We start from the raw sequence: 230,686 nt of genomic DNA on the forward strand, positions 1-230,686 counted from the left end.
AAAGGAAAAACAGTCAGATCTAATCCAGAGTACCACGAGACACGTGAAACCTTGTGGGAAGCAGGGAGGACCACCTCCCAAGGCTAAATACTACCTAGTGACCGATAGTGAAGAAGTACCGTGAGGGAAAGGTGAAAAGAACCCCGGAAGGGGAGTGAAATAGAACCTGAAACCGTGTGCCTACAACCGGTCGGAGCACTTTTTATGTGTGACGGCGTGCTTTTTGTAGAACGAGCCAACGAGTTACGATATGTAGCAAGGTTAAGTACTTAAGGTACGGAGCCGAAGGGAAACCAAGTCTGAATAGGGCGCTATAGTTGCATGTCGTAGACCCGAAACCGGGTGACCTATCCATGGCCAGGATGAAGCGGAAGTAAAATTCCGTGGAGGTCCGAACCACGTTGGTGTTGAAAAACCATGGGATGAGCTGTGGATAGCGGAGAAATTCCAATCGAACTCGGAGATAGCTGGTTCTCCTCGAAATAGCTTTAGGGCTAGCGTCGATTAATTGAGTAATGGAGGTAGAGCACTGAATGGGCTAGGGGCTGACAACAGTTACTGAACCCTATCAAACTCCGAATGCCATATACTTTTATTTCGGCAGTCAGACTGCGAATGATAAGATCCGTAGTCAAAAGGGAAACAGCCCAGACCATCAGCTAAGGTCCCAAAGTGTAAGTTAAGTGGAAAAGGATGTGGGATTTCTAAGACAACTAGGATGTTGGCTCAGAAGCAGCCACTCATTCAAAGAGTGCGTAATAGCTCACTAGTCAAGAGATCCTGCGCCGAAGATGTCCGGGGCTAAAACTTACCACCGAAGCTATGGGTGTACACTATGTGTACGCGGTAGAGGAGCTTTCTGTACTGGCTGAAGTCATACCGTAAGGAGTGGTGGACGGTACAGAAGTGAGAATGTTGGCATAAGTAGCGAGAGTTAAGTGAGAATCTTAACGGTCGAAAACCTAAGGTTTCCTGAGGAAGGCTCGTCCTCTCAGGGTTAGTCGGGACCTAAGCCGAGGCCGAAAGGCGTAGGTGATGGACAATCGGTTGATATTCCGATACCACCAATGGACGTTATTAGAAATGGGATGACGCAGGAGGATAAGATGTGCACACTATTGGATGTGTGTCTAAGCATTTAGGCGGAGCAAGCAGGCAAATCCGTTTGCTCTTAACGCTGAGATGTTATGGGGAAGGGAATTTATTCCTGAAGTATCTGATTCCACGCTGCCAAGAAAAGTCTCTATCGAGGATATTGGTGCCCGTACCGCAAACCGACACAGGTAGGTGAGGAGAGAATCCTAAGACCATCGGAAGAATTGCTGTTAAGGAACTCGGCAAATTGACCCCGTAACTTCGGGAGAAGGGGTGCCTACGAAAGTAGGTCGCAGAGAATAGGCCCAAGCAACTGTTTAGCAAAAACACAGGTCTCTGCTAAAGCGAAAGCTGATGTATAGGGGCTGACGCCTGCCCGGTGCTGGAAGGTTAAGGGGATTACTTAGTCGGGAATTCGTTCCCGCCGAAGGTATGAACTTAAGCCCCAGTAAACGGCGGCCGTAACTATAACGGTCCTAAGGTAGCGAAATTCCTTGTCGGGTAAGTTCCGACCCGCACGAATGGCGTAATGATTTGGGCACTGTCTCAACAGCACATCCGGCGAAATTGTAGTGCCAGTGAAGATGCTGGCTACCCGCGATTGGACGGAAAGACCCCGTAGAGCTTTACTGTAGCTTAGCATTGAATTTCGGTATTGTCTGTACAGGATAGGTGGGAGACTGAGAAACATGGGCGTCAGCCTGTGTGGAGTCATCCTTGGGATACCACCCTGACAGTACTGAGGTTCTAACTGGAGGCCATGAATCTGGTCACAGGACATTGTTAGGTGGGCAGTTTGACTGGGGCGGTCGCCTCCAAAAAAGTAACGGAGGCGCTCAAAGGTTCCCTCAGCGCGGTTGGAAATCGCGCGAAGAGTGCAAAGGCAGAAGGGAGCCTGACTGCGACACCTACAAGTGGAGCAGGGACGAAAGTCGGACTTAGTGATCCGGTGGTACCTCGTGGGAGGGCCATCGCTCAACGGATAAAAGCTACCTCGGGGATAACAGGCTGATCTCCCCCAAGAGTCCACATCGACGGGGAGGTTTGGCACCTCGATGTCGGCTCGTCGCATCCTGGGGCTGAAGTAGGTCCCAAGGGTTGGGCTGTTCGCCCATTAAAGCGGCACGCGAGCTGGGTTCAGAACGTCGTGAGACAGTTCGGTCCCTATCCGTCGCGGGCGTAGGAAATTTGAAGGGAGCTGTCCTTAGTACGAGAGGACCGGGATGGACAAACCTCTGGTGCACCAGTTGTCACGCCAGTGGCATCGCTGGGTAGCTATGTTTGGAAGGGATAAACGCTGAAAGCATCTAAGCGTGAAGCCCACCCTGAGATGAGATTTCCCATAACTCGTGCGTAAGCACGGTGTTAGTAAGACTCCTGGAAGAACACCAGGTTGATAGGTTAGAGGTGTAAGCATGGTAACATGTTCAGCTGACTAATACTAATAAGTCGAGGGCTTGACCTTAATATATATAAAGCGTAAGCTTCAAGCGAAAGCGAGAAGATAATTTCACTGTGCAATTTTGAGAGAATATAATTTTCTCAATCTGGTGATTATGGCATGAAGGTAACACCCCTTCCCATACCGAACAGGTCGGTTAAGCTTCAATGCGCCAATGGTACTGCAGGGGTAACTTTGTGGGAGAGTAGGTCGTCGCCAGGTAACATGGTTTACTAGCTCAGTTGGTAGAGCACATGACTTTTAATCATGGTGTCCGGGGTTCGATTCCCCGGTAAGCCACCAAAAAAAGCACTTCTTTATGAAGTGCTTTTTTTATTCTTGATATTTAGGTAAATTTCGAGAATTTTGAAGTAATATAGCTTGGTCAAATTAAATTCTATATTAAATATATTTATATTTAAATAAATTACACTTATTGATTTTGTTTTTAACTAATTTTATGTTATCATATTAATAAAAATATATAATTTTAAAGGAGAGTAATTATGGAGAATAAAGTTTTAGCTATAGTAAATGGAAGTGAAATCACTGAAAAAGATATAGAAAGATCATTATTAAGGTTTCCAAATGAAACACGAGAGCACTACAAAACAGAAGAAGGTAAAAAACAATTCTTAGAGCAGATAATAAATTTTGAATTAATATATAATTATGCTCTTGATAATGATATGAAAAAGGATCCAGAGTATATAGAACAAGTAAAGTTGATAGAAAAGGATATTTTAATACAAATAGGTGTAAAAAATATAATGGCTGATGTAGATATAACTGAAGAAGAAATTCAAAAATACTATGAAACTAATAGTGAAATGTTTAAAAGTGAAGAGACTGCATCAGCTAAACATATATTAGTAGATACCTTGGAGCAAACGCAAGAAATTAAATTAGAAATAGCTAATGGAATGTCTTTTGAAGAAGCTGCTCAAAAATATTCTAAATGTCCATCAGCAGCTCAAGGTGGAAGTTTAGGTAGTTTTACTAGAGGTAGAATGGTTCCTGAATTTGAAAAGGCGGCCTTTGAATTACAAGTTGGGGAAATAAGTGAGCCTGTTAAAACTCAATTCGGATATCATTTAATACAATTAGATGAGAAAAGTTTACAAGATGTAAAATCTTTGGAAGAATCTAGGAATGTGATTGTAAAAAATATTTTACATCAAAAACAAAATGAGAAATATATAAGTTCTGTAACGGAATTAAAAAACAAATATGCTGTAGAATTAAAATAAAAGTATATATTATTTTTAATATAAAAACCAATGTTATTACTAATATTGGTTTTTATTAATACTATAGAGAAATATTTGTAGTATTTAAATTTAAAGGATTATAGAAAAGTGTTGACAAATTAAAAGATGCCTAGTATAATAGTAGAAGTCGTCACATGATGATAAAACAAATTGGTCTTTGAAAATTAAACAGAGAAATAGGTAAAATAGCGAAATAATATTTCGTTAGACCAGTTAATTACTTTAGATAAAAAAGTAATTTTAGTCGTAAGACTAAAAAGTATGTAATGAGCTTGCTAACCAGCTTAACAGTTGGCGCAGATTATTCATTTCAAATAAAAAGTGTAAACTTTTAAATTGAGAGTTTGATCCTGGCTCAGGACGAACGCTGGCGGCGTGCCTAACACATGCAAGTCGAGCGATGAAACCCTTCGGGGTGGATTAGCGGCGGACGGGTGAGTAACACGTGGGTAACCTGCCTCAAAGAGGGGAATAGCCTCCCGAAAGGGAGATTAATACCGCATAATATGTTTTGGTCGCATGACCTTTACATCAAAGGAATTTTCTTTTAGAGAATTCCACTTTGAGATGGACCCGCGGCGCATTAGCTAGTTGGTGAGGTAACGGCCCACCAAGGCAACGATGCGTAGCCGACCTGAGAGGGTGATCGGCCACATTGGAACTGAGACACGGTCCAGACTCCTACGGGAGGCAGCAGTGGGGAATATTGCGCAATGGGGGAAACCCTGACGCAGCAACGCCGCGTGAATGATGAAGGCCTTCGGGTTGTAAAGTTCTGTCTTCTGGGACGATAATGACGGTACCAGAGGAGGAAGCCACGGCTAACTACGTGCCAGCAGCCGCGGTAATACGTAGGTGGCAAGCGTTGTCCGGATTTACTGGGCGTAAAGGATGCGTAGGCGGACATTTAAGTCAGATGTGAAATACCCGAGCTTAACTTGGGTGCTGCATTTGAAACTGGGTGTCTAGAGTGCAGGAGAGGTAAGTGGAATTCCTAGTGTAGCGGTGAAATGCGTAGAGATTAGGAAGAACACCAGTGGCGAAGGCGACTTACTGGACTGTAACTGACGCTGAGGCATGAAAGCGTGGGGAGCAAACAGGATTAGATACCCTGGTAGTCCACGCCGTAAACGATGAATACTAGGTGTCGGGGGTCGAACCTCGGTGCCGCAGTTAACACAATAAGTATTCCGCCTGGGGAGTACGATCGCAAGATTAAAACTCAAAGGAATTGACGGGGGCCCGCACAAGCAGCGGAGCATGTGGTTTAATTCGAAGCAACGCGAAGAACCTTACCTAGACTTGACATCCCCTGCATAACCCAGAGATGGGCGAAGTCCTTCGGGACAGGGTGACAGGTGGTGCATGGTTGTCGTCAGCTCGTGTCGTGAGATGTTGGGTTAAGTCCCGCAACGAGCGCAACCCTTATCATTAGTTGCTACCATTTAGTTGAGCACTCTAGTGAGACTGCCCGGGTTAACCGGGAGGAAGGTGGGGATGACGTCAAATCATCATGCCCCTTATGTCTAGGGCTACACACGTGCTACAATGGTGAGTACAAAGAGATGCAAGACCGCAAGGTGGAGCCAAACTCAAAAACTCATCCCAGTTCGGATTGTAGGCTGCAACTCGCCTACATGAAGCCGGAGTTGCTAGTAATCGCGAATCAGCATGTCGCGGTGAATACGTTCCCGGGCCTTGTACACACCGCCCGTCACACCATGAGAGTTGGTAACACCCGAAGTCCGTGAGGTAACCGTAAGGAGCCAGCGGCCGAAGGTGGGATTGATGATTGGGGTGAAGTCGTAACAAGGTAGCCGTAGGAGAACCTGCGGCTGGATCACCTCCTTTCTAGGGAGTAGATGCAAAGACTTCGGTCAATGCAACAAGAAGAATAATTAATTTTATTTTTCAAAATGTCTACTGTAATTACTCGTAACCTATTCTCTGTTTAATTTTGAGAGACTAATCTTAGTTAACTCCTTGGAGTTGACTAATAGATAGTTTTTCTAAAAATGTTCTTTGAAAATTGCACAGTGAAATTAAAGTTGTTTTAATAAGTTAAAGCCATGTAAATGGTGTATAGATGAATTTAATACAATTTCGCAAAATGAATTAAAACGTTTATGTAAATAAACGAAATTATCTATGCAAATAGATAAAGATAAAGGTTAAGCTACAAAGGGCGCATGGCGAATGCCTTGGCACTAGGAGCCGAAGAAGGACGCGTTAAGCTGCGATAAGCTTTGGGTAGGCGCAAATAGCCAGTGATCCAAAGATTTCCGAATGGGGGAACCCACATAGTAACAACTATGTACTGCATACTGAATAAATAGGTATGCAGAGGTAGACCCGGGGAACTGAAACATCTAAGTACCCGGAGGAAGAGAAAGAAACATCGATTTCCTAAGTAGCGGCGAGCGAAAGGGAAAGAGCCCAAACCTAGGTCTTTGACCTAGGGGTTGAGGATAGATCATAAATACTGCAATTCCTTAATTGAAGATAGCTGGAAAGCTGCTCCGCAGAAGGTAATAGGCCTGTAAATGAAAAGGAAAAACAGTCAGATCTAATCCAGAGTACCACGAGACACGTGAAACCTTGTGGGAAGCAGGGAGGACCACCTCCCAAGGCTAAATACTACCTAGTGACCGATAGTGAAGAAGTACCGTGAGGGAAAGGTGAAAAGAACCCCGGAAGGGGAGTGAAATAGAACCTGAAACCGTGTGCCTACAACCGGTCGGAGCACTTTTTATGTGTGACGGCGTGCTTTTTGTAGAACGAGCCAACGAGTTACGATATGTAGCAAGGTTAAGTACTTAAGGTACGGAGCCGAAGGGAAACCAAGTCTGAATAGGGCGCTATAGTTGCATGTCGTAGACCCGAAACCGGGTGACCTATCCATGGCCAGGATGAAGCGGAAGTAAAATTCCGTGGAGGTCCGAACCACGTTGGTGTTGAAAAACCATGGGATGAGCTGTGGATAGCGGAGAAATTCCAATCGAACTCGGAGATAGCTGGTTCTCCTCGAAATAGCTTTAGGGCTAGCGTCGATTAATTGAGTAATGGAGGTAGAGCACTGAATGGGCTAGGGGCTGACAACAGTTACTGAACCCTATCAAACTCCGAATGCCATATACTTTTATTTCGGCAGTCAGACTGCGAATGATAAGATCCGTAGTCAAAAGGGAAACAGCCCAGACCATCAGCTAAGGTCCCAAAGTGTAAGTTAAGTGGAAAAGGATGTGGGATTTCTAAGACAACTAGGATGTTGGCTCAGAAGCAGCCACTCATTCAAAGAGTGCGTAATAGCTCACTAGTCAAGAGATCCTGCGCCGAAGATGTCCGGGGCTAAAACTTACCACCGAAGCTATGGGTGTACACTATGTGTACGCGGTAGAGGAGCTTTCTGTACTGGCTGAAGTCATACCGTAAGGAGTGGTGGACGGTACAGAAGTGAGAATGTTGGCATAAGTAGCGAGAGTTAAGTGAGAATCTTAACGGTCGAAAACCTAAGGTTTCCTGAGGAAGGCTCGTCCTCTCAGGGTTAGTCGGGACCTAAGCCGAGGCCGAAAGGCGTAGGTGATGGACAATCGGTTGATATTCCGATACCACCAATGGACGTTATTAGAAATGGGATGACGCAGGAGGATAAGATGTGCACACTATTGGATGTGTGTCTAAGCATTTAGGCGGAGCAAGCAGGCAAATCCGTTTGCTCTTAACGCTGAGATGTTATGGGGAAGGGAATTTATTCCTGAAGTATCTGATTCCACGCTGCCAAGAAAAGTCTCTATCGAGGATATTGGTGCCCGTACCGCAAACCGACACAGGTAGGTGAGGAGAGAATCCTAAGACCATCGGAAGAATTGCTGTTAAGGAACTCGGCAAATTGACCCCGTAACTTCGGGAGAAGGGGTGCCTACGAAAGTAGGTCGCAGAGAATAGGCCCAAGCAACTGTTTAGCAAAAACACAGGTCTCTGCTAAAGCGAAAGCTGATGTATAGGGGCTGACGCCTGCCCGGTGCTGGAAGGTTAAGGGGATTACTTAGTCGGGAATTCGTTCCCGCCGAAGGTATGAACTTAAGCCCCAGTAAACGGCGGCCGTAACTATAACGGTCCTAAGGTAGCGAAATTCCTTGTCGGGTAAGTTCCGACCCGCACGAATGGCGTAATGATTTGGGCACTGTCTCAACAGCACATCCGGCGAAATTGTAGTGCCAGTGAAGATGCTGGCTACCCGCGATTGGACGGAAAGACCCCGTAGAGCTTTACTGTAGCTTAGCATTGAATTTCGGTATTGTCTGTACAGGATAGGTGGGAGACTGAGAAACATGGGCGTCAGCCTGTGTGGAGTCATCCTTGGGATACCACCCTGACAGTACTGAGGTTCTAACTGGAGGCCATGAATCTGGTCACAGGACATTGTTAGGTGGGCAGTTTGACTGGGGCGGTCGCCTCCAAAAAAGTAACGGAGGCGCTCAAAGGTTCCCTCAGCGCGGTTGGAAATCGCGCGAAGAGTGCAAAGGCAGAAGGGAGCCTGACTGCGACACCTACAAGTGGAGCAGGGACGAAAGTCGGACTTAGTGATCCGGTGGTACCTCGTGGGAGGGCCATCGCTCAACGGATAAAAGCTACCTCGGGGATAACAGGCTGATCTCCCCCAAGAGTCCACATCGACGGGGAGGTTTGGCACCTCGATGTCGGCTCGTCGCATCCTGGGGCTGAAGTAGGTCCCAAGGGTTGGGCTGTTCGCCCATTAAAGCGGCACGCGAGCTGGGTTCAGAACGTCGTGAGACAGTTCGGTCCCTATCCGTCGCGGGCGTAGGAAATTTGAAGGGAGCTGTCCTTAGTACGAGAGGACCGGGATGGACAAACCTCTGGTGCACCAGTTGTCACGCCAGTGGCATCGCTGGGTAGCTATGTTTGGAAGGGATAAACGCTGAAAGCATCTAAGCGTGAAGCCCACCCTGAGATGAGATTTCCCATAACTCGTGCGTAAGCACGGTGTTAGTAAGACTCCTGGAAGAACACCAGGTTGATAGGTTAGAGGTGTAAGCATGGTAACATGTTCAGCTGACTAATACTAATAAGTCGAGGGCTTGACCTTAATATATATAAAGCGTAAGCTTCAAGCGAAAGCGAGAAGATAATTTCACTGTGCAATTTTGAGAGAATATAATTTTCTCAATCTGGTGATTATGGCATGAAGGTAACACCCCTTCCCATACCGAACAGGTCGGTTAAGCTTCAATGCGCCAATGGTACTGCAGGGGTAACTTTGTGGGAGAGTAGGTCGTCGCCAGGTAAAAAATGGATCTTTAGCTCAGCTGGTTAGAGCTACCGGCTCATAACCGGTCGGTCCGGGGTTCGAGTCCCTGAAGGTCCACCAAAAGACAGTTCTATTAGAACTGTCTTTTTATTTTCGTTATGTATTGTAGTTTAAAAACTATATGCTATGTAAGTTGTAGTAATACATTTTTTTATTAACATAAATCATGCGAATATGCGGGGATAATGTGGATACATTTTGTATAAATTATAATAAAATATACTTTTAATATAAATATACTTACAAAAGCCTAACTGTAAAGTTAGGTTTTATATTTACCCACATATATTAAAGAAGGGTTGGCATAATTATTTATGTCAATTTTTTTTATTATATAGGAAACAGCTTGCGGAAGCCGCTGTGGATAACATTCTAGCTAAAAGATATATAGAAAAAATCAGATAAATATGAGATGATTAAATCATGAGAAAAAATAAGATTACCATAAAACAAATATTTGAAGATAATTATTCAAAGTTTTGGAAATTGAATAAAGAAAAGTATCCTGAAAAGATGAGAGAACATATGAATATCGAAGTAATGAAAATGATAGGATGTGGAGATATTTCATTAGGTTTTGTTGCGTACATATGTTTAAAATGTCTGGAAGTATTTAAAATAGGATTTACATGTAAAAGTAGGTTTTGTAGTAAATGTGGTAAAAAATACATAAGCGAATGGGTAGAGAAACAAGTAAGTAAAATCTTGGATGTTCCACATAGGCATTGTGTTTTTACGATACCGACTGAGTACAGAAAATATTTTTTTTGGAATAGAGAGAGTCTGAAAGACCTGCAAGACATGGTATATGAGGTTATAAATGAGTTTGCAAATGGTGTAAACTATAAAAATAGAGAAGAATATAAAAAGAAGAAAAGAAGCAAAAAAGGTGGAGTGCTTTGGCAAAGTGGAATGATTGGCGTAGTGCATACTTTTGGAAGGAATATAGGGTTTAACCCACATGTGCATGCATTGGTTCCAGAAATAAAAACAAGGGATAATGAAGTTAAGGATATGGAATTCTTTGACTATAAATATTTTAGAAAAGTTTGGCAGTACAAATTAATAAATTATATGGTTAGTAAAAACCCAGATAAAAAAGCAGAGTACTTAAAAATGTTCAAAGATTATCCTAACGGATTTTACATAAATGCCAAATCAAGAATGAAAAGTGCAAGAGGTGCAGCAAGATATATCGGTAGATATTTAGCAAGACCTGCGATAGCAGAATATAGAATACTTAGCTATGATGGGAAAAATGTAACGTTTTGGTATAAGAGTCATGAAACTAATGAGAGAGTAGAAGAAACAGTTACGGCACAAGTGTTTATAGGCAGGTTACTAATGCATATATCGCCTAAATATTTTAAAATGGTTAGATTATATGGAGTATATGCTGGAAGTATAAGTATAAAGATTAGAAAATGTTTTGGTTTATTGCAATACATAAAAAGTGGGCTTAAAGCAATTCAGTACACATTAAAAATAAATTGGAAAAAGGAAATAAGAAAAATGAAGTATAGAGAATTAATGATTATTAATTTTTCTAAAGATCCAGGGAAATGTTCAAAATGCGGTCAGCTAATGGAGTTATTCCAAATTTGGCACAGAAAGTATGGGTATATTTATGATATGGGAACGTATTAAAAGGATTTTTAAAATTAAAATGGATGAAAGGGAGATACCATTTCAAACAGAGGGGCCCGATAAGATGATACTTTTTAAATGTAAGAAATGTGGGTATGAAGAAGAGGTACCAGAATTTGTTGCGTTTGAATGTTATACACCTGAGGAATTTGACAAGAAGAGTGGTAGTCCTATTGTTCTATGCCCAGAATGTGATGCAAATATGATAATTAAAGGACGATGAAATTATCATATTTGCTTGGCATAAGGGTTTTTACTCGACCGTAGGGAGATTTTGTTCTTTAAAAGTGTTTTATTTTAAATAACATTAAAATTATTAAGACTTTTCATATAAATTCTAAATAATTAAAGAATAAGATAAAGCATTAACATGTATTGTATGAAGTAAAAATTAATAATAATTGCTTTTATAAAGGAAAGTTAACAAGAAACATATGGACACTTATTCAGGCGTGTCAGTATAGTTAATTATTAGTATTTTTGAGTAATATAGAGTAAATAAACACTAATGTCATTATATAAACATTAGTTTAAATACAAAACTATATTCTTATGATAAGATATTCCTTGTCGTTACGAATAATTAACGATAAAGACAAATTGGTCTTTGAAAATTAAACAGAGAAATAGGTAAAATAGCGAAATAATATTTCGTTAGACCAGTTAATTACTTTAGATAAAAAAGTAATTTTAGTCGTAAGACTAAAAAGTATGTAATGAGCTTGCTAACCAGCTTAACAGTTGGCGCAGATTATTCATTTCAAATAAAAAGTGTAAACTTTTAAATTGAGAGTTTGATCCTGGCTCAGGACGAACGCTGGCGGCGTGCCTAACACATGCAAGTCGAGCGATGAAACCCTTCGGGGTGGATTAGCGGCGGACGGGTGAGTAACACGTGGGTAACCTGCCTCAAAGAGGGGAATAGCCTCCCGAAAGGGAGATTAATACCGCATAATATGTTTTGGTCGCATGACCTTTACATCAAAGGAATTTTCTTTTAGAGAATTCCACTTTGAGATGGACCCGCGGCGCATTAGCTAGTTGGTGAGGTAACGGCCCACCAAGGCAACGATGCGTAGCCGACCTGAGAGGGTGATCGGCCACATTGGAACTGAGACACGGTCCAGACTCCTACGGGAGGCAGCAGTGGGGAATATTGCGCAATGGGGGAAACCCTGACGCAGCAACGCCGCGTGAATGATGAAGGCCTTCGGGTTGTAAAGTTCTGTCTTCTGGGACGATAATGACGGTACCAGAGGAGGAAGCCACGGCTAACTACGTGCCAGCAGCCGCGGTAATACGTAGGTGGCAAGCGTTGTCCGGATTTACTGGGCGTAAAGGATGCGTAGGCGGACATTTAAGTCAGATGTGAAATACCCGAGCTTAACTTGGGTGCTGCATTTGAAACTGGGTGTCTAGAGTGCAGGAGAGGTAAGTGGAATTCCTAGTGTAGCGGTGAAATGCGTAGAGATTAGGAAGAACACCAGTGGCGAAGGCGACTTACTGGACTGTAACTGACGCTGAGGCATGAAAGCGTGGGGAGCAAACAGGATTAGATACCCTGGTAGTCCACGCCGTAAACGATGAATACTAGGTGTCGGGGGTCGAACCTCGGTGCCGCAGTTAACACAATAAGTATTCCGCCTGGGGAGTACGATCGCAAGATTAAAACTCAAAGGAATTGACGGGGGCCCGCACAAGCAGCGGAGCATGTGGTTTAATTCGAAGCAACGCGAAGAACCTTACCTAGACTTGACATCCCCTGCATAACCCAGAGATGGGCGAAGTCCTTCGGGACAGGGTGACAGGTGGTGCATGGTTGTCGTCAGCTCGTGTCGTGAGATGTTGGGTTAAGTCCCGCAACGAGCGCAACCCTTATCATTAGTTGCTACCATTTAGTTGAGCACTCTAGTGAGACTGCCCGGGTTAACCGGGAGGAAGGTGGGGATGACGTCAAATCATCATGCCCCTTATGTCTAGGGCTACACACGTGCTACAATGGTGAGTACAAAGAGATGCAAGACCGCAAGGTGGAGCCAAACTCAAAAACTCATCCCAGTTCGGATTGTAGGCTGCAACTCGCCTACATGAAGCCGGAGTTGCTAGTAATCGCGAATCAGCATGTCGCGGTGAATACGTTCCCGGGCCTTGTACACACCGCCCGTCACACCATGAGAGTTGGTAACACCCGAAGTCCGTGAGGTAACCGTAAGGAGCCAGCGGCCGAAGGTGGGATTGATGATTGGGGTGAAGTCGTAACAAGGTAGCCGTAGGAGAACCTGCGGCTGGATCACCTCCTTTCTAGGGAGTAGATGCAAAGACTTCGGTCAATGCAACAAGAAGAATTTATTCTTCAAAAATATCTACTGTAATTACTCGTAACCTATTCTCTGTTTAATTTTGAGAGACTAATTTTAGTTGACTCTTAGGCGTTAACTAATAAATAGTTTTTCTAAAATGAAATTTTAAAAATGGGGGTATAGCTCAGCTGGGAGAGCACCTGCCTTGCACGCAGGGGGTCAAGGGTTCGATTCCCTTTACCTCCACCATTAATGGGTCTATAGCTCAGCTGGTTAGAGCGCTGCTCTGATAAGGCAGAAGTCGATGGTTCGAGTCCATTTAGACCCACCATTTATGTTCTTTGAAAATTGCATAGTGAAATTAAAGTTGTTTAAAAGATTTAAAGCCATGTAAATGGTGTATAGATGAATTTAATACAATTTCGCAAAATGAATTAAAACGTTTATGTAAATAAACGAAATTATCTACGCAAGTAGATAAAGATAAAGGTTAAGCTACAAAGGGCGCATGGCGAATGCCTTGGCACTAGGAGCCGAAGAAGGACGCGTTAAGCTGCGATAAGCTTTGGGTAGGCGCAAATAGCCAGTGATCCAAAGATTTCCGAATGGGGGAACCCACATAGTAACAACTATGTACTGCATACTGAATAAATAGGTATGCAGAGGTAGACCCGGGGAACTGAAACATCTAAGTACCCGGAGGAAGAGAAAGAAACATCGATTTCCTAAGTAGCGGCGAGCGAAAGGGAAAGAGCCCAAACCTAGGTCTTTGACCTAGGGGTTGAGGATAGATCATAAATACTGCAATTCCTTAATTGAAGATAGCTGGAAAGCTGCTCCGCAGAAGGTAATAGGCCTGTAAATGAAAAGGAAAAACAGTCAGATCTAATCCAGAGTACCACGAGACACGTGAAACCTTGTGGGAAGCAGGGAGGACCACCTCCCAAGGCTAAATACTACCTAGTGACCGATAGTGAAGAAGTACCGTGAGGGAAAGGTGAAAAGAACCCCGGAAGGGGAGTGAAATAGAACCTGAAACCGTGTGCCTACAACCGGTCGGAGCACTTTTTATGTGTGACGGCGTGCTTTTTGTAGAACGAGCCAACGAGTTACGATATGTAGCAAGGTTAAGTACTTAAGGTACGGAGCCGAAGGGAAACCAAGTCTGAATAGGGCGCTATAGTTGCATGTCGTAGACCCGAAACCGGGTGACCTATCCATGGCCAGGATGAAGCGGAAGTAAAATTCCGTGGAGGTCCGAACCACGTTGGTGTTGAAAAACCATGGGATGAGCTGTGGATAGCGGAGAAATTCCAATCGAACTCGGAGATAGCTGGTTCTCCTCGAAATAGCTTTAGGGCTAGCGTCGATTAATTGAGTAATGGAGGTAGAGCACTGAATGGGCTAGGGGCTGACAACAGTTACTGAACCCTATCAAACTCCGAATGCCATATACTTTTATTTCGGCAGTCAGACTGCGAATGATAAGATCCGTAGTCAAAAGGGAAACAGCCCAGACCATCAGCTAAGGTCCCAAAGTGTAAGTTAAGTGGAAAAGGATGTGGGATTTCTAAGACAACTAGGATGTTGGCTCAGAAGCAGCCACTCATTCAAAGAGTGCGTAATAGCTCACTAGTCAAGAGATCCTGCGCCGAAGATGTCCGGGGCTAAAACTTACCACCGAAGCTATGGGTGTACACTATGTGTACGCGGTAGAGGAGCTTTCTGTACTGGCTGAAGTCATACCGTAAGGAGTGGTGGACGGTACAGAAGTGAGAATGTTGGCATAAGTAGCGAGAGTTAAGTGAGAATCTTAACGGTCGAAAACCTAAGGTTTCCTGAGGAAGGCTCGTCCTCTCAGGGTTAGTCGGGACCTAAGCCGAGGCCGAAAGGCGTAGGTGATGGACAATCGGTTGATATTCCGATACCACCAATGGACGTTATTAGAAATGGGATGACGCAGGAGGATAAGATGTGCACACTATTGGATGTGTGTCTAAGCATTTAGGCGGAGCAAGCAGGCAAATCCGTTTGCTCTTAACGCTGAGATGTTATGGGGAAGGGAATTTATTCCTGAAGTATCTGATTCCACGCTGCCAAGAAAAGTCTCTATCGAGGATATTGGTGCCCGTACCGCAAACCGACACAGGTAGGTGAGGAGAGAATCCTAAGACCATCGGAAGAATTGCTGTTAAGGAACTCGGCAAATTGACCCCGTAACTTCGGGAGAAGGGGTGCCTACGAAAGTAGGTCGCAGAGAATAGGCCCAAGCAACTGTTTAGCAAAAACACAGGTCTCTGCTAAAGCGAAAGCTGATGTATAGGGGCTGACGCCTGCCCGGTGCTGGAAGGTTAAGGGGATTACTTAGCGCAAGCGAAGGTATGAACTTAAGCCCCAGTAAACGGCGGCCGTAACTATAACGGTCCTAAGGTAGCGAAATTCCTTGTCGGGTAAGTTCCGACCCGCACGAATGGCGTAATGATTTGGGCACTGTCTCAACAGCACATCCGGCGAAATTGTAGTGCCAGTGAAGATGCTGGCTACCCGCGATTGGACGGAAAGACCCCGTAGAGCTTTACTGTAGCTTAGCATTGAATTTCGGTATTGTCTGTACAGGATAGGTGGGAGACTGAGAAACATGGGCGTCAGCCTGTGTGGAGTCATCCTTGGGATACCACCCTGACAGTACTGAGGTTCTAACTGGAGGCCATGAATCTGGTCACAGGACATTGTTAGGTGGGCAGTTTGACTGGGGCGGTCGCCTCCAAAAAAGTAACGGAGGCGCTCAAAGGTTCCCTCAGCGCGGTTGGAAATCGCGCGAAGAGTGCAAAGGCAGAAGGGAGCCTGACTGCGACACCTACAAGTGGAGCAGGGACGAAAGTCGGACTTAGTGATCCGGTGGTACCTCGTGGGAGGGCCATCGCTCAACGGATAAAAGCTACCTCGGGGATAACAGGCTGATCTCCCCCAAGAGTCCACATCGACGGGGAGGTTTGGCACCTCGATGTCGGCTCGTCGCATCCTGGGGCTGAAGTAGGTCCCAAGGGTTGGGCTGTTCGCCCATTAAAGCGGCACGCGAGCTGGGTTCAGAACGTCGTGAGACAGTTCGGTCCCTATCCGTCGCGGGCGTAGGAAATTTGAAGGGAGCTGTCCTTAGTACGAGAGGACCGGGATGGACAAACCTCTGGTGCACCAGTTGTCACGCCAGTGGCATCGCTGGGTAGCTATGTTTGGAAGGGATAAACGCTGAAAGCATCTAAGCGTGAAGCCCACCCTGAGATGAGATTTCCCATAACTCGTGCGTAAGCACGGTGTTAGTAAGACTCCTGGAAGAACACCAGGTTGATAGGTTAGAGGTGTAAGCATGGTAACATGTTCAGCTGACTAATACTAATAAGTCGAGGGCTTGACCTTAATATATATAAAGCGTAAGCTTCAAGCGAAAGCGAGAAGATAATTTCACTGTGCAATTTTGAGAGAATATAATTTTCTCAATCTGGTGATTATGGCATGAAGGTAACACCCCTTCCCATACCGAACAGGTCGGTTAAGCTTCAATGCGCCAATGGTACTGCAGGGGTAACTTTGTGGGAGAGTAGGTCGTCGCCAGGTAAGAAAAAACCACTAAGTCTAACTTAGTGGTTTTTATTTTGGTATGCCCTAAATTTGTTGACGTATGTCAACAGAATGAAAACATTAAATAATATATTTAGTAAGCTTATTTATAAATGGGCTGTCTCAAAATGATTAGAAAATCATTTGAAGAGACAGCCTCTTTTCCTTAGTGATTTTAATAAAAATCACTGTTTTCATTGTTATTTTTTAGTGCCTTTTTATTTTTTTGTACAACAAAAAGAAGATTGTTAAATCTCCTAATTATAAAATGTTGTTTTTGATTTTGAATTTTAAGCTGATTTTATTTCATGCAATAAAATTCCACATCTATCATTTTGGATTTTGTTATGAAATTTATTTATGTTATATCCAAAGCATAAAAGGGTAAATTCAGTTTTAACATTGATTTTTCCTTTAGTTAAAAATCTTCTAAACCCATGATCTTCTTTCAAAACTCCAAATGCTCCTTCAACTTGAATTGACCTATTAGTTCTTAACATTATTCCTTCTAAACTTGTTATATTTTCTAATGACTTTAATCTTTTTTGTATAAATTTTTTAGATACACTTAGTCTTTTGTTACCTTTTGCTTTTGTACATTTTGGTTTATACTGGCATGAATCACAATCCTCACATTCATAAACTGTTACACTAGCTTTATATCCAGACTTTGACTTTCTTATCGTGTTATAAAGAACCTTTAATTTTTTATTGTTATGGCAAGTATATTCATCATTTACTTCATCATAATTCATGTTTTCTCGCTTGCTTATATTATTTTTAAAGCTTCTCTTTTTCATGCTTTCATAAGTTTGAGGTTTTATAAATGTGTTTTGTCCAGTGGATTCTAAATACATATAATTTTCTTCACTCTCATATCCAGCGTCAGCTATTACACTATCAAATATTTGTGATAATGTTTCTCTTAATTTTTTTAAAAACGGAATAAAAGTAAGTTGATCAGATCTTTCACTAGAAATATCTATCCCAACAATATATTCACCTTCCACTCCTATTTGCATGTTATATCCTGGTTTTAGTTGCGAATTTCTCATATGATCTTCTTTCATATGCATAAAGGTTGAATCTTTATCAGTTTTTGAAAAACTATTTCTCCCATCAAAAGTTTTGGTATAATCATCATATTTTTTTTGCTTTTCTATAAACTCTGAAAGATTTTCTATAAACTTCTGTATTTTAGTTTTTCTTTTGCCTTGTCCATGCACAAATTCTATATTCTCATGTTCTCTATTTTTATTTAAAAATTTTAAAATCTCTTGAAGATATTCTATTTTAGCCTCCGGCTCTGAAATTATATATTCTGTTTTAAATTCAAAATTTATTTTTTCAATAATTTCCTTTATTTTTTCTTGAAGCTTCGCTTGAAATTTATCCGTAGATTTTTTCCATACGAAAGTATACTTATTAGCATTGGCTTCAATTTTTGTTCCATCAATAAATATATTCTTAAATTCAACCTCACCGTAGGTTTTTAACTTTTCAACTAATTGATTAAATAAATCATCTACAACACCAACAAGTCTTTTGCTTCTAAACCTAGCTATTGTATTATGATCAGGGGCCTTTCGACCTTGTAAAAGCCACATGAAGTTGATGTCTCGCTTACAAGCTTTTTCTATTTTTCTACTTGAATAAATGTCATTCATATAAGCATAAACTAATATTTTAAATAGAATCTTCGGTTCAACTGCCGGTTTTCTTCCTTGTGAAGAGTACGCCTCATTTAAATTTTTATAATATAATTCCTCCAATATTTGGCTTAGCAGTCTCACTGAATCATCCTCGGGTATCAAAATTCCTGTTTCAATAGGAAAAACTAATTGATAAACCTCGCAATTATTGGTATAATTCTTTTGTGTAATTTCTTTATTTATCATATTTAAATTATACACCAAAAGTGGACTCCTTGGAGTCCACTTTTGTATTTGGAAAAGAAAAAAAGAGCCATCTCGCTGTAGAAATCACTTTCTATTTTGAGACAGCCCCTAATTTTTATGTTAAGAAATTATTTTTATTAAAGATGTGACTAATATTATTGAGTTATCAGCAGTTACAGGAATTAATTAAATATATAGTTAGTATTGCAGTCAGTTATAACCAAACTATTAAAAGGAAACTAAATTTAGGTAAAACCAATAATCAAAAGCTGATTTTGGGTAAATAGTAATATTATACGTATAGTACTTTAGATAATAAGAGATACTTATTTAGTGGTGAAAGAATAAGGTGATTTAATTTATTAGTTTGAAAGTTAAAGCAAACTTATTTATAAAAAAGAAATCAACCTCTCTACAGATGCGTTGGTTTCTTTTATGAGATTATGCAGAGGAAGGTGAAATTTTGTACAAAAAGTTTAAATTCAACGTTTTGATTATAAAAATATAGTATACTAATCCTAGTGTATCACTATAGAATAAAGTTAATAATTAGTAGTAACATAGAGAATAGTGAATATAATTGTCGTATTTCAAGAGTTAGCATAAATGCCTTGTATGTGTATATGATAGAATATTCCTTGTAGTCACGAAAGAGTGGCTCAGAAGGTTAGATGTCAATTACGATTTAATAAATTTTTATATGAAAATTAATTTTAAAAAGTTATTGACAAAACAAGCAATACCAAGTAAAATAATAGAAGTCGTCACATGATGACAAAGCAAATTGGTCTTTGAAAATTAAACAGAGAAATAGGTAAAATAGCGAAATAATATTTCGTTAGACCAGTTAATTACTTTAGATAAAAAAGTAATTTTAGTCGTAAGACTAAAAAGTATGTAATGAGCTTGCTAACCAGCTTAACAGTTGGCGCAGATTATTCATTTCAAATAAAAAGTGTAAACTTTTAAATTGAGAGTTTGATCCTGGCTCAGGACGAACGCTGGCGGCGTGCCTAACACATGCAAGTCGAGCGATGAAACCCTTCGGGGTGGATTAGCGGCGGACGGGTGAGTAACACGTGGGTAACCTGCCTCAAAGAGGGGAATAGCCTCCCGAAAGGGAGATTAATACCGCATAATATGTTTTGGTCGCATGATTGAAACATCAAAGGAATTTTCTTTTAGAGAATTCCACTTTGAGATGGACCCGCGGCGCATTAGCTAGTTGGTGAGGTAACGGCCCACCAAGGCAACGATGCGTAGCCGACCTGAGAGGGTGATCGGCCACATTGGAACTGAGACACGGTCCAGACTCCTACGGGAGGCAGCAGTGGGGAATATTGCGCAATGGGGGAAACCCTGACGCAGCAACGCCGCGTGAATGATGAAGGCCTTCGGGTTGTAAAGTTCTGTCTTCTGGGACGATAATGACGGTACCAGAGGAGGAAGCCACGGCTAACTACGTGCCAGCAGCCGCGGTAATACGTAGGTGGCAAGCGTTGTCCGGATTTACTGGGCGTAAAGGATGCGTAGGCGGACATTTAAGTCAGATGTGAAATACCCGAGCTTAACTTGGGTGCTGCATTTGAAACTGGGTGTCTAGAGTGCAGGAGAGGTAAGTGGAATTCCTAGTGTAGCGGTGAAATGCGTAGAGATTAGGAAGAACACCAGTGGCGAAGGCGACTTACTGGACTGTAACTGACGCTGAGGCATGAAAGCGTGGGGAGCAAACAGGATTAGATACCCTGGTAGTCCACGCCGTAAACGATGAATACTAGGTGTCGGGGGTCGAACCTCGGTGCCGCAGTTAACACAATAAGTATTCCGCCTGGGGAGTACGATCGCAAGATTAAAACTCAAAGGAATTGACGGGGGCCCGCACAAGCAGCGGAGCATGTGGTTTAATTCGAAGCAACGCGAAGAACCTTACCTAGACTTGACATCCCCTGCATAACCCAGAGATGGGCGAAGTCCTTCGGGACAGGGTGACAGGTGGTGCATGGTTGTCGTCAGCTCGTGTCGTGAGATGTTGGGTTAAGTCCCGCAACGAGCGCAACCCTTATCATTAGTTGCTACCATTTAGTTGAGCACTCTAGTGAGACTGCCCGGGTTAACCGGGAGGAAGGTGGGGATGACGTCAAATCATCATGCCCCTTATGTCTAGGGCTACACACGTGCTACAATGGTGAGTACAAAGAGATGCAAGACCGCAAGGTGGAGCCAAACTCAAAAACTCATCCCAGTTCGGATTGTAGGCTGCAACTCGCCTACATGAAGCCGGAGTTGCTAGTAATCGCGAATCAGCATGTCGCGGTGAATACGTTCCCGGGCCTTGTACACACCGCCCGTCACACCATGAGAGTTGGTAACACCCGAAGTCCGTGAGGTAACCGTAAGGAGCCAGCGGCCGAAGGTGGGATTGATGATTGGGGTGAAGTCGTAACAAGGTAGCCGTAGGAGAACCTGCGGCTGGATCACCTCCTTTCTAGGGAGTAGATGCAAAGACTTCGGTCAATGCAACAAGAAGAATTTAGTTATTCTTCAAAACATCTACTGTAATTACTCGTAACCTATTTTCTGTTTAATTTTGAGAGACTAATTTTAGTTAACTCTTTGGAGTTAACTAAAAATTTAATCTTTCTAAAAATGTTCTTTGAAAATTGCACAGTGAAATTAAAGTTGTTTAAATAAGTTAAAGCCATGTAAATGGTGTATAGATGAATTTAATACAATTTCGCAAAATGAATTAAAACGTTTATGTAAATAAACGAAATTATCTACGCAAGTAGATAAAGATAAAGGTTAAGCTACAAAGGGCGCATGGCGAATGCCTTGGCACTAGGAGCCGAAGAAGGACGCGTTAAGCTGCGATAAGCTTTGGGTAGGCGCAAATAGCCAGTGATCCAAAGATTTCCGAATGGGGGAACCCACATAGTAACAACTATGTACTGCATACTGAATAAATAGGTATGCAGAGGTAGACCCGGGGAACTGAAACATCTAAGTACCCGGAGGAAGAGAAAGAAACATCGATTTCCTAAGTAGCGGCGAGCGAAAGGGAAAGAGCCCAAACCTAGGTCTTTGACCTAGGGGTTGAGGATAGATCATAAATACTGCAATTCCTTAATTGAAGATAGCTGGAAAGCTGCTCCGCAGAAGGTAATAGGCCTGTAAATGAAAAGGAAAAACAGTCAGATCTAATCCAGAGTACCACGAGACACGTGAAACCTTGTGGGAAGCAGGGAGGACCACCTCCCAAGGCTAAATACTACCTAGTGACCGATAGTGAAGAAGTACCGTGAGGGAAAGGTGAAAAGAACCCCGGAAGGGGAGTGAAATAGAACCTGAAACCGTGTGCCTACAACCGGTCGGAGCACTTTTTATGTGTGACGGCGTGCTTTTTGTAGAACGAGCCAACGAGTTACGATATGTAGCAAGGTTAAGTACTTAAGGTACGGAGCCGAAGGGAAACCAAGTCTGAATAGGGCGCTATAGTTGCATGTCGTAGACCCGAAACCGGGTGACCTATCCATGGCCAGGATGAAGCGGAAGTAAAATTCCGTGGAGGTCCGAACCACGTTGGTGTTGAAAAACCATGGGATGAGCTGTGGATAGCGGAGAAATTCCAATCGAACTCGGAGATAGCTGGTTCTCCTCGAAATAGCTTTAGGGCTAGCGTCGATTAATTGAGTAATGGAGGTAGAGCACTGAATGGGCTAGGGGCTGACAACAGTTACTGAACCCTATCAAACTCCGAATGCCATATACTTTTATTTCGGCAGTCAGACTGCGAATGATAAGATCCGTAGTCAAAAGGGAAACAGCCCAGACCATCAGCTAAGGTCCCAAAGTGTAAGTTAAGTGGAAAAGGATGTGGGATTTCTAAGACAACTAGGATGTTGGCTCAGAAGCAGCCACTCATTCAAAGAGTGCGTAATAGCTCACTAGTCAAGAGATCCTGCGCCGAAGATGTCCGGGGCTAAAACTTACCACCGAAGCTATGGGTGTACACTATGTGTACGCGGTAGAGGAGCTTTCTGTACTGGCTGAAGTCATACCGTAAGGAGTGGTGGACGGTACAGAAGTGAGAATGTTGGCATAAGTAGCGAGAGTTAAGTGAGAATCTTAACGGTCGAAAACCTAAGGTTTCCTGAGGAAGGCTCGTCCTCTCAGGGTTAGTCGGGACCTAAGCCGAGGCCGAAAGGCGTAGGTGATGGACAATCGGTTGATATTCCGATACCACCAATGGACGTTATTAGAAATGGGATGACGCAGGAGGATAAGATGTGCACACTATTGGATGTGTGTCTAAGCATTTAGGCGGAGCAAGCAGGCAAATCCGTTTGCTCTTAACGCTGAGATGTTATGGGGAAGGGAATTTATTCCTGAAGTATCTGATTCCACGCTGCCAAGAAAAGTCTCTATCGAGGATATTGGTGCCCGTACCGCAAACCGACACAGGTAGGTGAGGAGAGAATCCTAAGACCATCGGAAGAATTGCTGTTAAGGAACTCGGCAAATTGACCCCGTAACTTCGGGAGAAGGGGTGCCTACGAAAGTAGGTCGCAGAGAATAGGCCCAAGCAACTGTTTAGCAAAAACACAGGTCTCTGCTAAAGCGAAAGCTGATGTATAGGGGCTGACGCCTGCCCGGTGCTGGAAGGTTAAGGGGATTACTTAGTCGGGAATTCGTTCCCGCCGAAGGTATGAACTTAAGCCCCAGTAAACGGCGGCCGTAACTATAACGGTCCTAAGGTAGCGAAATTCCTTGTCGGGTAAGTTCCGACCCGCACGAATGGCGTAATGATTTGGGCACTGTCTCAACAGCACATCCGGCGAAATTGTAGTGCCAGTGAAGATGCTGGCTACCCGCGATTGGACGGAAAGACCCCGTAGAGCTTTACTGTAGCTTAGCATTGAATTTCGGTATTGTCTGTACAGGATAGGTGGGAGACTGAGAAACATGGGCGTCAGCCTGTGTGGAGTCATCCTTGGGATACCACCCTGACAGTACTGAGGTTCTAACTGGAGGCCATGAATCTGGTCACAGGACATTGTTAGGTGGGCAGTTTGACTGGGGCGGTCGCCTCCAAAAAAGTAACGGAGGCGCTCAAAGGTTCCCTCAGCGCGGTTGGAAATCGCGCGAAGAGTGCAAAGGCAGAAGGGAGCCTGACTGCGACACCTACAAGTGGAGCAGGGACGAAAGTCGGACTTAGTGATCCGGTGGTACCTCGTGGGAGGGCCATCGCTCAACGGATAAAAGCTACCTCGGGGATAACAGGCTGATCTCCCCCAAGAGTCCACATCGACGGGGAGGTTTGGCACCTCGATGTCGGCTCGTCGCATCCTGGGGCTGAAGTAGGTCCCAAGGGTTGGGCTGTTCGCCCATTAAAGCGGCACGCGAGCTGGGTTCAGAACGTCGTGAGACAGTTCGGTCCCTATCCGTCGCGGGCGTAGGAAATTTGAAGGGAGCTGTCCTTAGTACGAGAGGACCGGGATGGACAAACCTCTGGTGCACCAGTTGTCACGCCAGTGGCATCGCTGGGTAGCTATGTTTGGAAGGGATAAACGCTGAAAGCATCTAAGCGTGAAGCCCACCCTGAGATGAGATTTCCCATAACTCGTGCGTAAGCACGGTGTTAGTAAGACTCCTGGAAGAACACCAGGTTGATAGGTTAGAGGTGTAAGCATGGTAACATGTTCAGCTGACTAATACTAATAAGTCGAGGGCTTGACCTTAATATATATAAAGCGTAAGCTTCAAGCGAAAGCGAGAAGATAATTTCACTGTGCAATTTTGAGAGAATATAATTTTCTCAATCTGGTGATTATGGCATGAAGGTAACACCCGTTCCCATACCGAACACGAAGGTTAAGCTTCAATGCGCTAATGGTACTGCAGGGGTGACCTTGTGGGAGAGTAAGTCGTCGCCAGGTAACAAAAAACCACTAAGTCTAACTTAGTGGTTTTTATTTTGCGTTAAGAGTATAAATTAAAATTTGTATACAGTACTTAAAACTTTTCCTATACTGTCATGAATAACTAGGGTTGCTTGATTATCATAAGGGGTGGAGGATTTGTTGATAAGAATTAAGTTAGTTCCTTTAAAATATTTTATCAAATTTGCAGCAGGGTATACCACAAGAGAAGTGCCCCCCACAATTAATGTATCAGCAATACTTATTGCTTTAATAGAACGTTCTAATATATTCATATCTAAATTTTCTTCATAAAGAACTACATCAGGTTTAATAATTCCACCACAACTATCACACCTAGGAATTATGGTCTTACTATTTAATATATAAGTTGAATCAAAAAAATGATTGCATTGCATACAGTAATTTCTATGTACAGATCCATGAAGTTCATATACATTTTTAGAGCCTGCCATTTGATGTAAACCATCAATGTTTTGGGTGATTATAGCTTTTAATTTATTTTTTTCTTCCAGTTTAGCCAATGTAATATGTGCATCATTAGGTATTACATCTAAAAAAATCATATTAGATTTGTAAAATTGAAAAAAATCCTCAGTATTATTTATAAAAAAGGAATGACTTAAAATAACTTCGGGAGGAAATTTTAAATCAGTTTTTATACTATACAAACCATTTTTGGAACGAAAATCAGGAATACAACTTTCTGTAGATACCCCTGCACCTCCAAAAAAAACCATATTAGTAGCATTTTTTATAATTGTTTTTAATAGTTCATAACTCATAATATCAGCTCCTTTATTACAGTATAACAGTTAAAGAGATATTTAGTAGTTATTAACAAGAAAGTATAGTATAATAAAAATTTTAAATTAGGTACAAGAAACTATATACTTATCCTAGTGTATCAATAGGAGATATGGGTAGGATTAATTATGAATAGTGGAGAAAAATAAAGATAAATTCACTATACGAACTATAACTTCATTATACAATAAGTTTGTTATGGTAAGATACTACTTGTCGTCACATGATGACAAAACAAGTTGGTCTTTGAAAATTAAACAGAGAAATAGGTAAAATAACGAAATAATATTTCGTTAGACCAGTTAATTACTTTAGATAAAAAAGTAATTTTAGTCGTAAGACTAAAAAGTATGTAATGAGCTTGCTAACCAGCTTAACAGTGGTTGCAGATTATTCATTTCAAATAAAAAGTGTAAACTTTTAAATTGAGAGTTTGATCCTGGCTCAGGACGAACGCTGGCGGCGTGCCTAACACATGCAAGTCGAGCGATGAAACCCTTCGGGGTGGATTAGCGGCGGACGGGTGAGTAACACGTGGGTAACCTGCCTCAAAGAGGGGAATAGCCTCCCGAAAGGGAGATTAATACCGCATAATATGTTTTGATCGCATGATTGAAACATCAAAGGAATTTTCTTTTAGAGAATTCCACTTTGAGATGGACCCGCGGCGCATTAGCTAGTTGGTGAGGTAACGGCCCACCAAGGCAACGATGCGTAGCCGACCTGAGAGGGTGATCGGCCACATTGGAACTGAGACACGGTCCAGACTCCTACGGGAGGCAGCAGTGGGGAATATTGCGCAATGGGGGAAACCCTGACGCAGCAACGCCGCGTGAATGATGAAGGCCTTCGGGTTGTAAAGTTCTGTCTTCTGGGACGATAATGACGGTACCAGAGGAGGAAGCCACGGCTAACTACGTGCCAGCAGCCGCGGTAATACGTAGGTGGCAAGCGTTGTCCGGATTTACTGGGCGTAAAGGATGCGTAGGCGGACATTTAAGTCAGATGTGAAATACCCGAGCTTAACTTGGGTGCTGCATTTGAAACTGGGTGTCTAGAGTGCAGGAGAGGTAAGTGGAATTCCTAGTGTAGCGGTGAAATGCGTAGAGATTAGGAAGAACACCAGTGGCGAAGGCGACTTACTGGACTGTAACTGACGCTGAGGCATGAAAGCGTGGGGAGCAAACAGGATTAGATACCCTGGTAGTCCACGCCGTAAACGATGAATACTAGGTGTCGGGGGTCGAACCTCGGTGCCGCAGTTAACACAATAAGTATTCCGCCTGGGGAGTACGATCGCAAGATTAAAACTCAAAGGAATTGACGGGGGCCCGCACAAGCAGCGGAGCATGTGGTTTAATTCGAAGCAACGCGAAGAACCTTACCTAGACTTGACATCCCCTGCATAACCCAGAGATGGGCGAAGTCCTTCGGGACAGGGTGACAGGTGGTGCATGGTTGTCGTCAGCTCGTGTCGTGAGATGTTGGGTTAAGTCCCGCAACGAGCGCAACCCTTATCATTAGTTGCTACCATTTAGTTGAGCACTCTAGTGAGACTGCCCGGGTTAACCGGGAGGAAGGTGGGGATGACGTCAAATCATCATGCCCCTTATGTCTAGGGCTACACACGTGCTACAATGGTGAGTACAAAGAGATGCAAGACCGCAAGGTGGAGCCAAACTCAAAAACTCATCCCAGTTCGGATTGTAGGCTGCAACTCGCCTACATGAAGCCGGAGTTGCTAGTAATCGCGAATCAGCATGTCGCGGTGAATACGTTCCCGGGCCTTGTACACACCGCCCGTCACACCATGAGAGTTGGTAACACCCGAAGTCCGTGAGGTAACCGTAAGGAGCCAGCGGCCGAAGGTGGGATTGATGATTGGGGTGAAGTCGTAACAAGGTAGCCGTAGGAGAACCTGCGGCTGGATCACCTCCTTTCTAGGGAGTAGATGCAAAGACTTCGGTCAATGCAACAAGAAGAATAATTAATTTTATTTTTCAAAATGTCTACTGTAATTACTCGTAACCTATTCTCTGTTTAATTTTGAGAGACTAATTTTAGTAAACTCTCTGAGTTTAAATTGACTCTTTGGAGTTAACTAAAAATTTAATCTTTCTAAAAATGTTCTTTGAAAATTGCACAGTGAAATTAAAGTTGTTTTAATAAGTTAAAGCCATGTAAATGGTGTATAGATGAATTTAATACAATTTCGCAAAATGAATTAAAACGTTTATGTAAATAGACGAAATTATCTACGTAAGTAGATAAAGATAAAGGTTAAGCTACAAAGGGCGCATGGCGAATGCCTTGGCACTAGGAGCCGAAGAAGGACGCGTTAAGCTGCGATAAGCTTTGGGTAGGCGCAAATAGCCAGTGATCCAAAGATTTCCGAATGGGGGAACCCACATAGTAACAACTATGTACTGCATACTGAATAAATAGGTATGCAGAGGTAGACCCGGGGAACTGAAACATCTAAGTACCCGGAGGAAGAGAAAGAAACATCGATTTCCTAAGTAGCGGCGAGCGAAAGGGAAAGAGCCCAAACCTAGGTCTTTGACCTAGGGGTTGAGGATAGATCATAAATACTGCAATTCCTTAATTGAAGATAGCTGGAAAGCTGCTCCGCAGAAGGTAATAGGCCTGTAAATGAAAAGGAAAAACAGTCAGATCTAATCCAGAGTACCACGAGACACGTGAAACCTTGTGGGAAGCAGGGAGGACCACCTCCCAAGGCTAAATACTACCTAGTGACCGATAGTGAAGAAGTACCGTGAGGGAAAGGTGAAAAGAACCCCGGAAGGGGAGTGAAATAGAACCTGAAACCGTGTGCCTACAACCGGTCGGAGCACTTTTTATGTGTGACGGCGTGCTTTTTGTAGAACGAGCCAACGAGTTACGATATGTAGCAAGGTTAAGTACTTAAGGTACGGAGCCGAAGGGAAACCAAGTCTGAATAGGGCGCTATAGTTGCATGTCGTAGACCCGAAACCGGGTGACCTATCCATGGCCAGGATGAAGCGGAAGTAAAATTCCGTGGAGGTCCGAACCACGTTGGTGTTGAAAAACCATGGGATGAGCTGTGGATAGCGGAGAAATTCCAATCGAACTCGGAGATAGCTGGTTCTCCTCGAAATAGCTTTAGGGCTAGCGTCGATTAATTGAGTAATGGAGGTAGAGCACTGAATGGGCTAGGGGCTGACAACAGTTACTGAACCCTATCAAACTCCGAATGCCATATACTTTTATTTCGGCAGTCAGACTGCGAATGATAAGATCCGTAGTCAAAAGGGAAACAGCCCAGACCATCAGCTAAGGTCCCAAAGTGTAAGTTAAGTGGAAAAGGATGTGGGATTTCTAAGACAACTAGGATGTTGGCTCAGAAGCAGCCACTCATTCAAAGAGTGCGTAATAGCTCACTAGTCAAGAGATCCTGCGCCGAAGATGTCCGGGGCTAAAACTTACCACCGAAGCTATGGGTGTACACTATGTGTACGCGGTAGAGGAGCTTTCTGTACTGGCTGAAGTCATACCGTAAGGAGTGGTGGACGGTACAGAAGTGAGAATGTTGGCATAAGTAGCGAGAGTTAAGTGAGAATCTTAACGGTCGAAAACCTAAGGTTTCCTGAGGAAGGCTCGTCCTCTCAGGGTTAGTCGGGACCTAAGCCGAGGCCGAAAGGCGTAGGTGATGGACAATCGGTTGATATTCCGATACCACCAATGGACGTTATTAGAAATGGGATGACGCAGGAGGATAAGATGTGCACACTATTGGATGTGTGTCTAAGCATTTAGGCGGAGCAAGCAGGCAAATCCGTTTGCTCTTAACGCTGAGATGTTATGGGGAAGGGAATTTATTCCTGAAGTATCTGATTCCACGCTGCCAAGAAAAGTCTCTATCGAGGATATTGGTGCCCGTACCGCAAACCGACACAGGTAGGTGAGGAGAGAATCCTAAGACCATCGGAAGAATTGCTGTTAAGGAACTCGGCAAATTGACCCCGTAACTTCGGGAGAAGGGGTGCCTACGAAAGTAGGTCGCAGAGAATAGGCCCAAGCAACTGTTTAGCAAAAACACAGGTCTCTGCTAAAGCGAAAGCTGATGTATAGGGGCTGACGCCTGCCCGGTGCTGGAAGGTTAAGGGGATTACTTAGTCGGGAATTCGTTCCCGCCGAAGGTATGAACTTAAGCCCCAGTAAACGGCGGCCGTAACTATAACGGTCCTAAGGTAGCGAAATTCCTTGTCGGGTAAGTTCCGACCCGCACGAATGGCGTAATGATTTGGGCACTGTCTCAACAGCACATCCGGCGAAATTGTAGTGCCAGTGAAGATGCTGGCTACCCGCGATTGGACGGAAAGACCCCGTAGAGCTTTACTGTAGCTTAGCATTGAATTTCGGTATTGTCTGTACAGGATAGGTGGGAGACTGAGAAACATGGGCGTCAGCCTGTGTGGAGTCATCCTTGGGATACCACCCTGACAGTACTGAGGTTCTAACTGGAGGCCATGAATCTGGTCACAGGACATTGTTAGGTGGGCAGTTTGACTGGGGCGGTCGCCTCCAAAAAAGTAACGGAGGCGCTCAAAGGTTCCCTCAGCGCGGTTGGAAATCGCGCGAAGAGTGCAAAGGCAGAAGGGAGCCTGACTGCGACACCTACAAGTGGAGCAGGGACGAAAGTCGGACTTAGTGATCCGGTGGTACCTCGTGGGAGGGCCATCGCTCAACGGATAAAAGCTACCTCGGGGATAACAGGCTGATCTCCCCCAAGAGTCCACATCGACGGGGAGGTTTGGCACCTCGATGTCGGCTCGTCGCATCCTGGGGCTGAAGTAGGTCCCAAGGGTTGGGCTGTTCGCCCATTAAAGCGGCACGCGAGCTGGGTTCAGAACGTCGTGAGACAGTTCGGTCCCTATCCGTCGCGGGCGTAGGAAATTTGAAGGGAGCTGTCCTTAGTACGAGAGGACCGGGATGGACAAACCTCTGGTGCACCAGTTGTCACGCCAGTGGCATCGCTGGGTAGCTATGTTTGGAAGGGATAAACGCTGAAAGCATCTAAGCGTGAAGCCCACCCTGAGATGAGATTTCCCATAACTCGTGCGTAAGCACGGTGTTAGTAAGACTCCTGGAAGAACACCAGGTTGATAGGTTAGAGGTGTAAGCATGGTAACATGTTCAGCTGACTAATACTAATAAGTCGAGGGCTTGACCTTAATATATATAAAGCGTAAGCTTCAAGCGAAAGCGAGAAGATAATTTCACTGTGCAATTTTGAGAGAATATAATTTTCTCAATCTGGTGATTATGGCATGAAGGTAACACCCCTTCCCATACCGAACAGGTCGGTTAAGCTTCAATGCGCCAATGGTACTGCAGGGGTAACTTTGTGGGAGAGTAGGTCGTCGCCAGGTAATGTGGCTGGATAGCTCAGTCGGTAGAGCAGAGGACTGAAAATCCTCGTGTCCCTGGTTCGATTCCTGGTCTAGCCACCAGTTATGGCGCTATAGCCAAGCGGTAAGGTCAAGGTCTGCAAAACCTTTATTCCCCGGTTCAAATCCGGGTGGCGCCTCCAAAGCACTTTGTAAATAATACAAAGTGCTTTTTTACGTTCAATATTTTGAGTGTATATGTTGAAGGAAAACTGCATATCAATTATAAAGTAGACAATTATATAAAATATTGTAAAATAAAAAAATGTATAAGTTTACATTTATACTGATATACTTATGCTAAGTTTATATTCTTTAATATATATAAATAAATAAAATAGACATAAATTTTTATAAAAAATAGCAATTTAGAGATAAACTTAGAAATACATATGTTGATACATACAAGTTAGCCTAAGTAAGTAATATGCTCATATACTGAGGTTATACACACTATAGGGAACTTGGTACAAGTAGATTAATGTATGAAATGCTAGTATAATCACATATGTTGGACACAAAACTATTTATGCCTAACATTTTAAATTACTTTAGGGGGTCTAAAATTTTATGTATAAAGAGATGGTTCAAAGAAAAAAGTTTCCAGTTGTGGTGGTGTTGTTTATTACACTAATTACATTTATATGCCTATCAGACTTATTACCTAAGATAAATATAGGTAGCATAAATTTAAAAACATTCATAACTATGTTCTTTAATACATTAATGGTAGCTCTTTGTTTTATTGAATTTTCAAGATGTAAGATTAAGTATAAGTATTCTATTGTTGCAGACCAATTCATTATTCATAAAATAAGAGGTGAAGAGTCTAAAATACTAGAGGATATTAAATTAAAGGATATAGAATTTATCGGTAAACATAGTAATTGTAACACACACATTCATATTAGTAGCAGTAAAAAGTATATATGTTCTACATTTAATGGAAGTAAGTTTTGCTGTGTATATAAAGCAGGAGATAAATTCAAAAAGTTTTACTTTGAGCCTAGCGAAGGTCTTATGAATAAAATTAGGTCATTAAAAGCAAAACCATTATTTTAAAAATAATTAGTAAATATATAAAAGAAGTATAATTGGATTAAAATTATACTTCTTTTTTTTATCGCAAAGATATTTAACAATATTAATTTTATGCTATTTTAATTCAACTATAATTTCTTTTAATAAATCTTGCTTTTCAATAATGTCTAGGCCGGTTATAGCAAGAGCTGCAGCAGCTCTTATAATATTACTTTTGCAAAAGTCTGTTTGAGTTTCTAAAGCAAATGCTGTTGATGGGCAACTTATTAGGGATTTATCTGTAATAGCTATTGAGGGGTATATGCATGGCGTAATATGGCTTATAGCTCCTATTCCCAGGCCATATGTTGCGTTTTTACAAGGATCAATATTAATAATGCCACATTCTTTTAAGTTATGTGTAAATATTCTTGATAGTGATTTATTAGTCAAAAGTTCTTCTGAAGGTAATTCAAATAGGCTAATCTCTGGAGTTATATTCATTATTCCAGACAGTGACTTCACAAAATCACCCATAGTTTTTTCTAATACTTTAGCCTCGCTTATTTTAGTAGCTGTCAAATAAAGTTTAGCCTCTGATTGAGAATGTGAGTTAGCACAAGAGGAAGCATTACTTATGGAGACAGCATCAATATAACAACTGTTGTTTAACCCTTTTAACAATTGACTAAATGTATTAAATATATATAAATAAGCATCTAAAGATGAAAATTTACCAATCTCTTTATTATTAGTGTTGATATCTTGATTATACACAATTTTAATTGGGATGGTAGCCATGGAAGTACCACTTTCAGCATTGCTTATATCGCAGTGAGGTGCAAATATAACATCTATATCATCCAAGCATTTTTCTTTCGTTAAAGTAAGTTCTGCTCCATTGGAGTAACCACCTGGGCATCCTAGTAAAATTACAGTTCCTCCAATTTTAGAGATTACCTTTGATAAACCTAATGCCGCTGCAGTAGAAATACTTGCATTCACGTTATTACCAAAAATATGACCTGCATTTTCTGTAGATGCGTATTTGCATATATAACATATCTTAGGGTGACCACTTCCATATTTAGCGTAAAAGGAAGTAGGAATATTACAATAGTTTTCTTGTATTTCAAAATCATGATCTTTTAGCATATTTATTATATAAGAACAACCTTTATATTCTTTATAACTTGTTTCTGGATTATCATAAAGATATTTAGATAAATTATATATATCTTCTTTTATAGTGCTTAAATAACTTATAATTTTTTGTCTCATGGAACAATCTCCTTTCAAATTTTTGTTATTATTAACACAGTTAGTATAACCTAAGGTCCATAAATATATTGATAATAACAAATAAAGTTTTATAAGGTCATATAACAATTTTTAATGGCTTGTTTTGACTTAAAATGTAGATAAATATATTTCCAATAATTATGTGGACAAAATAAGAAACCGTACTTACTTGAATAAAATATATAATAAGAGGCTATACTTTAGTTAGTTTTAACGGCATTTCAGAAGGGAAGTAACCGATATTTATAAATAGGCGTCAAATACTATAACAAGAAAAAAACTTATATGGAAGTATAAATATCATTCTGAAGTCGTTAATATTGCAGTGCCAGAGGTGATGATTTAAAAGAGCAAGTTTAAGGGGGAAATTATGAAAAAAGAAAAATGTATTATATGCAGAAAGCCTCTAAATGATGGTATAATAATAAATGGAAGAGGAATTTGTGTGAATTGCGAAGGAAGAATTATAAAGGCAAAGGCTAATACAGATTTCTATGAATATTACAAGAACTGTATAAGAAAGACTTTGGTACAGTGCTTGCCAAGAGGAGTGACTAAGGATTGTCAAAATTACCACTTGTAGAAGGAGTGTTAAAATATATAAAAGAAAAAAATATTCCCTTTTCTATGCCAGGTCATAAGGGTGGACTCGGGTTTTTAAAAACGTTGCAGGGAAGGGAGCTTTATGAAAATCTCATAAAAGGAGATATCACCGAGGTTGATGGAGTAGATAATCTTCATTGTGCAGAAGGTATAATAAAAGAATCTCAAAAGTTGTTGAGTGAATACTATGGAAGTATTAAATCTTATTTTCTAGTGAATGGCAGTACTAGTGGGAATTTAGCTATGATTTTTTCATGTTTCAATGAGGGTGATAAAATTATAGTAGAGAGAAATTGTCATCGTTCCATATTTAATGCCATTATCATGAGAAAATTAAAACCAGTATATATTAAAAATAAAATTAATTCGAAATATGATGCTCCTTTTCCCTTAGATAAGGAGCATTTTTTATATTTGATTAATAAAAATAAAGATGCTAAAGGGATTATCGTTACCTACCCTAATTATTATGGTATATGCTTAGATTTACGGTATGTTATTGAAATAGCTAGAAAATATAACATGAAGGTATTAGTAGACTCTGCACATGGTGCTCATTTTGGATTATCTACGTTATTACCTGAAAGTCCTTTGAAAATGGGAGCGGATATGGTAGTCATGAGTGCACATAAAACACTACCCAGCTTAACACAAACAGCTTTTTTACATGTAGGAGAGGGGATTGATATTAGTAAAGTAGATTTTTATGTAAGTGCTTTTTTAAGTACAAGTCCCTCCTATATGCTCTTATGCTCTATGGATTATGCAAGGTTTTATATGGAGGAGTATGGTGAAAATGACTATGAAAAGTTAATTGAACTCTGCCAGTTTTATAGAGAAAAAATTAATAGCCTTAATAAATTTTATGTTTTAGGCCCTGAAGATTTATATGAGATGTCAGGAAAATATGATAAAGACATTAATAAGTATACTATGGATTTAACTAGGTATATACTAAATGTACCCAAAGATTACAGTGGGCATAAATTATTAGAATATTTAAGAGTAAACAAAATTCAAGCTGAAATGAGTGATAGTAGAAATGTAGTTTTAATATTTTCTCCATTTAATTCGCAGCAAGAGTTTAATGCCTTATATATAGCGCTTAAAGACTGTGATATGAATACTTTAAAGCAAGAATATGTAGATTTAATAGATTACGATATTCCAATTTCTCTTATGCACCCATATGAAGTAATGGATAGAGAGAAAACCATGGTGGAGGTAAGAAATTTAGAGGGTAAAATAAGTGCGGTAGCAATAGTTCCATATCCGCCAGGAATACCTATTGTAATGCCTGGAGAAAGGATAGATGAACATACTATAGCTGTCATAGAATATTACATGCGGTGCAATGTAACGGTGCTTGGAATTAATGAAGGAAAAGTAGCAATAGTAGAGAAATAGATATTATTATTATTGTTATATATTAATATATATATTGGTGGAGGGGATTGCATGGAAATAGGTCGTCTAATAATATTAGAAGGTCCAGATGGTTCAGGAAAAACTACTCAAATAGAATTATTAGAAAGGTATCTAAAAGAGGCAGGATATGAGGTAGTAAGAACAAGAGAGCCAGGAGGAACAGAAATTAGCGAGAAAATCAGAGATATAATACTAGACAATGATAATTATAATATGAGCGATATGTGTGAAGCATTACTCTATGCAGCATCTCGTGCACAACTAGTGAGTGAGATTATAAAGCCAGCATTAGCCCTTGGTAAGATGGTTATATGTGATAGGTTTGTTTATTCTTCAATGGTGTATCAAGGGATTGGTAGAGGACTTGGTATGGAAAGAATAAGAAGCATTAATGAAGCTGCCTTAGATGGACTAGAGGCAGATTTAACTTTTATGATTACCATTCCTTATGAAGAAGGGCTAAAGAGGAAAAAAATGCAAGGGACTTTAGATCGTTTAGAAAATAGTGGGAATGAGTTCCATAAAAAAGTTTTTGAAGGTTACTTAGATATTTGTAAGAAATATGATAAAATAGAAGTAATCAATGGTAATAGAAATGTAGATGAAGTACATAAAGATATAATAAAAGCTATTAAAAAAATAAAATTATAAAAGGATGGGATTATATGAAATTAGTTATTGCAATAGTACAAGATGATGATGCAAGTGATTTAATTGAAGTAATAACAGACAAAGATTTTAGAGTTACAAAACTCGCGACTACAGGTGGTTTTTTAAAAGCAGGAAATACAACATTGCTAATAGGTGTAGAGAAAGAAAAGGTAGATGAAGTTTTAGCTATTATAAAAGATGTGTGCAAGTCAAGAAAGCAAATAGTAACATCACCTTCACCAGTAGCTGGATCTACAGGAGTATATATGCCATTTCCTATTGAAGTGGACGCAGGTGGAGCAAATGTATTTGTAGTTGATGTGGATAAATATATAAAGTTATAACTATTTATAAGCAAGTATATAAATCTATACTTGCTTATATGCATATGGAGGACTAAAATGAGTTTTGAGAGCATAATAGGCCATAATAATATAAAAAACCAAATAAGTAAATCTATAAATTTAGATAAACTATCACATGCTCATCTTTTAGTTGGAGAGGATGGAATAGGAAAAAGTATACTCGCTAGGAATATAGGGTTTAAGATTTTAGGAAAGAATAAAGATATGCAATATGTTGATTTAGTGGAATGGCACATAGAAAAAAGTAAAAGTACAATAGGAGTTAATTCTATAAGAACTTTAATTGAAGAAATTAATAAAAAACCTTATGAGGGGGATAAGAAAGTCATAATTATTTATGAAGCTGATAAAATGACAACCCAAGCTCAAAATGCTTTTTTAAAAACAATTGAAGAGCCACCTAAGAATGTGACTATATTTTTACTATGTGAAAATCTAGAAGTAATATTGGATACAATAAAATCAAGATGTCAAATACATAAATTAAAAAGCTTAACTGTAGGTGAAATGGAAAAATTTCTAAAAGTAAATCATCCAAGTTTATCTTTAGAGGAAACAAAAGTTATTGTGGCTTTTAGTGATGGAATACCTGGGAGAGCAGAAAAATTTCTTTTCGATAATAATTTTAAAAATATTAGAAATATTACATTGGAAATATTACTCCAGCTAAATAAAGTGGGAACTGAAGAATTAATGAAATATGAAAAGAAATTATCGGATCAAAAAGAAAACTTTAAAGAAATATTAACTGCATTTCTTTCGTATATTAGGGATACTATAATATATAAAGAAATTGAAGAAGAAAATATAATTATTAACATAGATAAGTTATTAAGTATAAAAGAATTAGCCAATATATTTTCATTTAACAAATTAAATGGTATTATAAATATAATAAACGATACTAGAGAGAATTTAGATAGGAACGTTAACCCAGGGCTTACGTTTCAGGTAATGCTACTTAAAATGCAGGAGGTTTAAAATGGTTACAGTCATAGGAGTAAGATTTAAAAAAGCTGGTAAAATATATTATTTTAGCCCAAACGATATAGATATTCAAAAGGGAAATAAGGTTATCGTTGAAACAGTAAGAGGTATAGAATTTGGAGAATGTGTTATTGGAATAAAGGAAATAAAAGAAGATGATATAGTATCTCCTCTAAAATGCGTTATTAGAAAGGCTACAGATGCAGATGCAGAAAAAGATGCGGAAAATAAAAGAAAAGAAACGGAAGCTTACGAGGTTTGCTTAGATAAAATTCATAAACATGAACTTGATATGAAACTTATAGATGTAGAGTATACTTTTGATAATAATAAAGTTATATTTTACTTCACAGCAGATGGAAGAGTAGATTTTCGAGAACTCGTAAAGGATCTTGCGGCTGTATTTAGAACAAGAATAGAACTTAGACAAATAGGCGTTAGAGATGAAGCGAAAATGATAGGCGGGCTTGGACCATGTGGTAGACCTATGTGTTGTTCAACTTTTTTAGGAGAATTTGCACCAGTGTCTATAAAAATGGCCAAAGAGCAAAACTTATCATTAAACCCTACAAAAATTTCAGGCATATGTGGGAGACTAATGTGCTGCTTAAATTATGAGCAGGATACTTATGAAAAAATAAGAAAAACATTACCTACTTTAGGCTCCATAGTTGATACACCTTATGGTAGAGCAGAAGTTATCGGAAATAGTGTAGTAAAAGAAGCTGTTAAAATTAAGATAAAACTTAATGGTAGTGATGAAGAAATAGTGGAGGTTAAAATTGAAGACCTAACATTAATTTCAGGAAGCTATGAAGATACTGTAGTTGTTGCGGATATTAAATTGGAGTTGGTTGGAAATGAAGAAGATTCATATATAATAAAAGAATTATTCAAAGATAATTAGGAGGATATAGATGAAGTCAGTTATAAAAGTATGCAATATGAATACTTCAGATGATATTAGTAACATTAATGTGGCAATATCAAATAATCAAGGAGTTATTGCTTGCCAAATAAATTGTGAAAGCAAAGAAATAGAAATAATATATGATGATTATTTTGTTTCATTAGATAATTTAATTGAGTCTATTGAAGATGCTGGGTACGCAGTTATATAAAAAAACAAAAAAGACCCACAATTAGAGTTTTATAAATACCGAGTAGATGGTTTGGATAACTATTTATTCGGTATTTTTTTTACAATGTTAAAGACTCAAGTATAATTACTTCCTGTGAATACTCTTTTTTTTATTGGAGATAATAATTTTGAAGGGAGGTATGAAGTATGAAGAAAGTGGCAGTACAAAATGGGTTGGGCATAATTAGTGATTACTTATGCAAAGAAGGATATACAGTGAAAGAGTTCGATAACAGAAAGAAAAATGCAGGCAATTTTTTAAATAAATATGATGCAATTGTTGTTACAGGTGAAAATCAAAATATTATGGGAATAGAGGATACTATCTCAAGCACTCCAATTATTGATGCAACTGGAATGACAGCCAAGGAAGTTATGCAGAGAATAGAAGCTAAGTAGTAGATAGTCAACCGCCGACTACTACTAAAATTTACAAAATAGGGAATATAGAGGTTGTTAACTTATATTAAAGTTAACAACCTCTTTTTGTTTGGCAAGGATACTTTAAATGTATTTTAATAAGATTAATTTAAACAAAAATATATTTTATGTATGAGATTTTTAAATTATGTCAATAATTTAAATGTAAATAATTTACTAATAGATATGAAAGGGGTTATAAATATGAGAATGAAAAAAGGAATAATTACTGTATCTACTATTGTTGTAGTAATCTTAGGAGTATTTTTTGCTTTAAGATTTATTGGAGGACGAGAAACTGCTACTAATGTAAAAACAAAGGATGATAGCATAGTTCAAAAAAATAATGAAGTATTAAAAAATGAAAATGAAGAAAGTAACCTAGGCGCTACGAAAACAGAGCAGGGAATTGAGAATACTGAGGGGAAAAGTACTAATGAAATGGACGCTGCTTATATAAATGACAAAAGTAATGTTGGAATTTATACTGTTAAAAAAGATGATACAGTATTCAGTATAGCAAAAACATATATGCCCAGTCAGGATAAGAGCAAAATTGTTGAATTTATTAAAAATAGAAATAGTATAGATGAATCTTATAAGATTTCAGAGGGGCAGAAGATAGTAATTCCTTATGAAAAAGCAAGAGCAACAGCAAAGGCTGTAGATTCAGATGTTAATACTAAGGAATACATTATTAAAAAGCAAGATACCTTAAGTTCAATTGCTAAAAATAACATGCCTTCTTATGCTGTAAAACAGGCTATAGAGATGATAAAACAAACAAATAAAATTACAAATGAGAATAAAATTAAAGAAGGAACACATATTTATATTCCCAAATAATAACTAAAAAAGAAGCGTATTTTGAGAAAATTAAAATACGCTTCTTTTTTAGCTTAATTAATCTAAATGGTTTAAATCTTAAGGATTTTCATTTTACTGCTTTCAGCAAAGAGAAAATCACCGTCCAAAGTTAGTAGAAAATCTATATTGTTGTACTCCGCAGTAGCTAGGTGGAAGGCATCATTTACAGACAATAAGTTTTCGCACATGAAAATTTTAACTAGGGATATACATTCTTCAGAAATGTTAAGGTATTTTATATTTATAATTTTTTCTAGTTCGGAAATTATTTCTACGGACTTATTGTAATAGATATTCAATAGGTTTCTTCTCATAGAATTTTTGGAAATATTATCAAAATACCTTTTATATGGAATATGAATAAGCCTATCTTCTTTCCTTTGCTTTAATATTTTTGTGTCATGGCGGCTAAAGCTACCTGTTATAGACCTAATGTTGTCAATTGAGTTATAGGGGCTAGTATTATTTATTTTAGATTCAATGTCACTAATGAATAATTTGTAAAGTATTTGATTTAAAACTTCGGCAGATATGATACTGGTAGTGTAAAATTGGGAGCTTCCTTCAGAAAGTTGTTTTAAGCATGATAGACAATCACTATGTTTAATATCATCATCGTATATCAAGCTAAGCACGAAAGAGGCATCTAATAGTACAGAATTTTTATTGAAAACTATATTTTTAAAAGGGTATAATATTAATTCCATTTTAACCTCATCAAAATCAATTATTCTATAATTAATGTATATTCAGCAATGCTTACTAATAGTAGTTTTATAAACTATGAATAATGATTTATTATTTTATAAATGGTAGCCCCTTGATTTAGCAATAAAAATTGAGGTATACTTCTTTTAATGCTATTTACATAGTTAACATAAATTTTATAGAGAGGAGATGCATAATGGAGTTTTTAAGAAATGATGAAACTTTGGATGATCTTAATTTAAAGGGTATTCAAGTTATTCAAAAAAAAGACGATTTTAGGTTTGGTGTGGATGCAGTATTACTTGCTAATTTTGCTAAAGTAAGAAAAAATGCCAAAGTTGTTGATTTATGCAGTGGCACAGGGATAATTCCTTTCATATTAGCAGGTAAAACCTATGCAAGTGATTTAATTGGTGTAGAACTTCAAGAAGAATTTGTTGAAATGGCGAATCGTTCCATAAAACTCAATAAATTGGAAGATAAAATGAAATTTATATGTGGAGACTTAAAGGATATAGCACTTATTAAAAGCATTCCTAAAGTAGATATTGTTACGGTTAATCCACCATATAAACTTCAAAATTCAGGTTTGATAAATTTAAATGATAAAAATGCCATAGCAAGACATGAGATTTGTTGCACATTAGAAGACGTAATTATTGCAATTAGAATTCTACTAAGGGATAGCGGAAGGGTGTATATGGTACACAGACCTGATAGATTAGTTGATATTCTATGTACTATGAGGAAGCATAGAATTGAGCCTAAACGTATAAGAATGGTTCATCCTAGTGTGAATAAGGCACCAAACATTGTACTTATAGAGGGGCAAAGAGATGGGGGAACCTTTTTAAAATGGGAGACGCCTCTTTATGTTCACAGTGAAGATGGTGGGTATACTCAGGAAATTATTGATATGTACAATTCGGATACAATTTAATGCAAATATCAAAGTAAAGGGTGGTAAGAATGGTAGGAAAATTATACTTAGTTCCAACTCCTATAGGAAATCTAAAGGATATTACACTAAGAGCATTAGAAGTGCTACAAAATGTAGATATAATAGCAGCAGAGGATACAAGGCAAAGTTTAAAGCTATTAAATCATTTTAATATAAAAAAAACGCTTATAAGTTATCATCAACATAATGAACAAGGTAAAAGTGGAAATTTAATTGATCAGATTAAAGAGGGTAAAAATATAGCTATAATTAGTGACGCTGGTACACCGGGGATATCAGACCCTGGAAGTGTAATAGTTCAAAAGTGCATAGAGCAGAATATAAAATTTGAAGTATTACCTGGAGCTACAGCAATTACTACTGCGCTTGTATATTCAGGACTTGATACTACAAAATTTATATTTAGAGGATTTTTACCTAGAGAGAATAAAGAAAGAAAGCCTATTATTGATGACTTATTAAACAGGAGCGAAACTTTAATTTTTTACGAGGCTCCTCATAGACTTTTAAGCACATTAGAATTTTTATATGAAAATATTGGTAATAGAAAAATATCGATGTGTAGAGAACTTACAAAATTGTATGAAGAAATAATTAGACTGACGTTAGAACAGGCTATAGTATACTATAAAGAGAAAGCTCCAAGAGGCGAATATGTATTAGTAATTGAAGGAAAGAGTCAGGAAGATATAGATAAAGATGAAAGATCAAAATGGGATACACTAACTATAGAGGAACATATAGAAAAATATATGAAGGCAGGAACGGATAAAAAAGATGCTATGAAAAAGGTTGCAAAAGATAGAGGTATGGCTAAATCTGAAATATACAAGCATTCATTGAACATTTAATATACAAAAATAAGAAACAAAACGCTTTTTACAATTTTATTGAGAATACACGTTGAAATTTAAAGAGGTGTCAAAAAGTTTACATTTCAATTTATGTTTTTCATTGAGGTTGGTTTAAAGTAGTGTTATAATAAAATTGTTGATTTAAAAATGTTTAAATAATATGAATATATATATACATATAGGGGGAATTACATTGCGTAGAAGGATGATATCATTGATAGTAACACTTGGACTTGTTACTACAATAAGTATGCCAATATTTGCAGACCCGTTATCAGACAAGCTTAAAAATCAAAAGACTCAGCTTGAGGAGCAAAAGAGCGCATATAAGCAAGCTCAAAGTAAGGTTGATGCCATAGAAGCATCTATTGAAAAAATGGATGCAAACATAGAAAAAATTTATGCAGAAGTAAATAAAGCAAAAGCTAAAATAGGCGAAACGGAGCAGCAAATAGAAAAAACCACAAAAGATATACAAGTTGCAGAGGAAAGTATTAAAGAAGAGGAAGACTTATTTAATAAGAGAATGCGAAGCATGTATATAAATGGTGTGGATAGCTATGTAGAAATTTTATTGGACTCAGAGGGAATAGAAGATCTTATTTCAAGAGTTGATAACATTAAAAAAATTGTTGAATATGATAATAAAATTATCGGAGAATTAACAGGCAAAAAGAGTAAAATTGAAAATAAAAAGTTAACACTTGAAACTGAAAAGACTAAATTAGTGCTTTTGAAAACTGATAATGAAAATAAAATAGCTAACATTAAGGTGAAAAGAGAAGAACAAGAAATATTAATTACAGAAGCTGATAAGCAAAAAAAATTATATGCTGGCAAAATAGGTGATGCAGAAGCAACTGTAAATGTTACTATGGAGCAAATACAAGCAAGAATAGCTAAAGTACCTAAGTACACTCCATCTAGAGGAGCTTCATCACTTAGCACTGATTCTGTAGTTGCTTATGCAAGTAATTTTTTAGGAACAGAATATGTTTGGGGTGCTGCAGGTCCTGAAAACTTTGATTGTTCTGGTTTTATGCAATATGTATATGGTCATTTTGGTGTTTCCTTAAGTAGGACTACCTTTACACAGATAACTGAAGGATCATATGTTGCTAGAGAAAATTTACAAGCTGGAGATTTAATTTTCTTTGGTACAAGTTCGGATCCACATCATGTGGGAATGTATGTAGGTAATAATTCATATATTCATGCACCGCGTACCGGAGATGTTATTAAAATATCAGCATTAACGAGAGGCGATTACCTTACTGCAAGAAGAGTTAAATAAGTTTAAAATTGGACAGGCTATTTAAATAGTCTGTTTTTTGTGGGAAGAAAATTATTTTTTTCCATGGATAGCTATATATGTATTTATTAAATAATTAAGTAAAAAGAATCCTATAATTTATAGGATTCTTTTTACTTAATTATTTAATCTATTTTTCTTGTTTAAGTTGATCTAGGCAAGGTTTGCAGATGTTTTTGCCTCTGTAGTTAACTACATCTCTGGCATCACCACAGAAAATACAAGCTGGTTGATATTTTTTTAGAATAATTAGCTCTCCGTCAACATAAATTTCTAAAGCATCCTTTTCAGCAATATCTAGAGTCCTTCTAAGTTCTATTGGGATAACAATTCTTCCAAGTTCATCTACTCTTCTTACAACACCTGTTGATTTCATAATAATTCCTCCTTAGGATAACAATTTCCGACATCTTAATATTGAAATATTAATAAATATGACGTATAAAGTCAAAATTTAACTTGATTAATTTAGTTAATATTACAAAATTAATATTTAATTCCATCTAAAGTTAATATACTACCATATAATACAAATGTCAATATATTTTTTAAAAAAAATACAAAATTTTACTATACTTGGTAGGTCTTTAAAATCAATAAATAGAACTAAAAATACCTAATAAAATCATAAAACTCAATGAAAAGACGGTTTTACAATATAGGAATATGTGAAAAGTAAAATAGTAATTTTATGGATATATATATTAATATATGTCGAAGGGTCGCACTAATAATTGGTTATCTAATAATCTATTAATTATAAAAATAAAAATAATATGTAAACTATCAAGAAGTTTAACTATTTTAACATTAGTGGAAATAATTATAAAATAGACATTAAAAATAAAGAAGAAAATTATTTTAAACTAATAGATTGTAAAAAAAAAGAAAATTTATTGTAAACGCAATACTCTAAAAATTAAACTAATGAAGAAAGAGATAAAAGTCATATTGCGATAAGAAATATTTGCTAATTTTAATGTGTTGATTTAAACAAAGTGATATAGTTATTAAGTAAATATTTTTAAAACGAAGGAGAGAATAATATGAAAATTTTTATTGATACTGCAAATGTAAACGAAATTAAAAAAGCTGCAGAATTAGGGATAATAGATGGAGTAACCACAAATCCTTCTTTGATAGCAAAAGAAGGGAGAGACATAAAAGAAGTAATAGAAGAGATATGTGCTATTGTTGATGGACCAATAAGTGCAGAGGTTATAGATATGACCGCCGGTAAGATGGTGGAAGAGGGAAGGGAACTTTCAAAGCTTCATAAAAACGTAGTTGTTAAAATACCTATGTGCGAGGAAGGTCTGAAAGCTGTTAATATCCTTTCAAAAGAAAATATAAAAACAAATGTTACTTTAATATTTTCACCTCAACAAGCATTACTTGCTTCAAAAGCAGGTGCAAACTATGTAAGCCCTTTTATGGGAAGATTAGATGATATAGGAACATCTAGTTCACAAGTAATTTCAGATATAGCTCAAATTTTTAAAATGTATAATATAAATACAGAAATTATAGCTGCTAGCATTAGAAATCCTATACATATTTTAGACTGTGCAAAAGTTGGGGCTAATATAGCTACAATTCCGTACAACCTAATAATGGATATGATTAAACACCCTCTTACTGATAAGGGCATAGCGAAATTTTTAGCGGACTACAATAATTCATTAAAATAATAGAAAAAGAAATAGCAGAAAAAAATGAAAATTGAAGGCTTATAAGTAATATGGTACTGTTTATTCCACACAAGAATTAACAAGTTATGCACAGCCTATAATGATCAATGTGGATAATAAACTTGTCGGAATTACTTTTAATATGTAAAAGCCTATAAATAGTGATTTAAATATAAATTAAGTTGTCCACAGCTTCTGTTGATTAAATGTTAAAAACTGTGGATAATTTAATTGTAATATTTAGAATTTATATATATGCAATATTAACTGTGAGTTAAATCACATGTATTTTTTTAGTTCTAAGTTTAAATCTAGATTGGTAAGACTTGTTATTTCATTATACAATTCATTATCAAAATCGAGTTCTGTCAACGCGGATATAAAGCATTCTTTTTTTTGTATACTCGCTTCAATATTTGAAATGCACAAAGAATTATTTTTAATTGATGTATTACCAATGATTTCATTTATTTTTTTATGAGCTTCAGCTGCATTGTATCTTGCGAATGCTTCATTTTTGTATATTTTTATATCATATATATTTTGCTGTAGTTGCCTTAGTTGTAGTTTTAAAGCTTCACCTTTTGAAGTTGCATGATTATAACTTGTGTTTAATGAATTAAAATATTTATCATTATCTAATTTTTTCTCAAGGATTTTTTTAGCCAGTTCTTCATTACCTTTATTTAATGCAAGTTTAATTGTTACAATATATTCATCAGATTCTTTAGATAAGCTTTCGAGCCTTCTTTCAATTTCATGTATATTACCTAAAATTTTAGCAGATGAAATCCTAGCATCATTTAAAATGAATTCCATATCTCTTATTTTTTGATCTAGCAGTTCTAAGGGGTTCTCTAATTCATCTAAAATACTGCTTATTTTAGATTTTATAAGATAAAATAGTCTACTAAGTATTGTCATAGCAGCCTCCTTAATGGTACCCTTCTATATAAGATGAAAAATACTTAATAAAATTAATAGCTTATATATATAAATTTCATTAATACTATTATGGTAATATATTTCTATATATATACTATATTTTATAAATACACTTTTATATAAAAATATAAAGTAATTTATATTCATAGGATTAAAGAAAATGCAAAAAAAATAGCATATAGAAAATGACTTGTAATGGGTTTATATTTACCTTATAATAAAAATATAATTATGTTTATATTTGACAGACTAAAAAGCATATTTTATTTAAGATATTAATTTTGGGAAGGTGATAAAACTTGGAGAAAGCTAAATTTACCCTGGAAAGTATAAATTTATTAGCAAAATCAATATCAGAAAATAGTATAATTCCATATGAGGAATTACCTCAATATGACTTATTTTTATCTCAAGTTATTGATTATTTAAATGATAAATTTGAGGATGACAATTACACTAATAATATAGTACAGAATTATATAAAAAGCGAAGTTATATCAAAACCCGAAGATAGTAAAAAAAGAGGCTATACAAAATTACATCTTGCGCAGTTAGTATTGCTTAGCCATATGAGACCAATACTTACAGCAGAAGAGATTAAAAAAGTTTTTAGGTTGGCTTTTAATGAAATTAATGATAGAGATGATGATATTATTTCATGGGAAAACGCTTATAAATTCTTTTCAGATATGCAAAAGGAAAGTTTTGATGATTTTTCTGAAAAGCAGTTTTGTGATAAAGAAAAATTAGAAAAAATAATTGATTCACTAGATTTAAAAGAAAGTGACGAGGAAAGAATATCAGTTTTTTTGATTGTAATGAACTTAGTATCGCAAGCAAGTGCTATAAAAAAATTAGTTCAAAAAATTGTAGGAGATTATGAATCTTAAAAAGTAAAATATTAAAAAAATAAAAGATCCTATAAAATATAGGTCTTTTATTTTTTTATAGGTAATTATTATTTACAAGAGTTATTTGAAGTATCCGCAGTTGTTATTTTAAAGGATTCTCCAAATATGCTTTTAGCGTACATGATTTTTGTATCTTCAAAAACAAATGAAGATTCATTGTCTACTATAAAGTTTATTCCGTTTACTGATTCTAAAATATCGTCTTCTTGTTGCTCGTCCAGAGTAACACCCAATATTGGGCCTCCTCAACCAAAGCCTTTTATAAGTAATCTAACTGAAGATTTCCCCTTTTGTAAAAGCTGTTTGTTTAAAGCATTTTTAGTAACCTCATCAAAAGAAATATTCATATCTTATCCTCCTTGTACCCACTGGGGGTATATATTACTGTTATTATATGCGTTAAATATTATTATGTCAAATAAAATGTAAAAATATAAAATAAATTTTATAAAATTTATTCACTAAATATATATATTTATACAAGTAAGATGCCAGTTTTTTTATATTTAATAAGTTTGTAAATCCTATTAACCACATTTTAGAAGGAAAGTCTCTCATTTTTATAAGTGTTCAGATAACAATTGAGAATTGTTATCTCAGCCAGAGGAATAAAAAGGTGATACATGCTATAACGAATAGAAAAGTCCAGAGAGAGTCTGAAGCTACTTCTGAAATGGTTAATATTTTAGCATCCCAGGTAATGATTTAATAATTAAATGAGAAATGGGCAGAATACTTATGCAAGTAAAAAGAAATCGTAGTGGTTGACAAGGATTGTATAAGAGGATAGTATAAAAATATGGATAATATAAAATTATTGTAAAAATTAAAAATATTTTGGGGGTTTAGTGATGAAAATAGTATTAGCATTAGGCGGAAATGCACTTCAATCAGATCCTAAAGACAAAAGTCCAGAGGCACAGCTTAAAACTTGCAAGGAAACAGCTAAATCAATAGTGGATCTTATAGAAGATGGACACAGAATATCAATAGTCCATGGAAATGGGCCTCAAGTGGGCCAAATTGTTGCAGCAGTAGAAGCTGCGCAAAAGTTCGATGATGGAAATGTATTGTTTCCATTTGATGTATGTGGTTCCTTTTCACAAGGATATATAGGATATCATCTTCAAAATGCTATAGGTGAAGAATTAAGAAATAGAAGCATAGATAAGACGGTAGGAACTATAGTAACTCAAGTAGTAGTTGATAAAGATGATCAAGGTTTTAAAAATCCAACTAAACCAATAGGTTCTTTTTATACAAAAGAGGAAGCTGAAAAGTTAGAAATAGAACATGGTTATATAATGAAAGAAGATGCAGGAAGAGGTTATAGAAGAGTGGTTGCATCTCCAAAGCCTATTGATGTTATAGAAAAAGATTTAATAAAAGAATTAGTTGATATGGGAAATGTGGTTATATCATGTGGTGGTGGTGGAATACCTGTTATTCGTGAAGGCGGAATGGTTAAAGGAGTTGCAGCGGTTATAGATAAGGATTTTGCTGCTGAGAAACTTGCAGAAATACTAGATGCAGATGTGCTTTTAATATTAACAGGAGTAGATAGAGTTTGCGTAAATTATAATAAGCCGGATCAAAAGGAACTTAAACAAATTAATATTGAAGAGCTTAATAACTATATTACGCAGGGTCAATTTGCTCCAGGGAGTATGCTACCCAAAGTGGAGGCTTGTAAAAAATTCATAATGAATAATAAAGATAAAACAGCTATTATAGCATCATTGTCAAAAGCTAAAGAAGCATTAAAAGGCTTATCAGGAACAAAAATTGTATACTAATTATTTCAAATAGGAGGCTCAAAAGAGGATGGATAAGAGAAAAATCAATATTTATTCAGAAATAGGAAATTTAAAGACTGTTCTTATACATAGACCAGGGGAAGAAATTGAAAATCTTATACCAGAGTATCTAGAAAGACTTTTATTTGATGATATTCCATTCCTAAAGGTAGCAAGGGAAGAACATGATAATTTTGCTAAGATATTGCAACAAAATGGTGTTGAAACCTTATATCTTGAAAATTTAGTAGTAGAAGCAGTAAAAGATCCCAAAATTAAGGAATTATTTCTAGACGAAGTTATAGATGAATGTGGTATAAACGAGACTAGAATCATAACATCACTAAAGGATTATTTATATTCATTGTCAGAAAAGGGAATGATAGATAAGGTCATGTCAGGAATAAGAAAAAAAGAAATTGAGATTAAAGAACATTATGATGAGTATCCATTTATAATGGATCCGATGCCTAACTTATATTTTACAAGAGATCCATTTGCATGTATTGGAAATGGAATAAGCTTAAATTCTATGAAAACTAAAACTAGAAGACGTGAGACAGTGTTTGGAAAATATATTTTTAAATATCATCCAGAGCTGAAGGATTCAGGTATTCCGTTGTGGTATGATAGAAATGAGGTATATAATATTGAAGGTGGCGATGAATTAATTTTATCAAAAGATGTTATTGCCATCGGACATAGTGAAAGAACAGATAAAGAAGCGGTTATAAGTATGGCTAAGAATATATTTGAAAAGGGTGAGTCTTTTAAAACAATTTTAATTTTTGATATCCCTAAAACTAGGGCGTTCATGCATCTAGATACTGTATTTACAATGATCGATTATGATAAATTTACTGTTCATCCAGGAATAGAAGGTACTTTAAAGGTAACAGCAATAACTTATGATCATAAGAATAAGGAATTAATATTTAGAGAAGAAGAAGGTAGTTTGGAAAAGATACTTTCTAATCATTTAAAAAAAGATATTACTTTGATACGCTGTGGTGGCGGGGATAAGGTTATATCAGGAAGAGAACAATGGAATGATGGATCAAATACACTAGCTATATCTCCTGGTACCGTAATAACTTATGAGAGAAATTATGTTACTAATGAGATTTTAGATAAAAACAACATAAAGGTATTTCAAATACCTTCTAGTGAGCTATCAAGAGGTAGAGGTGGTCCTAGATGTATGTCTATGCCATTCTATAGAGAAGATTTAATATAACTATAAAAAAATTTAGTATTGATAAGAGAGGGGAATTTATTATGTTTAACTTAAGAAATAGAAATTTTTTAACACTTATGGATTTTTCACCAAAAGAGATTAATTATTTTCTTGATTTAGCTAGAGATTTAAAAAGAGCTAAATATGCAGGTACAGAACAGCAAACATTAAAAGGTAAAAACATTGCATTAATATTTGAAAAGAGCTCAACAAGAACAAGGTGTGCTTTTGAAGTAGGAGCACTAGACCAAGGAGCACATGTAACTTACCTTGGACCTACAGGCACTCAAATTGGTAAAAAGGAATCCGTAGCAGATACAGCGAGAGTTCTTGGAAGAATGTATGATGGGATAGAATATAGAGGATATGGCCAAGAAGTAGTTGAAGAACTAGCGAAATATGCAGGAGTGCCAGTTTGGAATGGATTAACTACTGAAGATCACCCTACTCAAATTCTTGCTGACTTTTTAACTATTCAAGAACATTTTTCTAAACCATTAAATGAAATCAAATTTGTTTATGCTGGTGATGGAAGAAATAATATGGCAAATGCCCTTATGATAGGAGCTGCCAAGATGGGTATGGACTTTAGAATAGTTGCTCCAAATTCATTATTTCCTGAAGATGCATTAGTTAATAAATGTAGAGAAGTAGCCAGTGGTACAGGAGCAAAAATCACTATTACGGGTGACGTAGCGCAGGGAGTAAAAGATGCAGATGTTATATACACTGACGTTTGGGTATCCATGGGAGAAGCAGATGAAGTTTGGCAGCAAAGGATTAGTATATTAAAACCATATCAAGTTAATAAAGAAATGATGAAGTTAACTGGCAATAAAGATACTAAATTTATGCACTGTCTGCCAGCATATCATGATTTAAAAACTGGAGTTGGTAGAGAAGTATTTGAAAAATTTGGAATGAATGGTGTTGAAGTTACAGATGAAGTATTTGAAAGTGAAGCTTCAATAGTGTTTGATGAAGCTGAAAATAGAATGCATACTATAAAAGCAGTTATGGTGGCAACATTAGGAAATTAATATATTATCATAGTAGGTAATGATTTGATTAGATGATACATTTTATTAAAAAAAGCTTTCGAATTTATTTCGAAAGTTTTTTTTCTTTGTTAATCCATGTTTTTTATATCCTATATTTTAATAAAATATAAAAGAATAAATCAAAGATATCAAAATTTTAAGCATAAATATTTGCATACCGTAATATTTATTAATTTATAGTTATTAAATATAAAAGGGGTAGATATATATGCTAAGTAAGATACCACTATTAATTTATGATATTTTTGGGGATAAAGTAGAGATTATGAATTATACAAAAGTTTATTTTATAAATAAAAATGAGGAGGGATATGTGCTCCATGTAGAGCAGCATGATAGAATTACATCTATAAATGAGTTTGACTTAGAAAAAAGAGAAGATAAGTACTATTGCACAAGAAAGTTATTTAGTTAACTAAAGTTTAACGACATTTCAGAAGAAAAGCCGCCTTCTATAAGTGAGAGGCTAAATCTCCTTCTGAAGTTGTTAATATTGAAACACCCTAGGTGATGATTTAAACATAGCTTTATCAGGAGAAATTTAAAATCATACAAGAGTTATAAATTATAAACTTGTGTGATTTTTTGTATTTATAGCAATATAATATATTTGTAGTATAATCAAATTAAGAAGATTATGTTTTGCATACCCAAAAAAGATTATCTATAAATATAGGTGTGAATTAACCTATAATTAGTGAAAACCATAAATTTTATAGAAGTTAATAGTTTATACATTGTTAAATTCACTAGAAATGGTTTATAATTTTATAATATTAGCATGTGGAAATTAGTAAGTCTGGAGAAATGTATGTTTATCTATATTATAAATAATAATGTAATCACAATAACTGATACAGGGGGTAAAATATGCTAAGCCAGCAAGAGAAGATAATGGTTTTAGAAAACTTTAAAGAAGAAAATCAACCTATAGAAATAATAAATGAATTAAATGATGGAGAATCTGGTGCAGCGGTATATACTGTGGAATTTGGTGAATCTCGCAAACTCGGAGTTTTAAAGATTCAAGAAATGAATGAAAGTGGATTACATAATAAAGCATTTTTACAATCAAAAGAGAATGCAGTTGAAGGATATATACCTAAAATTATTGATGAAGTGGAAATACAATGCAAAAATAATTTAAAAAGATTTGGAGTGCTATATGAACTTGGGGGAGATAACGTATTAGGAATTAAAACCCTAAAATATTCTTTGGAAAATGAACTAGCATTAGTTAAACAAACTTCAGAACAAGTAGCTAAATTTCTATATACTTGGAATAAACCGCATACATCAGAAATTAAATCTCCCATTGATATAATGAAAACCTCCCTAGGCTATAGATTTATGGATGAAAAACTTATAAGGGCTTTTGAGACCTTAATGATTGATGAAGATAAAAAATGGTTAGTTATTGATGGAGCTGATAAATTTTTTCCCAATCCCTATAGATTCTTTACAGATGAAGAGGTTTGGGAAGGGAGTGAGATAAAATATTTACATTCCTGTATACATGGAGATTTCCATGGAGGAAATATAATTGTTTCGGTGAAGAAGCCATCTATTATCGATTTTGGAAGTTATCAAACTCATAGTAACATTTTTTATGATACAAGGTATTTAGAATTACATTCACTAATGGACTATTTAAAATTTGATAATAATAAGCAAAGAAAATTTTGGATTAGTTTATGTGAAGAATTAACAAAAAATGTAAAGTACGTTGATATACCTGATGGTGATGGAGCTAGTATATTAAGGGATATAATACCGGAATTAAGACATGGCATAGATTATTTGCTTTCGGATTCTAGAAATAAACTATATGAGCCATCTTTTTATTTAGCTGGAGTTTCTGCAGGACTTAACTTCATCCGTAAAACCAAGGATGAAAATAAAAGAATGGCAGCGATGATATATACAATGTATAACTTAAGAGCTGTTTTAAAACATGAACTTATAGATTTATATAATCCTAGTCTATCATCATGTAGTAGCATTCAATGGTTTTTAGACGAAACTTCAATAAGTCAGTATTTAGATAAGGAATCAATCTATAAGATTGATCAAAAGGCTTATCATATTTCAGGTATAATAAAAAACAAATCTATAGAACTTACTGTAGAGCCTATTATAAATCTAAAAAGTGGGAAGGTTAAATCATTAGAAATATTAGTCAGAGATTCAAGATTAGAATTTTTCCCAGATGAAATGTTTGAAAAGGCTAGGCTTACTGGGGACTTGGAAAAGCTTACATTGCTGGCTTGTGATAAATTGTGCAATTATCTAAATAGACTTAGGCCATTTATTGAAGACGGATTATTTTTTAAACTTCAATCGGATACAACCAGGCATACTATCAAAAAAGTCATAAACAAATTACAAGGGACGAACTTGGTTTTAGAAATTACACAACGAATACCAAGAAGTGCATTCTGGCGTAATTTTGCTCATGAGCTAAAATTCAAATTAGCTATGGAAAATTTTGGAGAAGGAAACTCTAATATGGTAGAATTAATAAAGATGAAACCGAATTTTATAAAAATCTCCCAACAAATTGTTAGAGATGTTCATAAAGATGAAATAAAAGCATTAATGGTAGAACATATGGTTAAAATGGCTATAAAAACCGATATGAAAATTATAGCTGAGGGAATACGAACTTTAGAAGAAAAGAAAAAGTTAATAGAGCTAGGTATTGAATACGGACAAGGAACATATTTTTCTTCTGCTATGCTTATGGATCATGCAGATTATGAAATTTGGGAAAAAGGATTTTAGGGTTTTAAGGACATTTCTTTTATAAGAAATGTCCTTAGTTTTTTATTTTAGAAAAAGTTATAAGTTTCTATTTTAAAAGGCATATGGCATTTGCGGAGATCCCCTCACAGCTACCAGTGAAACCTAGACCTTCCTCTGTAGTAGCTTTAATATTAACTTTATCTATAGGCAATTGTAATGCCAATGCAATATTTTTCACCATATAAGGGATGTGCGGTGCCATTTTAGGGCTTTGTGCAATAATTGTGGCATCAATATTTTCAATTATATAATCCTTAGATTTTACTAAAGCTCCTACATGTTTAAGGAGATCAATGCTAGAGACACCTTTATATTTAGCAGCGGTATCAGGGAAATGCTTCCCAATGTCACCAAGAGCTGCAGCTCCTAAAAGAGCGTCCATAATAGCATGAATGAGAACGTCGGCATCTGAATGACCTAGTAACCCAGTTTCATGAGGTATGTTTACTCCGCCAATTATTAAACTTCTATCTTTAACTAATCTATGAACATCGTATCCCATTCCAATTCTCAAGCGAATTACCTCTTTTCAATTTAATTTATAAATAAGTTCAATAGACCTGGCATATTTAACTTATTTATTTTTTTCATGTGCCTAATATAGCATTTTATAGGGATGTAATCAAGGGATTTTATTATTTGTTACGAAAGTAAAGTGGTAAAATCAGAAGAAATATCTGTTCTAGATGATACGCAAGGTGTAGAAACCATATTAGTAACATGTAGGATCATAATAATAACCACCAATATTACTATAATAAAAGGAGTAAATGTAAGTAAATAGGACAAAAGTTATTAACATGTTATCAACAAAACTGTGGATAATGTGCATAACTTAAAATTAAAATTTTCAAATATTTTATTTAAAATGAAAAAAAATACATATTTCCAGAAAAAAAATTTCTAATTAATACTAATAATCAGTTCATAACATCAATTCCACAACTTATACACAAGGTAATTGTGGATAATGTGCATAAGTATTGAATTGTCTATAGTAATTTTAAAAAAAGATATATAGGTTTAATACATTTGTGGACTAGTAAGTTTTAATGTGTATAATCTGTTAATCTAAATAAAAAACATTAAATAAATTAAATTATCAATAAATTTATAAAAATAATTAAATATATAAGTAAAGAATACTTGTATAAAATATGAAATTTATAATTTATATATATAAAATAAAGAAACTTTGCCATCATTATGCTTGCTTAAATATTTTTTAATGATATAATATATTTTGTGACAAATTAATACATTGGAAAAAAATACATAAATTTAAATTATTATTATACTATTTGCTTTAAATTATGAAGACAGTAGTAAATAACATCACTTAGGGGGAATTTTAAATGGTTAAAAAGGTTTTATCTAGTATTTTGGTATTAGTAATGGCGGGTTCTTTAGTAGCTTGTTCAGGTAACAAAAATGTAACTAAAGATGATACAGCTACAAAGCAAGAAGAAACTAAAAAGACTGAAACTACAGAACCGGCTAAAGAGGCTATTAAGTTTGAGTCACTAACTCAAATGATGGACAGTATTTCAGAGAAAGATCAGTATTATTCAGATAACTACAATTTAAAAATATTGAAAAAAGATGCACTAGCAGCTTACGATGCAAAGGCAATTACTATAACGAAAAAAGCTATGACAGACAATAAAATTGATGCTAAGAGTTCAAAGACTTATAAGTACTACAACAATATTAATGGCGTACGCTTTGAAAAGGACTACATAGTAGTATATGATGCAAGTAAAGTGCCTACAACAGTATACGAAGTGATAATAGCACTCTCAGATAAAGACGAACCATCTTTGAAAGAAGTTAAAGAAAATAAAGCAATAATAACTGATGAATTTAAAGTCTTATTTCCAAAAGAATTATAAGTTAAACAAAATAGTCATTGTTAGCTAAGAGTAACAAGTTATCCACAAATGAGTTGTTGATAATGTTTATAACTCTATATAAATTAAAAAGCACACAATTTTGTGTGCTTTTTTGTATAGGCATATTATTTTGAGGCATTTTCAGTTTTAATAGAATCAGAAATTAAATCATTAATACCCACTAGTTCATTTTGTGTTATATATCTCCATTTACCAATAGGTAATTTAGCTATAGAAACATTCATAATTCTAAGCCGCTCAAGTCTTACCACCGTGTAACCTAAACACTCACACATTCTTCGAATTTGACGGTTAAGGCCTTCTGTTAAAATTATTCTAAAAACATATTTGCTTTCTTTTCTTACAAAACACTTTTTAGTTATAGTATTAAGTATAGCTATGCCATTTGCCATATTTTTTATAAAATCTGTGGTTATGGGTTTATCCACAGCAACAATATACTCTTTTTCGTGGTTATTGCCTGATCGTAGAATCTTATTTACAATATCTCCATCATTTGTTAGAAAGATGAGACCTTGAGAAGGTTTATCAAGACGACCTATGGGGAAGATTCTTTTTGGAAAATTTATAAAGTCTATAATATTACCCTTAATTTTATGCTCTGTAGTGCAGGTTATTCCAACAGGTTTATTGAAAGCTAAATAAACTAATTCTTCTCTTTTTTTTAATGGATTACCATTTATTTCAATGAAATCTGTTGCAGATACTTGAGTGCCCATTTCAGGGATTTTACCATTTACTTTGACCTTGCCTTCGTCAATCATTTTATCAGCCGCGCGCCTAGAGCAAAAACCTGTTTCACTTATAAATTTATTTAATCTAGTTTTTGAAGCAAAATTTTCATAGTGCTGAATAATGTTTTTTTCTTTATCATTATTTATGGTTTTCATTTTACACCGTCCTTTGGAATTGTAAAGTAAAATTAAGTTGAATAATTAATAATATATGGTAAAATAGTTATAATATACGGCAAAATATCCATATGAATATAAGCAATGGAATAATTGTGGACAAACTGTTTATTAACAAAAATAATGTTTTATTTCATTATATTAAATAATCATCAAAACATAAAGAGAAATGGCAAATTAATTAGATTTTGGAGTCAAGTTGTTGATTAAGACAAGTTAGTGGATTGAGATACTTTAGTTGATTTTTAATAAAAAGTATAGGGGGAAGATAAATTGATAAGTAAAATTATTTTAAACAAGTTAAAATTATTCCTAATTATAATGTGTGGTTTATTTATATTTATTCCGAATAATGTTATAGCAGCCACGAGTCCTATTCAAATGGAACATAAGACAAATGTACCAGCTGATAAAGTGTGGAAGATTAAGTTTAATCAAGGAATTAATGTAGACAAGCTTAGTGATAGCGTTAGGGTTTATAATCCCATAGGACTATCAGTAAAGGTAAAAATATCATATGATATTATAAATAATACCATAAAAGTAGAACCACCAGATGGAGGATATATAAATGGACAAACTTATGCTTTGCAAATTTATCAAAGTATAAAGGATTTAAAGAGGAATGCACTGAAGGCGCCTGTAACCATGAATTTTACTATAGAAGTATTAGATAAGGGTCCAATAATAGATAGTGGCAATAAGAAATATAATTATGAAAAATATGATAAGACAATAGATCAAATTGTAGGAATGCAAAGTAAAGGTGACGCTTTTAATGTTGTACCTAATTATATGTTAGAGGCTAGTAATAAAGATATTTATGAATATCTGAACCCTAAAAATTTTGAAAATCATGATTATGCTGTGTATCAATTTTTAACATTGAATTATATTGATGGAATTACTGTAGAAGATGTAGATAGTTTATTAAAGGGCGAGGGAATATTAGAAGGACAAGGAAAAACACTAATAGATGCTTGTTATAAATATGATGTTAATCCGGCCTATATTATTGCCCATGCTATTTTAGAAACTGGTCATGGATCATCAGCACTGGCTAAAGGTATAGTGGTTAATCAAGTTGCTGGAAAACCAGTTGTAAGTAAAACAACATACAATATGTTTGGCATAGGCGCATGGGATGAAAATCCAAATAAACTAGGATCTGAAAGAGCATATAAGGAGGGGTGGTTTACTGCAGAGGCTGCTATAGAAGGTGGAATTAAATTTGTTTCTACTCAGTATATTAACAATAGCACTCGTAAACAGAACACATTATATAAAATGAGATGGAACCCAGAGAGTCCAGGAGTTCATCAATATGCTACAGATATAGCTTGGGCATATAAACAAAGTTACAGAATTAAAGAAATTTTAGATAAATGCAGTAATGCATCTTTAATATTTGAAATACCTGAGTATAAATAGAACTAAGGGTATCCTGGAAAGGATACCCTTAGTCAATTTTAACTTGTTCATTATTATTTACTAATACCTTGAAATTATTAGCGTTGGCATATTTTATAAACTCAGTCAAGTTAATTGGACTCTTATTTTTGTTTCCAGAAATAAATATAGAAATTTTAAAACCATCATCTGCATGTGCTTTAGTTAGGTATTTTTGCTTAATAGATTCATCTAGAATTAATGTTAAGGCCACGTCCAATGGTTTACCTTCTAAAGAAAGAAGTTGCTTAATCTTATAGCCTCCAGAGCTTACTCCTTCAACTTTTTTTATTTTATCTGTACCAGTTACCTCCATCTTTATAGAAGAATTCATGTCTACAATAACGGAATAATTATTTTTATTATCTAAATATAATTTTTTTATTGAAAATAAAAGTACTGCCATGCAACCAATTATCAACAAATATTTCCAAATGGCAACACTATGAAATTCTTCACCTGCATAGGGTTCACCTATTTTAGGTGAAGCCGCATGCTTTTCGAGAGTAGCAAATTCATTCTTTGCGGTTATGATATATACTTTATTTTTTTCAATATTGATTACTTTACCAGCTTTTCTCATAAAGGCACCTCTTTCATATGATAGATAGAATACATTAAATACTTATTAATACTTGACATAACGTGAAATAATTGGTATTTTCATTGTAGCACAGTATTAAATTGTGTTTTAATTGTAGAAGTATATAAAATATTTAACAGAATCGAAGATGATTAACGGCATCGAAGATGATTAATAATAAATAGAGGTATATTATGATAAAGATATTAGATAACAACGGTTACTTATATATAGGCATCTTAATTATAGCAAGCATTGCAATTGTTCATATAAAAATGCTAATGATTAAAAAATCTAATGAATTTGATAAGAAAATTAATGCTACTATTAATATATTTAGTTCTACAACAGATATCAATGATATTTTTAATAGGCTACTGGAAAATTTATATGAAATTTTAGATTATGATATTGCTATAAGTGTATTTAAAAATGGTAATAAATTTGAACTTATGGCCTGTCATGGGTGTAAAGAGGAAACAAACATAAGTAGTTATTTGAAGGATAATAAATGTATTGAACTACTAGAAAAAATAACAAAGCATGGGACAACCTACTATATTAAGGATTTAAAGAAAGCAGATTATACAAATTATAGCACAGGGATTCAATTATTATTATTATACCATATGAGAAGCTTATTTATAATTCCCATAATTTATAAAGATAATATATATGGGGCAGTGATAATGCTAAATCATAAAAAATCAGCTTATAATGAAAGCGAGAGAGCTAATGTTTTTTCCTTTGTTAGGCAAGTAGCCATAGCTGTAGAAAATGCTACGCTTTTTCAAAAACTAAAAGATGTGGATAAGATGAAAACAGATTTTTTATCGACTGTTTCTCATGAGCTCCGGACTCCATTAACTTCAATCATTGGCTTTGCAGAAATGGTTAAGCGTAAGTTTGAAGGAGTTATAGTGGAGGAACTAGATCTTGAAAATGATAAAAATAAAATAGCAGTCATCAAGATAAAGAGATATATAAATATAATTTTATCAGAAGGCGATAGGTTATCATGTCTTATAAATGATTTATTAGATATATCAAGGATGGAAGCTGGAAAAATCAGTTTGAATATGAGAGAAATTGATATAGAAGAAATTATAAACCAGGTAATAACCTTAACTAACCCAATTATTAGAGATAAATCTGTTCAAGTCATACTAAATATAAGAGAATCACTTCCTAAAATTATGGCAGATAAAGATAAATTACTTCAGGTAATAATTAACCTTATTTCTAATGCCATAAAATTCACGCAGCAAGGGTGTATCGTATGTACAGCTAGAGCGGTGGAAGAGAATGTAATAGTAAGTATTAGTGATACAGGGATTGGAATTAGAGAGGAAGACAAAAAAAATATATTTGAAAAATTCAGCCAAGTTGGTGATACTCTTACAAATAAACCTATGGGCACAGGCCTTGGACTAGCTATATGTAAGTATATTATTGAAGAACATGGTGGAGAAATATGGGTTGAAAGTGAAATAGAAAAAGGCAGTGATTTTTCATTTAGTATACCTATTTCAAGGAAAAAATAAATAAATATCATAGCCTTTGTATATAGAATAAAAAAAGTATTTCGTGTATAATATATTCATTGGAAACTTGTTGGAAGTTTACCAACTATAGCAAAAAAAAATGTTTATGACAAAATATTAACAAGTGCTGTGTAAATTGTGAAATACGTACTGAGATTTTATTTATAACGCTTGTGGTTCTAAAATCAAAGGGGGTGGATTTTTGAGGAAAACTGGAAAAGGATTTAAAGTTTTGTTACTTATATTCCTTACCATTATTTTATGTGGGAATTTTAAATATGTAATGGCAGTAGAAAACGCTGTCAAGATAGCCTTTGTAGGAGTAGATCATTCTCCATTAATTGCAGGGGATAGTGAAAGTTTTTATTTAACGGCTATGGGAGCTAAGAAAGTTAAATATAGAGTGTTTTTAATTGATGCTAACATGAATAAAAAGATAGAAATTACTAGTGGGTATACAGAATCATTAGATGCTAGTAAACCATATATGGTTACGCCTAGTGAAAAATTTAAATTAGGTAAATACAAGCTTATAATTTGGGTTAAAGAAGAAAACTCTGTAAAAAATTATGATAGTGAATACATAGCTAGTTTAAACTGTGTAAATAGAGATGACAATAATAGAGTGTATTCAGCAGGCGATGTTGATATTTCTAAAGATGTTTATACAGTAGGCGAAAAGGTAATGATAAATGGGATAAAAAATATTAGTGGAATGAAAGGTCCATATACATATAAACTTCATGTATATGATACTGAAACTAATGAATGGATATTAGATAATAAGGGATTTAGGAACAATTTAGAGTGGGTAGCTACGAAACCAGGAACCTATGTTTTAGTAGTTTGGGATATGTCTTATAATTCTACACTCTGGAAGACCATGATTAAAAGTCCAGAAAGTAAGTTATATGAAGGATGGAAGCTTAAAGTTATTACAGTAAAAGATACGGAGAAAAGTGTACAAGTATCTTTTGTGGGTGTTGGACATTCGCCATTAGTGGCAGGTGAAAAAGAGAAATTTTACATTACTTCAAAGTATGCAAAAAAGGTTCAATATAGAGCTTGGATATATAGTGATAACACAAAAACATCCGAAGATATCACTAATGGTTATACTCCTTTAGTGGACGCAGATAAACCTTACGAGATTTCTCCAGATAAGAAGTTTTGGGTTGGAAAATATAGACTTGTGGTACGGGTTAGAGAAGAAAAATCACTGAAGGAAGAGGATAATTATTATGTTTCTTATCTCAATTGTGTTGAAAAAAACGATAGTAATAGAGTTTATACCATAAATGATATGGATATAGAGAAAAGTACTTTCAAAGTAGGGGAGAAAGTAACAGTAGGTGGAATTAAAGATATAAGTGGAATGGCTGGACCATATACTTATAAGCTTCACATTCTTAATACTACAACAGGTAAGTGGACGCTAGATAGTAAAGAATATAGAGGGAAAACAGAATGGACCCCCACTGAACCTGGCACATACGTTTTAGATTTATGGACAATGTCTTCTAATTCTACACTATGGCAAGTTATGAAAAGTTATCCAAGTAGAAAACTCTATGAAGGTTGGAAATTAAAAGTTATAAAAGTTGTACCTGAAAACGACGATGGTAATGAAGTAGAACCAGCAAGGCCATACACCGTAGTCAATGATTTTGAAGAATTGTATGCTGCTATAGAAAACAAATATGATGTAATAATAAATGATGCTAAGGTAGCTGCAGTATATGATAAAGCGAAAGACATCGTAAATAATATAACTAATAATAATATGAGTGATTTAGAGAAGGAATTAGCTATACACCAATATGTTGTAAAAAATACAGCTTATGATTATGAAAATTATAAAAATGGAACATTGACGGAGGATTCATATACGGCTTATGGAACATTAATTATTGGAAAGGCTGTTTGCCAAGGATACGCTGATACAATGAAGTTACTATTAAATTTAGCGGGAATAGAAGCTAAAGTAGTAAAAGAAGATGCCTATGTAAAAAAAGAGCCCCATGCTTGGAATTTGGTGAAAATAGATGGGGAATATTATCATCTAGATGCCACCTTAGATGATCCAGTTCCAGATGAAGGGGATAAGGTGGCATATGCTTATTTTAATTTATCTGATGAAAAAATATCTAAAGACCATGAGTGGGTGAGGAAGAATTACCCAATAAGTGTCAATGAAAAATTTCAATATTTACAATCAATGAAACATGCTGTTATTGATGGAACTTGGATATATTTTACTAATTCGTTAAATGAGGATAAACTATATAAAATGTCATTGGATGGAAAAATACAAGCGAAACTTGTTGATTCTGTATCTTGGTTTGAAGCAGTAGATGAACAGTGGATTTATTACAGTAACTATTCAAATGGGGGATTTTTATATAAGATCAGAAAAGATGCTCTGGGAAATACTAAGTTAAATAATGAGTGGACTATGGACATTGAGGTACAGGGTGAATGGATCTTATATAAAAATGGTAAAGATAACAAAAATTATAAAATAAGAAAAGATGGAAGTGAGCGACAATTAGTAAATTAAGTATCTGAAAAAATATCAACGAAGTGGTTAGTTTCACAAGAAATTAACCACTTTGTTGATATTTAAATTAATTATGGGATAAGTTACAGCTTGTAGTAACAGATGATTTAGGGGAAAAAATAATGGAAAAAACCTTTGAAACTAAGAATACTTTAATTAAAGAGGTGAATTTATTAAAAGGGCAAGGTTTCTTTTATCTTAGTTACAATTCCTATGATAAGGGTGTCAATAGTTTAAATACTATAAAATTGGATAAAGAGCTAAAAGAGCTAGATAGAGCGAAAATAGAAAATGTAACGGAGACCTATCAAATAGGTGAAGATACCCTAATAATGGGTTATAAGGATAAAATTCAAGTATTAGATATGGCTAAAAATTCTAAGAAGAATTTTGATATAAAGGGTGCAAGCTTATTTTCAGGTGTTAAAACTGGAAGTGGATGCATATTTACATATTCTAATGGAAAAGAAGGATTTAGTTATATAACTATAAAAGATGGAGTAGCATCATTGCCTAAATTAGCAGGAGTGCTTAACAAAAGCGATGCTATGACATTCATGCATACGGCTACCTCAAGCGATAGTGAAAATGGATATTTATTAATTGAATACAGTGTGCAAGGAGAAATTGTAGGGACTAGAGTTCTAGAATTCGCTCTGGATGGAAGCAGTAAGAACTCTAGTGAACTGTATATTGATAATAATAAAAATATATATAACGTGGTTGGAACTAATTCAAAAGAAGGGGCTAGATTTTTTGCCACAAATGATAGGATATTTGGGACTAAAGATAGGCAGCGGAGTATAGTTGACTTTATTTTAAAGGGCAATAAGGTAGCTAGCTATAGCTTTGCATCTAGACTATCAGGACTTACTACTTACCCTGCCATAAATGGAGATACGATTGCATATGCTAGTTACAATAAAGAAGATGAATATGGGATTTATATAGGATCACAAAATGATGGGTTTAAGAAAGCTAATAATATACATTTAGCAGTAGAAACAAAGCAGACCCAAATAAATACTCTACAGGGGCTATTATATAGTTTTGTTTATATAATATATCTTATTAAATGGACAATACCTGTAATCATGCTAATATCTATTATAACTTTTTTCTCTTACAGTTTTTCAGAGAAGAAAAAGAAATTATCTTTTATACTTATTTCCATTGTAAGCTTTGCATTAAAAACCTCAACTGTATTAAGCAACTCCTATGGAGATAGTTTGTATTTACTTCCACGAATTTTATCACAAAAATGGGTTGCAGTATTGATTTGTGCTGTTATAAGTACAATATGCTATTCCTTTGGATATAAGCTTTATAAAAAAGATTTAGAAGCAATGCCAATTGGTAAATTTGGTATAGCTTTAGTATTGGATACAATATTAACTATGATGATATTTGTACCTTTTTTTATTACATTTTAAAAATCTAATATAGTATGTCAAGCACTCTTAAATAAAAAATACCACAAACATTAAAAAAGTTTGTGGTATTTTTTATGTGCGCCCGGCATGGACGCAATCTAATGGGTGAAAGTCCCTAGCACGGGTTAATAGTGCCAAGTGCATAGCTTAAGACAAGGGTGTCCATGGTGACGTGGAATCTGAAGGAAGTCGGCGGCAAAACTCTGGTCTGACGAATAGAAACTACATATAAGGCATGTGCTTGTGGGTAAGTTTGCATAACATAACGAAGCCCAAAACTATTCGAAACAAGTGGTGTAAATGTAGCAGATAGATGGAGTGAAAGATTGCGTTCTTACCCGGGGAGATCTTAGGTAAAGGTTATAGAGATGAATTTTGAAATAACAACCTTTGCAGTGATGTAAAGTTGAAATCTAAGAAGTCAGCAGACGTCATAGTAGCAGAAGGTTCATGAGCCTTCGGTGAAGGACTGAACGATAGGAGGTTTTGAAACTTTGAAAAACACAAAGAAATGTGATAAAAGCAGACAACTTCATAATGAAGGTTACCTACAAAAGGATAGAGTGGAACTCGAAGAGTATGTAGGAGCGCCGAGCATTTCATTGACGATAGAAAAGAGACAGAACGCCGAAAATAAATACACCAATGGACTGTTTGAAAGGATTATTGACAGAAACAACTTAAATCAAGCATTTAAGAAAGTTAGAGCTAATAAAGGTAGTCATGGAGTTGATGGTATGAAGGTAGATGAACTTCTACAATACTTGAAAGAAAATGGCGCCAGCCTTCGGCAATTACTATTGGAAGGTAGGTATAAACCTAATCCAGTAAGGCGAGTAGAAATACCTAAGCCTGATGGAAAGAAACGACCACTAGGAATACCAACTGCTGTAGACAGAGTAATACAACAAGCTATCGCTCAAGTTCTAAATCCAATATTTGAAGAGAAATTTTCGGATAATAGTTATGGATTTAGACCAAATAGAAGTGCACACCAAGCAATTCGGAAATGCAAAGAATACATGGATAAAGGTTACAAGTGGGCAGTAGATATTGATTTGGAGAAATACTTCGATACTGTAAATCATGACAAATTAATAGGATTGGTTTATAAAGAAGTAAAGGATGTTAGGGTAATATCCCTTATAAGAAAATATCTTCAAGCGGGAGTAATGGAAAGAGGAATTTTTAATACCTCTCAAAAAGGTGTACCGCAAGGTGGCAATCTTTCACCATTACTTAGTAATGTCATGTTAAATGAGTTGGATAAAGAGTTAGAAAAGCGAGGATTGCACTTCAGTCGTTATGCTGACGACTGTGCGCCACGAAAGCGTATTAAGCAACTCGCACGAGTGGCTTAATATAGCTATGCTATACAGATGATGGAGGAGGGCCCTCCGAAATCGCCATGCAGGTGGAGATTTCAAACTACCTTAAGGTGCTGTAATCAAAAGTTATGGTATTGAGCGTTAAGGAAAAGGCAGAGGTAATCTGTCAAGTATGTACTAAAGAGATGAATGAGCATGTGAACCACTTACGAAAATGTCGAAAGCGTAGAGATTCCATCAAAACCAGGGGGTGATCGTTAACTTGGGATAAGCCTAGAGGAAACCTGTTTACTGGCTAGGCGGTGGGCGGCATAAAGGTGGCATGAATTTAGTACAGGCATTTGTATGGAACGTGGGAACCTACGGCTTGATGTTAAGAGAGTATTTCAAGCAGAAGAACTGTGAGAAAAGAGTATCGATGCAAGCATAGGGGCAGATTGAGTCGTAGTAGTGAAGAAACTTCTGCAATGGAAGTGGAGCGAAGGACTTCGAGTTATTCAGTTTCAGAAATAAGTCAACTTTGAAAAGGAGGAGGAACTTATGACAGAAACAAAGCCGTTTAATATTTCTAAAAGAGCTGTAGTTACAGCTTATGAGAAAGTTAAAGCAAACAAAGGAACGTATGGAGTTGATGAACAGTCAATCGAAGATTTTGAAAAGAATTTGAAAAATAATTTATACAAAGTTTGGAATAGGATGTCATCAGGAAGTTACATACCCCAACCTGTAAGAGCTGTGGCAATTCCAAAGAAAAGTGGAGGGACTAGATTACTAGGAATACCTACTATTGAAGATAGAATTGCTCAGACGGTAGTTAAACTATATTTTGAGCCGGAAGTGGAGACTATGTTTTATGAGGATTCTTACGGATATAGACCTAATAAATCTTCAATACAAGCAGTTGAAATCACAAGAAAAAGGTGTTGGAGAAAAGATTGGGTTCTTGAATTCGATATAAGGGGACTATTCGATAATATCAGACATGACATTCTAATGAAAATGGTAAAGAAACATACAAATGAAGAATGGATTATTCTATATATTCAAAGGTGGTTAACTGCACCATTTCAAATGGAAAATGGAGAATTAGTTCCAAGAATTTCCGGTACCCCGCAAGGGGGTGTCATTAGTTCGGTACTTGCGAATCTGTTTCTACACTATGTATTTGATGACTTTATAACAAAAGAATTCAAAACAATTCCGTGGGCAAGATACGCAGATGATGCAGTAACACACTGTGTATCCCTAAAACAGGCTAAATATCTACAAAGACGCTTGCAAGAAAGATTCGAAGAATACGGATTACAGCTGAACCTTGATAAAACAAAGATTGTATACTGTAAAGATGATGATAGAAAGGGAGATTATCCAAATATATCATTTGATTTTCTAGGATATACATTTAAGCCTAGAGGTGCTAAGAGTAAATACGAAAAGTATTTTACAAGTTTCTTACCAGCGATAGCAGACAAGGCAAAGAAATCAATCCGAAAAGAAGTTAGAAGTTGGAGAGTACAGTTGAAGGTAGACAAAAATTTGTGGGATATATCAAATATGTTTAACAAAAAGATACAGGGTTGGATAAACTATTATACACATTTCTATAAAACAGAAATGTATGCAGTATTAAGGTATATCAATAATGCTTTAGTCAAATGGGTTCGAAGAAAGTATAAGAAAAGAAAACACAGACGAAGAGCAGAATATTGGTTAGGATGTATTGCGAAAAGAGATAGAAATTTGTTTGCACACTGGAAAATGGGAATATTACCAACAGCCGAATAATGGGAGCCGTATGAGCCGAGAGGTTCACGTACGGTTCTGAGAGAAACTAAGGGGGAAGTTCCCTTGGTTTACTTACTGTAATATTTATTTAAAATCAAAGAAATCAGCATACCGTGTAATGGCAAGTATAACAAGGTTTATAGAAGAGGATTTGAAACTCAAAGTCAATAAAGACAAGAGCAAGGTCGACAGACCGTGGAAGCTGAAGTATTTGGGATTTACATTTTATCCAAAGAAAGGTGAAATGGGAATAAGAGTACACCAAAATTCTGTTAAGAAACTTAAAAGTAAGCTCAAAGAAATAACAGGAAGAAGTAATGCTATGAGTATGGAACTTCGTGCTATTAAACTAAGACAAGTTATAGTTGGATGGGTAAATTATTTTAAATTAGCAGATATGAAAAGTATACTTAAAACCTTAGACGAGTGGCTAAGACGAAGGATTCGCTTATGTTATTGGAAACAATGGAAGAGAATTAAAACAAAACATGATAATCTCAAAAGGCTTGGTATTGATGAATACAAAGCTTGGGAATATGCGAATACAAGAAAAGGCTATTGGAGAATATCCCATAGCCCAGTCTTAACAAGAACTCTAACTAATAAATACCTTAAAGAACAAGGCTTTATAACCTTAACTGAAAAATTTATGATTAGGTAATTCTTATTGAACCGCCGTGTACCGAACGGTACGCACGGTGGTGTGAGAGTTGCGCCTTGAAAAGTTCAAGGAATACAAATGACCTGAAATGGTCATCTTGATAAAGCTTAGCCAGCAGTCAAGTACCGAGTCTTGCGTGGTAAATGGTAACATTTACTCCGAAGCGTAGACAGGAAGATAGCAGGCCGGAATAAAGTGAAGAGGATAATTAGCCCCGAAATTGAACGTGTTGTGAAATAGCCGACTTTATCTCTCTGTTGGGAAGGCAGTAACGAAATATCTGTTAAAGGTTAGGATATTAGTTGTTTCCGGGGTTCGTACCTACGGCATGTTATCAATGGATTCCTTGGGAACAAGGGAGATCCGTCAGGTTTCCGCAGAATGTGGATAGTATTAAACAAGCCTTACAAAGCAAGAATAATACAATGATTTGACGGAAGTCTTACTGACTGATAGTACTTTGAGGTAGGGAAAGCCTACTACGTGGGGAAGCGGTCAGCAAAAGTTGAATTCTTTCAACGAAACATAAGCTCCATTCAATGGGAGGATACGAGCCTTAATTCAAAGTAAGGAGGAACTCAGTTATGACAACAAAATTGGAAGAAATAGCAGTAAAAGCTCGAAAAGAAACAAATTTAAAATTTACATCTATAGCGCATCATGTAACAAAAGAACTAATACATGAAAGCCTTATGCATATGCCTAATAATACAGCTAAGGGAATAGATGGTATAGATGTAAAAGAAGCAAAGGATTACTTTGATATATGGGCTGATAAAATGATTACGTCAATCCATAGAGAAAGCTACAAACCCCCAGCAGTTAGAAGAGTTTGGATTCCTAAGCCTGGAAAAACAGAAAAACGACCAATAGGAGTTCCATGTGTCGCAGACCGTGCATTGCAGCGAAGTGTTGCAACTGTACTTTCTACAATATATGAACAGGACTTTCTGGATTGTTCTTTTGGGGGAAGACCTAAAAGGAGTGCGCACAATGCACTTGCGACTATAAACGAAACAATTTCAGGAAAGAAAGTAAGCTGGGTTTTGGAAGCAGATTTAAAGAATTTCTTTGGGAGTTTAGACCATGAATGGTTACTCAAATTTGTGCAACATCGAGTCGGAGACCCCAGAATGATAAGCCTTATAAATAGGTGGCTTAAAGCAGGAGTAATAGAAGATGGAAAACTAGAGAGTAGTGAAATTGGAACCCCTCAAGGAGGGTCAATAAGTGTTCTACTTAGTAATATTTACCTTCACTATGTACTAGATTTATGGTTTGAGAAAGTAGTAAAACCCAAATTAAAGGGCGAGAGCTACTTGATTAGGTACATAGATGATTTTATAGTATGTTTTCAATATAGAGAGGATGCTATAAAATTTCAGAAAGTACTAAGCAAAAGACTTGCGAAATTTGCATTGCAAATAGAGCCAAATAAAACGAGATTAGTTGAATTTGGAAGATTTTCTAGTAAGCATGCAAAGGAAAAAGGTAAGAAAATGGAGACATTATATTTTCTAGGGTTCACACATTTTTGTACAAGGAACAGGTCAGGAAATTTCATGGTAGGAAGAAAGACAGAGAAAACGCGATTAAATCGAGGAATAAAGAAGATAACAGATAAAATGCGAGAAATAAGGCATAGTCCTATAAAAGAACAAGTGAACAAGATAAATCAAATTTTAAGAGGACATTATAACTACTATGGAATGGGTGGAAATCTAAAATCCTTGTTTAAAATTTATAATAAATCAGAAAATTACTTTAAGAAAATGCTAAGTAGCCGAAGTTGGAAAGGAAATGTAAACTGGGATAAATACAGAAAAATCAAAGAAAAGTTTCCGTTGTTGCGACCGAAGATTTCAATTCCATTTGTAAAAATGAAATCATACGCAATACTGTAAATCAACTTTTGAAGAGCCAGGTGCGGGAAATCCGCACGCCTGGTTCCGTGGGGGTCTGGGTTGTGAATTGCGCAACCCTTCTACCCGGAGTCGCTAAATAAATTAATTATTTAGCTCCTACTCGATTTATAGTATAGGAGAAAGCAATCTTGAAACAGATTCCTTGAACTTAACGGTAAAACTTCTATTAGTATATTTTTCGAGCGTTAGCTCCTCACAAAACTTTAAATCATCATTAAAAAAATCATCTAGCTTAGAGGTTATATTTTTATCATATATAAAAGCATTAATTTCAAAGTTTAAAGTAAAGCTTCTAATATCTAGATTAGCAGTACCTACAGAGCTTATAGATCCATCAATAGAAAGGAATTTACTATGAAGAAAACCCTTAGTGTAGGTATAACATTTGACACCAGATTCTAATAACTCTCCCATGTACGATGTGGAAGCCCAATACACAAAGGGATGATCTGGCTTACTAGGTATCATAATACGCACATCTACTCCAGATAAAGATGCTATTCTTAAAGCCTCTAATATACTGTCATCTGGAATAAAATAAGGAGTTTCAATATAAATATTTTTTTCTGCTTTACTAATCATTTTTAAATAACCATTTTTAATAGAATTGAAAGTGGAATCAGGACCGCTTGAAACCATTTGAAGACCGGTTTTCCCAAGGTGGGTTCTGCGTGGAAAATATTTGCTATCAAAAACAGAATCTTCATTGGAAGCAAATCTCCAATCCATTAGGAAATGCAATTCCAATGCATCTATTGAATCTCCTTGTATGAATAAATGGGTATCTCTCCAAAAACCAAACCTTTTAGAAAGTCCTAAATATTCATCACCAATATTAAACCCACCTATAAAGGCATACTCCCCATCAATAGTGCAAATTTTACGATGATTTCTAAAGTTTACTCTAAGATTTATATAAGGAAGAAATGGTGGAAAGAAACATGCGATTTTTCCGCCAGCTTCAGTTAAAGAGGCGAAAAAAGATTTAGGAACTTTGAGGCATCCCATACCATCATAGAGTAATTTTACCTCTACTCCTTGTTTAGCTTTTCTACATAGAATATCAAGGATAGTATTTCCTAAATTATCATTTTGAAATATATAATACTCCATATGAATATATACTTTTGCACTTTCAAGATTTTCTTTAAGTTGATCAAACTTTGATTTACCATCAGTAAATATAGTTACTTGGTTATTATTAGTGTAAAAGGCATTATCACTACAAAGATTAAGTTCCATCATATCAGAATATTTACTCAAAAAAGGATTAGTTTTAATTAGTGATTCATTGTTTAAATATTCTTTTTGTTTATCAATAATTGAGGTGAGATTTTCTTTTTCTTCTTTTTTTAGCAAAAACATTCTTTTCTTTTTTAAATTTTGACCAAGAAATAAGTATAATATAAACCCTATGCTAGGTAAAAATAGTAGAACCATAAGCCAAGTCCATGTGCTTGCAGGGTTTTTTCGTTCAAAAAAGACAACTGCTAAAGCAAAAATGATATTTATAAAAAATAACAAATTGAAAAAACGTAATAATAGTTCACTTGTAAACATATGAGCCTCCAAAAATTCATTATATAACATAACTATAGTATACATATAAAAGTGTATAAAGAAACATGTAAAAATAAAATATCTATATTACCATTGAATATTTTTTAAAAAAAATAAATAATTCAATTTTATAATTTATATTAGTAAAGGAATAGTGAGTTATATGGTATAATAATATTAAATTGCAAAAGTCAATTTATGGGGGATAGGGGTATGGGCGTGGTTCATAGCGAAATTAATGAGGAAATAAGCCAATCCTTAGAGCTTATAAAAGAATTAGAGCATGTGGTAAGTGAGATTCAAAAAAATGAAGTCTTATTTAGTTCTGACATTCAAAATATGTCCTTAGCGAACAAACTGAGTATATTAGATAAATGGGTTAGTTACGTAGGATGTTATAATAGACTTAATGAAATCAGGAAAAAATATAAAAATGAACTTATATTAAAAAGTGAAGAAGATTCACACATTAAATTTAAAAATATATTGTTAATTTATGCTTCTACCATAGCAATACGAAAAAACTCTATATTATTGGCCAGCATCATAGATAAAAACAAGTATCTGGAGTCGATGTTAAATGAAAGCAGGCCTGAATACAATATTAACAAAAAACAATATTATTACATTACACAAGAAATTACAGAAATTTCTTATATGATATCTTTGTTTAGAAATAAACATTACTTTGATTTTATGGTGAAATACTATGAAGTTTCTGGGTATGAAAGAGAATTATTAGATTATGCAAGTTATAATTATTTAAATGTAATTAAGCTTGTTAGAAATCATAGAAGTATTGTTTTTAACAACATGATCCAATTTTTCGGAAAAAATGTTTTTGATTTTTGGTTCCCATTTCAAAAATGGGTTGCTATAAGTATTACTGGAGTAGATTATTCTAGTAGAAAAGAAAAGTATGTTAGCAATGAAGATGTTAATATTATCAAAGGTGAATTGCTACCAGGTGATGTACTTTTAAAGAGAAATAATTACCAATTAACCAACATGGGATTACCTGGATTTTGGACTCATTCTGCTATGTATATAGGATGCTTAGAAGAATTAGATAAGTATTTTGAGGACATGCCACTAGGGGATTATTTGTGTGTGTCAGATTATTTAAAAGTAATATATCCTAAAGTATACTATAGTTTATGTGGAAAAAATAATAGACAATATATTATAGAAGTTATTGCCCCTGGTGTGGTAATAAATTCTCTAGAAGTTATTGCAAAAGTTGATTATTTTTCTGCACTACGCCCTAAACTATCAAAGGAAGACAAATTAAAGGCACTATTTGTAGCCTTTGAATATTTAGGAAAGGCATACGATTATAATTTTGACATTATGACAGATAACGCTTTGTTTTGTAGTGAACTAATTTATAAGTCTTATTTATCTTCAAGTAATAAGAAAGGGATTACATTTATATTAGAGCCAAAAGCAGGGAGATTATTACTTTCACCTAATAGTATTATTAAAAAATTCGATGCAGAATTTAATAGTGAAAATGCGGAACTTGATTTTGTGCTATTTTATGATGGTAGTGAGAGAGAAAGAAAAGCTGTAAGGAAAAGTGCAAAAGATTTAAAGACAACTTGGAAGTTGAATAAGTGGGCAATTGTAAAGCGTAGGATCATTTTAAATACAGAAACAAGGTATCCTGTAGTAAAATTTCATTCAGCAGTATCAAAGTTAAGAATTATTTTATATGGTATGTTTTATTAATCATGATATATGTATATAATATAAGATATGTATTAAAAAACACAGTCAAAATATTAGATTAAACTCTAAAATAGAAAGTAGGATAAATAATAAATATGAGAAATATAAAAATTGTAATAGAATATGATGGTACTAAGTATAAAGGATGGCAAAGACTTGGAGACAGTGACAATACTGTGCAACACAAAATAGAAACTGTTTTAAGTAAGATGGCTGGAGAAAATATCGAAATTACAGCTTCAGGTAGAACAGATGCAGGAGTTCATGCAACAAATCAAGTAGCAAATTTTAGAACAGACGCTACAATGCCTACACATAAGATGCGTAGTTATTGCTATGAATATTTACCTGACGACATTGTAGTTAAGACAGTGGAAGAAGTAGATTTAAATTTCCATGCTAGATACAATGCCAAGGTTAAAAAATACGTTTACAATATATGTAATAACAGGGCGCATAATGTATTTAATAGAAAATATGAATATCATATACCACAACCTCTAAATGTTGAAAAAATGAGAAAAGCAGCAGGATATTTAATAGGAGAACATGATTTCCAAAGTTTTACAACACTTAAAACTAAGAAAAAATCTACTGTCAGAAATATTTATACTATAAATATTGTTAATGAAGATGGAAATGTAGAAATTAGTATTCAAGGAAATGGATTTATGAAAAATATGGTAAGATTAATAGTTGGAACCCTTGTTGAAGTAGGCCTAGGTGAAAGACCTGCAGATGGAATCAACGATATTTTAGAGAAAAAAGAAAGAAAATATTCAGGACACATTGCACCAGCTAAAGGATTATTCCTAGAAGAAGTTAATTATTAAAAACTTAGCGGTTACTAGATCATAAATTTTTAATAAGATTAAATGGTTATAAAAAATAAATGTGATATTGATACCTCTCCTCCAAATGTGTTAAAATTTGGAGGAGAGGTATTTTTGCGGGTATTACTAAATATCAAATGTCAAATATAATATAGTAATATTTATAAATACAAGCTTTACTATAATATTGTATTGCTGTATGATAATGTTATAAAACATATAATATCTAATTATAGTACGAAGGTGGTAGGTTGTGGGAAAGTTGTATAATAATATTAGTAATACTGAATATTTAAAATTTAAAGTAATGGATAATATAAAAAAAAATAGCTATAGTAATAATTATTTTGGGGAAGATTTTATTTCCATTCCTGCTATAAAAAAAATATCTAATTGTATTGTTGACTTTATTGAAGGTGACTATGTTTTAGAAAAGGTCACAGGATATAATGAAATATCACATATTATTATTAATAATATGCTTAAATATATTGAAGTGCAAGGCACTGAAAAGCTTAATATTGGATTTATTATAAGAACCTTTAAGTGCTATAGAAACTCATATATTGATGTTGTTTTAGAAGAAGGCTGCAATAATAAAGTTAAGCTGAGAATTACTAATTATATAGAGAGATTTTTTGATAAATTAGAAATAGTAGCTTGCAGTCAGGGGTTAAGTAGCAGTAAAGTTAAGAAAACTGAAGATGCATTAATAGAGAGTGAAAACCGATATAAAAAGCTTTTGGAAGTTATGCCGGATGCTGTGTATGTAAATGACAATGGGAAGATTGTGTATACAAATAAAGCTGGTGCTAAATTAATGGGATATTTAGATCCAAAAGAAATATTAGGAAAATCATCATATGAACTTTTGGAAATTGATGATTATAATAAAACATTAATAAAACAGCAAGAGGATATTACTATGAGAAGTGGATATTTACCTCCAGCCGAAAGAAAATATTTTAGGAAAAGCGATGGCAAATTTTTGGAAGTAGAGACTACTTCCACAGTAATATCATATGAAGAAGAAAAAACAATTTTAAATATTACAAGAGATATATCTGAGCGTAAAAGAATAGAATTTTTAAAACAAAAGGTTAGACAAAAAACATTTTTATTAAATAAAACTATTGAATATAATAAACTCAGAACAGAATTTTTTGCAAACATATCTCATGAATTACGAACACCACTAAATATGATACTAGGAACTATTCAGCTCGTAAATATTACAAATAATGATAAGAATATAATAAACCCTAATATTAAGGTTGAAAAATACATGTCTATCATAAAGCAAAATTCTTATAGATTATTGAAGCTGGTAGATAATCTTATAGATATCACAAAAATCGATGCAGGCTACCTAGATATTAGTCTACAAAATGATGACATTGTGAAAGTTGTAGAGGACATAGCACTATCTGTAGTAGAATATGTTGAGAGTAAGGGCTTAGAACTTATTTTTGATACGGATATTGAAGAAAAATATATGGCCTTTGATGCAGATAAGATAGAAAGAATTATGTTAAATCTAATATCAAACGCTATTAAATTTACTAAACGCTGTGGGCGAATATATGTTAATATATATGACAAACAGGATACTATAGTAATAGCTGTAAGGGATACGGGAATTGGCATACCACTAGAAAAACAAAAGGAAATTTTTGAAAGGTTTAGTCAGGTTGATAAATCACTATCTAGGAAACAAGAAGGTAGTGGTATAGGGTTATCTTTAGTGAAGTCATTAGTTGAAATGCATAAAGGAAAAATTTACATTAACAAAAAAATAACTAAAGGTAGCGAATTTATAATTGAGCTGCCAGTTAAGGTTTTAGATAGCATAAAAGAAAGCAATGAAAATTATAACGCAGCCGAAAATTATATCGAAAGATCGAAGATCGAATTTTCTGATATATACTCATAAAAGCAATTAAGGGACTAATAATATTAGTCCCTTAATTGCTTTTATGAGTATGAATATAAACTGGATATTTGTTTCAAGATACTTTCTATATTTGCATATAGTGAATTATAGTATACCTTCATTTTTTAATATATCTTCAATTTCATCAACTTTTTTAGAAAGAATATAAAAACTTTCTTTTAATACATTTTTGGGAAGAGGGGTTTCTTTTATAGTTTTTTCTAGGGCTTCTATAGTTTCTAGTGCAGCATCAATTCCCTTTTGTGCTAGTTTTATGTTTGTTTCTTTCATTTTTTAATCTCCTTTAACTTATGTTATTTTTTAGTATATATATATGTTCTAATGTTAATAACCACTAATTTGGAATCAATAAGAAATTTTATTTTATGGAAAATCACAAAATCACATTTTCTTATTCTTATAAACCTTGTTTTTAATATCTTTTAAAATGGAATCTAGCCCCTTGAATTTTAAGTCGGGAAAAGCTTTTATAAGCCTTGAGTAATCAGGGTATTTTTTAATAACCAAGGAGTCATATTTTAATTTCAATTCCTTTACAATATTTTCAATTTCAGATTTCTTCTTACTTACTTTCATTTCGGCACTTTCGATTAATCCATCCAACATAACTTTAAGTTCAGATATGTCCTTAGTATTCCCTAAATTCAATTTGAAATCTGAAAGTTTCTCAGTTAATTCTGAATATACTGTATTTATTTGGTTTAACAGGGAGCGCAATTTATATATTGTTATTACAGTAATTGTAAAATCGGCAATGAAATATAGGAGAGTAATATAGAAAAGTATTATGCCGGGTGTAGGTGGTATTGAATTTACTATATAAACAATATATGGATGAACTACCTTCAAAATAAATATGGAAACAAGCCCCCATATTATAGAAAAAGATAAGCAGATCCTTCCATGAAGATTATAGGGTTCGTAACTATAATCCCACCAAGTACTATTAAACGTAGTTTCTAAAATATATCCTGTTATGTATTCTAGAAAAGAAGTTAAAATTACTGAACCTAAAAAGAGAAAAATATAATTAGATTCTATAGGTTTTAGTAAAACAATTATTGATAGTGTACCAAAACCATAAATAGGGCAAAAGGGACCATGGAGGAAGCCTCTATTAACAAATTCATTTTTCTTTATTGTAGCGTACACTGTTTCAAGGCACCATCCCATAAAAGAATAGATAATAAAATAATAAAAAAGTGTAAATACACTAAAATTTAATAAGGGTACATTAATCATATAGTAACTCCTTTTTTCATTGTCAATTGTATATGCAACAAGAAAATAATAACACAAAAAATGTTTTTTTTATAGTATATGCAACCAATAAAATATTAATATATGCAATTATATAGAAATGGATACATATATATTAATTAAGCACTGATTTAAATGCTAGGGGGAAAATGTATGATTAATATTATTTGGTTTTTAATTCTATGCCTAGGTATAATTATTGGGATTTTTACAGGAAAAGCAGAAATTCTATCAAAGGCTGTTATTTCATCAACATCTAGTGCGGTTGAACTCGTAATAGGTCTGGTTGGAATGATGTGTCTTTGGTGTGGCATAATGAAAATTGCTGAAAAAAGTGGATTAACTGATAAACTGGCAAAGGTACTTAGGCCAATTTTAAAAGTTATATTTAAAGAAGCTGGAAAAAACCAGAGTGCAATGTCTAGTATTACTATGAATTTAACAGCAAATATGATGGGGTTATCTAATGCTGCCACTCCTTTTGGTATAAAAGCTATGGAAGAAATGCAGAAAATTAATAAGGTTAAAGATACAGCTAATAATGACATGGCATTATTTTTAGTTTTAAATGCTGCCTGTATTCAGTTTCTTCCTACAACAGTGATATCTATAAGAGCTGCTTACAATTCACGAAACCCAGCAATTATTATACTGCCAGCTATAATTGCAACGGGTACTGCTGCGATTTTAGGCGTAGTTTATTGTAAAATTTTACAACGGTATTTTTAATTTGAAATATCTCTATTGAAATTTAAATGGGGCAGGTGAAATGGTGTGATTTTGAGTAATTTACTATCATATGTATTAAAGGGTATAATTCCAATTATTATTGCATTTGTAGTAATATATGGAGTTATTAAGAAGGTGAAGGTATACGAGTGCTTTGTTGAAGGAGCAAAGGATGGAATAAGTATTTGTCTTAGGATTTTTCCATACCTTCTAGCTATGATTATAGCTGTTAATGTATTTAGAGCTTCTGGTGCTTTAGACTTTTTTATTTATTTAGTAAAACCGGTTGTTGTGCTTATTGGACTTCCGCCGGAGGTTGTTCCTTTGGTTTTAATAAAACCTCTTTCAGGAAGTGGAGCCCTAGGAGTATTTACTGACATCATAAAACAATATGGTGCAGATAGTTACATAGGACGGGTTTCATCTATAATAATGGGCTCAACGGAAACAATCTTTTATACCTTGACAGTATATTTTGGAGCAGTAAATATAAAAAAAATTAGACACACCTTATTGGCAGCTATACTAGCAGATATTACAGCAATTATAATGGCAGTTAACTTAGCCAAGTTTTTCTTTTAGTTGAATTTTAAAAAGTTAAACAATTACATAATAAGAAAACAGTTATAGGATATATTGTAAAAAAAGAGAAAGTATGATAACATAATAGGTATGTTAATTTGGTGAAAGATTGGTAAGCTAGAAAATATACCATAAGAGTAGATAACAATTAATAATTGTTATCTACTCTTATGGAATACAGGAGGGTTAAAATATGATTGAAATTACGAATGTAAACAAAAGTTACAATGGCAAGAATAAAGCTGTAGACAACATAAGTTTAACTATAAGAGATGGAGAAATATTTGGGTTTTTAGGTCCAAATGGAGCAGGTAAAACTACTACCATAAAGATGATTACAGGAATATTAAGTGCTGATAGCGGAAAAATCACTATTAATGGAATTGATATAGAAAAAAATGATTTAGAGGCTAAAAAACAATTTGGATTTGTACCAGATAATCCGGACATGTTTTTAAGGCTTAAAGGTATCGAATATTTAAATTTTATGGCTGATATTTATGATGTTCCAAGTATTGTTAGAAAAGAAAAGATTGAAGCCTTAGGAAATAGATTTGAAATGAGTAATGCATTAACGGACCAAATTCAAAGTTATTCTCACGGCATGAGACAAAAGATAATGATTATGGGCGCACTCCTTCATGAACCAGAAGTTTGGATTTTAGATGAACCAATGACTGGACTTGATCCTAAATCTTCCTATGTTTTAAAAGAAATGATGAAGGAACATGCAAATAAAAAGAAAAGCGTATTTTTCTCAACTCATGTTCTAGAAGTAGCTGAAAAACTATGTGATAGGGTTGCAGTAATAAACAAGGGGAAAATATTGTTCTGTGGAACTCTAGATGAACTAAGGGATCATTTTAAAGCAAGTGGGTCCCTAGAGAAAATCTTCTTGGAGATGACTGAAAATGAGTAAGTTTATAGCGCTAACTAAGGTGCTGTTAAAAACAGGAACTGGATCCTCTAGCAGTAAGAAAAATAAAAACAAGATTAAGGGGCTATTGCTTGGACTAATTTTAGTACTAGCATTCACACCGATGGCAATAGGGTTTGGAGAGTTCATATTTGCGGCCTATGATGGATTACATCAAATTGGTCAGGAAGCTGTTATATTGGGATTTGGACTATCTATTGTTAGTGTGGTTATTTTCTTCTTTGGTATATTTTATGCTATGAGCATATTTTACTTTTCTATGGATGTAGAAAATTTATTACCACTACCTTTTAAGCCTTGGCACATTATGGGAGCTAAATTTACTGTAGTATTAATTTATGAATACCTTACAGAAATTATATTTTTTGCGCCTACACTAATTGCTTACGGGATAAAGAGCGGTGGAGGGGTATTTTATTATATTTATGGAGTTATAATATTTTTACTATTGCCTATAGTACCACTAGTAATTGCCTCTGTAATTAATATGATTATAATGAGATTTACTAATATTGCAAAGAATAAGGACAGGTTTAGATTAGTAGGCGGACTTATAGCTATGGGCTTTGGTGTAGGAATCAACATATATATCCAGAAGTTTTCACAAGATTTAAGTGGAGCAGAAATTACTGAAATGTTCTCAAAGGGAAATAACTCCTTAGTTGAGTTGGCAACAAAAATGTTTCCAAGTACTAAGATAGCTGTAAATAGTCTGATTAATACTAACAATATTAAGGGTATTATAAATTTAATCCTATTTATAGCCATAACACTGGCTGCAGTAATGATATTTATAATATTAGGTCAAGCATTGTACTTTAAAGGGGTTATGGGAGTATCTGAAACATCTTCAAAGCGGAAGACACTTAGTAGTAAAGAACTTACAAATAATACAACACAAAATTCTTCCTTAAAGGTATATATATTAAAAGAATTAAAGATTTTATTTAGAACGCCAATTTATTTTATGAATTGTGTGCTTATGAATTTTTTATGGCCCATATTTTTACTTATACCAATTTTCGCTCAAAAGGGCGGTTCAGGTCAACTTAAGGAATTAACTGGTTTTTTACAAAATGGTAAAAGTACAGGTATAGTATTAGGTGTTTTTTTTGCATTTATGGTTTTTTCATCTTGTAGCAATTCAATCGCAACTACAGCAATATCAAGAGAAGGTAAAAATCTATTTATGTTAAAATATATACCTATGAAATATAAAGATCAGCTTATGGCAAAAGCATTATCGGCAGTAGTACTCGGAGTAGCTGGAATGCTTATGATAAGTATACTTGCTTTGATATTACTTAAATTGCCATTGGATTTAGTTTTATTAATGATTATAGTTGGTTTTTTAGGAATAATATTTACATCATTTATAGGAATATTTATTGATTTGAATTTTCCTAAACTTCAGTGGGATACAGAGCAGGAGGTAGTTAAGCGAAACTTTAATGTGATGATTAGTATGATTATTTGCATAGCTTTAGGCGGGCTTATGGTATTTATGATTATCAAGTTTGAACTAACTAAATGGATAGTATTTGTCTTAATAGTAGGTTTATATGGGGTTTTTGATTTACTGCTATATTATCTACTAGGTACAAAAGGAGTAAAAATGTTAAGAAAAATAGAATCATAAAATATTGATGCTCTAAGTATAATTTTATGGCTTTAGGATAAAATGTGTCAAGCATTTTTGAAAATGTCCTCAAATATTTAAAACATTAGCACCAGTTTTTCTGGTGCTTTTATTAATTTGGGTTACTTAATGAATGTTGCACAAAGTGGCTATAAGATTATTTAATTACTTTGAAATTTTCCTAAAATCTTTTCTAAATATCTTTTAGCCGTAGGCTTATAATTGGGGGTCCATTAAAGCTTAAAGGTCATTTTTGAAAATGTGTATGAATCCTTCTATTTATATTAGCGTAGCTAATGGATGAGAATCCATTTCTTTTTATTAATTTGATTTTATTATTTATGACTTCCATTGGTCAGTTTCTTAATCTATTATCAAAGTATATTTTGGGTTCACTTAATAAACCTTTGAAGATTGTCTTTTTCAAAGATCTAAAATGAACAGATTTTTAGTGTTTCTATGCTACATTATTGTTCCGGTGAGCCTGTTTCTTTAGATACCGCTCAAACGAATCTTGTTTCCAAGGGTGATTCATTGGTGGTATGTAGCGTTTGCTAGGTTGGGTATTGGGAACTGCTAAATCAAAGTTTTTGGAGGAGAGTTCATGTCCAGGTAATAAATCTAGCGCATAAACTTTCTCATCTACACACAAGAAAATCTCGCCATTAAATGATTGAATTACCGTTCCAACTGTTCCTTTGCGATAATGTACAGGATATCCATTGCAATCAACAGGCAAATAATAATTCTTTTTAAATTTGATACAACTTCCGTTATCCACCTTCCTACTGGTCAATACGGCAAGAGTTAAGTTGATTTTTTCAATATCTGGTTGCATTTCAAAGACAGATTTGATATTATCAACAGGTAATGCAAACTGAGCATTGAATTCTTTTATGTAGGAGTTTAAGAATTCGTTTGCTTGCTCAATTGTGTTTATACCACTTATCCGCATTTCCAAGGGGAGGCGTGATTGTAACGTCTGAAACATTCTTTCTACGCGTCCCTTGGCTTGTGGAACACTACTGGTTTTAATTTCAATACCTAATTGTTTGCATGCATAGCTAAATTGTGTAAATGTGTCCTCTTCAACTGAAGGGGAATTTTTTTGTTTATATTCAAAGACCGTACGCCTATCAGTGAATAACATGTAGGGAATACCATAGTTAGTAAGTACTTGGTGTAGTACATGATAGTACCCATTTAAAGTTTCTTGCGGATCGAAATAAGCACCCACAATAGCACCAGTAGCATCATCTACTGCGATATGCAACTGACTTTTATCGTTACCGAACCAAAGATGTACCGAAGCATCCATTTGAAGCATTTCGCCTGCATAAGCACATCTTGGACGTCTAGGATGTGCATCCTCGGCAGCAATTATGGAACTTTGAATTTTAGCAATTTCTTTTATAGAATTAGTTGCTTTTTGCAGTTCTTTTAATTCAGCCTTAATCCTTTTTCTTGTAGCACGCTTCGCCTTAGGGGACAGGATGAAATCTTGCATAAGGATAGAACGAATGGTGCTAGTAGAAACCGTTATATTCTCGTGCTTTTTTAGCAATTCGCAAAAATGGGTAATATTAGCTTCAGGGTATTTGGTGCAATATAAATCTAGGATTAACTGCTTGGTATTAGCATCAAGAGCATGTGCGGGCTTTCGCCCTCGATTACCATGAATAAAGAATTCCTTTCCACTTTCTTTATACCCCTTAATCATTCTGTTAATATGCCTAACCGAACAATTGAGAGCAATAGCTGCTCGCTTTTTATTGGCATCTGTTTCTATTAATTTTTTTATAGTAGAGTACTTATCCATTTCTTCCATAGTTAAATTCACCTTTCTTATTATCAGCACCTCATTTCTAGTCATGAGGTTTATTATACAATGTTTTCATATTTGGGACATAATCAAATGTGGTATAGTAAGACATTATCATAAACGGATCATATATAATTTTATGGCTTTAGGATAAAATGTTGACATAGTGATTTATTTGCAATATAATTACCATTAAACAAATGCAATGATGAGAAGAGTAATAAGCTTAAGTGTTAAAAGAGAGCTGAGATAGGTGAAAATCAGTAGCAGGTCAGCTTATGAACATGGTCTCTAAGCAGATTATCTGAATTTAATTATTAGGATAATACGGTTGCAACCGTTATATTGACAGGTGATGATGGTCACCAAATGAGATCTTTATAGTGATGTAAAGATGAATTAGAGTGGTAAAACGTTAATACGTCTCTAAACAGAAAGTTATTTCTGTTTAGGGACTTTTTTTATTTTCCGGGAACTTATAATATTTTAGGATTATTATAAGTTGAATAACATATTTATACATGTTTTTGTTTTCCTAAAAACTATAAATAATTTTAATTTGAGAGGTAGGAGAAAACTATGACTAAAAAAACTTATTACATTACTACACCAATTTATTATCCCTCAGCAAATCTACACATCGGGAATACCTATACAACGGTAGCTGCGGATGCAATTGCTAGATTTAAGAGGCTTATAGGCTATGATGTAATGTTCTTAGTAGGAACAGATGAGCATGGTCAAAAAATTCAAACAATAGCGGAGGAAAAAGGAGTTACTCCAAAAGCGTATGTAGATGAAATAGTGGCAGGCATACAAAATTTGTGGGAAATGATGGATATAAGCTATGATAAATTTATAAGAACTACAGACGATTATCATAAAAAGGCTGTTCAAAAACTGTTTAAGCAGTTATATGATCAAGGAGATATATACAAAGGTTCATATGAAGGATGGTACTGCACTCCTTGTGAATCATTTTGGACAGAAACCCAAGCAGTAGATGGAAAATGTCCTGATTGTGGAAGACCAGTAGAAAAGGCAAAGGAAGAAGCATATTTCTTCAAGATGTCAAAATATGCAGATAGACTTATAGCGTATATTGAATCTCATCCAGAGTTTATTCAACCAGAATCAAGAAAAAATGAAATGTTAAATAATTTCTTAAGACCAGGTCTCCAAGACTTATGCGTTTCAAGAACAACATTTAACTGGGGGATACCAGTGGAATTTGATCCAGGCCATGTTATATATGTGTGGGTAGATGCCTTGTCTAACTATATAACGGCTCTTGGATATAATGGAGAGGATAATTCACTTTATGAAAAATTCTGGCCAGCAGATGTACATTTAATAGGTAAGGATATACTAAGATTCCATACGATTTATTGGCCAATAATGCTCATGGCATTGGAGCTACCTCTTCCTAAACAAGTATTTGGTCATGGATGGCTTCTTGTTGATGGTGGAGTAAGAATGGCAAAATCTAGAGGGAATGTAGTAGATCCAGTAGTACTAGTTAATCATTTTGGAGTGGATGCGGTAAGGTATTATTTACTTCATGAAATACCATTTGGTTCTGATGGAATATTTACTAGTGAAATATTCATAAAGAAAACAAATTCGGACCTGGCTAATGATTTAGGAAATTTATTATCGAGAACTGTAACAATGATAGAAAAATATTTTGATGGAGTTATTCCAGTGCCTATTGATATAGCAGATGTTGATAATGAACTTATAGAAATAGCACTTGCAGCACCAGGAAAAGTAGAAAAAGCTATTGACGAACTTAAAATACCTGAAGCATTGGACCATGTTTGGGCACTTATTAGGCGAACTAACAAGTATATAGATGAAACAACTCCATGGATACTTGGAAAGGACGATAGTCAAAAGGGAAGACTAGGTACAGTATTGTACAATTTAGCAGAAACCTTAAGAATGACATCAGTGTTAATATCAGCATTTTTACCAACTACAAGTGGCAAAATAAATGTTCAACTAAATGTAGATAAAATCACATGGGATAGCTTATCATCATTCAATGGAACAAGTGCAGGAACAAAAGTTAATAAAGGTGAAGTAATGTTCCCAAGAATAGATGTGGAAGCTAAAATAGAAGAGCTTAATAAGCTTGTAGAAGAAACTAGGAAAGCAGCACAAAAACCTACTATGGAGCCAGTAAAAGAAGAAATTACAATAGAAGATTTTGAAAAAATAGATATGAGAGTTGTTAAGGTATTAGAATGCCTGCCAATGAAAAAATCTAAAAAACTTCTAAAGTTAAAAGTAGATTTAGGCGGAGAAATAAGGCAGGTAGTTTCAGGAATAGCTCAGAGCTATAAGCCAGAAGATCTAATTGGAAAGTATGTAGTACTCGTAGCTAATTTAAAGCCTGTTACACTTAGAGGTGAATTATCCCAGGGAATGATAATTGCAGCAGCAACCCAGGATGATAGCAAGCTATTTGCAGTATCAATACCAGGTGAACTGCCTACTGGAAGTACAGTAAGGTAATTCCAATAAAAAAGCATGAAGTGCTAGTAAATTAGGCTTCATGCTTTTATATTTAAAATAAAACAGTCTATTGAATTTTAAGAAGGTTAGATTTACAATAGTAATTGTGACTATTACAAAGTACTACAAAGAACTGCGAGGAGGAAAAATAATATGAAATTTCTTATTGGTTCCTTAGTTGGAGCTATTATCGGGTACATAACCAATTGGTTAGCTATAAAAATGTTGTTTAGACCACACAAAGAGCTTAAAATTGGTAAATTCAAAGTTCCATTTACTCCAGGTCTTATTCCAAAGGAAAAGTCTAGAATCGCTAAAAGTGTAGGTGAGAGTATAGGGCAGCATCTTTTGACAAAGGAGACAATTCTGAAGTCGTTATGCAGTGAAAATATGAATGAACAATTGGATTTTTGGGTGCAAAGTAAAATTGGTGCTATAGAAAATAGTGAGGTTACAGTAGAAAATGAGATAAAGGGCTTATTAGGCGATGAATTTTCTAATTTTATACAAAATACTAACAGGAATGTTTCTAAATTATTTATTGATTATATAAATGAAGAAGATGTTAAACAAGCTATTGGTAAATATGTAAAAGGACAAATAATATTAGAATTAGCTGCTAAACCAGAAGTGATTTGTCAAAGTGAATTATATAATTCAATAAAAAATAAAGTGTTAAATGCTGCCATTGAGTATAAAGATACAGAAAAATTTTATGGAGAAATACAAAATATATTAGAAGAAAAGGTAAATGGATTAAAGTTTTTAGATAAGAGCTTTGAGGAGGTTATACCTAAAGGCATAACAGATAATATAAAAGTATATGTTTATGGAAAAAGATATGATATTGCAATGGCAATAAAGAAAATAATTAAAGAAGAAAAGACTAAAAAGAAATTGAGACAAATTGTAGGAGAAACAATAGCAACTAAATTAAATCCCATGATAGCAATGTTTATGAATGCTGACAGTACTTATGAAAAAGTTGTTACGGGTATAAATGAATTCTTAGATGAAGATGAAAACCATAATGATATTGCATTAATGATTAATGATATAATCGATAAATTTTTGAAAAGTTCAGTTTCTAGCGTGTTTTCTGAATTTTCTAAAGAAGGAATTCATGATGGCATAGAGCCTTTAATCCATTTATTCACAACAGAGATTGTAGATGAAAAACTTATTAGAAATACCTTAGATAAGCTTGAGGATAAGTTTAACAATTATATATCTATTGAGGCGATGCTAGAAAAAACAGGAATAGATTATAAAAGTGAAATAGAAAAAATTATAAAGAGTCGAATAGAAGCTATGGCAGAAAGCAATTCTGTGAAAATAAAAATAGCAGAAATAGTTTCAGTAATGATTAATAGATTGCTAAATGTAGAGATGAAATCAATATTTGAAGGGGAAGGAGATAAATTATCTAAGTCTATTTCTATAGTAGTTAAAGAGCTATACAATAAATTTATAGAGAATAAGGCGGCTGACGTAATTGAAGTGTTAGATGTTGCTAAAATAGTTGAAGATAAAATTAATGAATTTGATGTAGATTTTTCAGAAAAAATCATACTGGATATTGCTAGTAAAGAGCTAAATGCTATAACTTGGCTTGGAGCACTACTAGGGGCAGTTATGGGGTTATTATCTCCTATATTGGGTTCACTTTAACGACATTTCAGAAGGAAAGTCTCCCACGGCTATAAGTGGGTAAATCTCCTTCTGAAGTCGTTAATATTGCAGCATCCAAGATGATGATTTAACGACATGAAAGGAAGGTGAAAACTGTAATTAAACTTTTGAAATTATTAGTTTAATGCAGTGTTTATTATGATATTTGATTCACATGCACATTATGATGATGAGGCTTTTAATGAAGATAGAGAAAATGTAATACTGGGATTAAAGGATAAAGGTGTAATAGGTGTTTTAAACTGTGGCGCATCACTGGAAGGCGCAAGAATGTCAGTAGAATTATCCAGTAAATATGATTTTATATATTCCGCAGTAGGAATACATCCTGAGCATGCAGACATTGTTAATGATGAAATTATTGATGAACTAAGAAATTTAGCGCAAAATCCAAAGGTTAGAGCTATAGGAGAAATAGGGTTAGATTATTATTATAAAGAAAATCCGCCTAGAGATATTCAAAAGGTGGCCTTTAAACTTCAAATGGAACTTGCGAGAGAACTTAAATTACCGGTAGTTATCCATGATAGGGATGCCCATAGTGATACTTTAGACATATTAAAACAATTTCCAGAGGTTATAGGCACCATTCATTGCTTTTCAGGAAGCGTTGAATTTGCGGAGGAATGTTTAAAACTCGGTTATTACATTGGATTTACTGGAGTTATAACCTTTAAAAATGCAAAAAAAATAGGTGAGGTTGCCAAAGTTGTTCCAATGGACAGGATACTAGTAGAAACGGATTGTCCATACATGTCACCAGAACCAAATAGAGGTAAAAGAAATGAATCCCCTTATATTAAATACATAATTGAAAAGATATCAGAGATCAAGGAAAAAACTGTACAAGAAATTGAAAGTATTACAATTTGTAACATTAAAAACTTGCTAAAAATAAATAAGTAGTGTAAAATGATTATTAATTCTAATTATTGTAAAAAATATAAAAATATATCTGTAATTAAAATTGTGTAGATCACATATAATTTTAATGGTAAATACTATTTTGCTAATTTACCCTGAAAGACTGGATTAGTTGTTTTATTTTAAAGTTATAATTTAATATTATAATTTTATGCACAATGATGCATTAACAGTCAAAACTAAGAGTAGTGGGTTTAAAATTTGACATATTTCTTGCTTCAAGGTATAATACCCAAGTACTCTTGACTAAGGGAGGGAATCTCTATGATGAAAAACGTGAAAAATAATTTGAAGTACTATTTTTCAAATGGGCCCAAGACATTTTTTATAGTAATGCTGTTATTAACATGTATTACGGTGACTATATTTAACATGAAAAAGGTTATATCTGTTATTGTTGATGGTAAATCCATACAGGTTATAACTTTAAAAAGTAATCTTAATCAAATACTAAAAACTAATAATATAGCGCTAGGGGCAAAAGATCAAATTACAGTTAGTTTAGACAGTGAAGTAAAAGACGGAGACAAAATATATATAAAAAAAGCTGTAAATGTTAAAGTGAAAGTTGATGGGAAAGAATTGAAGATTCAAACTGCTGAAAATACAGTAGCAGATATGCTGAAAGCAGAAAATATTGTATTAAAGGATGAAGACAAGATTACCCCATTAAAAAGTGAATCGCTAAAATCAGGGTTACAAGTACAAATAACAAGAGTAAACACTGATGTTCTTCAAGAAACTAAGGCGATTGATTTTGCAACTGAATTTAAAAGTAGTGATGAACTGGATAAGGGTGTAAAAAAAGTTATCCAATCCGGAAAAGTGGGTCAGAAGGTTATTACTTCATCTATTGTCTATGAAAATGGCAAAGAGGTATCTAGAAATTTAGTAAGTGAAACGATTAAATCACAGCCGGTTAAACAAATAGTTGCACTAGGTAATGTTAATGTATATACACCATCCCGTGGAGGTAACATTCGTTACACCAAAAAAATTAAGGTTAGGGCAACAGCATATACTGCTGATTATAATTCTACGAATAAAGGCCCTGACGATCCCTATTTAGGGATAACTTCCACTGGAGCAAGAGCAAAAAGAAACGCTGATGGCTTTAGTACTATAGCTGTAGATCCTAGGGTTATACCAATGGGAAGTAAGGTTTGGGTAGATGGCTATGGATATGCTATTGCAGAAGATGTAGGTGGAGCTATAAAGGGTAATATAATAGATTTATATTTCCATTCCAGTGATGAAATGTGGGATTGGGGATCACGTAATGTAGATGTATATATTTTAAAGTAGGAGCATTAGCTCCTTTTTTTTTGCTTTACAGTTCACTAATTATTAGTAAAATGATATTATAGATACAGGAATAAAAAGAAATACTAAAGGATATCTTTCTTTTTTATTAATATATAATAGTAAGTGTCTTACAATAGTATAGTATGGAGGATAATATGGATAACAATATGATTAAAGAGGTAATAGTAGTTGAAGGAAGGGATGATGTTACAGCGGTTAAAAGAGCGGTAGATGCTGAACTAATTTCTGTAGGTGGCTTTGGAATCAATGAAAAGGTAATTAATAAAATAAGAGAAGCTCAAAAGCGAAAAGGTGTAATAATCTTTACTGATCCAGATTTTGCTGGAGAAAAGATAAGAAGAATTATTACCAAAAGAGTAGCTAATGTAAAACATGCATATATATCTCAAAAAGAAGGAACTAAAGATGGAGATATAGGTGTTGAAAATGCATCACCTGAAACAATATTAAGAGCTCTTGAAACTGCAAAATTTGAAGTTCAGGAGAAAAGAAAAGAATTTAATGTGCAAGATATGATATATTTTAAGTTGACAGCTGATAGCCGCGCAAAGCAAAGACGGGATGCCTTAGGAAATAAATTAGGGATAGGATATGGTAATTCATCACAGTTTATAACTAGGTTAAATAATTACGGGATTATAAAGGAAGAATTTATAGATGCCCTTAAAGAGATAGACAAGGAGATGAATTATGGAAAATTTAACTATTAGTGAGGTTGCAAAGAAATATAATTTCAGGTTTAAAAAAGGTCTGGGACAAAATTTTTTGATAGATGACTCTGTGCTTGACGACGTGGTTGATGGGGCAGAAGTTAATGAAGAGGATTTTGTTATTGAAATAGGACCGGGCTTTGGAACATTAACTAGAGAACTTTTAAAAAGAGCTAAAAAAGTTTGTGCTATAGAATTGGATGAAAAACTTTTCCCCATTTTAGAAGAGGAGCTTAAAGATTTCAATAATTTTGAGCTTATTCATAATGATGCTCTTAAAGTAGATTTTAGTGAGTTAATGGGAGATGAAAAATCTGTAAAACTCGTAGCTAATTTACCATATTATCTCACTACTCCAATAATAGTTAACTTACTTACTAAAGGTTATGATTTTAAATCACTAACTATAATGATACAAAAAGAAGTTGGGGTGAGAATAGATTCTGAGCCAAATTGCAAGGCTTATGGCGCTTTTTCAATATTAGTTCAATACTACTGTGATACGAAAATTTTACGATTAGTGCCACCCACAGCATTTATCCCAGAGCCTAAGGTAGAATCTATTGTTATTAGATTGGATAGATTAAAGGAGCCTAAAGTTAAGGTTAAAGACGAGGCCTTGTTTTTTTCTATAGTAAGGAAGTCTTTTAATATGAGAAGAAAAACCTTGTGGAATGGTCTTAAAGATATAGGAATTGATAAAGAAAATTTACTAAAATGTTTTGAAAGAGCTAATATTGATCCCGTAAGAAGAGGGGAAACACTATCACTTCAAGAGTTTGCGTTGCTTTCAGATGAAATAGGATCTGCAAAATAAATTTTCAAATGTTGTTCACTTTCTATTATATACTTCATATAGTATAATGAATAAGTTTTATATGGAGGTAAAAGAAGGTGACACCTAAAAAAAGTTATAGTAGGTACTTTATTATATTACAAGAAGATGAAAAAGGTTATTCTTTAGACGCGGGTAAAATTCCTTCTGGATATGCAAAGTTAGAAATGAAAAATAATAAATGTAAGATTTCATACTATGTGCAAAACTTAAGGAAAGAAAAACAACCTTATTACATGGTTTTAATATGTGGTAAAAAAGATGTAAATAAAATCATAAAACTGGGTAAATTGAACATAGACGACTATGGTAGAGTAGATATTTCTAATGAATATGACATGGAAAATATAGCGGAAACTGGTATAGCTGCTGAAAAGATTGTTGGAGCTGCAATTGTAAAATTTTTAGATACCAATGTGGTTTCAATAATGAGCGGATTTTCAACAACAGATAAACCAAATGAATGGAGAAACTATAAACTCGCCGATGGCAAAAATGAAAACAAAGACACAAGAACGGATGATATAATTAATGAATTTGATGAATATGAACAAAACATTGAATTAATTAAAATAAAAAGTGATGAAGTAGATACTTCAGGAGGCGTTAAAGCCGAAAATGTTGAAACGTCAGGTGGACTCGAAGAGATTAAAGATAGAGATCTTAGATTCAAAGAACCTGAAGCTAAAGACCCTGAAGCTAGAGAGCCTAAAGCCAAAGAATCTGAAGTTAAGGAATCTGAATTTGGAGAGCCTAAAGCCAAAGAACCTGAAGTTAAGGAATCTGAAACTAGAGAATTAGAGATCAAAGACCCTGAAGCTAGAGAGCCTAAAGCCAAAAAATTAGAGGTCAAAGAACCTGAAGTTAAAGAGCCTAAGGTCAAAGAATTTGAAGTTAGAGAACCTGAAGATGTTCTAGGCGGGAATAGAAGCAAGGATAAAAAACAAGATGAAGAAGATAAGTATCATGATAAGAAAGATGATTATGATAATTGTAAATACCCTAAAGGTGCTATGGGAGAATTCTTTAAAACAGTAGCACTAGGTTTTGATGAAGTACCCAATTTTTCTAAGGAGATCAAATGGTGTAAATGGTATAAAATACCTGTGAATAGCTTAGAGAATATGTATGATTTCAGCGACTATAATAAATATGCAATAGCATATTATCCCATGATTTGTTACTATCCATATATTAGAAACCATAAATCTTTTATGCTAGGATATAAATGTGACTCCAGTGGGAAAATGAAATATATTGTTTATGGAATACCTGGGAGCAGAGCTAAATGTCATCAACCCTATGGAGGCAAAACTGGTTTTGTAACTTGGATTTCAAATAGTGAAAATGATGAAATGGGGCATTGGCTGATGTTTTATGATTTCAAAAAATCTACAATTGTTGTCCCTTTAAAAAAATAATATATATGAAATTAAATGTGCGACTATATAATTTAGTAGCACATTTAATTTTTTAATATTCTTTTAATATGTATCATATAGTATATTAACATTAATATATGGAGGGGTACAATGAGGGTTATATTTATAAACAGAAAAAAAGTTGGAATTATAGTAATACTAATGGGACTTATGATAACGCTGTTGGGGATATCAAAAGGATTTGATAAACAGTTGAAAACTACCATTCTTGTGGAGCATAATATTAATTTGCTAAATGATTATACTGCTTTAAACGGAAAAGTAAATTATAAATTACCAGAAGGATGGACAACTAAAGAAAAAAAATTCCCTGGTGGAGAAATTATATATCACAATGATTTTCAATCATCGGACGCAGTAATTCATGGGTTTGTGGAAGTGTGGAGGAGCAAAAATGATTTAAAAGCATTTTTAGATAGAAGTAAAAAGATATCTCAGGAGCAAAATCTAGTTAAAAATTATAAACTAGACAGTATTATTATAAATGGTAAAAAAACATATTTAGTGCAATACTTAATTAGTGTAACTGATAATAATTGGTACAAGGCCTATGAATATTTTATTGATGATGGGAATGAATTTTATAGAATTTCATTTTTTACAAGGAATATTAATTTTAAAGAATCTTTTGGAGCTATTTATGAAAGTATAGTAGAGACCTTTAAAATTAATTAAAGTTGCTTAATACTTTTTAAAGTATTATAATTTATCTAATGTCATTTTAAAAGAAAGATCCATAGCTACATTGTTAGTGAATAAAGCGTGTTTAACGAGTTTTTAACTAAGAGGGGCACTATGCTTCTCTTAATATTTTATTACGCTAGGCAGCTTAAATAATGTGTTAAGGCATCTTCAGAGAAAAGCAAGGAGGATAAAAAATGCACAAAAATAAAAACAAGCTCCTGATATTTTCTTTTATAGTTATAGCTGCATTTATATTTACAGGATGTAAGAGCTTTGATGGGATCAAAGTAAAGCTTGGACTAAAAAATAATGATTTTGAATATATTAAGGATGGCAGAATTAAAAAGATAATAATACAAAGTACTAGGGATAAAAGCTTTAGATTTGTGGTTACAGATGAAATAGCCATAAAAGATTTGTATGAAATCTTATCAACATCTAAGGAAGTTAGTGAAAAATCAACACTAGAGTCTGATTATATATTTGAAATGTATGAGGGCGTAGATAAAGTCCACAAATTTAACTATATAGCAGGGCTGGATGAAAAAGATGGAGCTAATTTGTATAGTTCAGATAATAGCTATATTGTATCTAAAAGAATTGATAATGATATAATACAAAACTTTTGGAATATACGAAAGCCAATAGATTTTAAAACTGTATATTATGATTCCATTTCAAAGGTATTAGATAAGTATGTAGAGGGTGAAGGCAAGGGCAAAAAAATAGGACTTGATATAAGTGAGGATAATAGTGTAGCTAAATTTGTACTATCAACTGATTTAGAATCCTTTAAAAGTAAATTGTTAGATGATTATAATGCTACATTACTAAAAGGTAAAGCTACGGATTATGATGTGTTAATAAAAGTTAAAACGCAAGGATATAAAGCTACTATATACAAGGCCTCTGCTACAATTAAGACTACACTTAGTGAGAAAGAAAAGGTGTATTACGTAGTAGCTAAATATTATAAAGGACTATGGAACATTGAAACTTTTGAAGATAAAAAACCACCTAAATTTTAATATAATCTCAGTGTGACATATTTTCAGGATGTCTAAATAATAAAAATCTGTATTTGGAGAACAAATACAGATTTTTATTATTAAAATTTTATTAGAAAAAGCTTTCCATTATATTGTTTCTCAAATTAGTAGGAGATGCCATATTTAAATCAATAGTATCTCCTATTTTTGAATTTTTAGGTAAACGAGCAATACATATATCCACAGTAGTTCCGTCTGAAAAATTTATAAAAGCATCTGTATTGTCCATATCTATTATTTTACCAATCATTATGAAAACATCCTTTCACAGTCTATAAACTAACTCTTGTATAGTTTTAGCAAAGATAGACATTATATTCATGAAAGTGATAATATTTTTATAAAATGAATAAAACAAAGGATATAAGTGGACTTAAGGATAGCTGATATAAACTAAAAAACACCTATCACAGTGTGATAGGTGTTTTATCTATAATTGATGTATATTATAGATTACTTTAGAATTTGAATTATAATCTAGTAACGTTTGAAGCTTGAGGGCCTCTAGCGCCAGTAGTTATTTCGAATTGAACTTGTTGTCCTTCTTCTAAAGATTTATATCCGTCTCCTTGAATAGCTGAAAAATGTACGAATACATCTTCTTCTCCTTCTACGGATAAGAATCCAAACCCTTTTTCTGAATTAAACCATTTAACTGTACCTGTTTTCATATAACTTTCCTCCTGAATAAAAAAATTTGTAACATTTGTAACATAAAACATTTGTAACATAAGTATTATAATACTACACTTTGTTAAAATTTTAAATAGTTTTTCAAAAATAAAATAAATAATTGCGTATCTTTTTATTTATTTACTAAGAATTCATCTAAACTTAATTTACTTAATTATATTATAGTATAATTTAAAATACATACAGTTTAGTTATTTTTTATTAAACTATTTTAACTTAAGGCAGTATATTATTTATAATAGTTTTAGTAGTGGTTGCTTTATGTTCTAAATATAGTTTGGCTTTTAATGTTTTTTTTATACTGTTTTATTTTTTTTTATTTTTTTTCAGGCAGATATTAATAAAAATAAGTTTAGAGGTGAAATTATAATGTCAAGAGCACAATAAGGATAAAAAATCAAAGGAAATTGAGATAATCAAAACCTAAATGGGCGTATTATATGATAGAAGTTAATTGTCAAATTGATATATAATTTTTACTAGAGTATAATAAGCAAAGTACAAGATATTGTGTTTAGGGAGGCCTAGTTATGCTACATGTAGTCAAAAGAGATGGACGAGAGGTTCAGTTTGATTCGATAAAAATCACAAATGCCATAAGGGGAGCAGCGGATGAGATAGGTTTTAATTTAAAAGAAAGTGAAATTATAGAGCTAACTCAAAAGGTGTTAGAAAGAATTGAGGATTTGGACAAACAGCAACTTTCTGTGGAAGAAATACAGAATATTGTTGAAGATAAACTTTTAGAAAATGGTCATAAGCCTATTGGAGTAGCTTTTTCTAATTATAGGCGTGAACGTAATAAGATTAGAGAAATAAAATCAGATCTTATGAAAGCTATAGAAAAAATAGGAGTAGAAACAGATAGAGATAATGCTAATGTGGGCAATAATTTTAGTTCTAAGTTACTTAGAATTGCTAGTGAATCTAACAAATGGCATAATTTATCTATGATGCCTAAGCATTTAGCAAAAGCACATGAAAATGGAGACGTATATTACCATGATTTGGATAGTTACAATTTAACCGTAAATTGTTTGCATATACCAACAAAAGAAGTTTTAGAAAGAGGCTTTAATACGGGCTATGGCTATATAAGGAGAGCAAAAAGGATAGAGTCTGCAGCGGAACTTTCATGTATTTTACTTCAATCAACTCAGAACGATATGTTTGGAGGTCAGTCACATCCAGATTTTGATAATGATATGGCAGCATTTATAGAATACACAAGGCAAGAAATACGTCAAGAGATTAGAGACCTAGGTGTAGATGAAAATAAGATCAATGCGTTTGCAGAGCGTAAATTAAGAAGAGCTATAGAGCAATCTATGCAGGGCATAGTATATAACCTAAATACAATGCATAGCAGAGCAGGATCACAAGTGCCTTTTAGTTCAATGAATATTGGAATACCAGAATCTAAAGACGCAGCCCTGGTATGTGAAATATTTCTAATAGAATATGAAAAAGGGCTTGGAAAAGGAGAACAACCAGTATTTCCTAATATAATTTTTAGAGTAAAAAAAGGAGTAAATAGAGAAAAAACTGATCCATATCACTATTTATATAAGCTTGCTTGTCAGGTTGCTAGCAAGAGAATGAACCCTACTTTTATGAATTTAGATGCTGATTTTAATAAATTTTACTATGATCAAGGAATTACACCGGCTACCATGGGGTGTCGTACTTATGTTTGTTCTAATATAAATGGAGAGGCAGGAACAAAGGGCAGAGGAAATATTGCACCGGCAACTATAAATCTTCCTAGACTTGGTATATTAGCTAAGGGAAATGTAGACAAGTTCTATAAATTACTCTATGTTAAGTTAGAACTTTGCAGAGAAGCACTTATGCATAGATATAATGTGTTAAAAAAGTTAAAGGTTAAGGATTTACCATTTGTAGCAGGTCAAGGACTAATGCTTGGAAGTGAAGGATTAACTCCTAATGATTCCATTGAACCTATTTTAAAGAATGGATCATGGGCTATTGGATTTATAGGCCTTGCGGAAACTCTAGCAGCGATAACAGGGAAGCATCATGGTGAATGCGAAGAGTCTAGAAAATTAGGGGTTGAAATAATATCCTATATAAGAAAGTATACTGACAAGTTAATAGATGAAACTAAGCTTAATTGGAGCACTTATGCAACGCCTGCTGAAGGGTTAAGTGGTAGGTTTATACTTCAAGATAAGGCTGTATTTGGTGAAATACCAGGGGTTACGGATAAGGAATATTATACAAATAGTTATCATGTTCCTGTAGGATATCCAATATCCATTGTAGGAAAAATAGATATTGAAGCACCTTATCATAAATTATGTAATGGTGGACATATTAGTTATATAGAACTTGACGATTACCCAACAGGGGAAATTATAATGGACATATTAGATTATGCATATAAGCAAACAAACATTAGTTACTTGGGGATTAATTTCCATATAAGATATTGTAAAGATTGCGGAACTTATCTCCAAAGTGGAGTTCAAAAATGCACGAAATGTGGGAGTCATAATATACAAGGAATTTCAAGAGTAACAGGTTACTTAAGTTTGGATGAGAGATTTGGTAATGGGAAAACAGCAGAGAGAGCAGATAGGATATCTCATACTGAGGATCATGCAGCTGTCTATTAAATAAAGTTTGTTTAAAATCATGAGCAATTGTATTAGTACAATTGCTCATGATTTACTTTATCATATAAAAGGCGGTGTATTTAGTGAAACTTCAAATAGGTGGGTTTTTAGATAATTCATTAGTCAATGGAGACGGAATGAGATCTGTGCTCTTTGTGTCTGGCTGCATGCATAACTGTGAAAGTTGCCAAAATCAGCTTATGCAAAGTTTTGATTATGGTGATTCTGTTTTAGTAGGAGATATTTTGAAAAAAATAGCTAAGAATAGGCCTATAATAAAAGGGGTCACCTTTTCAGGAGGAGAACCTTTTCAAAGTGCATTAGCACTATCAAAATTGTCAGAAGGAATAAGGAAGCAGGGATTAAATATTTGGTGTTATAGTGGATACACATATGACGAGATAATAAATAGTGAAGATAAAGACAAACTAGGGCTACTAAAATTTATAGATGTACTTATTGATGGTAAATTTCATGAAGAATTAAGGACAGATGCCAGTAAGTATACTGGCTCTTCCAATCAGAGGATTATTGATGTACAGAAAAGTATTTTAAAAAATGAAATTATATTATGGGAATAAATATACAAAAGGAAGCCCTCCAATTTTAAAATGGAGGGCTTCCTTTTTAAATATAATTTAGTATTTTAACAGACATTGATTCTCTTAATTCACCATTGATTATTAAGTTATTACTATCTATTTTTGAGGCGTTTTTCATGTACATAAGAAATGTTTCTACCCCATCTAAGGGAAAGGACACTAGTGAAGTTTTATAGTGCATGGGTATAACTATTTTGGGATTTATTTTCTTAGTAACTTCCGCAGCTTCTTTCCCATCCAGGGTGTAATTACCACCCACAGGAATAAACAATATATCTACACTTCCAATAACATCTATATCATCATTTGAAAGACTATGGCCTAAATCTCCTAAATGACATAAGGTATAGTCATCCATCTTAAAAGTGAATATTATGTTATCACCACGCTTTGCGCCTTTATCTTTGTCGTGATAAGAGGGGGTACCTTTTATAGGTATATCACATATATAGAACACACCAATTTTATCTATGATTTTATAATTACCATTTAACTCTTTAGTATAATTATGATCAAAATGCTTATGACTTATAGTTACAATATCCGGACTTCCTTTATAAATTTCATATCCTAGTGTAGTATCAAATGGATCTGTTAAAAGCTTTCTACCTTTTGAATCTTGCAAAAGGAAGCATGAATGACCTAGCCAAGTTATTTCCATGTAAATTCTCCTTTTATTAAATGATTTTTAAATATTTCACCTTAAATTGAAACAAATTGTCTCACTATACGTATTTTATAGAGAGACAATATTTTATATGACTATTTATCATTAAATTATGGCACATTTTATGGGGTAATATACTATTTTAAAAGTAAATATATTGAATTTCAATAAATTCTTGAAAAATATTTATAACTATAGAGATGGTAATAAAATTATAGTATAATTATCTCAGGATTAATACCATAATTTACAACAAGGCTTAAAATTATATAAATAATGATATAAATAATTAAATATGAAGGGTTAGGGGAGATTATATGAAAAATATCTTTAAAGCATTTACAATTATGATTTTAACTTTTGCATTGATTATACCTATGCAAATAATAGTTAAGGCTAGTACCTATGTAGATATGGGTCCTAAAAACGATGTGGTAGTTAGCAAGCCATGGACAGTGAATTTCAATAAATCACTGAGCCCTGCTACGGTTACTAGCACAAACATTAAGGTGGTTGGAGAAAATAATAATTACATAGACGTAAATGTTAGTTTAGCTAATGACAATAAAAAGGTAATAGTAAGTCCTGTAAAAAATTATGAATCTAATAAGACATATACCTTGATAGTTACGGAAAAGGTTAAATCTAATGATGGAGAGCCTCTGCCTAAAGAAGTTAGAATGAATTTTAATACCGAAACTATAAAACCAAGTATACCTACAAAACCAAGTGAGTTTACTGTATGTATAGATCCGGCGCAGTTCTATACGGAAAACACTGGTGTAAATGGTGCTAAGGCTAAGGATATAAATTTAAAGGTAGCGCTGAAACTAGGCAATATACTAAAAACAAGAGGATTCAATATAGTATACACCAGAAATGCTGATTCAGTACCTTGGAGTGCGGCTGGCGAGGATGATGCAAAAGCTGCAATAGCAAAGAATGCAAAGGCAGATGTGTTTTTAAGTATAAATACTAATAGTGCTTCAAATACTGAGGCCAGTGGTATTGAAACATATTATCTATCTGATGCTTCTAATAATAAGCTACTAGCTAGTTCAATACAGGGAGAACTAATAAAGGCAACAGCGGCAAAGGATAGGGAAATAAAAGTAGCAATGGAAACGGGAAATTTTGGGATATTAAAAAAGACAAGCTGTCCTGCTATAATGATGGAATTAGGGTTCCTAAGCAATCCAAATGAAGAGATATTATTAAATAGCGACAAGTATCAAAATAATGCTGCAAAGGCTATAGCTAATGGGTTAATGAATTATGCTGGATTCGCAAATACAGATACGAGTTATGACCCTGTTTATGAAATATCTTCAGTTAAAGATATAATGGCTAATTTACAAGTGGGTGGCACATACACATTCCCTAAAATGGTGCAAGCTACTATGAGTAATAATTTAAAAAAAGATGTTGCAGTGGTGTGGTCTCAAAATTCAGTTTGTCTAAATAAAGTAGGGACTTATGCTTATGAAGGAGTTATAAAGGATTATGATACAAAAGCTAAAGTTATAATTAATGTTACTAAGAGCACCTACAAAGTAGTAATAGACCCAGGTCATGGAGGTGGAGACTCAGGAGCAGTAGGAGTAACGGGAACGCTGGAAAAGGATATAGTTTTGAAAATTTCTTTTAAAATAGGAGATATATTAGTTAAAAATGGTGTTGAAACGGTGTACACAAGAAAAAATGACAATATACCTTATTCCAGTAGTAATCAAGCCAGAAATCTTCAAGATAAATGTGATGTTTCAAATAACACTAAACCAGATTATTTTGTAAGCATTCATGCTAATTCCTTTGAAAGTTCTACAGTTAGTGGCATCGAGACTTTCTATTTTAGTGGGAGTTCAGCTGGACAAAAGCTTGCTCAAAATGTCCAAACTGAATTAATTAAAGCAACTGGAAGAAAAGATAGGGGTATTAAACCTGTTACTACAGATTTATATGTTATAAGAAATACAGATGCTACGGCTATATTGGTAGAAACATCATTTCTATCTAATCCAACAGAAGAAAAGCTGTTAAAAACTGAAGACTACCAAAACAAATTAGCAAAGGCAATTTCAACAGGTATTCTTAAGAGTTTAGGAATAACTAATATAGTATATTAATTTAAATTATTATAAAAAATCACCTACATAGTATTTTACTGTGTAGGTGATTTTTTAATGACTTAAAATATATAATTTAAATATCTAACAAATTCTTTTTATAATTACTATAACAAAGTCTAAGTTCTTCCATTTGTGCATCTAATTCTAGTTGTAAGGCAGAAAGTTCCTTGTAGTTTTCAACTTTGGAAGCTTCTTTTATTTTAGTAAAGAGGCTAGTTTTAGAATAAGTGTCCTTCATAATATAATGTCTTAAATCATTAATTTTTTGCCAATTTGCTAAATCTAAATCTAAAGCCTTTTCAGGAGTATGAATCACTTTAGAATTTCGAATTTCTTCTGCATAAGCATTTAATATTCTATTATTTATTTCAGTAACCCATCTAGTGGTTATAGCTATTTTAAAACTATTTAGTAAACTAGGAGTAAATACACCGTGAGCCTTAAGAACTTCAAGTTTTTCAGGATATTCATCGAGTCCAAGAAGATTTTCATAAATAGTTTTAGGTGCTTTTCCAAAATACTCTTCGCGATCTTCATCTGTATAGAAATCAAATACATTTTCTTCACTTCGGTATGCTCTATGTTTTTCTAGATACTCACTGTCCTCGCCGGGTGCTTTAGATAATTCACTTAAAAGGTCATCTTCACATTTATTATTTTTTATTGCGTATACAAGCCCATCTAGCATGCCCATATATAAGGTGGCTAAAGCTAGGTATGTATTAGTATGTGGATTTGGCGCTCTAAGCTCAAATCTTGTAGCAAGTGGATTATCAAGATCTCTTATTAATGCTAAGAGTATAGATCTATTCCTTGAAGGAACATCCACGCTGTGTCCGAGGGAAGTTACTATGCAAACAGGAGCTTCAAAACCGGGTTTTAGTCTTCTTAGTGAATCATTTGTTGGAGAAATAAATGGATTTATTACTTCGTAATTTTTAAGTATACCCATGGCGCAGGCATAACCTATAGTGCTTAGGAAATGTTTTTTAGTAGAAGTAAATAAATTAACTCTTTTTCCGTTTTTTAATTTTACAGCTACACCAATATGAACATGTTTACCACTTCCAGCTACATCTTGCACAGGCTTCGCTAAAAAGGTAACATCTAAACTGTTGCGTCTAAAAGTTTCTCTTACTAAATTTCTTATAAATAGCTCATTATCCGCACATTGAAGAGCATCAGAAAACTTCCAATCTATTTCAAGCTGTTCCATAATATGAGTTAGAGAACCAGTTTCACCTAGTTGAGCTTTTACGCCACCAACCTCTTTATGTCCCATTTCTGGTTCGAAACCATAGTCTTCCATTAAAGTAAGGGATTGCTCTAAGGCAGTTCGAACACTTCCTTTAAGCCTACTCCAATATTGCTCCTTTAGTTCTTGAGAAGTGGATAGTTCCTCTATATCTGCGTCATCATTAGGTGTTTTTACCCAAAATTCTAATTCAGTAGCAGAGGTAAGTAGGATTTCATCAATATCTTCATAGGAAAAATCAAAAGAAGCGAGTGCAGATGGATATTCTTTGAATAAATTGTGAAGAGTTGTTTTAAAGCAGTTAATGGATTTTTTTAAGATAGACCTTGAATCTACTGGAATGTTATTATGTAATAATAAACATGGAATTTTTAAGGTTCCTACAGGTAATTTTGTTTCAAAATCAATGTTTTCATAATTGTAGTCGATGAACCAATTACAATCAAAATCTGCCAGCATGTCTGTTTTAGCATTATTTAGAGTAGCAATGCCTGGGAAGACTACAGATGAACCGTCAGTTTGTATAGCACCCTTCGCGAAACCAATAATGTCATTTAAAAATACAGACATTGGAATTCTTTCATCGGTGTCATTTCCGGATAAGTCAATACCTACTAGAGAAACGAATTTCACCTCAGAGTGGGCAAGTAGAATTTCTTTAATATCTTTTTCAGAATGATTTTCTTTTGGAATTACATAAATTAAATTTTTCAAAATAATCTTCCTCCTTTAAAATATATATTTTTATTTAAAAGCCAGTAAAACGACTCCATTAATATTTTTAGAAATAGAATTACATTCTCATTAAAATAATAATCTTATTTATAGAAGTGTAAGATTTTCTTTTAATACACAACTAAATAAAATGATTTTATTATAATAATGAAAGTATGTCAATGGAAAACATCATCAATTATAATTATTAACAAAATAATCAGGATATTTTGCAAGTATGGTAAAACATAAATTCATTTACGTAAACGTATTCTGTAGTTATTTATAGTTTAAAGTATCGTGAATTTCATTTTTATCTTATATTATATCACATATATTTATGAAAATATGCATATTTCACAATAAAAGTTGTACTTATAGGCATAAAACCATAGAATTAACGTACTATTTTAATAAAATAGTCATGAATGTTCGTGAAAATAACTTTTAACGACATTTCAGCACCGAAGGTGATGATTTAACAACATTATAGCATGGAAGATACAATAAAAATTAAAAAGGAATTGACAATAAAAATTCACTATTATATAATCATAAGAAGTTCATATTGATTTATAATTTATTTATATTAATTATGACTAAAAAAAGCTTTGATTAGGAAAAGTATTTAAGCAGGTAACTTGCAGAGAGTGGGGAAAGGTGCGAACCCATAGTGAAAGTTTGAAGAAAATCACCTAGGAGCTGAAAGCTGAAAATTTAGTAAGCTTATCCGTATTTCTGCGTTAAAGAATAAAGTATGATAGTACTTTAATTTGTATTTATGGTATAGGTGGCATAGCGAATTTAACTTCGTCCTATTTAGGGTGGAGTTTTTTTATATTTAAAAATATTGTAGGCCCAAGTTTATGAGCAGTTCCGAAGAGGATGAACAGGACCCTAGGTGATGATTTAATTATTCCAAAAATTCAGTGGAATCTAAGTGTTTATTATTAAATGAAATAGGGAAAGGAGTTTTATTATGTACAAGAAAAATGATGCTTCAAAAAGTTTTATGGATATAGAAAAAGATATACTTAAGCTTTGGAAAGAAAAAGACATTATTCAAAAGAATTTTGATTTAAATGAGGGTGGAGAGTCCTTCACTTTTTATGATGGTCCACCAACAGCCAATGGTAAACCACATATAGGTCACGTTTTAACAAGAGTTATGAAGGATATAATTCCAAGGTATAAGGTAATGAAAGGGTACAAAGTTCCTAGAAAAGCAGGGTGGGATACTCATGGCCTGCCAGTAGAACTTGAAATAGAGAAGAAACTTGGTATTTCTGGAAAACCAGGAATAGAAGCTTATGGAGTAGAGAAATTTGTAATAGAATGTAAGGACAGTGTTTTTAGCTATGTTAATATGTGGAGAGAAATGTCTGAGAGAGTGGGTTACTGGGTAGATATGGATAATCCTTATGTAACTTATCATAACAATTATATTGAATCAGTTTGGTGGGCATTAAAGCAAATGTGGGATAAGGACCTATTATACAAAGGTCATAAAGTAATGCCATATTGCCCAAGATGTGGGACTTCACTATCTTCTCATGAAGTAGGTCAAGGATATAAGGATGTAAAAGAAGCTTCAGCTTATGTAAAATTTAAGGTGAAAGGTGAAGAAAAATCTATACTTGTTTGGACCACAACTCCTTGGACTCTTCCAAGTAATGTAGCACTTGCAGTTAATAAAAAATATGACTATGTTGAAGTGGTTCAAGAAAATGAGACTTTAATACTTTCAAAAAAACTACTTAGTAAACTCGAGGGCGAGTATGAAGTGGTACGCGAATTTAAAGGAGAAGATCTTTTAGGCCTTGAATATGAGCAAATGTTTAATTTCTATACTCCTGAAGGTAAAGCCTTCTATATAGTTCACGGAGACTTCGTAACACTAACAGATGGTACAGGTATAGTTCATATAGCTCCTGCTTATGGTGAAGACGATAACTTGCTTGGAAAACAAAATGATTTACCACTTATTAATTTAGTTGATGTAGAAGGTAAATTCGTAGATTGTGTTACTCCTTGGAAGGGTGTCTTTGTTAAAGATGCTGATGCTAAAATATTAGAATACCTAAAAGAAAATAATGTCTTATATAAAACAGAGAAATTCACACATTCATATCCACACTGTTGGAGATGTGATACACCACTTTTATATTATCCAAGAGATAGTTGGTTTGTAAGAATGTCTTCAGTAAGAGAGAAACTTGTAGAAAATAATAATAAGATTAATTGGATGCCAGATAACGTAAGAACGGGAAGAATGGGTAATTTCCTTGAAGGTGTTATAGACTGGAGTATAAGTAGAAGCAGATATTGGGGAACTCCACTTCCGATTTGGGAATGTGAATGCGGTCACCGCGAAATGATAGGAAGTATAGCAGAACTTAATGAAAAGGGAATAGATGTTCCAGAAGGAATAGAACTTCATAAACCATTTATAGATAAGGTACATTTAAAATGCCCAAAATGTAATAAGTCAATGACTAGGGTAGAAGAAGTTATAGACTGCTGGTTTGACTCAGGATCAATGCCATTTGCACAACATCATTATCCATTTGAGAACAAAGAAATGTTTGAAGCTAATTTTCCAGCTCAATTTATTTCAGAAGCAGTAGATCAAACAAGAGGTTGGTTCTATACGCTACTTGCAATATCTACTACTGTATTTGATACAAACCCATTTGAAAACTGTATAGTACTTGGCCATGTCTTAGATAAAAACGGTATTAAGATGTCTAAGCATAAAGGGAATGTGCTCAGTCCGTTTACAGTGCTTGAGAATCAAGGAGCAGATGCTCTAAGATGGTATTTTTATACTGCTAGTGCTCCATGGCTTCCTTCAAGATTTTATGAAGATGCAGTTATTGATGCACAAAGAAAGTTTATAGGAACACTTTGGAATGTATATTCATTCTACATTTTATATGCTGATTTAGATAATTTTGATCCAACTAAATATGAGGATTTCGTGTCCCAAAATATTATGGACAAATGGATGATGTCAAAATTAAACTCATTAGTTAAGAATACAGATGATCATTTAACAAACTACAGAATAACTCAAGGAGCTATTGAACTTGAAGCCTTTGTTGATGAACTTTCTAATTGGTATGTAAGACGTAATAGATCAAGATACTGGGTAGAGTCACTTACAGATGATAAGATAGGCGCTTATATGACATTATATAGAGTTATCACAACTTTTGCTAAAATAGCAGCTCCTTTTATACCATTTGTAACAGAGGAATTATATCAAAATCTAGTAGTTACTTTTGACAAAAATGCACCAGAAAGTGTACATTTATGTGCATGGCCGCAGTATAGAGAAGACCTTGTGGATACTCTCTTAGAAGAAGAAATGGATAAGGCTTATAAGACTGTTAAACTAGGAAGAAGTGCTAGAAATGCTGCTAATATAAAAAATAGACAGCCACTAGCTAAAATGCTAGTTAGTCTTAGATCTCTTCCAGAATATTATGGAGATATAGTAAAAGAAGAACTTAATATTAAGGAAGTAGAGCTAGGAGCTGATCTTTCTAAATATGTTCAATTTGAAATAAAACCAAACCTTCCTGTGCTAGGAAAACCATATGGTAAATTTATACCTGGCATCAAAAAAGCAATAGCTGCTATGAACCAGATGGAGCTTGCTCAAACAATAAATAATGGCGGAGTAGTTACTATAGATGTAAATGGAATAGAAATAGAATTAAATAGTGAAAGATTACTTGTTACTATGCAAGGACTTTCCGGCTATGCATTTGCTGGAGAAGGTGAAATGGGAGTAGTCTTAGATACTAATATAACTGATGAACTCAAAGAAGAAGGAAACCTACGGGAGATTTTAAGCAAGATTCAAAACATGAGAAAAGAAAGTGGGTTTGAAGTTGCTGATAAGATTAGACTTTACGTTTCTGGAAATGAAATGCTTCAGAATGTAGTTTTAAAATTTGAAGAGCAAATCAAGCGAGATACATTATCAGTAGAAGTTATGCATAATATCAAAAGAGAATACAATGCAGTTAAGATAAATGGAGAAGATTTGCAGCTCGCTGTAGAAAAAGTATAATTAGTAATTTTGGAAAGTATGCGATATTAGTCGTATACTTTCTTTTTAATCATAAAGTGCGGATATTATTGTAAAATTTTTTTAAATGGGCAACACTATAACTATACTAATAGTTAAAAGTTCGCATTATAGCTTGAAATAAAGAGATTTTATAAGTATAATGATATAATAAGAAAAATAATCGGATAAAAAAATAGGAGTTGAGAATATGGCTGCTTCAATAAAAGATGTTGCAAGAGAAGCGGGAGTTTCTATTGCCACAGTATCTAGAGTTCTAAATGATATAGATGTGGTAAACGAAGACACTAAGAAAAAGGTAAAAGACGCTATAAAAAAATTATCATATAGACCCAATATAGTTGCTAGAAGTTTAAAAACACAAAAATCTAGCACAATAGGAATAATTATACCGGATATATCAAATCAATTTTATCCTGAAATAGTTAGAGGTTGTGAGGATGTAGCTAATATTTATAATTATAATATTATGCTTTGTAATGCGGATTTAGATTTAGATAAAGAAATGGAAGCACTAAGGATACTTAAAGAGAAAATGATAGATGGAGTTATATACATGAGTAATTCCATAGGTCAGAATATTATAAGTTTAATAAAAGAGCTTGAAATGCCAACGGTTTTAGTAGAAACTACAGATGAGGATGGAATATTTCCTAGCGTTTCTATTGACAACGTAATGGCGGCATCAGACGCAGTAAAATATTTGATAAATAAGGGCAACAAAAAAATTGCATATGTAGGTACCACTACAGAAAAAGTCAATGCCCTATCTAAAAGGTACACAGGTTATAAAAAGGGCCTCAGGGAAATGGAAATAAACCTGGATAAAGATTTAGTTTATTTTGGTGGAGTTAAGGCTAGAGATGGTTATGCGGGAATTAATGCTATATTAGATAAAGGTATGGAGATAGATTCAGTATTCTGCGCTAGTGATGAAATTGCTATGGGAGTAATAAATGCATTAAGAGATAGAGATATTAAGGTTCCAGAAGATGTAGATGTTATGGGTTTTGATGATATTTATTCAGCTTCAATATTTTATCCTAAACTTACTACTGTATCTCAACCAATGTATGATATGGGCTCTGTAAGTATGAGAATGATTATAAAATCCATAAATAATTTAGTGGTTGATGAAAAACATTTTGTATTACCTTATAGAATAGTGGAGAGAGACTCCTGTAAATAATTATAAGTCTTGTTAAAACGAATTCTGTTTTAATAAGACTTTTTATATTATTTGAATGTGACCTATATTGCAGCTTCGAAGAAGATGATTTAATTAAGATGTTGGAGGTAACAAAACTTTGGATATTAATAATAAAGTAGAAAAAGTATTTTCCTATTTATTAAGCATTAAAAATATGAATGAGAAAACTATAAGAAATATTAATGAATATGAAAGTGTATATTGGCAAAAAGAAATTCAAAATACTCCTGGAATTACATTTAATTGCGATGAAAATAAGGATTATTGGTTAACTATAGATGAGAGAACAAGAGTGCTATATAGTAAGTTTCAAAAAATATATTTGCAATTAGAAAAAAATAGTGAGGATTTAGAGATAATTTGGTCAAATGGTCTTCTAACTTGGCAAAAGGGAGATAAAGAAATAGTCCATCCTATTTTTACAACTAAGATGGAAATAAAATTTGACTCCATGAAAAAAGCATTTACATTAAAGCCATATAATAATCAAACCAATGTGGAACTTGAGTTTTTAAATGAATACTTAGAGGTAAACCTAGATAGTTTACTAGTTCTTCGCAATAAAGCAAAAGACATGGCTCTAGATGTGAGAAATATCGAAAGGGCTTCAAAAATTTTTGAAGAGATAGCTATGCTTTTAAATGCCCAGGAAGAAGGGTTCTATGTTAAGGAACTAAGTTCAAAGGAAGATATACTAGTCCAAGCTAATATACGATTTTACAATGCACCTTGCATAATACTACGCAAGGTGGACACAAGACTTTGGAATATGGAACTAAATGATGTGCTGGCGCAAATAAGAGCGGGATTTCCTATTCCTAAAACTATAGAGGCACTGGTCTCAGAGAGTGAAGTAGTACAAGATATTGAAATGCGGGGCGAGTGGAAGGAAGTAGGAGAAGATGTGTTATTTCCACTGCCTGCTAGTCGAGAGCAGATGGAAATAACTAAAAGATTGGCTGAGAACTATGGCATTGTTGTACAGGGGCCACCAGGTACTGGCAAAAGCCATTCTATAGCTAATTTAATATGTCATCTATTGGCACATGGTAAAAGGGTGTTAGTTACAAGCCAAACAGATAGAGCATTAAGAGTTTTATCTAATAAAATACCAGAAGAAGTTAGGGCATTATGCATCTCAATATTGGGGAATGATACGAAATCACTAGAAGAATTGGATGAGTCTGTTAGAAAAATAACAGAAAATTTATCCATGGATACTAAAGAATTACGTAAAGAAATAAAGCTACTAAAATATAAACTTATTAAATGCCGTGATTCACAGAAAAATTTATATGGAGATTTAAAATGTATTGAAGATAGAGAAAATGAGAAAATAGAATATGAGGGTCGAAAATATACATTGATGGATATGGCGAGGTGGGTTAAAGATAATGAAGATGATTATTCTTGGATAGTAGATAAGCTTGCATTTAATAAGGAACAGTCATTGTGCACTGAAGAATTTAAAAAGCTAGTTGCATTATCAAGTACAGTTAAAAAAGAGCAAATTTATGAAGTAAATAACATGAAAAAGTACATAGGAGTACTGCCTAAAGAAATTGATCTATGTGATAAAACAGCAGAATTATTTAAATTAGAACAGCAGAAGCAAATTCATGAGGATAATATTAAAGAGTGGAATAATGTAGATTCTATAGACTATGGAAATAGAAGACTTCTAAAACTTGTAGATGATGCCATAGAAAGACTTGAAGGGTTTGAAAACAACTGGCTAAATAATGTGATGACTAATTATTACTCTAATAATGAGTCAAAGGTATTTTGGCAGCAGTTAGTAGAAAAGTGTAATGAGTATATGAAAAACATAAATAAAATAAGGCAAGAATTAAACAATCATAAATTAGAGCTACCAAAGGATGTTGATATAAACAAATTCAAAAATGACTTTGAGGTTGTAGAAAAAGCAATTAGAGAAAAAGGCAAACTTGGAATCATATTCAAGATGCTTCATGGAAATCTTAAATATTTATTTGAAGGCGTTAAGGTGGATTATGAGCTTATAAATAACAGTGACCAAATAGTGGTGGTTGATTTATATATAAAACTGCAGTTATTAGAAAGAAAACTTAAAAATTTTTGGAACAATATAATAAAAGATTATGGTGAAGTGATTATAGATGAAACTGACACAAACTATATAAGTGCATTGTCTGTGGATATTAAAAGTATTCAAAGCATTATGGACTTTGACAAGGACTTTAGAAATAATATAATTAATTTTTTGCCAAGTAAGAATATCGCCGGTAAAAGTTCGTCTGGCAAAGATTTGACCGGCAAAAATTTGCCAAGTAATCTATCTTGGTATGAAAAAGAAACATATATTTATCTTAAAAAGGGATTCGAGAGTTTAAAGCACATAAATAAATATAATAAATTGTGCTGTGAAATTGAAGAAATAAAGAAGAACTTTAATAATATAGGTTGCTTAGAAAAATTACAAAATGCTATAAGCAAAAGGAGCATTGAGGACATAAAAGCTGTTTATGTAGAAATAGATAGTCTAATGAAAGTAGCTCATCAGGTATTAGAATTAAAAGAGCTAGGCAATAAATTACAAGCATGTTGTCCAATACTACTTAAAAACATAACAAATGGTGAAGATGAAATTATGAAGAAATCACAGTGCACAGACTGGGAAAAGGCATGGAAGTGGAGAAAATGGAATGATTTCTTGTGTGAATTAGACGGAGACTCTGTAGAATCGCTAGAGAAAAATATAACTCGCGAAAAAAATAAAGAAAAATATATTGTAGGAGAACTTGTTTCTAAAAGAAGTTGGCTTAATCAAATAGAGCGGACTACTGAAGCTCAAAAAAGAAGCCTATTTACATGGATGGAAGCTATAAAAAGGATAGGAAAAGGGACAGGTACTCAGGCGGTAAAGTATAGAAAAATTGCACAAAAGGAAATGGACAATTGCAAAGATGTAATTCCTGTGTGGATTATGCCAATAAATAGGGTTATGGAAAATTTAAAGCTCACAGATAATTTATTTGATGTGGTAATTGTGGATGAGAGCAGTCAAAGCGACATATCAGCTATAACGGTATTAATGAGGGCTAAGAAGGCGATTATTGTAGGAGATGAAAAGCAAATAAGTCCTGAAGCCATTGGAAAGGACCATACTGTTGTAGAAACTTTAATTAATACATATTTAGAAGATATCCCACATGCGGAATGGTTTGATTTGAAAACTAGTTTATATAATACAGCTCTAAGAGTATTTCCAAACAGGTTATTATTAAAGGAGCACTTTAGATGCGTGCCAGAGATAATTGGTTTTAGCAATGCATTATGTTATGCTAATGAAATAATACCTTTAAGAAGAATAGAAGCCACTCAAAAAGTTGGTTCATTTATAGTAACCTCTAAAGTTGAAGGGGGATTAAGGGATGAAACTAAGGCACTAAATACACTGGAGGCACACAGCATTGTAGAAAAGATATTAGAGTGCTGTAGTGATAGGAAGTATACTGGAATGACTATGGGAGTTATATCACTTCTAGGTGATGCACAAGCTGAATTAATACAAAGTGAGTTAGTAGAGAGGCTTGGCATGGAGGAAATGTTACAAAGAAGACTTATCTGTGGAGATGCCTATTCATTCCAAGGGGACGAGCGAGATGTAATGTTCCTATCTATGGTTATTGCAAATAATGCTAAATTCGCAGCTCTAACTAAAGGGTCAGATATAAGAAGATTTAACGTAGCTGCCAGTCGTGCAAGAAATCAAATGTGGTTATTTCATTCAGTAGATTTAGAGAACCTTAATAATAAATGTGCTAGGTACTCCTTATTAAAATATTGCCTTGGGCAGAATGAACCTAAGGAAGAACTTAAATCCTCTGAGTATTTATTATTAAACGATTTTGAGCAGCATATAGAAAAGAGTATAAAAGGCATTGGATATAAGCTTACACCAAAAGTTAAAATTGGAAAGTATACTATAGATTTTGTTGTTGAAACAGATTTATCATCTGAAATTGAAGGCGTTAATTATAAAAAAGTAGCAGTGCAGTGTATTGGAATGCCTGCGGATGAAGATTATAATTGGCAAAGGAACTATGAAATGCAGATGTGTCTTGAAAGGATGGGTTGGGAATTTTATAAAATACGTGCTAGTGAATTCTATAGAGATCCAAGTGTAGTTATGGAGAGGTTGAAACAAAAATTAAACAATTTAATTATATAGTTATCATAATAGCAATATACAAAAGTATAAATATACTAAAGTATAAATATTTTTGATAAGAGGGTGAGAGGGATGACTAGTAAAGTGAATAATATGATGTGGATGATATGGAAAAGTAGCGAAGGAGAATCCTTTAAAGTAGGAGAATTATCTAGACGAGGAGAAAAGTACTATTTCAAATATGATATTTCAGGTGTGGAAAAGGCCGAAGAATATGGATTCTCTCCATTGCCCAATTTACCTAGAATAGATGTAGAGTACTTTAGAGAAGAATTATTTAGTTCATTTTTAAACCGCATTCCTGGGAATGATAAAAGGGATGCAAGCTCTATTTTAAAGCAATATAACCTTAAGCAATATGATGCATTTGAATTACTAAAAAAAAGCGGAGGTAAAATTTCAACAGATAGCTTTGAATTTGTTCCCCCTTTTGATGAGGAGTGCATTGGTTTAGAAGAAAAATAAATATGCTTAAATATAAAGTGTGTAGGATGGAAATATATATTTTCGTCCTACACACTTTATATTTTATAACTACACAAATTTTAGACTTTAGGAAATATTGAAAATTCGTTAAAAGTATCATCAGGGTCATTATTATACTTATCATGGTGGTTGTTATCTTTCGCTGCATAGGCGCCTGTAGAACTTACGAGCTCTCTAAACTCCCCAAAATAATTCTCATCAGGCATACCATCAAAAGGGTAAGGCGTATCTTTAGGGGACATAGTCTAATTCTTCCTTTCACAATATATTTTTAAAAAGCGCAAAATGAAACAAAATTGATTTTCACTATATATAGTGGATAAAAACCTATTAAATTATGCAGAAAAAAATTGTATAATATTATTTATTCTAAATTGTTCTCACAACATAGACTAAGGTTTCATAAAATGAAATGAGTAATAAATTGGGGTGGTATTTTTTGCTATATGTACTAATTTTAGCAGGTGGAAAAGGAACAAGACTTTATCCTCTATCTCGTGCCCAAAACCCAAAGCAGTTTTTGAATATTATTAATAATAAGAGCTTTTTAAGAAGCACTGTGGATAGAATAAAATGTTTAGTTAGTAATGAAAATATTTACGTAGTTACCAATGAAGATTATTTTGACAAAATTTGCAATGAGATTCCAGAAATTCGTAAATCAAATATAATTGTTGAGCCTAGTAATAAGGAGACTGCTACATGTATAGGTCTATCTGCTGCCAAACTACTAAAACAGGATAAGGAAGCAACCATGATAGTGCTACCATCTGATCATTATATAGAAAACGAAAAGGAATTTAAAGAAACTGTGCTGCAAGCAGTTGAAATTGCAAACAAAAAAAGAGGTCTAGTCACTATAGGTGTTCAGCCCACAAGGCCAGAGACTGGTTATGGTTATATCGAAATGGGAGATAGGACACCTGGTGATATACCTACGTTCAGAGTAGAACGTTTTTTAGAAAAGCCTAACACGGAAGTAGCAAAGGATTTGCTCTTGAAAGGAAATTTCCTTTGGAATAGCGGTATGTTTGTATGGAGAGCAGATGTGTTTTTGCGAGAGATGGAGAAGTACCTGCCTAAAATGTATAAACGATTAATGACGGTATATCAAGCCTTAGATACTGATGAAGAAAGTGAAGTAATAAAGCAGCAATATAATGAAATAGATGGAATATCAGTAGATTTTGGTATAATGCAGAAAACCAGAAAGGCTTTTGTTATAAAATGTGAGTTTGTGTGGGATGATATAGGTACCTTTGCAGCACTTTCAAGATTTCTAAGCAATTTACGTGGCAACAATGTTTTGGGTAATACATTTATGGAGGAAAGCCAAAATTGCTCAGTATTTGGTAAAGATAGATTGATAATTGGGTTTGGTGTAAAGGATCTTATAATTGTAGATGCAGGAGATGTTATATTGGTAATGGATAAAAATAAGGATCAAGAAATAAAGCACCTAGTTAATGAACTTAAGGAGCATGAAGGAACGGAAAAATATATATAATCTAATAGTAAGGAATAATTCCATCGCATATAATGTGGTGGAGTTTTCCGATTATTATAACTATTACAGAAATATTTGTAAATACTGTTGACATTTATAATTTTCTTTAGTATAATTAAAAATGTTAGCGGGGTGTAGCGCAGCTGGGAGCGCGCGTGGTTTGGGACCATGAGGTCGCAGGTTCAATCCCTGTCACCCCGACCAAAAAAGAGTTGTCATATGACAACTCTTTTTTTATGTTATTTTTGTAATGCTTTATTCTGAATTGTAATATACTCCTCCAACTCTTCCAAAGATCTTGTTATAAATTCATATATAACATATTCTGGATCAATGAAATCAATAATTCTTTTTACATCTGTATCACTAAATGGCTTATGCATATCTATTTTCATTATATGAAAAAGTACATTTTCTTTCATTTTATTAAATGGTAATTTACATTTGCGATTTGCTTGTATTTGCTCTTTTATATATTCACCTGACACGGAACAGTTAAGATGTATACCTTTTATGAATTTCTTTAATTCACCAAGATTGTTTACTGTATCTAAAATGTACTGTATTCCCTCTTTTTCATTAGTAAGGTCAAAATTAGTATTCATTAAATGAGCAGTGTCTAGCATAAATCCTTTATTAGAGTAATTAACCTTTTCCAATAATCTTAATAGTATATCTTTGTTTAGGAATGTTAAACCAGGTAGCCATAGATTTTCAAATAATAGTTTTATATTTGTATTTAAACCTCTAAAAACCTCATTTATTAATTCGGAGGTTGCATCTATAATTTCTTCATCAGTATATGTGAAATCATAGGTATATGCATGTTCAACTTGCACATGAGCTACATGAAAAACTATATACTCAGCACCGATTTTATCAGCCTGTTGTATTTCTTTTCTGTATTGATCTATTATGCATTGTCTAGTTGTTCCACCAAAATAATTTTTTATTTCATCATGGCTACCAAACTGCCTTAATAATTCACTTTCGTTATTGTTCCAAAAATCAAGCCATGTAGGATAGTATTTTAGATGTACACCGCGAACTATACTACTCGGAATAATATTTTCATCCCACATTAAAGAATTTAAAAGCTCTATGCCATCTATAGTATGTTTTTCTAATAAATTTGTTATTTCCAAGCTGTTGTCATGAAACCTTTCCATATCACATTTGTAGGTTGAAAGATTTATAAGTTTTAGCAATTAATACTCCCCCATTTTTGTGCTTATTTCAAATCCTGATTGCATCGCTATTGAGACTTTGAAAATAGTATATCATATATTTCTTAAAATATTAATTTATAAGAAATATATGGTTACTTTTAATTTCACAGATAATATGGTAAATAGGTATACATTTAATAAAATAAAGAATAATCTCCTCATTATAACAATTTACACAAAATACATGAAATACACATAATGTTGACACCGCGCTGACATGATAAGTGTATATGATATAAACTATAGAAACAAAATAAATTATAAATGAGGAGAGATTAATATGAAAAGTATATCTTTAAAAACAAAAATAGTAACAGGATTAATAACAGGAGGCATGCTTTTATCCTCTGTTAGTTTAGCTTTTGCAACAACTACTAAACCAGTAAGTAATAATGGAAAGGCGCCTTTTAAAAATGAGTTTAAACAACAAAAGGGTGGAATAGAAGCTACACTTAAACTAGGTGTTAGTTCAAACATAATTACACAGGCAGAAAGTGATAAAATTTTAGCATATGAAAGTAGTAAAACTAAAACTAAAGATAACAAAGAAGTGAATAAAGGAGAAAAACCTGGTTTTTATAAAGAACTAGTTAGTAACGGAATATTGACACAGGCAAAGGCGGATGCTTTAAAATCAAGTGAGCAAATTCAAAGAGAAGCTAAAATGAAATTAGACTTAGAAACAAATTTGGCAAAGCTTGTAACTGATAAGACTATAACACAAAATCAATCAGATAAAATTAAAGCTGCTATGATTAAAGAGCAAGCTGCGATAAAAGTAGATTTTGAAAAGACTAAAGCTATGACCCCTGAAGAACGCATGGCATATATGGATGCAAACAAGGATAATCATGTTAATCCACTAAAGGCTCTTGTAGATAGTGGAATTATAACTCGGGCTCAAGCTGAAAAAATAGGCTTTGGTGGTCCTGGAAAATCAAATGAGAAGGCAGCTTTTGGAAAGGAAATTAGACAACCAAAAGTCCAACTAGAAGCTACACTTAAGGTAGCTGTTAGCTCAAACATAATTACACAGTCAGAAAGCGATAAAATTTTAGCATATGAAAGTAGCAAAATTAAAACTAAAGGTAACAAAGAAGTGAATAAAGGAGAAAAACCAGATTTTTATAAAGAATTGGTTACTAGCAAGATATTGACACAGGCAAAGGCAGATGCTTTAAAATCTAGTGAGCAAATCCAAAGGGATGCTAAAAGTAAGTTAGATTTAAAAACAAATTTAGCAAAGCTTGTAACTAATAATACTATAACTCAGGATCAATCAGATAAAATTAAAGCTGCCATGATTAAACAGCAAGCTGCAAAAAAAGCAGATTTTGAAAAGGCTAAAGCTATGACCAAGGAAGAATGCAAAGCATATATGGATGCAAACAAGGGTAATCATATTAATCCATTAAAAGCTCTTGTAGATAGTGGAATTATAACTCAGGCCCAAGCTGACAAAGTAGGCTTTGGTGGACATATGTCAGGGTTAAAGGGTAAATAATTTATTATAATAGTTGAATTAGAGCTGAGTTAAAAATGGAAGGAGCATGCTAGGGTAAACCTATCATGCTTCTTCTATTTGTAATTTAAAGATTAATAATAATTAAAGTTCAAAATTTAGGTAAGACTATGTTAAGTGTTATATAACGACATTTCAACAAATATATAGTATACTTAAAATAGTTTGGTGTTTAAAGAATACAATAATTTAGAGGGCGTGATATTATGAAATTTTTAAGAAATATAGAAAATCAAGCTATAACTATTAAACAAATAAGTATAACTAAAGCTTTTCTTGTAATGCTTCTAGCATTATTATTGGAATCAGTAGGACAAATACCTATAGTAATTTTAAATTTATTTTTTAAACAATATACAAATATAGCGCCATATATAAGTTTTGCTGCAGGAGTATTAGTTTACTATTTTATTATAATTCTTTTATTAAAGTGGTATAGTAAAGATTCATGTGAACAACCCCATAAAAAGAGTTTAAATATAAAGAACTTTATCTATGTGGCTTTAATTATTATAGCCTTTCGTTTAGCATATGATAATAGCTTAATTTACTTGATTGATAAGATACCTATGCCTGAATTTATAAATCAGGCATTTGAGGAATTGGCTATCTGACCTATTATATTTATACTTAGTGGTGTTGTTATAGCGCCTATATATGAGGAAGTTATTTTTAGAGGAATATTGCTAAAGGGAATGGCGAGTAAAATAAACCCAACAGTAGCACTTGTAGTATCAGCCTTATTTTTCGCACTAATGCATATGAATATTCCACAGGGCATAAATGCATTTTTGCTAGGATTAATTATTGGAGCTATATACCTAAATACAGCTTCAATATATTTGTGTATATTTGCACATTTTGTAAATAATTTTGTGGCAATTACAATTTCAGGAGTCTTCCAATCAATAGACAGTAAGTATGCCATATTAATTCGTGGGACAGCTTTCATTGTAGGAAGTTCCATTTTAATTGCTGCCTATGTATGGTACACGCGAAATAAACCAGGAGATGTGTTAGCCATACACAAAGAATTTATAGAAGTATAATGGTAAATCACAAAACAAAGTCCTGCATTATAAAGATAATCATGATTATCTTTATAATGCAGGACTTTGTTTATTTTATTGGTATTTTATATGGAATGCTTATTTTAGATTATCACAATTTTAAAAAAAAGCACATAATTATAATTTTAGATCAAAGGAATATATTGTTATGGATGGAAAATTACTTGTAGGTTTAGCTTATAAGAGAGTTATTATTAAAAAAAATGACGGATTAACCATATGACATTGCATAATAACTTTACAAAACTGTCTTTTGACTATATAATAATCATTAAATTGAAATTTTAATAACCATACAATTCATAAAAGTTATAAGTATATATAATAGTTAAAAAGAAAAAGAATGATCAAGGAGGATAACAAATGAATAAGCTGAAAATAACAAATTATAATGATGCGCGTAGGATGGGAATGATAAATTTACAGGCAAAGCATGAACAGCAGCCTATGTTATTCAAAGATATATTCCCATACTCAGAAATTCCAAAGGTGGTTTTTGGAAGTGAGCAGATTCCGATGTTTATACCTGAAGATATTTGGATTACAGATACTACATTTAGAGATGGACAGCAGGCTATGGACACCTACACTGAGGAACAAATTATTACAATATTTGACTATCTACATAAACTTGACAATAATTCTGGGATAATTAGACAAACGGAGTTTTTTTTATACACTGAAAAGGATAGAAATGCTGCTAGGAAATGTTTAGAAAGAGGATATAAATTTCCAGAGGTAACTTCTTGGATAAGAGCTAATAAGGAAGATTTTAAACTTGTAAAAGATATGGGACTTAAGGAAACGGGAATGCTTATGTCTTGTTCTGATTATCATATATTTAAAAAGTTAAATAAAACAAGAGAGCAGGCAATGGATTTGTATCTTTCACTTGTGGAAGAAGCCTTATCAAATGGCATAGTTCCAAGATGTCATCTTGAAGATATAACTAGAGCTGATTTCTTTGGATTTGTAATACCCTTTGCACAAAAACTTATGGAACTTTCTAATAAATCTGGAATTAAGATAAAAATTAGGGCCTGTGATACATTAGGACTTGGATTACCTTATTCAGGAACGCAGCTACCAAGAAGTGTTCAACATATCATAAATGGATTAAGAGTTTATGCGGGGGTGACCCCTGAGTATCTGGAATGGCATGGACATAATGATTTTAATAATGTAGTATCAAATGCTACTACAGCATGGCTCCATGGCTGCTCAGCTATAAATACTTCACTTTTTGGTATTGGTGAGAGAACGGGAAACTGCCCCTTAGAAGCTATGATTATAGAATATGGTCAAATAAAAGGAAATGTAAAAGATATGAATCTAAAGCTTATAACTGAAATTGGACAATACTTTGAAGGTGAGTTTAAATATAGTATTCCACCTAGAACACCATTTGTAGGTAGTGAATTCAATGTTACAAGAGCGGGTATACATGCGGATGGAATATTAAAGGATGAAGAAATATATAATATTTTTGATACTGAAAAAATATTGGGTAGGCCAATTGTTGTGTCAGTTAATGAACATTCAGGACATGCAGGTATAGCAGCTTGGGTTAATACTTATTTTAGATTAGTGGAAGCGGACAAGATAGGTAAAAAAGATGAAAGAATTAATATTATAAAAGAATGGGTAGATAAACAATATGAGACTGGTAGAAACACTGTAATGAAAAATGATGAGCTAGAGTCAATTGTAAAAGATATCATTCCGGAGTTAAGTATAAAAAAACAAAATACTAAGGCCTGTTAGATATTTTAAGATTAAATTATATAAGAATAAATGGAGGGATATTATGGCATATACTGTTGCACAAAAGATAATTAAGGCTCATTTAGTTAAGGGCGAGATGATAACTGACCTTGAGATTGCAATTAAAATAGATCAAACATTAACTCAAGATTCTACAGGTACAATGGCTTACCTTCAATTTGAAGCTATGGGAATCCATAAAGTACAAACTAAAAAATCTGTTGCTTATATAGATCATAACATTTTACAAACTGGCCCAGAAAATGCAGATGATCATTTGTATATACAGACTGTTGCCAAAAAACATGGAATATATTTTTCTAAACCGGGAAATGGTATTTGTCATCAAGTTCACTTAGAAAGATTCGGAGTTCCAGGACAAACACTACTTGGTTCTGATAGCCATACGCCTACAGGTGGAGGCATAGGAATGATTGCTATAGGGGCAGGAGGACTAGATGTAGCCGTTGCTATGGGTGGTGGAGAATACTATATAACAATGCCTAAAATTGTAAAGGTAGAGTTACTAGGAAAACTTAGTCCTTGGGTTTCAGCTAAAGATATTATATTAGAATTGTTAAGACGATTAACAGTTAAGGGTGGAGTTAATAGAATATTTGAATATGCAGGGGAAGGAATTAAAACTCTAAGTGTACCAGAAAGAGCAACTATTACAAACATGGGTGCAGAGCTTGGAGCCACAACTTCAATCTTCCCTAGTGATGAGATAACCTATGAATTTTTAAGTGCACAGAATAGAGAAACTGATTTTGTAGAGCTTAAGGCGGATGAGGGTGCAGTATATGATGAGACGATCCAAATAGATTTGTGCACAATCCAGCCTCTTGCTGCTTGTCCCCATAGTCCTGATAAGGTAGTTCTTGTATCATCACTAAAAGATATAAAGGTAGATCAGGTATTAATAGGAAGTTGCACTAATTCATCCTATGTTGATATGGTGAAAGTGTCCAAAATACTTAAAGGAAAAAATATACCTGAAGAAGTATCACTTTCTATTGCACCAGGTTCTAAACAGGTTTTAAGTATGCTTTCTAAAAATGGTGGACTTTCTGATATGATAGATGCTGGTGCAAGAATTTTAGAAAGTGCCTGTGGTCCATGCATAGGAATGGGTCAAGCACCTTCAACAGATGCAGTATCACTAAGAACCTTTAATAGAAACTTTAAAGGTAGATCTGGAACGGTGTCAGCTAATGTTTATATTGTGAGCCCAGAAGTGGCTGTTGCATCAGCAATTACAGGGTATATAACAGATCCAAGGGATATTGGGACCTCCATTAAAGTGGATATGCCAGAAAAATTCACAATTAACGATAATTTAATAATAAGTCCAGCAGAAGATGGTAAAGATATAGAAATAAAAAGAGGCCCTAATATAAAGCCATTTCCTAAAGCAGAAAAATTAAAAGAAAATGTGGGCGGGAAAGTTTTAACTAAATTACAGGATAACATTACAACGGATGATATAATGCCATCCAATGCTAAACTACTTCCCTTTAGGTCCAATATTCCGTACCTTGCAGAATTTTGTTTAACTCCTTGTGATGAGAATTTCCCAGCTGTGGCTAAAGAAAACGGCGGTGGAATTATAATTGCAGGTATAAATTATGGTCAAGGCTCCAGCCGCGAACATGCAGCACTTGCACCTCTTTATTTAGGTATTAAGGCTGTTATAGCAAAATCTTTTGCAAGAATTCATAAGGCTAATTTAATTAATAATGCTATAATTCCATTAGTATTTGAGAATACTCATGACTATGAAGATATAGATGTTATGGATGAATTAATTATTGAAGATGCCGCGGAGCAGATTAAAAGAGATATTGTTATTGTACGTAATATAACAAAAGGAGTTAAGTATAAAACTCTACCAGAAGTAACGCAAAGGCAAAAAGAAATGCTTATATATGGTGGCTTAATAAATCTTATGAAAAACAAGAAAAAGGATGGCGAGTAGACGTATGGAGTATAATATTACACTTATACCTGGTGATGGAATTGGCCCAGAAGTAACCTCGGCTGCGGTTAAAGTAATAGAAAATAGTGGAGTTCGCATTAATTGGGAAACAGTACGCATGGGCGCTGCGGTCATAGAGGAATTTAATACTCCTATACCTGCCTACGTTTTAGAAAGTATTAAGAAAAATAAAGTTGCGCTTAAAGGACCAGTAACAACACCAGTTGGTATGGGGTTTAAAAGTGTTAATGTTACATTAAGACAGGAATTAAATCTTTATGCCAACATAAGACCTATAAAGACATTTGAAGGGGTGACCTCAAGATATGAAGATGTAGATTTAATAATAGTAAGAGAAAATAGTGAAGATTTATATGCAGGAATAGAGCATATGATTACAGAGGATATTGCAGAGAGCATAAAGATAATAAGCAAGAAAGCTAGTGATAGAATAGTAGAATATGCTTTTAAATTGGCAAAAGAGCAAAATAGAAGTGAAGTAATAGCTGTTCATAAAGCAAATATTATGAAACTTTCCGATGGATTATTCTTAAAATGCGCAAGAAATATAGCAGAAAAACACAAAGAAATAGCCTTTGGAGATGTTATAGTAGATGCTATGAGCATGAAGCTTGTAATGAATCCAGAAAAATACGATGTACTTGTAATGCCTAATTTATACGGAGATATTCTATCAGATATGGCGGCAGGTCTAATTGGAGGACTTGGACTAGTTCCAGGTGCAAATATTGGAGAAGAGGGAGCAGTTTTTGAGCCAGCTCATGGCTCTGCACCAGACATAGCAGGTTTAAATATAGCTAATCCCACTGCCTGCATTTTATCTGGGGTTATGATGTTAAGATATATAGGAGAAGCAGAAGCGGCAGATAAAATAGAGAAAGCTGTGGAAGCTGTTTTAAAAGAGAGAAAATATTTAACCTGTGATTTAGGTGGTACTACTGGAACCCAGGAGTTTGCGGAAGTTGTTATTGGGAAAATGGGAAAATAAATATATATTAATTTAATAGTTACCCAAAAAAAGTATGATAATATATTTTATCATACCTTTTTGGGTGCTATTTTAAAGAAGATTTTAGATCTTTCAGTCTCCCTTATTTTTTTATTATCATTACATAATGCTTTGAGTGTAAACTTTTTTTATAACCCCAATAGACATATCATCCGCTTTTTTAAGCTTTATATCAAACCAATAAGTTTTACCGTCAACTAGTTTGTTAAAATCTTCAGTGGCCAGTTCAAGTGTGGTCTCATTAGATATATCAGCACCCAAACCATAATATTTCAAAACCCCATTACCTTTAATTGCATATGCAGCATTATTTTTTTTACAAATCTTTATTTGTTCTGAATCATTTGATGCAACAATTAGAGTTCCTGCTGTATAGATTCCCTTCACTTTATGTGGCCCGAAGGTAAGATAAGCTATACCAGATATGGTCACTAGAAAAACAATTACTATAATTGATACCACTATTCTGTCTTTTGAATTTGATTTCATATAGTTACCCCCTTATATAATTGCCAGTTCAGTGTGTGTATATTTATTAGAGTATATCATAATATAATATATGTTTACAATATTTATTATAGTTATATATTTATTGGAAAAAATATTTTAAAATTATAAATTATACATAATCCTACTTTTTGATGGATTCTCTTGGTATATCAATTATCCAAGGACCTTTTTTTATAGTATCAAATGATTCTATAGTAAGGGTTAAATTAGAGGAATTAGGATGATTTAACTCTATAGTCCATTGGTTTAAAGGGGATATAGGTATTTTGACGGAAGTTTCAGAATACCCCATTTCATATCCATTATAATCATTATAACAATATAGTTTAACGTTACATAAAGACTCTATTTTGTTATCATCATATCCTGTATCAACTTCTATTATAACTGTATCCTTAACTTTTCTTTCAGTAGATATAATTTTGCTTTTTCTTCATAGTATTTGTAAGAGTTTTCCCACACTAAAGCAAAAATGTCACTAACGCATTCTTCTATATCCTCAAGTGTTCCATGATCACCTATAATTGCACTACATATACTAAATGCATAAGATGAATAATTGTTAATCATATATTCCAATGCAAGTTGATTTTTAGCTTTAAGTTCATTAACAAAATTGTCTTCATTAATCATGTAGCCTGATACCTCCTTATGTTTTTTGTTTTACATGTATATATACGAAAATTAATATAAAATCTCCCAAAAAAATTTATAATATCAATATAATTAAAAAGTGGCTTATAAGGATGTAGTATATCTAAAGCAACACCTAAGGTGATGATTTAATTTGTAGTTATTATAACTTATATACTACTAAATGTAGTCTTATAAAGGAAAAACTCATTGAAATAGATAAAGACAGTGATAAAATGATAGTAGTAAAATAGAGTAATTTTAAGTGAAGGGATAAATAATTTAAAATGAGAATAAATAAACTTCTTAGCAATCATGGTATTTGTTCCAGAACAGATGCCAATAGACTTATCGTGGAAAATAGAATAATAGTAAATGGGAAGCTTGCAACGCCTGGTCAGTGGGTGGAAGAAGAGGACATTATTCTTATTGATAATGAGCCTATTCCAGTGAAAGATAAAATATATGTTGCACTAAATAAACCAGTGGGAATTACCTGTACTGCAGAAAAGACAGTGCAAAGCAATATAATTGATTTTATGAATTATCCAGAATATATATTTCCAGTTGGTAGACTGGACAAAGCATCGCAAGGGCTAATACTAATGACCAATGATGGAGACATAGCAAATAAAATCTTAGAATCGGAAAATGAACATGAGAAAGAATATATAGTAAGGGTGAATAAACCTTTTGATGATGTTTTTATAAAAGGAATGTCTGAAGGAGTGCAAATTTGTAATGTTACCACAAGGCCTTGCAAGATTAGCAGAGTAAGCGGTGATACTTTTAGAATTATTTTAACTCAGGGACTAAATAAGCAAATTCGCAGAATGAGTAGTGCTTTTGGATACAAAGTTGTGAGACTAGAGAGAATTCGAATTATGGATATAAAGATTGAGGGAATAGATAATGGCAATTGGCGTTACCTAACAGATAAGGAGGTAATAGAATTAAAAAATGGATAAAAGTATTAAGTTATTTTTGCTTTTGTTAAATGAAATTTTTATAATCCTTGACTAAAATATATATAAAAGAAAGATACTATATTGAATAATTATATCGTTTAGGAGGATTATAGATGAAAAGATTTGTTTGCACTGTATGTGGATATATCCATGAAGGAAATGAACCGCCAGCCATATGTCCAATTTGTAAGGCTGATTCCAGTAAGTTTAATGAGGTGAAAGATGACTTAACATGGGCAGATGAGCATAGAATTGGAGTGGCAGCAGATGTTGATAGTGAGATTATAAATGACCTAAGAGCCAACTTTATAGCTGAATGCACAGAAGTAGGTATGTATCTTGCTATGTCAAGGCAGGCAGATAGAGAAGGATTTCCAGAGGTTGCAGAGGCTTATAAAAGGATTGCTTATGAAGAAGCCGAGCATGCATCTAAGTTTGCAGAGATGTTAGGTGAAGTGGTAAAACCTAGTACTAAAGAAAATTTAAAGGCGCGAGTTGAGGCTGAATATGGAGCTTGTGTTGGAAAGAAAAAGCTTGCAGCTTTTGCAAAAGAAAAAAATCTTGATGCTATTCATGATACAGTACATGAAATGTGCAAAGATGAAGCAAGACATGGAAGAGCTTTTAAAGGGCTTTTAGAAAGATATTTCGATAAATAAAGATAAAGGATTCCTTAGTATGGCTACAATTGTAGCCATACTAAGGAACCCTTTATTTTTTATAAAAATTATTTTCTTATTTCGTTTTAAAAGTTGAACAATTAGTTTCTAAATATAGATTTACATTATTTCCATTGACATCTATAGACTTAGCATTGCAGAGGTCATTAGAGTTATAGGTGCAGGTACCTACATTACAGGTAATTGCGCTACACTGGTTACCATTTTCATTAATATTATTTGTAAGATCGCTATAGATTTTTGAATCTAAAAAAGAAGCACAGCTAGTATCGCAATCTTTTTTAGCACTTTTTCCACCAACATTAATTATGTTAGCAAAACAGGTATTTTCATCATTATGAGAGCAATTTGAAACGCTACAATTAATTCTTGCCATTACATCTCCTCCTTAGGCATCCTCAAAAAATAACAAGTTAGTTTGCTAGTCTTTTTTTCAGATTCCACAATATATCTACTAAGAAGTTTAACCAAAAATAAAAGAAAATATTTATATTAAAGATTTTATTATTACTTAAGAAAATAGAGTTGTAGTTAATAGTATTTATACTGTATCTAAATAATAAACATTCCCTTATGGTAAATTTTTTGATAAACTAGGAAGTGTAAAATACAGGAGGTACTAGAAATATATGCAGAAAAAATTAAATATTAATAAAACTATAATTACAGTAATTGTTTTAAATATAATTCAAATTATGACCATTTTAGGTGTGGTATTATACAATTATTTCAATGAAAATCTTATGAACTTTCAAGAAAAGTTTAATAACGGTGAATTGATTATATATGTATTAATAATTCTCGGGGTTATTAACAGTTTTTTTGTTATCAAAGATATTAGTTCTTTAAATGAACATAACATTGAGTACAGTATGTTAAAGGATACTTTGGGACAGTTAGAAAACTTAAATAAAACCCTTAGAGGGCAAAGGCACGATTTTATGAATCATTTACAGGTAGTATATAGTTTGATGGAAATGGAAGAATACGCTGAAGCCACAGGATATATTGAAAAGGTATTTACAGATATTCAAAGGATAAACAAGGTATTAAAAACCTCAAAGCCTGCAGTAAATGCACTGCTTCAAGCAAAAATAGACTATGGAGAAAAAAGAGGAATTAAAACAGAAATTTTAGTAACCTCTGCACTAGAAGATTTATTGGTGCCAGCCTGGGAATTTTGTAGAGTTCTTGGCAATATTATTGATAATGCTATTTATGCACTTCAAGAGGGCGGCGAAAATAAAAATATTAAAATTGAGCTATTTGAGGATTTAAAGACCTATAGGTTTAGGATTAAAAACAATGGTCCTAAGATTTGCGAAGAATGGATTAATAGAATTTTTGACACTGGAGTTACTACAAAGGGAGAAAAAGGAGAGGGAATGGGATTATCTATTGTAAAAGATATTCTCCTAAAATATGAGGGTGATATTGAAATGTTTAGTGATAATGAGGTTACTATTTTTGAAGGGTGGGTTCCACGATAAAAAGTATAACACTGTAAATGTGACATTTTAGACAAGCGTATGTATCCTTTAGCAATTATCTATTCTTTTTAGAACATAGAAAATGTATAGTAGTGTCATAAGGAAAATATATAAATTTTTAAGGGGGTGGTTATATGGAATTAACAAGTTTTTTATCCAATATAAGTGGTGTTGCTATTATGTGTTTTGCATTTGGGTTTATATTTGTGATTATAGAGATGTTTCACCCAGGGTTTGGGATACCGGGAGTTTTAGGGGCAATACTTCTTATTGCAGGGGTAGTATTCACTGCAAATAGCGTTATCGAGGTATTGGTACTTCTGGGCATTATAATTGCAATACTTGGAGTAATGCTTAATTTTGTTTTGAAATCTGTAACAAAGGGACGTCTTTCAAAAACTCTTATATTGCATGAAACACAAAACAAGGAAGATGGATACATCGGAGCAGAGGATTTGGAATACTTTGTAGGCCAAGAAGGCGTTACATTAACAGTTTTAAGGCCCTCAGGTATTGCAGAGATAAATGGAATAAAAATGGATGTAGTTTCAGAAGGGGCATTTATTACTGAGAACACTAAGGTTAAAATCATAAAAGTAGAAGGGCGAAGGATTGTTGTAAGAGTAATTACTGAAAGTAAAAGTATTCACTGAAAACAAAAGTAAATAATGATATATTAATTAGTATTATTTAAAAATAGAGGGGGTAACATTATGGATAGTAATATTGCTATAGTTATTATTATAGGAGTTATAGCGTGTTTTGTAGCTTTGTTTTTAAGTCTTGTTCCAGTAGGATTATGGATTTCAGCTTTAGCTGCAAATGTAAAGGTTAGTTTTTCAACTTTGATAGGTATGAGACTCAGAAGGGTTTCACCTAAGAAGATTGTGCTACCATTAATAAAAGCAACAAAGGGTGGAGTCGAAGTAAGTGTAAATCAATTAGAAGCTCACTATTTAGCTGGAGGCAATGTAGAAGCAGTCGTAAATGCACTTATTGCATCTCATAGAGCAAGTTTGGATTTGCCTTTTGAAAGAGCAGCAGCTATTGATCTTGCAGGTAGAGATGTACTTGAAGCAGTAAAAATGAGTGTAACACCAAGAGTTATTGAAACACCGAATGTTTCTGGAGTTGCAAAGGATGGAATTGAACTTTTAGCAAAGGCAAGAGTGACAGTAAGAGCTAATTTAAATAGATTAATAGGTGGATCGGGAGAAGCAACAGTGCTTGCTAGGGTTGCGGAAGGCATAGTAGCCACAGTTGGTACTGCAAATTCTCACAAGGAGGTTTTAGAAAATCCAGATGCCATATCTAAAACAGTTCTTGCCAAAGGGCTAGATGCAGGTACTGCTTATGAAATATTATCTATTGATATTGCAGATATAGATGTTGGGAGAAATATCGGTGCCCAACTTCAGACACTTCAAGCTGAGGCTGATAAAAATATTGCTCAAGCAAAAGCGGAAGAAAGAAGAGCTATGGCAGTAGCAAAAGAGCAAGAAATGAGAGCGGCAGTAGTAGAAGCCGAGGCGGAAATTCCAAGAGCTTTAGCGGAAGCATTAAGATCAGGTAAACTGGGAGTTTTAGATTATTATGATATGCAAAATGTGATATCAGATACAAATATGAGAGAATCTATTTCAAAGGGTAGTAAAAATAAAAAGCAAGAAAATATCAATACAGCACCTAAGAATATCGAGGAGTAGAAGCTATGTTTAGATCTATTAACAATGGAGAACCAATAGAAATGGACGCAGAAGAGACTAGAAAATCACTATCAATGGAATATGAGAGGTATACTAACCTAACTACGATTAAAAATGAAAGTCCTAAAGCAGCCCAGGTGGAAGTAGAAAAAGAAGAATTATCATATTTAGATTTAGATTTCAAAGAAGAAAACATTGTGAAAGCAATTGTGTATTCTGAAATATTTGGTAAACCAAAGTCGAAGAGAAGGAAACGGTGATTACTGTTGGAATTTAAAGTGTTAATAGGAGACGATGAAGAGGGCATGAGAATGGTCCTTAGAAAAGCCATTGAAAAAGTAGAAGGATTTAAATTGATAGGGGAGGCAGCTGATGGTGAGGCTGTCCTCACCTTTGTTGAAGAATCAAGACCACAAGTCGTATTTCTAGATGTGGAAATGCCAAAACTTAACGGGATAGAATGCGCAAAACGAATAATAGATGTAAACCCTAAAACTATAATAGTTTTTGCTACTGCACATGCTACCTATATGACAGACGCTTTTCAACTTTATGCTTTTGATTATCTTGTAAAACCTTTTAAATTAGATAGGGTTTACCAAACTTTAAACCGTATTAAAACACTAAATGGTGAGGAAGATAAGGAGGTAATGCACAAAATAATACGCCATGAAAATGGTCTAAATAAAATACTAATTAAAAATAAAGAAGGTATAAGTTTTGTAGATACAAAAGATATAGTTATTATTCAGAGAGAGGATAGAAATACGGTTATTTATACTGTAGATAATAGTTATATCACCTCTGAAGCATTAAGTGAATTAGAAGAAAGACTAGATAAAAATCAATTTTTTCGAAGTCATAAATCTTATATTATAAATCTTTCTATGATTTATAAAATTTATCCTTATGGTAGATGGACTTATGTGATAAAACTAAAAAATACTGATAAAGATGCTCTTCTTACCCACCTGCGGTACGAGGTTCTAAAAGACATATTTAGCTTATAGTGAAAAAGCAGCATAGGAAAATACGCCTATGTTGCTTTTATATTATAAAAGAATATTTTTTTCAAAAATTTAAAATAAGTTAGCAACTTTATATATTTGAAATACGTACTATAGTATATAGAAAAACATATTATGGTATTAATAGTGGCGATTTGATAAAATATATTGGATAATTAGTAATTTATACGAATTTCGCACAGTGAGTGTGACTTTGTAAAGGTGGTTGTTCTATGAAATTCATAAAGAAGAGTTTGATTTTTTTCTTAAGCCTTGCATTGATTATAATTATAAACGTAGCAATGGGTATAAGCTCAATTAGATTTGGAGTGTTTCCAAGAGTACAGAGTTATTTAGTCACAACTGCCATGGTTACTATGAGACATCAATATATAGCAAATATTGTAGCTAGTGACGCTACTATTAATAAAATAATGGAGGCTAATACAGTGGCAACAATTAGTGAAGGTACTAATAAAGACAATATAACAATAATTGATGAGCAGCCAGAGGTGGAGGAGGTAGCAGAGGTAGCGAATTTATTTAAAGATAAGGACAAACAAGATGTAAATATAACTAATATAAATAGTGATAAGTTCAAAGGTTATATACTTACTGTTAGTAATCCTAAAAAAATAAAATTAGCGGTCACAAAAGATCTAGGAGAATACGGAACAAACTTAAATGACTTAGTTAAGCAGGAAAATGGTATAGCAGGAGTTAATGCCTCAGGATTTGTAGATGTTGATGGAAAGGGTAATGGTGGAGTACCTACAGGCATAATTATAAAAGATGGAGAAATATTATATTATGAGAAGGGCTTTAAAACCTATAGTCTTATAGGGTTTGATAAAAATGGCATATTGACTTTAGGTAATTACACTATAAAGCAAATGAAAGATTTAAATATACAAGATGGGATATCCTTTGGCCCATTTCTCATAGTAAATAATAAACCAGCAAATATATATGGGGATGGAGGCTGGGGTATTAATCCTAGGACTGCCATTGGTCAAAAGCAAAATGGCACAATTATTTTTGTTGTAATAGATGGAAGGCAATTAAACTCTATAGGTGCTACAATAAAAGAGGTACAAGATATAATGATAACAGAGGGTTGTGTTAATGCTGCTAACTTAGATGGTGGTTCATCTTCGGTTATGTACCACCAGGGTAAACTTATAAATAGTCCAAGTAGTAAGTATGGAGAGAGGCCTCTTCCAAGTGCTTGGATAATAAAATAAATAAATATAATTTAAATTCATTTTAAATTAAGTGCTTTTAAACTAATCAATGTGGTATAATAAAAATAATGCAGTAAAAGTAAACATGCGTATTATAGAGAGAAACTCGAATATTAATTAAAAATCAGGGAAATATTAAAGTTATACGCAACTTTAAATCCCTTATAGAAATCTAAAAGAAATAACATGTCAAAAATGTAACTGACTAGTTGTTTTTTTGAAGATTCTTAAATAGAAGAAAGAGGTGTCCTATTATAAATAAGGAAAATAAAAAAGAACAAACTAAAGTTGAGATTAAATCAAACAAACACCAAACACTAGAAGAAGTTACAATTTTAAAATTAGTTAAAAAAGATGGAACAACTATTGATGGTAAAATAGATACACAGGATTTAAAAAAAGTATTAGAAAAAGGTCTTTGGTTTGCTGAATGGAATAAAGATCTTAATAATTACTTAGCACAAAATTTAGGTACTTATTATATTGAAGAAAAAAAATATAGAAGAAAGCAAAGTCTTCAATCTTTTATATTAGATGTTCATCCAAAAGCACCTGTTAGACATATCAATGGAGATTCTCTAGATAACAGAAAATCTAATTTAGAAGTATATAATCAAAATACAATTAATGACTATGAAGCATTAGATGAAGAAACTGTTGCAGTAATATTAAGAGATAGATATGGTAAAGAAAGATCAAGGACTTTCATTGATAAAGAAGACTTAAATAGAGTAGTAAACAATGGATATACATGGGTTCTATTTAAGAAAGATACAGAACCTTATGCTATAGCAAATACTCCTGAAGGAAAAATTTTCTTGAATAGATATATAATGGGTACAGCTGAAGATATGGTTACTCATCCTATAAATCTTAATACATTAGACAATAGAAAAGCTAATTTAGAAAATAAAAGAGCAGATTTAGAATTTGTTAAACCAGGCGAAGAAGCAGAAACAGAAAACTAAAAAGCATTATAAAAGCAGTGTAGAAGATAGTTCTATACTGCTTTTATTTATTCGGGCTCTGAGGAACTTTGATTTGAAATTGATTTGTTTTGCCCATAATATAAGCCAGATTAATTATAGATTTTTCATCTTCAGTCATTTCTCTTTTGAACATTTTTTCGAATTGTTTAAATAAATTACAAGTATCAAGTTTGTAATTTTCAGTATCTGGTCTAGTCACCCTTGTGTTTTTATGAGGATTATAAATTCTAGTTTTAATTTCACTGCTATAAATTTTCTTGAAAACTTCGGCTGTATAGAATGCATCATTATAAGCATCATGAAACTCATTTTCAATAGGCACGCCTAATAGCTCAGCTGCATTACCTAGTCCAATATTAATTCCTTTTTTGCAATTAAGTTTCCTAGAAGTGTAAGATTGGATGTTTATGTAATCGGTGGGTACTATGGTTGCATCTAATTCATGATACTCTATATTACGAAATAGCTCTTTTATATCTGCTACTCCCCATACACATAATACACTGGAATCGGTTTTGATAAATTCTGTAAATTCAGTATACATTTCTTTGAAAGATTTGCCAGTATCCAGTATCTCCATTGTTAGCCCAGTAAGTTCTTTTACAAAAGGATTAAGGGTAGTATATATTTCAGGTTTTACTAGTATATCTAGAGCCCCAATTGTTTCAAAATTTTCATTTAGTTTTACTGCACCTATTTGAATTATTTCAAAAGGGCATTTAGGGTTTGTTATGCTTTTAGTTTCTTTTGCAAAGTTGAAACCTTGATTAAATTCTAAATCAAATACTATATAATTCATTAAATTACCTCTAACCTTTTTTATTTTTTTAATACCCATTATATAGTATATCATTTATGTGCATAAAAAACACTTACACGGGTTCTATAGTTTAACGACATTTCAGAAGAAAGTCTCCTACTTCTATAGGTGGGGGTCTAAATCTCCTTCTGAAGTCGTTAATATTGCAGCTTCGCAGAAGATGATTTAACGACATTTTAGCACCGCAGGGGATGATTTAACAAAAAATTGAACAATCTGTATAAAGTAGTTTATAATATAGATAGTATGTATATTATATTTTATAGCATTTTGTACATATTGGGCTAATGGCATTATTCGTAATGGAATAATTGCCTAATTACGAAATAAAAAAATTGATTAACATACAGTAAATTATTGAACATAAGAGAGGAAGTTTTATATATGGGAAAAATATTAGTTTTAGCAGAAAAACCCTCCGTTGGAAAGGAACTGGCAAAGGTCTTGAATTGCAGTCAAGGCGGAAATGGGTATTTAATGGGACAAAAGTATATTGTAACTTGGGCACTAGGACATCTTGTTACACTAGCTGGTCCAGAGGATTATGATCAAAAATATAAAAGTTGGAAAATGGAAGATCTTCCTATGTTACCAAAGGATTTAAAATTGGTAGTTATTAAAGAAACTTCAAAGCAATATAAGATTGTGAACGAACTTCTTAAAAGAGCTGATGTAGATGAACTTGTTATAGCCACAGATGCAGGACGTGAAGGAGAATTGGTTGCTCGTTGGATCATTCAAAAAGCAGGATTTAAAAAACCAATAAAAAGGTTATGGATTTCCTCACAAACTGAAAAAGCAATAAAGGATGGATTTGCCAATCTTAAACCTGGAAGAGATTATGAAAATCTATTTTGGGCAGCACAATCAAGAGCAGAAGCAGATTGGTTAATAGGACTCAACGTTACTAGAGCACTAACTTGTAAATATAATGCTCAATTGTCAGCAGGAAGAGTTCAAACACCAACCTTAGCACTTATTGTTGATAGAGAAAATGAAATAAAAAAATTCGTTGGAAAAGATTACTGGACAGTAAATGGTAAGGTAAATAATTTTACAGTAAATTGGTCAAGTAAAAATGGAGAATCACGTACCTTTGACAAGCAAAAGGCAGAAGATGTAGTTGCTAAGGTGAACAACCAAATGGGCACCGTGGTAGAAGTAAATAAGGCCTCTAAAAAAGAGCTTCCTCCACTGGCATATGATTTAACAGAGCTTCAAAGGGATGCAAATAGAAGATTTGGCTATTCTGCAAAGCAAACTCTTAATTTAATGCAGAGACTATATGAAAATCATAAACTATTATCTTATCCAAGAACAGACTCTAGGCATCTTACTACGGATATAGTAGCTACACTACTTGATAGATTAAAAAGTATAGCGGTAGGACCCTATGAAAAAGCTGCTAGAAATATAATAAAAGGTAGAATAAAGACTACAAATAGACTTGTGGATAATAGTAAGGTTTCAGATCATCATGCTATAATTCCAACAGAGCAACATGTGGATTTATCAAGCTTAAACAAAGAAGAAAGAAGTATTTATGACTTAGTTGTAAAAAGATTTTTAGAAGTTCTAAGCCCAGCTTTCGAGTATGAGCAAACTACAGTAAAAATAGATGTAAAGGGTGAAAGTTTTTCTGCAAAAGGAAAAATAGTTAAGTCAAAGGGCTGGAGAGAAATAAGTAGCTCAGATGATATGGAAGATAAAGATCAGTCTCTTCCACCAATAAATAAGGGGGAAGCAGTTAAACTTACCTTGGCTCGCTCTGTAAATGAAAAGACAAAGCCACCAGCTAGGTATAATGAAGCAACGCTGCTTACAGCTATGGAGCATCCAGGAAAAGATATACAAGATGAGAGCCTAAGGGAAGCCTTAGATAACACCTCAGGACTTGGAACTCCTGCAACTCGTGCAGATATAATTGAAAAATTATTTAACATCTTTTATATGGAGAGACGAGGTAAAGATATTTTCCCAACCTCAAAAGGAATACAGCTAATAGACTTAGTTCCAGAAGAATTAAAATCTCCAGAGCTTACTGCTAAGTGGGAAAAACAGCTTCAACTTGTAAGTAAAGGAAAAGCGAATTCTATGAATTTTGTAAAAGAAATGAGAGAATACGCTTCAAAACTTGTGAAGACCGTTGCAGCTTCTGGCGAAGTATACAAACATGACAACGCTACAAGAGTTAAATGTCCTGAATGTAGCAAGTATCTTCTTGAGGTTAACGGCAAGAGGGGTAAAATGCTGGTATGTCCAGATAGAGAATGTGGATATCGTAAGGGTGTTTCACAGGTTTCAAATGCACGTTGCCCTACTTGTCACAAGAAAATGGAGATTAGAGGGGATGGAGACAATAAAATTTTCGCTTGTGGGTGTGGCTATAGAGAAAAACTTTCAGCCTTTACTAAGCGTCGCGATAAAGAAAAAGGTGCTTTAGATAAAAAGGATGTTAGTAGGTTCCTTAATCAGCAGAATAAGAATGATGAACCAACTGGTAATTCTGCCATGGCGGAGGCTTTTGCTAAGTTTAATTTAAAATAGTAGGGAAAAATAGCATGGTGTATAAGTGGGGGCTTATACATCATGTTATTTTTATTTGTTGGTAAATAATTATTAAGATAAATCTAAGGTTTTTTTAATTTGTTTTTAATATTAGAATTATATAATATAAAACAGGGGAATTTTTATAGACACATTTAGTAAAGATAAGAGAAAAAGGGGAATGAAGGAAATGATATCATTAGTACAAAGATTTGATAGCTCAATATTATTGTATATAAAAGATAATATGCATGGAATTATCATGGATAAAAGTATGGCTACATTAACGTACTTAGGTAATGGAGGAATAATATGGATTATAATAGTGGCCATACTCATGGTTAATAAAAAATATAGAAAAATAGGTTTTATGGCTTTAGGAGCTTTAATACTAAGTACAATTTTAGGAGAAGAAATACTGAAAAATGTAGTTAGGCGTATAAGGCCATCAGAAGGTATCCCGGCCTGGGATCTTTTAATTGCAAAACCTTTATCCTATTCATTTCCCTCAGGACATACTACTTCCTCATTCGCGGTGGCAGGAGTACTCGCAAAATATTTTAAACGTTATGCATTTGGATTTTTAGGTTTAGCATCTTTGATAGGATTTTCAAGGTTATATTTATATGTGCATTATCCTACTGATGTTTTGGCAGGTATAGTTTTAGGGCTTATGTGCAGTGGGATAATAATTTACTTGTTTGGTAAAGCAAACAATAATATTAAAGCTAGAATATAAGAAAACATTCCTTGCACAAGTCAAAAAGAGAGTATGTGAGTCATTACTTTGTATTACGATAGTTGTTCATATATAATAGTATTTACTGCTAGTGATATATATAATTTTAAATTAAGTGAATATATGATAAAATGTAAATTGTAATTGCAGTCATACAAGATTATTTAGCACATGAGTTTCAGTGTTAAATCCAATATTCATTCAAACTGAATACCCAAGTGATGTTTATGCGGGATATATTTTTGGCGGAGTTTGGTTGACTATAAATATTATTATAAAAGAAAGTGGGTTTTATTATAGGCATTTTAGTTTTATTAACAGTTATTTCCCCTTATACGAACATAATACCAGCCATATACATGGCATATATGGTGTTGTTTAGAAAAGTGAGCATACACAAAAATCACTGGAATATAGGGCTTGGTTTACTATTTATCTGGTCTTTGATAGTAGGTGCTGCAAATTATAGTTTTACATCAATTGCTGCGTCTTTTGCTCTCTTTATGTATCTATGCATTAGTGTCTTTTTACAAGATTATTGTCAAAATGAAAATAAGGTAGAAAAGATATGCAGGTATTTAGTGTGTTTTTCATTGCTATCAGCGATTTTCGGAATTATTGAGAAAGTTATATATGTGTGTTTTAATTATAATATTTGGGCGAAATTTCTTGAAATTACGTCTCAGCCAGTATTTAATGACAGAATATATAGTACCTTTGGAAACCCAAATGTAGCGGGGAATTGGTTTGCTATAATGATTCTTTTAGGGCTTTATTTCTGTAGAACTACATCTAAAACCACAAAATTATTCTATCGAATAGCAACATTTTGTTTTATTATTGCATTGTATTTAACGGCGTCCCGTGGTGCTTTTATGGGGCTATTATGTGGACTTTTTATTTTTTATCTCCTTAAAGGTAATAAAAAAGATAGGTGGCTGTTTATAACAATATTTATACTTACAGCTGTAGTTACATTTATGCCATCACAGATTTTAGAAAATGTAATTGGCCATAATTTGGATGGTTCATTTACTAGTCGTTTTGGAATATGGAATGGATGTTTAAAAATGATAAAGCTTAAGCCTATTATAGGTTGGGGGCTTATGGGAATTACAGACCATGGAGCATATTTTATGAAAGGTTATTATTATGCAACATTATACCATGGTCATAATATTTACATTACTATTATGACTTCACTTGGAATTGTTGGGCTTTCTATATATGCTTATATTAAGATTAATTTATTCCGGAATTTAAAGATACTTCATGCACAAGATTGTAAGTTGGCTCCAATGCTAGCAGGCATTCAAGCCATAATAATCGGGCATGGTTTGGTTGATTTTACAATGATTGCACCACAAACTGGGTTATTATTTATAGCTAGTTCAGCCATAATAACTGCTCTTGCAAAACAATATAATAATTCATAGGCCAATGGTTATTTAAATGATTTTTCAAAGGAAGAGAAGTGGTGAGATATGAGATTAGATAAATTTTTAGCAGAATCAGACATTGGAAGGAGAAAAAAGGTTAGGACTTATATCAAAGATGGTATGGTGAAGGTAAATGGAGACGTGATAACAGAACCTGCCATAGAAATTAACGAAAGTTCTGATGTTGTTGAGTATCTTGGCAAAGCAGTTGCTTATACTGGAAAAGTATATTATATGTTTAATAAACCTAGAGGTTACATTACTGCAAGAAAGGATGCAATTAATAAAACAGTATTTGATTTTTTTGATAATGTTAATATGAATGGAGTATTTCATGTTGGAAGGTTAGACAAAGATACAGAAGGATTATTGCTCCTTACCAATGATGGTGATTTTGAGCATCAATTAATGTACCCACAAAAGCATGTTGAAAAAACTTATTTTTTTTGGGCTTTGGGTTCTTTAGACGAGCAAGATCGGGAGCAATTAGGGCAAGGAATTTACATGGGGAAAGATGAAATGATAACGAAACCTGCAAAAATAGAAGTTCAAAAATCTGGAATGTATAAAGAGTTTAAACATGAGATGCCTATTGATAATTTATGCAATATAGATTCAAATCATTATAATCAGTCAGTTGTCTCTGGATATCTTACTATTTCAGAGGGGCGTAAGCACCAAGTGAAGCGGATGTTAAAGGCAGTGGGCTGTTATGTGGTTTATTTAAAGAGGGCTTCCATTGGAGGATTATTCTTAGATGAATCATTGAAAAAAGGTCAGCATCGATTCTTAACAGAAGTGGAGATTCAAAAGGTATTGGGAAAATAACATGATGTATAAGTGGGGCGCTTATACATCATGTTATTTTTATTTCATGGTAAATTTATGGTATAATGTACTAATTAAGTAAATTAGAATTTGCAAAGAATAATTTATAATAAACTATATTTGTAGAAAAGGAGTAATTAGAATGATGAGTGGGACAGGTAAATGGAGTTTAAAAGAGCTTTATTCTTCTTTTGAAGGAGCAGATTTTAAAAATGATGTTAAATTATTTGAAGAACTTATTAAGACCTTAACAAATTGGAGCAAAAACAACTTGAATAGCTATGAAGATATTGCCCACAAGTTAGAGTGCTATGTAGATAAAATGGAGGAGTTTCGCAGGATATATAGTAGAATAAGCGCCTTTTGCAGTTTAAGTATTTCAGCAAATGCAAGTAACTCTAGCGCAAAAAAATATTTAAGCATGATAGATAAAATGGAAACTAATCTTACAGAAGTTGAAGTTAGCGTCACAAAATGGATAAGCGATATGGAAGATTTAGATAGCATTATAAATTCTTCTGGTAAGCTAAAAGGGTATGAGTTTTATTTTAAGGAAATTAAGACAAAAAGCTCTCATATGTTAAGTCATCAGGAAGAAATTTTAATAGCGAAAATGCGGTTAACAGGTTCAAGTACTTGGTCAAAGTATAGAAATCACATAACTGCCAGCCATAAGGTAGAAATAGAGTTAGATGGTAAAATTCAAAGTATAGGTATAAATGAAGTTAAGAACATGCAGTTTTCAAATGAGGGAGAACTTAGAAAGAAAGCTTATTTCGCAGAAAGAAAGAGCAATGATAAAATTGCGGAGGGGGTACTTGCAGCGTTAAATGCTATAAAAGGTGAAGTAATTACTTTAAGTGAAATTAAAAAATATAAATCACCTCTTCACAGAACCTTAGAAAATTCTAGAATGGATGAAGAAACTTTAAATGTTATGATTCAGGTTATGGAGGAAAATTTACAAGAATTCCAAAGATATTTTTTAAAGAAAGCTGAGTTACTAGGACATAAAGGCAAACTACCATATTACGATATTATGGCTCCTGTAGGCAATAAAAATATGGAATATACATTTGAAGAAGCAAGAGAATTTATAGTTAAGCATTTTAGTTCTTTTTCAGAGGAAATGGGAGAACTGGCAGTAAAAGCATTTGATAATGGATGGATAGATTGGGGCGTACGCCAAGGAAAAAGAGGGGGAGCTTTCTGCAGAAATTTACATTGTATAAAGGAAAGTAGAATTTTATGTAGCTATAATAATAACTTTAAAAATGTATGTACCTTAGCACATGAACTTGGACATGCTTATCATGGAATGATGCTTCAAAAGGAAAGTGTTTTAAATTCATCATATCCAATGCCACTTGCAGAAACTGCATCGATTTTCAGTGAAACCCTAGTAAGAAATGCAGCGCTAAAAACAGCGGACAGGGATAAAGCTCTCTCGATTTTAGGTACAGATCTTGTGAATTGCAGTTCTGTAATTGTAGATATTTATGCAAGATATATTTTTGAAAAAGCTGTATTTGAAAAAAGAAGTGAAGGGGAATTATCATTAGAAGAAGTAAAAGATTTAATGATATGGGCGCAAAAACAAGCTTATGGAGATGCCATTTCTGAGGAGACATTAGATCCATTTGCATGGATTCATAAAAACCATTATTACTATCCAGATGCAAATTTTTATAACTTCCCATACGCTTTTGGATTGTTATTTTCAAAAGGACTTTATAATATGTACTTAAATGAAGGTTCTTCATTTGTGAAAAAATATAATGAATTATTGTGTATAACAGGTAAATCTACTATATATGATGTTGCAAAATCAGTTGATATAGACATACATGATAAAGAATTCTGGAGAGGTTCTATGAATATTGTGAAAAAGGAAATAGAGGAGTTCTGTAATAGCTAAGTAACTGTAATATTAGCAATATAACTAGAATATCTAAACTAGAATTAATTCAAGAATTCTAGCTTAGATATTTTGTATTGAAATTTTATAACGAATATTACCTATCCTTCATTTAACCTCTCCACTATGCTCATCTTACTTGTAGTCTTATAGCATATAATAGGAATAACTGAAGAAATCACTATAAGAAATGGTAGGCAAATTGCTACCGGTACAAGTGTAATATGGTAGCTGAAAAAAGGAAAACCTCCTACAATAGCATTAGCAATAATATAACTAAATGCCATGCCAAATGTAACAACAATTAACATAGTAAACAAAGCATAGTATAATCCTTCAAATAAAAGCATCTTATAAAGCTGTCTGCCAGTCATGCCTATACTTTGCAGCATTGCATGCTCCTTTCTTCTGGATATTATGCTTGTAGCAATAGAATTAGCAAAGTTAAGTATTCCAATCAATGCGATTACAAAACTGAGTGAATATCCTACTACATTGTAAGTAGACTGAGTTTTTGCAAATTCCTTTTCAAAAATATTTTTTGATGTATAACTAAGTGCAGGCTCTTTTGTTTTTACATAGCTTTTAATATAATTTTCAACACTTGGAATCTCTTGCTTTTCCACATCAAATAACGCTGTCATTATGACAGGATTCTTAACATGCGCTTTGAATTCATCAGACGGAATAGAAATCTGAACTGCCTGAGGATCTGCAGTCCTTACAGAAACGTTAAATGGAATTTCGCCTATTGCCATTACTTTATAAGTCTTTTCTGTTCCATCCTCATAAGTCATTTTAAAATCTTCACCAACATCATAATAACTTTCTATATTAGAAGTTCCTTGGAAATAAGGTCTTCCAATTATAATATAATTACCTGTTGAAAATTTTTTAGCATCAAATGTACCTTTGAAAATTTCAATTTTATTCGATATAAGCTTATCAAGTCCACCAAACGTTAATTTCAGTTCTTTACTTTCTAATATTTTCTTTGTATCCTCTGTAGTTCCAGATTTATCCTTTATGGCAGCCTCACCTTCAAGCTGACCTGTAAGCCATTTTAATGATTTGTCTGTTAGTTTATGTTTGAACTCCTTAAAATATACTCTTCCAACGTTTTTTATTCCCGTCAAAGAACTTATTTCATCCACCGTTTTTTCTTTTAAGGTATCCTGGCCTTTATATCCGACATAAGGATTAAAATAACCTGCATCAGCTATACAAAAATCGCTGACTATAATATTGCTTACATATTTGTCCATATCAAAACCTTTGACCATTGTATAAACACTATTAAGAAGTATTATGCTAAGTGAGAGGGAGATCATTACAACAATAGCCTTTTTCTTACTTCTGAACACATTATAGAACGCCATTTTGTAAACTTTAGCACCATTAGTTGACTCTTTATTCTTCCTTTTTCCATTATCCTGAACATCCGTATACCTAACTGCCTCAATAGGCGATATTTTTGCAGCTATCTTTTGCGGCTTTCGGCAGCTTATAAGTACAGTTACAAGTGAAAATAATGATGCTGCTATAAATATAAGAGGGTCAAAAGATATTTCAGTGTGCGTAACTTGTACACTCTGCATTACAAATGGTATAAGCACTGATCCCATTATATATCCTATAACTAATCCTATGGGTATTCCTATAATAGAAAGTATTATAGCCTGCCTTTTAACAATACTTCTTATCTGTTTTGATGTGGTTCCTATAGTTTTAAGCACACCATAAAATTTAGTATCTTTTGCCACCGAAATATAAAATATATTATAGATAATAAGATATCCACTTAACATAACAAGCAACATTGCACCTATAAGCGAAACTATGCTGCCTAAATTAGATATGATTTGTTCTGAAGTATAAGCCCAATTTACACCTAGTGGTATATTGGCCTGTGTATATCCGCTATCACTTAAAATTTTCAATAGCTTATTATTTACATTAAAACTATTTGAAAACATTACATCTGCAAATACAAGTCCTGTGAGATTTTCAGTTTCTTTAAAATGACTTTTTACATATTTATCATCTATGCCATAAAGCTTTGCTTTTAAAAATTTTTCTGATACCCATGCCATACTTGCAGGAGCTACAGCGTCTCCTTTCCAGTATCCTGAAAGAATAAAGTTATCCGTAGCTTGTTTGCCATTTACAGTATAGGTTAATGTTACATTGCTTCCTATTTCATGTGGCACACCGAGCTTATCAAGTACTATGGTATCCAAAGCTATTTCATTTTCATTTTGTGGCATTGTTCCTTTTGTAGGAAGATCAAACATAAATTCTGCTTCCTTATTTGTTGCATACCTTACTTCAGTTTGTCTTGTGGAAAGCTCACTATTTTTTGCAAAACCAACTAATACTGAATATTCAATACTTTTAATAAGCTTATGATTTTTTATATGGTCAAATTCATCTTTTGTTAAATATTTAAAACTGCCGTGAAAACTTCCTCCCACCTGACGCATAGTGCTTTCCTGGAGAGATTTATTCATGCTTATTCCGATTGTTAGTAAGCTTGTAAACAATAAAGTAGTTAATACTATTGCCATTACTGCAAATATATTTCTTAGTTTGTTTGCTTTGAGGCTTTTAATGGAAAGATTACGAATAGTCCTCTTATTTGGTGTAGCTATCATTAATTATTCACCAGCCTATTCACAACTCTTCCGTCTTCAATTTTTATGATAGTATCTGCCATTTGTGCTATTTCCTCATTATGAGTTATCATAACTATGGTCTGATTAAAACGCTTCCCTGTGGCTTTTAGAAGTCCTAATACATCAAGGCTTGCTTTACTGTCAAGATTTCCTGTGGGCTCATCTGCAAGAATAATAGCAGGTCTTGTAGCCAAAGCTCTTGCAATAGCCACACGCTGCTGCTGTCCTCCTGAAAGATTATTTGGATAAGACTTAATCTTACTTTGAATTCCAAGAGCAGATATTATACTGTTTAAATATTCCTTATCAACAGTATTTCCATCCAGTTCAATAGGAAGAACAATATTTTCATAAACATTCAATATAGGAAGCAAGTTATAATTTTGAAATATAAATCCTATCTTTCTTCGGCGGAATATTGTAAGTTTATCATCATTCAATTTAAATATATCCCCGCCTTCCACTTCCACTGTTCCTGAAGTTGGCCTATCAAGCCCGCCTAGCATATGTAAAAGTGTACTCTTCCCGCTACCAGATGTTCCTACAATTGCAGCAAACTCACCCTGATTTATAACTAAATCTACATCATCTAAAGCTTTTACCATATTTTCTCCGTTACCATAATACTTTTTCAAACTTTTCGTCTGTAATACTGCCATAACAATTCCTCCCTAAAAATATTAGTTTATACCTAGGTATGTATATACTATATTCCTCAAATCTAACAAACTGCTTTCTCAAATATAACAGTTTTGTAATATTTAATATTTATTTTGTATTAGGCAGGAATACGGAAAATACAGAGCCCTTATTAAGTTTAGATTTAACCTTAATATATCCACCCTCAGAGGAAATAATTTCGCTTGTAAGGTAAAGGCCTATGCCAACACCATCATATTGTGATACATCAGCACTTCTATAAAATCGCTTAAATATAAAATTAAGCTCACCCTCATTTATGCCTATACCCGTATCTTTGATATCTATACGAGTAAACATCTCATATTGGCTGACTATTACATCAATTTTGCCCCATTCTGGTGTATATTTAATAGCATTTTCTAGTATATTTACAAATGCTTCGCTTGTCCATTTAACATCGTGATATGCCTTGATGTCTTCATCACAACATACCTGAATTTGTATATTCTTTTTTTCCGCATAGGAAAATACTGTCCCAATTGAAGTGCTGATAGTTTGAAACACAGGCATTAAAGTTTTATTAACAGAATTTATAATTCCTGTTTCAAGCCGTGACATTTTTACAAGAGATTCTATAAGCCATCTAAGTTTTTCAGACTGAAGCTTTATTCCACTTGCTAACTCTTTTTGCTCTTGATTTAGCTTATAACCATCGAGCAGCAGTTCAGAATAAAGCATGATATTTGCTACAGGTGTTTTAGTCTGATGAGAAATATCTGAAATAAGGCTTTTTATTTTGTTGCGCTCTTTTTCAATTTCATCGGTGGTGAATTTTGACATGGCAATAAAACGATACATTTTGCTCTCAAAGGAGGAAAGTATGTTTTCCTCATATCCTGTATAGATATTTTTTTTGCCACTTATTGCATTATCCATAATTTCATCAATAGTCTTAATAGACCTAGTTACTTTATTACCTAGCACAGCTATAAAAATATATGCCAAAAGGATCATAGCCATGGAATATGCAAATATGATTAAAATAAATGTTATTGTAGGATCATATATAAATAATAAAAACATGGTAATTGCTACAGTAAGTAAAATAAATACTGTTCCAAAAATAATATAAGTCCTTTGAAATGAAGCTTCCGTAATTTTATTCAAAAGATTCTCCTCCAGCCCACATATATCCCATTCCATATATTGTTTTTATATATTTGGTGGAATTGGGGTTATCCTCTATTTTATTCCTAAGTCTACTTACGCTCACAGTTAGAGCATTCTCATCAACGTATTCCGCTCCATCACTCCAAACCTTATCAACAAGCTGAGATCTTGATAAAATACTGCCCTTATTATCCAATAAAATTTTCAAAAGTTTCTGCTCAGTCTTGCTCAATACAAGAGCAACACCATTTTTAGTAAACTCCATGGTATCAAAATTAAATACCATATTATCTATTGTAATTTTATTATCAGATTTTATATCCCTAACACGCCTTAATATTGCCCTTACCCTTGCACGCAGAACCATAAGGCTGAAAGGTTTGGTAATATAATCATCTCCCCCAAGTTCCAGACCTGTGACAATATCAATTTCCATATCATTTGCAGTTAAAAAAATAACAGGCACTTGAGATGCTTGTCTAATTTCTTTACAAAGTCCAAATCCGCTTCCATCTGGTAAATTAACATCAAGTATAATTAGATCTATTTTTTTATTACATAGCATTTGTTTAGCTTGTTTAATATTATATGCTTGCTGGATGTCAACATCATTTTGACGGAGGGATAGCATAATGCCACTATTCAAAGTAACATCATCTTCAACTATAAGTAATGTTATCAAGAAATCACCTTCTCCATTCTATGTAGGATTCGTAATTTAGTTTATATTTAGCAAGATTTCTAAAAACAAAAAATATAAAAATTCGCATATTGGAGTTAATATTCGTTATACATCCAATTATAGAATATTATACCATAATTATTTTTGTTACTATAATATTTTCAGCCATAATAAAAAGCATCTAGATAGCAGATGCTTTTTATTACACATAAATATTATTAATTACTTAGGTTAATATACAGTTACCCATTATTGCTAATCTTTTTTAAATGAATCCTTCCATATCGTCTGTAAGTTTTACTAATTGATCAATTATATCGCCTATATGCTCTATAGTATCTAATAGCGGTTTTTCTGTTGTTATATCTACTCCAGCCATTTTAGCAAGTTCTACTGGCGACTTAGTTCCTCCTGCTTTTAGCACTTTCCTCCAGTCATCAACGGCTGGTTGTCCCTCTTTTAAAATTCTGTTACTTACTTCTGTAGCTATGGTAAGCCCAGCACTATATGTATATGGATAAAGTCCCATATAATAATGTGGCTGCCTCATCCAAGTAAGTTCTGCGCCATCAACTATTTTCACAGAGTCTCCCCAGAACTTTTCTAGCACGCCTTTTTTTATCTCATTAAGAGTTGAAGCTTGCACACTTTCACCTGCATCTATTATTTTATAAACTTCTCTTTGATACGCAGCCTCTAACAGATGAGTTACAAAGTTATGATAATAGGTACGGCTAATAATAGAAGATAAGACCCATCTCTTAAATCTAGGCTCATCATTTGTTTTCATAAGATAATTTGCCATAAGCAATTCATTCATAGTAGATGGTGCTTCTATAAAATATAAAGATGGCTCTGCATCAAATATATTTTGATTTTCATTAATTAACTGAAAATGCCCTGCATGACCTAATTCATGAGCAAGTACAAATGCTTCTCTCATTTTCTCAGACCAAGATATCAAAATAAAAGGATGACTTCCGTAAGGCGTAGCACAAAAAGCACCTGTTGATTTTCCTTTGTTTACAGCAAAATCAATCCATCTTTCATCATAGCCCTTTTTAACCATTTCCAAATAATCGTCACCGAGTACTGATAATGCTTCCTCCACATATTTCTTAGATTCCTCTACGGATATGGTTGGCTCAAAGTCAGGGTCTACTTCAAGTTTTAAATCTGCAAAGGTCATTTCATCAATTTTATGAATTTTCTGAAGTAGTTTTGCATATTTTCTCATATGTGGTGCTAACTTTTCCATGATTGTATCTATTTGTCTATCATATAATTCCCTCTCTATCTGTTGGGGAAATAATAAACTATCTATAACAGAATCAAAGCCTCTAAGAGTTGCTAATGTTTTTTCTTTTTGAACATGAGTCTGATAAAGTGCCGCTACTGTATGTTGATATTCTCCGAGTTTTGAAGAAAAAGCTTCAAAAGCTGCTCTTCTAATTTTAGTATTAGTTTCATACTCCCATTCATTTTCAAAAAGCACAAAACTAAGAGGATATTCAGTGCCGTCTACATTGAAATTTTTAAAATCCATATCAGCTAATTTAGTTGTTTCATATATGGAATAGGGAGAATCTAAAGTTCCTGATAAAGCTGATAATACCTTTTCTACTTCTGGATGTAGTGAATGTTTTGTAAGTCTTTTTATTTCATTTAAATAATGGCTATTTTCTTTTGATTTTTCTATTGCCTCATCGATTGTTTTTTCGTCGGCTTCCTTAATTTCACTTGTTACAAAGCTTAATCTACTTTCTAAATTCGATGATATGTTAATAAACTTCATATATCTAGCTTGATTTTCTATATTAGTTTGATCTGTAGAAACTGCAAGACTTGCATAAGAGCCTACCAGGTTTTCATTTTGCAGTACGACTCTCATTTTATCCAAACACTCATTTATCATACTAGCTGAATTTAGTTTTTCTTTATAGTTTTTTTCTATTTCTAATGTAAGCTCTTCTAAACCTTTTATAGTTAAATTATACTGATCCTCTGTTTGGTACATTGAAGATAAATCCCAAGTAAGTGACTTATCTACGTCTTTTCTTTCTTTTAAAGCTGTTTTCATTATAAAGCCCCCTTTTTTTAGTTATACTGTTGTTTTAAAGTGTCTGAATATTATAAAATGTATTTTATATACATTCTATAGTAGACTCATGAATTCCTTTAAAGTGGAACATAAAGTGAGGGAGGTGTTTTAGTTTAAATAGTAGATGGTATTAAGTTAAGAGAAATAGAAACAGGAATCAAGAGTTTAATAAGGGAGCGATTATTGAAGTAGAAGAATTAGAACAAGAAAAAACAGAAAAAGAAATGATAAGATGATTAAGAAGATATGAAAAAAACTCGTATAAACCGAGTTTTTTAAGTGTTTATCCATAAGAGTTATTTGAAAGTAACTGACTTAATTACCCCATCTAAACTTTTTGCACCTACATCGTCAGTGTATGTGCTAATGAAGCTTAAAGCATATCCATTTAGGACACAAGCATAATACTTTTGAGTCATCTTTATAGTACCAGTTTCAATAGTTGCTTCTAACACACTAAAGTTTTTTCTACCCACTTTTTCAGTATAAATTTCTTTGTCAAATTTATAAGGCATAGTACTTGCAACAGTTTTTAATTGTTTTTTTACTGCGCCTAAGTAGTTAGCGCCATCATTTACACCTTGGAAAAATGAAAGTTTTTCTGCTATAACTATAAAATTGGGATTTGCAGTAGATTGAACTTTTAGACCTTTTTGTGAAGTCATTAGAAGATACACTGTTCTTAATTCGCTCAAATCTAGTTCTTTAGCTTTACTTTTATCATCTTTAGAAATTACTTCTTTACCTAGTTTAAGTACTTCGGTTTTTTCTTCATCAGTTGCTACTATCCATTTATCAGGAATATTAATGTTCATCTTAAAGAAATCATTCGTATAAACATTACCTTCAGTTTTACCTAAAGTGAGTAGTTTATCTTTAGCTACCTCTTTAGGTACTTCCTTAGTTATCGATTTAGGTACCTCTTTAGCTACCTCTTTAGTAGATGTTTTACTACATCCAACAAATGAAAATGCTAGTAATAATGTTAGAAGACAAGCAGTTGCTTTTTTATACATTTTAAAACCCCCCTGAGATTTGTGCGTTTATATGCTAACGTACATACCATAATTGTATAATAATACTAAAATATATGGTTTAAATTATAGCAACTTGTATAATATATAACAAAATAAAAAATTTGTCAATTAAACGCACTTTATAGTATCTAGTAGTATTATCATATAATAAAGAATATAGTATAAAAAATATAATTCATCTATTGACAAGATAGGATAAAATGCTTAAAATCAAAGTACACTAAATTGGTATACTTTAAGGAGGGATATAACATGAAAATAACACGAGAAGCAGATTATGGACTTAGAGTAGTACTTAACTTGTGTATATTGGGATATGGTAAAAAAGTAGAAGCAAAGACAATTTCAGAAAAAGAAGCTATACCGCTAAGATTTCTTTTGAAGCTTTTAAGAAAGCTTACACAAGTAGAAATTGTAAAATCTTATAGAGGAGTTAATGGAGGATATACTATAAATAAATTACCAGAACACATAAATTTAAAAGACGTTATAGAAGCAATAGATGGGCCTATTGCTGTTAATAGGTGCGTAATTGAACCAAGTTTTTGCAATTTAAATAGAAGTGGCGTGTGTACTATCCATAGAGCCATGACAAAAGTACAAAAGAGCTTAAGTTCAGAACTAGAAAGTATAAATTTCAAACAATTAATGGATGGAGAAGTTTAGATAGTTTAGGGTTTATATTCAATTAAATTTAAAAATAAAAATAAAAATATGAGTAAACAAGAAAGACAATATGAGGAGGAATTTTAAAATGTGTGGAAATTGTAATATATGCAAATCAGCAGATACAGTACTTGAGGGGGTTATTGGAGGATTAGATGTAGAGACATCTCATCATAGAGTAGAAGGTCAAAAGGCTAAGTGTGGATTTGGCATGCAAGGTGTTTGTTGTAGACTTTGTTCAAATGGGCCATGTAGGATTACACCGAAAGCTCCAAAAGGAATATGTGGAGCTGATGCAGATACTATTGTTGCTAGAAATTTTTTAAGAGCTGTTGGCGCAGGTTCTGCTTGTTATATACATATAGTAGAAACAACTGCTAGAAACTTAAAAGCTATAGGAGAAACTAAAGGCAAAATAAAAAGTGAAGCAACTTTAAATAGACTTGCTAACATGTTTGAAATAAAAGAAGAGGATATTTATGAAAAGGCAATAAAAGTTGCAGATAAAATAATTGCAGATTTATATAAGCCAAAATTTGAAAAAATGGAGCTTGTTTATAAACTAGCATATGCACCAAGAGTAGAAAATTGGAAAAAACTTGGGATTATGCCTGGTGGAGCAAAATCAGAAGTGTTTGATGCTATGGTAAAGACATCAACAAACTTAAGTAGCGATCCATTAAATATGATTTTAAATAGTTTTAATTTAGGTATTTCAACAGGCTTATACGGTTTAACATTAACAAATCTTTTAAATGATGTAATGCTTGGGGAGCCAGTTATTAGACAAGCTAAAGTAGGATTTAAAGTTGTAGATGAAGATTATATAAACTTAATGGTAACAGGACACCAGCATTCAGTGATTGCCCATCTGCAAGATAGATTAATAGAAGAAGATGTAACTGCTAAAGCAAAGTATGTTGGAGCTAAAGGCTTTAGAATAGTAGGTTGTACGTGTGTAGGTCAGGATCTACAATTAAGAGGAGAACACTATAAAGAAGTATTTGCAGGTCATGCAGGAAATAACTTTACAAGTGAAGCTTTAATTGCAACTGGTGGAATAGATGCTATAGTATCTGAGTTTAACTGTACACTTCCAGGAATAGAGCCAATCGCAGATAAATTTATGGTTAAACAAATTTGTCTTGATGATGTAGCTAAAAAAGCAAATGCAGAGTACATTGAGTATACTTTTAAAGATAGAGAAAATATAAGTGAAAGAATAATTGAAGAAGCATTGGAAAGTTATAAAAATAGAAGAGATAAAGTACAAATAAACATTCCTAAAAATCACGGATATGACGATGTGTTAACGGGACTCAGTGAAGAGTCTTTGAAGAATTTCCTTGGTGGTACATGGAAACCGCTCATAGATTTAATTGTATCAGGAAAAATAAAAGGGATAGCTGGAGTTGTTGGATGCTCTAACTTAACTGCAAAAGGACATGATATATTTACAGTAGAGCTTACAAAAGAGCTTATTAAGAGAGATATACTTGTACTTTCAGCAGGATGTTCTAGCGGTGGGCTTGAGAATGTTGGATTAATGTCGCCATCGGCAGCTAGTCTTGCAGGAGATAGCTTAAAAGAAGTTTGCGTAAGCCTAGGGATACCTCCAGTATTAAACTTTGGACCATGTTTAGCTATAGGAAGACTCGAAATTGTTGCCACAGAACTTGCAAAATATTTAGGCATAGATATTCCGAAGCTTCCACTTGTACTATCTGCACCACAGTGGCTTGAAGAACAAGCCCTGGCAGACGGAGTATTTGGACTAGCACTAGGACTGCCACTTCATCTTGCAATTCCTCCATTTATAACAGGAAGCAAAGTAGTGACAAAGCTATTGACGCAGGATCTAGAAAAGTTAACTGGTGGAAAATTGATTCTTGAAGATGATGTTGTTAAAGCTGCGGATAAGTTAGAACAAATAATATTAAATAAAAGACGAGAATTGGGACTTAGTTATTTATAAGAACAGGAGGGATAATAATGAAGAGAATAATGATAGACAATGAAAAATGCCAGTGTTGCCTTAATTGTAGCCTTGCCTGTATGTCAGAGCATAATGAAAAAGGAAAATCCATATATGATTTAGATCTTCAAGATATCAAAAATGTAAGCAAAAATTATATTATTCAAAATAAGGATAATAAGAATTGTCCTATGTTTTGTAGACACTGCGCGGAGCCAGAGTGTGTTATTGCTTGTATGAGTGGTGCAATGACTAAAGACAGTGAAACTGGTATAGTAAATTATAATAAAGAAAAATGTGCGAACTGCTACATGTGTGTAATGTCATGCCCTTATGGTGTATTAAAATCCGATGAGGAAACTAAAAAAATTATTGTAAAATGTGATATGTGTGATGGTAGGGAAATTCCAAGATGTGTGGAGAGTTGCCCTACTGGAGCAATATACTTAGTATAGTGAACAATATACCTAGTATAGTGAACAAGCTAGTATAGTTGAGGGGTGGTAATGATGAAATACGTAATAATAGGTGCTAGTGCTGCTGGTATAAATGCAGCTAAGACTTTAAGAGTATTAGACAAAGATGCAGAAATAACTTTAATATCGAAGGATACTAAAGTATATTCAAGATGCATGCTACACTATGTAATAAGTGGAAGTAAAACTGAGGAAGATATATGTTTTACTGAAGATGATTTTTTTAATAAATATAAAATTAACTGGATTTCAGGAAAAAAGATTATAGGGATTAATATATATAATAAATTTTTAACAACAGATGATGAAAGAATTGTGACATTTGATAAACTGCTTATAGCTTCTGGAGCAGATTCATCTATACCCCCAATTAAGAATTTAAGAGGGGCAAATAATGTTTATGCTCTTAGACACATGGAAGATGTAGTGAATATTAACAGTGTGGCCAAGATAAATACTTCAGCAGTAATTATCGGAGCAGGTTTAGTTGGAATAGATGCAGCTATAGGTTTAATAGAAAAAGGTGTAAAGGTTAATATTGTAGAGATGGCACCAGGAATTCTTCCGATTCAGCTAGATGCTAAAACTGCAAAAGTATATGAAAATGAACTTATTAAAAATGGTGCGCAGGTATATACAAGTGTATCAGTTGAGGAAATAATTATAGATGAAAATAAAGATGTGAAAGCAGTTAAATTAGGAGATGGAAGAGAAATAAATTGCGACTTTATAATATGTGCAGCAGGTGTAAGACCTAATGTGGATTTTCTAAAGGATAACAGGATTAAAATGGAAAAAGGTATAGTTATAGATTCACTTTGTAAAACATCAGTAGAAGATATATACGCAGCCGGAGATGTATGTGGAATATCCCCAATCTGGCCTATGGCTGTAAAGCAGGGAATTGTAGCTGCATATAACATGACAGGAAATTTAAAAGAATTAGATGATTATTTTAGCTTTAAGAATTCAATGAATTTTTTTGGAATTCAAACTGTATCCTTAGGGGTTTTAGAAGCTCCAGATAATACTTATGAAGTTGAAGTAAGAGTGTATAAAGATATTTATAAGAAGATTATACACAAAGATGGAGTGATTTATGGAGCAATTTTACAAGGTGATATTTCTTATTGTGGAATTTTAACTGAATTAATTAAAAATAAAATTGATGTATCTAAAATCAATAAGAGCGTATTAGATATTAATTATGGAGACTTCTATAAAGTTAACGAAGATGGTCAATACATTTATTAATGTAGAAATATATAAATCCAGAATATTAGGGTATAAGTGATATTCTGGATTTGTTTTGCTTAGAGTAGGTAAGAAGCACTTAATTAGTTGGAATTTATAGTGAGCATTAGTGGCTAGAGTAGCTATTGGTGCTTATTTTGTTGTAGTGAATTGGACAATCGCTGTTACTATATTTAACGACATTTCAGAAGTGGTTAATGTCAGCGACCCAGGAGATGATTTAATGCGTTGGTAGAAATTCTCGAACAAACGCATTTTTTGTGTGTATTGGGGAATTGTATGAAGATAGAGGGGAATAACATAGATAGAATACTTTAAATCGTAACCAGTGGTGCTGCAATTTATAGAGCCAATGCAAGTTTTTTTGATAGTAAAAATATTAAATAGGATAATAATCTAGAAAATGAATATGAAAATAGTATAAGTAAAGTAAGAATGGAGGTGAAAGTTATAAAAAATAAAAATGATATGCGACTTTTTATTGGAACAACTTGGTTAATATCTTTTGTTGTTATGTGGATTTTATTTAATGCATTTTTGCCTAAGAATGAATTTAATATGCAATTAAATAAAATTGAAAAAAGTGTATCAATAAAGGATTGGAATCAGGCTAAAAAATCAATGGATGAATTAAAAAGTATTTATAATAAAAATAAAATATTAATTCAAACTAATAATTCAACAGAAATTTTTACGACTTTTGAGTTCGCATTAGGACAGTTAGATGCGTCAATACAACATGAGCAGGATGCAGCTCTTGAATATATTGGAGGACTGAAATCTTCGCTTGACCTTGTTATGAAGGCATTTTCTGGGCCTTGAGTCATTTTATAGCCAGATTAAACTATAAATTTTTTGGAGGAACAACATGAATGATTTTTTAGCTTTTAGTATAAGGGTTATTATAGTTTTTTATTTTACTTATCTTTGTACTAGGGCTTTAACTAAAAAAGCTATGGCACAAATGACAGCCTATGAGTTAGCAGGGCTTATGATATTATCAAACGTAGCTGCTGAACCTCTTGTAGACAAGGTTACGGTAAAGTCAGTTTATGGTGCTGGATTACTGGTAGTGTTAATGATTATTAGTGCCAGATTGGCAATAAGAAATAAACTTACACCTATCTTAGAACATACTCCAACTATGATTGTTAATAAAGGAAAACTTGATATGAAGGCAATGAACAATTTGGGATTAAGCTTAAATCAGTTAGAGGGATTGCTTAGACAGCAGGGATACGATAAAATAGCTGATTTAGATACAGTTATAATGGAACCTCAGGGGAATATTTCTGTTTTTCCTAAATCTGAAAACAAACCTGTTACGCTAAAGGATATAAATATAAAAACATACACACAAGGAATTACTATACCACTAATAATGGATGGAGATATTATATATACTAATCTTAAACATATGCAAAGAACTAAAGAGTGGCTTTTACAGGAGCTAAATAAGCAGGGAATATCAGACTACAAGAGTGAAGTAGGCATTGCGGAACTTGATACAAATTGGAAGTTAAATGTTTTTAAAAAATAGGTGAATTTTTGTGAATAGATTATAAAATTGTGCTATTTTTTTGTTAGGCAAGTGATTGTGAGAAAGCAGGTTCAGTTTAAATAGTGAATAAAAATAAAGAAAATGTTATAGGAAAAATAAGGGCAAAATTGTAAAATTTATGGTACAATGAAGACGAACAAGATTAGAATAAGGACGGAAATTATAATTATTATTTTTAAATAGAAAATATGAAATTAGTGTTAGAGCTTTCTCCGTTATAAAAATAGTGTGGATATGTCACCTTAGTATTTTATTGTTCAATAACTTATAATGGAGGATTTAATATGACAGTAAAAAAGATTCATATTATTGGGGGCCCAGGAAGTGGTAAAACATATATTTCTCAAAAAATATCAAAGAATTTACATATAGAGCGTTATGATTTAGATGAATTATTTTGGGATAAGTCAAACTCTTATGACACAAAATCAGATATAAATAAAAGAAATGAAAATTTACGGATGATTTTATCAAAAGAATCATGGATAATTGAAGGGGTATACTACAGTTGGTTGCAAGACAGTTTTATAAAATCGGATATAGTATTTATTTTGAAGCCAAAGGTTTTAAAAAGGGATTGGAGAATAATAAAGAGATTTGTTAAAAGAAAATTAGGTTTACTATCTTCTAAAAGAGGTTCTATAAAAGGACTTATTGATTTAATTGTTTGGAATCATAAATATGATAAAAAAAACTTAATACAAGCAGAAGCGATGATTGATAAGTGCAATTCTAATAAAGTTATTGTCAAGAACAATGTGGATATATTTAATTTTGTTAAAAACAATTTTTAAATTGTTAGCAATGTATATATTAATATAGCGTACACATCAGAGAATACTGCTGGAGGTAATGTATGATTATTGAAAATAAAAGAATAGAATGTAAAAGTCTAATATGGATACTTCGCTGTCCAACAAAATATGATGCAATTGAATTATCTAAATTAAGAGTTAAAATTGATGGAGAAACAGAAAATCTTGATAGAGAATCTGGTGAAGGTTTATTAACGCCAGAAGATTTTGAAAAACTTATCTATGAAGATTCAATAGCGGAAAAAAATTTGTTTTTAGTTGCAGAAGTAGAAGGGGAAATTGTTGGATTTACTCGTTGCGTGGGAAATAAACTAAGTAGATTTAGACATAAATCAGAGTTTGGAATATGTATATCAAAGGCATATTGGAGCCATGGAATTGGTAAAGTACTACTAGAAAATATTTTGATGTGGGCAGATACTGTGAAAATAGAGAAAATTTCATTAACTGTGGTACAAACAAATACAAAAGCAATTCAATTATATAAAAGATATGGATTTGTAGAAGAAGGATTATTAATAAAGGACTCAAACTTCGCACATAAAAACATGACTTAGACCATTGAAAAATCAAGGATCCACAGTGTTTTAATATAGAAAAATCCTCTCAAAAATGATATAATGTAAGTAGTGACAAATACAAAAATATCATATTTAGGAGGATTCATTCATATGAACAATATACCACAAAACAGTCAAAATGAAAATGATTTTATGAAGTCTATAATGAATTTTATTAAACAATTTAAGGTTATTAGTGCTTTAAAAAAAGCAAATTGTTATAAAGAAAAAGGTATATGTGTTCGTGATATTTTTTGCTATTTACTTCAGATTGTTTATACAGGCAAAAGCATGTATATGAGTTATCAAACTGAAAGTAATGCTCCTAAATTTGGTAAAGATGTAGTATACAGATTCTTAAATTCAATGTACATAAACTGGCAATCATTCTTGTTAAAATTATCAGGAACTATTATAAATGAGAGTTTAGTAAACCTTACTTCTGAAAAACGTATCAACGCAATAGTTGTTGATGATTCTTTTTATGGTAGACTTAGAAGCAAAAATGTTGAATTACTTTCTAATGTAAATGACCATGCAAGCAAAGGTCAAAAATATAAAAAAGGATTTAGAATGCTTACTCTTGGATGGACTGATGGTAATACATTTTTACCTATTTTATTTAACTTACAAAGTTCAGAAAAGCAAAAAAATAGATACTGCGAAATGAAAGAAGGTTTAAACAAGAACACAATTGCATATAAACGTAGAAAACAAGCAATATCAAAGTCTACAGATGTTATGATTGAAATGCTAGAAGCTACTGTAAAGGCTGGCATTCCAGCAAAACATGTATTATTTGATAGTTGGTTTTCTTATCCTGTTACCATAATTAGAATATTTAAGCTTAAGCTACATACTGTAGGTAGGCTTAAAAACACTACAAAAATAAAGTACATTTTTGAAGGTGAAAGAAAAACTTTAGCTCAGATATACAAAGAAAAAAGAAAACGTCCAGGGAAATCAAAATATCTTTTATCAGTAATGGCACAAATATATGATGCTAACAATAATACATTGGATGTAAAAATAGTATTTGTGCGTGACCGTAATAATAAAAAGAAATGGATAGCAATTATTTCTACTGATTTAAGCTTATCCGAGGAAGAAATTATAACACTTTACGGTAAACGTTGGAGCATTGAAGTTTTCTTTAAAGTATGCAAATCCTATTTGAATCTTGGAAAGGAATTTCAAGGTCTTTCTTATGATTCAATGATTGCACATACTTCAATTGTGATGGTTCGATATATGATGCTTGCTGTTGAAAACAGAAATAATAAGGATTCACGTACAATGGGAGAAATATTTTTTCTAGCTTTTGATGAGCTTAAAGATATTCAATTTTCAGAAGTATTAGAAATAATCTTCAACATTCTACAAGAAACGCTGCAAGAATTATTGTTTTTAACTGTGGCGCAAATAGATAGTTTTATTGCCGCTTTTATTATAAAACTACCTAAATATATTTCAAGGAAATTCACTGCTAAAAAGATAGCTTAAAATCAAATTTTATCACTGTTTTAAGCCATCTTACCATTGATTTACAAGGTGTTATAGCTGTTTTTTTCCTGCGAAGTATGAGTAAAGGACCGTATTCATAAAGATGGAAACTATTATAATACAGTTATAATGGGAAGATTATTAGATAAATAGATATTAACAAGTAAAATATAATATTTACATATATCCACGCAAGCACCCCATATCAATTAGATGTGGGGTTTTAATATACCAATATATTTACGAATATATCTTAAATTTTAAAGTTATTATTTTCTAATCAAAAAATAAGAAAGCCTACTGTGAGAATATGATAAAAGTGGGTTGTAATTTGTTATTGGGTATGATACTGTATAAATATAAACAAATCGCATACGATTAAATATTGAAAGAAAAAATAAGATGTAAGGAAATAAGGTATGATGTTTAAAATTAGAGAATCAACTATGTTTTGACTTATATGTATGTTTTAAAAAATTAATCAAAAGAAAATGGGATTACCTATAAAAAATATATAAATAATATAAGGATGGTGTAATTAAATGAGAGCAGTTATTATTGAAACATATGGTGGTAAAGAACAGCTAAAATTAATGGATGTAGCGAGTCCAGTACCAAAAGAAAATGAGGTGTTAATTGAAATGCATGCGACTTCGATTAATCCAGTGGACTGGAAGATACGAGCTGGACATTTTAAGGAAGTAATGCCTTTCACATTTCCACTTATTTTAGGTTGGGATGCAGCTGGTGTTGTTATAAAAGTTGGTGAAAATGTGTCATCATTTAAGCCTGGAGATAGAGTGTTTACAAGACCTGATACTACATCAAATGGCACATATGCTGAATATATAACAGTTGCCGAGAATTTAGTTGTAAAAATTCCAGAGAATATCAGCTTTGATGAAGCAGCGTCAGTTCCTCTAGCTGGTGAAACAGCTTGGCAGTGTCTTGTTGATATTGGAAAAATCAAATCAAGTGACCATGTATTAGTTCATGCTGGTGCAGGTGGTGTTGGAAGCTTAGCAATTCAAATAGCTAAAAGTTTTGGAGCTTATGTAACTACTACAGGAAGTAGCCGTAATGAAACCCTTCTAAAATCTCTTGGTGCTGATAAAGTAATAAATTATGAAAAAGTTGACTTTCAAAATGAACTCAAAGATTACGATTTAGTAATTGATACTTTAGGTGGTGAGATTCAAGAGAAAAGCTTTAAAGTATTAAAAAAAGGTGGAATATTAGTTTCTATTGTTCAACCTCCAAGTGCAGAAAAAGCAAAAGAATATGGAGTAAATGGTATATTTCATATGTTAAAACCAAGTGGTGAGGATCTTGGAAAATTAGCAAGTTTGATGGCCGAAGGCAAGCTTAAAGCATTAATAGGTAAAACATTTGAATTTAATGAAGCCGGACTTCAAAATGCACATGCATTAAGTGAATCACATCATGCTAAAGGAAAAATTATAATAAAGATCTCAAACTTCGCACATATAAAACTGGCATAGACACTTGCTGTATCAAGGTTTAAAGGCATTAATAAGTAGAAAAATCCTCCTAAAAATGATATAATGTAAGTAACTACAAATACAATAAATATCAAAATTAGGAGGACTTATTTATATGACTAATATACCACAAATTAGTGAAAATGAAAATGACTTTATGAAATCCATCATAAGTTTTGTTAAAAAATTCAAGGTTATTAACGCTTTAAAAAAATCAAATTGCTATAAAGAAAAAGGGACATGTGTCCATGATATTTTTTGCTATCTATTGCAGTTAGTTTACACTGGTAAGAGTATGTATATGAATTATCAAACTAAAAGTGATGAACCTAAATTCGGAAAAGATACTGTGTATAGATTTTTAAATTCTATGTACATAAATTGGCAAACATTTTTGCTACGACTCTCTGGAACTGTTATAGAAACACATTTAAGAAATCTAACTTCAGAGGATCGCATGAATGCAATTATTGTTGATGATTCATTTTACGGTAGAACTAGAAGTAAAAAAGTTGAATTACTTTCTAACGTTTTTGATCACGCAAGCAAAGGTGCTAAATATAAAAAAGGTTTTAGAATGCTTACAGCTGGATGGACTGATGGCAATACATTCGTTCCTCTTTCGTTTAATCTACAAAGTTCTGAGAAAGAAAAGAATAGGTTTTGTGAAATGAAGGACGGCTTAAATAGAAATTCGATTGCCTATAAACGTAGAAAGCAAGCGATTTCAAAGTCTACAGATGTTATGATTGATATGCTTAAAACTATTGTAAAGGCTGGTGTCCCTGCAAAACATGTATTGTTTGATAGTTGGTTTTCTTATCCTTCTACAATAATGAAAATACTTAAACTTAACTTACATACTGTAGGTAGGCTTAAAAATACTACCAAAATAAAATATATTTTTAACGGTGAAAGAAAAACATTATCCCAGATATATAAATCAAGGAAAAAACGACCAGGAAGATCAAAATATCTTTTACTCATACTTCGCAGGAAAAAAACAGCTATAACACCTTGTAAATCAATGGTAAGATGGCTTAAAACAGTGATAAAATTTGATTTTAAGCTATCTTTTTAGCAGTGAATTTCCTTGAAATATATTTAGGTAGTTTTATAATAAAAGCGGCAATAAAACTATCTATTTGCGCCACAGTTAAAAACAATAATTCTTGCAGCGTTTCTTGTAGAATGTTGAAGATTATTTCTAATACTTCTGAAAATTGAATATCTTTAAGCTCATCAAAAGCTAGAAAAAATATTTCTCCCATTGTACGTGAATCCTTATTATTTCTGTTTTCAACAGCAAGCATCATATATCGAACCATCACAATTGAAGTATGTGCAATCATTGAATCATAAGAAAGACCTTGAAATTCCTTTCCAAGATTCAAATAGGATTTGCATACTTTAAAGAAAACTTCAATGCTCCAACGTTTACCGTAAAGTGTTATAATTTCTTCCTCGGATAAGCTTAAATCAGTAGAAATAATTGCTATCCATTTCTTTTTATTATTACGGTCACGCACAAATACTATTTTTACATCCAATGTATTATTGTTAGCATCATATATTTGTGCCATTACTGATAAAAGATATTTTGATTTCCCTGGACGTTTTCTTTTTTCTTTGTATATCTGAGCTAAAGTTTTTCTTTCACCTTCAAAAATGTACTTTATTTTTGTAGTGTTTTTAAGCCTACCTACAGTATGTAGCTTAAGCTTAAATATTCTAATTATGGTAACAGGATAAGAAAACCAACTATCAAATAATACATGTTTTGCTGGAATGCCAGCCTTTACAGTAGCTTCTAGCATTTCAATCATAACATCTGTAGACTTTGATATTGCTTGTTTTCTACGTTTATATGCAATTGTGTTCTTGTTTAAACCTTCTTTCATTTCGCAGTATCTATTTTTTTGCTTTTCTGAACTTTGTAAGTTAAATAAAATAGGTAAAAATGTATTACCATCAGTCCATCCAAGAGTAAGCATTCTAAATCCTTTTTTATATTTTTGACCTTTGCTTGCATGGTCATTTACATTAGAAAGTAATTCAACATTTTTGCTTCTAAGTCTACCATAAAAAGAATCATCAACAACTATTGCGTTGATACGTTTTTCAGAAGTAAGGTTTACTAAACTCTCATTTATAATAGTTCCTGATAATTTTAACAAGAATGATTGCCAGTTTATGTACATTGAATTTAAGAATCTGTATACTACATCTTTACCAAATTTAGGAGCATTACTTTCAGTTTGATAACTCATATACATGCTTTTGCCTGTATAAACAATCTGAAGTAAATAGCAAAAAATATCACGAACACATATACCTTTTTCTTTATAACAATTTGCTTTTTTTAAAGCACTAATAACCTTAAATTGTTTAATAAAATTCATTATAGACTTCATAAAATCATTTTCATTTTGACTGTTTTGTGGTATATTGTTCATATGAATGAATCCTCCTAAATATGATATTTTTGTATTTGTCACTACTTACATTATATCATTTTTGAGAGGATTTTTCTATATTAAAACACTGTGGATCCTTGATTTTTCAATGGTCTAAGTCATGTTTTTATGTGCGAAGTTTGAGTCTTTTATCAGTAATGGCACAAATTTATGATTCCGCTGATAATAAATTGGATGTAAAACTAGTTTTTGTTCGGGACCGCAATGATAGAAAGAAGTGGATTGGATTCATTTGTACTGATTTAAGCTTAACAGAAGAACAGATTATTGCTCTTTACGGAAAACGATGGAGTATTGAAGTTTTCTTTAAAATATGTAAATCTTATCTAAATCTTGGAAAAGAATTTCAAGGTCTTTCTTATGATTCAATGATTGCACATACTACAATTGTGATGACCAGATATATTATGCTAGCTGTAGAAAATAGAAATAATAAGGATGAACGCACCATGGGCGAACTGTTTTTTCTTATCCATGACGAGCTTCAAGATGTAAATTTCTCAGAAGTTTTAAGAGTTATTCTCGATATTTTAAAAGAAGTTCTACAGGATCTATTGTTTTTAACTGGCGAGCAAATAGATAGATTTATTGATAATTTTATTTTAAAACTACCTAAACATTTTGCTGAGAAATTCAGTGTTAAAAAAGTAGCTTAAAATCAAATATTAATGCTATTTTAAGCTACACAAGTATTTATTCATAAGGGTTTTCAGGCATTCTTGTCCTGCGAAGTTTGAGTAAAGATAAAATAAGGTAAGTCCTATACTTCTGATATGCAGTGTTGTTACTTGAGTTTTATGTTACAATGTATTACATACAGTAACAAATATAGAAAATGAGACCATTTATAGCCTCCCTTAGCATTTACAGTTGCACATTTGGGAATAAAATGAAAGTAAGTGATTGCATATACTATAGCAATTTGTTTGGCAGAGAGTATGCAAACTTTACCATATATTAACAATTACAAAATATATTCAAAAAAGAAAGAAGGTTTATAAAAATGGCAGTTAGTTTAAAAAAAGGTCAAAAAGTAGATTTAACAAAGACAAATCCAGGATTAACAAAGGTATTGGTAGGACTAGGTTGGAGTACAAACAAGTATGACGGTGGTTCAGACTTCGATTTAGACGCAGCAGCATTTTTAACAGGAGAAAATGGAAAAGTAACTTCAGATGCAGACTTTATATTCTACAACAATGCAGAACATACATCTAAATCAGTTAAACATATGGGAGATAACAAGACAGGAGCAGGAGACGGAGATGACGAACAAATACTTGTTGATCTATCTTTAGTACCAGCAACTGTTCAGAAGATTTCATTTACTGTAACAATTAATGAAGCAGAAGAAAGAAGACAAAACTTTGGACAAGTTTCAGATTCTTATATCAGAGTAATGAGTGGAGACGGCACTACCGAGTTAATTAAATTTGACTTGGGAGAAGACTTCAGTATTGAAACAGCTGTAGTAGTTGGAGAATTATATAGAAATGGAGCTGAATGGAAATTCACTGCATTAGGTAGCGGATTCGAAGGTGGTTTAGGAGCTTTATGTACTAACTTTGGAGTTAATATCTAATATTTAATAATAATAAACTACTGTGTACCTTAAATATTGCACAGTAGTTTATTTGGGTTATTGAATGTAGAAACATGGGTGATGATTTAACGACATTTCAGAAGGAAGTCTCCAACTTCTATAAGTGGGGGTCACATACTACAACAAAAAGAAAACTTCAGTGGGAGTCTAAATCTCTTTCTGAAGTCGTTAATTACAGCTCCGTAGGAGATGATTTAACCACATTTCACAAGGAGGAATATTAATATGGGAGTTAATTTAATAAAAGGCCAAAAAGTAGATTTAACAAAAGGTAACGTAGCATTAAAGGCATTAGTAGTAGGTCTAGGTTGGGATGGTAGCAATGGTGGCGACACTATTGATTGTGATGCATCAGCTTTGATGTTGGGTGAAAATGGGAAATTATCTAGTAACAAGGGGATAATATACTTTGGTAACAAGTCAAGTAAGTGTAAGAGTGTAATTCACCAAGGGGATAATCTTACTGGTGCAGGCGCAGGTGATGACGAACAAATAGTTATAGATTTAACAAAAGTACCAGAGGATATAGCTAAGATAGTTTTTGTTGTTAATATCTATAATTGTGCATCTAAGAGACAACACTTTGGAATGATTAAAAATGCATACATTAGAATAATGGATAAATTAGCTAATGGTGAGTTAGTTAAATTTAATCTTTCTAATGATTATGATAACATGACATCTTTAATAATGGGTGAAGTTTACAGAAACAATGGAGAATGGAAGTTCACAGCAACAGGTGAAGGTGCAACTGCAACTGGTATAAAAGAATTATCAGCAAGATATAACTAAAAAGTAGGGGATAGGTTTCAGTCATCTCCTAGCGGTATATTGATATCTAGCTTTAGTAAAACAGCAAAATAACCATAAATATGAGCAATTACGACATAATATTACAAAATAACCACTAATAAAAGATGCAAAAACCTCATTTAGATGATATTATGTGTATACAAAGAGAAAAACTTACTTTGTGTATTAAAATTATGAAGGTGAGGTACAAAAGATGAAGAAAACTTTAAGAACATTAATATTGACGTTAGGTGTTTTAGCAACAACAGGAATAAGTTCAGCGGTGTACGCCCAAGATTGTAATACAACTAATTATAAAGTGGTGAAAGCTCAAGATTGTAAAACTATTAATTGCACAGTTAAGGCAGGAGACAGTTTGAAGGATATATGTGCTAAGTATGGGGTTGTAGTTCCAAAGGGTTTAGATGTTAAACCACAGGTAAGTAATACTTGCAAGACAACAGCTACAAAGGTAGCGCCAGCAAAGGCGACGCCTAGTAAAGCAACACCAACACCAACACCAACACCAACACCAACACCAACACCAGTAAAGCCAGCTCCTGCAAAGGCAGAAGCAGCAACAAATTTAACTGAGAATAATAAATTAGAAAAAGAAGTAGTGACATTAGTTAATCAGGAAAGAGCAAAACAAGGACTAGCTCCCTTAAAGGAAAATGCGCAGCTTTCAAATGTAGCTAGATATAAGTCAGAGGATATGGTAGCTAATAACTATTTTTCTCATACATCACCAACTTACGGATCTCCTTTTGACATGATGAAAAAATTTGGTATAACATATACTGCAGCTGGAGAGAACATTGCAATGGGTCAACAAACCGCAGCTTCAGTAATGAATGGTTGGATGAATTCTCCAGGACATAAAGCTAATATTTTAAGTGTGAATTTTACTGAAATAGGAGTTGGAGTGGCAAAAGATAAAAGTGGAACTATTTATTGGACTCAAGAGTTTATAGGGAAATAAATAATTTAATATAGATCTGTGTTTCTAAATATTTTATTTTTTAATATTTAGAAACACAGATTTTTTTATTTCTTTAAGTTATGAGCTTTTTTAATCTAAATACGCAAAGTGACGCCTGGCTTAAATGGTTGGGTATCACTTTTATTTTTTGAGAGACCCTAGACTTCGCAATACCTGCTGTTTATTAGAAATATATTGCAAATAGATTAGGGTTTAAATAAACATTGAATAAATGAGTTTTGAAGGATATACTAAAAAATATAAAAAACATTTGCTATATTAATTTTTAAAGGGGGACAGTGTAATGAGTTTTTATGGAATAATTATCGGAATTATATCATTTTCAATAATCGGTATCTTTCACCCAATTGTTATTAAGGGAGAATACTATTTTGGTAAGAAAATCTGGCCTATATTTTTGTTTTCAGGAATTATCTTCATCATAATTTCTATTTACTTAAAGAATGAAATATTATCAGCATTCATGGGTGTTTTAGGATTTTCCTGTCTATGGAGTATTCATGAACTTATTCAGCAGGAAGAGAGGGTAAAGAAAGGCTGGTTTCCACAAAATCAAAGCAAAAAAATAAACTCTAAATGATAGCACATTTAAAAAGATAGTAAAAATGTATTTACGACATATAAATCCAAATATCCCAGTAATAAAAAAACTAAAAACCTCTTTACCGTGATAAAATAGAACTAGTTATTGGACACAGCAGTTTATATGAAAATAAATAATTAAATTCAGATCTGTGTTTTTAAATATTGATTTTGACAATATTTAAAAACATAGATTTTTTTATGGAATAGAAGACTTTGAATAGGCTTATAATAAGAATTATACATAACTAAAATTGCCATTAAGTTCATAGATTTTTGTATGAAATTTATGTTACACTTAAAAATATAATATGTAGAAAGGATAGTGAATTGTATATGAAAACAATGAGAAGAATTGAAAGACAAATGAACGAGATGGAAGTGCTAAAACTTTTAAAGAAAGGCGAATATGGTATACTTTCTACTTGTGATGAGGATAACCAGCCTTATGGAATACCACTAAGTTATGTGCTTATAGATAAAAATATATATATTCATTGTGCAGGTGTTGGCACTAAACTAGATAATATCAGTGTAAATGATAAGGTGAGTTTCACAGTAGTTGGAAAAACTAAAGTTTTGCAAGACCAATTTAGTACAGAGTATGAAAGTGTGGTAGCTTTTGGACGCGCTATAAGGCTTGCGGAAGAGGAAAAATATGAACCACTAATGGAGTTTATAAGAAAATATAGTCCCGAATTTATAGAAGAGGGACAGTTATATATAGATAAAGCCAAGAAAATAACTACATTAATAAAAATAGAGATATATAGTTTTAGTGGAAAGCATAGAATATAAATATATTAAACTGGAAACTAATTGGAGTAACTATTAAGGTAGGTTATTACAGTAGTTAAAGGGTTATAATAAGTTAGAGAGTGTGATAGAATGAAATTTTTAAGAAACATAGAAAATGGAGCCATAAATATTAAAAGAATGGGAATCATTAAAGGGTTTCTTGTAGTACTTCTATCAATTTTGTTGGAGGTGTTAGGACAAGTACCTGTAGAAATTAAAAATTTATTTTCTGGGAGATTTGAAAAAGCATTGCCCTATGTAATTTTTGCTTTTGGGGTGCTTTTTAAATATTATGTTGTTATCATTTTACTAAAGTGCCTTAGTAACTCAAGGAATGAGCAAAAACTTAAATATCACTTAAATCCAATGAGTTTTCTTTTTACGGCCATCATGATTATAGCATTTCGTCTTGTATTTGATAACAGTTTAACCTTGTGGGTTAGTAGAATATCCATGCCAGATTTTATAAATGGAGCCTTCGAGGAACTTACCGTTTCACCAATTATATTAATACTTAGTTCTGCGGTGGTTGCACCTATATATGAAGAAATAATTTTTAGAGGTATACTATTAAAAGGAATGGCTAAAAAAATAAATCCGACTATAGCCCTTGTGGTATCTGCATTATTCTTTGCAGTAGTGCATTTAAACGTTCCTCAAGGTATAAATGCATTTTTACTAGGTCTAGTTATTGGATTTATATATTTAACAACGGGTTCAATTTATTTAAGTATATTTGCACATTTCATAAATAACGTGCTAGCGCTTTCAGTTTCCTCTAGGTTTGCATTAATAGGAGGGGAACATGCTTTGGGAATTCATGGAATGCTTTTTATTTTAGGCGTTATACTTTTAGTCATAGCTTGCATGGGGTACGAACAAAATAAAATTAGAAAGGTACCAGATATATATAATAAATTCATAGAAATATAAACTGATTTAAATAAATAATTAGATGTCAAAGTCTATCTTCAGCCTAGGATAATTAATATTGTCATAGGGTGGAGATTTTTTTGTATTATAGCAAACTATGAATTTAAATACTTTTATAAATGGGAGTCTAAATCACTTATGAAGTGTTTAATATTGAAGCATTACAGGTGATGATTTGATAATATAATGAATGTAAAAATTATGTAAAAAAATATAAAGAGGTGTTTTTATGAAGAAAAAGTGTAAGCGTATAAATTTAGTATTTTTAGTTATTTTGGCAATGTTATTTGTAGGGTGTGGGAAAATCAAAGATAATAGTGAAAAAACCGTAAGCATGTATATGTGGGGAGGTAGCGAATCTATAAATAATTATATGGATAAGTGGGTAGCTCCTAAATTAAAGGGACAGGGGCATTTGCTTTTACCTTTTCAGACTTTGAGGTACCCTATTTATTGGGTATAACCTATCCAAAGTTTATTTCTGTATATTCTTATAATATGTATTATAATGGACAACTTTCAGATAGACCATTGGCTCTAGCTGCAAACTTTATTTTAGCCATTATTACAGCCATGCTTGGGCTTATAGCATATAAATTAGCCAAACAAGGAGATACTAAGGAAGCGAGATGGTGAAATAGCAATGAAAAAGCAGAATAAGGGTAAATACTACGTTACAATAGGGAATCTACTACTAGTTTTTTTATTGCCATTTATACCTTTGGTTATAAATAGTTTTGCTTATGAATTCAGATGGCCCAGGGTACTTCCAAGTAACACCACGTGGAGGGCCTTTAAATATGTCTTTTACGAAAATTCAAATACTTATGAGGCGATTTTTAATACTTTAATTATTGCTGCCTCTGTAGTTGTTATCGATGTTATAATAGCTGTTCCGGCAGCATTTTCCTTAGTACGATATGAATTTAAAGGGAAATTTATAATAAAAATGGTTTTATTTGCACCTATTATTATTCCAGCTTTTACTGCAATTATGGGAATGTATGTAGTTTTTATAAAACTTGGTTTAACAGAATCTATATATGGGGTTATTTTAGCGCATATTTTACCTACGCTACCTTACATGATAAAGGCTTTAATGGTAAGTTATGAAACTTTAGATACAGCCTTAGAGGATCAGGCGGCAGTGCTAGGGGCTGGACCAATTTCTAGATTTATTTATATAAGTCTTCCACATATACTTCCGGGTATGGTTGCAGGGGCTAGTCTTTGTTTTTTAATTTCTATAAGTCAGTATTTTCTAACCTTTTTAGTTGGTGGAGGAAATGTCATTACTATATCTATACTAATGTTTCCTTTTATAAGTGGAGGAGACAATGCAATTGGTTCAGTATATGGTTTATTATTTTCTTCACTAGCAATAATAAATTTAGTTTTAATAGACTCCCTGCTTAAAAAATATTATAAAAAGAAATATTTTAAAATTATTTAGGAGTGATTTTATGTCAAAGCTAGAGCTTAAAAATATATGTAAGCAGTATGAGTCAGGAGCTGACTCATTTTTGCTGAGTGATATAAATCTAACTATAGAAGACGGAGAATTTATATCCATTTTAGGTCCTTCTGGCTGCGGTAAGACTACCATATTGCGTATTATTGCAGGAATTATAAAGCCAGATAGTGGTAGCCTTTTTGTAGAAGATATAGATATTACAGAAATGGCCATTGAGAAAAGAAACTTCGCATTGGTAGCTCAACAGCCTTTGATATTTCCAAATATGAATGTTATAGACAATGTAGCCTTTGGGTTAAAAATGAAGGGGGTTAGTAAAGGCGAAAGATTAGACAAAGCTTCTGGAATACTTAGTAACCTTGTTTTAAAGGGACTAGAAAAAAGATTTTCATCACAGCTAAGTGGAGGAGAAAGGCAAAGAGTAGCAATAGCAAGAGCAATGGCTGTAAAACCTAAAGTGCTTTTAATGGATGAGCCTTTTAACGCATTACATGAAGAATTAAGAGTAGATATGAGAGAGTTATTACATAAAATACATAAGGAAAATAAAGTTACAACTATTTTCGTAACTCATTTTAAAGAAGAAGCAAATTTTCTTTCTGATAAAATTCTTATTATGTCAAAAGGGAAAATAGATGAAATGAAAATTTTATAAATACATAGGACCCCTCTAGGGGAATAATACCTTAGAGGGGTTTAAAATTTATAGTGGTTTATTGCATTATTTTAATTCATTCATCATTTGTGTAGCTTCATTTTTTAATTGTTGAACTTCATTATCTGGAGCATCTTTTGTAGGATACCATCCTTTTTGTTTCATAGCATCAAATATCTTATATTGAATAGTTTGATTGTTTTTAAAATTATCCACTAGTGTACTTCTTAAATTTTCACAAGAAGATTCAGTTATTCCGGTACTGTAAGCAGAAATAACTTGTTTTTCTGTAGCAAGTAAGTCTTGCATTAAATCTTTTTCACTCATACTTGTATTCATATAATATCCCTCCATTTATATATATTATTGATGAGAATCAAGGTAAGTTTTTAATGTGTTGAAGTTTTGTTTGTGTGTTTGACTAGCTTCATTGCAAAGGTTCTTTAAATTTTGATCGGTGCACTGTGAACCATATTCATTAAACTTCTTGTTTAGCAATGATTCATATCCTAATTGATCTTTAATGACTTTTAGGTTGTTGCTTTCTAATTGTTTGTTGGTAGTATTCATCATATTTATTACCTCCAGTTTTTTATTAAATCCACTACAAGAATATTATCCGCCTTTTATATTAAAATATAAGTGGTAAATTAATGTAATAATATATAATTAAATCATCATCTAAAGGTGTTTTATCCATTATAAAACAAAAAAATATAAAGTTTATTATAAATTTTTACAGTAAATTGTTAAAATTTAAGAAAACTTTAAGGTCACATTAATCAATTCTTAATAATAGTAGTGTACAATAAATGTATAAACAAGGTTGAATTAGATGGGAGTGACAATTATGCCTACTATAAATATGCTTTCTTCAGCAGATAAAGTCAAAGGCCAAGGTGTAGGATCAGCTTACCTAGAACAAGTAAATTTAGTGCAAAATGGATTAGATAAAGAATATAAAGTTGTAATAAATAAGAAAGTAAGAACTGAAATAATGCATTACCATACTATTGATTTTAAGCATTATTTGAGCATACCTTTTGCTAAAAAGAAAGGTGTAACAGTGGGCTACGTGCATTTTTTGCCTGAGACTATTGAAGGAAGTATAAAATTACCCAAGTTAATTGAAAAAATATTTTATAAATATATTATAAGTTTTTATAACAGGATGGATTATTTAGTTACAGTAAACCCAAATTTTATAACTAAGCTTGAGGCTTACAATGTTGAGCGAAAAAAAATCACATACATACCTAATTTTGTTTCGGAAGAAAAATTCTATAATCTTTCAACTGAAGATATTTATATAGCGAAAGAAAAATTAAAAATTGAGAAGGATGCTTTTGTTGTGCTTGGAGTAGGTCAAATACAAACCCGCAAAGGGGTAATTGATTTTATTGATATTGCAAGAAAAATGCCAGAAGTACAATTCATTTGGGCGGGTGGTTTTTCTTTTGGTAATATTACAGACGGGTATAAGGAATTAAAAGATCGAATAGAGCATGCACCCAAAAATATTTTATTTACAGGGATAGTTGAGAGAGATTTGATGAATGATATATATAATGTATCAAATGTTCTTTTTATGCCGTCTTATAATGAGCTTTTCCCTATGTCAATACTCGAGTCAATGAATACTTATACTCCAATACTATTAAGAGATTTGGAGTTATATGAGGATATATTATTTGATTATTACTTAAAAGAACATGATAACGACGGCTTTATTAAGGCTATAGGAAAGTTGAAAAATGATTCAAGTTATTATGAAGAGGCTAAAGAAAAAGCTATAAGAGGGCATAAGTTTTATTCAAGAGAGAATGTGCTGGCTATGTGGAAAGACTTTTATAAAAAGGTATACCGAATAAAAGGAAGGTAAATTAATGAAAAATTATAAATTTAATTTTATTTTGGGAATAGCCTCAGGAGTTATATTTATTTTGCTTATTGTTTTCACAAATGGATGGATGGATTTAATTCATCAAATGAAAAATCTACAAATTGAATGGATAATTGTAGCGGCTATTGCCATGGTGTTATATTGGATTTTTGAAGCTAAAACATTGCAAAGCATTGTACTTTTAATGAAAAAAGACTATAAATTCAAAAAAGCATTTCAAGTTACTATGGTAGGACAATATTTCAATTCAATTACCCCCTTTGCATCTGGTGGACAGCCAATGCAACTATATTCACTTACAAAACAAGAATTAGGGGCTGGTAGCGCTGGATCAGCGCTGATGATTAAATTTATTATCTATCAATCAGTGTTAACTGTATATTCTTTAGTCCTTATATTTTGGAAGTCTAGCTTCTTCAAAACTAAAATGAGCAATTTGTTTTATTTAATAGCCATAGGATTTACAGTTAATGCTAGCGTAATTATATTTTTAATTATATTTTCAAAATATCGCAAATTAACACATAAATTAATAACAACCTTTTCTAAGATATTAGAAAAACTTAGATTGGTAAAAGATATATCAAAGTTAGAAATGCATATTAACGACAATTTAGATCAATTTCATGATAATATGGAGATAGTAAAGCATAGTAAAGCAATGATGGCTAAGGCTGTTATTTATACAATATTACAACTAACAATAATTTTTATTATACCTTATTTTATTTATCTTAGCTTTGGGATGAGAGGTGCTAGCATAGAAAGCATGATAGCTGGAACTGCGTTTGTAATGATGCTAACAGCGTTTATACCCTTACCTGGAGCTGTGGGTGGAGCAGAGGGTGCTTTCTTTATGTTTTTTAGTTTGTTTTTTGCAGCTAATAACATAATGGCTGCTATATTATTATGGAGATTAATTACATTTTACTCCTGTATAATTTTTGGGTTTTATGCATTTATGAAGAATTAAGTACAATTAATAAAATTATATTAAAAGAAGATTTTTACAAGGAAATTATAGGATTTAAAGGGGGCCGATTATGAATATCGGAATTTTTACTGATGCTTATTATCCACAAGTAAGTGGAGTGGTTACTTCTACTTTTATATTGAAAAATGAGTTAATTAGACTAGGACATAGTGTAACCATTGTTACAGTTGCACATCCAGATGTAGAAGAGGAAGAAGGTATAATGAGATTGCCTAGCCTACCATTTTTTCTTTTACCAACTCAAAGAGTTGGTATGATATATTCACGTAAAATTATGAGTAAAATTAAAAAGTTAGATCTAGATATTATACATACACAAACAGAATTTAGTATAGGTTTATTTGGAAGAATAGTTGCTAAGAAATTGGATATTCCTGTAGTTCACACTTATCATACTATGTATGAGGATTATATGCACTATGTATCCAGGGGTATAATGCTTAAGCCCGTTTCGGAGTTTGCAAAGAAGGCAAGTAAACTATACTGCAGGGATTGCAGTGCTATAATAGTGCCCACATTAAAGGTGAAAGATGCATTAGAGAATTACGGGTTATTAAGACATATAGATATAATACCAACGGGAGTTGAAATTGAACCTTTCAAAAGAAGTAATTACAATCAAGATCTTATAGAAGATGAAAAAAAATGTTTTGGAATAAAGAAAACAGAGCCAGTTGTATTATTTATTGGGCGTCTCGCAAAAGAGAAAAGCGTAGATATCATTATAAATAGCATGAAAGAGCTGGTGGTGAAAATACCAAATTGTAAACTGCTAGTTGTAGGTGATGGACCAGAGCGTGAGAATTTAGAAGCTTTAGTTAGGTCACTTAATATTGAAAAATCTGTAGTATTTACTGGTGAAAAACCTTGGTCGGAAATTGGTAGGTATTATCAAATGGGAGATGTGTTTGTAGGTGCTTCACTAACTGAAACCCAGGGATTAACCTTTACAGAAGCTATGGCAGCACAAATTCCTGTGGTAGCTAAGTATGATAAAAATTTAGACGATTTAATTCAAGATAAAATCAACGGAAGAATTTTTTATAAAGATGAAGATTTAGCTGGAATATTATTCGAAGTTTTAACGGATAAAAAAGAATGTGACACAATAGTGGAAAATGCTTATAATGGGATAGAGCCGTTATCATCTAAATGCTTTGGTGAAAATGTGGAGAAAGTTTATATGGAAGTTGAAAAACAAAATTGTATGTTACAAAATCAAAAGGTAACATAATCAATTCATAAATAATAGAGCTGCTTTATGCATGAGGTTCGTTAGTGGTATGGCAGCTTGATAATTTTACAAATAAATGTTTCTAAAATACTATTTTTGTAATATAATAGATTTAAAGATGGTTTTGATTAAATATTTAAAGGACCGCTTTAATATGAGGGGATGTAGCTCAGCTGGGAGAGTACTTGGATGGCATTCAAGGGGTCGTGGGTTCGAGCCCCATCATCTCCACCAAAAAAAATCTATGTATGGTGTTTGGCAAGATTATGGTATCCTAACAAATAAAAAAATATTTGATGATATAAGTTTATAAAACTATATTATTAGATATTTTTTTATATTTATCCTATAATATTTGTTTTTTTTGGTACAATGATATAAATACAAAAGAAATGGAGAGAATGAAAATGAAAATACTTTATTATGATTGTTTTTCAGGTATTAGCGGAGATATGAATTTAGGAGCATTGATAGACTTAGGTGTAGATGAGAAATATTTAATAGAGGAATTAGATAAGCTAAGGCTAGATGGATATGAAATAAAAGTATCAAGAGGTATTAGAAAAGGCATAGAGGGTACTAAGGTAGATGTAATGCTACAAGAGCATAATCATCAGCATTCTCATGATGGAAATGAAGATGGACACTCTCATGGACATATGAATCATAATCATCATGACCATCGAAATCTTAAAGATATTGAGAAAATTATAGATTGCAGTGAATTAAGTTCTAATGTCAAAGAGTTAAGCAAGAAAATGTTTATGAAGGTTGCAGAGGCTGAAGCAAAGGTTCATGGAAAACCATTATATGAAGTTCATTTCCATGAGGTGGGCGCAATAGATTCTATTGTAGACATAGTAGGAGCAGCTATCTGCATAAGTCATTTAAATGTTGATAAAATAATGAGTTCTTCCATAGAGCTTGGTGGTGGTTTTGTTAAATGTGCTCATGGAATTATACCAGTACCAGCACCTGCTACTGTAGAAATTTTAAAGGGAATACCAGTAAAACTTGGAGCTGTACCCTTTGAAACTACCACACCTACTGGTGCTGCAATTCTTGCAGTTAATGTTTGTGAATTTAAAGATAATAATAATTTTATTGTAAATAAAATCGGCTATGGAATAGGTAACAGGGATAGCGAAATTCCTAATGTACTAAGAGTAATGCTCGTAGAAGAGAATAATTTGTCGGATACTTATAAGGTAGAAAATGAAGATAAGGTATTTGAAGAAATTGTGGAATGTAATATAGATGATATGAATCCAGAGTTATATGAGTACATTATTGATAAGCTTTTTAATGAGGGTGCTTTGGATGTATATTTAATTCCAATTATAATGAAAAAGGGAAGACCAGGTGTGAAAATAAGCGTTTTATGCCAGGCAGCTAAATTAGAAAAGATGAAAGAAGTCTTATTTAGAGAAACTACTACCTTTGGGGTAAGAAGTTTTAAGGTAGATAAAACTATGCTACAAAGAGAATTTGTTAAAGTTAACACTAGTTATGGTGAAATAACTCTTAAAGAAGCTTACTACAAAGGTGAAAAGCTAAAAAGCAAGTTAGAATATGAGGAGTGTAAAAAAATAGCTGAAGATGAGGGAATATCCTTAAGAGAAGTATATGAAAATTTAACAAATGATAAAATGCAATGTCCATTTTAAAATAAATTATTTTTTCTTAGAGGATGCTAACAAAAGTATATATTGCGCAGAATGCATTTGAACAAACCATAGTAATTCTTAATTTATTTTATTTTCAGATGCGTTAAGAAAAACACATGTTTGAGCAAAGCGAGTTTGTGTTTTTTAGCAGCTGTAAATAAAATAAATTTTAGAATTACTTGGTGAAGTGAAAGCATTCCAGCAATATATACTTTTCGTTAGAGCATCCTTTAAGAAAAAAGTTCTTATTCTACACATAATATTGGAGGCAAAGTATGTTAAAACAAAAATACGATAATTTAATAAGTTACTTAAAAAATCTTGGCAGTGTTGCCGTTGCATTTTCAGGAGGGGTGGATAGTACTCTATTACTGAAAGTTTGCAGTGATGTACTTAAGGAGAATGTGTTAGCAATTATGGTAATAGCTCCTTATACGCCTAAATGGGAAGTTGAAGAAGCTAAAGTTTTGCTAAAACAGTTTGGAGTTAAATATAAATTTATTGAAGTGGAAATGATAGATGAAATAAAATTTAGCCCAAGAGATAGATGCTATATTTGCAAAAATGCTATTTTTACTAAAATAAAAGAAGAAGCCAGTGCCCAGGGAATATATAATATCTTAGATGGAACTAATTTTGATGATACTAAAGATTATAGGCCAGGACTCAAGGCATTAAAGGAATTAAATATAATAAGTCCTCTTTTGGCAAATGAATTTACGAAAGCTGATATAAGAACCTTATCTAAAGAACTTAACCTGCAAACTTGGAATAAGCCTGCTTATGCATGCCTTTTGTCAAGAATACCTTATGGGCAAGAAGTAATTTTGGCAGAACTCGAAAGAATAGAAGCTGCTGAGGTATATTTAATGGGACTAGGCTTTAGTGGGGTTAGAGTTAGAAGCCATGTGGATTTAGCAAGAATTGAATTGCCAAAAAAGCATTTTGACAAGATTCTAAATGAAAAAATCTTAGAGGAAATTTCAATGAAACTTAAGGAACTTGGATTTAAATATGTAACATTAGACCTAGAAGGATACAAAATGGGAAGCTTAAATTAAAAAGGTGGGGAATATATGAATTCAGAACGAACCAAGGAATTTTTGAGGTCCATAAAAAGTGGTGATTTATCTATTGAAGATGGTGTAGACAAATTAAAAGATTTGTCCTATTCAGATTTAGGATTTGCAAAAATAGATAATCATAGAGAGCTTAGAGTTGGCTACCCAGAGGTTATATATTGTGAAGGGAAAACTGTAGAGCAGATAAAGGGCATAGTTAGTGTAATGCTTACTAAGGATATAAATATTCTTGGCACAAGGGCATCGCAGTTAATGTATGAAGGAGTAAAAGAAATATGTGATGGTGCAGAGTACAACCAGCTTGCAAGAACAATTGTAATTAAAAAGAAGGAAGTAGAAATTCCAAGTTCTTATATTGCATTAGTAACAGGAGGAACCTCTGATATACCAGTAGCGGAAGAAGCAGCTATTACAGCTGAAATTTTCGGGAATAAAGTTGAAAGAATTTATGATGTAGGGGTAGCTGGTATCCATAGGCTTTTTGAAAATCTAGATGTTATAAGACGTGCTAGGGTAGTTATTACTGTAGCGGGTATGGAAGGTGCTTTAACTAGTGTGGTAGGGGGGCTTGTGGATAAACCAGTTATAGCTGTTCCAACCAGCGTAGGCTATGGAGCTAGTTTTAGTGGCCTTGCTGCACTATTATCCATGTTGAATAGTTGTTCTAGTGGAGTTAGTGTTGTTAATATTGATAACGGTTTTGGAGCCGGATATTTAGCAAGCATTATTAATAAACTGTAAATTAGATTTAATTTTTATATGGTGTGGATTACCTCATATTCTAAAAGTGAGGGATGAAACACCATTTTTACGTTACCAAATTTAACTTCTTATTGGATAAATTATAATCGTGATGGTGAAAGAATGTAGGGGTGTGGCAGATAGTATATAATGAGCTTTACAGACTCTTAGTTTATGTAATGAAAAATCCCCGTAAGCAGGCCAGGACGTCCTGCTAGCACTTCTGAGACAGGACGTCGAATAAGTGCGTTAGGGGATTTTTCATGGAATAAACTTAGAGTCTGTTAGCGAATTCTCTACTATCAGAACATCCTACATTCTTTCACCATAATGGAGTGATTATAGAGAGTTAGCATTATAAACACTCTCATAAGCCTTAAGAGTATTAATTGCCGTATTTTCCCAAGAAAATTCACTTGCTCTTTTTATTGCTTTATAACTCAATTCTTCTCTTAATTTATCGTTACTTAGCAAGTTGCCCATAGCTGAAGATATTTCTGAGATACTATAGGGATTTATTAAAATTCCACCATCGCCAACTACCTCTGGAATAGAGGTAAGGTTAGATGCTATTATAGGTGTGCCACAATTCATTGCCTCCAGTGGAGGGAGTCCAAAGCCTTCGTAAAAAGAAGGATATACAAAGGCATCACAAGAATTATAGAAAATGGGCAAATGTTCTTCTGGTACAAAACCAGTAAAAATAACATGAGAGTCTATTTTTAATTCATTTGTAAGCTTTAAAAGCCTTTGGCTGGAATCTTTATAGCCACCTACAATAACTAAATTATAATTTTTGTTTAAGTCTTTATATACTTTAGAAAAAGCAGACAAGACAGAAGCTACATTCTTTCTTTCGCTAAACCCACCTAAATAAAGTATGAAAGGATCTGCTAAATTATACGCATCCTTTAGAAAACTCCTACAGAGGACTTTATCTAAAGGGGTATATTTTTTATCTGCAGCTAGTGGAGTTACAAAAATCTTGTTTTCATCTATAGGAAAAAATTTAAGAATATCCCGCTTTGAAAACTCTGACACAGTTATTATTCCATCAGAACCTCCTATGATTAAAGGCATCTCTTTTAGAAATTTTAGCAAATAGCCTTTTCCAACAGTTTCTGGCATAAGGTATGGAATTAAATCATGTATAGTGATTATTTTCTTACAATATATTTCCTCAGAAAAACCTATTCCATTTTGTGGCATATGATATATGTCTATTTTTTCCTTTGATAAGTTGGCTGGAAAATAGTGATCCTCAAAGAATCTCTGATGTTTTTTAGAGGTCATTATTATTTTGCAGTTCTCTTTTTTTATACTTTCATAATTATTACCTGACCAATAAACATTGTAGTTATTTATAGAATCTATGTTAATTAAATTTTTAAGTATATTTTCTGTATAAGTTCCTATACCAGTGCCACTATAGAAATTGATACCTCTAGCATCAATTCCAATCCTCATAGTATTCACTCCTTAAAATTATTAGAAAAACCCTGTATTCATAATTAAATTACCACCTGGGGTGATATTAAACATCCTATTTAAAAGATAATATATATTAATATATTATTTCAACTTAAAAAGTGTGCTATTTGCATGAATATAATTGTGCACAAATTATTTAGTGTGTTCATATACTACAATAGAACAATATTGCGGAGGCAGGCATTTGGAAATTCAGGAATTAAAGGATTTAGTAAAAGACAGTTATTCTCTTTGTATTAATGATATAGAGAAAATAAAAAATGTTTACAGAATAGAAACTGAAAATAAGATGTATTGCTTGAAAATCATTAATTATGACTTTAAGCATTTTTTATTTATTATTGGTGCAATAAAACATTTACAAGGCAATGGTTTTCAAAAAATACCTCAAATTATTGAGACTACTTCTAACAAAGAGTATATTGGCCTTGAAAAAAAATATGCTTATTTAACACCTTGGCTAAACGCAAGGGAATGCAATTATGATAATCCTGTAGAAATAAAATTATGTACCTCAAAGCTTGCAGAGTTGCATAAAAAAAGTTTGAATTTCAAAGTCACATCTGACATGAAACCAAGAATAGGATGGCTTAAATGGATAGAGACTTTTAAAACCAGACAAAAAGAAATATTAGATTTCAAAAGAAGAATAAATGAAAAAGAGTGCATTACGGAATTTGATAAAAATTATTTAATAATAATGGAGGAAGAATTAGCACGGAGCAGTAGGGCCATCTATAATTTATGTAAAAGTGAATATATAGATAAAATGAAAGAGGAAATTAAACATAGGGGATTATGCCACCATGATTATGCTCATCATAACGTGTTAATAGAAAAAAATGGAGATGTGAATATTATCGATTTTGATTATTGTATCTTAGACACTCATTTACATGATTTAAGTAGCCTGCTTATAAGAAGAATGAAAAATGGCAAATGGAGCCTCGAAAATGCACTTTTTATAATGGATGAGTATAATGCTACAAATTCAATATATAAAAGTGACATAGATGTAATGGCAGCATTTATGGAATTTCCTCAGGAATATTGGCAAACAGGAATTCAGTATTATTGGGAGAAAAAGGACTGGGGAGAAGAATTTTTCTTAAAGAAACTTGAAAAGATTAATGAAGATAGAATGGATAGGCAAATTTTTATTGAAAAATTAAGAAAAATAAATTATGGGAGGTAGTATTGTGGGGAAAAATAAAGATGATATGTACATGGAAGAAAGTGAAATCATTGATCCACAGGAATCCACTGTAGAGGAATATGATATGAGGCTTGAGAGGATGGAGGAGGAGGTTAAGAAACTTAAAAAAATAAAAAAAAGACAAAAGAAACTTAGAGAATTAGAATTTGAGCAAAAAGAAATATTAAAGAAGATGGACAAAAACTATAAAAAGAATAGATAGTACTTGGCGATTATAGAGCAATTAATAGATCTAATTAGAGGTGGTACCAGTGGCAATAAGCATCTATAATGATTTTTCAGACTATATGCTGTTTAAAGGTATTAAAAATGTACAAACAACTGATTTTAAATATAAAAATATAGATGTAGACATAACTGAAGACTTAGTAATAAAGCAGTTTGATGCTATTTATGATTTTCACCAAAAATCTTGGGGCTTTAATGGATATCTCAGGAATAGGTTAAATAACAATACAGGAAAAATAATAGAAGAATATAAAATTTATATTAAAAAGCTGATTTCTGATATAAATAACATTAAAAGAGATGAACCTAAAAATCCCTTTGAAGAGTTAATTATTGAATATGGAGAAGGAGCTGTAAAAAGAGGGCAGGCCTGTATAAGAGCAGTATATCAAACAGATTATATAGGGATTATATCAAGAAGTATGAAAAGAAGCGAAGTATGCCTTGGCAATACAGATTTTCAAAACCTCCGAAAGGAAAATTATACTTACGTGGTTAATTTTGAACATTGTAGTTATAACATGGTGGAAATGGATTGTTTCATTTTCTTAAGTAGATTAAGAAGAAAGGGAGCGAAGCTTGATTTCCAAAGACTTGCTCGCGAATTTTGCTATATAGAAGGATTAGATACAAGTAGCTCCGAATTTCTAATAGCCTTAGTTTCTTATCCGCATGAATTTATGAAATGTTGTAATAAGTATAGAGAAGGTAAAAATAAGGATTACGAGGACAGGTTTTCTAAAAAGCTTTTAAAAGCCTTAATTCAAGATGGAGATTCCTTATTTTAAATTAAAAAGGTCATAATAAAAAAACAAAACATTGCAGATTCGAAGGTGATGAATAGCTACAATAGGCACGAGTTAAAGAGGTGAGAATATGTTAGACGTTAGATATAAAGATAAAACTTATTTAAGTAAATATGATTTAGATGTAAATTTATTTAGTGAATTTGATTTATTGGTGAGCGATGTTATTCCAGTAAGGAAAGTATTTATACTTAATACGGATAAAGGTGATAAGGTTTTAAAAAAAGTGAGCTACAGCGTTTCTCTACTTGAATTTATTAATTATGGCATTGAGTATATGAAAAGTAATAATTTTAATAGAATTATTGAATTTGAAAAGGCGAAAAATAATAATATATATGTTCCTTGGAAAGATGATATATATTGTATCATGAATTTAGTGGAGGGGAGAGAGTGTGAGTATAGCAATCCAGTAGATGTTATGTTAACATCTAGGGCATTAGCTCAGCTTCACAGAGCGTCGGAGGGGCTTATAAATGAAGAGGCATTTAAAATACTATTAGTAAAAAATCAAAAGCGGTATTTATCTGGCAAGATAATACAAAATTTTAATAAAAAATTAGGGGAGCTTAGGTTTTTTAAAAGTATAGCAACTCTATACGAAAATAAAAATGAATTTGATTATATATTTTTAGACAATGAAAAATATTATGAGGAGAATATATTACAAAGTATAAAAATACTGGAACATTCCGAATATTACAATTTATGTAAGGAGAAAGACAAAATTGTATTCTGTCACCATGACTTAGCTCACCATAATATTTTGATTAATGTGCAGCAAGTATATTTTTTAGACTTTGATTATGCAGTGGTAGATTTAAAGGTACATGATATTTGTAATTTTATAAATAAAGCCATTAAAAATTTCGCTTATGATATAGAAAAATGCCATAGCATTTTAAATGAATATACATCAGTAAACCCATTAGAACATCGGGAACTAGAGGTATTGTATGGTATGCTTAGCTTCCCAGAGGATTTTTACAGTATAGCAAGAGATTATTATACAAGGAAAAAACAGTGGAGTGAAGAGGTGTTTTTAAGCAGATTAAAAAGCAAAGTAGAGTATAGAGAAAATAGAGAAGAATTTTTAGAGGCTTTTAAAGATCATTATAATTGTTAGCTAAGAACCCCCCTATAGTGCTAAATACAGTATAGGGGGGTTCATATTAGTTGTTTTATGAAGATGCCTAACAATGTTATTTATTTAATAATATATTTTTATATGCTTTTAGAGTATCGGTGGCAGTATGTTCCCAAGTTAGAGTCGAGGCTCTTTTTAAACCTTTACTTATAAGAGATTCTCTTAAGTCATTATCAAGGAGTACATTATACATTTTTTCACTTAAGTCAACAATATCATATGGATTTACAAGCAGAGTTGAATCTTTAACTATTTCAGGAATTGAAGTAACATTTGATGCAATTACAGGGACTCCGCAGGCTATTGCTTCAATTGGTGGTAATCCAAAACCTTCATAAAAAGAAGGATATACAAAGAGCTGGCAAGCATTGTATATAAAGGGGATATGATCCATAGATATAAACCCTGGGAAAATAACACTATTTTCAATATGCAGCTCTTGTGCTCTTTTTTTATACATATCGTAGGATTTACCTTTGCTACCTGCAATGACGAGTTTCATATCTTTTTTTAATTTTGGTAGGAGTAGGCTAAAGGATTCTAGTAATCCAAGAATATTCTTTCTAGGACTAAATCCTCCAATATATAGAATATAATCTCCTGATATAGAATAATTTTTCTCAATAATAGATTTACTAAGAGTTTTATCATAGGGTTTATAAATATCTTCACTAGCTAAATAAGTAACATATATTTTTTCTTTTGGAAAGTTAAAAGCGGAAGCAATATCTTGCTTTGAATATTCAGATACGGTAATTATTCCATCGCATAGGGAGATAATATTGGGTAATTTTTCGTTGAAAATTTTTAAATATTGCTCTCCAACTGTATCTGGCATTTTATAGGGTATAACATCATGTAGTGTAATAACAAAGGGACAGTCTTTAGCTGAAGGTAATCCAATACCATTTTGAGGAACGTGGTATATGTCCATGTTTTTATCTATTAATGGGTTAGGAATATTCACCTCATTCCAGAAGTTATTTTGGTTTTCTTGTTTAATGTTTCTTATGTGAAAATTTTCTCTAAAAGGTATGTCAAGCATACAATCCTTTGGTACAAAAAGCGAATAATCATTATAATTGTCTATTTTATTTAAAGAGTGAATTAGTTGGTAACAATAAGTTCCTATACCAGTTCCCCTATACCATTTTGCAGCTCTTGCATCAATTCCAATTTTCATTTTAAGACTCCTTAAATACTGATTGATATATGAATATACTTTATTATATTAAAAGAAATCATAAATGTTATTAAAACATATAAGAATATATTCTAAAAAAAAATATTAGTAATATAAATTATAAGGGGAGGGGATGAGTAACATGATGAGGGAATTTGAAATTGAAAGACAATATGGTATTAAAATAGAAAGTATACGTCCCAACAAGGGAGTATATTTGCTAAAGACGGATGATGGAGCTAAATGTCTAAAGAAAATCAATTATGGAACACAAAAACTTTTGTTTGTATACGGAGCTAAGGAGCATCTTGTAAATAATGGATTTGATAAGTTGGATAGATATTTTTTAAATACTGAAGGAAATCCTTATGCCTTAGTTAATGAAGATATTTATACACTATCCTCATGGATAGATGGTCGTGAATGTGATTTCCACGATGAGGAGGATTTGACTTTCGCAGCGAAACAATTAGCATATATGCATATTGCATCTAAGGGATATGAACCACCAGAAAATAGTAAGCTAAAAACGGATCTTGGAAGATGGCCTCATTTAATGGAAAAAAGAATAAAGTCCTTTGATAAAATGAAAGACATGATTAGAAAAAAGAAGAATTTAAAAACTGATTTTGATATTAATTATATTAAGAGTGTGGATGCTCAAAAGGAACTCGGAAAAAGAGCTATGGCAATACTCGATGATTCCATGTACTTTGATATATGCAGGCAAACGGAAGAAGAAAAAGGGTTTTGCCACCATGATTATACACATCATAATATTATTTTTGATAAAAATAATGATGTCAACATAATTGATTTTGACTACTGCAAAAGAGAAGTGAAAGCATTTGATTTATCTAATTTTTTAATTAAAGTGCTTAAAAAGCAGGATTGGGACATAAAATATGCTGAAATAATACTCCAGGCATATAGTAGTGTAAATCCTCTGTTGGAAGAAGAGTATAGGCTTATATATGCATTTTTAGTATTTCCACAACGTTACTGGAGGCTTTGCAATAGATATTATTATAATGAAGTTACTTGGATTCAAAATACCTTTAACAAGAAGATGGAGGAGTTAATTTCTGAAAAAGAAAAGTGTATGGCATTTATTGAAGAATATAAGAAAGTCTTCAATCAAAGGTAGTACATTTAGCATTATGTAATAATGTCATGTAAATAAATTATTTACATGGCATTATTATTTTATGAAAGAAAAATTGACAAATAGTATCAGGTATTATACAATCACCCTTAATAGTATAGATTGCCATTTAAGGTAAATAATAAAATAAAAGTAACGCAAGGGGGAATATACATGTACACCTATTCTTCAAAATTAAAAAGCAATAAGGAAATACGTCGAGAAGCAAGGGGAAATTTATCAGGCAATTGGATTGTAGCTATATTAGTCTGTATGTTAGCCTGGGTTTTAACAGAAATGCTTACACAGGATCCTCAGATTAAAGAAAGAGTAACTAGTGTTATTAATAATCCTATACATGGAATATTTGAATATTGGACTACAAGAAATAATGGGGAAATTCAGAATATAGGAATACTTATATCAATAATTATAGGAGGTCCCATATCTTTTGGGGTTTCAAGATTTTTTCTAAATTTAATACGTAATACTAATCCTAAAGTTCAAGATGTTTTTACGGGTTTCAAATATTTTTTTGAAACATTTTTGTTGACTTTATTAATGGGTATATTTATATTGCTATGGACTTTACTGCTTATAATACCTGGAATAGTTGTTAGCTTAAGTTATGCAATGGCATACTATATATTAATAGACAATCCGGAATTGAGCGCTATGGATGCTATAAACCGTAGCAAAGATATGATGGATGGACAAAAAGGGAAGCTATTTAGTTTATATTTAAGCTTTGTAGGGTGGTTTATATTGTGTTTGTTAACTTTAGGCATAGGGTTTATATGGCTTAAACCCTATTTACAAACATCCTTAGCAGTTTTTTATCAAGACTTAAAGGATGCTTCTAATGATAATTCAGAATATGCAGGTACTGATGAAAACTATAAGGTAAATAGTATCGAATAGATTCAATAAAAGTTTCTCCAGTAGTTTAATAAATGGAGAAATTTTTTTTAACTTTCACCTATTAACTATATTTTCATAATATATATTACAAGCTTAATATGGAGATGATATTGTGAAAATAGGGGATATTGTAGTAAGAAAATCATATGGTGGAGACATTACATTTAAAATAATAGACATTATGTTTGTAAATAATGCGGATGTGTATTTACTTAAGGGAATAAATTTAAGAATTGAAGCAGATTCTTTAAGTGAGGATTTAGAATTAGTATCAGAAAACAACGTTGGTGAAATTGATAAGGTCTTTAATAAAAAAGTAAATGCAACTATTAAAAAAATATTAATGAGCAGGATTAAAGGGGCTAGAGGATCGGCTATAGATATTAATGGGAAAATTAAAGATCTGCAGTTAAAACAAGAAAAATACAAGGAATACAAAGAATACAAAAATAAAGAAATGGTCTTTGGGAGACCAGGGAAAATACTACATGTTGATGGGGATGCAGAATATCTAGAGGTTTGCCTAAAAACATATAAGCAGTTGTCTTTAAACGCTGTAGGAAGAGTAATATCAGAAAAGAACCAGCCAAATGAAATAGTAAATTTAGTAAAAGAAATTAAACCAGATATAGTAGTAATTACGGGCCATGATGGTATGATAAAGGGAGTAACTGATTATATAAATTTAAATAGTTACAGAAATTCAAAGTATTTTGTAGAGTCTGTTATGGCTCTTAGATCTTATAATAGTAACTATGATGATTTAGTTATATTTGCAGGAGCATGTCAATCTTGTTATGAGTCAATTTTAGATGCTGGTGCTAATTTTGCTTCATCTCCGAATCGTGTCTTAATTCATTGCTTGGATCCTGTTCTAGTAGCTGAGAAGATAGCATATACAAATATAGAAAATGTTGTAGCCATAGAAGACGTTATACAGAACACTATAACAGGACTAAAAGGCATAGGAGGATTACAAACTAGAGGTAAGTATAGAGAGGGATTTCCTAAGTCTCAGTATATTTAGATAGCAATAAATCTTAAAATAATATATGAATATTATTTTAAGTACCTAAATGGTCTCCCATATTTTGTATGGGAGCTTTGTTTATAAAACTGAATATATATATAATTAAAGGAGATACTAGAAAGATTAGTATTTAAAATATATTAGTATATTATAATGTTAAGCTCCATAAAACAGAGAAAACTCAATTCTCTGTAGAATAATCTATAAAGGTGTACTTTGTTAACATATAATTAACATTGACAAAATTGTTATATTAGTGATAAAATAATAAGTTTGCTTGACAAATATAAAAATACCCTGTATAATATAAGATGTGGAGAGAAGGTGTTTACTTGGAACAGATAAATGTATTGACTTCAATAAAAGATGAAATTGAAAGTCATGTAGGCGAAAGAGTAACATTAAAAGCTAATGGTGGAAGACGAAAAATTCTTGTAGATAATGGAGTTATTGAAAAGACATATGCAAGTATTTTTGTTATTAGATTAGAAAATGACACCCACAGAACCGTGACATACAGTTATTCAGATGTTTTGACAAAAACAGTTCAAATAGTTTTTGCAGGATAAAACGATACTGTACCTTGGTATCGTTTTTTACAATTATAAATTAGTCTGGCGCATATTATATAGAATATATTTCGTTATTAATAATGGAATATATTTTACATGATATGTGCTTTTTTTTATTTAAATGTAAAATTATGATGAATTTTGAAATACGAATAAAAACATTGAATATCATATTTTATTCACTACTACTATATATATTATATAGTAGGTATTTTAAGAGGGTAACAATTCATAAGTGTTGCCACAATAGAAATATAAGGAGGCATAGTATGGAGATAAATTTAATAAGAGAAAATATAGAGTATGAACAACTACTAGGAGAAAACACTGCTGATACAGTAGTAAAAGAAGAATATGTAATACCAGATACTCATCCAGACGTTAGAGAAATTCTTATGTTAGACGTTAAAGCCATTATAAATTCTAAAGAAATAATTGAAGATAAGGTATATTTAGAAGGGCAACTTCAATATAATGTACTTTATATTTCAAAAGATCAAGAACGCAGTGATGTGGAAAATGTAGTATATAGTTCCAAATTTTCAAATACAATAGATGTAATGGGTGCCAGGCCTGAAATGCTTTGTGATGCTGAGTGTTTTGTAGAACATATGGAGTGTAGGATAGTTAATGAGAGAAAAATATGTCTAGAAGGTATTTTGAAGTTAAAATCTGAAGTGTATAAAAGTTTTAGTTTTCAAATAGTTAAAGATATTGAAGCTGTAAAGGATGTTCAATATTTAAAAAATCCAGCCAGCATAGATAAAGTTACAAAGAGTTTTAATGGAGAGCTTATTGGTAAAGCAAATATAAAAGTTCCAAATGATAAACCGGAAATTGTTAAAGTTATTAAATGTGATGTTAATGTTCACAAAAAAGAAGTAAAACTGTACGACGGTAAAATTCAAATTAATGCTTTTGCATGCATTAATATAATGTATAAGGGAAGAGATAGTAGGGAATTATTTTATATTGAGCAGGAAGTTATGCTAAATAAAGAGCTGGATTTCCAAGATGTAAGTCCTTATATGGAAAATTATACAGACTTTAGGGTGGATGCTATGGGATTTGACATTAAGGAAGATGATTTAGGAGAAAAAAGGATTATTGATGTAGAGTTTTTGATAAAAACTAATACCAGGGCTGTGCACAAAGAAGAAGTGGATATGATTGAAGATGTTTATTCACCAACTACAAAGCTTGAGATGGATAAAAAAGATTATGGACTTAATGTAATGCAAGGGCAATTATTAACTGAGACCTTAGTTAAGGGAGATATAGAATTAAATAATACTATGGCAAAACCAAGCAAGGTTATTATGTGTAATGCTAGCGTTTGTGTAACAGACAAAAAAGTCATTGAGGATAAGGTTATAATTGAGGGTATAATGAATGTAACCGTATTATATAGAAGCGATGATGAAGAAAAATATCTTTCTTCGGTTTCAGAAGAGATTCCGTTTACCTGTGGGGCTGAGATATTAGGAACTAAGATAAATATGAGCAGTGTGTGTAAGGTTTCTCTAGAAAATATAAATGCAGATATTGAGGTTGGAAATATAGCAATTAGAGCTGTAGTTAAAGTATATGTAAGAGTAAATTACATGGTGCAAAAGAAATTTTTAGTTGATGTTTATCCAATAGAGGGAGAAGTGCCTAAGAAAAAAGCTAGTATTACCATTTATGTAGTTCAATCTGGGGACACCTTATGGAAAATTGCTAAAAAATATAATACTACAATGCAAGAAGTTGCAAGAGTTAACGGAATAGAAGATCCTAATGTTATAAAAGTTTCACAAAAACTTATGATACCAGGTAGAATAATTATATAAACAAATTTTAATAAATAACAAGTCATTATACTAGTATATTTGACTTGTTATTTATTTTACATATGCATTATTTTAAATTATATGTAGCAATATTAAATTTGTTGTAATATACTAATTTCAATAACAAAATTTCACAAGAGAGGGCTAATCTTATATAAGTCTATGAATTCCTAGGGAGGAATAAACAATTATTAATTAATTAAGAGGCTTTAGTGGATTCACAATAAAGAGTTGGAGGAAAATCATGTTAGTAAAAGCTTATGGGAAAATAAATATATCTTTAGATATAGTAGGTAAAAGAGAAGATGGATATCATTTGCTCAAAATGATTATGCAAAATGTAGATTTATATGATTCTATGTCCTTTCAAAAATGCAATAAAGGTATTAATATAAGTTGTAATAAACCTTACATACCTACAGATGAGAAGAATTTAGTATATAAAGCTGCAAAACTTTTTATGGAAACTTATAATATTAGCGAAGGTGTAAATATATATCTCAAGAAAAATATTCCTGTAGCAGCTGGTATGGCAGGTGGGAGTACAGATGCAGCGTCTGTTTTTAAAACATTGAAAGAGTTATTCGAAATGGATATAGACGACAATGAACTTATGAATTTAGGGGTAAAAATAGGCGCAGACGTCCCTTATTGTATAATAGGGGGGACTGCACTGTGCGAAGGTATAGGAGATATTATTACTCCACTCGCCCCTTTTAAAAATCAAATTTTAGTGTTAGTTAAGCCTAATTTTGGGGTATCAACTAAAGAGGTTTACAAAAACTTAGATATTAGTAAAATCTTTAAGCATCCAGATACAGAGGCCTTAATAAAAGCTATGGAAGAAGAAAAATTACAAGATGTATGCAACAATATGAAAAATTTACTTGAAAATGTTACCCTAAGGAAATATCCAGTTCTCAAAAGAATAAAAGAGGATATGATTAGGATGGGGGCAATGGGTGCAATGATGAGCGGAAGTGGACCCACAATATTTGCTTTTTTTGATGATATGTTAAAAGCTCAAAGATGTTATGATAAATTTAAAACTCAATATAAAGAAGTATATATAACAAGAACCATTTAGAATTAATTTTATAGTGAAATATAAGAACGTGGAAAAGCCTTTGTGTTTTTTTCACGTTTTTATGTGGTTCGCCCAGTATGGGCGAACCATAAGCTAGATTTAAATAACAAGACAGTATACTAGTATACTGTCTTGTTATTTATTTTCCGTGACTAAGTGAATATTTTCTGCAAGTGTCGTTAAAACTAGTTTAAACAAAGTAAAATCAGCTTGCTTACGTATAAAGTTTTATAATTTATTTTTTTTGAAAGCTATACTAAAACAGGGAGAAAAATAATGAAAATCTTAAACTTATTTGATGTATATTTTTTAATAATGATGGTGTTGCAAGGTTCAGTTGTACTTTCTGTGGATGCAAGGAATTTTAAAAAATCTGGTGATGATATTACCAGTAAAAAAGCACGTATCTTAGGCTTACTCGCAATTATCATAGCTATAATTCTATTTACACTGAGGTTCATATTTTAATTTATGTGAATTTATACATATATATAAGGAGGTGAAGCAATATGAAAGAGATGATTGATGATGAAATTCAGCTTGAAGCTGAAAAAAACATAGAGTATTTAAAAGAACTTTTGAAGGATAACTCTGATGTGATTTTTAGAACTTTCAATGTGGGAGATTGGAAGGCAGCTATAGTTTATATTGATGGAATGGCAGATAAACTTCTATTAGACCACTATGTTTTAGAACCATTAATGTTATGTTCAAAGGGAATAGAGAAAACCAAGCAAATAAAAGACAATATACTTTCAGTTACTGATATGCACGAAGTCAAAAAATTAAGTGAAGGAGTTAATGCAGCGCTTTCCGGGGATACATTAATGTTTATAGATGAGTTAAATTGTGCCTATGTTATTGCAACGCGTTTTTGGCCCGCTCGGGGGGTAGGTGACCCATCTGGTGAAACTGTAATTAGAGGAGCACGAGATGGCTTTACAGAAACTGTAAGATTTAATACTGCTTTAATAAGAAGACGAATTAGAGATACCAGGTTAAGAGTTAAACCTAAAGCTATAGGAGCTAGATCGAAAACCGACGTGGCCATTATGTATATTGACGATATAGTAAATAAAGAAGTACTAGAAGAGTTAAATCGTAGGGTAGATAAAATAAACATTGATGCAGTTTTTGATTCTGCCTATATTGAGCAGCTAATAGAGGATAATAAATATTCTCCCTTTCCTCAAATACAAAGTACAGAGAGGCCAGATGTAGTAGCGGCAGCGCTGTACGAAGGTAGAGTAGCACTAGTTGTAGATAATTCTCCCTTTGTAATTATTGTTCCAACTACCTTACCTAGTTTATTTCAATCTCCAGATGATTATTACCAAAGGTGGATGCATAGCTCTATGGTTAGATTTATTAGGATGATTTCTATATTTATATCGCTTATGGCACCGGCATTTTATGTAGCCATTACCTCTTTTCATACAGATATAATACCTACTAAATTAGCCTATGCTATAGCAGCTTCTAGAGAAGGAGTACCATTTCCTGCATTTGTAGAAGCTATAATTATGGAATTATTTTTAGCTCTTCTTATGGAGGCTGTGGTTAGATTACCAAAGCCTATTGGAGCGACTATTGGTATTGTAGGAGGACTTATTATAGGGCAATCTGCAGTGAGTGCAGGAATAGCTAGTCCCATTATGATAATTATTGTGGCAATTACTGCTATTACTACATTTGTAACTCCTAATTATGAAGTTACTGCGGCTTTTAGATTTGTACGAATTCTCCTTATTATCGCTTCGGCAATTGTAGGTTTTTATGGGATAGTTATGGGGCTCATTATACTTCTCATTCATCTAGTTAGAATGAAGAGTTTTGGAATACCTTATTTAGCACCAGCAGTAGATACGAGTATTGCGGATTTAAAAGATATGTATATTAGGGCACCAATATCCAAGCTAAAAGAAAGGCCTAAATATATGAAAACGGGAGATAAGATAAGACAAAAATAATTTGTATCATCTTTTATGTGGAGGTGAAGTATTATGAAAGATAAAAAAATAATTGGAGATTTCGCTTTATTTACTACTGTAGTGGTGGCAATGGTAGGTATAGGGATATTTTCTTGCCCAAAGGAAGTCATAGATAATGTAGGCAGTGACGCTTGGATAGTTATTTTAACTTCAGGAATAGTAATTTTTTTATTACTATATCTTATATACCTGGTTATGAAAAAAAATGATTTTGAAGATCTTACAAACATATTGCAGAATAATTTTGGTAGATTCCTTGGAGGAGCATTTGCTATTATTTTTGCGATTTATAGTATATTTATTGTGTCTCTTGGGATGAGGGAATTTGTTGAAGTAATTAGACTATTTTTATTAAGGCAGACACCTTCAGAATTTATTTTAATTACCACGATTTTAGCAGGTACTTATTTAGTTAGAGGCGAAATAGGTGATTTAGTTAAGTTTAATGAAATTTCCTTCTGGATTATTTTCCTCCCAACTTTTGTAGTATTCATACTTATCGCTATAAATGCGGACTTTACAAATTTATTACCATTACTTAACAATAAACCCTCCAATTACTTTAGTGCTTCTAGATATGCAATATTCTGTTTTGGGGGATTTGAAATAGCCTATCTTATTCTTCCTTACGTTAAGAATAAGAAAAATTCATTCCGTATCCTAAGAAAGGGGATTATGTTCGTATCGATTTTTTATGCAATTGTAATGATACTTGTTTTAGCTATTTTATCTAAAGCGCAGAGTAGGATTTTATTATGGCCAACTATTTCTATGATCAGATCTTTATATATACCAGGAACATTTATAGAGCGTTGGGAAGGAATAGTAATGGCGCTTTGGATACTTTTTTATTTCACTACCTTTGTTAACACATACTTCTTTTCCGGTGAGATTGTAAAAAATGTATTTAAATTGAAAGATATTAAAATATCTTCACTTTTAATTATGCCTATTATTTATGTCGTAGCGTTATATCCAGAAAATATAGCAGAAGTTTATACATTGCAATACAAAACCACTCCAATTATATACACTTCTATATTTGTTTTTGTAATTTTGCCCATACTTATACTGCTCATGGGTAAAATTAAAGGTAAAGGGAGGTGGAAAAGTACAGATGAAATTTAAGATGGCTTTACCCATTATCCTAAGCTGCGTTTTACTTAGCGGATGTTGGGATAAAGTAGAAATAGATAGGCTCAATTTCATATCTACTATAGCTATTGACCCAGGACAAGATATTGGTAAAGAAAAGGAATTAAAAAGCATTAATCCAAAAGAGCCCTTTGCTGAGGCGCAGATTAAAAAAATTAATGTGACTTATGGATTTCCAGATATGAGTATGCTAGGGGCTGGAAAAAGTGGAAGTGCACAGGAAAAATATATTAATACGCAGGCTTACTCTATGGAAGATGCATCATCAGAAGCTATGGCTAAAAGCAGTAGAGACATATATATGGGTCATACTAAGTTACTTATATTAAGTAGTAATTTATTGAAATATAAAGATACTGTAAAAGAGGTAGTAGACTATCTGCAAAGAAATCCTAATATAAATAGGATGACGGATATCGTTGTCTCAGATGGCAAAGCTGAAGACTATATAAAATTCAAACCTATGACAGAAAACAGTACCCAATATTATATATCTGGACTTATGGCTAATAGTAAAAGAAACTCAAGGATTATGAGCATAAATTTAAATGAGTTCCTTATTCTTTTAAGTGAAAATGGGAATGCATTATTACCTAGAATAACTTTAGAAAAGGAAAAAAATGAATTGATTTTAACTGGTGCTGCTATAATTAACAATTATGAATTAAAAGGATATTTTAATCCCTTAGAACTAATGGACATACAACTTCTAAGTGGTAAATTTAACACTGGCAAAAAAGTTATTTACATTGATGGTCATCCTGTTGATTATGTAATCAATGGGTATGAAAGGAAAATGAGGGTGGAGGAAGAAGGAGATAAGTTAGTCATCAATATTGATTTAGGACTTGAGGGTCAGATAAATGGATATTATGTAGATAAAAAAATACTGGCAAAAGAGGAATTGCAAAGGCTGCAGAATACTTTTAATGACTCCATTAGTGTAGAGTGTGAAAAAATTATGAAGGTTGCTAAAGAGGAATTTGAAATAGATCCCTTTGGCGTACGGGAGCATATTGAAAAGTTTAAACCTTCTTTATGGAATAAAATAGAAAAGGATTGGAAGGGGAAATATAAAAATGCAATAGTCAAGGTTAATGTTAATACTGAAATAAGAAGAATAGGAGCGGTTCAATGAATATAATTACATAATGTGGTAATAATTCTAATATAAATTATTCTTTATAGGGGGGATAACCATGAAAAAATTTATATTAACAAGCATTACCATAATTATTATAATATCCATAGTTTTAAGTGGAAGTAACGTAGCTACGAAAGCTACTCAAAGCGATATTGCTGGTAAACTTATAAGGTTTCACGTAATAGCTAATAGTGATGATAAAATAGATCAAGGGTTAAAATTAAAAGTAAGGGATTCTGTTTTGAAATATGTATCACCAAAACTTGCGGATTGCAAAAATATAGAACAATCAAGAAAAATTATAAATAATGAGGATAAAAATATTAAAAAAATTGCTCAAAGTGTTATAAATAAAAATGGTTTCAAATATTCAGTAGCTACAACTTTGTCACAGGAAAATTTTCCGATTAAAACTTATGGAAATATAACGCTGCCTCAAGGGAAATATGAGGCTTATAGAATAATTATTGGAAGCGGTAGCGGTCAAAACTGGTGGTGCGTTATGTTTCCGCCGTTATGTTTTGTAGATATTACAAAAGGAAATGTATCTTATGATAAAACTGAGAGTGAAATGAAACAAGTATTATCAGATGATGAATATAACTTGGTGAATAATACTGCAACCAATAATAAAATAGTTGCGAAATTCAAATTATTAGAAATTTTTAATAAATTATTTAGTTAAATAAAGTATATAGAAAATTACTACTAGATACCAAGCCGTAATTGGTGTTTACTAGTGAGGAATGCCAGGAGGAAAATATATGAAAATGCTAAAGAAAAGAATATTGTATACAAGTGCGGTAACTATAATTGTTGTATTTTCAACTACTTTTGCTATACTAATGTTTTTAGAGAGGCTAGATTATAGAAATTATCTTCAAGGACAATATAGTAAAAATATGTATGAACTTATTAGTTCTGTACAAAACATAAGAGTAAATCTAGGTAAAGCTGCTATTGTTGGTTCTAGAGAACAAAGTATAGTAGTTTTTGAAGAGATTTTTAGACACTCGGATACTGCAAACGATAAATTGCATTCCTTGCCGATAGAACAATCAGTTGTTGGGGACACTAGTAAATTTTTAACTCAAGTAGGGGATTTCTGCTATAGTTTAGCAAAGGCAACATCAGAAGGAAAGGACTTGAGTGGTAAGCAATATGAGTTAATTGACCAATTAGAAATGCAATCATATACACTTCAGGAGCAATTAAATGCAGTGCTATCTGATATAAATGAGGGTAAAGTGAAATGGGGAGAGATTAGAAAAAAAAGTACTTCCGTATTTGCAAAGGTAAGGGATGACCTTGTGAATGAGAAATTCAAGGGAATACAAAAACAAGTAGTTCAATATCCAGCATTAATTTATGATGGGCCTTTTTCTGATAATACCTTAGAAATAAAGCCTAAAATAATATCTCAAAAAGAGGTAAGTCAAAGTGATGCAGTTAAAACAATAAAAAATATATTTGGCGAAGATAAAATAGAAAGCATAGAAAATAAACAAGTACAAGGGAAAACTAAAATACCTTCCTACACCTTTCACGTAACATTTAAAGGGAGAGCTAAAGGTGAGCCTAAAACAGTAATAGAAGTAAGTAAAAACGGAAGTAGAATATTATATTTATTAGATAATAGGTCTATAGGAAAGGCAACAATAGATATTAAAAAGGCAATAAAGGGTGGAAGTGAATTTATTGGAAAAATAGGATATAAAAATATGGAACCTACATATACCCTTAATTATGAAAACACAGCAGTAGTAAGCTATGTATATAAACAAGGAGAAGTGGCTATTTATCCAGATCAAGTAAAGCTTAAGATTGCACTAGATAATGGTAGTATTATAGGAATTGAATCTGAAAAATTTTTAGTATCTCATGTGGAAAAGAGACAAATAACAACACCAAAAATAACTGCAGTAAAAGCGCAAGAAAGAGTTGGAAAGCGTCTAAAAATAAGTAAAATAAGCTTGGCTATTATACCTACTGAGATGAATAAAGAGGTTCTGTGCTATGAATTTTTAGGCTCATATAAGGAGAAAAACTTTATAGTATATATTAACGCTGATACTGGGTATGAGCAAAGAATAATGGAAATAATAGATACTCCTAATGGGAAATTAACTATTTAGCCGTAAGGGCTAAGACATTGCAAAGGCTACCTTACGTAAGAGAGGATATATTGCATTAAGTGCACATATATCCTCTTTTCTATTGAATTATTTTAGATTTACCATTATAATTTGTAGTGGTGTCATTATGGAGGCTGTTTAAAATTGAGAAATAAATCTTAGAAATTAAAATACAAAGTAATATAAATGATATAATATGATGATAAATTTATTTAGTAAACTTATGTTTTTATTATTCATAAACTAGTTATTATGGTTGTAAGGAGAGAGGAAAAATGAAAAAGAAAATAGCGGTATTATTTGGTGGACAGTCCACTGAACACGAGGTTTCTAGAGCATCAGCAACATCAGTATTAAAAAATATTGATTCAGCGAAATATGATATATATCCTATGGGAATAACGAGAGATGGCTTATGGTTTGAATATACAGGGAAATTTGATAACATAGAGAGTGGAGAATGGGAAAAGGATGAATTTTATAAAATACCAGAGGGACAAAAGCTTTTATTTAATAAAGAGATAGATGTAGTATTTCCAGTATTACACGGACTTTTTGGAGAAGATGGTACTATTCAAGGTGTGTGTAAATTATTAAATGTTCCTTGTGTGGGTCCTGGGGTAATGTCTTCTGCTATTTGCATGGATAAAATATACACAAAATACTTATTGGAAAACTTTAATATAAAGCAAGCTGATTATGTGGTAATTAATACCCATGAATATGCTGAAAATAAAGATATATTAGTAGAAACAATAGAAAAAAAATTGGGCTATTGTGTATTTATTAAACCAGCTAATGGCGGCTCATCTGTTGGTATAACAAAAGCACATAATAGAGAGGAACTAATACTAGGATTAGAAGAAGCACTAAAATACGATAGAAAAGTTTTAGTTGAACAGGCTATAAATGCTAGGGAAATTGAGGTGGCTGTACTGGGAAATGATTATCCAGAAGCATCTATGCCAGGAGAAGTAATCCCAGCCAAAGAATTTTATGATTATGAAGCTAAATATAAAAGTGAAGCATCTAAACTTTTAATACCAGCAGCACTTAGTGAAGCTAAGCTACAAACAATTAGAGAAGAGGCCGTGAAAATTTATACAATACTAGATTGCGCTGGCATGGCAAGAGTAGATTTTCTAGTAGATAAAGAAACGGAAGAGGTTTATCTAAATGAAGTTAATACTATACCGGGTTTTACTAAAATAAGTATGTACCCTAAAATGTGGCAAGCTACAGGAAAAACTTATGGGAAACTTATTGATGAACTTATTGAGCTCGCTATAGAAAGAAACAATAAATAATATTTTTATAAAATCTAATGATTAGAGGAGGAGTTTTATGACAACAGCTTTAGCTATGGTTTCTGGAGGTCTGGATAGTATACTCGCAGCAAAACTTGTAAAAGATCAGGGCATAGAAGTTATAGGAATATGCTTTAAATCATACTTTTTTAATGAGGAAAATGCATTGAAAATTGTTAAACAAATAGATATACCCTTAGTAGTTGTGGACTTTTCAGAAGAACATTTTGAGATGGTAAAGAATCCAAAACATGGACATGGCAAAAATATGAATCCTTGTATCGACTGCCATGCTATGATGATGAGGCGTTGTGGAGAGCTATTAGAAAAATTCCATGCAGACTTCATCATAACAGGAGAAGTTTTAAATCAAAGACCTATGTCTCAAAATAGGTCAGCTTTAGACATAGTGAAAAATGAATGTGGAATAGGACATAAAATTCTAAGGCCCTTATGTGCTAAGAATCTGAAACCAACTGAAATGGAGTTAGATGGTTTAATAGATAGAGAGGCTCTTTTGGATATAAGTGGAAGAAATAGAAAAGTCCAAATGGAACTAGCGGAAAAGTGGGGTATTAAAGATTATCCATCGCCAGCTGGTGGGTGTAAACTTACGGAACCTAATTATTCTGTAAGACTTAGGGAACTCATAGAACATAAAGAGGATACTTCTAAAATAGATTTAGACTTATTAAAAATAGGAAGACATTTTAGGTTATCTAAAGATGCTAAAATTATATCTACGAGAACGCAGGAAGAGGGAGAATTATTAAGACCGCTTTTAAGGCCGGAAGATTTAATATTCCAAACTAGGGATTATAATGGCTCTACTATTGCTATAATTGGTGAAGCAACAAATGAAGACATTGAGTTTGCAGCTAAGATTTCAGGAAGATATTGTAAGGGCAAGGATGAAAAAATTGTATCTGTTAAGTATGGCAAATATGGTGACCCCCTAGATGAATCTATAGAGATAGCGCCAGCAACAGAGGAAGAAATAAATAAATATATTTTAAATTAGTGAGGAGTAAGCTTATGAAGACAAATGCAGTAATTTCAATTGTTAGCAAGCAATCTGACAGTGAAGAAGATGGAGATGCTATTGAGGTGGTGACACCTGGTGAATTTTACAAAAAAGATAATTGTTATTATGCTGTATACGAAGAGACGGAAATTTCAGGGATGAAGGGAACTACTACTACATTAAAAATTGATGAAGAACATTTTACCCTTATTAGAACTGGAACTACGAATACAGAAATGAAATTTAAAAAATATGGAAGGGATCTAACCCTATACAATACGCCTCATGGCGCGTTAGACCTAACTGTAGATACTAGGGAGTTAAAGATGAATGTGGATAATAATGGTGGAGATGTATTTATAGATTATGATATGATAATAGGAAATCAACAAATTTTAAGTACAACTTTAAAAATTAATATTAAAGCATAATAGGAATTAAGAGGCTGTTTCAAAAGTCTGGGTTGCGTGATTTTATAGAATATAAATTTCAAATAAAAAAAGCTATGGAATATAGGATAAACACCTTAATTTCATAGCTTTTATTTGTTTTGTAATAAAATTCTATATAATAAAATTCTCCAAAAAAAAGAAAACCAAAAAAACACTGGTTAATGATAAAAAAGTGTGATAAGATATTATTATTGTTTTTGAAAATAAATATACCATTTTAATTTACTATTGTATTTATAGGGTAATTTCTATTATAGGGTTATAAAGAACTTCTGTCAAGCTATTTTTAAAAAAAGTTAGTATAAATTTTCTGAATATATTTATAGAGGTATGTGTTAACAATATTAGAAGAAAATAAAAACATATAAATAAAGTGGATAATAAAGCATAGGAGGAATAATTATGAATACTAAGTATATATTTGTAACAGGTGGGGTAGTCTCATCTTTGGGAAAAGGAATAACAGCAGCGTCCCTTGGTAGGCTTTTAAAGAATAGAGGATTAAAGGTTTCTATTCAAAAATTTGACCCATATTTAAATGTAGATCCAGGCACCATGAGTCCATATCAACATGGAGAAGTTTTTGTTACAGATGATGGAGCAGAAACGGATTTGGATTTAGGGCATTATGAAAGATTTATCGATGAAAATTTAAGTAAGAGTAGTAATGTAACTACAGGAAAAGTCTATTGGTCGGTTATATCAAAAGAGAGAAGGGGCGATTATTTAGGCGGTACAGTACAGGTAATACCTCATATAACTAATGAGATTAAAGAAAGAGTCTATAGAGTAGCTAAAGAAAAAGATGTAGATGTGGTTATAACTGAAATTGGTGGAACGGTTGGAGATATTGAGTCACTACCATTTTTAGAGGCTATAAGACAGGTTAAATATGAAGTAGGAATAGAGAATGTTTGTTTTATACATGTTACGTTAGTACCATATTTAAAGATGGCAGGAGAACTTAAAACTAAGCCAACTCAACATTCTGTAAAAGAACTTAGAAGTATAGGAATTCAACCAGACATTATAGTATGCCGCTCTGAGAAGGAAATATCTGATGATATGAAGGCTAAAATCGGGCTGTTCTGTAATTTAGAAGCAGACAGCGTAATTCAAAATTTGGATGCTGAGAACTTATATGAAGTACCACTTATGCTCCACAAAGAAGGCTTAGATACTCTAGTAAGTAAAAAATTAAAACTAGATTGTGATGAAATAGATAATGCTGCATGGACTTACATGGTAAATAGGTTAAAAAATCTGTCCGGAAATGTAAAAATAGCACTAGTGGGAAAATATGTAGAACTTCATGATGCGTATATTTCTGTTGTTGAGGCACTGAGCCATGGAGGGCTTTATAATGATTCTAAAGTGGAGATTAAATGGGTAAATGCAAGCGACGTAACTTCAGAAAATGTCAGCGAAATATTAGGGGATGCTGATGGTATATTGGTTCCAGGAGGATTTGGTGACAGAGGAATAGAAGGAAAAATAGAGGCTACAAGATATGCTAGAGAAAACAAAGTACCATTTTTCGGGATATGCCTTGGTATGCAATGTGCTGCTATAGAATATGCAAGAAATGTGGTAGGGCTCAAAACCGCAAATAGTTCAGAACTTGATGCGGATACGAAGTATCCCGTAATAGATTTAATGCCGGATCAAAAGGATATAGATGAAAAAGGTGGCACCATGAGATTAGGATTATATCCGTGTAAATTAACAAAAGACTCTAATGCTCATGAAGCCTACAATGATGAAGTAATATATGAAAGACATAGACATAGATATGAATTTAATAATCAATATAGAAAGACATTAACTGATGCAGGACTTTTGATTACGGGAACAAGCCCTGATGAAAGATTAGTAGAAATAGTTGAAATAAAAGATCATCCTTGGTTTGTTGGAGTTCAGTTTCATCCGGAACTTAAATCCAGACCTAATAAACCACATGCACTATTTAAGGAATTTATTAAGTCATCATTAGAATATAAAAAATAGTATTAAAATGTATCCTATAGAGTGGACAATAAAAAAGTCTAACCTATAGGATATTTTTATAATAAAAAAATAGTGAGTTTTATAGAATCTTAGGTTGTTACATGAAGAAACTTTATGGTGGCCTTTAAATGGTAGCGGAGTAGGTGCAAAAAAAATATTACCAATAATTTCAATTAAAATTAAGCAGGAATTTCATAAAATTTATAGAATTTAATCATTAAAGAATATTATTGTGAAAAATGATTTTACTTTGATAATTGTTTTTTTTGAAAAATATATTTTAACAAGATAATAAAATATGGAGGTGGAATAATTGATACTCGATACGAATATTGCTATAGCTTTAAAGGATTCTAATGGTCAATATAAGGTGGAAGAACTGACAATATTTGAAATAGAGAGTATGAGGACTAAATTTCCATGTCTATATGTTAAATTGCATAAAGGAAATGAAATATTAATTGATGTTAAATGCTGCCTATGCAATGAGTATCATTCATATCATTATAATATTAATGAACTTTTGAAAACTAATATGGTCATTGGTGGATGTGAGCAATTAGCATTGCCTATATTTTTCATTGGCAAGAATGAAAAAGTTATAAAAAAAGTAAATGAACATAAACAGATTACGGAGAAGATCTATGCTATGATATAAGATAAATTAAAAAATACACAAACCTTAGAAGGAGTCTAAATCTCCTTCTGGAATCATTAATATTGCAGCTTCGAAGAAGATGAACAGCTGTGCAGGTGATGATTTAATATAGTGGATTAAAGTTTTAAAATAGGATATACTTAAAAAAGTATATCATTTCAAAAAATTCATTGGATAGTAAATACGTTTTTAATTCCCATGATATTTATTAAATAGATATTATATATAATATACCCTTCGGAGGTGCAGATTTTTGATAAACAAAGATTTTGAAAATATGACAGTAGTTGAGCTGCGGGAACACTGCAAAGAGCTTGGTGTTAAAAACATTTCTAAACTTAAAAAGAGTGAGCTAATAGAGGAAATAAAGAAGATGACGCCAGTTTCATTGCAAAGAAACGGAGTTATTTTAAAAGAAAAGATAAGTCCTAAAATCACTTCTAAAGTTCAAGAAAATATTATAGAAAATTCAGAGGCGCAAGTCCCAAATAACCCAATTCAAACTGAGAAAACACCTGATAATGAAGACATTGATACTGGCTTTAAAAATCAAAATGAAAATAAAAAAGAAAAGTTACAGGAAATGATAAATGAATCAGGGTCGGCAAGGGGAGTTCTAGAAATAATTGAAAATAATAGTTATGGTTTTTTAAGAGGGCATAATTATTTATCAGGGCAGGATGATATTTATGTTTCGCCATCTCAAATTAGAAGATTTAATTTGCAAACAGGTGATGAGGTAGAAGGTAAAGTCAGAACGCCTAAAGAGGGAGAAAAATTTAAAGCGCTATTGTATGTGCAGGGAGTAAATGGAGAAAATCCAGATAGAGCTGTAGGTAGAAGACCTTTTGAAAAGTTAACTCCTATTTACCCAACAGAAAGGTTGATACTAGAAACCACTCCAACTGACTTGTCTTCAAGAATGATGGATATTATTTCTCCTATAGGTAAAGGTCAGAGAGGTATAATTGTAGCACAACCAAAAGCAGGAAAAACAACACTTCTTAAAAAAATCGCTAACAGTATTTCTATAAATCACCCAGAAGTAAAATTAATTGTTGTTTTAATAGATGAAAGACCGGAAGAAGTTACTGATATGCAGAGATCTATTAAAGGCGAAGTTATTTATTCAACTTTTGATGAAGAACCAGATCATCATACAAAAGTTGCTTATATGGTACTTGAAAGAGCTAAAAGAATGGTAGAACAAGGCCAAGATGTAGTTATTCTATTAGACAGTTTAACTAGACTTTCTAGAGCTTATAATTTAACTGTAACGCCTTCAGGAAGAACACTATCCGGTGGACTTGACCCTAGTGCACTTTTGATGCCAAAGAAATTTTTTGGAGCGGCTAGAAATATTGAAGAGGGTGGAAGCTTAACAATTCTTGCTACTGCATTAGTAGAAACAGGAAGTAGAATGGATGATATGATTTTTGAGGAGTTTAAGGGAACAGGTAATATGGAAGTTCATTTAGATAGAAAGCTTCAAGAAAGAAGAATATTCCCAGCTATAGACATTTATAAGTCAGGAACAAGAAGAGAAGACTTGTTGCTTACTAAAATTGAAATGGAAACTATATATAATTTAAGAAAGATAATGTATAGAGAAGGTAATGCTATGGGAGTAACAGAAAAACTCCTGAATTTAATATCCACCACTAAGAATAATAAGGAATTTTTAGAAATGTTAAATAAGAACTTTGAAGTATTAGCTAGATAATATAAATAAAAAAATGGAAAAGATAATTAAATCTTTTCCATTAATATATTATTCTGCATCAGTTTCTACTTCGTTTTTTATGTTGAATTTCTTCATGAATCTGTCTACTCTTCCACCAGCATCAATATTCTTTTGCTTTCCAGTGTAGAATGGATGGCAGTTAGAACATACGTCTACTTTAAGTTCTTGTTTAGTAGATCCTGTAATAAAAGTGTTTCCACATGCACATTTAACAACTGTGTCTTTATGGTATTCTGGATGTATTCCTTCTTGCATATTTTTCACCTCTTTCAAAAAATAGATATATACCCGTATTGTCAACTACTCAAGTCTATCATATAATTGATTATTAAGTCAATAAGAATAAAATTAAATTTGACTTTATTATATAGTGTATATTTGATAAAATACATGTAGTAAGTTTTTTTATAATATTGGAGGTAAAAGTATGTATGGACCAAAAAACCATGGTTGGGTGGAAGTAATTATAGGACCTATGTATAGTGGTAAGTCTGAAGAACTTATACGTAGGATAAGAAGAACAAAAATTGCAAAACAAAAATTACAAGTTTTTAAACCGGAAATTGATAATAGATATAGCAAGGGAGATGTTGTATCCCACTCCGGAGAGAAGGAAGAGGCTGTTCCAGTTAAGGATAGTGCAGCGTTACTGGCTCTATTACATGAAGATACACAAGTTGTTGCTATCGATGAGGTTCAATTTTTTGATAAAGGTATAATTGATGTAATTACTACACTCGCTGATAATAATAAAAGAGTTATATGCGCAGGATTAGATATGGATTTTAGGGGAGAACCTTTTGGGCCTATACCTGTACTTCTTGCTGTAGCAGAATTTGTGGATAAAATCCAGGCTATTTGTGTAGTTTGCGGTAATCCTGCAACTAGAACCCAACGTTTGATTAATGGAAAGCCAGCTAAATATGAGGACCCCATTGTATTAATTGGAGCTACAGAATCCTATGAAGCGCGTTGTAGAAAGTGTCATATTGTTCCTAGAGAAGGGGTGTAACTATGGCTGAAAATGTTAATGTTGGAGGTCAGGCAGTAATTGAAGGAGTTATGATGAGAGGCAGCATGGGTATTGCCACTGCGGTGAGAACTGCAGAAGGAGAAATTGTAGTGGAAAAAAAAAGCTATACCTCATATACTAAAAAGAATAAATTTTTTGGATTACCTATAATAAGAGGATTTATTTCACTAATTGAATCCTTAGTTATAGGTGTACAAACTTTAAATTATTCAGCTTCTTTTTTCGAAGAAGAGGGCGAAGCTTCAAAAATAGATAAATGGATAGAGAAAATATTTAAAGATAAAAGTAATGATATAATTATGGGGTTATCCCTTGTTATTTCGCTGGTTATATCTATAGGATTATTTTTTATTTTACCAACTCTTGTAGCTAATGTTTTTAGTAAAATGGGTACAGGTACCATAGGTATGAATATTGTAGAAGGAATTATTAGAGTTTTAATATTTCTACTATATGTGTATCTTATAGGAAAAATGGAAGATATTAAAAGAGTGTACCAATATCACGGTGCAGAACATAAAACTATATTTTGTTACGAAAACAATGTTGAACTAACTCCAGAAAATGCAGCTAAATTTGGAAGATTACATCCAAGGTGTGGCACGAATTTTTTATTTTTAGTTATGATAGTTAGTATAATAATGTTCTCATTTACTGGTTGGAATTCAATTGGGGAGAGGATAATGTATAGGGTTATACTTCTGCCACTAATTTCAGGGGTAAGCTATGAAATTATTAAGTGGATGGGAAAAAGCACGGGACCCTTAGCTAAAATCCTTTCTTATCCAGGACTTAAGTTGCAGAATTTGACTACAAGGGAACCGGATTTGTCTCAATTAGAAGTTGCGATAAAAGCTCTTAAAGTAGCGGAGGGAATTGAAGATTAATTAGAATTATGATCATAAAAGGCGGTGGCTAGGGATGAATATAGGGGAAATACTTCTTAAGTCCTATGGGATTTTAAAAAAAGTCGGCATTGAGAGCTATTTGTTAGATTCACAACTTTTACTGGGTAAGGTTTTAAATGTGGATAAATTGTTCATAATGCTTAATAGAGATTTTAATCTTAATGGAAAGCAAGAAGAAGAATTTTCACAGCTAATCCAGCTTAGGAAAAGTAAGATGCCTATAAAATATATTCTCGGTGAATGTGAATTTATGGGTATGAATTTAATAGTAAAGCCTGGAGTATTGATACCAAGACCTGATACTGAGATTTTAGTTGAAGAAGTAATTAAGCATATAAATGAAAAAGATTATACGCAGGTTTGTGATGTTTGTAGTGGAAGTGGAGCTATTGGAATAGCTATAGCCCAATTTATTAAAGGTGCAAAAATAATGCTTTATGATATATCTTATGATGCAATAGCTGTGGCAAAATTAAATATAGAAAGATTTGACTTAGCGAGTAGGGTCAATGAGCAGCGTAGCGATTTATTGCAAAGCGCTATAGAGCAGAATAAGAAATTTCAAGTGGTAGTCTCTAATCCTCCCTATATAAGAGAATCAGTCATACCTACTTTAATGGAGGATGTAAAAAATTATGAGCCCTACATAGCACTTAGTGGTGGGAAAGATGGGTTGGAATTTTACAGAAGAATTACCCAAGAAAGTTTGAAAGTTTTGGAAAAGGGCGGACTTTTAGCTTTTGAAATAGGATATGATCAAAGAGAAGAAGTCCAGGATATTCTTTTAAAATCAGGATTTAAGAGCATAGAATGTATTAAAGATTTATCTGGAAATGATAGGGTTATTAAAGGCATCTTAATGGAATAGGACACTTTAGCGGGTAATGGCATCTTGTGAATTAGATAAGCAAAGTAGAGTAAGTATATAGTTATGTTGGAATTGTATACTGTACATAACTATGGTATAATATTAGGATGTGAAAATATATATACGGAGTGATAAAAATGTTAGATAGGCTTGAGTTTACAGAAAGTAAATATGAAGAAATTACAATGAAAATCGGCGACCCTTTGGTTATTGCTAATCAAAAGGAATGGCAAAAACTTTGCAAAGAACACGCAGAATTGGAAATCGTTGTTACGAAATATAGAATATATAAAAAAGCTAAAGAAGATTTAGAAACAAACAAAGAAATGCTTAAAGATGAAGCTGATAGAGAAATGAAAGAGATGATTCAAGATGAAATAAAAGGCTTGATTCAAACTAAAGAAACTATGCAGGAAGAATTAAGAATTTTGCTTTTGCCGAGGGACCCTAATGATGATAAAAACGTGTTTATCGAAATTAGAGCTGGAGCAGGTGGAGATGAAGCAGCATTGTTTGCAGCAAATCTATTTAGAATGTATACAAGATATGCAGAGCGTAATAAATGGAAAGTTGAAGTAATGAGTGCTAATGAAACAGATATTGGCGGATTTAAAGAAGTGGTATTTATGGTAAAAGGTGATTCTACTTATAGTAAATTTAAATACGAAAGTGGAGTACACAGAGTTCAAAGGGTTCCAGATACAGAGTCAAGTGGAAGAATTCATACATCTACGGCGACTGTTGCGGTGCTTCCAGAGGTTGACGATGTAGATATTGAAGTTAGTGCTAATGATTTAAAAATAGATGTGTTTAGAGCATCTGGTAATGGCGGACAGTGTGTTAATACAACAGATTCAGCAGTGAGAATGACACATATTCCTACAGGACTTGTAGTTTCTTGCCAGGATGAGAAATCTCAGTTAAAGAACAAAGAGAAAGCTTTGAAGATATTAAAATCTAGATTGTTTGATAAGGCCGAGGCTGAAAGATCCGCAGGAATAGCTGAAGATAGAAAAAGTCAAGTGGGTACAGGAGATAGAAGTGAGCGAATAAGAACTTATAACTATCCTCAAGGCAGGGTTACAGACCATAGAATAGGCTTAACATTGTATAGATTAGAAGCTTTTCTTGATGGCGATATAGATGAAATGATGGACACATTAATAACTGCTGACCAAGCAGAAAAGATGAAAGCCATGGGCGATAACAATTAGAAATTACTTTGTGCCAAAATCCTACTCATTTAGGTGTGGGATGGATAGTGAAATTCTTAGGGGAAATAATCAGTGTTAATGTCATTCGTGATATTAAAGAAGTTATTTAATACATAAGAACCCTATGCCTTTAGGCGTAGGAGTTTCAGAAGCGGAAGGTGAGAGAAATGAATATAAATAAAGCCATTAGAAAGCAAAAAAAAACTTATAAAGGGTTTATGCTATCGATGTGCTTTATTTTTGTTTTATTACCTATTATGTTAATAGTGTCAAAGATTGCAAATACATACTTTGTAATATATTTAATTTTTAATGAGCTACTTATTATTGTTGTTATGATTCTTAGATTTGATGAAGAATATATTGATTTCAAATTGGAAGGGTATAAAATAAGCATATGGTGTGGAATTGCCAAAGATAAATTTATTATTATATGCAAAAAAGTTGTCTTTGTTCATACTGAGAATCAAGGCATGGACTTAGAGATTATTATAATAACAAAATCTAAATTTAGAAATGAAAAAATTTACCCCCTAGATATAAAATTTTTAAAAAAATACCCATATGTAGCACAGATGTATAGCAAAATTAAAATTGAAAATCCGGAAGAAACATATTTCTATTTTATAATTAAACATGGTGGATTTAGAAAATATGTCTTATTGGATGACGTGTATAGATCTTGCGTTGGTGCAATATTTTCAGGTGATGCTATAGAAAAAATTAAAGAATATAGAGAATACTGCATAAAGCCCCACTGATGGAATAAAATTATATATAGAGAAATAAGTATAGTGTATAAAAGTTTCTATACTTTATTCTCATATGGAATTGTAACTATAATTCTATAGAAGTGGGGGTATAAATTTGAATAGTAAGATTGTTTTGATAATCATATTTTCTGGCGTAATAGCTTTGATTGGTACTATGATAGGGGCGTTTTTAGGTGTTCTTATAAAGAAACCTTCAAGAAAGTTCCTAGGAAATATTATAGGATTTGCATCAGGACTTATGCTTTCTATTGTGGTTTTTGAACTCATACCAGAAGCTACAGAAAAGACAGGACTTCTAGGAACCTTATTATTTTTAAGCCTAGGTATTATTATTGTTGTAATAATAGATAAAATAAGCAAATTAAGCGGTAATGCAAATTCTCAATATACAAAGGTGGCTTTTATGGTTGCAGTTGGAATAATGTTACATAATTTACCAGAAGGTTTAATAATGGGATTTGGGTTTGTTAATGGAGAAAATTTAGGGCTTAAAATGAGTATGATAATTGCAATACATGATGTGCCTGAAGGTTTAGCCGTTGCAGCGCCTCTAATGCTTTCAGGGACAAAAAGCGGAAAAATATTGTTTTATGCATTTTTAACAGCACTGCCTACTGCAGTTGGTGCCTGGATAGGGATGTATATTGGCAGCATATCTGTAAATATATTAGGTAGTGCCCTAGCATTTGCCTCAGGTGTTATGTTATATGTTATTTACGGAGAAATGCTTCCACAGTCTAAAAAGCTTTGGCCGGGAATTACAAATACATTGGGAATACTTTTGGGGATAATAGTGGGGTTAATAATGACTAATGTGATTTAGCGACATTTCAGAAGGGCTCTCCTATTTATATAAATGGGAGTCGTTTGCTATAACAAAGAGAAAAGTTCGGTGGGAGTCTAAATTTCCTTCAGAAGTCGTTAATATTGCAGCTTCGAAGAAGATGATTTAATTGAGAGGTGTAAGGATGAAAACGAAGATAGTAATAATGGACGAAAATAATATAAAGCAAAATATAATTGAGGAGGCAGGGCTTGTTATAGCTGAAGGTGGATTAGTTGTTTTCCCTACTGAGACAGTTTATGGTCTTGGATGCAATGCCTTAGATGCACTGGCTGTAGAAAAGATTTTCAAGGCTAAGGGAAGACCACAGGATAACCCCCTTATTGTGCATGTAGCTGATTTTAATATAGAGCCTCTAGTGAAAGAAATACCCAATATTGCAAAGAGAGTTATGGATAAATATTGGCCTGGACCAATAACTTTGATTTTTAATAAGTCTGAGCTGATTCCCATGACTACAAGTGCAAATCTGGATACGGTAGGCATAAGGATGCCTTCGAATTTAATTGCCAGGAAACTCATTGAGGCAGCGGGAACACCTATTGCAGCTCCCTCGGCTAATATATCCGGTAGACCTAGTCCTACTGAAGTAGAGAGTTGTATTGAGGATTTAAGCGGAAAGATAGAATACATTATAGGTGGAGATAAAAGTGAGGTAGGTCTTGAGTCAACAATAGTGGATTGTACTTGTACGCCTCTATGCATACTAAGACCAGGAGCTATAACACTTGAGATGTTAAGAGAGATAGATGAGGGAATATATATTGATAAAACCATAATGTCTAAACCGAAAAATGATTTTAAGCCTAAAGCACCTGGTATGAAGTATAGACATTATGCACCAAAAGCCCCAGTAAAAATTATATGTGGAGATTTAGAAAAAACTATTGCAAAAATCAATGAAATAGTGCAGAATAGTATGGGCAAGAAAAAAATAGGGATTATGGCAACAGATGAAACTAAGAATAAATATCCTTGTGGCACTGTTATTTCTTTAGGTAGCAGAAAACATCTAGATACTGTGGGAAGAAATCTTTTTGAAGTTTTAAGAAGTTTTGATGCTATAGATGTAGATTTAATATTGTCAGAGGCCTTTGAAGAAAATGGAATAGGTGTTGCTATAATGAATAGGCTTAAGAAGTCAGCAGGTTTTGATATAATTTACGTATAGGTAGATAGCAGTTTTTAATTGATATCTATTCTAGAGGAATATAAGGAGGAACTATGGATATATTGTATATGTGTAATGAAAAAATGCGAAAAAGCTATATTATAGAAGCTATTTGCAACAAAATATTTACTATAAATAATATTGGACCATATGTTGTCTATATTCCAATGTATTCAAAGTTTTTTGACGGATTAAAAAATAATGCATTCTTATTATGGGATAATACAAAGAAGATAATGGTATTTAAATAGTTTATTTAAATGCTGATATCTTCTTTTTTGTAATATAACATATTATAATAAGAAAATAGATCTTGGAGGTGTTTTACTATGAAAATAGCATTGGGTAGTGATCATGGTGGTTTAAATTTAAAAAAACATATAATCCTGCATCTGGAGAGTAAAAACATTGAGGTAACAGACTTAGGTACTTACACTGAGGATTCTTGTGATTATCCAGACTATGCATTAAAAGTTGCAAATGGAGTAGTAGAAGAGCAGTTTGAACTAGGTATATTAATATGTGGAACAGGAATAGGAATAGGAATAGCGGCTAATAAAGTACCTGGAATAAGGGCTGCACTATGCCATGACACTTTTAGCGCTCATGCTTCAAGAGAGCATAATAATGCCAACATACTTACTCTTGGTGAAAGGGTTATTGGTGTAGGGTTAGCGTTAGATATCGTAGATGCTTTTATCAATGCTAAATTTCAAGGAGAAAGACACCAAAAAAGAATTAATAAAATTACTGAAATTGAGAAAAAATATTCTAAATAAACAGTAAAATATAAACATTAAATAATTGGAGGCAATATATATGAGTAAAGTAACACAAATAACACATCCACTTATACAACACAAATTGGCATACATAAGAGATAAAAACACAGGTTCAAAGGATTTTAGAGATTTAGTTCAAGAAGTTGCGATGCTTATGGCTTATGAAGTTACACGCGATATACAATTAGAAGAAGTAGAAATTGAAACTCCTATTTGTATTACTAAATGTAAGGTTTTAGCTGGAAAGAAAATGGCTATAGTTCCAATACTTAGAGCAGGTCTAGGAATGGTTGATGGTATGTTAGAGATTATACCAGCAGCTAAGGTTGGACACATAGGAATGTATAGAAACGAAGAAACATTGCAACCTGTTGAGTATTTCTGTAAATTACCTCAGGATATTAATGAAAGAGATGTAATTATTACAGATCCTATGATTGCTACAGGAGGTTCTGCAATAGATGCAATTTCAGCTCTTAAGAAAAGAGGAGCCATAAATATAAAAATCATGTGTCTTATAGCTGCACCAGAGGGAATTAAAGCTATTACGGATGCACACTCAGATGTGGATATATATGTAGCTTCAATTGATGAAAAATTAAATGAAAAAGGGTATATCGTACCAGGTCTTGGCGATGCTGGAGACAGATTATTCGGAACTAAGTAGTTAATTATAATAATTTATCATTAAAAAATAAAAGCAACTTACAGAAAAGTATCTGTAAGTTGCTTTTATATTTAATTAATCCAATTTATTGAAAATATCTAGTAAGTAAACCCTTAAATGCTGCACCGTGACGTGCTTCATCTTTACACATTTCATGTACTGTATCATGGATTGCATCATAGTTAAGCTTTTTAGCTAAAGTAGCTAAGTCTTTCTTACCTTGGCAAGCTCCATGTTCAGCAGCAACTCTCATTTCTAAGTTTGTCTTAGTATCTGATGTTACTACTTCTCCGAGTAATTCAGCAAATTTTGAAGCGTGATCAGCTTCTTCGAAAGCTATTCGTTTATAAGCTTCTGCAACTTCTGGGAAGCCTTCTCTATCAGCTTGACGGCTCATTGCTAAATACATACCAACTTCAGTACATTCTCCAACGAAGTTAGCTCTTAATGCTTCTACAACTTCTGGACTTGCGTCTTTAGCAACTCCAATTTTATGTTCATCTGCCCAGGACATATCATTTTCATTTTGCGCTACAAACTTATCAGTTTTTGCACCGCAAACTGGACAGACATCTGGTGCGGAATCTCCTTCGTGGACATATCCACATATTGTACAAACAAATTTTTTCATATTATTTTCCCCCTTGTAGTTGTTTTGAGTAAATAGCAATTATTAATTGTCATTTACCTCGTATTTTTTTTATATAAATAACCATTACTATAAGTAATACAATTTACTATGTAAATAGGAAATTTGAACTTAGATTACTTATAATAATAACTATACATGAACGGATAACTATTATCAAGTAAAATTTAATATTTACATGAAAAAAGTAAAAAATGCTCTACATTTTTAGATTAAACTAATATATCTTCAAGAGCCTCTAAATCTTTTATTTTAACTAAACTCTTATTAAAATCTATTAAGCCATCTTCTTTCATATTAACAAACTCCCTTGAAAGGGAAGGTCTTTGAACACCTAGATGTTCAGCGAGGCTTTTTCTAGACATAGGAAGAGTAAGGGCTGTGGTTTTTTGAATTTCGTATTGAGAGAGTAAGTAATTAGAAATCTTTTGTCTTAGTGTTTCAAAAGATAGTTCTTTAATTTTTCTATTTAATAAAAGAATTTTACTAGATAGAAGTTGCATAAAATTATTCAATACTTTAGGGTAGGAGCTACACATAGCTATAATATCTTTTTTTGAAATATAAAGTATCACTGAACCTTTAGATGATACTATGGTAGCTGGGTATATATTTGTCTCTGAAAAAGCTATTGCTTCACCAAAGGTTTTTCCTATATTTAATTTTGCCAGGGTAACAACTTTACCACTGGCATAGTGCTTTTGTACTTCAAGCTCACCCGCCATTACAATTCCTAAATAGTCGCAGATATCGCCTTCTAATGCCACTATGCAAGTGCGGCATTCATCACAGTTTTTGCAGTTATCGGAAATAGAGTAATTTATATTTTTAATTAAATTTTGTAATTCATCATAAGTTAAACCTTTAAATAAAATACAATGCTTTAAACAATCTATTAGTTTATCCATAAAATCACCCTCAAATTTTTAATTTGGTAACATGGGTTACATATTATCATAAGTAATTCTAATATAATTTGTATATACAGTCAATTAAATCATTGCTGGGTTCGATAAAACAAATGAAATTAAGTGTTATTTATTTAAATGTAATTTAAAGAAAATATATAAAAAAATTCAGGAGGCGTTAAAATGAAAAGAGATATTATTAGTATAGATGAAAATAAATGTAATGGTTGTGGAATATGTGTAAGCGGTTGTCATGAAGGTGCCATAGAGCTCGTTTGTGGCAAGGCTAAATTAATAAGCGATGAGTATTGTGATGGACTGGGGGATTGTCTACCGCAGTGTCCTACAGATGCTATTAAAATAATCCAAAGAGATGCTGCAGACTATGATCTACAGGCTGTTGAAATGAAAAAAGAGAAACATGCTGCGAAGCCTAATTTGCCTTGTGGATGTCCTGGTACAATGGAAAAGTCCATAAAAAGAAATGTTGATTTAAAGATAAAACAGATGCCTAATAAAATAGATAAGATGGCGGAAGTATCAGTATCTTCTGAATTAAATCAATGGCCAGTGCAGTTAAAATTAGTTAATTCTAAGGCTGGATTTTTGAATGGTGCAGATATATTGATTGCAGCAGATTGCACAGCTTATGCTTATGGAAATTTTCATAAGGAGTTTATTAAGGGAAGGGTAACTTTGATAGGCTGTCCAAAGCTTGATGACAATGATTATTATAAAGAAAAAATCTGTGAAATACTGAAAAATAATGATATTAAGAGTATTACTGTAGTTAGAATGGAAGTACCTTGTTGTGCAGGTATTGTTAGTTCTGTAAAGGGAGCTATGCTTGAGGCTGGAATAATAGTAACTTATAAAGAGGTAACTATCGGTATAAGCGGAGTAATAATTTAAGACTTATAGCCACTCTTTAAAACTATATTTAAGAAAGTATATATTATGAAAAATAATATATACTTTCTTTAGTTTATAGTAAATTAATATAAATACAGTATTAAACACTTTAAATTCTTGATTTTTTAGTGTAAAATGGTATAGATTGATTATTAGATTATAGATTTAGTTTTGATTTCTCATCTACATAATTAAAATATATTTATGTGAGGTATATTTATGGGAAGAATTGACAAACATAATTATTATTTAGATATATGTGAAACCATATCTGAACGAGGGACTTGTATGCGGAGAAATTTTGCAGCTATAATAGTAAAGAATGATGAAATTATGTCTACTGGATACACAGGAGCACCTAGAGGTAGAGCGAATTGTTGCGATTTAGGGGTGTGTAGAAGAGAAGAATTGAAAATTCCAAGAGGCACAAGGTATGAACTCTGTAGATCGGTACATGCAGAACAAAATGCAATTATATCAGCTCGAAGAAATGATATGATAGGGTCAACTTTGTATTTAGTTGGAAAAGAAGTTAGTAATGGTGAATTAGTTAATAATGCATCTCCTTGCTCTTTATGCAAGAGATTTATAATTAATTCGGGTATAGATAAGGTAATAATTAGAGATAGCAAAATACAGTATAAAATCGTATATGTAGAAGAATGGATAGAAAATGATGATTCACTTCAAGGTGATGGTGGATATTAATATGTCAGCACCCTAGGTGATGATTTAAACTATATTTATCAAATAAAAACACTGTTTTTGTGAAAGAAAGGTTTTTTTATGAGTAATATTTATATTTTAGCGATAATTACAGCTTTAATTTCCTTTATAATTACCCCTTTAGTTAAGAGATTTGCAATACTTGTTAATGCCATTGATATTCCTAAGGATGAAAGGCGAGTTCACAAGAAACCTGTTCCAATTATGGGAGGCCTCGCTATATATATATCTTTTGTTATAGGCGCAATTTTATATAATGGAATTTTAACAAATTCTCAAATAGGTATAATTGTTGGTGCGACTATAATTGTTATGGGTGGAATGATAGATGATATTAAAGAATTAAGTCCTAAATACAAGCTTCTAATACAAATTATGGCTGCTGTATGCCTTTTAATGTCAGGTGTAAGGATATCAATCCTAACTAATCCTTTTAGAGAATTTTATCCTTATCTAAACATAGGGTGGGTTGGTATTCCCGTAACAATAATATGGATTGTAGGTGTGACTAATGCTTTTAATCTAATAGATGGATTAGATGGCCTGGCAGCAGGAATAGCATTTATATCCTGTGTTACTTTAATGATAGTATCTATAATTAGTGGAAGGCTGGAGGCAGCATTTTTAACAGCTGTTTTAAGTGGAGCGATTTTAGGGTTTTTACCCTATAATTTTAATCCAGCCTCTATTTTTATGGGGGATACGGGCTCTCAATTACTAGGGTTTCTACTAGCTGCAATTTCAATTCAATGTGCTATTAAATCTGCAACAGCATTTGTTATAGCGGTACCAATCTTGGCTTTTGCATTACCCATTTATGACACCCTTTTTGCTATGATTAGAAGGAAAGCTAATGGAAAATCTATAATGCAAGCAGATAAAGGTCATTTGCACCATCGGCTTTTGGATATGGGACTCAGCCAAAAGCAAGCAGTTATTATTATGTATTTTATAAGTGCTGTGCTAGGTGGGATTGCAATTATAGCAATGCAAATGAGTAATCAAAGGGCATATTTTTTGTTAGGACTCACAGCAGTTATAACAGTTTCAGCAGCCTGGAAATATGGCATTTTCCAACATAAAGAATAGTTTGGATTTAATAATTACTGATTTACATGTGGTTATAATTTAAATTGAGTTAAATTAGGAGGTTACCCTAGTGAGAAATATTAAAGTTATAGTTATATTTGGTACAAGACCTGAGGCTATAAAAATGGCACCTCTAGTTAAAGAGCTAGAAAAAAATTCTCGAATACAATGTGTGGTATGTGTAACGGCTCAGCATAGAGAACTATTAGACCAAGTATTGGAAGTTTTTAACATAGAGCCTCAGTATGACTTAAACATAATGAAATCAAAACAAAGCTTAACAGGGATAACCTGCTCTGTACTTGAGGGTTTAGAGGAAACCTTTGAAAATGAGAAGCCGGATATAGTGCTTGTACATGGAGATACTACCACTACATTTGCTGCATCCCTTGCAGCTTTTTATAGAAAAATACCAGTTGGTCATGTAGAAGCTGGTCTTAGAACACATAACAAGTTTTTTCCATATCCGGAAGAAATTAATAGGAAGCTAACTGGAGCACTAGCAGATTTACATTTTGCGCCTACTACTACATCTAAGGAAAATCTATTAAGAGAAGGAGTAGACGAGAGTGCTATTTTTGTTACAGGAAATACAGTTATAGATGCTATGAAGTTTACAATTAAAGAAGCGTATATTTTTGAAAATAATGAGCTAAATGCAATTGATTATAAAAATAAAAAAGTTATTATTGTTACGGCTCATAGAAGAGAAAATTGGGGAAGTGGAATTGAGAATATATGTAATGCACTGAAAATTATTGTATGCGAAAATAAAGATGTAGAAGTATTGTATTTAGTTCATCCCAATCCAGTAGTAAAGGATATGGTAAGCGGTATTTTAAAAGGTGTAGATAGAATACATTTGCTAAGCCCTATTGACACGGGTGAAATTCACAATTTAATGAAAAAATGTTACCTAGTAATGACCGATTCAGGAGGAATTCAAGAAGAAGCTCCTCATCTAGGTAAACCGGTTTTGGTGCTTAGGGATGTTACAGAGAGAGTTGAAGCGCAGCATGCTGGTACAGTAAGGTTAGTTGGAACAGATGTAGGGGAAATTGTATCAAATGCTAATAAGCTTTTAAGAAATTCAGAGGAGTATGATCACATGAGTAGGTCAATCAATCCTTATGGTGATGGAAATGCTTCTGCTAAAATAGTAGATTCACTATTAAAGTATTTTAAGATATACTAAATATTGTTAAAATAGGTTTAATAATTTAGAAATTAAATTATTAAACCTATTTTTTTAGTATCTTACACAAATGAAAACTTTAAAAATAAAAGTTTTCAATGTTAAGAAAATCATATCGAAATACAACAATCGGAGGTGCTTAAAAGTATTACTTATCCTGATATGCGGTATTTAAAAGCTTATAGTGAGTGAAATAAGAATAATTTAATGCATATTTTTAGTGATGAATGGTAAGAATACTGTAAACAATAAAAATATTATAGCAAGAAAATGAATTATATAAAATGCAATATTGCAATTGTTTATAAAAATACAAAAATTAACGTAAAATTTTTGTTCTTATAAGGTTTTTGTAAATGTTTAACTAAATAAAAATTATAATAAAAAGTTCTTAAATGTTACTAAAATCAATAGTATTGAAAATTTTGGCCTGAATATTAAGAATATTAAGAATGTTAAGCATGTTAAAAGAAATAGAAGAATTGAAAAATATAATTGCAAATTATTTAAAAAGTCGGAATATATCATAATATAGATATATTCAGAGGAAAGAGGCGATTTTCTTTAAAAAACAGACTTAAATGCGTCTATATATCGAATAATTGAGAAATTCTAGGTTTTATTTATGAAAATTAGTAGACTATAATAGAATTTGTTAGTATATGGCGAGGAGAAGGAAAAAGTGAATAGTGATTTTAAAAATATGTTTAAAAAAATTCTTATATATGATTTTTTTATTTCCTTAATTTTTACTGCAGTGATTTATTTTACAGCTAAGCCATATGCATTATTTTTTTTATTAGGGCTATTAATAGCAGTAATAAATTTTTATGTTAATGGAATTACAGTGGAGTATTCTCTTGATAGTAAAAATGTAAAAAATACAGGCATAATAGTAATAGGGTCTTTCATTAGGGTTTTACTGGTGAGTGTGATTGGGTTTGCGATAGGCAGACACAATATGTTCAATATAATTGCATATATCTTCGGATATAGTTCACAATTCATATCTTTAGTGTGTTACGGATTAAATAATAAAAACGGTGGAGGGAAGTGATTTAATGGATAAAGTAGTGCCGTTATTTCATATTAAATTCTTTGGGTACAGTATTGGAATTGTAGAAAGTATATTTGTTCAGTGGTGCATAATAGCTATAGTAGCTATATTATGTATATGCCTTACAAGAAACTTAAAAGTAATTCCTAATAAGAAGCAGAATATAATAGAAATAATTATGGATTTTATAAACAATCTTGTTAGAGATAATATGGGAGAAGAGTATATGGGGTTTGTACCTTATATAGCGACAATAGTAATTTTCTTGAGTATTGTAAATCTCACGGGACTGATAGGTGTTACACCTCCAACAGTGGATTATAGTGTAGCATTAGCATTAGCATTAATAACATTCGTTGTTGTTCAATGGTTTGCTATTAAAAAGATAGGCCTAGGACACTATTTTAAAGGATATGTTGAACCATATGCATTTATATTACCTATTAACCTAATAGAGAGAGTTATGTTACCAGTATCATTAAGTTTTCGATTATTTGGAAACATGACTGCAGGTGTTGTAATAATAGAATTGGCATATAAAAGTTTAGCTAGTTTGAATGGGTTCGCCCAATTAATTGTCCCAATACCCTTACATTTTTATTTTGATTTATTTGATGGAATTATTCAAATGGTTATTTTTGTTATGTTGACAATGGTTAATATAAAAGTCATAGCAGAACATTAAATCTAGTTTTAAAAAAATAAGGAGGAATTCAATATGAATAACATCGATCCAAAAGTATTTGTCACAGCGATGTCTGCAATAGGCGCAGGTCTTGCAGCAATAGGATGTATAGGCGGAGGAATAGGAACAGGTAATGCTGCAGCTAAAGCTGTAGAGGGCGTTGCAAGACAACCAGAAGCTAGGGGATCTATAATTAGTACGTTAGTTATAGGTGCTGCTTTCTCAGAAGCTACAGCTATCTATGCATTCTTAATAGCATTAATTTTAGCATTTAAGTAATATGGTACATATCAAAATGAAAAATTTTGAAATTAGGACTAAAGGGGGCTTTAATAGATTATGAATTTGAGCATAGATTTTCCTACAATTATATTCACTATAATAAATTTTATTTTATTGCTATATATCTTAAAGTACTTTTTTAGTAAGCCAGTAAATAAGATAATGGATGACAGGCAAAATGGAATAAATACATCTATTAAGAATGCTAAAGATAATGAAGAAAAAGCAGAAATTTCAAGAAAAGAAAAAGAAAGATTATTGCATGAGTCAAAGATAAAAGGAAGAGAAATAGTCGAGGAATACAAAGTTAATGCAGAAAATATTTCCCAGGATATTGTCGAAGACGCAAGAAAAGAAGCAAATCTAATTTTGGAAAGATCAAGAGTTGAAATTGAAAGAGAAAAAGAAAAAGCACAAAGTGAAATTAAAAAACAAGTTATAGATTTATCTTTAATATTGTCTGAAAAAGCTCTTGAACAGCATATAGATGAAAAAGAACACAGAAGATTGATTGAGGACTTTATATTTAAGGTAGGTAGCTAAGATGTATGAATATTTAGACAAGAGATATGCACTAGCACTATACACAGTTGCTGAGGAAAAAGGAAAAGTAGAAGAATATTTAAGTGACCTCAGGGAAATTGTTTCACTTATGAAGAATGATGATGAGTTTCTTAAAGTTATTAAATATCCGCAAATAAGTACTTCTGCAAAAAAGAAAATGTTCATAAATATTTTTAAGGGCAGAATTGATGAGGATCTTTTATCTTTTTTACTTATTCTTATAGAAAAAGATAGAATAATGTATACTGAAGAAAAACTTAAAGAAATGGAAAAAATCCACTTAGAGCGTAACAATACCCTACTGGTGGATGTTGTAACAGTAATACCTCTTGACGATTCTGAAAAAGAAGACTTACGAATGAAATTATTTAAAATGTATGATAAGAAGATTATCTTTCATGAAAAACTAGATAAAAACATTATAGGTGGGGTATATATTAGGGTTGGCGATGACGTTATTGATGGTACAATAAAAAATAAATTAGACGAAATGAAAAAATTAATGTTTAAATAGGAATAGAGGTGAGTTTATGAATATAAAACCAGAAGAGATAACATCCATAATAAAGAAAGAAATAGAGAGATATGAAAAGAAAATTGACACTGTTGACTCAGGAACCATAATTCAAATAGGTGATGGGATTGCTAGAGTGTATGGTTTGGATGATTGCATGGAAGGTGAACTTTTAGAGTTCCCAGGTGGAGTATATGGCATGGCTCTAAATCTAGAACAAGACAATGTGGGATGTGTACTACTTGGAAGCGGAGAAGGTATCAAAGAAGGTGACGTAGTAAAGAGAAGTGGTAAAGTAGTTGAAGTTCCCGTTGGGGAAGCACTAATCGGAAGAGTTGTAAATTCTCTAGGTGTTCCAATAGATGGTAAGGGTCCGATTAAGACTACAGAGACAAGACCAGTAGAAGTAGAAGCCCCTGGAGTTATTGAAAGACAATCCGTTAAAGTACCTCTTCAAACAGGTATAAAAGCAATAGACTCTATGGTACCAATTGGGCGAGGACAAAGAGAACTTATAATTGGGGATAGACAAACAGGTAAGACAGCTTTAACTATAGACACTATTTTAAATCAGAAGGGCAAAGATGTTGTATGTATATATGTTGCCATTGGTCAGAAACAATCTACTGTTGCACATATTGTTAACACTCTATCTGAAATGGGAGCCTTAGATTATACAATAGTTGTAGCATCAACAGCTTCTCATTCAGCACCACTTCAGTATTTGGCACCTTATGCTGGATGCAGCATGGGAGAATACTTTATGAACAAGGGCAGAGATGTATTAATAGTGTATGATGATTTATCTAAGCACGCGGTAGCCTATAGAGCTATGTCACTATTACTTCGTAGACCGCCAGGCAGAGAAGCATACCCAGGAGATGTATTCTATATTCATTCAAAATTATTAGAAAGAGCAGCAAAACTTTCAGATAAATTGGGTGGGGGATCATTAACTGCTCTTCCGATAATAGAAACTCTAGCAGGAGACGTTACGGCTTATATACCAACTAATGTTATTTCCATAACAGACGGTCAAATATTTCTTGAGGCGGAACTCTTCCATTCAGGACAAAGACCCGCTGTTAATGCTGGAATATCTGTATCAAGAGTTGGTGGAAATGCTCAAATAAAAGCTATGAAACAAGTTACAGGAACTTTAAGGCTAGAACTCGCTCAATATAGGGAACTTGCAGCTTTTGCACAATTTGGTACGGATCTTGATAGCGATGCCAAAATGAGACTCGAAAAAGGAAAAAGATTAATTGAAATATTAAAGCAAGATCAATATATGCCAGTATCAGTAGAAAATCAAGTTATGATTTTCTTTGCTGGAACTAATAATTATCTTATGGATATTCCAGTACATCAAGTAACCAGATTCGAAAATGAATTTTTGGAGTACATGGATACACATCATAGAGAAGTAGGTAAGGCAATAGGAGATGTAAAAGCACTAAATGATAAAATAAAGCAACAACTTATTGATGCTATAGAAGAGTTTAAAAAAATATTTTCAATAGAAAAGTATTAATCACATTTCAAAAGGAAATACTTGATACACCACCTTTAGGTGATAATTAATTTGCCTTCATAATATATTTATGGAGGCGGAGGAGAGGTGAAACATGGCAGGTATGGGGCTTCTTGCAATTAAACGAAGAATAAAATCCATAACAAACACTACTAAAATCACCAGAGCCATGGGACTAGTCGCCACATCTAAATATAAAAAAATAAGGGAAAAAGTAGATACTAATAATAATTATCTTTATGCGCTTGAGGAAACTATTAAGCAAGTTAAAGAAAATTATGAAGAAGATAGTATCTATATGAGAGGAAATAATAACAGCAAAAAACTGTATGTTGTATTGACCTCAGACACAGGTCTCTGTGGCGGCTTTAATTGGTCAGTAGCAAATAAAATTATTGATAGCTTGAAAATTAGTAAAGAAGATTATAATATAATTATTGTAGGTCAAAAGGGACGAATTATATTTAAAAAGCTTAACATTGAAACGGTGGCTGAATACGTTGAAATTTCTGATCCACCTTCTGAAAAGGAAGCTGCTACTATTATTAATCATGCACTTAGTATGTATATAAGTGGTGATGTGGGTGAAGTTTACATCGTTTATAAAAAGCTTGTTTCAGCGCTAAAAAATGAAGTTAAAATTGAAAAGCTACTTCCTCTAAACTTTGATAACAAAGATAACAGTAATAAAGCCTATGTAGACATTAGTGAAATAAATGAAAAAACATTTTATGAAATTATTTCTTTATTTCTAGGTGGCAAAATGCTTAATTCATTGCTACATTCAAAAGCTAGTGAGCACAGGGCTAGAATGGAGTCTATGGGATCAGCTACTAACAACGCTAATGATATACTTGATAAGCTTAATTTAAGTTATAATAGAATTAGACAAAGTGCAATTACACAAGAAATTGCAGAAATAGTTGGAGGAGCAGAAGCTCAAAGGTAAAAAGGAGAGAAAACAATGCCAGGACATATAGGAAAAGTCGTTCAAATAGTAGGCCCTGTTATAGACATAAAGTTTGACTCAGATAGTCTTCCTAATATTTATAACAGCATTGAAATTCAGATGGAAGATAGGGTAGTTGTAGCTGAGGTTGAGCAACATATTGGTGACGATATTATACGAGCAGTAGCTATGGAAAGTACTGAAGGTTTAAGGAGAGGGCTTGAGGCTCTTGACACAGGTAATCCAATAACAGTACCAGTTGGAAATGTAGTACTGGGAAGGCTATTCAATGTTCTTGGAAGGCCTATGGATGAAATGGGAGACGTTAAAGTAGATACATATATGCCTATTCACAGATTAGCCCCAACTTTTGAAGAGCAGTCTGTTGAGCCTGAGGTGTTTGAAACAGGGATTAAGGTAATAGACTTAATAGCACCATATCAAAAAGGTGGAAAAATTGGTCTTTTTGGTGGAGCGGGAGTTGGAAAAACTGTCCTTATTCAAGAGCTCATGAATAATATTGCAAAAGAACATAATGGACTTTCGGTATTTACCGGAGTTGGTGAGAGAACTCGTGAAGGTAATGATCTTTATAATGAAATGAAAGAATCAGGAGTTATATCTAAAACAGCCTTAGTTTTTGGTCAGATGAATGAGCCACCTGGAGCTAGAATGAGAGTGGCATTAACTGGTCTTACAATGTCAGAGTATTTTAGAGATCATGGGCAAGATGTACTGTTATTCATAGATAATATATTTAGATTTACACAGGCTGGTTCAGAAGTATCTGCGCTACTGGGCAGAATACCAAGTGCCGTTGGTTATCAACCAACACTTGCTACGGAAATGGGAGAATTACAAGAACGAATTACCTCAACAAAGCAAGGGTCTATTACATCAGTTCAAGCTGTATATGTACCAGCAGACGATTTAACAGACCCTGCTCCGGCTACTACATTCAGTCATCTTGATGCTACTACAGTGCTATCTCGAGGGATAGTTGAACTTGGAATTTATCCAGCAGTAGACCCACTAGAATCTACTTCAACAATGCTTGATCCTAGAATAATTGGTAGAGAACATTATGATGTTACAATAAAAGTTCGACATATTCTTGAAAGATACAAAGAACTTCAAGACATTATTGCAATATTAGGGCTAGATGAATTATCTGAGGAAGATAAAATAGTAGTATTAAGAGCAAGAAAAGTTCAAAGATTTTTATCACAACCATTTACTGTAGCTGAGCAATTTACGGGAATGCAGGGGAAATTTGTACCTGTAAAAGAAACAGTAAGGGGATTTAGGGAAATTCTTGAAGGCAAGCATGACAAGTTACCAGAGGCAGCATTTATGTTTGTTGGAACTATAGAAGAAGCAATAGAAAAAGCAAAAACTATGGCTAGTGAATAAGATATTTTTAAGAATATATACCTAGAAAGGTCAGTGTTTTTATATGGCAAAAAATATAAAACTAACTATACTTACTCCTGAAAAGGAGTTTTATAGTAGCGAAATCCTGAGGCTGAACACGGAAGGTGAGGATGGGAGATTTAGTATTCTTGCTGAGCATGTTCCTATAGTATCGACCTTAAAACCAACAGTTACAATATTTACAGATTTATCTGGTAAAGAATTAAAAGTCTTTACATCAACAGGGATATTGAGAGTATATACGGACAACGTAGAAATATTATGCAGTGCCTGTGAGTGGCCAGAAGATATAGATATTTTAAGAACAAAAAAGGCCAAGGAAAGAGCAGAAGAAAGATTACTTCATAAGGATGGAATTGATGTTAAAAGAGCAGAAAATGCTATATTAAGATCAATTATGAGAATGAAGACAAAAGAATAATAGATTACAAAATGGAGATATTAATTTATTTCCATTTTTTTTATGCTTAAAAATCTGGTTAAATTTTTTTTAGCACATTTTCATTGAAATTTTATATATTAGTAATATAGTGAATAGATTTGTAATAAAATAAATTGGTAAAATACACCTACTCATATAATCAATGGAATAACCCTCTTCACATTTGTGCTGAGGGATGATTTTATTAATAGTAAAAATATTTAAAAACCATTATTTATAGAATAAAATAATAAATTATGGTCAACAATTTAATTGAAGGGTAGGGGGATTAAAATGAAAAGAAAAAGCATTGCACTTTTGTGTATAGTATTGTGCCGGATTATTTTACAGATTAATGTTATATCGTCCAATGCACAGGAGAAAGTTAATTTGTTTGATGAAATATTAGTACAAACTAAAAGCAAAACTGTAGAATACGGATTGAAAGCATCTTTTAAAACTGGGGAAGACCAAAAAACAGTTTGTAATTATTTAATTAAAAATTTACAATTTGACAATAGTGAAATAAAATCAAACAAATACGAAAATGAAGATTCATATTGTATAAATTTTTCAAATGAAAATATTAAGGGATATATAGAAGCCTTAAAACACAATAATGAGAATGTTATAACAATAAGCATAAGCAAGATAGATAATGAAAATGGTTTAGAGTCTCTTAAAAATAAAATTAGCCATGCTATTCCCAGTAGAGGCGAAAATATTCAATACTTTCAATACTTGAAGGCGAAAATACTGGAGAGTAATATAAGTGAATTAAATGAAGATACTTATGCTGTTAATAAAAGAATAATAAAAATTTTAAAATCTCATGGAACTTGTAATATTGAGACTGTAAATATAAACAACGGACTAAGTACTATAGCATATACAAAACAGTACGGTAGCATGGTAAACAATAACAAGCTAATTGATTTTAATTATGCTGTATGTAATTATTCATCTGGAAGGTACATTATTATAGGCACACCTGAAATAATTACAACTTATTAAAACTAACAATATAATGGAGGAAAAAAATGGATAAATTAGTTATAAAAGGTGGGAAAAAATTACAAGGTGAAGTGAATATTAGTTCAGCTAAAAATTCAGTGCTTCCTATACTTGTAGCAACCATATTAAACGGTAATAATTGTACCATTGAAAATGCGCCTATGCTTGAAGATGTATTTGTAATTTGTGAGGTACTGAAATCTCTTAAAGCAAATGTTAGTATAGATAAAATAAATAATAAGGTGAAAATTAACACTGCTAACCTATTTGATAATGACGCTAACGATGAATTAGTAAGAAAAATGAGAGCATCTTTTTTAATAATGGGACCAATGCTTGGAAGGTTTGGAAATTTCAAAATCTCACTACCCGGGGGATGCAATATTGGAACTAGGCCAATTGATCTTCATTTAAAAGGATTATCTGCACTGGGAGCAGAGATATCAGTGGGCCACGGGTATGTGGAAGCAAAAGCAAAGAAATTAAGAGGTAGCAATATATACTTAGATTATCCTTCAGTAGGTGCTACAGAAAATATAATGATGGCGGCAACACTTGCAGATGGCGAGACAGTAATAGGAAATGCGGCGGAAGAACCAGAAATTGTAGATTTAGCGAGGTTTTTAAGGGTTATGGGAGCACAGATAAGTGGCGAAGGAACAGACACTATAAGGATTCTAGGGGTTAAAGATTTTAAAGAAGTTGTTTATAAGCCTATATATGACAGAATTGAAGCGGGGACATTTATGATAACCGCAGCAATTACCAAAAGTCTCATTAAAATTAATGGCGCTGATGGAGTTCATTTAAAACCAATAATAGCAAAGCTTACAGAAATGGGAGTTGCAATAGAAATTAATAAGAATAGCATAATAGTTGATGGAAGGAAAAAACTAACCCCCGTAGATATAAAAACTATGCCATACCCTGGATTTCCTACAGATATGCAAGCTCAGATGATGAGTTTATTATGTACTGTAAAAGGTACAAGTATAATTACAGAAACTATATTTGAAAATAGATTTATGCAAGCCGTAGAACTTAAGAGAATGGGAGCAAATATAAGAATAGATGGTAGAAGTGCGGTAATAGAAGGTGTAGACACGTTTACAGGTTCAGAGGTCACAGCTACAGATTTAAGGGCGGGGGCAGCATTAATCTTGGCAGGGCTTACTGCAGAGGGGGCAACTACAATAAGTGATATATATCATATTGATAGAGGCTATGTTTCTATTGAACAGAAATTAAAGGGGCTAGGTGCAGATATAGAAAGGGTGAGTTCTTAAAATAGTGGAGAAACCAAATTATAATGGATATGTAGTTAATATTATAGTTTCAAAGGTGATAATTTAATATGAAATTTAGAGAATTGAGATATAAGTTATTAATATATTTCAATTCTTTTATTCATTAGAGAATTAGCGCTTTAAAAAAAGTAATATTATTTATATTTATTTAATATGTATAAAGTGATATTTATTTTATAACGAGAGGAGAAAAGAATGAGAAGAGTTTTTATTACAGTACACTTGAAAAACTTCATTCTATTAAGTGTTGCATTTATTTCTTTTATAGTTATAGCTTCTGTGTTAATAGTGGGAGTAGGGGATAATAAAAGCTTAAATAAAAGTGAAAAGTATAAAATTAAATCAGAAGAATACAAAAACATTATTAAAAGTAGCTCAATTCCAAAAAATTATAAGATAAAAGTACTCATATCAAAGGAAAATACTATAAAAGAAATTGATTTAGAAGAATACATTACTGGAGTTGTTGCATCTGAAATGCCTGCGGAATTTGAGCTGGAAGCTTTAAAAGCTCAAGCAGTGGCATCTAGGACTTACGCTTTAGCTCATGTTACTGAATTAGGAGGAATACTATGTAAAAATGCTAATGGAGCAAATTTATGCGATACAGTCCATTGTCAAGCCTATATGAACAAAGAAGATCGCATAAAGTTATGGGTTAAGGATGGTAGAAAATATTGGGATAAGATTGAAACAGCGGTTGAATGTACACAAGGGCAAGTTCTAACCTATAACAATAGCTTAGTAATGGAGCCTTATTATTTTGCAACTAGCAGTGGTAAAACGGAAAACTCAGAAGAGGTATTTAGCAATAAGATACCTTATTTAAGGAGTGTAAAAAGCGGAGGTGAAGAAGGAGCACCAAAGTTTAAGAGTAGTAAAATTTTTGGGTACAATGAGCTAAGTCAGATTATAAATAACAATTACAGTAATGCTAAGTTGACTTCGGCTAGCATAAAAAAGCAAATAGTAATAATTGATAGAACTAAGGCAGGAAGTGTTAAAAATATCAAAACAGGTAATATAACTATGACAGGCAGTAAATTTAGAACTATGCTAGGCCTGAATTCATCAAATTTTGAAATAGTGTTTAATTTAAAAGGTGTAGAAATAGATTGCACTGGTTATGGCCATGGGGTAGGAATGAGCCAATGGGGTGCAGATGCTATGGCTAAGGAAGGTAATAACTATACTCAAATATTAAACCATTATTACATTGGAACGGTTATATCCAAATAAAAATTATACTAATAAGTTAGTTATCCTTTTTACAAAGATAACTGGCTTAATTTTTTTTTGGAGAAACTTATAATATTAAAAAATAAAGAATGTTAGATATAGACTATATTTCAACCTATAGAAGGTAAATTTAAAGAAATAAAATAAAAATGTTAAATAAGTGCAAAAAAAATTTATAAAATATGTATGTTTTAATACAATATGGACAAAAATACAAATGGAGGTGTTTGTATGGATAACAAAGCAAACAATAAGACATTAAATTTTTTTAAGAAAGAGGGCTTCTATGTAGTTTTATTTATTTGTTTATGTATAGTAGCAACAGTAGCAACTATAACGGCAGGTAATAATAAAAAACTTTCAAGTAAGCAAGCAGCAATTCAAAAGGAACAAGCAAATGCAGGAGACGTTCTGAAAGAACAAGAAAAACAATATCAAGACGCTCTTCAAGTAAAAAAAGAAAATTTGGCTAAGACTGAGGGGCTTAAACCAGTACCTAATATTAAAAAGGTTACAACTGGAAATTTAACTGCACCAGTTTCTAAATCAGTTAATGCTATATTTGAAAAACCTGTAGCTATTGGACTCTTAGCAAGAGCATATTCAAAAGATATTGATCCAGTTGTGTGGAAGACCGATGGAAGCTATAGAACTAACTTAGGTATTGATATTAAGGCAAATATAGGTGAGCCAGTAATAGCTGTTATGGACGGAATAGTTAAAGAAGTTGGAACTGACTTAGCTAAGCAAAAGGGTAAGATGGTTATAATAGATCATGGAAATGGCTTTATTACTAAATATTCCAATTTGGAAGAGAAAATATTAGTAAAGATAAATGATAAAGTCAGCAAAAAACAGAAAATTGGTTCTGTAGGAAACACTAGTTTAAACTCATATAAAGAAGACTATGGATCACATCTACATTTTGAAGTTTTGCAAAGTAGTAAGAACATTGATCCTGCTAGATATGTAAAATATGAGAAATATCAACCGGTAGTAATAAAACAATAACCAATAGCCATATCAATTAGTCATTTTTCCGAAATATATGGCAAAATGACTAATTGGAATGGAATTTAAAATGGAGTTAATGCATATTTATAAATAGAGAAGGGTCAAGGAGGTAACACTTTGAAAGACTATATTGAAGATCGAGTACTAGAAGTTGCTAAGTATATTATTGAGTCAAAAGCTACAATAAGAAGAACTGCCAAAGTGTTTGGAGTTAGCAAAAGTACTATACACAAGGATATGACGGAAAGATTGCCTACAATAAATCCTCAAATTGCCAGCGAAGCAAAAATAATTTTGGACTTAAATAAATCTGAAAGGCATATTAGGGGAGGAAGAGCAACAAGACTTAAATATAAGGCAGTAGAAGGATAAAAACATTTCAAGCAAAAACAAAAAAATATTAAAGCTAAAAAAAGAGGGTTTTTTTATGGCTTTATAGAATAGAGTTTAGTATAATTTAAATAATGAATATACTAAAGAGCAGGAGTGAGTTTTGAGATGTTTTTTTTTAGAATGGGTACAGACATGGGAATAGATTTAGGTACAGCAACAGTGCTTGTATATATCAAGGGAAAGGGTGTTATCTTAAAAGAGCCATCTGTTGTTGCCATAGATAGAAATAACAATAAGGTATTGGCAGTAGGAGAAGAAGCGAGGCAGATGATAGGAAGGACACCAGGCAATATTGTGGCCATACGTCCTATGAGGGATGGCGTTATTTCAGATTATGATATAACAGAAAAAATGTTGAAGCATTTTATTAGTAAGGCTTGTGGCAAAAGAAAGCTATCAGCTCCAAGAGTTGTCATATGCGTTCCTTGCGAGGCAACTGAGGTAGAACGAAGAGCGGTACAAGATGCAGCTAGAAATGCTGGAGCTAAGAAGGTTTATCTTATAGAGGAGCCACTAGCGGCTGCAATCGGAGCAGGACTTGATATTACTCGCGCAAGTGGTAATATGGTTATTGATATTGGTGGAGGGACTACAGATGTTGCAGTTATTTCTTTAGGCGGCATGGTTGTACATGAATCAATTAAAGTAGCTGGAGATAAGTTTGATGACGATATTATAAAGTATATAAGGCGAAAGCATAAGCTAATGATTGGTGAGAGAACTGCAGAAAATTTAAAAATCAATATAGGCTGTGCTTATAAACAAGATGAAGAGACTACAATGGAAATAAGAGGAAGGGATTTAATTACAGGACTTCCTAAAAACTTACAAGTAACCTCGGAAGAAATGCGAGAAGCTTTAAAAGAGGCTGTGAATTCAATAGCAGAATGCACGCATTCAGTGTTAGAAAAAACGCCACCAGAGCTTTCAGCCGATATAGCTGACAAGGGTATAGTTATGACTGGTGGAGGTTCACTGTTAAAAGGACTAGATAAACTTATACAAGAGATCACTAAGGTCCCAGTATACCTTGCTGAGGATCCCGTTTCATGCGTAGCGCTGGGAACAGGTAAAGTATTGGATTATATGGATAACCTAGATAGTTCATTTAATGGTGGAGAAAAATATTTAGCAGACTAAAAAGTGTAAACAAGCTATATGAATAAGCAATACAATTAAACTAATAATTGTATTGCTTATTTTTTTGGTATATAATGCACT

General features: G+C 32.7%; 196 protein-coding genes, 8 tRNA genes, 14 rRNA genes and 2 other annotated features (1 of these 220 running past the window's edge). Of the genes, 179 read left to right on the plus strand and 39 right to left on the minus strand.

Annotated features, from left to right (window positions below; genetic code table 11):
- The 15 genes from G9F70_RS00680 to rrf (G9F70_RS00750) form a co-directional block, all read left to right on the plus strand.
- Nucleotides 1-2,560: ribosomal RNA gene (locus tag G9F70_RS00680) — 23S ribosomal RNA — on the plus strand (it extends 378 nt beyond the left edge of the window).
- A gap of 81 nt (nt 2,561-2,641) precedes the next feature.
- A 5S ribosomal RNA gene (rrf, locus tag G9F70_RS00685) occupies nt 2,642-2,758 on the plus strand.
- Nucleotides 2,759-2,763: 5 nt separating this feature from the next.
- Nucleotides 2,764-2,839 (plus strand) — tRNA-Lys (locus tag G9F70_RS00690).
- Between the two features lie 203 nt (nt 2,840-3,042).
- Nucleotides 3,043-3,786: a peptidylprolyl isomerase gene (locus tag G9F70_RS00695; protein WP_164948116.1), complete on the plus strand. Its 744-nt coding sequence runs from the start codon at nt 3,043-3,045 to the stop codon at nt 3,784-3,786.
- A gap of 353 nt (nt 3,787-4,139) precedes the next feature.
- Nucleotides 4,140-5,658 (plus strand): 16S ribosomal RNA (locus G9F70_RS00700).
- A gap of 318 nt (nt 5,659-5,976) precedes the next feature.
- Nucleotides 5,977-8,914: ribosomal RNA gene (locus tag G9F70_RS00705) — 23S ribosomal RNA — on the plus strand.
- An 81-nt stretch (nt 8,915-8,995) separates the two neighbouring features.
- Nucleotides 8,996-9,112 (plus strand): 5S ribosomal RNA (rrf, locus tag G9F70_RS00710).
- The 16S, 23S and 5S rRNA genes sit together here with 2 tRNA genes alongside, the layout of an rRNA operon.
- A 7-nt stretch (nt 9,113-9,119) precedes the next feature.
- Nucleotides 9,120-9,196, plus strand: a tRNA-Ile gene (locus tag G9F70_RS00715).
- Between the two features lie 363 nt (nt 9,197-9,559).
- On the plus strand, nt 9,560-10,783 hold the full coding sequence (locus G9F70_RS00720; RefSeq protein WP_224617359.1) for a transposase: 1,224 nt from the start codon (nt 9,560-9,562) through the stop codon (nt 10,781-10,783).
- Nucleotides 10,752-11,006 carry a hypothetical protein gene (locus G9F70_RS00725; RefSeq protein WP_224617360.1) on the plus strand — a complete coding sequence of 85 codons (255 nt, stop codon included), beginning with the start codon at nt 10,752-10,754 and terminating at the stop codon, nt 11,004-11,006. Before G9F70_RS00720 ends, G9F70_RS00725 begins: the two co-directional genes overlap by 32 nt.
- A gap of 559 nt (nt 11,007-11,565) precedes the next feature.
- Nucleotides 11,566-13,084 (plus strand): 16S ribosomal RNA (locus G9F70_RS00730).
- Nucleotides 13,085-13,256: 172 nt separating this feature from the next.
- Nucleotides 13,257-13,332, plus strand: a tRNA-Ala gene (locus tag G9F70_RS00735).
- A 5-nt stretch (nt 13,333-13,337) separates the two neighbouring features.
- A tRNA-Ile gene (locus G9F70_RS00740) sits at nt 13,338-13,414 on the plus strand.
- Nucleotides 13,415-13,571: 157 nt separating this feature from the next.
- Nucleotides 13,572-16,497: ribosomal RNA gene (locus G9F70_RS00745) — 23S ribosomal RNA — on the plus strand.
- Nucleotides 16,498-16,578: 81 nt separating this feature from the next.
- A 5S ribosomal RNA gene (gene rrf, locus G9F70_RS00750) occupies nt 16,579-16,695 on the plus strand.
- 293 nt (nt 16,696-16,988) lie between these two features.
- Here the strand turns inward: rrf (G9F70_RS00750) and G9F70_RS00755 are convergent.
- On the minus strand, nt 16,989-18,596 hold the full coding sequence (locus G9F70_RS00755; RefSeq protein WP_224617775.1) for an IS1182 family transposase: 1,608 nt from the start codon (nt 18,594-18,596) through the stop codon (nt 16,989-16,991).
- A gap of 966 nt (nt 18,597-19,562) precedes the next feature.
- Here G9F70_RS00755 and G9F70_RS00760 point away from each other — a divergent pair.
- From G9F70_RS00760 to rrf (G9F70_RS00770), 3 genes are all read left to right on the plus strand, one after another.
- Nucleotides 19,563-21,081, plus strand: a 16S ribosomal RNA gene (locus G9F70_RS00760).
- Nucleotides 21,082-21,396: 315 nt separating this feature from the next.
- Nucleotides 21,397-24,334 (plus strand): 23S ribosomal RNA (locus G9F70_RS00765).
- A gap of 81 nt (nt 24,335-24,415) precedes the next feature.
- Nucleotides 24,416-24,532, plus strand: a 5S ribosomal RNA gene (gene rrf, locus G9F70_RS00770).
- A gap of 56 nt (nt 24,533-24,588) precedes the next feature.
- Here rrf (G9F70_RS00770) and G9F70_RS00775 read toward each other — a convergent pair.
- On the minus strand, nt 24,589-25,320 hold the full coding sequence (locus G9F70_RS00775) for an NAD-dependent protein deacylase (RefSeq protein WP_164948118.1): 732 nt from the start codon (nt 25,318-25,320) through the stop codon (nt 24,589-24,591).
- Between the two features lie 443 nt (nt 25,321-25,763).
- Between G9F70_RS00775 and G9F70_RS00780 the strand changes: the two genes are divergently transcribed.
- From G9F70_RS00780 to G9F70_RS00805, 6 genes are all read left to right on the plus strand, one after another.
- Nucleotides 25,764-27,282: ribosomal RNA gene (locus G9F70_RS00780) — 16S ribosomal RNA — on the plus strand.
- 338 nt (nt 27,283-27,620) lie between these two features.
- Nucleotides 27,621-30,558 (plus strand): 23S ribosomal RNA (locus G9F70_RS00785).
- Nucleotides 30,559-30,639: 81 nt separating this feature from the next.
- Nucleotides 30,640-30,756 (plus strand): 5S ribosomal RNA (rrf, locus tag G9F70_RS00790).
- Nucleotides 30,757-30,761: 5 nt separating this feature from the next.
- A tRNA-Phe gene (locus G9F70_RS00795) sits at nt 30,762-30,837 on the plus strand.
- 5 nt (nt 30,838-30,842) lie between these two features.
- A tRNA-Cys gene (locus tag G9F70_RS00800) sits at nt 30,843-30,917 on the plus strand.
- A gap of 427 nt (nt 30,918-31,344) precedes the next feature.
- Entirely contained in the window at nt 31,345-31,836 is a 492-nt protein-coding gene (locus G9F70_RS00805) for a hypothetical protein (protein WP_124996796.1), read from the plus strand.
- Between the two features lie 93 nt (nt 31,837-31,929).
- Here the strand turns inward: G9F70_RS00805 and G9F70_RS00810 are convergent, their stop codons facing one another.
- Entirely contained in the window at nt 31,930-33,075 is a 1,146-nt protein-coding gene (locus G9F70_RS00810) for a M20 family metallopeptidase (protein WP_164947226.1), read from the minus strand.
- 391 nt (nt 33,076-33,466) lie between these two features.
- Between G9F70_RS00810 and G9F70_RS00815 the strand changes: the two genes are divergently transcribed.
- The 9 genes from G9F70_RS00815 (at nt 33,467) to G9F70_RS00855 (ending at nt 39,537) form a co-directional block, all read left to right on the plus strand.
- Nucleotides 33,467-33,679 (plus strand): sigma factor G inhibitor Gin, encoded by a 213-nt coding sequence (locus tag G9F70_RS00815; protein WP_124996800.1) that lies wholly within the window; start codon nt 33,467-33,469, stop codon nt 33,677-33,679.
- Nucleotides 33,658-35,106 carry an aminotransferase class I/II-fold pyridoxal phosphate-dependent enzyme gene (locus G9F70_RS00820; protein ID WP_164947227.1) on the plus strand — a complete coding sequence of 483 codons (1,449 nt, stop codon included), beginning with the start codon at nt 33,658-33,660 and terminating at the stop codon, nt 35,104-35,106. Before G9F70_RS00815 ends, G9F70_RS00820 begins: the two co-directional genes overlap by 22 nt.
- A gap of 51 nt (nt 35,107-35,157) precedes the next feature.
- Complete coding sequence (gene tmk / locus G9F70_RS00825; protein WP_164947228.1) at nt 35,158-35,778, plus strand: dTMP kinase; 621 nt, start codon at nt 35,158-35,160, stop codon at nt 35,776-35,778.
- A 14-nt stretch (nt 35,779-35,792) separates the two neighbouring features.
- Nucleotides 35,793-36,122 (plus strand): cyclic-di-AMP receptor, encoded by a 330-nt coding sequence (locus tag G9F70_RS00830; RefSeq protein WP_124996806.1) that lies wholly within the window; start codon nt 35,793-35,795, stop codon nt 36,120-36,122.
- Between the two features lie 57 nt (nt 36,123-36,179).
- The gene (locus G9F70_RS00835) at nt 36,180-37,124 is read left to right on the plus strand and encodes a DNA polymerase III subunit delta' (protein ID WP_164947229.1); all 945 of its coding nucleotides are present in this window, start codon (nt 36,180-36,182) and stop codon (nt 37,122-37,124) included.
- Between the two features lies 1 nt (nt 37,125).
- Nucleotides 37,126-38,037 carry a stage 0 sporulation family protein gene (locus tag G9F70_RS00840; RefSeq protein WP_164947230.1) on the plus strand — a complete coding sequence of 304 codons (912 nt, stop codon included), beginning with the start codon at nt 37,126-37,128 and terminating at the stop codon, nt 38,035-38,037.
- A gap of 10 nt (nt 38,038-38,047) precedes the next feature.
- On the plus strand, nt 38,048-38,251 hold the full coding sequence (locus G9F70_RS00845; RefSeq protein WP_164947231.1) for a heavy-metal-associated domain-containing protein: 204 nt from the start codon (nt 38,048-38,050) through the stop codon (nt 38,249-38,251).
- 167 nt (nt 38,252-38,418) lie between these two features.
- Nucleotides 38,419-38,670, plus strand: a complete 252-nt coding sequence (locus G9F70_RS00850; RefSeq protein WP_124996815.1) for a YkuS family protein — start codon at nt 38,419-38,421, stop codon at nt 38,668-38,670.
- Nucleotides 38,671-38,895: 225 nt separating this feature from the next.
- Nucleotides 38,896-39,537, plus strand: coding sequence for a LysM peptidoglycan-binding domain-containing protein (locus G9F70_RS00855; protein ID WP_164947232.1), 642 nt, complete (start codon nt 38,896-38,898; stop codon nt 39,535-39,537).
- 71 nt (nt 39,538-39,608) lie between these two features.
- Here the strand turns inward: G9F70_RS00855 and G9F70_RS00860 are convergent, their stop codons facing one another.
- Nucleotides 39,609-40,265, minus strand: coding sequence for a PIN domain-containing protein (locus tag G9F70_RS00860; protein WP_124996819.1), 657 nt, complete (start codon nt 40,263-40,265; stop codon nt 39,609-39,611).
- 197 nt (nt 40,266-40,462) lie between these two features.
- On the opposite strand from G9F70_RS00860, the gene G9F70_RS00865 reads away from it, so the two are divergent.
- From G9F70_RS00865 to G9F70_RS00875, 3 genes are all read left to right on the plus strand, one after another.
- On the plus strand, nt 40,463-41,206 hold the full coding sequence (locus G9F70_RS00865) for a tRNA1(Val) (adenine(37)-N6)-methyltransferase (protein ID WP_164947233.1): 744 nt from the start codon (nt 40,463-40,465) through the stop codon (nt 41,204-41,206).
- A 29-nt stretch (nt 41,207-41,235) separates the two neighbouring features.
- A complete protein-coding gene (gene rsmI / locus G9F70_RS00870; RefSeq protein WP_124996823.1) occupies nt 41,236-42,078 on the plus strand; it encodes a 16S rRNA (cytidine(1402)-2'-O)-methyltransferase in 843 nt (280 codons plus the stop codon).
- 196 nt (nt 42,079-42,274) lie between these two features.
- Nucleotides 42,275-43,375 (plus strand): NlpC/P60 family protein, encoded by a 1,101-nt coding sequence (locus G9F70_RS00875; RefSeq protein WP_164947234.1) that lies wholly within the window; start codon nt 42,275-42,277, stop codon nt 43,373-43,375.
- A gap of 148 nt (nt 43,376-43,523) precedes the next feature.
- Here G9F70_RS00875 and G9F70_RS00880 read toward each other — a convergent pair whose 3' ends face one another.
- On the minus strand, nt 43,524-43,769 hold the full coding sequence (locus G9F70_RS00880; RefSeq protein ID WP_164947235.1) for an AbrB/MazE/SpoVT family DNA-binding domain-containing protein: 246 nt from the start codon (nt 43,767-43,769) through the stop codon (nt 43,524-43,526).
- Nucleotides 43,770-44,439: 670 nt separating this feature from the next.
- On the opposite strand from G9F70_RS00880, the gene fsa reads away from it, so the two are divergent.
- Nucleotides 44,440-45,084 carry a fructose-6-phosphate aldolase gene (fsa, locus tag G9F70_RS00885; RefSeq protein WP_164947236.1) on the plus strand — a complete coding sequence of 215 codons (645 nt, stop codon included), beginning with the start codon at nt 44,440-44,442 and terminating at the stop codon, nt 45,082-45,084.
- Nucleotides 45,085-45,363: 279 nt separating this feature from the next.
- Here the strand turns inward: fsa and G9F70_RS00890 are convergent, their stop codons facing one another.
- Entirely contained in the window at nt 45,364-46,008 is a 645-nt protein-coding gene (locus G9F70_RS00890; protein WP_164947237.1) for a PspA/IM30 family protein, read from the minus strand.
- 320 nt (nt 46,009-46,328) lie between these two features.
- On the opposite strand from G9F70_RS00890, the gene G9F70_RS00895 reads away from it, so the two are divergent.
- A complete protein-coding gene (locus tag G9F70_RS00895; protein ID WP_164947238.1) occupies nt 46,329-46,919 on the plus strand; it encodes a DUF1836 domain-containing protein in 591 nt (196 codons plus the stop codon).
- A 68-nt stretch (nt 46,920-46,987) separates the two neighbouring features.
- Here the strand turns inward: G9F70_RS00895 and G9F70_RS00900 are convergent, their stop codons facing one another.
- Nucleotides 46,988-47,173, minus strand: coding sequence for a hypothetical protein (locus tag G9F70_RS00900; protein WP_164947239.1), 186 nt, complete (start codon nt 47,171-47,173; stop codon nt 46,988-46,990).
- A 618-nt stretch (nt 47,174-47,791) separates the two neighbouring features.
- Between G9F70_RS00900 and arcC the strand changes: the two genes are divergently transcribed.
- From arcC to G9F70_RS00925, 5 genes are all read left to right on the plus strand, one after another.
- Nucleotides 47,792-48,736 (plus strand): carbamate kinase, encoded by a 945-nt coding sequence (gene arcC / locus G9F70_RS00905; protein ID WP_164947240.1) that lies wholly within the window; start codon nt 47,792-47,794, stop codon nt 48,734-48,736.
- 28 nt (nt 48,737-48,764) lie between these two features.
- On the plus strand, nt 48,765-49,973 hold the full coding sequence (gene arcA, locus G9F70_RS00910) for an arginine deiminase (RefSeq protein WP_164947241.1): 1,209 nt from the start codon (nt 48,765-48,767) through the stop codon (nt 49,971-49,973).
- A 38-nt stretch (nt 49,974-50,011) separates the two neighbouring features.
- Nucleotides 50,012-51,013 carry an ornithine carbamoyltransferase gene (gene argF / locus G9F70_RS00915; RefSeq protein WP_202882660.1) on the plus strand — a complete coding sequence of 334 codons (1,002 nt, stop codon included), beginning with the start codon at nt 50,012-50,014 and terminating at the stop codon, nt 51,011-51,013.
- A 229-nt stretch (nt 51,014-51,242) separates the two neighbouring features.
- On the plus strand, nt 51,243-51,449 hold the full coding sequence (locus tag G9F70_RS00920) for a hypothetical protein (protein WP_164947243.1): 207 nt from the start codon (nt 51,243-51,245) through the stop codon (nt 51,447-51,449).
- 455 nt (nt 51,450-51,904) lie between these two features.
- A complete protein-coding gene (locus G9F70_RS00925; RefSeq protein ID WP_164947244.1) occupies nt 51,905-53,818 on the plus strand; it encodes an EAL domain-containing protein in 1,914 nt (637 codons plus the stop codon).
- 67 nt (nt 53,819-53,885) lie between these two features.
- Here G9F70_RS00925 and ispF read toward each other — a convergent pair whose 3' ends face one another.
- On the minus strand, nt 53,886-54,353 hold the full coding sequence (gene ispF / locus G9F70_RS00930) for a 2-C-methyl-D-erythritol 2,4-cyclodiphosphate synthase (RefSeq protein WP_164947245.1): 468 nt from the start codon (nt 54,351-54,353) through the stop codon (nt 53,886-53,888).
- Between the two features lie 141 nt (nt 54,354-54,494).
- Here ispF and G9F70_RS26820 point away from each other — a divergent pair, with 141 nt between their 5' ends.
- Both G9F70_RS26820 and G9F70_RS00935 read left to right on the plus strand, forming a co-directional pair.
- Nucleotides 54,495-54,623, plus strand: a complete 129-nt coding sequence (locus tag G9F70_RS26820) for a hypothetical protein (RefSeq protein ID WP_263484198.1) — start codon at nt 54,495-54,497, stop codon at nt 54,621-54,623.
- A gap of 571 nt (nt 54,624-55,194) precedes the next feature.
- On the plus strand, nt 55,195-55,731 hold the full coding sequence (locus G9F70_RS00935) for a hypothetical protein (RefSeq protein ID WP_164947246.1): 537 nt from the start codon (nt 55,195-55,197) through the stop codon (nt 55,729-55,731).
- A gap of 125 nt (nt 55,732-55,856) precedes the next feature.
- On the opposite strand, the gene rluF is transcribed toward G9F70_RS00935, so the two are convergent.
- Nucleotides 55,857-56,642: a 23S rRNA pseudouridine(2604) synthase RluF gene (gene rluF / locus G9F70_RS00940; protein ID WP_164947247.1), complete on the minus strand. Its 786-nt coding sequence runs from the start codon at nt 56,640-56,642 to the stop codon at nt 55,857-55,859.
- Between the two features lie 294 nt (nt 56,643-56,936).
- Between rluF and G9F70_RS00945 the strand changes: the two genes are divergently transcribed.
- Nucleotides 56,937-58,094, plus strand: coding sequence for an N-acetylglucosaminidase (locus G9F70_RS00945; RefSeq protein ID WP_164947248.1), 1,158 nt, complete (start codon nt 56,937-56,939; stop codon nt 58,092-58,094).
- A 28-nt stretch (nt 58,095-58,122) separates the two neighbouring features.
- Here the strand turns inward: G9F70_RS00945 and G9F70_RS00950 are convergent, their stop codons facing one another.
- Nucleotides 58,123-58,695 carry a hypothetical protein gene (locus G9F70_RS00950; RefSeq protein WP_164947249.1) on the minus strand — a complete coding sequence of 191 codons (573 nt, stop codon included), beginning with the start codon at nt 58,693-58,695 and terminating at the stop codon, nt 58,123-58,125.
- A 194-nt stretch (nt 58,696-58,889) separates the two neighbouring features.
- Here G9F70_RS00950 and G9F70_RS00955 point away from each other — a divergent pair, with 194 nt between their 5' ends.
- From G9F70_RS00955 to ltrA (G9F70_RS00985), 7 genes are all read left to right on the plus strand, one after another.
- Entirely contained in the window at nt 58,890-60,239 is a 1,350-nt protein-coding gene (locus G9F70_RS00955; RefSeq protein ID WP_164947250.1) for a GAF domain-containing sensor histidine kinase, read from the plus strand.
- Between the two features lie 202 nt (nt 60,240-60,441).
- Nucleotides 60,442-62,799 (plus strand): DUF5050 domain-containing protein, encoded by a 2,358-nt coding sequence (locus tag G9F70_RS00960; RefSeq protein WP_164947251.1) that lies wholly within the window; start codon nt 60,442-60,444, stop codon nt 62,797-62,799.
- Between the two features lie 122 nt (nt 62,800-62,921).
- Nucleotides 62,922-64,232 (plus strand): hypothetical protein, encoded by a 1,311-nt coding sequence (locus G9F70_RS00965; RefSeq protein WP_164947252.1) that lies wholly within the window; start codon nt 62,922-62,924, stop codon nt 64,230-64,232.
- 494 nt (nt 64,233-64,726) lie between these two features.
- Nucleotides 64,727-65,593, plus strand: a complete 867-nt coding sequence (gene ltrA / locus G9F70_RS00970) for a group II intron reverse transcriptase/maturase (protein ID WP_224617365.1) — start codon at nt 64,727-64,729, stop codon at nt 65,591-65,593.
- Between the two features lie 507 nt (nt 65,594-66,100).
- Nucleotides 66,101-67,345 (plus strand): group II intron reverse transcriptase/maturase, encoded by a 1,245-nt coding sequence (ltrA, locus tag G9F70_RS00975; RefSeq protein WP_224617366.1) that lies wholly within the window; start codon nt 66,101-66,103, stop codon nt 67,343-67,345.
- 118 nt (nt 67,346-67,463) lie between these two features.
- Nucleotides 67,464-68,006: a group II intron maturase-specific domain-containing protein gene (locus G9F70_RS00980; RefSeq protein WP_224617367.1), complete on the plus strand. Its 543-nt coding sequence runs from the start codon at nt 67,464-67,466 to the stop codon at nt 68,004-68,006.
- A gap of 584 nt (nt 68,007-68,590) precedes the next feature.
- Nucleotides 68,591-69,910 (plus strand): group II intron reverse transcriptase/maturase, encoded by a 1,320-nt coding sequence (gene ltrA, locus G9F70_RS00985; RefSeq protein ID WP_164948105.1) that lies wholly within the window; start codon nt 68,591-68,593, stop codon nt 69,908-69,910.
- Between the two features lie 126 nt (nt 69,911-70,036).
- On the opposite strand, the gene cls is transcribed toward ltrA (G9F70_RS00985), so the two are convergent.
- Nucleotides 70,037-71,491, minus strand: coding sequence for a cardiolipin synthase (gene cls, locus G9F70_RS00990; RefSeq protein WP_164947885.1), 1,455 nt, complete (start codon nt 71,489-71,491; stop codon nt 70,037-70,039).
- 213 nt (nt 71,492-71,704) lie between these two features.
- Here cls and G9F70_RS00995 point away from each other — a divergent pair, with 213 nt between their 5' ends.
- The 3 genes from G9F70_RS00995 (at nt 71,705) to G9F70_RS01005 (ending at nt 75,988) form a co-directional block, all read left to right on the plus strand.
- Nucleotides 71,705-73,222, plus strand: a complete 1,518-nt coding sequence (locus tag G9F70_RS00995) for a YiiX/YebB-like N1pC/P60 family cysteine hydrolase (protein ID WP_164947884.1) — start codon at nt 71,705-71,707, stop codon at nt 73,220-73,222.
- Nucleotides 73,223-73,317: 95 nt separating this feature from the next.
- Nucleotides 73,318-74,055 (plus strand): tRNA pseudouridine(38-40) synthase TruA, encoded by a 738-nt coding sequence (gene truA / locus G9F70_RS01000; RefSeq protein WP_164947883.1) that lies wholly within the window; start codon nt 73,318-73,320, stop codon nt 74,053-74,055.
- Nucleotides 74,056-74,308: 253 nt separating this feature from the next.
- Entirely contained in the window at nt 74,309-75,988 is a 1,680-nt protein-coding gene (locus G9F70_RS01005; protein ID WP_164947882.1) for an ATP-binding protein, read from the plus strand.
- Between the two features lie 105 nt (nt 75,989-76,093).
- Here the strand turns inward: G9F70_RS01005 and G9F70_RS01010 are convergent, their stop codons facing one another.
- The gene (locus tag G9F70_RS01010; protein ID WP_164947881.1) at nt 76,094-76,279 is read right to left on the minus strand and encodes a hypothetical protein; all 186 of its coding nucleotides are present in this window, start codon (nt 76,277-76,279) and stop codon (nt 76,094-76,096) included.
- Between the two features lie 111 nt (nt 76,280-76,390).
- On the minus strand, nt 76,391-77,251 hold the full coding sequence (locus G9F70_RS01015) for a putative ABC transporter permease (protein WP_164947880.1): 861 nt from the start codon (nt 77,249-77,251) through the stop codon (nt 76,391-76,393).
- Between the two features lie 171 nt (nt 77,252-77,422).
- Here G9F70_RS01015 and G9F70_RS01020 point away from each other — a divergent pair, with 171 nt between their 5' ends.
- The 4 genes from G9F70_RS01020 to G9F70_RS01035 all read left to right on the plus strand — a co-directional run bounded on the left by G9F70_RS01020 (nt 77,423) and on the right by G9F70_RS01035 (nt 81,156).
- Nucleotides 77,423-77,998 carry a nucleoside recognition domain-containing protein gene (locus G9F70_RS01020; protein ID WP_164947879.1) on the plus strand — a complete coding sequence of 192 codons (576 nt, stop codon included), beginning with the start codon at nt 77,423-77,425 and terminating at the stop codon, nt 77,996-77,998.
- Between the two features lie 51 nt (nt 77,999-78,049).
- Entirely contained in the window at nt 78,050-78,580 is a 531-nt protein-coding gene (locus G9F70_RS01025) for a spore maturation protein (protein WP_164947878.1), read from the plus strand.
- A 193-nt stretch (nt 78,581-78,773) separates the two neighbouring features.
- Nucleotides 78,774-79,499, plus strand: coding sequence for an ABC transporter ATP-binding protein (locus G9F70_RS01030; RefSeq protein WP_124996879.1), 726 nt, complete (start codon nt 78,774-78,776; stop codon nt 79,497-79,499).
- A complete protein-coding gene (locus G9F70_RS01035; protein ID WP_164947877.1) occupies nt 79,492-81,156 on the plus strand; it encodes a putative ABC transporter permease subunit in 1,665 nt (554 codons plus the stop codon). The genes G9F70_RS01030 and G9F70_RS01035 overlap by 8 nt, the downstream gene beginning before the upstream one ends.
- Before the next feature lie 457 nt (nt 81,157-81,613).
- Here the strand turns inward: G9F70_RS01035 and G9F70_RS01040 are convergent, their stop codons facing one another.
- On the minus strand, nt 81,614-82,984 hold the full coding sequence (locus tag G9F70_RS01040) for an ISNCY family transposase (protein ID WP_164948111.1): 1,371 nt from the start codon (nt 82,982-82,984) through the stop codon (nt 81,614-81,616).
- Nucleotides 82,985-83,174: 190 nt separating this feature from the next.
- Nucleotides 83,175-83,409, plus strand: a binding site (T-box leader).
- Between the two features lie 148 nt (nt 83,410-83,557).
- On the opposite strand from G9F70_RS01040, the gene metG reads away from it, so the two are divergent.
- The 9 genes from metG to G9F70_RS01085 all read left to right on the plus strand — a co-directional run bounded on the left by metG (nt 83,558) and on the right by G9F70_RS01085 (nt 94,139).
- On the plus strand, nt 83,558-85,498 hold the full coding sequence (gene metG / locus G9F70_RS01045; protein ID WP_164946540.1) for a methionine--tRNA ligase: 1,941 nt from the start codon (nt 83,558-83,560) through the stop codon (nt 85,496-85,498).
- A 153-nt stretch (nt 85,499-85,651) separates the two neighbouring features.
- Nucleotides 85,652-87,169, plus strand: coding sequence for a DUF445 family protein (locus G9F70_RS01050; protein ID WP_164946541.1), 1,518 nt, complete (start codon nt 85,652-85,654; stop codon nt 87,167-87,169).
- 159 nt (nt 87,170-87,328) lie between these two features.
- Nucleotides 87,329-88,096 (plus strand): TatD family hydrolase, encoded by a 768-nt coding sequence (locus tag G9F70_RS01055; protein WP_164946542.1) that lies wholly within the window; start codon nt 87,329-87,331, stop codon nt 88,094-88,096.
- A 282-nt stretch (nt 88,097-88,378) separates the two neighbouring features.
- Nucleotides 88,379-89,419: a 3D domain-containing protein gene (locus G9F70_RS01060; protein ID WP_164946543.1), complete on the plus strand. Its 1,041-nt coding sequence runs from the start codon at nt 88,379-88,381 to the stop codon at nt 89,417-89,419.
- Between the two features lie 167 nt (nt 89,420-89,586).
- The gene (gene rnmV / locus G9F70_RS01065) at nt 89,587-90,150 is read left to right on the plus strand and encodes a ribonuclease M5 (protein WP_164946594.1); all 564 of its coding nucleotides are present in this window, start codon (nt 89,587-89,589) and stop codon (nt 90,148-90,150) included.
- Nucleotides 90,131-90,967: a 16S rRNA (adenine(1518)-N(6)/adenine(1519)-N(6))-dimethyltransferase RsmA gene (rsmA, locus tag G9F70_RS01070; RefSeq protein WP_164946544.1), complete on the plus strand. Its 837-nt coding sequence runs from the start codon at nt 90,131-90,133 to the stop codon at nt 90,965-90,967. The genes rnmV and rsmA overlap by 20 nt, the downstream gene beginning before the upstream one ends.
- Nucleotides 90,968-91,044: 77 nt before the next feature.
- Nucleotides 91,045-92,406, plus strand: a complete 1,362-nt coding sequence (locus G9F70_RS01075) for a hypothetical protein (protein ID WP_164946545.1) — start codon at nt 91,045-91,047, stop codon at nt 92,404-92,406.
- Nucleotides 92,407-92,517: 111 nt separating this feature from the next.
- Entirely contained in the window at nt 92,518-93,102 is a 585-nt protein-coding gene (locus G9F70_RS01080; RefSeq protein WP_187353008.1) for a hypothetical protein, read from the plus strand.
- Between the two features lie 203 nt (nt 93,103-93,305).
- On the plus strand, nt 93,306-94,139 hold the full coding sequence (locus G9F70_RS01085; protein WP_164946546.1) for a hypothetical protein: 834 nt from the start codon (nt 93,306-93,308) through the stop codon (nt 94,137-94,139).
- A gap of 91 nt (nt 94,140-94,230) precedes the next feature.
- Here G9F70_RS01085 and G9F70_RS01090 read toward each other — a convergent pair whose 3' ends face one another.
- The gene (locus tag G9F70_RS01090) at nt 94,231-94,410 is read right to left on the minus strand and encodes a hypothetical protein (RefSeq protein ID WP_164946547.1); all 180 of its coding nucleotides are present in this window, start codon (nt 94,408-94,410) and stop codon (nt 94,231-94,233) included.
- Between the two features lie 220 nt (nt 94,411-94,630).
- Nucleotides 94,631-94,831 (minus strand): cold-shock protein, encoded by a 201-nt coding sequence (locus G9F70_RS01095; protein WP_071611001.1) that lies wholly within the window; start codon nt 94,829-94,831, stop codon nt 94,631-94,633.
- Nucleotides 94,832-95,383: 552 nt separating this feature from the next.
- Between G9F70_RS01095 and nrdD the strand changes: the two genes are divergently transcribed.
- Together nrdD and nrdG are read left to right on the plus strand one after the other, a co-directional pair.
- Nucleotides 95,384-97,492 carry an anaerobic ribonucleoside-triphosphate reductase gene (gene nrdD / locus G9F70_RS01100; RefSeq protein ID WP_164946548.1) on the plus strand — a complete coding sequence of 703 codons (2,109 nt, stop codon included), beginning with the start codon at nt 95,384-95,386 and terminating at the stop codon, nt 97,490-97,492.
- Nucleotides 97,493-97,575: 83 nt separating this feature from the next.
- Nucleotides 97,576-98,073, plus strand: a complete 498-nt coding sequence (nrdG, locus tag G9F70_RS01105) for an anaerobic ribonucleoside-triphosphate reductase activating protein (protein ID WP_164946549.1) — start codon at nt 97,576-97,578, stop codon at nt 98,071-98,073.
- A gap of 46 nt (nt 98,074-98,119) precedes the next feature.
- Here the strand turns inward: nrdG and G9F70_RS01110 are convergent, their stop codons facing one another.
- On the minus strand, nt 98,120-98,755 hold the full coding sequence (locus G9F70_RS01110; protein ID WP_164946550.1) for an MBL fold metallo-hydrolase: 636 nt from the start codon (nt 98,753-98,755) through the stop codon (nt 98,120-98,122).
- Nucleotides 98,756-99,078: 323 nt separating this feature from the next.
- Between G9F70_RS01110 and G9F70_RS01115 the strand changes: the two genes are divergently transcribed.
- Nucleotides 99,079-100,887, plus strand: a complete 1,809-nt coding sequence (locus tag G9F70_RS01115; protein WP_164946551.1) for an N-acetylmuramoyl-L-alanine amidase — start codon at nt 99,079-99,081, stop codon at nt 100,885-100,887.
- A 76-nt stretch (nt 100,888-100,963) separates the two neighbouring features.
- On the opposite strand, the gene G9F70_RS01120 is transcribed toward G9F70_RS01115, so the two are convergent.
- Nucleotides 100,964-102,862 (minus strand): glutamine synthetase, encoded by a 1,899-nt coding sequence (locus G9F70_RS01120; protein WP_164946595.1) that lies wholly within the window; start codon nt 102,860-102,862, stop codon nt 100,964-100,966.
- A 599-nt stretch (nt 102,863-103,461) separates the two neighbouring features.
- Nucleotides 103,462-103,680, plus strand: a binding site (T-box leader).
- Between the two features lie 158 nt (nt 103,681-103,838).
- Between G9F70_RS01120 and ileS the strand changes: the two genes are divergently transcribed.
- The 4 genes from ileS to G9F70_RS01140 all read left to right on the plus strand — a co-directional run bounded on the left by ileS (nt 103,839) and on the right by G9F70_RS01140 (nt 112,849).
- Nucleotides 103,839-106,940: an isoleucine--tRNA ligase gene (ileS, locus tag G9F70_RS01125; RefSeq protein ID WP_164946552.1), complete on the plus strand. Its 3,102-nt coding sequence runs from the start codon at nt 103,839-103,841 to the stop codon at nt 106,938-106,940.
- Between the two features lie 208 nt (nt 106,941-107,148).
- Nucleotides 107,149-108,147: a LacI family DNA-binding transcriptional regulator gene (locus G9F70_RS01130; protein WP_164946553.1), complete on the plus strand. Its 999-nt coding sequence runs from the start codon at nt 107,149-107,151 to the stop codon at nt 108,145-108,147.
- Nucleotides 108,148-108,265: 118 nt separating this feature from the next.
- Nucleotides 108,266-112,384, plus strand: coding sequence for an AAA domain-containing protein (locus tag G9F70_RS01135; protein ID WP_164946554.1), 4,119 nt, complete (start codon nt 108,266-108,268; stop codon nt 112,382-112,384).
- Between the two features lie 72 nt (nt 112,385-112,456).
- Nucleotides 112,457-112,849 carry a HipA N-terminal domain-containing protein gene (locus G9F70_RS01140; protein ID WP_164946555.1) on the plus strand — a complete coding sequence of 131 codons (393 nt, stop codon included), beginning with the start codon at nt 112,457-112,459 and terminating at the stop codon, nt 112,847-112,849.
- An 80-nt stretch (nt 112,850-112,929) separates the two neighbouring features.
- Here G9F70_RS01140 and G9F70_RS01145 read toward each other — a convergent pair whose 3' ends face one another.
- Nucleotides 112,930-113,112, minus strand: a complete 183-nt coding sequence (locus G9F70_RS01145; protein ID WP_164946556.1) for a hypothetical protein — start codon at nt 113,110-113,112, stop codon at nt 112,930-112,932.
- A gap of 197 nt (nt 113,113-113,309) precedes the next feature.
- On the opposite strand from G9F70_RS01145, the gene G9F70_RS01150 reads away from it, so the two are divergent.
- Together G9F70_RS01150 and G9F70_RS01155 are read left to right on the plus strand one after the other, a co-directional pair.
- On the plus strand, nt 113,310-114,377 hold the full coding sequence (locus tag G9F70_RS01150; RefSeq protein ID WP_164946557.1) for a mannose-1-phosphate guanylyltransferase: 1,068 nt from the start codon (nt 113,310-113,312) through the stop codon (nt 114,375-114,377).
- Nucleotides 114,378-114,505: 128 nt separating this feature from the next.
- A tRNA-Pro gene (locus tag G9F70_RS01155) sits at nt 114,506-114,581 on the plus strand.
- A 35-nt stretch (nt 114,582-114,616) separates the two neighbouring features.
- Here G9F70_RS01155 and G9F70_RS01160 read toward each other — a convergent pair.
- Nucleotides 114,617-115,585 carry a TIM barrel protein gene (locus G9F70_RS01160; protein ID WP_164946558.1) on the minus strand — a complete coding sequence of 323 codons (969 nt, stop codon included), beginning with the start codon at nt 115,583-115,585 and terminating at the stop codon, nt 114,617-114,619.
- Between the two features lie 301 nt (nt 115,586-115,886).
- Here G9F70_RS01160 and G9F70_RS01165 point away from each other — a divergent pair, with 301 nt between their 5' ends.
- The 6 genes from G9F70_RS01165 (at nt 115,887) to G9F70_RS01190 (ending at nt 122,949) form a co-directional block, all read left to right on the plus strand.
- The gene (locus G9F70_RS01165) at nt 115,887-117,110 is read left to right on the plus strand and encodes a hypothetical protein (RefSeq protein WP_164946559.1); all 1,224 of its coding nucleotides are present in this window, start codon (nt 115,887-115,889) and stop codon (nt 117,108-117,110) included.
- A gap of 224 nt (nt 117,111-117,334) precedes the next feature.
- The gene (locus tag G9F70_RS01170) at nt 117,335-117,742 is read left to right on the plus strand and encodes a hypothetical protein (protein ID WP_164946560.1); all 408 of its coding nucleotides are present in this window, start codon (nt 117,335-117,337) and stop codon (nt 117,740-117,742) included.
- A gap of 12 nt (nt 117,743-117,754) precedes the next feature.
- On the plus strand, nt 117,755-118,177 hold the full coding sequence (locus G9F70_RS01175) for a CPBP family intramembrane glutamic endopeptidase (RefSeq protein ID WP_224617776.1): 423 nt from the start codon (nt 117,755-117,757) through the stop codon (nt 118,175-118,177).
- 432 nt (nt 118,178-118,609) lie between these two features.
- Nucleotides 118,610-119,962: a 2-isopropylmalate synthase gene (locus G9F70_RS01180; protein WP_164946597.1), complete on the plus strand. Its 1,353-nt coding sequence runs from the start codon at nt 118,610-118,612 to the stop codon at nt 119,960-119,962.
- Between the two features lie 43 nt (nt 119,963-120,005).
- A complete protein-coding gene (locus tag G9F70_RS01185; RefSeq protein ID WP_164946561.1) occupies nt 120,006-121,940 on the plus strand; it encodes an aconitate hydratase in 1,935 nt (644 codons plus the stop codon).
- A 4-nt stretch (nt 121,941-121,944) separates the two neighbouring features.
- Entirely contained in the window at nt 121,945-122,949 is a 1,005-nt protein-coding gene (locus G9F70_RS01190; RefSeq protein ID WP_164946562.1) for an isocitrate/isopropylmalate dehydrogenase family protein, read from the plus strand.
- 120 nt (nt 122,950-123,069) lie between these two features.
- On the opposite strand, the gene G9F70_RS01195 is transcribed toward G9F70_RS01190, so the two are convergent.
- The 3 genes from G9F70_RS01195 to G9F70_RS01205 all read right to left on the minus strand — a co-directional run bounded on the left by G9F70_RS01195 (nt 123,070) and on the right by G9F70_RS01205 (nt 124,113).
- A complete protein-coding gene (locus G9F70_RS01195) occupies nt 123,070-123,459 on the minus strand; it encodes a hypothetical protein (RefSeq protein ID WP_164946563.1) in 390 nt (129 codons plus the stop codon).
- A gap of 142 nt (nt 123,460-123,601) precedes the next feature.
- On the minus strand, nt 123,602-123,772 hold the full coding sequence (locus G9F70_RS01200; RefSeq protein WP_224617368.1) for a hypothetical protein: 171 nt from the start codon (nt 123,770-123,772) through the stop codon (nt 123,602-123,604).
- An 89-nt stretch (nt 123,773-123,861) separates the two neighbouring features.
- Entirely contained in the window at nt 123,862-124,113 is a 252-nt protein-coding gene (locus tag G9F70_RS01205) for a hypothetical protein (protein WP_164946564.1), read from the minus strand.
- A 287-nt stretch (nt 124,114-124,400) separates the two neighbouring features.
- Here G9F70_RS01205 and G9F70_RS01210 point away from each other — a divergent pair, with 287 nt between their 5' ends.
- Together G9F70_RS01210 and G9F70_RS01215 are read left to right on the plus strand one after the other, a co-directional pair.
- Nucleotides 124,401-125,081: a pseudouridine synthase gene (locus G9F70_RS01210; protein ID WP_164946565.1), complete on the plus strand. Its 681-nt coding sequence runs from the start codon at nt 124,401-124,403 to the stop codon at nt 125,079-125,081.
- 113 nt (nt 125,082-125,194) lie between these two features.
- Nucleotides 125,195-125,740: an NADH peroxidase gene (locus G9F70_RS01215; protein WP_164946566.1), complete on the plus strand. Its 546-nt coding sequence runs from the start codon at nt 125,195-125,197 to the stop codon at nt 125,738-125,740.
- Between the two features lie 76 nt (nt 125,741-125,816).
- On the opposite strand, the gene G9F70_RS01220 is transcribed toward G9F70_RS01215, so the two are convergent.
- Nucleotides 125,817-126,137 carry a DUF1540 domain-containing protein gene (locus G9F70_RS01220; RefSeq protein WP_164946567.1) on the minus strand — a complete coding sequence of 107 codons (321 nt, stop codon included), beginning with the start codon at nt 126,135-126,137 and terminating at the stop codon, nt 125,817-125,819.
- 253 nt (nt 126,138-126,390) lie between these two features.
- Here G9F70_RS01220 and G9F70_RS01225 point away from each other — a divergent pair, with 253 nt between their 5' ends.
- From G9F70_RS01225 to G9F70_RS01255, 7 genes are all read left to right on the plus strand, one after another.
- A complete protein-coding gene (locus G9F70_RS01225; RefSeq protein WP_164946568.1) occupies nt 126,391-127,251 on the plus strand; it encodes a sensor histidine kinase in 861 nt (286 codons plus the stop codon).
- A gap of 134 nt (nt 127,252-127,385) precedes the next feature.
- A complete protein-coding gene (locus G9F70_RS01230; RefSeq protein WP_164946569.1) occupies nt 127,386-127,904 on the plus strand; it encodes an NfeD family protein in 519 nt (172 codons plus the stop codon).
- 60 nt (nt 127,905-127,964) lie between these two features.
- On the plus strand, nt 127,965-128,957 hold the full coding sequence (floA, locus tag G9F70_RS01235) for a flotillin-like protein FloA (protein ID WP_164946570.1): 993 nt from the start codon (nt 127,965-127,967) through the stop codon (nt 128,955-128,957).
- 5 nt (nt 128,958-128,962) lie between these two features.
- Nucleotides 128,963-129,217 (plus strand): hypothetical protein, encoded by a 255-nt coding sequence (locus G9F70_RS01240; RefSeq protein WP_164946571.1) that lies wholly within the window; start codon nt 128,963-128,965, stop codon nt 129,215-129,217.
- A 6-nt stretch (nt 129,218-129,223) separates the two neighbouring features.
- Nucleotides 129,224-129,967 (plus strand): LytR/AlgR family response regulator transcription factor, encoded by a 744-nt coding sequence (locus tag G9F70_RS01245; protein ID WP_164946572.1) that lies wholly within the window; start codon nt 129,224-129,226, stop codon nt 129,965-129,967.
- 230 nt (nt 129,968-130,197) lie between these two features.
- Nucleotides 130,198-131,208, plus strand: a complete 1,011-nt coding sequence (locus G9F70_RS01250; RefSeq protein ID WP_164946573.1) for a phosphodiester glycosidase family protein — start codon at nt 130,198-130,200, stop codon at nt 131,206-131,208.
- Between the two features lie 818 nt (nt 131,209-132,026).
- On the plus strand, nt 132,027-132,176 hold the full coding sequence (locus tag G9F70_RS01255; RefSeq protein WP_224617369.1) for a hypothetical protein: 150 nt from the start codon (nt 132,027-132,029) through the stop codon (nt 132,174-132,176).
- Between the two features lie 43 nt (nt 132,177-132,219).
- Here the strand turns inward: G9F70_RS01255 and G9F70_RS01260 are convergent, their stop codons facing one another.
- A complete protein-coding gene (locus G9F70_RS01260) occupies nt 132,220-132,996 on the minus strand; it encodes a 3'-5' exonuclease (protein WP_164946574.1) in 777 nt (258 codons plus the stop codon).
- 405 nt (nt 132,997-133,401) lie between these two features.
- Between G9F70_RS01260 and G9F70_RS01265 the strand changes: the two genes are divergently transcribed.
- From G9F70_RS01265 to G9F70_RS01285, 5 genes are all read left to right on the plus strand, one after another.
- Nucleotides 133,402-135,564, plus strand: coding sequence for a DNA topoisomerase III (locus tag G9F70_RS01265; protein WP_164946575.1), 2,163 nt, complete (start codon nt 133,402-133,404; stop codon nt 135,562-135,564).
- Between the two features lie 190 nt (nt 135,565-135,754).
- Complete coding sequence (locus G9F70_RS01270) at nt 135,755-136,303, plus strand: phosphatase PAP2 family protein (RefSeq protein WP_164946576.1); 549 nt, start codon at nt 135,755-135,757, stop codon at nt 136,301-136,303.
- A 368-nt stretch (nt 136,304-136,671) separates the two neighbouring features.
- Nucleotides 136,672-137,739, plus strand: a complete 1,068-nt coding sequence (locus tag G9F70_RS01275; RefSeq protein ID WP_224617370.1) for an O-antigen ligase family protein — start codon at nt 136,672-136,674, stop codon at nt 137,737-137,739.
- 48 nt (nt 137,740-137,787) lie between these two features.
- Nucleotides 137,788-138,570 (plus strand): pseudouridine synthase, encoded by a 783-nt coding sequence (locus tag G9F70_RS01280; RefSeq protein ID WP_164946578.1) that lies wholly within the window; start codon nt 137,788-137,790, stop codon nt 138,568-138,570.
- A 142-nt stretch (nt 138,571-138,712) separates the two neighbouring features.
- Nucleotides 138,713-140,488, plus strand: coding sequence for a M3 family oligoendopeptidase (locus G9F70_RS01285; protein WP_164946579.1), 1,776 nt, complete (start codon nt 138,713-138,715; stop codon nt 140,486-140,488).
- 101 nt (nt 140,489-140,589) lie between these two features.
- Here G9F70_RS01285 and G9F70_RS01290 read toward each other — a convergent pair whose 3' ends face one another.
- The 6 genes from G9F70_RS01290 to G9F70_RS01315 all read right to left on the minus strand — a co-directional run bounded on the left by G9F70_RS01290 (nt 140,590) and on the right by G9F70_RS01315 (nt 148,774).
- Nucleotides 140,590-143,142, minus strand: coding sequence for an ABC transporter permease (locus tag G9F70_RS01290; protein WP_164946580.1), 2,553 nt, complete (start codon nt 143,140-143,142; stop codon nt 140,590-140,592).
- Nucleotides 143,142-143,822, minus strand: coding sequence for an ABC transporter ATP-binding protein (locus G9F70_RS01295; RefSeq protein ID WP_164946581.1), 681 nt, complete (start codon nt 143,820-143,822; stop codon nt 143,142-143,144). Before G9F70_RS01295 ends, G9F70_RS01290 begins: the two co-directional genes overlap by 1 nt.
- Before the next feature lie 109 nt (nt 143,823-143,931).
- Nucleotides 143,932-144,972 carry a sensor histidine kinase gene (locus tag G9F70_RS01300; protein ID WP_164946582.1) on the minus strand — a complete coding sequence of 347 codons (1,041 nt, stop codon included), beginning with the start codon at nt 144,970-144,972 and terminating at the stop codon, nt 143,932-143,934.
- Nucleotides 144,965-145,657 carry a response regulator transcription factor gene (locus tag G9F70_RS01305; protein WP_164946583.1) on the minus strand — a complete coding sequence of 231 codons (693 nt, stop codon included), beginning with the start codon at nt 145,655-145,657 and terminating at the stop codon, nt 144,965-144,967. The genes G9F70_RS01300 and G9F70_RS01305 overlap by 8 nt, the downstream gene beginning before the upstream one ends.
- 265 nt (nt 145,658-145,922) lie before the next feature.
- Nucleotides 145,923-147,737, minus strand: a complete 1,815-nt coding sequence (gene pepF, locus G9F70_RS01310) for an oligoendopeptidase F (RefSeq protein WP_164946584.1) — start codon at nt 147,735-147,737, stop codon at nt 145,923-145,925.
- Nucleotides 147,738-148,054: 317 nt separating this feature from the next.
- Nucleotides 148,055-148,774, minus strand: coding sequence for a hypothetical protein (locus G9F70_RS01315; protein WP_164946585.1), 720 nt, complete (start codon nt 148,772-148,774; stop codon nt 148,055-148,057).
- A gap of 273 nt (nt 148,775-149,047) precedes the next feature.
- Between G9F70_RS01315 and G9F70_RS01320 the strand changes: the two genes are divergently transcribed.
- From G9F70_RS01320 to G9F70_RS01370, 12 genes are all read left to right on the plus strand, one after another.
- Nucleotides 149,048-149,461 carry an RrF2 family transcriptional regulator gene (locus G9F70_RS01320; RefSeq protein WP_164946586.1) on the plus strand — a complete coding sequence of 138 codons (414 nt, stop codon included), beginning with the start codon at nt 149,048-149,050 and terminating at the stop codon, nt 149,459-149,461.
- A gap of 88 nt (nt 149,462-149,549) precedes the next feature.
- The gene (gene cooS / locus G9F70_RS01325; RefSeq protein WP_164946587.1) at nt 149,550-151,436 is read left to right on the plus strand and encodes an anaerobic carbon-monoxide dehydrogenase catalytic subunit; all 1,887 of its coding nucleotides are present in this window, start codon (nt 149,550-149,552) and stop codon (nt 151,434-151,436) included.
- Nucleotides 151,437-151,453: 17 nt separating this feature from the next.
- Nucleotides 151,454-151,891 (plus strand): 4Fe-4S dicluster domain-containing protein, encoded by a 438-nt coding sequence (locus G9F70_RS01330; RefSeq protein ID WP_164946588.1) that lies wholly within the window; start codon nt 151,454-151,456, stop codon nt 151,889-151,891.
- 54 nt (nt 151,892-151,945) lie between these two features.
- A complete protein-coding gene (locus tag G9F70_RS01335) occupies nt 151,946-153,166 on the plus strand; it encodes an NAD(P)/FAD-dependent oxidoreductase (RefSeq protein ID WP_164946589.1) in 1,221 nt (406 codons plus the stop codon).
- Nucleotides 153,167-153,275: 109 nt separating this feature from the next.
- Nucleotides 153,276-153,401, plus strand: a complete 126-nt coding sequence (locus G9F70_RS26825; protein ID WP_263484203.1) for a hypothetical protein — start codon at nt 153,276-153,278, stop codon at nt 153,399-153,401.
- A gap of 200 nt (nt 153,402-153,601) precedes the next feature.
- The gene (locus G9F70_RS01340; protein ID WP_224617371.1) at nt 153,602-153,988 is read left to right on the plus strand and encodes a DUF4363 family protein; all 387 of its coding nucleotides are present in this window, start codon (nt 153,602-153,604) and stop codon (nt 153,986-153,988) included.
- A 46-nt stretch (nt 153,989-154,034) separates the two neighbouring features.
- Nucleotides 154,035-154,706 carry a DUF421 domain-containing protein gene (locus G9F70_RS01345; protein WP_164946591.1) on the plus strand — a complete coding sequence of 224 codons (672 nt, stop codon included), beginning with the start codon at nt 154,035-154,037 and terminating at the stop codon, nt 154,704-154,706.
- A 305-nt stretch (nt 154,707-155,011) separates the two neighbouring features.
- The gene (locus G9F70_RS01350) at nt 155,012-155,521 is read left to right on the plus strand and encodes a DNA topology modulation protein FlaR (protein WP_164946592.1); all 510 of its coding nucleotides are present in this window, start codon (nt 155,012-155,014) and stop codon (nt 155,519-155,521) included.
- Between the two features lie 62 nt (nt 155,522-155,583).
- Nucleotides 155,584-156,099, plus strand: a complete 516-nt coding sequence (locus G9F70_RS01355; protein ID WP_164946593.1) for a GNAT family N-acetyltransferase — start codon at nt 155,584-155,586, stop codon at nt 156,097-156,099.
- A 114-nt stretch (nt 156,100-156,213) separates the two neighbouring features.
- Nucleotides 156,214-157,605 carry a transposase gene (locus G9F70_RS01360; RefSeq protein ID WP_164948120.1) on the plus strand — a complete coding sequence of 464 codons (1,392 nt, stop codon included), beginning with the start codon at nt 156,214-156,216 and terminating at the stop codon, nt 157,603-157,605.
- Between the two features lie 542 nt (nt 157,606-158,147).
- Nucleotides 158,148-159,107, plus strand: coding sequence for an NADP-dependent oxidoreductase (locus tag G9F70_RS01365; RefSeq protein ID WP_164948109.1), 960 nt, complete (start codon nt 158,148-158,150; stop codon nt 159,105-159,107).
- A 115-nt stretch (nt 159,108-159,222) separates the two neighbouring features.
- Entirely contained in the window at nt 159,223-160,188 is a 966-nt protein-coding gene (locus tag G9F70_RS01370) for a transposase (RefSeq protein WP_224617372.1), read from the plus strand.
- Here G9F70_RS01370 and G9F70_RS01375 read toward each other — a convergent pair.
- Complete coding sequence (locus tag G9F70_RS01375; RefSeq protein WP_164948120.1) at nt 160,172-161,563, minus strand: transposase; 1,392 nt, start codon at nt 161,561-161,563, stop codon at nt 160,172-160,174. The genes G9F70_RS01370 and G9F70_RS01375 overlap by 17 nt on opposite strands.
- 158 nt (nt 161,564-161,721) lie before the next feature.
- On the opposite strand from G9F70_RS01375, the gene G9F70_RS01380 reads away from it, so the two are divergent.
- The 11 genes from G9F70_RS01380 (at nt 161,722) to G9F70_RS01430 (ending at nt 169,424) form a co-directional block, all read left to right on the plus strand.
- Nucleotides 161,722-162,240 (plus strand): hypothetical protein, encoded by a 519-nt coding sequence (locus G9F70_RS01380; RefSeq protein ID WP_224617373.1) that lies wholly within the window; start codon nt 161,722-161,724, stop codon nt 162,238-162,240.
- A 347-nt stretch (nt 162,241-162,587) separates the two neighbouring features.
- A complete protein-coding gene (locus tag G9F70_RS01385; protein WP_124996998.1) occupies nt 162,588-163,166 on the plus strand; it encodes a TerD family protein in 579 nt (192 codons plus the stop codon).
- Nucleotides 163,167-163,412: 246 nt separating this feature from the next.
- The gene (locus tag G9F70_RS01390) at nt 163,413-163,979 is read left to right on the plus strand and encodes a TerD family protein (protein WP_164945736.1); all 567 of its coding nucleotides are present in this window, start codon (nt 163,413-163,415) and stop codon (nt 163,977-163,979) included.
- A gap of 214 nt (nt 163,980-164,193) precedes the next feature.
- Nucleotides 164,194-164,961, plus strand: a complete 768-nt coding sequence (locus G9F70_RS01395; RefSeq protein ID WP_164945737.1) for a CAP domain-containing protein — start codon at nt 164,194-164,196, stop codon at nt 164,959-164,961.
- A gap of 304 nt (nt 164,962-165,265) precedes the next feature.
- A complete protein-coding gene (locus tag G9F70_RS01400; RefSeq protein WP_164945738.1) occupies nt 165,266-165,562 on the plus strand; it encodes a DUF4491 family protein in 297 nt (98 codons plus the stop codon).
- A 338-nt stretch (nt 165,563-165,900) separates the two neighbouring features.
- Nucleotides 165,901-166,362 (plus strand): pyridoxamine 5'-phosphate oxidase family protein, encoded by a 462-nt coding sequence (locus G9F70_RS01405; RefSeq protein ID WP_164945739.1) that lies wholly within the window; start codon nt 165,901-165,903, stop codon nt 166,360-166,362.
- Nucleotides 166,363-166,452: 90 nt separating this feature from the next.
- A complete protein-coding gene (locus tag G9F70_RS01410) occupies nt 166,453-167,295 on the plus strand; it encodes a CPBP family intramembrane glutamic endopeptidase (protein WP_164945740.1) in 843 nt (280 codons plus the stop codon).
- A 229-nt stretch (nt 167,296-167,524) separates the two neighbouring features.
- On the plus strand, nt 167,525-167,758 hold the full coding sequence (locus G9F70_RS01415; protein ID WP_164945734.1) for a hypothetical protein: 234 nt from the start codon (nt 167,525-167,527) through the stop codon (nt 167,756-167,758).
- 35 nt (nt 167,759-167,793) lie between these two features.
- Nucleotides 167,794-167,931: a hypothetical protein gene (locus G9F70_RS01420; RefSeq protein ID WP_224617374.1), complete on the plus strand. Its 138-nt coding sequence runs from the start codon at nt 167,794-167,796 to the stop codon at nt 167,929-167,931.
- Between the two features lie 7 nt (nt 167,932-167,938).
- On the plus strand, nt 167,939-168,748 hold the full coding sequence (locus tag G9F70_RS01425) for an ABC transporter permease (protein ID WP_164945742.1): 810 nt from the start codon (nt 167,939-167,941) through the stop codon (nt 168,746-168,748).
- Between the two features lie 10 nt (nt 168,749-168,758).
- Entirely contained in the window at nt 168,759-169,424 is a 666-nt protein-coding gene (locus tag G9F70_RS01430; protein WP_164945743.1) for an ABC transporter ATP-binding protein, read from the plus strand.
- Nucleotides 169,425-169,490: 66 nt separating this feature from the next.
- Here G9F70_RS01430 and G9F70_RS01435 read toward each other — a convergent pair whose 3' ends face one another.
- Nucleotides 169,491-169,751: a spore coat protein gene (locus G9F70_RS01435; protein ID WP_164945870.1), complete on the minus strand. Its 261-nt coding sequence runs from the start codon at nt 169,749-169,751 to the stop codon at nt 169,491-169,493.
- A gap of 36 nt (nt 169,752-169,787) precedes the next feature.
- Complete coding sequence (locus G9F70_RS01440; protein WP_164945871.1) at nt 169,788-169,994, minus strand: hypothetical protein; 207 nt, start codon at nt 169,992-169,994, stop codon at nt 169,788-169,790.
- Nucleotides 169,995-170,274: 280 nt separating this feature from the next.
- On the opposite strand from G9F70_RS01440, the gene G9F70_RS01445 reads away from it, so the two are divergent.
- The 7 genes from G9F70_RS01445 to larB all read left to right on the plus strand — a co-directional run bounded on the left by G9F70_RS01445 (nt 170,275) and on the right by larB (nt 177,045).
- Nucleotides 170,275-171,306: a glycosyltransferase family 4 protein gene (locus G9F70_RS01445; protein WP_164945744.1), complete on the plus strand. Its 1,032-nt coding sequence runs from the start codon at nt 170,275-170,277 to the stop codon at nt 171,304-171,306.
- 4 nt (nt 171,307-171,310) lie between these two features.
- A complete protein-coding gene (locus tag G9F70_RS01450) occupies nt 171,311-172,300 on the plus strand; it encodes a YbhN family protein (protein WP_164945745.1) in 990 nt (329 codons plus the stop codon).
- Nucleotides 172,301-172,370: 70 nt separating this feature from the next.
- Nucleotides 172,371-173,555: a glycosyltransferase family 4 protein gene (locus G9F70_RS01455; protein ID WP_164945746.1), complete on the plus strand. Its 1,185-nt coding sequence runs from the start codon at nt 172,371-172,373 to the stop codon at nt 173,553-173,555.
- Between the two features lie 158 nt (nt 173,556-173,713).
- Nucleotides 173,714-173,789 (plus strand) — tRNA-Ala (locus G9F70_RS01460).
- A gap of 173 nt (nt 173,790-173,962) precedes the next feature.
- A complete protein-coding gene (larC, locus tag G9F70_RS01465; RefSeq protein WP_164945747.1) occupies nt 173,963-175,222 on the plus strand; it encodes a nickel pincer cofactor biosynthesis protein LarC in 1,260 nt (419 codons plus the stop codon).
- A gap of 275 nt (nt 175,223-175,497) precedes the next feature.
- Nucleotides 175,498-176,283 carry an ATP-dependent sacrificial sulfur transferase LarE gene (larE, locus tag G9F70_RS01470; protein ID WP_164945748.1) on the plus strand — a complete coding sequence of 262 codons (786 nt, stop codon included), beginning with the start codon at nt 175,498-175,500 and terminating at the stop codon, nt 176,281-176,283.
- A gap of 15 nt (nt 176,284-176,298) precedes the next feature.
- Nucleotides 176,299-177,045, plus strand: a complete 747-nt coding sequence (larB, locus tag G9F70_RS01475) for a nickel pincer cofactor biosynthesis protein LarB (protein ID WP_164945749.1) — start codon at nt 176,299-176,301, stop codon at nt 177,043-177,045.
- A 339-nt stretch (nt 177,046-177,384) separates the two neighbouring features.
- Here the strand turns inward: larB and G9F70_RS01480 are convergent, their stop codons facing one another.
- The gene (locus G9F70_RS01480; protein ID WP_164945750.1) at nt 177,385-178,512 is read right to left on the minus strand and encodes a glycosyltransferase family 4 protein; all 1,128 of its coding nucleotides are present in this window, start codon (nt 178,510-178,512) and stop codon (nt 177,385-177,387) included.
- Nucleotides 178,513-178,720: 208 nt separating this feature from the next.
- On the opposite strand from G9F70_RS01480, the gene G9F70_RS01485 reads away from it, so the two are divergent.
- From G9F70_RS01485 to G9F70_RS01500, 4 genes are all read left to right on the plus strand, one after another.
- A complete protein-coding gene (locus G9F70_RS01485) occupies nt 178,721-179,731 on the plus strand; it encodes a CotS family spore coat protein (protein ID WP_164945751.1) in 1,011 nt (336 codons plus the stop codon).
- A gap of 4 nt (nt 179,732-179,735) precedes the next feature.
- The gene (locus tag G9F70_RS01490) at nt 179,736-179,954 is read left to right on the plus strand and encodes a hypothetical protein (RefSeq protein ID WP_124997035.1); all 219 of its coding nucleotides are present in this window, start codon (nt 179,736-179,738) and stop codon (nt 179,952-179,954) included.
- Between the two features lie 49 nt (nt 179,955-180,003).
- Entirely contained in the window at nt 180,004-180,768 is a 765-nt protein-coding gene (locus tag G9F70_RS01495; RefSeq protein ID WP_164945752.1) for a spore coat protein, read from the plus strand.
- Nucleotides 180,769-180,856: 88 nt separating this feature from the next.
- On the plus strand, nt 180,857-181,912 hold the full coding sequence (locus G9F70_RS01500; RefSeq protein ID WP_164945753.1) for a CotS family spore coat protein: 1,056 nt from the start codon (nt 180,857-180,859) through the stop codon (nt 181,910-181,912).
- 76 nt (nt 181,913-181,988) lie between these two features.
- Here G9F70_RS01500 and G9F70_RS01505 read toward each other — a convergent pair whose 3' ends face one another.
- On the minus strand, nt 181,989-183,116 hold the full coding sequence (locus G9F70_RS01505) for a glycosyltransferase family 4 protein (protein WP_164945754.1): 1,128 nt from the start codon (nt 183,114-183,116) through the stop codon (nt 181,989-181,991).
- Between the two features lie 142 nt (nt 183,117-183,258).
- Between G9F70_RS01505 and G9F70_RS01510 the strand changes: the two genes are divergently transcribed.
- From G9F70_RS01510 to rho, 18 genes are all read left to right on the plus strand, one after another.
- The gene (locus G9F70_RS01510) at nt 183,259-184,263 is read left to right on the plus strand and encodes a CotS family spore coat protein (RefSeq protein WP_164945755.1); all 1,005 of its coding nucleotides are present in this window, start codon (nt 183,259-183,261) and stop codon (nt 184,261-184,263) included.
- 171 nt (nt 184,264-184,434) lie between these two features.
- Nucleotides 184,435-185,181, plus strand: coding sequence for a DUF975 family protein (locus G9F70_RS01515; RefSeq protein ID WP_164945756.1), 747 nt, complete (start codon nt 184,435-184,437; stop codon nt 185,179-185,181).
- A gap of 112 nt (nt 185,182-185,293) precedes the next feature.
- Complete coding sequence (gene yabG, locus G9F70_RS01520) at nt 185,294-186,208, plus strand: sporulation peptidase YabG (protein ID WP_164945757.1); 915 nt, start codon at nt 185,294-185,296, stop codon at nt 186,206-186,208.
- Between the two features lie 314 nt (nt 186,209-186,522).
- Nucleotides 186,523-186,780, plus strand: a complete 258-nt coding sequence (locus tag G9F70_RS01525; protein ID WP_124997047.1) for a Veg family protein — start codon at nt 186,523-186,525, stop codon at nt 186,778-186,780.
- A gap of 272 nt (nt 186,781-187,052) precedes the next feature.
- Nucleotides 187,053-188,615: an SPOCS domain-containing protein gene (locus tag G9F70_RS01530; protein WP_164945759.1), complete on the plus strand. Its 1,563-nt coding sequence runs from the start codon at nt 187,053-187,055 to the stop codon at nt 188,613-188,615.
- A 244-nt stretch (nt 188,616-188,859) separates the two neighbouring features.
- On the plus strand, nt 188,860-189,702 hold the full coding sequence (gene ispE / locus G9F70_RS01535; protein ID WP_164945760.1) for a 4-(cytidine 5'-diphospho)-2-C-methyl-D-erythritol kinase: 843 nt from the start codon (nt 188,860-188,862) through the stop codon (nt 189,700-189,702).
- Between the two features lie 276 nt (nt 189,703-189,978).
- Nucleotides 189,979-190,170 carry a CLC_0170 family protein gene (locus tag G9F70_RS01540; protein ID WP_164945761.1) on the plus strand — a complete coding sequence of 64 codons (192 nt, stop codon included), beginning with the start codon at nt 189,979-189,981 and terminating at the stop codon, nt 190,168-190,170.
- Nucleotides 190,171-190,211: 41 nt separating this feature from the next.
- Nucleotides 190,212-191,672, plus strand: coding sequence for a spore germination protein (locus G9F70_RS01545; protein ID WP_164945762.1), 1,461 nt, complete (start codon nt 190,212-190,214; stop codon nt 191,670-191,672).
- Between the two features lie 33 nt (nt 191,673-191,705).
- Nucleotides 191,706-192,821, plus strand: coding sequence for a GerAB/ArcD/ProY family transporter (locus G9F70_RS01550; protein ID WP_164945763.1), 1,116 nt, complete (start codon nt 191,706-191,708; stop codon nt 192,819-192,821).
- Nucleotides 192,811-193,986 carry a Ger(x)C family spore germination protein gene (locus G9F70_RS01555; protein ID WP_164945764.1) on the plus strand — a complete coding sequence of 392 codons (1,176 nt, stop codon included), beginning with the start codon at nt 192,811-192,813 and terminating at the stop codon, nt 193,984-193,986. Before G9F70_RS01550 ends, G9F70_RS01555 begins: the two co-directional genes overlap by 11 nt.
- 61 nt (nt 193,987-194,047) lie before the next feature.
- Entirely contained in the window at nt 194,048-194,677 is a 630-nt protein-coding gene (gene spoIIR, locus G9F70_RS01560) for a stage II sporulation protein R (protein ID WP_164945765.1), read from the plus strand.
- A gap of 79 nt (nt 194,678-194,756) precedes the next feature.
- Nucleotides 194,757-196,127, plus strand: coding sequence for a germination protein YpeB (ypeB, locus tag G9F70_RS01565; RefSeq protein WP_164945766.1), 1,371 nt, complete (start codon nt 194,757-194,759; stop codon nt 196,125-196,127).
- A gap of 275 nt (nt 196,128-196,402) precedes the next feature.
- Nucleotides 196,403-197,434, plus strand: coding sequence for a D-alanine--D-alanine ligase family protein (locus G9F70_RS01570; protein WP_164945767.1), 1,032 nt, complete (start codon nt 196,403-196,405; stop codon nt 197,432-197,434).
- Nucleotides 197,435-197,471: 37 nt separating this feature from the next.
- Nucleotides 197,472-198,455: a tRNA 4-thiouridine(8) synthase ThiI gene (locus G9F70_RS01575; RefSeq protein ID WP_164945768.1), complete on the plus strand. Its 984-nt coding sequence runs from the start codon at nt 197,472-197,474 to the stop codon at nt 198,453-198,455.
- Between the two features lie 14 nt (nt 198,456-198,469).
- The gene (locus tag G9F70_RS01580) at nt 198,470-198,889 is read left to right on the plus strand and encodes a DUF1934 domain-containing protein (RefSeq protein ID WP_124997069.1); all 420 of its coding nucleotides are present in this window, start codon (nt 198,470-198,472) and stop codon (nt 198,887-198,889) included.
- Nucleotides 198,890-199,312: 423 nt separating this feature from the next.
- Complete coding sequence (locus tag G9F70_RS01585) at nt 199,313-200,917, plus strand: CTP synthase (protein WP_164945769.1); 1,605 nt, start codon at nt 199,313-199,315, stop codon at nt 200,915-200,917.
- 313 nt (nt 200,918-201,230) lie between these two features.
- The gene (locus tag G9F70_RS01590; RefSeq protein ID WP_124997075.1) at nt 201,231-201,575 is read left to right on the plus strand and encodes a hypothetical protein; all 345 of its coding nucleotides are present in this window, start codon (nt 201,231-201,233) and stop codon (nt 201,573-201,575) included.
- 253 nt (nt 201,576-201,828) lie between these two features.
- Nucleotides 201,829-203,298 carry a transcription termination factor Rho gene (gene rho / locus G9F70_RS01595; RefSeq protein WP_164945770.1) on the plus strand — a complete coding sequence of 490 codons (1,470 nt, stop codon included), beginning with the start codon at nt 201,829-201,831 and terminating at the stop codon, nt 203,296-203,298.
- A 48-nt stretch (nt 203,299-203,346) separates the two neighbouring features.
- Here the strand turns inward: rho and rpmE are convergent, their stop codons facing one another.
- Nucleotides 203,347-203,574 carry a 50S ribosomal protein L31 gene (gene rpmE, locus G9F70_RS01600; protein ID WP_124997079.1) on the minus strand — a complete coding sequence of 76 codons (228 nt, stop codon included), beginning with the start codon at nt 203,572-203,574 and terminating at the stop codon, nt 203,347-203,349.
- A 172-nt stretch (nt 203,575-203,746) separates the two neighbouring features.
- Between rpmE and G9F70_RS01605 the strand changes: the two genes are divergently transcribed.
- From G9F70_RS01605 to upp, 10 genes are all read left to right on the plus strand, one after another.
- Complete coding sequence (locus G9F70_RS01605) at nt 203,747-204,331, plus strand: thymidine kinase (protein WP_164945771.1); 585 nt, start codon at nt 203,747-203,749, stop codon at nt 204,329-204,331.
- A 2-nt stretch (nt 204,332-204,333) separates the two neighbouring features.
- Nucleotides 204,334-205,239: a DUF1385 domain-containing protein gene (locus G9F70_RS01610; protein WP_164945772.1), complete on the plus strand. Its 906-nt coding sequence runs from the start codon at nt 204,334-204,336 to the stop codon at nt 205,237-205,239.
- Nucleotides 205,240-205,273: 34 nt separating this feature from the next.
- Nucleotides 205,274-206,128, plus strand: a complete 855-nt coding sequence (gene prmC, locus G9F70_RS01615; protein ID WP_164945773.1) for a peptide chain release factor N(5)-glutamine methyltransferase — start codon at nt 205,274-205,276, stop codon at nt 206,126-206,128.
- A gap of 137 nt (nt 206,129-206,265) precedes the next feature.
- The gene (gene prfA / locus G9F70_RS01620; protein ID WP_164945774.1) at nt 206,266-207,342 is read left to right on the plus strand and encodes a peptide chain release factor 1; all 1,077 of its coding nucleotides are present in this window, start codon (nt 206,266-206,268) and stop codon (nt 207,340-207,342) included.
- Between the two features lie 167 nt (nt 207,343-207,509).
- Complete coding sequence (locus G9F70_RS01625) at nt 207,510-208,103, plus strand: hypothetical protein (RefSeq protein WP_164945775.1); 594 nt, start codon at nt 207,510-207,512, stop codon at nt 208,101-208,103.
- 106 nt (nt 208,104-208,209) lie between these two features.
- A complete protein-coding gene (locus G9F70_RS01630) occupies nt 208,210-208,938 on the plus strand; it encodes a ZIP family metal transporter (RefSeq protein ID WP_187352994.1) in 729 nt (242 codons plus the stop codon).
- Between the two features lie 145 nt (nt 208,939-209,083).
- Nucleotides 209,084-210,130: an L-threonylcarbamoyladenylate synthase gene (locus G9F70_RS01635; RefSeq protein ID WP_164945776.1), complete on the plus strand. Its 1,047-nt coding sequence runs from the start codon at nt 209,084-209,086 to the stop codon at nt 210,128-210,130.
- 53 nt (nt 210,131-210,183) lie between these two features.
- A complete protein-coding gene (locus G9F70_RS01640; RefSeq protein WP_124997093.1) occupies nt 210,184-210,381 on the plus strand; it encodes a hypothetical protein in 198 nt (65 codons plus the stop codon).
- Between the two features lie 78 nt (nt 210,382-210,459).
- Nucleotides 210,460-210,909, plus strand: coding sequence for a ribose 5-phosphate isomerase B (gene rpiB / locus G9F70_RS01645; RefSeq protein WP_164945777.1), 450 nt, complete (start codon nt 210,460-210,462; stop codon nt 210,907-210,909).
- 40 nt (nt 210,910-210,949) lie between these two features.
- Nucleotides 210,950-211,579 (plus strand): uracil phosphoribosyltransferase, encoded by a 630-nt coding sequence (upp, locus tag G9F70_RS01650; RefSeq protein WP_164945778.1) that lies wholly within the window; start codon nt 210,950-210,952, stop codon nt 211,577-211,579.
- 85 nt (nt 211,580-211,664) lie between these two features.
- On the opposite strand, the gene G9F70_RS01655 is transcribed toward upp, so the two are convergent.
- Both G9F70_RS01655 and G9F70_RS01660 read right to left on the minus strand, forming a co-directional pair.
- A complete protein-coding gene (locus G9F70_RS01655) occupies nt 211,665-212,210 on the minus strand; it encodes an NADH peroxidase (protein WP_164945779.1) in 546 nt (181 codons plus the stop codon).
- A 230-nt stretch (nt 212,211-212,440) separates the two neighbouring features.
- A complete protein-coding gene (locus tag G9F70_RS01660) occupies nt 212,441-213,136 on the minus strand; it encodes a Crp/Fnr family transcriptional regulator (RefSeq protein WP_164945780.1) in 696 nt (231 codons plus the stop codon).
- 183 nt (nt 213,137-213,319) lie between these two features.
- On the opposite strand from G9F70_RS01660, the gene G9F70_RS01665 reads away from it, so the two are divergent.
- The 19 genes from G9F70_RS01665 to G9F70_RS01755 all read left to right on the plus strand — a co-directional run bounded on the left by G9F70_RS01665 (nt 213,320) and on the right by G9F70_RS01755 (nt 230,605).
- Entirely contained in the window at nt 213,320-214,048 is a 729-nt protein-coding gene (locus G9F70_RS01665; RefSeq protein WP_164945781.1) for an ATP-binding protein, read from the plus strand.
- 219 nt (nt 214,049-214,267) lie between these two features.
- Nucleotides 214,268-214,756: a deoxycytidylate deaminase gene (locus tag G9F70_RS01670; protein WP_164945782.1), complete on the plus strand. Its 489-nt coding sequence runs from the start codon at nt 214,268-214,270 to the stop codon at nt 214,754-214,756.
- 78 nt (nt 214,757-214,834) lie between these two features.
- Nucleotides 214,835-215,863, plus strand: coding sequence for a glycosyltransferase family 4 protein (locus tag G9F70_RS01675; RefSeq protein WP_164945783.1), 1,029 nt, complete (start codon nt 214,835-214,837; stop codon nt 215,861-215,863).
- A 70-nt stretch (nt 215,864-215,933) separates the two neighbouring features.
- Nucleotides 215,934-217,058 (plus strand): non-hydrolyzing UDP-N-acetylglucosamine 2-epimerase, encoded by a 1,125-nt coding sequence (gene wecB / locus G9F70_RS01680; protein ID WP_164945784.1) that lies wholly within the window; start codon nt 215,934-215,936, stop codon nt 217,056-217,058.
- A 682-nt stretch (nt 217,059-217,740) separates the two neighbouring features.
- The gene (locus tag G9F70_RS01685; protein WP_164945785.1) at nt 217,741-218,115 is read left to right on the plus strand and encodes an ATP synthase subunit I; all 375 of its coding nucleotides are present in this window, start codon (nt 217,741-217,743) and stop codon (nt 218,113-218,115) included.
- Nucleotides 218,116-218,119: 4 nt separating this feature from the next.
- A complete protein-coding gene (locus tag G9F70_RS01690) occupies nt 218,120-218,800 on the plus strand; it encodes a F0F1 ATP synthase subunit A (protein WP_164945786.1) in 681 nt (226 codons plus the stop codon).
- A gap of 33 nt (nt 218,801-218,833) precedes the next feature.
- Nucleotides 218,834-219,079 (plus strand): ATP synthase F0 subunit C, encoded by a 246-nt coding sequence (atpE, locus tag G9F70_RS01695; RefSeq protein WP_164945787.1) that lies wholly within the window; start codon nt 218,834-218,836, stop codon nt 219,077-219,079.
- 66 nt (nt 219,080-219,145) lie between these two features.
- Nucleotides 219,146-219,625, plus strand: a complete 480-nt coding sequence (locus G9F70_RS01700) for a F0F1 ATP synthase subunit B (RefSeq protein ID WP_164945873.1) — start codon at nt 219,146-219,148, stop codon at nt 219,623-219,625.
- Nucleotide 219,626: 1 nt separating this feature from the next.
- Nucleotides 219,627-220,160 (plus strand): F0F1 ATP synthase subunit delta, encoded by a 534-nt coding sequence (locus G9F70_RS01705; protein WP_164945788.1) that lies wholly within the window; start codon nt 219,627-219,629, stop codon nt 220,158-220,160.
- A 16-nt stretch (nt 220,161-220,176) separates the two neighbouring features.
- Nucleotides 220,177-221,694, plus strand: coding sequence for a F0F1 ATP synthase subunit alpha (gene atpA, locus G9F70_RS01710; protein ID WP_164945789.1), 1,518 nt, complete (start codon nt 220,177-220,179; stop codon nt 221,692-221,694).
- Nucleotides 221,695-221,788: 94 nt separating this feature from the next.
- Entirely contained in the window at nt 221,789-222,643 is an 855-nt protein-coding gene (gene atpG / locus G9F70_RS01715; protein WP_164945790.1) for an ATP synthase F1 subunit gamma, read from the plus strand.
- A gap of 15 nt (nt 222,644-222,658) precedes the next feature.
- Nucleotides 222,659-224,056, plus strand: a complete 1,398-nt coding sequence (atpD, locus tag G9F70_RS01720) for a F0F1 ATP synthase subunit beta (RefSeq protein ID WP_164945791.1) — start codon at nt 222,659-222,661, stop codon at nt 224,054-224,056.
- A gap of 43 nt (nt 224,057-224,099) precedes the next feature.
- Nucleotides 224,100-224,498 carry a F0F1 ATP synthase subunit epsilon gene (locus tag G9F70_RS01725; protein WP_164945792.1) on the plus strand — a complete coding sequence of 133 codons (399 nt, stop codon included), beginning with the start codon at nt 224,100-224,102 and terminating at the stop codon, nt 224,496-224,498.
- A gap of 294 nt (nt 224,499-224,792) precedes the next feature.
- Complete coding sequence (locus G9F70_RS01730; RefSeq protein WP_164945793.1) at nt 224,793-225,512, plus strand: YwmB family TATA-box binding protein; 720 nt, start codon at nt 224,793-224,795, stop codon at nt 225,510-225,512.
- 26 nt (nt 225,513-225,538) lie between these two features.
- On the plus strand, nt 225,539-226,798 hold the full coding sequence (gene murA / locus G9F70_RS01735) for a UDP-N-acetylglucosamine 1-carboxyvinyltransferase (RefSeq protein WP_164945794.1): 1,260 nt from the start codon (nt 225,539-225,541) through the stop codon (nt 226,796-226,798).
- 216 nt (nt 226,799-227,014) lie between these two features.
- Nucleotides 227,015-228,058: a stage II sporulation protein D gene (gene spoIID, locus G9F70_RS01740; RefSeq protein ID WP_164945795.1), complete on the plus strand. Its 1,044-nt coding sequence runs from the start codon at nt 227,015-227,017 to the stop codon at nt 228,056-228,058.
- 231 nt (nt 228,059-228,289) lie between these two features.
- On the plus strand, nt 228,290-229,069 hold the full coding sequence (locus G9F70_RS01745; protein ID WP_164945796.1) for a M23 family metallopeptidase: 780 nt from the start codon (nt 228,290-228,292) through the stop codon (nt 229,067-229,069).
- Between the two features lie 120 nt (nt 229,070-229,189).
- Complete coding sequence (gene spoIIID, locus G9F70_RS01750; protein WP_124997135.1) at nt 229,190-229,444, plus strand: sporulation transcriptional regulator SpoIIID; 255 nt, start codon at nt 229,190-229,192, stop codon at nt 229,442-229,444.
- A gap of 126 nt (nt 229,445-229,570) precedes the next feature.
- Entirely contained in the window at nt 229,571-230,605 is a 1,035-nt protein-coding gene (locus G9F70_RS01755; protein WP_164945797.1) for a rod shape-determining protein, read from the plus strand.
- The last annotated feature ends 81 nt before the right edge of the window (nt 230,606-230,686 follow it).

This window comes from Clostridium sp. FP1 (genome assembly GCF_011065975.2).
Taxonomy (GTDB): Bacteria; Bacillota; Clostridia; order Clostridiales; family Clostridiaceae; genus Clostridium_AD; species Clostridium_AD tagluense.

Coding starts and splice junctions, on each gene's coding strand:
- G9F70_RS01370 (WP_224617372.1), top strand. CDS start 159,223: ATGACTAATATACCACAAATTAGTGAAAATGAAAATGACTTTATGAAA.
- G9F70_RS01500 (WP_164945753.1), top strand. CDS start 180,857: ATGTTAGACGTTAGATATAAAGATAAAACTTATTTAAGTAAATATGAT.
- rsmI (WP_124996823.1), top strand. CDS start 41,236: ATGGTAGGAAAATTATACTTAGTTCCAACTCCTATAGGAAATCTAAAG.
- G9F70_RS00950 (WP_164947249.1), bottom strand. CDS start 58,695: ATGAGAAAAGCTGGTAAAGTAATCAATATTGAAAAAAATAAAGTATAT.
- pepF (WP_164946584.1), bottom strand. CDS start 147,737: ATGAAAACAGCTTTAAAAGAAAGAAAAGACGTAGATAAGTCACTTACT.
- spoIID (WP_164945795.1), top strand. CDS start 227,015: ATGAGAAGAGTTTTTATTACAGTACACTTGAAAAACTTCATTCTATTA.
- G9F70_RS01380 (WP_224617373.1), top strand. CDS start 161,722: ATGGCACAAATTTATGATTCCGCTGATAATAAATTGGATGTAAAACTA.
- G9F70_RS01450 (WP_164945745.1), top strand. CDS start 171,311: ATGAAAAATTATAAATTTAATTTTATTTTGGGAATAGCCTCAGGAGTT.
- G9F70_RS00720 (WP_224617359.1), top strand. CDS start 9,560: ATGAGAAAAAATAAGATTACCATAAAACAAATATTTGAAGATAATTAT.
- rpmE (WP_124997079.1), bottom strand. CDS start 203,574: ATGCAAGAAGGAATACATCCAGAATACCATAAAGACACAGTTGTTAAA.
- G9F70_RS01290 (WP_164946580.1), bottom strand. CDS start 143,142: ATGATAGCTACACCAAATAAGAGGACTATTCGTAATCTTTCCATTAAA.
- G9F70_RS01265 (WP_164946575.1), top strand. CDS start 133,402: ATGGGAAAAATATTAGTTTTAGCAGAAAAACCCTCCGTTGGAAAGGAA.
- G9F70_RS00725 (WP_224617360.1), top strand. CDS start 10,752: ATGGGTATATTTATGATATGGGAACGTATTAAAAGGATTTTTAAAATT.
- G9F70_RS01250 (WP_164946573.1), top strand. CDS start 130,198: ATGAAATTCATAAAGAAGAGTTTGATTTTTTTCTTAAGCCTTGCATTG.
- G9F70_RS00835 (WP_164947229.1), top strand. CDS start 36,180: ATGAGTTTTGAGAGCATAATAGGCCATAATAATATAAAAAACCAAATA.
- G9F70_RS00925 (WP_164947244.1), top strand. CDS start 51,905: ATGCTAAGCCAGCAAGAGAAGATAATGGTTTTAGAAAACTTTAAAGAA.
- G9F70_RS01690 (WP_164945786.1), top strand. CDS start 218,120: ATGGATAAAGTAGTGCCGTTATTTCATATTAAATTCTTTGGGTACAGT.
- G9F70_RS01030 (WP_124996879.1), top strand. CDS start 78,774: ATGATTGAAATTACGAATGTAAACAAAAGTTACAATGGCAAGAATAAA.
- G9F70_RS01415 (WP_164945734.1), top strand. CDS start 167,525: ATGAAGAAAAAGTGTAAGCGTATAAATTTAGTATTTTTAGTTATTTTG.
- tmk (WP_164947228.1), top strand. CDS start 35,158: ATGGAAATAGGTCGTCTAATAATATTAGAAGGTCCAGATGGTTCAGGA.
- G9F70_RS01010 (WP_164947881.1), bottom strand. CDS start 76,279: ATGAAAGAAACAAACATAAAACTAGCACAAAAGGGAATTGATGCTGCA.
- G9F70_RS00830 (WP_124996806.1), top strand. CDS start 35,793: ATGAAATTAGTTATTGCAATAGTACAAGATGATGATGCAAGTGATTTA.
- upp (WP_164945778.1), top strand. CDS start 210,950: ATGAGTAAAGTAACACAAATAACACATCCACTTATACAACACAAATTG.
- G9F70_RS01530 (WP_164945759.1), top strand. CDS start 187,053: ATGGAGATAAATTTAATAAGAGAAAATATAGAGTATGAACAACTACTA.
- G9F70_RS01435 (WP_164945870.1), bottom strand. CDS start 169,751: ATGAGTGAAAAAGATTTAATGCAAGACTTACTTGCTACAGAAAAACAA.
- G9F70_RS01670 (WP_164945782.1), top strand. CDS start 214,268: ATGGGAAGAATTGACAAACATAATTATTATTTAGATATATGTGAAACC.
- G9F70_RS01660 (WP_164945780.1), bottom strand. CDS start 213,136: ATGGATAAACTAATAGATTGTTTAAAGCATTGTATTTTATTTAAAGGT.
- G9F70_RS01225 (WP_164946568.1), top strand. CDS start 126,391: ATGCAGAAAAAATTAAATATTAATAAAACTATAATTACAGTAATTGTT.
- G9F70_RS00865 (WP_164947233.1), top strand. CDS start 40,463: ATGGAGTTTTTAAGAAATGATGAAACTTTGGATGATCTTAATTTAAAG.
- G9F70_RS01505 (WP_164945754.1), bottom strand. CDS start 183,116: ATGAAAATTGGAATTGATGCAAGAGCTGCAAAATGGTATAGGGGAACT.
- G9F70_RS01340 (WP_224617371.1), top strand. CDS start 153,602: ATGGAGGTGAAAGTTATAAAAAATAAAAATGATATGCGACTTTTTATT.
- G9F70_RS01400 (WP_164945738.1), top strand. CDS start 165,266: ATGAGTTTTTATGGAATAATTATCGGAATTATATCATTTTCAATAATC.
- G9F70_RS01575 (WP_164945768.1), top strand. CDS start 197,472: ATGACAACAGCTTTAGCTATGGTTTCTGGAGGTCTGGATAGTATACTC.
- G9F70_RS01115 (WP_164946551.1), top strand. CDS start 99,079: ATGAAAAATATCTTTAAAGCATTTACAATTATGATTTTAACTTTTGCA.
- G9F70_RS01170 (WP_164946560.1), top strand. CDS start 117,335: ATGAAATTTTTAAGAAATATAGAAAATCAAGCTATAACTATTAAACAA.
- G9F70_RS00855 (WP_164947232.1), top strand. CDS start 38,896: ATGAGAATGAAAAAAGGAATAATTACTGTATCTACTATTGTTGTAGTA.
- G9F70_RS01665 (WP_164945781.1), top strand. CDS start 213,320: ATGAAAAGAGATATTATTAGTATAGATGAAAATAAATGTAATGGTTGT.
- G9F70_RS00775 (WP_164948118.1), bottom strand. CDS start 25,320: ATGAGTTATGAACTATTAAAAACAATTATAAAAAATGCTACTAATATG.
- G9F70_RS01210 (WP_164946565.1), top strand. CDS start 124,401: ATGAGAATAAATAAACTTCTTAGCAATCATGGTATTTGTTCCAGAACA.
- G9F70_RS00860 (WP_124996819.1), bottom strand. CDS start 40,265: ATGGAATTAATATTATACCCTTTTAAAAATATAGTTTTCAATAAAAAT.
- G9F70_RS01375 (WP_164948120.1), bottom strand. CDS start 161,563: ATGAACAATATACCACAAAACAGTCAAAATGAAAATGATTTTATGAAG.
- G9F70_RS01570 (WP_164945767.1), top strand. CDS start 196,403: ATGAAAAAGAAAATAGCGGTATTATTTGGTGGACAGTCCACTGAACAC.
- rpiB (WP_164945777.1), top strand. CDS start 210,460: ATGAAAATAGCATTGGGTAGTGATCATGGTGGTTTAAATTTAAAAAAA.
- G9F70_RS01345 (WP_164946591.1), top strand. CDS start 154,035: ATGAATGATTTTTTAGCTTTTAGTATAAGGGTTATTATAGTTTTTTAT.
- G9F70_RS01730 (WP_164945793.1), top strand. CDS start 224,793: ATGAAAAGAAAAAGCATTGCACTTTTGTGTATAGTATTGTGCCGGATT.
- G9F70_RS01390 (WP_164945736.1), top strand. CDS start 163,413: ATGGGAGTTAATTTAATAAAAGGCCAAAAAGTAGATTTAACAAAAGGT.
- G9F70_RS00935 (WP_164947246.1), top strand. CDS start 55,195: ATGGTTAAAAAGGTTTTATCTAGTATTTTGGTATTAGTAATGGCGGGT.
- murA (WP_164945794.1), top strand. CDS start 225,539: ATGGATAAATTAGTTATAAAAGGTGGGAAAAAATTACAAGGTGAAGTG.
- G9F70_RS01440 (WP_164945871.1), bottom strand. CDS start 169,994: ATGAATACTACCAACAAACAATTAGAAAGCAACAACCTAAAAGTCATT.
- G9F70_RS00965 (WP_164947252.1), top strand. CDS start 62,922: ATGGAAAAAACCTTTGAAACTAAGAATACTTTAATTAAAGAGGTGAAT.
- G9F70_RS01610 (WP_164945772.1), top strand. CDS start 204,334: ATGGCTGAAAATGTTAATGTTGGAGGTCAGGCAGTAATTGAAGGAGTT.
- G9F70_RS01625 (WP_164945775.1), top strand. CDS start 207,510: ATGAATATAAATAAAGCCATTAGAAAGCAAAAAAAAACTTATAAAGGG.
- G9F70_RS01755 (WP_164945797.1), top strand. CDS start 229,571: ATGTTTTTTTTTAGAATGGGTACAGACATGGGAATAGATTTAGGTACA.
- nrdD (WP_164946548.1), top strand. CDS start 95,384: ATGCTACATGTAGTCAAAAGAGATGGACGAGAGGTTCAGTTTGATTCG.
- G9F70_RS00840 (WP_164947230.1), top strand. CDS start 37,126: ATGGTTACAGTCATAGGAGTAAGATTTAAAAAAGCTGGTAAAATATAT.
- ltrA (WP_164948105.1), top strand. CDS start 68,591: ATGACAACAAAATTGGAAGAAATAGCAGTAAAAGCTCGAAAAGAAACA.
- G9F70_RS00995 (WP_164947884.1), top strand. CDS start 71,705: ATGGGCGTGGTTCATAGCGAAATTAATGAGGAAATAAGCCAATCCTTA.
- G9F70_RS01555 (WP_164945764.1), top strand. CDS start 192,811: ATGAAATTTAAGATGGCTTTACCCATTATCCTAAGCTGCGTTTTACTT.
- G9F70_RS00805 (WP_124996796.1), top strand. CDS start 31,345: ATGTATAAAGAGATGGTTCAAAGAAAAAAGTTTCCAGTTGTGGTGGTG.
- G9F70_RS01295 (WP_164946581.1), bottom strand. CDS start 143,822: ATGGCAGTATTACAGACGAAAAGTTTGAAAAAGTATTATGGTAACGGA.
- G9F70_RS01190 (WP_164946562.1), top strand. CDS start 121,945: ATGGAGTATAATATTACACTTATACCTGGTGATGGAATTGGCCCAGAA.
- G9F70_RS01040 (WP_164948111.1), bottom strand. CDS start 82,984: ATGGAAGAAATGGATAAGTACTCTACTATAAAAAAATTAATAGAAACA.
- G9F70_RS01035 (WP_164947877.1), top strand. CDS start 79,492: ATGAGTAAGTTTATAGCGCTAACTAAGGTGCTGTTAAAAACAGGAACT.
- G9F70_RS01315 (WP_164946585.1), bottom strand. CDS start 148,774: ATGTATAAAAAAGCAACTGCTTGTCTTCTAACATTATTACTAGCATTT.
- G9F70_RS01635 (WP_164945776.1), top strand. CDS start 209,084: ATGAAAACGAAGATAGTAATAATGGACGAAAATAATATAAAGCAAAAT.
- larC (WP_164945747.1), top strand. CDS start 173,963: ATGAAAATACTTTATTATGATTGTTTTTCAGGTATTAGCGGAGATATG.
- G9F70_RS01550 (WP_164945763.1), top strand. CDS start 191,706: ATGAAAGATAAAAAAATAATTGGAGATTTCGCTTTATTTACTACTGTA.
- G9F70_RS01580 (WP_124997069.1), top strand. CDS start 198,470: ATGAAGACAAATGCAGTAATTTCAATTGTTAGCAAGCAATCTGACAGT.
- G9F70_RS01185 (WP_164946561.1), top strand. CDS start 120,006: ATGGCATATACTGTTGCACAAAAGATAATTAAGGCTCATTTAGTTAAG.
- G9F70_RS00850 (WP_124996815.1), top strand. CDS start 38,419: ATGAAGAAAGTGGCAGTACAAAATGGGTTGGGCATAATTAGTGATTAC.
- prmC (WP_164945773.1), top strand. CDS start 205,274: ATGAATATAGGGGAAATACTTCTTAAGTCCTATGGGATTTTAAAAAAA.
- fsa (WP_164947236.1), top strand. CDS start 44,440: ATGAAAATTTTTATTGATACTGCAAATGTAAACGAAATTAAAAAAGCT.
- G9F70_RS00980 (WP_224617367.1), top strand. CDS start 67,464: ATGGCAAGTATAACAAGGTTTATAGAAGAGGATTTGAAACTCAAAGTC.
- G9F70_RS01510 (WP_164945755.1), top strand. CDS start 183,259: ATGATGAGGGAATTTGAAATTGAAAGACAATATGGTATTAAAATAGAA.
- G9F70_RS01165 (WP_164946559.1), top strand. CDS start 115,887: ATGAAAAGTATATCTTTAAAAACAAAAATAGTAACAGGATTAATAACA.
- G9F70_RS01455 (WP_164945746.1), top strand. CDS start 172,371: ATGAATATCGGAATTTTTACTGATGCTTATTATCCACAAGTAAGTGGA.
- G9F70_RS01385 (WP_124996998.1), top strand. CDS start 162,588: ATGGCAGTTAGTTTAAAAAAAGGTCAAAAAGTAGATTTAACAAAGACA.
- G9F70_RS01540 (WP_164945761.1), top strand. CDS start 189,979: ATGAAAATCTTAAACTTATTTGATGTATATTTTTTAATAATGATGGTG.
- G9F70_RS01215 (WP_164946566.1), top strand. CDS start 125,195: ATGAAAAGATTTGTTTGCACTGTATGTGGATATATCCATGAAGGAAAT.
- atpD (WP_164945791.1), top strand. CDS start 222,659: ATGCCAGGACATATAGGAAAAGTCGTTCAAATAGTAGGCCCTGTTATA.
- G9F70_RS01480 (WP_164945750.1), bottom strand. CDS start 178,512: ATGAGGATTGGAATTGATGCTAGAGGTATCAATTTCTATAGTGGCACT.
- G9F70_RS00845 (WP_164947231.1), top strand. CDS start 38,048: ATGAAGTCAGTTATAAAAGTATGCAATATGAATACTTCAGATGATATT.
- G9F70_RS00815 (WP_124996800.1), top strand. CDS start 33,467: ATGAAAAAAGAAAAATGTATTATATGCAGAAAGCCTCTAAATGATGGT.
- floA (WP_164946570.1), top strand. CDS start 127,965: ATGGATAGTAATATTGCTATAGTTATTATTATAGGAGTTATAGCGTGT.
- G9F70_RS01365 (WP_164948109.1), top strand. CDS start 158,148: ATGAGAGCAGTTATTATTGAAACATATGGTGGTAAAGAACAGCTAAAA.
- G9F70_RS00755 (WP_224617775.1), bottom strand. CDS start 18,596: ATGATAAATAAAGAAATTACACAAAAGAATTATACCAATAATTGCGAG.
- G9F70_RS01410 (WP_164945740.1), top strand. CDS start 166,453: ATGAAATTTTTAAGAAACATAGAAAATGGAGCCATAAATATTAAAAGA.
- G9F70_RS01180 (WP_164946597.1), top strand. CDS start 118,610: ATGATAAATTTACAGGCAAAGCATGAACAGCAGCCTATGTTATTCAAA.
- G9F70_RS01240 (WP_164946571.1), top strand. CDS start 128,963: ATGTTTAGATCTATTAACAATGGAGAACCAATAGAAATGGACGCAGAA.
- G9F70_RS00955 (WP_164947250.1), top strand. CDS start 58,890: ATGATAAAGATATTAGATAACAACGGTTACTTATATATAGGCATCTTA.
- G9F70_RS01050 (WP_164946541.1), top strand. CDS start 85,652: ATGAAATTTCTTATTGGTTCCTTAGTTGGAGCTATTATCGGGTACATA.
- cls (WP_164947885.1), bottom strand. CDS start 71,491: ATGTTTACAAGTGAACTATTATTACGTTTTTTCAATTTGTTATTTTTT.
- G9F70_RS01675 (WP_164945783.1), top strand. CDS start 214,835: ATGAGTAATATTTATATTTTAGCGATAATTACAGCTTTAATTTCCTTT.
- rluF (WP_164947247.1), bottom strand. CDS start 56,642: ATGAAAACCATAAATAATGATAAAGAAAAAAACATTATTCAGCACTAT.
- G9F70_RS01335 (WP_164946589.1), top strand. CDS start 151,946: ATGAAATACGTAATAATAGGTGCTAGTGCTGCTGGTATAAATGCAGCT.
- G9F70_RS01360 (WP_164948120.1), top strand. CDS start 156,214: ATGAACAATATACCACAAAACAGTCAAAATGAAAATGATTTTATGAAG.
- rsmA (WP_164946544.1), top strand. CDS start 90,131: ATGGAAAATTTAACTATTAGTGAGGTTGCAAAGAAATATAATTTCAGG.
- G9F70_RS01110 (WP_164946550.1), bottom strand. CDS start 98,755: ATGGAAATAACTTGGCTAGGTCATTCATGCTTCCTTTTGCAAGATTCA.
- G9F70_RS01655 (WP_164945779.1), bottom strand. CDS start 212,210: ATGAAAAAATTTGTTTGTACAATATGTGGATATGTCCACGAAGGAGAT.
- G9F70_RS01195 (WP_164946563.1), bottom strand. CDS start 123,459: ATGAAATCAAATTCAAAAGACAGAATAGTGGTATCAATTATAGTAATT.
- G9F70_RS01220 (WP_164946567.1), bottom strand. CDS start 126,137: ATGGCAAGAATTAATTGTAGCGTTTCAAATTGCTCTCATAATGATGAA.
- G9F70_RS01270 (WP_164946576.1), top strand. CDS start 135,755: ATGATATCATTAGTACAAAGATTTGATAGCTCAATATTATTGTATATA.
- G9F70_RS01330 (WP_164946588.1), top strand. CDS start 151,454: ATGAAGAGAATAATGATAGACAATGAAAAATGCCAGTGTTGCCTTAAT.
- G9F70_RS01545 (WP_164945762.1), top strand. CDS start 190,212: ATGAAAGAGATGATTGATGATGAAATTCAGCTTGAAGCTGAAAAAAAC.
- larB (WP_164945749.1), top strand. CDS start 176,299: ATGAATTCAGAACGAACCAAGGAATTTTTGAGGTCCATAAAAAGTGGT.
- G9F70_RS01060 (WP_164946543.1), top strand. CDS start 88,379: ATGATGAAAAACGTGAAAAATAATTTGAAGTACTATTTTTCAAATGGG.
- G9F70_RS01080 (WP_187353008.1), top strand. CDS start 92,518: ATGAGGGTTATATTTATAAACAGAAAAAAAGTTGGAATTATAGTAATA.
- arcA (WP_164947241.1), top strand. CDS start 48,765: ATGGATAAGAGAAAAATCAATATTTATTCAGAAATAGGAAATTTAAAG.
- G9F70_RS01200 (WP_224617368.1), bottom strand. CDS start 123,772: ATGGGGTATTCTGAAACTTCCGTCAAAATACCTATATCCCCTTTAAAC.
- G9F70_RS00920 (WP_164947243.1), top strand. CDS start 51,243: ATGCTAAGTAAGATACCACTATTAATTTATGATATTTTTGGGGATAAA.
- G9F70_RS01430 (WP_164945743.1), top strand. CDS start 168,759: ATGTCAAAGCTAGAGCTTAAAAATATATGTAAGCAGTATGAGTCAGGA.
- truA (WP_164947883.1), top strand. CDS start 73,318: ATGAGAAATATAAAAATTGTAATAGAATATGATGGTACTAAGTATAAA.
- G9F70_RS01605 (WP_164945771.1), top strand. CDS start 203,747: ATGTATGGACCAAAAAACCATGGTTGGGTGGAAGTAATTATAGGACCT.
- ispE (WP_164945760.1), top strand. CDS start 188,860: ATGTTAGTAAAAGCTTATGGGAAAATAAATATATCTTTAGATATAGTA.
- G9F70_RS00880 (WP_164947235.1), bottom strand. CDS start 43,769: ATGAAATCAACAGGTGTTGTAAGAAGAGTAGATGAACTTGGAAGAATT.
- G9F70_RS01585 (WP_164945769.1), top strand. CDS start 199,313: ATGAATACTAAGTATATATTTGTAACAGGTGGGGTAGTCTCATCTTTG.
- G9F70_RS01275 (WP_224617370.1), top strand. CDS start 136,672: ATGGTGTTGTTTAGAAAAGTGAGCATACACAAAAATCACTGGAATATA.
- G9F70_RS01355 (WP_164946593.1), top strand. CDS start 155,584: ATGATTATTGAAAATAAAAGAATAGAATGTAAAAGTCTAATATGGATA.
- ypeB (WP_164945766.1), top strand. CDS start 194,757: ATGAAAATGCTAAAGAAAAGAATATTGTATACAAGTGCGGTAACTATA.
- ltrA (WP_224617366.1), top strand. CDS start 66,101: ATGACAGAAACAAAGCCGTTTAATATTTCTAAAAGAGCTGTAGTTACA.
- G9F70_RS01230 (WP_164946569.1), top strand. CDS start 127,386: ATGGAATTAACAAGTTTTTTATCCAATATAAGTGGTGTTGCTATTATG.
- G9F70_RS01095 (WP_071611001.1), bottom strand. CDS start 94,831: ATGAAAACAGGTACAGTTAAATGGTTTAATTCAGAAAAAGGGTTTGGA.
- metG (WP_164946540.1), top strand. CDS start 83,558: ATGACTAAAAAAACTTATTACATTACTACACCAATTTATTATCCCTCA.
- arcC (WP_164947240.1), top strand. CDS start 47,792: ATGAAAATAGTATTAGCATTAGGCGGAAATGCACTTCAATCAGATCCT.
- G9F70_RS01525 (WP_124997047.1), top strand. CDS start 186,523: ATGTGGAGAGAAGGTGTTTACTTGGAACAGATAAATGTATTGACTTCA.
- G9F70_RS01705 (WP_164945788.1), top strand. CDS start 219,627: ATGTATGAATATTTAGACAAGAGATATGCACTAGCACTATACACAGTT.
- atpE (WP_164945787.1), top strand. CDS start 218,834: ATGAATAACATCGATCCAAAAGTATTTGTCACAGCGATGTCTGCAATA.
- G9F70_RS01420 (WP_224617374.1), top strand. CDS start 167,794: ATGTATTATAATGGACAACTTTCAGATAGACCATTGGCTCTAGCTGCA.
- G9F70_RS01205 (WP_164946564.1), bottom strand. CDS start 124,113: ATGATTAATGAAGACAATTTTGTTAATGAACTTAAAGCTAAAAATCAA.
- G9F70_RS01725 (WP_164945792.1), top strand. CDS start 224,100: ATGGCAAAAAATATAAAACTAACTATACTTACTCCTGAAAAGGAGTTT.
- G9F70_RS01260 (WP_164946574.1), bottom strand. CDS start 132,996: ATGAATTATATAGTATTTGATTTAGAATTTAATCAAGGTTTCAACTTT.
- G9F70_RS01395 (WP_164945737.1), top strand. CDS start 164,194: ATGAAGAAAACTTTAAGAACATTAATATTGACGTTAGGTGTTTTAGCA.
- G9F70_RS01640 (WP_124997093.1), top strand. CDS start 210,184: ATGGATATATTGTATATGTGTAATGAAAAAATGCGAAAAAGCTATATT.
- rnmV (WP_164946594.1), top strand. CDS start 89,587: ATGATTAAAGAGGTAATAGTAGTTGAAGGAAGGGATGATGTTACAGCG.
- G9F70_RS01425 (WP_164945742.1), top strand. CDS start 167,939: ATGAAAAAGCAGAATAAGGGTAAATACTACGTTACAATAGGGAATCTA.
- larE (WP_164945748.1), top strand. CDS start 175,498: ATGTTAAAACAAAAATACGATAATTTAATAAGTTACTTAAAAAATCTT.
- G9F70_RS01020 (WP_164947879.1), top strand. CDS start 77,423: ATGATTAATATTATTTGGTTTTTAATTCTATGCCTAGGTATAATTATT.
- atpG (WP_164945790.1), top strand. CDS start 221,789: ATGGCAGGTATGGGGCTTCTTGCAATTAAACGAAGAATAAAATCCATA.
- G9F70_RS00810 (WP_164947226.1), bottom strand. CDS start 33,075: ATGAGACAAAAAATTATAAGTTATTTAAGCACTATAAAAGAAGATATA.
- cooS (WP_164946587.1), top strand. CDS start 149,550: ATGTGTGGAAATTGTAATATATGCAAATCAGCAGATACAGTACTTGAG.
- spoIIR (WP_164945765.1), top strand. CDS start 194,048: ATGAAAAAATTTATATTAACAAGCATTACCATAATTATTATAATATCC.
- G9F70_RS00890 (WP_164947237.1), bottom strand. CDS start 46,008: ATGACAATACTTAGTAGACTATTTTATCTTATAAAATCTAAAATAAGC.
- G9F70_RS01090 (WP_164946547.1), bottom strand. CDS start 94,410: ATGATTGGTAAAATAATAGATATGGACAATACAGATGCTTTTATAAAT.
- G9F70_RS01405 (WP_164945739.1), top strand. CDS start 165,901: ATGAAAACAATGAGAAGAATTGAAAGACAAATGAACGAGATGGAAGTG.
- G9F70_RS01280 (WP_164946578.1), top strand. CDS start 137,788: ATGAGATTAGATAAATTTTTAGCAGAATCAGACATTGGAAGGAGAAAA.
- G9F70_RS01140 (WP_164946555.1), top strand. CDS start 112,457: ATGACTAGTAAAGTGAATAATATGATGTGGATGATATGGAAAAGTAGC.
- G9F70_RS01285 (WP_164946579.1), top strand. CDS start 138,713: ATGATGAGTGGGACAGGTAAATGGAGTTTAAAAGAGCTTTATTCTTCT.
- G9F70_RS01085 (WP_164946546.1), top strand. CDS start 93,306: ATGCACAAAAATAAAAACAAGCTCCTGATATTTTCTTTTATAGTTATA.
- G9F70_RS01515 (WP_164945756.1), top strand. CDS start 184,435: ATGTACACCTATTCTTCAAAATTAAAAAGCAATAAGGAAATACGTCGA.
- G9F70_RS01445 (WP_164945744.1), top strand. CDS start 170,275: ATGCCTACTATAAATATGCTTTCTTCAGCAGATAAAGTCAAAGGCCAA.
- G9F70_RS01145 (WP_164946556.1), bottom strand. CDS start 113,112: ATGTCCCCTAAAGATACGCCTTACCCTTTTGATGGTATGCCTGATGAG.
- G9F70_RS01055 (WP_164946542.1), top strand. CDS start 87,329: ATGATATTTGATTCACATGCACATTATGATGATGAGGCTTTTAATGAA.
- G9F70_RS01015 (WP_164947880.1), bottom strand. CDS start 77,251: ATGATTAATGTACCCTTATTAAATTTTAGTGTATTTACACTTTTTTAT.
- G9F70_RS00695 (WP_164948116.1), top strand. CDS start 3,043: ATGGAGAATAAAGTTTTAGCTATAGTAAATGGAAGTGAAATCACTGAA.
- G9F70_RS01130 (WP_164946553.1), top strand. CDS start 107,149: ATGGCTGCTTCAATAAAAGATGTTGCAAGAGAAGCGGGAGTTTCTATT.
- G9F70_RS01745 (WP_164945796.1), top strand. CDS start 228,290: ATGGATAACAAAGCAAACAATAAGACATTAAATTTTTTTAAGAAAGAG.
- atpA (WP_164945789.1), top strand. CDS start 220,177: ATGAATATAAAACCAGAAGAGATAACATCCATAATAAAGAAAGAAATA.
- prfA (WP_164945774.1), top strand. CDS start 206,266: ATGTTAGATAGGCTTGAGTTTACAGAAAGTAAATATGAAGAAATTACA.
- G9F70_RS01350 (WP_164946592.1), top strand. CDS start 155,012: ATGACAGTAAAAAAGATTCATATTATTGGGGGCCCAGGAAGTGGTAAA.
- G9F70_RS01320 (WP_164946586.1), top strand. CDS start 149,048: ATGAAAATAACACGAGAAGCAGATTATGGACTTAGAGTAGTACTTAAC.
- ileS (WP_164946552.1), top strand. CDS start 103,839: ATGTACAAGAAAAATGATGCTTCAAAAAGTTTTATGGATATAGAAAAA.